Origin of the sequence: Nocardia sputorum, from assembly GCF_027924405.1 — a bacterium.
Taxonomy (GTDB): Bacteria; Actinomycetota; Actinomycetes; order Mycobacteriales; family Mycobacteriaceae; genus Nocardia; species Nocardia sputorum.
Genome location: NZ_AP026978.1, coordinates 2393992 through 2624677 on the forward strand (window position 1 = coordinate 2393992; position 230686 = coordinate 2624677).

Sequence of the window (230686 nt, forward strand, 5' to 3'; positions counted from 1 at the left end):
GTGGACTTGCGGGCCGCCTCGCCGGCGCGCACCGACGACGTGGCCGCGGCGAGACTGTCGAACAGCGCGGCGACTTCGTCGGGCAGCACCCGCGGTGGCGCCTGCGGCCCTGCCTTCGATATCCGGTACAGCAATTGCTCGGGCGTCGACCACGCGGCGTCGCTGCTGGGCCAGCGTCCGTCGGCGGGCGCGCCGAGCAGCGTGAGCAGATCCGGCCGAGCGTACGGCGCGAGGGCTCGCACGTCCGCCAGCACCTCGGTGAGCGCGGTGGCGAGGGACTCGTGCGCGGTGCGGTAGGCGGCCTCGGCGTCGCCGACCGCCTCGATGGCCTGGTTGGCGGCCTTGCGCGCGGCTTTCTGCTCGGCCTTGGTCGCCTCGATCCGCTGCCGGGCCCGCTCCAATTCGCGATCGACGTCGGCCGCGCCCGCGCCGAGAGCTTCCCGCAAGATCTCCAGTTTCCGCAGCTGTTCCTGGTAGCCGGTGTGCGCGGCCTCGGCTTCTTCCGCGAACGCCTCGGCCAGGTCGGCGGCCTCGGTCAAACGGTCCTCCGCCTCGCGTGCGCGCTCCCGTTCCCGTTCGTGGTCGCCGCGCAGGCGCAGCAATCCCGTTCCGGTGTTCTCGAAGTGCCGGATGGCGGCCGCGAGGGCGTCGATCTCGCGTGCCGTGCGCGGCGTGCGATGGGCTGCGGCGGCCGCGCGCAACTTCTTCTCCGCGGCGGACACTTCCGCGACCGCTCGGTCGAGGTCGCGCTCGGCGTGGGCGGCGGCCTCCGCGCGCGAGCGCAGCATGCCCGCGGCCTCCGACACCGCCCGCAAGGCGGTGGTCACCGCGGTCGGGCGCGGAAGCGTCTTGGCGGCGGCGGAGATTCGCGCGAGTTCGGCGGTGGCGGCGGCTTCCTGCTGTTCGGCGGCGCGCCGGTCCTCGTCCGCGGCGGCCGCGGCGGCGGTCAGCTCGGCCGAGCGGATCTCGCGGCGCCTGGCCCGCGCGGTGGCGCCGATGAACTCGGCGTCGGCCTTGCGGTGCCTGCCGATCTGCACGCCTTGCCGGAACGCGCCGTCGGCTCCGATCGTCACCGCGCCGCCGGGCTCACCGGCGCCCTCGTGCAGGGCGACGGAGGCGAGCACGTCGGCCACGACCTGCCGCGGCACCATCAGGGTGTCCGAATCGTCTTCGACGACGAGCACGTCGGCGAGCGTGCGGCCGGTCGGGCGGTCCGATGCGGGCAGCGGCACCAGGAACTGATCGGAGTCGTAGTCGCGCGGCAGCTCGCCGCTCGGGCAGACCCAGGCGTCCAGCAGATTCGCGGCGTGCAACGCGGCTTCGATGCCCGCCGCGGCCTCGGGCGGCACGTCGTCCGCGAAACGCACCAGCCGCCACAGCGCGGCGCCGGGCTGGTCGCCGGTCCGGCCGGAGCGGCCCGCGAATGCCGGTGGCGCGTCGTCCCGGCGGGCGGTCACCCGTTCCAGTTCGGTGGTCAGCTCATCGTGGCGCGCCGTGGCCGCGGTGACGCGGGCGCGTGCCTCCTGACGCCGGGTACGGACTTCGTCGAGCACAGGTTCGGCACGCTCGGCCAGCACTTCGGCGACCGATGGCGCATCCGAATCCGTCTCGGCCAGCGCCGAACTCAACGCCTCGAACAACCCGGCGCGCACCGGGGCGTAGATCTCGCGGTGCTCGTCCCACCAGGTCCGCAACGCGGCCGCGACCTCGGAGCGGGTCACGGCGACCGCCGCTTCGGCGTGCGCGACTTCCGCCGCGGCCGCGTCGCGCAGTTCCCGCGCGCGCTCGGCGAGCCGCTCGGCCCTGGTGCGTTCGGCGGCAGCGGTGTCCACCGCGGCGACCGCCTTCCGGACTGCGCGCACGTCGGCGTCACGTTCCTCGGCGTGCCCGCGCACGGCGATGGTGAGCTGCTCGGCCCGCGTCGTCTCCGGAAGCGGCGTCCAGGCGATTCCGGCCTCCTCGGCCGCGGCGCGCAGGTCGTCCTCACCGCGGGCGAGCGCGGCGGCGGCGGTGCGCACCGCGGTGCGCGCGCGCTCGGCCTCCTGGGTCCGCTGGTCCAAGGTCTGGCGGGACTTGAGCGCCTTGTCGGCGTGCACGCCCGCCGAGGTCTCCAGGCGCCGCACCGCGTCGGCCAAGTCGTCGAGCTGCTGTTTGCCCTCGTAGGCGCTGGAACGCTGGAGGTTCTCCCGGTCGGCGAGAGCCTGCTCGTAGGCGCGGTCCGCGTCCTCGGCCCTGGCCTCGGCGGCGGTGCGCTCGGTTTCCCTGCGCTCGCGCAGGGCGGTGGCGGCGAACAGGGCGGTGCTCGCGTGGGTCACCGCGTCGAGCCGCGCGCGCACCTGGTCGACGTCCGTCTTCGCCTGCACCGCAAGATATTTGCGATACACCTCGACGAACGCCCGCGTCGCCGTGTCGGCGTGCACCAGACCCTCGAGGGTGCGGCCGACCTCCTCCATGTCGCTGAACGAGCGGGCGGCGTCCAGGATCAGCTGCTCGTCGAGCGGGCGCAGGCCGTCGGTGAGCGCCTGCGACAGGCCGCGCGGGTCCAGGTTCTTGGCCAGCTGCGGACGGCGCAGCGTGAGGATCAGATTGATCAGCTGGTCGTAGCGCTGCGTCCCGAGACCGAACATGCGCGCGTCGATGGCGTTGCGATAGTCCACCGGCCGGTCGACGATCGAATCGGTGCCGATCTGCTCGGCGAGCTGTTTGCGGGTGAACGGACGGTCGTCCGGGCCGATCAAGGAGAAGTCCACACCAACCCGGCCGTCGGCGACGAAATACCAGCGGGTCACCTTGTCCGAGGAACGGGTGGCGCGCATGCCGACGCCGACGGTGACCGCCTCGGGGTCCTCCCAGCGGCCGCGCGCGAACTCCATCCAGACATACGAGTACGCCGAGTCCTGCTTGCGGTAGAGCAGGTTCGACTTCATCGTGCGCTCCTCGCCGGCGAACGGGTTGAGCCTGCGCGGCTCGATCCGTCCGTCCAAGACGAAGGGGAACAGCACTTCCAGCGCCTTCGTCTTGCCCGATCCGTTCGGCCCGCGCAGGACCAATCTGCCGTCGGCGAAACAGAACTCCTGGTCGCGGTAATCCCATAGGTTGACGATCCCGGCGCGGGTCGGAGTGAACCGCACTCCGCCGTGAATGAGCGACATCCGTCAGTTCCCTTCCGTACCGGTGCCGTCGGGCCCGTAGGTGTCGGCCGCCGTGACGAACAGTTCCGCGGCCCGCTTGGTGCGGACCGTGACGACCGCGCCACGGTAGCGGGCCAGGGCGGGCAGCACGAGCAGCCCGTCGTCCACCACCCGGACCAGTCGCAGCCGCTCCAGCAAGGCCACCACCTCGGTGGTGAGGCGCGCGACGTCGGCCTGCCATTGCGCGGCGAACGTCGTACCGTAGCGGTCGGCGAGCGCCTGGACCGTCTCGCGCAACCAGGTCCGGTCGATCAGTGGATAGCCGGGCGAAACCGGTGGGTCCTCCGGTTGCCGCGGGCCGTCCGGCGGATCGAGGTCGTCGGCAAGCGAATCCGATACGCCGGATTCGGCGAGCGGGGTGAACATGGTGGATTCGGGGATGGCTTCGTCGAGTTGGTCGGCCAGTGCCTCGCCGAGGTCCGTCGCGCTGTGGCGCCGCGGCAGCGGGTGGTCGATATCCAGCACCCGGTCGGCGATCTCGCCGGCCAGCAGCAAGGCGACCTGCGCGAGCGTGCCGGTCCCCGGGAAGCGGACGTCCGACAGCCGCCCCGAGCTGTCGATCAGCGCGACGCCCTCCGCCCGGCGTTCGGCGCGCAATCCGGTGAACAGCTCCACCTCCGCGACCACCCGCTCCTGGGCGAGGACAGGGCGCTCCTCGGGCGCGAGGTCCTCGGCGTACACGACCGGTTGTTCGACCAGCGCCCTGCGCACCCGGCGCGCGATCTCTGCGGTGCCGGTCGCGTGCGCCGAAAGGCCGGGAACCGTGGCGTCTTCGGTGAGCAGCAGCCCCCGCACGCTGTGCAGATGCTGCAGTGCCCGCGGCGGCCGGAACAGCGCGAAGACCACCTGTCGGTCGATGTCGTAGAGCGCCTCACCGGCTTCCGGATCGCTGGCCCAGCCGCCCGCGTCGCCGTCGGCCAAGGTGAGCGCGCCGCGCACGGTCAGCCAGCCCACCGCGTCGACGAACGCGTCGCGGTCGGCGGCCCGGTCGGTGGCGAGCTCGAGCCCGTCCACCCGGCTCGCGTAGGCGGCCACCTGTTCGGCCAGCTCGGACAGGGTGATCTGGTCTCCCGCGCGTCCCAACGCGGCGAGCGCGAGGGCGAGATAGGCATAGCGGCGGCGGTCGAAAACGCGCTCGGCGGGGGTGCGCGCGGGCCTGCCCGCGTCGAGGCGGTCCAGCACCGGGAAGACCCGTGCGGTGGTCTCCGTGACTTCGAGCCGGTAGCCGAACAATTCGGCGAGGTCCTCGCGCAACTCGGTGGCCCAGCGCCGGATCAGCGGCAGTGCGATCCGGTCCGGGTAGGTGCGGGTCACCAGGTGGTTGGCCAGGACGACCCGCGCGGCGCGCTGATAGTTGTCGAGCGCGAGCGCATCGATGGTGCGTCCGTGCATCAGCGGCGCTCCCCGCGCGGGTGCGACCGCGTTCCGGTCGTCTGCTCGATCTTCAGCGTCCGGTTGTTCAACCGCAGCAGCCCGCGGGTGGTGCGCACCACCGTCGGACCGTCGTGCTCGGACACCGTGAGGGTGACGCCGCTGTCGGAACCGGTGGTGCCCGCCACCCGGCCGCGCACCGGGACCCACGCGGTGGACGCGGCGTCCAGTAGCCGCAGCAGCACTTCGGTTTCCCGGTCGTCCAGGACCCGTTCGTGCACGTCCCCGGCGGCCAGCGACCTGGCGGCCGCGGCACGGGCCCGCTGCGCGTCCAACTGGGCCTCGCGCAGGCGCCGGATGCCCGCGTCGTTGCGGTGGATGCGGGCGGGCGCACCGGCCGAGGGCGGGCGCCCGGTCTCGGCCAGCGTGCGTGAGATCTCCAACGGCGGTGCGTCCCACCAGGATCGGATCGCCGGGATCACATCGGCGTCCGGGTGCTCCATCGCGAGGTGCCGTGGTTTGCCCAGCCCGAACACGGCGTCGAACAGGGCGTGGGCACTGTCCACGGTCGGCGCCGCGGTGAACCAGCCGGCCAGATGCCGCAGTGCCGATTCCCGGCTGACCCCGCCGCGGCGCGTCTCGGTGACCCGCCGCAGCAGCGAGAGCACCGCGGCGATGGCGCTCATGGTGGCCTCGCGCAGTCGCTCGGCCTCCGTCGGCCCGTCCGCCTCGCCGGCGGACGCCACGAACCAGGTCCGCAGTCCGTCCCATCTGGCCTGCCAATCGGCGCGGCGTTCATCGATGCTCAGGAGCACCCGTTCGTCGCAGCGCGCCGCCCGGACGATCAGGTCGTCGGCTCCGGTTTCCTCGATCTCCGCGATCGCCGCCGCCAGGCGCGGGGTGAATCGGGCCAGGTCCAGGCTGAATTCCCGCATGTGCGCGAGCAGCGCGTCCTTGTGCGCGAGAAACGATTCCGGGGTGATCTCGGTGGTGCGCACCAGGTCGCCGAGCCCCAGATAGAAGTGCGCGGCGCGGGCGGCCAGGTCGGACAGGGCGGTGTCGAGACGACGCAGCGTGCGGTAGGCGCGTTCGGCGTCGCCCGCCCGATTGGCCTCGGCCAGGGTGTGCAGATCGGCCAGCAACTCGGGCAGCACGAGGCGCGACAGCGAGGCGTCGTCGAGGCGCGCGCTGAGCACACCGGCGACCGCCCGGTATGCCTGGAAGCCCGCCTGGGAGAACTGGTACACGTAGTGCCGGTTGCGGTATTCGGCCAGCGTCGCGGCGCGGGCTCCGTCGTAACTGCGTTCCAGCACGCCCCAGTGGTGCAGCTGGTCCAGCAGCGGACCGATCTCGGCCGCGGTCAGGCGCGCGGCCGCGGCCCGGCCGGTCGTCTCCGGGGGCTGCTCCGGCACATCGGTTTCCCGCTCCCGTCGCTCGCCCTCGCGCGAACCTGGCGGACGCGTGCGGAATTCCGTGGTGCCCGCCGCATCCCCTGCCATTGCGACCGGTCGGTTCGAAGTAGTCGGGTCCGGCGCGCGCAGGACGCTTCCGTGGCGTTCGATCCACTCCGCGACGTCGTCGGCGTGCAGCAGCACCACGTACGCCGCTCGCGCACTGTCGAACGCGCGCAGCACCCGGAGGTAGTCCGCGCGCCGCTCGGCGGTGGCGAAAGAGAACAGCCGCAGCCGATCGTCCCAGGGGGTGTCGGCACAGCCGTCATCGGAGTCGGTCACCGGGAACAGGGTAGTAGCGGGCCGATCGCCACCCGCAGGACGTTCCGCTGTTCGGGGTGGCCGGGTCCGGTTCGTCACCATTCGCCGCGGCTGCGGAGCGGTGCGGCTCACTCGACGGACAACGAACGCATCTGGTCCAGATACGCGCGGGTGCGCGGGTCGCCGGGGAATCGCTCGATGATCTCTCGCGCGACTTCGCCCGCGATCCACATCAGCGACGGCAGCGACCGCCTGCTGCCCGCGAACGCGCGCTTACCCTCGGCCACCGCCAGTTCCAGATCACGGTCGCGCACCGCGACCACGGCCAGCGTCAGGTGCGCCTCGGAGACGCGCATCGGGTTGCGTACCGTGCCGTCGGGGCGGGTGGCGTTGCGGATCACCTCGCGCGCGTAGGTTTCGGCGAGCCGATCCTCGCCCGCCACCCGGCAGCAGTCCATCGCGTAGAAGTCGAACTTGTTCGCGTCGATGACGAAATGGTTGTCCAGATTCGCCGGATGCTCGAGTCGCTCCAAGATAGCTCGACCCTCGTTGAGGGCGGCCTCGACCTCCCGTGGATTACCCAACCTGGCCCAGGCTTTGGCGCGCTGGGCGGCGAGTTGAACGCCGACGCGCAGGTGCTGGCTTACTTCCAGCGTCGGCTGCACGGTCTCGATGACGCCGCGGTAGTTGCCCTGGGTCAGCGCGAACCACGCGGTCATTTCCGCTGCCCACGCGGCGATCTCGAGGTGCTCCGCCTCCCGCGCCAGCGATTGGGCGGCGCGGCGGGTCGCCTCGGCGGCGGTTCGTCGGCCGAGATCGTAATCCACGCAACCAACCAGCAACGCGACCCATCCAGCGAGAACGAGGATTTCACGGTGCTGCGCGAGGGTCAGGCGACCATCCAGCAACGAGGTGATCCTGCGCAGCCAGGCCGTGCCCTCGGTGTGCAGGTCGTGCGGGTCTGCGTAGGAGTATTCGCAGCACAGGCGCTCGGCGGTGATGCGGATGGCCTCCAGCGTCACCGAGGACACGTCGGACATGCGCAGTCGCCCGAGGAACTCGAGCGTGTCCATGCCCGTCGCCGAGAGCAATTCGTCGTCCCGGTTGGGTCTCGCCTTCGGGAAGAACGCCGCGGCCACCGTGTCGAAGGTGGCGGCGATGATGGGCGCGTAGAAGTCGTCGGGGCGTGATTCGCCCGATTCCCAACGGCGCCAGTTGCGTAGGAGCGTACTGTCGGTCGGCAGGTTGTGCGAAGACTTTCCACGCATCACGCGAACAGCGTCGGCTTGCGACCACCCCCTCGCGTCACGCTCGGAACGCATTCGGACAGCCCAGACGGGTCGATCGTCGGTAGCGGCCACGACTGTAGTATCGCACCAGTTAACGTTTGGTGGCCCTAAGAGGGCAGACAGATGTCCGTGTGTTGCCAGCTACATTCGGCCGACCGCGTTGTGCATCCTTGAGTTGGCGCCAGAAGTTTGCCAGCCCCTCCTGTAAGAGCAGTTGCAAGTACATCTGCTCTTGCACGAAGCGCAAATACCCCGTAAAACGGGTGGATCCACATAAGAGAACAGCGATCCCAATCCAACGGAGGTTCGGGTGGAAGCGTTGATCTATGGATACTTGCGTGACGATCTGGCCGATGGCCATAGCAAAGAGCTCGAGGCCGCGATGAGCAGCCTCGCCCGCGAGGAAGGGCTGTGCTTCGCCGCAACGTTCCATGAATCGACCGGCGGTGACGGGACGGCTTTCGCCGAGCTCACGGCGGAACTCAAGCGCGCCGACGCGCATCATGTGGTGGTTCCCTCACTCGATCACTTTGCCGGTCAGACGATTCCCCGCGACATCCTGATCGCCAAACTGGCGCAGGACGCGGCGGCGCGGGTGTGGACCGTGGAGAGCTGACCGCCGCGACCGAAATGCCCGGTACCGCACCGATCCCCAGCGTCGCAGCCAGGTCGCCGCACCGGTCGCGATCACACCCGCTGCCAGGGAAGCGAGCAGCCCCGCGAGCCGGTGCTGTTCGAACAGCGGGTACACCTGCCAGTGCAGCAGATAGACGAACAGCGAGCCGTCGGCCAGCACCGCCGCGCAGACGGCGACGACGGCGGGAACCCGGACCGCGGACAACCACACCAGTGCGAGCAAACCCGCCATGATCAGTCGTTCCCGCTCGGGAACGCCGAAATATCCAGGCACCGCGATCAGTACGACGGCACTCACCGTCATCCGCTGCCACACCGACGTCGCCTTCGCCGCCGCCCAGCCGAGCGCGAAGAGCCAGACCGCCAGCGGAGAGAACGGGATGTCCTTCGCCGAATACAGACCGAACGCCTGGTATCGGAAGACGAGGCTCAGCGCGACCAGCGCCATCGCGAACCAGAACGGCTCGGCGCGTTGCCACCGGTCCACCGCGGGGATCCGGATCAGCAGCGCGGCGACCAGCATGAAGTACACGAGCACCTCGAGAAACCACAGGTGACCGGCGGTGGCACTGTCGTGCGGGCCGAGGATCTTGTTCAGCAACAGGACATTCTGCCAACCGTAGTAGTCGCTGAACGGCAGCGTCAGCGCGACCCATAGCGCCGTCGGCACCGCGATGTATCCCACGGCGCGCAGTGTGTGCCGCAATCGCTCGGCGGGTGGCGCCGCGGTCGCGGCGAAGCGCGCGAAGTTGAACCCGGCCACCCCGAGCAGTACGTGTGCCGCGCCCCACCGGACGAACACTCCGGCGTGCGCGCTCACGATGAGCACGATGCCGACGGCGCGCAGCAGTGTCGCGGTGTCGAGCGTCCGTCCGAAGCGCCTGTGGCTCTCGGGTGTCCGCTCCAAGTCCGCGACGGGTGTGTTCGGCCAGTCGGCGGGGAGGCCGCCGAGTGCCCGCTCCAGTCGCGCCGCGGTGGTCACGTAGGTGAGCGAGTTGCCGCCGAGATCGACGAAGGTGCTGTCCGGGTGGATCCGTGCGGGGTCGATGCCGAGGGTGGCGGCGTAGAGGGCACGGATGTCACGTCCTCGAGGCGTCGGCCCGGCCAGTCGGCGGATAGCGGGGTAGTCGGGTTTGCCATTGGGTAGCCGTGGCATCCGCTCGACCGGGTGGACCTCGACCGCGGCGGCGGGCAGGCCGGACAGGCGCACGGCGAGCTCGGTCGGATCCGACCGCGGGTTCTCGACCGCGATGACCAAGTGCGCGTCGTCGTCGGCGCAGCAAGCCGTGAATCCGGCTTCCGCCAGCGCGGATTCGAGCCGTTCCAGATCGATGCGCAACCCGAAGATCTTGGCGAACCGGCTGCGCCTGCCGACCACCCGATACAAACCCTCCGGTGTGCGCCGGGCCAGGTCGCCGGTGCGCAGGGCCGTCAGCGTGCGGCCGAGGGACAGATCCCCGGCCGACTTCGCGTAGCCCATCATCACATTGGGCCCGTGATAGACCAGTTCGCGCGGTTCGTCCCCTTCGTCACCGGCATCCTCGACCGGCTCGAGGGTGAATTCGCCGCCCGGAATGGGGATCCCGATGCAGTCGGGATGCGCGCTCGCCAGATGCGCGGGCAGGTACGCCATCCGGGCGGTGGCCTCGGTCTGGCCGTACATCACCACGAAGTCCCAGCCGCGTTCCCGGCCGAGTTCGGCGAATTCGCGCACGCGCTCCGGCGCGAGCCTGCCGCCCGCTTGCGTGACGTAGCGCAGGTGGGGCAGGGACTTGCGGGCGAAACCGATCCGGTCCAGGAGATCGATGGTGTAGGGAACCGCGGCGAAAGACGTTGCCCGGCAGTCCCGGAACGCCTGCCAGAATTCCGCGTCGAGTACCGACCGGTCGGTGAGCAGAAGGCTCGCCCCGCGCACCAGGTGGCTGTGCACCACCGACAGCCCGTAGCAGTAGAACATCGGCAAGGTGGTGGCCGCGCAGTCGTCCGGGCCGATGGCCAGGTAATCGGCGATGGCGGCGGCGTTCGAGCGCAGGTTCTCCGCGGAGAGCCGGACCAGCTTCGGCGACCCGGTGGACCCCGACGTACTCAGCAGCAGCGCGAGATCCGGATGCAGACGATGCGCCGAGCGTTCCCGGACCACGCGGGCGCGGCCGTCCTCGATGACTATGTCCGGGTCGTAGGTGTCCCGCAACTCCGCAGTGATCCGCTCGGCGAGCAACACGACGCACCCGGCGCTGAGCGCTCCGAGATACGCGACGAGCGAGGCCAGGTCGTTGCGCGCGGCGAGCGCGACGAGGCGGCGGGCCGGGCCCAGCTCGGTCGCGTAGGCCTCGACGAGCGTCGCAAGCCGAGCGTTGGTCACCTGCCGGCCGGGTTCGCACCCGGCATCGCCGTCCGCGCCCGGGTCGGGGCAATGGACGGCGATCCGCTCGTCGAAGGTGCGCAGACGCTCGACGATCGGATGGACGGTCACCGGCGAAAGTGTAGGAGGCGGCCGTTGCCCGGCCCGGAGGTGGCCCCCTGGCGAACTTCCGGTGAACCCCGCGGCGGACGAACGTCCGCACCGAACGCGCCGCCGCGCAACCGATCAGAGACCGAAGCTACCCGGACCCCGCCTGCGCAGGTACTTCTCGAATTCGGCTGCGATGGCGTCGCCATCGATCTTGGCCATCGCCTCGTTGACGTCGACCGCCGCGTCCCCGCGCTCCTCCAGCGAGCGCACGTACTCGCTGATCTCCTCGTCGCCCACGGTCATCTCGTTGACCGCGGTCTCCCAGTCCTCGGCCTGCTTGGGCAGCTCACCCAGCGGCACCTCGATGTCGAGCACGTCCTCGACCCGGTGCAGCAGCGCGATGGTCGCCTTCGGATTCGGCGGCTGGGAGACGTAGTGCGGGACCGCGGCCCAGAACGACACCGCCGGGACGCCCGCCTTGACGCACTGGTCCTGCAGTACGCCGGTGATGCCGGTCGGTCCCTCGTAGCGGGTCTGCTCCAGGTTGAACCGCTCGGCCGCCTCCTTGCTGTAGGCCGAGCCGGTCACCGGCACCGGCCTGGTGTGCGGGGTGTCCGCGAGCAGGGCGCCGAGGATCACCACCGTCTGCACCCCGAGCTGCTCGATGAACTCCAGCAGGTCGCCGCAGAAGCTGCGCCAGCGCATGTTCGGTTCGATGCCGCGCAGCAGCACCACGTCGCGGTCGCTACCGGGCGGCGAGCAGACCGACAACATCGTCGACGGCCACTGGATTTCCCTGGTCACCCCGTCCACCTGACGCACGGTCGGCCGGTTGACCTGATAGTCGTAGTAGTCCTCGGAGTCGAGTTCGGCCAACGGCTCGGCGTCCCAGATCAGTTCCAGATGCTCGACGGCGCCGCTGGCCGCGTCACCGGCGTCGTTCCACCCCTCGAAGGCGGCGACCAGTACCGGATCCCGCAACGTCGGCAGTTCCGGATCGGGAGTTTCACTGGCGTTCACTCGGTCAGCCTACGGTGTGCGGCGGTATGGCGTGTCCTCTGACGGCCGGACCGGGTGGCGTGTTTTCGCGCGCGGCGGCCGCGTCGTCGGGCCGGGTGTGTGGCCCAGGACACCGAGCCTCGACGTGGTGGCCTGGAACGTCCACCCCGCCCACTACGCTGGAACGCATGTCTGCGTCCGTCCCCGCCGAGTTCGACACCACGCTACTCGACACGCTGCGCCGCCGTGTCGTCATCGGCGACGGTGCGATGGCCACCATGCTGCAAGCCACCGACCTGACCCTGGACGATTTCCGCGGGCTGGAGGGCTGTAACGAGATCCTCAACGAGACCCGCCCCGATGTCCTGCGCGGCATCCACCGGGCCTATTTCGAGGCGGGCGCCGACGCGGTCGAGACCAACACCTTCGGCTGCAATCTGTCCAACCTCGCCGACTACGACCTCGGCGACCGGATCCGTGATCTCTCCGAGCGGGGCACCCGCCTGGCACGCGAGGTCGCCGACGAGATGGGTCCCTCGTCGGACGGTACGCCACGCTACGTGCTCGGTTCGATGGGGCCCGGCACCAAATTGCCCACGCTGGGGCACGCCCCGTTCGCCGCGCTGCGCGACGCCTACACCGAGGCCGCTCTCGGCATGCTCGACGGCGGCGCCGACGCGATCCTCATCGAGACCTGCCAGGATCTGCTGCAGGTGAAAGCGGCCGTGACCGGCAGCAGGCGCGCGATGGCGAAACTGGGGCGTCGAATCCCCGTCATCACGCACGTCACGGTGGAGACCACCGGCACGATGCTGGTCGGCAGCGAGATCGGCGCGGCGCTCACCGCGCTGGAGCCGCTTGGCATCGACATGATCGGGCTGAACTGCGCGACCGGCCCGGCCGAGATGAGCGAGCACCTGCGCCACCTGTCCAGGCACGCGCAGGTGCCGGTCTCGGTGATGCCGAACGCCGGGCTGCCGGTGCTGGGCGCGGACGGGGCGGTGTACCCGCTGTCGCCCGAGGAGTTGGCGGTAGCGCTGCGCGGGTTCGTCACCGAGTTCGGGCTGGCCTTGGTAGGCGGTTGCTGCGGGACCACGCCCGAGCACATCCGCCAGGTCACCGCCGCGGTGCGTGAAGTGGAGCGCACCCTCCCGCCGATCGCCGAGCGTCGCGCGCCGGTACACGAGCCGAGTGTGTCCAGCATGTACACCGCGGTGCCGTTCGAGCAGGACGCCTCGGTCCTGATGATCGGCGAGCGGACGAACGCGAACGGTTCCAAAGCGTTCCGCGAGGCCATGCTCGCCGGGGACTGGCAGAAGTGCCTGGACATCGCCAAGGACCAGACTCGCGACGGGGCGCACATGCTCGATCTGTGTGTCGACTACGTCGGCCGGGACGGCGCGCGCGATATGGCCGAGCTGGCCGGTCGACTGGCCACCGCCTCGACGCTGCCGATCATGCTCGATTCCACCGAGGCCCCGGTACTGCAGGCCGGGTTGGAACACCTCGGCGGTCGCTGTGCGGTCAATTCGGTGAACTACGAGGACGGCGACGGTCCCGATTCGCGTTTCCAGCAGACCATGCGGCTGGTCGCCGAGCACGGCGCCGCGGTGGTCGCGCTGACCATCGACGAGGAGGGCCAGGCCCGCACCGCGGCGAAGAAGGTCGAGATCGCCGAGCGGCTGATCGCCGACATCACCGGCAACTGGGGGCTGTCGGAAAGCGACATCATCATCGACACGCTCACCTTCACCCTCGGCACCGGCCAGGAGGAGTCGCGCCGCGACGGGCTGGAGACCATCGAGGCCATCCGTGAACTCAAGCGCCGCCATCCCCGCGTGCAGACGACGCTGGGCCTGTCCAATATCTCCTTCGGCCTCAATCCGGCGGCCCGACAGGTGCTCAACTCGGTCTTCATGCACGAGTGCGTCGAGGCCGGGCTGGATTCCGCGATCGTGCACGCCTCCAAGATCCTCCCGATCAGCCGGATTCCCGACGAGCAGCGCGAGGCCGCGCTGGATCTGGTGTACGACCGCCGAGCAGAGGGGTACGACCCGCTGCAGAAGCTGATGGCCCTGTTCGAAGGCGTGTCCACGTCCTCGTCGAAGGCGTCGCGTGCGGAGGAACTGGCCGCGCTGCCGCTGTTCGAGCGGTTGGAGCGGCGCATTGTCGACGGTGAACGGGCGGGGATGGAGGCCGATCTGGACGCGGCCATGACCGAGGTGCCGCCGCTGCGGATCATCAACGAGACCCTGTTGTCGGGGATGAAGACGGTCGGCGAGCTGTTCGGCTCCGGCCAGATGCAGCTGCCGTTCGTGTTGCAGTCGGCCGAGGTGATGAAGGCCGCCGTCGCGTACCTCGAGCCGCATATGGAGGCCACCGACGACAGCGGCAAGGGGCGCATCGTGCTGGCCACCGTCAAGGGCGACGTGCACGACATCGGCAAGAACCTGGTCGACATCATCCTGTCCAACAACGGTTACGAGGTGGTCAACCTCGGAATCAAGCAGCCGATCTCGGCCATCCTCGACGCGGCGGTGGACAAGAAGGCCGACGTCATCGGCATGTCCGGTCTGCTGGTGAAGTCGACCGTGGTGATGAAGGAGAACCTCGAGGAACTCAACGCCAAGGGCGTGGCCGAGCAGTTCCCCGTGCTGCTCGGCGGCGCGGCGCTCACCCGCTCGTACGTGGAGAACGATCTCACCGCGGTGTACGCGGGCGACGTGCACTACGCGCGCGACGCGTTCGAGGGCCTGCGGCTGATGGGCGACATCATGACCCGCAAGCGCGGCGGCGAACTCGACCCGGACAGCCCGGAGGCCGTCGCCGAGCGGGAAAGGGCCGCCGAGCGCCGAGCGCGTCACGAGCGCTCCAAGCGGATCGCCGCGGAGCGCCGCGCGGCCGAGGTCCCCGTCGTGGTGCCCGAACGCTCCGACGTCGCGGCCGAGCTGCCGGTGCCGGTGCCGCCGTTCTGGGGCACGCGCGTGGTGAAAGGTCTGGCCCTGCACGAATACTCGGGTCTGCTCGATGAGCGGGCCCTGTTCCTGGGGCAGTGGGGCCTGCGTGGGCAGCGCGGTGGTGACGGCCCCAGCTACGAGGAACTGGTGGAGACCGAGGGCAGGCCGCGCCTGCGCGCCTGGCTGGACCGGCTGAGCACGGAAGGCGTCCTGCAACACGCCGCGGTCGTGTACGGCTACTTTCCCGCAGTGTCCGAAGGCGACGATGTCATCGTGCTCACCGAGCCGGAACCCGATGCGCCGGAACGGTACCGGTTCACCTTCCCGCGTCAGCAGCGCGACCGGTTCCTGTGCATCGCCGACTTCATCCGCTCGCGGGCGTACGCCCGAACGACCGGCCAGGTCGACGTTTTGCCGTTCCAGCTGGTCACCATGGGGCAGCCGATCGCCGATTTCGCCAACGAGCTGTTCGCGGGCGACAGTTACCGCGACTACCTCGAGGTGCACGGCATCGGCGTCCAGCTCACCGAGGCGCTGGCCGAGTACTGGCACCGCCGCATCCGCGAGGAACTCGTCCTCGACGGCCACGCGGTCGCCGACTCCGACCCGGCGGACGTGGTGGACTACTTCAAGCTCGGCTATCGCGGCGCACGCTACTCCTTCGGTTACGGCGCCTGCCCGGAGCTGGAGGACCGCGCCAAGCTGGTCGATCTGCTCGAGGCCGACCGCATCGGCGTCGCGCTGTCCGAAGAGTTGCAGCTGCATCCGGAACAGTCGACGGATGCCTTCGTCCTGGTGCATCCGGAGGCGAAGTACTTCAACGCGTAGCCGTGCGCGGATGTGGCGCGGCGTCGGGGCCGGTCGGCGATCGCTGTGTGGCCTGCGAGCCATAGCGAAATGCTGTCGTGCCAAGGGCCTTTGCTACCTGCCCTGATGTCGTGTCGCGCGGGCACCGGAGCGTTCGTCGGCGCGTCACAGGGGCGGGCGCGCGCGGTTTACCTGGGCGATCGTCCATCCCCGTGCCGGGAGGTGGATGTCTGTCGGGTAGATGTGCCATTGTCGAAGGCGTTGTAACTGCATCCGGGGCAGTCGGCGGATGCGTTCGCGTCCCTGCTCAGTGGTGCGAAGCACCTCGGCGCGTACGCCTTCGGAGTCTTTCCGGGCTTGCGCGTGGAGTGCGAAACGGCTAGGCGCGCAAGTAGGAGAGGCACACCACCATGACGGCGGATCGACTGATCGCGGGACGGTATCGGCTCACGGATCCGATCGGCACCGGCGCCATGGGTGTGGTCTGGCGGGCGACCGACGAGCGGTTGCAGCGCACCGTCGCGGTCAAACAGGTGCTCCTGGGTCCCGGACTGACCGGGTCAGCGGCGCTGGAGGCGAAACGGCGTGCCATGCGGGAGGGGCGGATCGCCGCGCGCCTGCACCATCCGAACGCCATCACCGTGTTCGACGTGGCGGAGGAGGACGGCCAGCCCTGGCTGGTCATGGAGTACCTGGACGCGCCGAGCCTGGCGGCCAAACTGTCGGGCGATCGCACGTTGCCGCCGCTCGAGGTCGCCCGGATCGGCGCGCAGGCGGCGAGCGCCCTGGCGGCCGCACACGACGCGGGGATCATGCACCGGGACGTGAAGCCGGCGAACCTGCTGGTCGCCGACGACGGCACGGTCAAGATCACCGACTTCGGCATCTCCCGCGCGGTCGGCGACGTGACGGTCACGGCCACCGGATTCCTCGCCGGGACGCCGGCCTATCTGTCGCCGGAGGTGGCTCGTGGCGAGGATCCGGAACCGGCTTCCGACGTCTTCGCCCTCGGTTCGACGCTGTACGCGGCGGTGCAGGGCACCCCGCCGTTCGGCGAGGGCGACAACCCGCTCGCCCTGCTGCACGCGGTCGCGCGGGCCGAGATCCCGCCGCCCGAGTCCGCGGGCTCGCTGGGGCCGGTGCTGATGTACCTGCTCGCTCCCGCCGTCGCCGACCGCCCGACCATGCGGGAGGCGAAAACGCTCCTCGAAGCCGTTGCGGCGGGCCTGGATCCACAGTTGCCCGCGGCGGTGACCAAGGTGATTCCCGCGCCCGCCACGGCTGCCGCCGCGACCACCGTGCTGCCGAACCACCCCGCCGCAGTGTCGCCGGAGCAGTCCGGCGATACCGGAGTCACCACGGTCGTACCCGCCGCGGAGCCGGGTCCACTCGCGCCGCGACCGGTTACGCCACCCTCGGCGCCGAGGCGGGCCGGGATGGCTGCGACGTTGCCGGGCGTTCTGCGTGGCCCGCAGCGAGGCCGGTTGATCGCCGTGGAAGTCGCCGCGGTGGTCGGGGTGCTGATCCTGATCGGTGTCATCGCGATGCTGGCCGGAGCGGACGGCGAGGGCGGAGCCGCGCCGACCTCGTCGGCGGTGCCTCCGGCCGCTGTGGCGCCCGAGAACGCACCGGCCGACCCGGCCGGAACCGAGTCGCGGCAGGCCCCGGCGCAAGCTCCAGGCCGAGCCCCGGCGCAAACCTCCGCCGCCGCATCGCCCGCACCCACGTCCGGGCCCGTGCCGGGGCCCGCGCCCACGTCGGCGGGTGCCCCGACGCCCCCGCCCGTCCCGGGAACCACTCCTCCGGCGCAAACGACGAACCCCGCACCGAGCACCACCCCGCCGCCGCCAAGCACCACACCGCAGCCCACCACGTCGAGCCCGGTCCCGACCACCACCGGGCCGGCCACCACCGCGACGACCACTCCGTCCGGGCCACCCACGTCCGATCGGATCGCCTCGTTCATCCAGGGCTACTACGGAATGCTGCCCACCAACGTGTCCGGCGCATGGACGCAGTTGGCGCCCGGTTACCAGGCGCAGACCGGCTACGACTCCTACGTGAAGTTCTGGGGCACCATCCGTGCGGTGAGCGTGGGCTCGGTCACGCAGAACGGCGGGAATCGGGCGGTGGTCGCGCTCACCTATACCTTGAAGAACGGAACGACGACGTCCGAGAACCGCTGGATCGAGGTCGTCGGCGACAGCGCCAAGCTGCAGATAGCGGCGTCGGGCACTTAGGCGCTGTTCGCTTCTGCCGTGATCCCCTGCGATGCGGTTCGGATGCAGCCTCGGCCGCACGACACTGTGGTCGACCGCCCGGCCCCGCGCCGGGGTGCGCTGTTCGATCCGGCTGCCTCGGCTGGGCGGGGGCCACGGACCTGCTTCGTCCGGCGATACGGTTCGTGCGACCGTCTCGGCCGGTGATCGCGGTCGCCGCGCAGTGCCCAGGACATGGACGAGATCTAGGAGAAGGACCGAAACGTGACAGCGCGACTGGCTGGAGTGCTCTGGGACATGGACGGCACGCTGCTCGACTCGGAGAAACTCTGGGACGTGGCGGTGCGGGAGCTGGCGCGCGAACACGGTCACGAGATGACCGACGCGGTCCGGCACGCGCTGATCGGGGCATCGGGCCCGAACGCCCTGCGCATCATGTTCACCGGCCTGGGCATCGAGCCGACGCCCGGCTCGCTGCGGGCGGCGGGGGAGTTCCTGGAACGGCGGGTGACCGAATTGATGACCGGCCCCATCCCGTGGCGGCCGGGCGCGAAGGACGCGCTGGCCATGGTCCGCGCCGCGGGTCTGTCCAGCGCGCTCGTCACCAATACCAAGCGGTCGCTCACGGAGTTCGGTCTCGACACGCTGGGGCGCGACTTCTTCGACGTCTCGGTCTGCGGCGACGAGGTGGCGCACGGCAAGCCGGAGCCGGATGTCTATCTGCGCGCCGCCGAGTTGTTCGGGCTCGCTCCGGAACAGTGTGTCGCGGTGGAGGACTCGCCCACCGGCGCCCGCGCGGCGCAGGCGGCGGGTTGCGCGCTGGTGGTCGTCCCGTGCGAGATTCCCGTGCCGGACGCGCCGGGACGGTTGTTCCGCGATTCACTCCTCGGGCTGACCGTCGCGGATCTGGAACAGGCTCTGCGCCTACGCGATTGAGCGGTTCGGGCGAGTGCGGCACGTGCGGCCGCCGCGCTCTGCGGGACGAGAGTTACTGTGCCGCAACGGGAGTGCGCGCAGATGGTAGGTGTGACCGTGATCACCGGCAATCTCGCCGAATCCCGGGCGTGTCGGCGAGCGCTCCACCAAAATGACGCCATGGCAGCGTTGGGCGTCCTCGACGAGATCATAGATACCGCACGGTATCCCCTGGCGGATCCGGGAAGCTCCGCGCTGCGCGAAGCGGTGCGGCGCGCCCGCGCGGAACTGGCCGACACCGGCTGCACGGTGCTGCGTGGTTTCATCCGACCCGAGCTGACCGACACCCTGCGGGCGCAGGGGGAGCGGATGGCCCCGCACGCGCATTACGAGGTCGAGCAGGTCAACGCCTACAACATCCCCCTGGACGCCGACCTGCCGGAAGACCATCCGGGCCGGATCGTGCTGGAGCGCGGCAACGCCTTCGTGCCCCGCGACCGCATCCCCGCCGACGCGCTGATCCACCGCCTCTACACCGACGAGTTGTTCCAGCGGTTCGTCGCCGACTGCTTCGGTTTGGCCGAATTGCACGAGTTCGCCGATCCCCTCGCCGGACTGTGCCTCAACGTCGTCGCGCCGGGTATGTCGCATCCCTGGCATTTCGACACCAACGAATTCACCGTCTCGATGCTGACCCAGCCCGCCGAGGACGGTGGCGTCTTCGAGTACTGCCCCAACATCCGCACACCCGAGGCGGAACACCTCGACGACGTCCGCGCCGTGCTCACCGGTACCGGCGAGCGTTTCGTCCAGCGGCTCGAACTGCGTCCGGGCGACCTGCAGCTGTTCCAGGGTCGCTTCTCGTTGCACCGCGTCTCACCCGTCAGCGGTGCACGCCAGCGCCATTCGGCCATTTTCGCCTACACCGATCGTCCCGGAATGGTCGGCACGGTGGAGCGCACCCGGCAATTGTTCGGCCGCGTGCTCCCCGACCATCTAGCCGCCGCGGCCGACGCCGTCCGGGGCGATCGACTGCTCGACTGAGCCGAACGGCTCGACTGACCGAGCTCGACCCGAGAGGACCGACAGTGCCAGTGCCGTTACACACGACCGGGAAAGCGTCTTTCGACGACATCTACGACCGCCCCGATCCGCGCGCGTACTACACGCGCATGTCCGAACTGGACTACCGCATTCCGGAACTGGCGAAACCGTTCTTCCAGCAGCAGATTCGGGAATTCCGCGCCTCCGCGCGGGTCACCGCGCCGACAGTGCTCGACATCGGCTGCTCCTACGGCGTGAACGCCGCGCTGTTGCGTTTCGACACCACGATCGGCGAGCTGGCCGAGCATTACACCGTCGCCGACATCGATCGGGCCGGCCTGATCCGGCGCGACCGAGCCCGGGTCGCGGCGGAGACCGCGGCCGACGACGTCCGCTTCCTCGGTATGGACGCCTCCCGCCCCGCCCTCGACTACGCGCGGGAAGCCGGGCTCCTGCACGATGTGGTGCACGCCGATCTGGAGTCCGGCGAACCGACCGATGAGCAGCGCGCCCTGCTGGCGACCGCCGATCTCGTCGTCTCCACCGGCTGCGTCGGCTACGTCACCGAGAAGACCTTGACGCGCGTGGCCACGGCGCACCCGCGCAGGCGGCCGTGGATGGCACACTTCGTACTGCGCATGTTCGACTTCGCGCCGATCGAGGCGGAACTCGCCGCGCTCGGCTACCGGACCGAGCAGGCGCCGGGGTTGTACGAGCAACGCAGGTTCGCCTCCGCGGCCGAACAGGCGCAGGTACTGAACACCCTGTCCGCCAAGGGAATCGACACGACCGGCCGGGAAGACCAGGGATGGCTGTATGCGACCCTGTATGTGTCCAGGCCGCTGCCGAAACATCACGCCGACACCGAGGACTCGCATTGACCGAACGCACCTTCGCCGCCGACGACCACCTTCCCCGGGTGCCCCTGCCGACGCTGGAGGACAGCTGTGGCCGATTCCTGCAGTGGTGCGAGCCGCTGCTGACCGCCGACGAACTCACCGCCACCCGGGCGGCGGTCGAGGACCTGTTGCGGCCCGGCGGGCCGGGGCGCACGCTGCACGCGGCGCTCGCGGAGTACGACGCGACGCCCGGCGTCGGCAGCTGGCTGGACCTGTTCTGGCCGTCGCGCTACCTGGGCAGGCGGGATCGGATCGCGCTGAACGCGAACTTCTTCTTCCTGTTCCGGGACGACACGCCGCTGGCCGCCTCCACCGCCGCCACCCAGGTGGACCGCGCCGCGGGCATCATCTCCGCGGCCGTCGACTACAAGCTGGCGCTGGACCAGGAGGCCATCCCGCCGGTGACCCAGCGGGGACAGCAGCTGTCCATGTGGCAGAACAAGTACCTGTTCTCCGAGACCAGGATCCCCGGCGTGGAGCAGGACACGGTGCGGGTCCCCTACAGCGCGGAGTGGCCGGGCCCCTCCCAGGCCCGGCACATCGTGGTGTTCTTCCACGGCAGCCCGTTCCGGATGGACGTCATCGGCCCGGACGGAGCGCCGTATTCGCCGGAGGATCTCGCCGACGGTTTGCGCGCGGTGCTCAAGGCGGGCGCACGCCCGGCCCGCACCGACACCGCGGTGGGGCACCTCACCACCAAGGCCCGTGCGGAATGGGCGGAGAGCAGGCAGCGCCTGCTGGCCGAGCCGGCGAACGCCGCGGCGCTGGACGCCATCGAGACCGCGCTGTTCGCCGTCTGTCTCGAGGACTTCGCTCCGCGCGACGAGCAGCACGCCTGCGACGAGCTGCTGCACGGCGACAGCGCCAACCGGTGGTTCGACAAGTCCGTCTCGTTCATCGTGTTCGGTGACGGGCAGGCGGGCATCAACGTCGAACACTGCGGACTCGACGGCACCACCATCCTCTCGTTCGTGGACACCCTGCTGGAGACGACGGTGCCGGCCCACGCCGCCCGCTCCGGCGCGCAGGCGCAGGGGCTGCCCTCGGTCGAGCCGATCGAGTTCGTGCTGGACGAGGCGCAGCGCGGCGATATCGCCGCGGCAGCCGCCGACTTCGCCCGCTACGCCGCCGCGAACGCCACCCAGACGGTCTCGTTCCCGGACTTCGGCACCGCCAGGGCCAAGCAGCTGGGCATCTCGCCGGACGCCTTCGCGCAGCTGAGCTACCAGCTTGCCCACCGGCGCAGCAAGGGGCTCACCGGCGCCACCTACGAGTCCATCGCGACCAGGCAGTACCGCAACGGCCGCACCGAGGCCATGCGGGTGGTCACCCCGGAGATGATCGCCTTCGTGGACACGATGCAGGACCCGGCCGCCGACGTCGAGGCGAAGCTCGCCGCGGCGCGGACGGCCGCGGCGGCGCACGTGGAACGGGCCAAGCAGTGCCAGGCCGGGGACGCGCCCGAGCAGCACCTGTGGGAGCTGCAGTGGATCCAGCGCAGGCGCGGCGCGGAACTGGGCGTCACCGACCCGATCCCGCTCTACGACAGCCCGGGCTGGACGATCATGCGCGACGACTACCTGAGCACCAGCTCGGCGCCGTCGGTCAACATCCGCTACTTCGGTTTCGGCTCCACCAGCTCCCGCTGTATCGGCATCGCCTACGTGCTGCTTCCGGACCGCTGGAATCTCTACCTGGCCACCCCGAAGCCGGTCGCCGATCAGATGTACGCGTTCGCCGATCACCTCCGCACGGCGGTCGCCGATCTGCAGGCGTTGCTCGCCGGGAACTAGGCGCCCTCCGCCCGGTTCTCCCGCGCTCGGCCGGGTGTGGGAGAACCGGGCGGACGCTGTACCAGGCCATCGTGGGCCGGAGCAACGGGCTCGCATCCGGGTCTGAAACAATGGCTCATCGTGAAGAACTTCGAATCCCTGTTCGCCGAGCTGCAGGATCGTGCGGTCAACCGCCCCGAGGGGTCCGGAACCGTTGCCGCGCTGGACGCAGGCGTGCATACCCAGGGTAAGAAGGTGCTCGAGGAGGCCGGTGAGGTGTGGCTGGCCGCCGAACACGAGAGCGACGAGTCGCTCGCCGAGGAGATCTCCCAGCTGCTGTACTGGGTGCAAGTGCTGATGGTGGGCCGCGGGCTGAAGCTCGAGGACGTGTACCGACATCTGTGACGGCCGTCCGACACCCCCGTATCTCCTCCCGAAAGGACTCCTCCCATGCTGCGCGTCGCAGTCCCCAACAAAGGCGCCCTGTCCGAATCCGCCGTCTCGATCCTCACCGAGGCGGGCTATCGCAAGCGCACCGATTCCCGTGACCTGACCGTTCTCGACCCGGCCAACCAGGTCGAGTTCTTCTTCCTGCGACCCAAGGACATCGCGATCTACGTCGGCTCCGGGGAACTCGATCTCGGCATCACCGGGCGTGATCTGGCGTGGGATTCCGGCGCCCCGGTGCAGGAACGCCTCGCCCTCGGGTTCGGCCGCTCCACCTTCCGCTACGCCGCCCCGGCCGGGCGGGAGTGGAAGGTCGAGGACCTCTACGACAAGCGGATCGCCACCTCCTACCCGAACCTGGTGCTGAACGACCTGCGCCGCCGGGGGATCGAGGCCGAGGTGATCCGTCTCGACGGCGCGGTGGAGATCTCCATCCAGCTCGGCGTCGCCGACGCCATCGCCGACGTCGTCGGCTCTGGGCGCACACTGCGTCAGCACAATCTGGTGGCCTTCGGTGCATCGCTGTGTGATTCCGAGGGGGTGCTGGTCGAGCGCAAGGACGCCGACCAGGGCGACCGGGCGCGTAACCAGCTCGTCGCCCGGGTCCAGGGCGTGGTCTTCGCCCAGCAGTACGTCATGCTGGACTACGACTGCCCGAAGGACCTGCTCGACGAGGCGTTCGTCATCACCCCCGGCCTGGAGTCGCCCACCGTCGCGCCGCTGGCCGACACCGGCTGGGTGGCCGTGCGGGCACTGGTGCCGCGCAAGCAGAGCAACGAGCTGATGGACAAGCTGGCCGACCTGGGCGCGAAAGCCATCCTCGCCACCGACATTCGCTCCTGCCGCGCATTCTGAACGCCGGATTCGTCCGATCCGCCTGATCCGCTCACGCTGAGCGCAATCGGTGTGTGCTGTGACCGGGTGTTGCTACCGTGCGGCCTCTCGATGAGGAAACGCAAGGAGCCCCCGTGTCACAGTCATCACCCGAGGAGCAGTCGGGCAGCACATTCGCATGGAACGAGGATTGGCTGGCGGCGATCGCCGGGCTGATCCTGATCGCGCTGGTCCTGCTCGGCGTGATTCCGGATTGGCTGGTGCCGTGATGGCCGGGACCGGCGCCGAAGCGGCGAACGAACCGGACGCCCGGACCGAGAGCAGGCCCGCGGCGGGGCGTGCCGATGTTCCGTCCTCGGAAACCGAGGCGGTGCAAGCGGTATCCCGTCCGACGGCCGGTGCCATCGCGGCCGGAATCGCCGTCGTGCTCGTGCTCGGCGCCCTCACCCGGTACTTCGAGACGCACGTCCCGCGGTGGTCGGTGGACACTCCGTTCCAGCGGGTCGCCAAGTCGATCGAGTTCCCGGTGTACGCCATCGCGCTCGGCTTGATCGGCAACGTGGTGCTGACCAAACTTGCGCTGCGCGATCGGCTTTCGGCGGGCTTCCGCACCGAGTTCTTCATCAAGACCGGTGTGGTGCTGCTCGGAGCGTCGATCAATCTGAAGATCCTGGTCACCGCGGCGGGCCCGTCGATTCTGCAAGCGCTGCTGCTGATCACGGCCGTGTTCGGCTTCACCTGGTGGCTGGGCGGGCGCCTGGGGCTGGACGACAAACTGCGCGCGCTGCTGTCCTCGGCGGTGTCGATCTGCGGCGTCAGCGCGGCGATCGCCGCGGCGGGCGCGGTGCAGGCCCGGCGCGAGCAGATCGCCTACGCGGCCTCGCTGGTGATCGTCTTCGCGCTGCCCTCGATCTTCCTGCTGCCCTGGCTGGCGGGGGTGCTCGGGTTGCCGGACGCGGTCGCGGGCGCCTGGATCGGCGGCAACATCGACACCACGGCGGCGGTCGCGGCCTCCGGCGCGATCGCGGGGGAGAAGGCGCTGCAGATCGCCACCATCGTCAAGACCACGCAGAACGCCCTGATCGGCGTCGTCGCGATCGCGCTGACCGCGTACTTCACGCTGCGCGTCGAGCGGACGCCGGGAGCGGCGCGGCCGTCGGCTCGGCAGTTCTGGGAGCGATTCCCGAAGTTCGTGCTCGGCTTCGTCGCCGCCTCGATCATCGGCACGCTGTACCTGCAGACGGCGGACAAGAAGTCCGGCGCCGCGCACATCGCGATCGTCAACGATCTGCGCACCTGGTTCCTGATCTTCGCGTTCGTCTCCATCGGCTTGGAGTTCTCGCTGCGCGGCCTACGGGAAGCGGGCTGGCGACCGGTCGTGGTGTTCGGGTCCGCGGCGTTGGTGAATCTCGCTGTCGGCCTGGGACTTTCGGTGCTGTTGTTCCACAACTTCACCGTCTGAGTTGCGCTGATGGGCGCGGCCGAATACCGGCTGCGGCGGCGAGCAGTTGCATCGACCGGATGCGCGGTTCGGCTCGAAGACTCCGAAGCCGATCGGGAAGACTGTCAGGCGTGCCGGAGAGCATCGACGACGAGAAGACCGAGACGAGACCGGGCAGCCGAGCGACCGCCCCGGCGGCGGCGCGCGGAGTCCCCGAGCGGGGCCCCACGTGGACGCGATTGCGGAACCTGCTGATCATCGCGGGCGACGCGGTGCTGGTGGCCGTTCTGATCGGAACGATCGTCCTGCTGGGCGAGCGCGGCACGTCCTTGGACTTCCTGGTGGCCGCCCGAGGCCACTAGCCGTCAGTCCGATACGGCTTCGGCCAGGGTTTCGTCCGGGGCTTCGGCCGCGTCGCCGCTGGGCCAGCCGGGGTAGGGCGGCGGCGTGCCGCCGAACGCCGGGCACAACGGCTTGTAGTCGCAGTAGGAGCACATCCGGCTGGTGTTCGGCGGGAAGTCCCCGGTGCGGCCTGCCTCGCGGATCGCCGCCCACAGGGCCGAGAGCGTGCGCTCGAAGCGCAGCAATTCCTGCTCGTCGGGGGCGTAGGTGAGGATCTGCTCGTCGGCCAAGTAGAGCAACCGCAACTGGGCGGGCACGAGCCCTCGGGTGCGCAGGACCACCAGGGCGTAGAACTTCAGCTGGAACAGCGCTGTGGTCTCTTGCGTGAGCCCCGGCACGCGGCCGGTCTTGTAGTCCACGACGCGCAGGGCGCCGCTCGGTGCGACGTCGATCCGGTCGACGAACCCGCGCAGCAGCGCGCCGTCGTCCAGTTCGACCTCCACCCGCGCTTCGCGTGATTCCGGGTCGAACCGGGTGGGATCCTCCAGCCGGTAGTAGCGGCGCACCAGCGCGCGCACCTCGCCGAGGAACGCGTCGAGCCGCTCGCCGGCGATCAGCTCCGCGACCTCCGGCTGCTCGGCGCGCACCCGCGCCCACGCCGACGGCACCAGGGCGTCGGCGCGCTCGGGCACCCGTTCGGCGGCGGGCAGCCCGTAGAGGTCCTCGAGCACCGCGTGCACCACCGTGCCGCGCACCGCGTGCACGGACGGCTGTTCCGGTATCCGATCGATCGCACGGAACCGGTATTTCAGCGGGCACTGCTTGAAATCCATTGCCCGGGAAGGCGACAGCGCGGGCCGGGCGCGGCTCGCGGCGGCAGCGAACTGCGGGGTCCGCGCGTCGTCGGCAGGGGGCGTGGACACGGGCGAGCACATACCTGGCAGGCTATCCCGCGGCACCGACACGCCGGTGCGCGACAGCACGGATTCCAACCAGCGGAACGGAGATTCATGACGGCCAGACGGACCGGGCCATTCACCATCGGTGACCGGGTGCAGCTGACCGATGCCAAAGGGCGCCTGTACACGGTGGTCTTGGAGCCGGGTAAGGAGTTCCACACTCATCGTGGCGGGATCAAGCACGACAGCCTGATCGGCGCCGACGAGGGCAGCGTGGTGCACTCCACCAACGGCACGCCGTACCTCGCGCTGCGTCCGCTGCTGATCGACTACGTGCTGTCCATGCCGCGCGGCGCCGCGGTGATCTACCCCAAGGACGCCGCGCAGATCGTGCACGAGGGTGACATGTTCCCCGGCGCGCGCGTGCTCGAAGCGGGCGCGGGATCCGGCGCGCTGACCTGCTCGCTGCTGCGGGCGGTCGGGCCGCAGGGGCAGGTGGTGTCCTACGAGATCCGCGCCGACCACGCCGAGCATGCGGTCCGCAATGTGGAGACGTTCTTCGGGGAACGACCGGCGAACTGGTCGCTGACCGTCGGCGATGTGGCCGACTACACCGGGGAGCCGGTGGATCGCGCCGTGCTGGACATGCTCGCGCCGTGGGACGCGCTCCCCGCCGTGTCCAAGGCGCTGGTGCCGGGCGGCGTGCTGATCGTCTACGTCGCCACCGTCACGCAGCTGTCGAAGGTGGTCGAAGCGCTGCGCGAGCAGGAGTGCTGGACCGAGCCGCGATCGTGGGAGTCGCTGGTGCGGCCCTGGCATGTCGTCGGCCTCGCCGTGCGGCCCGAACATCGCATGCAGGGTCACACCGCTTTCCTGGTCAGCGCCCGCAGGCTGGCCGAGGGCACCGTCACGCCCAAGCCGCAGCGCAGGCCCTCGAAGGGCTGAGCGCGGCCCGGGCGGGTGCGCGCGGCGCTCGGCCCGCTCAGGCCGGGACGCAGGGCGCCTGCGCGAAGCCGAGCAGCAGGCAGCCGCTGGCGTCCGACAGCTTCCAGGTGCCGTCGACGTTCTCCCAGCTCAGCGGCACGGCGGGCGCGGCGCCGTGCGGGGAGGTGATGGTCACCTGCGCGTTCGCGGTGGTGCCCTGGACGGTGAGGTCGGCGACGGTGAAGGTGAGCGTGTAGCCCTGCAGGCCCTTGTTCATCTGGTCGATGTTCGCGGTGCGCTGCTCACCGTTGACGATCAGCTTGGACTTCTCCGCGGTGGGTACATTCGAATCGGCGAACTTGCCGAGCATCGCCTGCAAGCTCTCGGCGGTCGGCGCGGCGGTCGCATGGTCGCCGTGATCGTGGGTACCCGAGGCGGCGGCGCTGGTGGTGGCCGAGGTCGCCGTAGCGGAGTCGTTGTCGGATCCGCAGGCCGCCAGTGCGCCGGAGATGGCCAGCGCCGCGGCGGCGGTGGCAAGGGATACACGCAGGGTTCTCGCGGGAAGGAGCATGGTCGGCAACCTTTCGGCTCGGGTGGCGGGCGGGCTCGCCAGGGTCGGGTTAGGGCAGGCTAACATGGTGGTCCGGCCGCCGATCGCGGCCCAGATGTGATCACCACGAAACCATGTCGGAAAGCGAGAACGGGTCGCGCCCGGTAGCGTTGATAGACCGGGACTGGGAGGAGCAGCACATGAGCCCCATCGAGAATTCGGATTCGGCGGCCTGGAGAGAGCTCGAGGCGGTACGCGCCGAGGCGGCTGCACTCCGAAGGCAACTCGCCGACTCGCCAGATCGCACACGGGAATTGGAAGCCCGCATCGATTCGCTGACCATTCGCAACACGAAGCTGATGGACACCCTCAAGGAAGCGCGCCAGCAGCTGGTGGCGCTCCGTGAGGAGGTCGATCGGCTGGGTCAGCCGCCGAGCGGATACGGCATCCTGATCGGTGTGTACGACGATCAGACGGTCGACGTGTTCACTTCGGGTCGCAAGATGCGGTTGACGTGTTCACCGAACATCGAGACCTCGACGCTCGAGTACGGTCAGACCGTCCGCCTCAACGAGGCGCTCACAGTCGTCGAGGCCGGGCACTACGACGCGGTCGGCGAGATCGGCACCCTCCGGGAGATCCTCGACGACGGACGTCGCGCCCTGGTCGTCGGTCATGCCGACGAGGAGCGCGTGGTGTGGCTGGCAGGCCCGCTGGCGAAGGTCGCCGAGATGGACGACCTGGACGACCCCGATTCCCCCATTCGCAAGCTGCGGCCGGGCGACTCGCTGCTGGTGGACTCGAAGGCCGGTTTCGCCTTCGAGCGCATCCCCAAGGCCGAGGTCGAGGACCTCGTGCTGGAAGAGGTGCCCGACGTCGACTACGGCGACATCGGCGGTCTCGGCAGGCAGATCGAGCAGATCCGCGACGCGGTGGAGCTGCCCTTCCTGCACAAGGACCTGTTCCGCGAGTACGCGCTGCGCCCGCCGAAGGGCGTGCTGCTCTACGGTCCGCCCGGCTGCGGTAAGACGCTGATCGCCAAGGCGGTGGCCAACTCGCTGGCCAAGAAGATCGCCGAGGCGCGCGGTGAGGATGCCAAGGAAGCCAAGTCGTACTTCCTGAACATCAAGGGCCCGGAGCTGCTCAACAAGTTCGTGGGCGAGACCGAGCGCCACATCCGGATCATCTTCCAGCGGGCGCGTGAGAAGGCGTCCGAGGGCACGCCGGTGATCGTGTTCTTCGACGAGATGGATTCGATCTTCCGCACCCGCGGCTCAGGCGTCTCCTCCGACGTGGAGACCACGGTGGTGCCCCAGCTGCTGTCGGAGATCGATGGCGTCGAGGGCTTGGAGAACGTCATCGTGATCGGCGCCTCCAACCGTGAGGACATGATCGATCCGGCGATCCTGCGGCCGGGCCGCTTGGACGTGAAGATCAAGATCGAGCGGCCGGACGCGGAGTCCGCGCAGGACATCTTCTCGAAGTACCTCACCGAGGAGCTGCCGCTGCACGACGACGATCTGGCCGAGTTCGGCGGCGACAAGGGCCTGTGCATCCGCGCGATGATCGAACGGGTCGTCGACCGGATGTACGCCGAGAGCGAGGACAACCGCTTCCTGGAGGTCACCTACGCCAACGGTGACAAAGAGGTCCTGTACTTCAAGGACTTCAACTCCGGCGCCATGATCCAGAACATCGTGGACCGCTCCAAGAAGTACGCCATCAAGGCGGTGCTCGACACCGGCAATCCGGGCCTGCGGATCCAGCATCTCTACGATTCGATCGTGGACGAGTTCTCCGAGAACGAGGACTTGCCCAACACCACGAATCCGGATGACTGGGCGCGCATCTCGGGCAAGAAGGGCGAGCGGATCGTCTACATCCGCACGCTGGTCACCGGCAAGAACGCCAGCGCCAGCCGCGCCATCGACACCGAGTCGAACACCGGTCAGTACCTGTAAGGTTCCGCCGGACCACGAAGGGCCGCGTCTCTCCGGAGGCGCGGCCCTTCGCCGTTCGTGCAGGAGCCAGGTCGCCGTCGGCTCGTGCCGGTCAGGCAGGCGGCGGGCCGTCCGGCAACCGGTCGGGCAGGCCGAACCTCGGGTAGAGAGCGTCGAGGTGGAAACGGGTGATCCTGCCGATGCGGTCGCCCGCTGGTGTGAGCACGATCAGGCCGGCTGGAGTCGCGACCGGGCGCACCGCGTCGTCGAGATAGGCGCCGAACGCGGGCAGGCCGTTGGCTCCGGTCGGCACCAGGTGGACGCGGCGCTCGCCACTGTAGGCGAAGGAAGCGGACAGGAATTCCGCGATCGCGGCCGGACCGTGGTACTCGTGTGGCGCGGGCGGCATCGAAAGCCACGCGTCGTCGGTGAGCAGGGCGATCACGCCTTCGACGTCGCCCGAGAGGTACGCTGCGGCGAAACGACTTGCGAGAGCGCGTTCTTCGGGAGCGGCCCGGCGCGGAAACGTTCGGCCCCGATGCCGGTCGAGCGACGCCCGTGCGCGTTGCAGATGTCCCTTGACCACGGTGGGCGTGACGCCGAGGAGGTCGGCCACCTCGGCGACGGGGAAGCCGAGGACGTCGCGCAGCACCAGGGTCGCGGCTTGGCGCGGCGGCAGCCGCTGCAACCCCATGACGAAGGCCAGCTCGACCGCTTCGGTGGCCGCGTAGCGGGCCTCCGGGCCGGGCGCGGGATCGGCGATGTCGAGCTTGCTGTCGGGATATGGCTGCAACCAGCGCAGTTCGTCCCGGCGGGTGGGTTCGGGCGGCGAGAACGGGGGCACCGGCTCGGGCGGCACCCGGCGGCGGGCGTCCCGCAGCGCGTTGAGGCACCGGTTGGTGGCGATGCGGTACAGCCACGAGCGCAGCGACGACCGTTGCTCGAAGCCCGGCAGGCCGCGCCAAGCCGCCAGCAAGGTCTCCTGCACCATGTCCTCGGCATCGGTCATCGAGCCGAGCAGGCGGTAGCAGTGCAGTTCCAACTCGCGCCGGTACGGGTCGGTGAGGACCCGAAACGCCGACTCGTCGCCCGCACATGCCCGTTCCAGGGTCGTCTGCTGCACGCCGTCGATGGTGCCAGTTCGTCGTCGGGCGTTCCATCGGGCCCGTTCTCGGTGTCACTACCTACAGCACGGCGAAGCGCCGATGCTCACCGGAAGGAGACACCATGTCCGAACCCATCGCTCTGCGGACTTCGCTCGCGTTCTATCGCGCCTGGACCGGTCACGATTTCGCCGACGCCATGACCTACGTCGCCGACGACATCATCTGCGACGCCCCCGCCGGGCGAATCACCGGAGCCGCGGCGTTCCGCGATTTCCTCGAACCGTTCAGCCGGATCCTCACCGACTCGACCTTGCTCGCCTCATTCGGTGACGACCGCACTGCGCTGCTGATGTACGACACCGTGACCGTTCCGGTTCCGAACGCACCCGGCGCGGAATGGCACAAGGTGATCGACGGACGGATCACGTATGTCCGGATCATCTTCGACCGTGCGCCGTTCGACGCGGCTCGGGCCGCCGCGCGCTGAATCGGCGTAGACCGCTCGTGCTAATATTTGGCCATGCGGCCAGAAAATAGTACGGGCGGTCAACGGAGGTCGTTCATCGAAGAGGCGCGGCGGCGGCAGATCATCGCCGCGGCGGTGGAGGTGATCTCCGAAGTCGGGTACGCGAATGCTTCGCTGGCGCGGATCGCCGAGCACGCGGGCATCTCCAAGGGCGTCATCTCCTACCACTTCGAGGGCAAGGACGACCTGATGACGCAGCTGGTGATCCAGCTGTACGTCTCGGCGGCGGAGTACATCGCGCCACGGGTGGGCGCGGCCGTCGGCGCGCGCGAGAGCCTGCTGGCCTATCTCACATCGAACCTCGGCTTCATCGAAGCGAATACGACCTACGTGGCGGCGCTGGTGGAGGTCGTGACGAATCTGCGCGACGCGGAGGGCAAACCGAAATTCGCCTCCGCCGACGGGGAACGTGACATCATCGCGCCGCTGGTCGGCATCATGACCGACGGGCAGCGCACCGGTGAGTTCGGCGAGTTCGATCCACTGTTGATGGCCAAGTCGATCCGCGACGCCATCGACGGCGCGGCGGGACGCGCCGTGCGGGAGCCGGATTTCGCGATGGAGGCCTACGCGGCGCATTTGTGCAGGCTGTTCGACACGGCGACACGCAAGGTGAGCGAGCATGACTGAAGTGCTGAATCCCGCACGGCGGCAGACGGATCCCGGCGAACCGCGACCACCGTTCGCCCTCGGCGGAGTGGGCGCGGTGGCGGCGCTCGGTGCGCTGGCGCTGCTGGTCTCGATCGGGAGGTATGGATTCTTCGGCGACGAGCTGTATTTCGTCGCCGCGGGGCGCAGGCTCGCCGTCAGCTATGCCGATCAGGGGCCGTTGTTGCCGGCCATCGCCAGGGTGATGGATCTGCTCGCCCCGGGCTCCCTGGTGGCGTTGCGCCTTCCGGCTGTGCTCGTCACCGTGGCCGCGGTGGTGATCACCGCCCAGATCGCCCGGGAGTTCGGGGGCGGCTGCGCGGCGCAGATGCTGGCCGCGGCCGCCTACGCCACCTCGCCGTTCCTGCTGGTACAAGGTGATCAACTCGCCACCAACACGATCGACACGGCCCTGTGGGTAGTGGTGAGCTGGCTGGTGGTCCGCTGGGTCCGCACCCGCCGCGACGGCCTGCTGGTGGCGGCTGCGCTGGTCACCGCGGTGGACATGCAGGTCAAGTGGCTGATCCCATTCTTCTGGATCGCCCTCGTGATCGGGGTGGCGAGCTACGGACCGCGTGAGCTGCTGCGCCGCCCCGCGCTGTGGTGCGGCGGCGCGGTAGTCGTGCTGACCATGGTGCCCAGTCTGGTGTGGCAGGCGACGCACGGGTGGCCGCAGTTACGACTGGGTGGGACGGTCGCCGCCGAGCAGGCCACGATCGGCGGTCGCTACGTCTGGCTGCCGCTGGCGCTCGCCGCCGCCGGCCTGATCGGCGGCCTGCTGCTGGTCTACGGAGTGTGGACGCTGTTGCGGGCGGAGTCCTGGCGGCCCTACCGGTTCCTCGCACTGCTGCCGATAGTGCTGGTCGTGGTCTTCATCGCGACGAACGGACGTCCGTACTACGCGGCGGGCTGCTACGGAGTGCTGATCGCGGCCGGGGCTGTGCGGTGGACCGGGAACCGGCGTCGCTCGCGCGCGATCGCCACCGTCCCGTTGCTCGCGCTGTCCGTCGCGCTGGTGATGTTCTCCCTGCCACTGCGTCCGGAGTCCGCTGTCGAGCCGGTCGACACGCAGGCTCAGGCGGGCCTGGAGATCGCGATCTACGGGCGATTCGGCTGGTCGGAACTCGCGGCGGGGGCAGCGGCGGCCTACCGTGCCCTGCCGGAGCCGGAGCGTTCGTCGGCCGTGGTGATCGCCGACTCCTATTGGCAGGCAAGCGCTTTGGACGTCGATCGGGCCGAGTACGGCCTGCCCGCCGTCTACAGTCCGAATCGTGGTTTCGGCTACTTCGGCACCCCGCCGGACACGGCCACGACAGTGCTCTGGGTGGGCGGCACCGAGGCCGACGTGCGCGCGCACTGCGCCGAGGTCACCGCGGCGGGGCAGGTCGACGCGCGGCTGGGGTATCCCGGTGTCACCCGCGGCGTCACCATCTGGCGCTGTGCGCAACCGCGTGCGCCGTGGTCGCGATCCTGGCCGGACATGTTGCGGCTGAACTGATCGCCGCGGTTCACCACCAGCCGAGGATCGGCGACAAGTGCCTGCCGAGTTCCGGCGCGAGCGAGCGTGCATAACTGGCGGTGAGGTGGTGCTCGTCGTGGTAGATCAGGACGTTGCCCTCGGCGGCCGCGCATACGTCGCGTTCGCACAGCGCATCGGATAGGTCCAACGGGAACACGTTGGGGAACGCCGCGGTGAACTCCAGCGCCGGGTTGACCTCGTCCAGTGCCTCCGCGCGCGGCATTCCGCAGCTGATCCGGTCGCCCTGCTGGGCAAGGCAGTCGATGGCCCGGTACCGCACGCCGTCGCGGCGCAGCCATGGCGTGTCGCGGATGGCGAGCACGTTGAGGCCGCGGTCGGCCAGCCGCGTCCAGACGTCCAGATAGTCGGCTGGGGTCTCGTCGCCCGCGCCGTCGCGCGGGCGGGTCGCCGTGGTGAAGACCCACTCCGGGCGTTCGACGCCCAAGCGGTCGATCACCTCCACCGACCAGTCGCGGCAATCGGGGTTGGCCTCGCCCTTGTACATCGGTTCCGCCGCCACGGTCAGCGGGCAGCCCATTTTCAGATAGACCTCGACCCGGAAGGCGTGCTCGCGGGCGAGCAGGTCGAGCGCGGGCACCCAGTGCTCGGCATGCGAACTGCCCACCACCGCGACGGTGCGCTGCGCGCCCGCGTCCCCGTAGGTGCAGGTGATGACCTCGCGGGTGTCCCAGTCCGCGATGCAGCCGTCGCGCGAAGGGTAGGCGGCATCCGCGGGCGCCTCGTATACGGACGGACGCATCGCGGCCTCGGGCGTGCTCGCGCCGCTGACCAGCGCCTCCGCGCCGGGATAACGCAACGAGTCCAGCGACGCCACCGCCCGAGGCGGATTCGCTCGGGTGGCCACCTGCTCGCCCACCGAGGCGGCGAGCACCGCGATGCCCAGCACGGCGACCAGCCGGCTGGTGCGGACGGCGCGGGCAGGTGTCTCCGCGGCCGGACGGCCGGAGCGCATCCGCAGCGGCTCCTCGACGAAACGGTTCGTCAGGTGGGCGAGCGCCAGCGCCGCCGCGATGACGCCCAGGCCGACGCCCAGCCCCGCGGTCGCGGCTCCGGTCCGCGCCAGCACGAAGATCAAGATCGGCCAATGCCACAGGTACAGCGCGTAGGACAGTTCGCCGAGCCGCACCGCGGCCGGTGCGCCGAGCAGCCGATTGGGCAGCGGTTGCCGGTCGGCGGGCAGCCCGGCGCCCGAGACGATCAGCGCCAGCGCGGCGCCGACCGGCACCAGCGCCGCCGGACCGGGAAACCGGTCGGCGCCGTCGATCCACCACCCGCAGGTGAGCACCGCGACCGAGCCGAGGACGGCCGCCGCGACCCGCACCACGCGCGGCGGCGACAGCCAGGGCGCGACGACCGCCAGCAGCGCTCCGGCCAGCAGTTCCCAAGCGCGGGCGAAACTGTCGTAGTAATTCCAGCCCTGATGCGCCGCGGCGCCGTGCGCGGCGTAGAGGAAGGAGGCCGTCGCGCCCACGGCGAGCGCGACGGCCATGACGGGACGCAGCGCCCCGGGGCGCGCGAAACACCGGCACAGGGCCGCCGCCGACGCCACGCCGAGCAGCGCCAGGAGGTAGAACTGCGCCTGCACCGCCATCGACCACAGGTGCTGGAGCGGGCTCACCGACGGATCGGCGGCCAGGTAGTCCGACCAGGACAGCGCCAGGTACCAATTCTGGTAGTGCAGCAGCGACGCCAGGGTCTGCGCGGCCATCTCGCCCCACTGGGTGAACGGGCGCAGCAGCACGGTCGCCGCGACCACGGCGGCCAGGAGCGTCACCAGCGCGGGGAGCAGCCTGCGGGCGAGTCTGCGCGCGGTGTGCGCGACGCGGACCGTGCCGGCGGACTCCGCGCCGCGCAGCAGCGAGCCGGTGAAGAAGAAGCCGGACAGCACCAGGAACACGTCTACCCCGCCCGACACCCGGCCGAACCAGATGTGGAACGCCACGACCAGCGCTATCGCCACGCCACGCAGGCCGTCCAAGTCGTGCCGGTGCGCTCCGGCCGTCCGCGGAGGGGCCGCGGCGGTGGCGACCGCACCTGGTGCGCGGAAGCGATGCACCGCTCGGGCGACCGTCACCGGGCCCGCATGGCGCGGTCGCTGCGGGAACGGAAGGCAACGGCTGGGCGACGGGGTGATGTACGGGACACGTCATCTCTCTTATCACGCACGGTGAATCCCGGTCCAACTCACAAGGCGGCGGTGTGGTGCGGAAACGACCGATTAATACGGACAATTCGGTCACCTGCCGACCGGGCGTCGTCCGCCGGTCGTTAGGGTGGAGTCGTGAACGTTGAGGTGACACCCTTGCCGGGTATCGGTGTGCGTAAAGATTTTCCGCTGACCAATAGCCGACGCCGGATCGGTGTGATCGACCACCGCGACGGCACGATGGACCTCATCGTGAGCAAAGCGGACGACCCCGACGAGACCGAACAGGTGCCCCTGACGGGCAAGGAGGCGGCCGTGCTGGCCAGCCTGCTCGGTGCGCCGCAGCTGGTCGAACAACTCCGTGAGGAGCACCGGGCGTTCACCGGTTTGACCACCCGTCAATTGTCCATCCCGGACCGGTCCCGCTTCGACGGGCGCAGGCTGGGCGAGACCCAGATGCGCACCCGGACGAAGGCGTCCATCGTCGCGGTGGTGCGCAGCGGGCAGCCGATTCCCTCGCCGGGGCCGGACTTCACCTTCACCGCCGGGGACGTACTCGTCGTCGTCGGCACCGTGGAGGGCCTCGAGGCCGCCGCCAAGATCCTGTTAGACGGCTGAGCGGCATGGTGGCACACGAGACCGCGCTCGCGCTGATCCAGCTGGGCGCGGTATTTTTCGGCCTCGGCCTGCTCGGGCGGATCGCCGCACGCATCGGCATGTCGCCCATCCCGCTGTACCTGATCGGCGGGCTGGTCTTCGGCACCGGCGGCCTGGTCGAGTTGCGGCAGGTGGACGACTTCATCCACCTCGCCAGCGAAATCGGCGTCGTGCTGCTGCTGTTGCTGCTCGGCCTGGAATACAGCGCGCCGGAATTGGTCACGGGCATGCGCCGATCGTGGGCCGCGGGTGTCATGGACATCGTGCTCAACGCGACGCCGGGCGTGCTCGTCGCGCTGGGGCTGGGTTGGGGGTTCACCGGCGCCATCGCCATGGCCGGGGTCACCTATATCTCGTCCTCGGGCATCGTCGCGAAGGTCCTCAACGATCTGGGCAGGCTCGGCAACCGCGAGACGCCGGTGATCCTGTCCATCCTGGTGTTCGAGGACCTGGTGATGGCCGGATACCTGCCGGTCCTGACCGCGGTGCTGGCCGGTGTCGGCTTCCTGGCCGGGCTGAAGACGCTGGCCATCGCCTTGGTGGCGGTCACCGTCGTGCTGATCGTCGCGCTGCGTTACGGCCGCTACGTCTCGGCGATCGTCGACAGCGCCGACCGCGAGATCTTCCTGTTGAAGCTGCTCGGCTCCGCCTTGCTGGTGGCGGGCGCGGCCTCCGCGGTCCAGGTGTCCGCCGCGGTCGGCGCGTTCCTGCTCGGCATCGCGATCTCGGACTCGACCGCGCACAACGCGACCAAGCTCCTGGAGCCGCTGCGAGACCTGTTCGCCGCGCTGTTCTTCGTGCTGTTCGGCTTGAGCACCGATCCGGCGAGCATCCCGCCGGTGCTGGGGTGGGCGTGCCTGCTGGCGCTGGTCACCACGGCCACCAAGATCGCCACCGGATGGTGGGCGGCCAAGCGAGCCGGTGCGGGCCGCTTGGGCCGGGCACGCGCGGGCACCGCCTTGGTCGCGCACGGCGAGTTCTCGATCGTCATCGCGGGACTCGCCGTCGCGGCGGGCGCGGTCCCCGCGGAATTCGCCGCGCTGGCCACCACATACGTGCTGCTGATGGCGGTGCTCGGCCCGATCGCCAGCCGGTTCGTCGAACCGGTCATGGCGCTCGTGCTGCGGCGGCGCGCCGGCGTGTCCTGACCGACACCGACCTTCTCTGGGAGGTCGTCTACTTCGAGGACCGAGCGGCTGAACCCGCGGTGGCGACGCCGGATCGCACCGCCACCGCGGCGGGATTCAGTTCCGCCCGACGGCGACGGAATTCAGCACGACCTCGACGGCGGGCTCGCCGTCGGACGAGCCGTCCTTGACACCCGCGGTGGCGATGGACGACAGAACATCCATGCCCGCGGTGACTCGCCCGAACGGCGTGTAGTCAGGCGGCAGCGGCGCGTCGCGGTAGACCAGGAAGAACTGGCTGCCGTTGGTGCCGGGCCCCGCATTCGCCATGGCGACCGTTCCGGCCGGGTAAGTGGCCCCCGCCAGGTTCTCGTCGGGGAAGAAGTAACCGGGGCCGCCCATGCCGGTGGCGGTCGGGTCGCCGCACTGCAGGACATAGATGCCTTCGGTGGTGATCCGGTGGCACTTCGTGTGGTCGAAGAACTGCTCACCGGCCAAGAACGCGAACGAGTTGACCGTGCGCGGGGCGCGTGCCGCGTCCAGGGCGATGGTCACGGTGCCACAGCTGGTGGTCAGCGTTGCCGTGTATCCGGCGTTGGCGTCGATGGTCATACCGGGTTCGGCGGGCCATTGCTTGCCGTTCGGCTGGCCGGCGGCCGGTGCGCCGCAGCGGGCCGGTCCCTGCTCGCGAGCCGGCGCGGGGGTCGCCGAGACGACACCCGCCGCGGACGCCACCAGCGTCACGCCGACGGCGAGTACCCCGAGGATCCGCAGCGATCGCCACGGTAGGCCCCGGCGCCCCGCGCGCCGGCCGTTGACGAGTTCTCGCGCTTGCACTTCGCTGCTCACCGCTGAAAATCTCCTTCACTCGGGGTTGCGCACCGGACGATGCAGCGCGAATCATTCCATCTCCCCCGGCGTGGTGGGTGCGTACGGCGCGATTACCCGTGTGCGCGGTCCGATGAAGGGGGACCGCGATGGCCGCAGATCGGCCACAAAATGTTTCCGGCAACCTGTTGGACAACAGAATTGGTTCCCGGTGACGTATAACAAAGCATGGGAATCGTTCGAGCGGCGCTGGTCCAAACGAACTGGACCGGCGACAAGGAGTCGATGCTCGAGGCGCACGAGGCCTACGCGCGCCGGGCCGCCGCGGAGGGGGCCGCGGTGATCTGTTTCCAAGAGCTGTTCTACGGGCCCTACTTCTGCCAGCGGCAGGACACGGAGTTCTACGGCTACGCCGAATCGGTCCCGGGGCCGACGACGGAGCGGTTCGCCGCACTGGCGAAGGAATTGCGCCTGGTGATGGTCCTGCCGGTGTACGAGCAGGAACAGCCGGGCCTGTTGTACAACACGGCCGCGGTGATCGACGCCGACGGCAGTTATCTCGGCAAGTACCGCAAACACCATCTGCCGCACGTGCACGGATTCTGGGAGAAGTTCTACTTCCGGCCGGGCAACCTCGGCTGGCCGGTGTTCGATACGGCGGCCGGCAAGGTCGGCGTGTACATCTGCTACGACCGGCACTTCCCGGAGGGCTGGCGGGCCCTGGCGCTCGCCGGGGCCGAGATCGTGTTCAACCCGTCGGCCACGTCGCGAGGCCTGTCCGGCTACCTCTGGAAACTGGAGCAACCGGCGGCCGCGGTGGCCAACGAGTATTTCATCGGCGCGATCAACCGGGTCGGCGTCGAAGAATACGGCGACGACGACTTCTACGGCACCAGCTATTTCGTCGATCCCGAAGGCCGGTTCGTCGGTGATGTCGCCTCCGACACCGGCCCCGAACTTGTCGTCCGGGACCTGGACATGGATTTGATCAAGGTGGTGCGCGAGCGCTGGGCCTTCTACCGCGATCGCAGGCCCGACGCCTATGGGCCGCTGGTGGCCCCCTGAGACGGGGAGAACGACGATGGCGCGTACTTTCATCCACGGCGGCACGGTCGTCTCCGCCACCGGATCGCAACTGCTCGACGTGCTCATCGAGGGCGAGACCATTGTCGCCGTCCTCCAGCCGGGCTCCGCAGCGCTGGGTGCGGACCTCGCCGCCTCCGCGGACCGGGTGCTCGACGCGACCGGCAGATACGTGATCCCCGGCGGCGTGGACGGCCACACGCACATGCAGATGCCCTTCGGCGGGACCGAAGCCTCCGACACCTTCGAGACCGGCACCCGCGCGGCGGCGTGGGGTGGCACCACCACCATCGTCGACTTCGTCGTCCAGCGGCCAGGGGAGCGGGTCCAGGACACCCTGGCCGCTTGGCATGCGAAGGCCGCCGGGCAGTGCGCGATCGACTACGGCTTCCATCAGATCATCGGTGCGGTCGATGACGAATCCTTGAAGGCCATGAGCGAATTGGTGGCCGAGGGCGTCACCAGCTTCAAACTCTTCATGGCCTATCCCGGTGTCTTCTACTCCACCGACGCGCAGATCCTGCGCGCTATGCAGTCCGCGGCGGATCTGGGCGCGCTGCTGATGATGCACGCCGAGAATGGGATCGCCATCGACGTGCTGGTCGAGCAGGCGCTCGCGCGCGGGGAGACCGCGCCGTATTTCCACGGCACGACCAGACCGTGGCAGCTGGAGGAGGAGGCCACCCACCGCGCGATCATGCTGGCCGAGTTGACCGGTGTGCCGCTGTACATCGTGCACGTGTCGGCGAAGCAGGCGCTGGCCCGGATCGCCGTCGCCCGCGACGCCGGGCGCAACGTCTTCGGCGAGACCTGCCCCCAATACCTGTACCTCTCGCTCGAAGACCAGCTGGGCGCACCGGGTTTCGAGGGCGCGAAATGGGTGTGCTCGACACCGCTGCGGGCGAAGGCCGAGGGACATCAGGACGAGCTGTGGCGCTACCTGCGCACCGGTGACGTCACGACGGTCGGCACCGACCACTGCCCGTTCTGCCTGAAGGACCAGAAAGAGCTGGGGCTCGGCGACTTCAGCAAGATCCCCAACGGCATCGGCGGCGTCGAACATCGGATGGACCTGATCTTCCAGGGCGTCCGGTCCGGCCGGATCCCGCTGGAACGCTGGGTCGACGCGTGCTGCACCGCTCCGGCCCGGATGTTCGGCATGTACCCGCGCAAAGGGGTGATCAGCCCGGGCGCGGACGCCGACATCGTCGTCTACGACCCGGACGGCCACACCAGCATCGGGCTCGGCAAGACCCATCACATGAATATGGACTACTCGGCCTACGAAGGATTCGAGATCGACGGGCACGTCGACACGGTGCTGTCCCGGGGCCGGGTGGTCGTCGACGACGGCGTCTATCTGGGGCACGCCGGACACGGCCGGTTCGTCAAGCGTGAACTCTCGCAGAACCTGATCTGACGACGCATCTCGATCCTCGAACGGAGAGTGCCGCATGGACATCGGTCTGGTGCTGCAATGCACGCCCCCGGCCGCGCGGGTGATCGAACTGGCCAGGCTCGCGGAGACCTACGGGTTCTCCCACGTCTGGACCTTCGACTCGCATGTGCTCTGGCAGGAGCCCTACGTCATCTACAGCCAGATCCTGGCCGCTACCCGCAAGGTGATGGTCGGTCCGATGGTGACCAACCCGGCCACCCGGGACTGGACGGTGACCGCCTCGGCCTTCGCCACGCTCAACGAGATGTTCGGCAACCGCACGCTGTGCGGGATCGGCCGCGGTGACTCGGCTGTCCGCACGCAGGGCGGCAAACCCGCGACCTTGGCTACGCTGCGGCAAGCGGTGGAGGTGATCCGGGAGCTGGGCAACGGGCGCAGCGCGCGAATAGACGACACCGTGGTCCGGCTGCCGTGGGCGGCCGATTCGCGGCTGGAGGTATGGGTAGCGGGCTACGGGCCGCGTGCTCTCGACCTGACCGGTGCGGTCGCGGACGGATTCATCCTCCAACTGGCCGACCCGGACATCACCGCCTGGACCATCGCGCGGGTGCGCGCGGCGGCCGAGCGCGCGGGCCGGGACCCGGCAGCGGTGCGGATCTGCGTCGCCGCGCCCGCTTACGTCACCGACGGGACGGACGCGGCGCTGGCGCACGCACGGCAGCAGTGCCGATGGTTCGGCGGGATGGTCGGCAACCACGTGGCGGAGATCGTCGCCAAATACGGCGCGCACAGCGACATTCCGGCGGCGCTCACCGACTACATCGAAGGCAGGCGCGGCTACGACTACAGCCAGCACGGCCGCGCGGGCAACGTCCACGCCGAATTCGTGCCCGATGCCATCGTGGACCGCTTCTGCCTGCTGGGCACGCCCGACGACCAGTTGATCCGCTTACGCGAACTGGCGGGGCTCGGCGTCGACCAATTCGCCGTCTATCTCCAGCACGACGCGAAGATCGCGACTCTGGAGGCGTACGGTGAATCGGTGCTGCCTCGTCTCGATCCCCTCCTGACCGCGACCCAGCCGACCGAAGGGGGCGTCTAGCGTGGTCGATCACGTCTTCCGACTCGCTGATCGGGGTGAACTCGCCTCAGGTGCGTGTTCATGGGGTCAGAGGGGCCCTTAGGTAAAAGGCTGTGGTGGCGTGCAGTCCGTGCTGAGAGTGGTTCGGCGCCGACTTCGCTGGCCGCCGAATCTGCTGTCGCTACTGGCGGATTCCTGAGGAGAGACGATGAACGTCTACAGCGGAGTGCAGCGCCTGGCGTTCGCGTGAGCTGCCGGTCGCTCGAGAAGGTAGTTCGCGCCTGATGTGCACGCACCAGTGGCGCAGTGTCGAGATCACCTCCATCGCAACTGTCGACACCGTGGTTGCGGTGGAATGAGTTTGCTCCAGAAGTCGTGGCGTACTGCGTCCCACAACGTGGCCATTTCCGGAAGGAGTTCTCGTGCTTGTGCGAGATCCGGAAAGTCCTCGGGGCCGAAGGATACGATCGGCGTGGCACTGGATGTCTCGTGGACTGCGACGATCGAGATCAGGTGGTTCTGAAACGGCTGCCACGTCGCGCGCAGTCCGCCGGCTTCGGTTCGCCGCATATCATCCATTTCTGTTTCCAACTCGTAGACTTTGTTCGAGATCTATTTCGACCGCTGCCGGGTCGACTTTCCGCTGGTTCTGTTGCGCGTTTTTCCACCGACCGGCTCCGGTGCGGAAACCGGTAGAAAATGTAGAATTCCCTCGTTTGCGAAGCGTAGGCGTACCGGGCCGTAAAATACTTCGATCGGCGGCGCTCTCCAGCGCGTGTAATGCTGTTCTGCGGCGGGAACGGTGGACGCTGATCGACCGGAGTAATTCCGCGCCCTGTTTACCTTCGGTAAGTGCGGGCAACCAATGCCGAACGGAGATGCCACAGCCCGCTGGCCATGGTGGGATCGAATCCGGTCAGCTGACCGATCCGCTTGAGCCGGTGGTCCACGGTGTTGGTGTGTACGTGCAGTAGCCGCGCAGTGCGCTGGCGGTTCAGGTTGTGCGCGATATGGACCTGCAAGGTATCGAGCAGTTCGGGGTGCTCGTCCAGTGGATCGAGCAGCGATCCGAGATGCTCACGGGCGGCACCGGGGCGGGTGAGCTGGTATTCCAGGGCCAGATCGTCGAAGTGGTACAGGTCCGGCACCGACCGCAGCCGGGTGACCATGTCGAGTAGTTCGTGGGCTTGATCGGCAGCGGTGGGCACAGCGTCGGTGGTGGCGGTGACCGCTGCGGCGGTGATGTGCACGCGGGCCGCCCGCGACAGATGCCCGATCAGGTCCTTCGAGGCGCCCTTGGTGATGTGATCGGCGGGGATGAGCAGGGTGCCGCCGTCGACCGACAGCAGCGACAGCACTGTGTCGTCGCAGCGGGTAGCCAGCTCCGCCTGTACGCGCCGGAGTTTGCGGCGGGCAACGACTTTCGCGTCCAGCATCGGGTTGGACTCGTCCGGGTGGGGTGGAATGGCAAGGGCTATGACGCGATAGCGGTCGGAGATGTCGATGCCACACTCGCGGGCCATGGTGGAGGTGGGGTGCCCTCCGAGTAGCGCCGAGGTGAGCGTGTGCACCGCGGTGTGGTGCTCGGACACGACCGCGCGCAGTTCGCGCACATAGGCCACCGAGACCGCCGTGGTCATGGTGTCGAGCATTTCGACGACGAGTTTGGCGCCATCGAGGATGTTTTGATAGTCGGCCAGGCTGGGAGTGGGCATCGGATCGATGTGGGCTGAGTCGGCGGTACGCCGACGGGCCGAGGTGGCGGACACCACCAGGTCGAAGCCGATCTTGAAGCCCTCGTGGATGGCGTGGTGAATGGTACCAATAGGTACGCCCTCGCGAGCCCACTGGGCTGCGGCGTCCTCGAGTTGTTCGGTCTTCTCCGGAATGTTGCTGCCGTCCAGAATGCTGACTGCCAGTTCTAAGCACACACGGGTGATGACGGTGATGTCGCCGTGGATCGCATCGCCGGGCAGGGTGCCGCAGGGGGCGACGGTTTCGACGAAATGCCCCACCATCTGCCGCGATAGGGCGCGTACATCCTTCAGTGGCAACGACATGGGCTGGCCGGAGACCGTGAGCCCTTGTCGGCGCGGGGCAGTGACAGGCATAGCCGAACTTCCTTTCACCCCCGTTAACTGCACTATTGCTCCAGGGTAACCAGAACGAGATTCATAGGGACGGTTTACTCCGAGTAACGTGAATTTCCGGGGGAGTGATCAGCAAGCGGTAGTGATAGTTCACAACGACGGTCGGTTCGAGCCTCCCCGGATCTGCCGACGGGCCGGTGGGCTGCGCAGCGCACCTATCGGCAGTGCGCTCGCCTGCTACCGGCGGGTGCGCGGCGTGGATGGATCACCCGTAGGCCATTCTCTCCAGCAGGTCCAGCGCTTCGTGTACCTTGCTCAACTCGTCGGTCGGCAAGTTCTCCGACAGAACTCGCGCGAGAGCGTTGTTGAGTGACTCCTGTTGCCCGCAGACCCAGGCCAGGCCGTCGTCGGTGAGCATCAGGTTCACGCGGCGTCCGTCGATGGGGTCGCGGACGCCGGCGATCAGCCCTTGATCTCGTAACCCGTCGACGACATTGCGCATCGTCTGCGGGCGCAACATCTCCAGGCGAGCCAGATCGACAGCGGCCATGGCTCCGCATCGGTGCAAGCGTCCCAGCACCGCCCATTGCGTCGCGGACAATCGGCACTCGTTCGGATCCCTCCGGATGCGGCGCAAAATCACGGTCAATGCAATGCGCAGGCGCGTCGCCGTGGCGGCCAGCGCTGCGGCGTCCGCGGCATCAACTGCCGACATGCAACTCCTGATTCACTTGACGGGAAGCTATTTGTGGGTGGGTTCGGTATCGACACTGCCTGTCGGGTGCTTGGCCACCGGAGGTCGATGCGCCGGCCCAGGCGGCCCTCATTGCGCTGCTTGGTGACCGTGCCGGTGGGCGGGCTGTTCGGCCTGTGGCGCCGACGTGGCCCTTCGGCGCCCGACAGGCGAGGGGTGGTGTCCGACGCGCAGTCGCTGGTGCGCCATGCCCGCAGCCGCTCAGCCGGCCGGCCGCTGTTCGATCTTGTTGCGCGGGCTGTGCGGCGGTGACGGCTTCGAACTGGAAAGCGCGCCGTTGTGCTCACCCTGGACCATGCCGCCACCGCCGCGTGCCGCTCGAGTCAGCCGATAGGCAGACAGAAGGTGTTCTCGGCCGAGCCAAGGGGGATGGGAATGCACAATTCCACCGAGCCCGCGACGGGGGCGGCCGCGGACGCATCCGCTGCGGCCGTGCCGACACCGAGGGCGGTGGCCGATAGTGCGAATGCGGCCACGGCGAGCGGGCGGATAATCCTCGAGTTCATACAGACATCCTCAGTCGTGTTCATGGGGAATTCCCGGGTTCGGGACGGAACGATCAGATCACGAACTCGAAGGTCCTTGCACGGCTTTTTCCAGAGTTTGGATTTCTAGATCAACTCGATACGGAGTCGTCGTAGATCATCACAGTAACCAGTGGCATCAACACTAACTGTGACCCGAATGCACACGATAGTTCTGCTCATTGCCTGTGGCATTTCGTCGCCCGGCATCGGATACGCCGACGTCGACCATGAGTGCCTGCCGTGCTGCACCCGTGCCCTGCGCTGTCGGTAACCTCTGAGCAGTGGCGTGTCCGCCGTTTCAGGAAAACTCATTTCTGAAGCAAATTTCCCGGTGGGCGCTGTGAAGCCGAGTAAGACGCTGCCCCCCGGAATAGTGCCGGTCACAAACATTCGTTCGTCCTGTTTTTCGCTTCGCCATTGCCAGTACGTTGAGATCGGAAACCCCCCATGCCGGAGAGGCTGCCGGACGCTGATATCTCGGAACCGTCGTCGTTCCGCGGCTGCTTTCGATGCCTGGAGAATATGTTCGACCGACCGGACCGGCCTGTTGGCCTGGTGAAGGAGAAATATGTCCACCGACACCGATGCGACCCGTGTTTCGGCCGCTCCACCGGGGAGCCTCTGGTCCGATCGGCTTTCGTCGATCTCCCGCCATGATCTGCCCGCCTCGATCGTGGTGTTCCTTGTCGCCCTGCCGCTGTCGCTGGGCATTGCCATCGCCTCGGACGCCCCGATTGCCGCCGGCCTGATCGCGGCCGCTGTGGGCGGCATCGTGGTCGGCTTCCTCGGTGGGAGCCCGCTACAGGTCAGCGGGCCTGCGGCCGGCCTCACCGTGGTGGTCGCCGAGATCATCCACCAGTTCGGCTGGAAGACAACCTGTTTCATTACGGCAGCGGCTGGCCTCTTGCAGATCGTGTTCGGTTTGAGCCGGATCGCGCGCGCCGCGCTGGCGATAGCGCCGGTCGTCGTGCATGCCATGCTCGCCGGTATCGGTGTCACCATCGCGCTGCAGCAGGTGCACGTGCTGCTGGGCGGGGCGTCGCGCAGCTCGGCCTCCGAGAACATCACCGAACTCCCCGGCCAGCTGCTGAACGCGCACGGTGACGATTTCGTCATCGGCGTGATCGTCATCGGCATCATCGTCGCCTGGCGCCGGGTACCCGAGAAGGTTCGCCTGATCCCGGGCCCGTTGGTCGCGGTGCTGGTGGGTACGGCGCTGTCGCTGGCGCTACCTGGTGATCCGGACCGTATCAAGATCGACAGCTCCCTGTTCGACGCCATCGGCCTGCCCGCACTGCCCAGCGGCAACTGGGGCGGAGTAGCGCTGGCGGTGCTTACGATCGCCTTGATCGCCAGTGTGGAGAGTCTGCTGTCGGCGGTGGCCGTGGACAAGCTGCACACCGGCAAGCGCACCGACTTCGACCGCGAGCTGATGGCTCAGGGCACGGCCAACATGGCCTCCGGCATGCTCGGTGGACTTCCGGTCACGGGCGTGATCGTCCGCAGCTCCACCAACGTGGCCGCCGGTGCGCGCACCCAGTCCTCGGCGATTCTGCACGGCGTATGGATTTTGGTGTTCTCCCTCGCGCTCGTCGGCGTCGTGCAGCAGGTCCCGAAGTCCGCACTGGCCGGGTTGCTCATCGTGGTGGGCGTCCAGCTGGTGAAGCTGGCCCACATCCAGCTCGCCCATCGCACCGGCGACCTGGCGGTATACGCGGTGACCATGGTCAGCGTGGTGTTCCTGAACCTGCTCGAGGGCGTGCTGATCGGCTTGGCTATGGCGTTCGCGATGCTGCTGTGGCGAGTGGTGAAGGTATCGATGCAGGTCACACCGGTGCCAGGCACCGACCGCTGGATCGTCCGCGTCGAGGGCACGTGCACGTTCCTGGCATTGCCGAAGCTGACCAAGAAACTGGCCATGGTGCCGACCGGCGCCGACGTACTGGTCGAGCTGACCGTCGACTTCCTCGACCACGCCGGCTACGAGGCCATCCACGACTGGACTCGCCAGCACGAAAGTACAGGTGGCGCTGTGGAATTCGTCGAGATCGGCACCGCGCGCATGGAACATGCCATGACCGGACCACCCCGGCGCGGCCGGGCACGCGGCATGCTCGACGAGGTACTCGGCCCGTGGCGCGAGCGCAGTGGCGACGCGGTCGCAGCGGGCGTGGTCGCCTACCATCGCAGCCACGCCCACGTGATCCGGCCGCACCTGGATCAGCTGCGTGACCGGCAAGATCCGCACTCGCTGTTTCTCACCTGCGCCGACTCGCGCATCGTGCCCAATGTGATCACCAATAGCGGTCCTGGTGACCTCTTCACCGTCCGCAATGTCGGCAACCTCCACCCCGCCGACGGATCGGACGCCTCGATCGAGGCGGCCCTGTCCTTCGCGGTGGACCACCTGAAGGTGCGCGACGTGGTGGTGTGCGGCCATTCCTCCTGCGGCGCCATGCAGGCCCTGCTGACCGGCGCCTCCACCGGACCGGGACTGGACAACTGGCTCGCCCATGCCCGCCCGAGCCTGGATGCCTACCGTGCGGGGCACCCGGTGCGGGCGTCCGCGGCGGCCGCGGGTTATGACGAGACCGCCCAGTTGAGCATGGTCAATGTCGCCGTTCAGCTCGAGATTCTGCAACGCCACCCGGTGGTCCGTCAGGCCGCCGCTGCCCGCGGCCTGACGGTATCGGGCCTGTTCTTCGACATCTCCACCGCCTGCATGCTCGAGATCACCACCGACGGCGTCAACGAATTCACTGACCGGGTCGCCGAACCGGTCATGGTGACCGGTCGGGGGCGAGTTCGCCGGTCCGCCCGATGAACTCGTGCCCCATAGCGATGGCAACACCATCGCGACTACACGTCGACCGCCGAATCGCGGTGCACGCCGCTGCAAAGAGTGAATCCAACCGCTACGGCGGTGCTCCGGCCAACGCGCCCGGTCGGATCTGCTTCGGTAATCGCATCGCTTTCGCGGTTTCCTGGCGGTGCCCTTCGGAGTCCGGGCTGAACTGCTATGCGTGACCATCTCCCCACTGCCCCCGCCGGTGTGACACACCACGAGCGCGTGGCACCGCCCGTCGCCGTCTGTCGGCCGAAAACATCGGCGAAGGTGGGTCGAGAAGCGGATCAACGTCTCCGGAGTTGGATGATGGCCTGGTCAGCGGTGGGAAGGAGGTCGCGACAGTCGCCTGGCTCGCCACCGTGCTGTTGCCCGTCCGATCTCGGTTGCTGGGGGCTCGCCGTAGAGCCATTCACGGGCCAGTCGATGCCAATTGTTGGTCGCGACGAGCTGACCGAGGGCGGCGAAGGTGAACAACTCCGCACGCTTGGAGAACACGTGCTCAGCCGGAAGCAGCTGATGCCGCATACCACGGAATTCGTCCGCTCTCGGATCGACGGCGAGCACCACTGCCGCGGTGGCGAGTTCGGGGGTGATCGTGATCTCCTCGTCGAGCAACTGCCAACCCGAGGCTGCCCACACGTACTCCAGGCATTCCTGCGGTGTGACGTCCGCGTCCGGGTCGATGATGCCGCGGCCGACCCACGCCTGGTACAGATCCTCGGCCCGGTGTTCCCCGGCTGCGAGCAGGGACGCGCGCTCGAACTCGACGTCCGCGGGGTTCATCCGGGAATAGAGCCCGAAATCCACGAAGGCGAGGCGACCGCCCCCGTCCAGAAGGATATTGCCGGGATGTGGGTCGCCGCAGAACTCGTAGTCGGAGAACAGCGAACCGATGTAGAAGCGGTAGATCAGCTCACCGATCCGGGCTCGGTCGGCGCCAGGCAGCGCCCGAATCTCTTGGAAGGGCCTTCCTTCGACGAACTCTGTCACAAGAACGTGGTGCGTGCAGTGTTCTCCGACGCTGTCGGGCACGGTGATGAACGGATGTTCGTGGAAGCGCGAGGCGACTTCGTGCTGCGTCCGCGCTTCGCGCAGGTAGTCGAGCTCACCCCCGACGTTGCGTGCGATCTCGTCCAGCACGGCGGCGTCGGCCGCGCTCGGCAGCACGGATCTGCACAGCTTGGCGAACAACTGCAAGTTACGCATGTCGGCCCGGACGGCCTCGTCCACACCGGGGTATTTCACCTTCACCGCGACCATGCGCCCGTCACGCAATCTCGCCCGATACACCTGGCCGATCGAGGCTGCGGCCACCGGCGTCTCCTCGAAATCGGCGAACACTCGCGCCACCGGTCCGAGATCGGCCTCGATGACCCTCCGCATCGCACTGAACGGAACCTCCGGTGCGCGATCTCGAAGTTCGGCCAGCTTCACCCGAAACAGTTCACGGTGGGACTCGGGAACGAGGTCGACATCGAGAACCGACAGCATCTGGCCCAGCTTCATCGCCGCGCCCTTCATGCCGCCGAGTACTGTGACCATTTGCTGCGCGGCTTGCAGAGCGGACCGCTCGGCGAGTATCTGCCGAGCTTGGTCCGGCCGGCCGATCATAGCCAACCGCGTCCCGACTCCACGCGCAGCTTGCCCGGCGACGAGTCGGCCCAGCCGAGTGCCCCGCACCAGTCGACCTCTGGGCAGCTGACCGCCCGCCATCAGCACCTCCGTGGGCTGGCCCATGACCTGCATCGCGTACCGCTGGTGTCGGCTGTTCCCCAACGTCGGCCGTCGATTCAACGGTCTAACAACTTACAACAAGCGGCAGTGATAAACGACAGCCGAAGTTAAAGTGAGCAAAGCTCATTTTCAGCGCGAAGACAGGGAAGTGTGATGCCGCGCAAGGCCGCCCGACAGCGACGTCGTCCGACTCAGCGGCGCGCGAAGGAAACGAGGGAGCGGATACTCGATACCGCAGCGCAGTTGTTCGGCGAGTGTGGAATCGCTGCAACCTCGACGAACCGGATCGCGGCGGAGGCCGGGTTGAGCATCGGCACGGTCTATCGGTACTTCCCCGATCGGACCGCGATCGTCGATGAGCTGCTCGAGCGCCTTCTCGAAATCGCGGAGCGGCGCTTCACGCACTGGGTGTCCGACTTGTCGCAGCGCCCGATTACCCAACTGGACCCCTCGGTTCCGAAGGTATCCACCGAGATGTTGGATCAGTTAGCCCAGGAGTTGGTCGCCAATGCGCATCTCGTACGCGCGCTGGGCGGCGAAGTCCAATCCCATGGCAGCCGCATTCCCGAGTTCGAACTACGTCTGCGTCCGCTGGTCAAGGTGCTGTTGATCCAGCTCCTCGGTCCGGGAGACGATGACAAGTATGACGTGATGGCATACGTGCTGATCAATATCGGCTTCGCGGCGGTGCTGCGCACAACGGCCCGGGAGGTCGACGACCACAAACGCCGCGAGGCCATCGCGATGACCGCTCAGATGATCGGCGCATGGCTCGAAACCGAAGTACGGGCAGTTCGACTGACGTCGCGACCCTGAGCCCTGCTGCCAGGACTGTGTGCGTGTCCTGCGAGCAGCCCCAGGAGGGCGTGACGATCGGCCAGGAATCGTAGGTGGCCGGGTCGGCCAACTCGTCCGGCCGCACTCGCGGGTTCGGTGTGCAACCAGTTCGAGCGCCCCGTCTGCGCTGGTGGGGTGGCAACAGATCCGTCCAACGGCGTCCATTGCCAACCGCTCGATCTTCGATCTGATGGACGGTCTGGTCGGCACCGAATCGGTCGTTCCGCCCGGCCCGGACTGCGGCGACCGGCGTCCACGGCTGGATCCAGTGGCAGCAGGATTGCCCACTCCTGGCCGACGTTCGGTGCGCGCTCGACTTGTGAGCGTTTATGGCAAAAAGTGAGCAAACGTCTGACGTAATCGCCGCAGAATTTCTACGACTGCCGGGGCGAACGGTGCTGTGCCGCAGGTTACTGCCGTGATTCACCGGCGTCGAGAGGTGGGGCAAAGAAGAGTGGAAGGTGAGTTCGACATCCTCTTATCGTTGGACCGACCGATCATGGACCGCAGGTCGAATGCGTGCGGCGTGGGAGTTCTGCCGCGCGGCGGCCGAACGCACCATCGGCCAGTAGAGCCGCAGCAACTGGGCGGAAGGGAGTCGACGATGACAACCAACGGGGCACTTCGGAATGGATCGACCGTCTCGGGCGAACCCGTGGCGTTACCCGCACGGGGCGTGCAGGGGGTGTCTCGGCAGCTGGCCAGGTACTCCATCGACAATGTGTCGACCGCCGTGCTGCCCGGTGACGATATCGCCCGGGTCTGCCTCGAGCTTTCGGTCAGCATGCTGGACGGGCAGGATATTCCGGCGAAGACCGGTCGGCTGGCCGATGCGGCAACCGAGTGGGCCCGGGAGGGCGTGCCGATCGACACGATCCTGCATGCCATCCATGAAGGATTGAAGCTGGGCATGGATCTCGTCTTCTCGAACGGGGCGGTGAAGGACTACGCCAATCTGGTGGACGGCATGAAACTGGTTGTGGAGACGCTCGACATCATGAGCGCCACTGTCGCCCGCGCTTACGTCCGTGAATCCAAGGCGGCGGTGAGCGACCACCACACCGCCGTCCACACGCTGACCTCCGCGCTGCTGGGGGGATACACCACCGCCGCAATGGTCCGCGCAGACGGAGTGGGCATCGCCGAGGAGTATTCGGTACTGGCGGTAGAAGTTCCGAAACACCCGGACGAGCAGCATCCGATGCTCGACGGCAAGGTCGTCGCCCGCCGCAAACTGCGCCGCCTGCAGGCCGAACTCGCTACCCGCTGCGGCGAGCACGCGCTCGCGCTGCTCAGTGTGGACGGCGGTACGATCCTGATCCCGACTGCGACGCTGAGCGACGAGCGCCTCGACGAACTGCTCGCCCAGCTGTCGGCGGCCGCGCGCGTACCGGTGACGGCGGTCGTTGTCACAGCGTCGGCTGCGTTGGTGCCCGGCGCAGCCGACCGCGCTCACGAACTGCTCGACACGGTGCGTCGGCTGCAATACGCCCCCGGTCTGTACCGTTTCGCCGATATGGCGCTGGAATACCAGCTGAGCCGGCCGGGTCCGGGTCGTGAAGCTCTCGGGTCGCTGCTGGACTCCCTCGACGATCATCCCGAGCTGTTCCAAACCTTGCGGAGCTATATCAGCAACAACCTCAATCGCCAACGCACCGCCCGCTCGTTGCAGATCCACACCAACACCGTCGACTATCGGCTCAGGCGCATCAGCCAAGTCACCGGACTCGATCCCACCACCACGTCGGGTGTGTGGCAGCTACGTTCGGCGCTCATCGCCCGCACGTTCACCAAGCGCAGCCATCCCGATTCCCATATCGACGCCGTGTGAACCCCAGACGGACATACTCGCCCTCTTCATCGGCCTGCCTCTTGTCGTGAGCAGGTTCGCGCGCGGCGTCAGTCGCTGAATGTGACCGCGACGCAGCCGAGCGGACAGTTTGCCAGCTGGGGTGCCTCATGGCGGCGGTGATACGGAGCTCGACGATGCCGCGATTTCGGCTTCGGCCCCTGCCGCGATCAGACGGGCGGTCATGACGATGACTTCTTGGCGCTCGCCGGTGTCGGCGTCGAGTAGCGCGGCGCGGACCGCGGCCGCGAAACCGACGTTTATCAGAACGAACGCTATCGCGTCCTGGCCGTTTTCATTCCCGGAGCCGAGTACCCGGATCAGCAGGACTTTCAGTAGCGCGCGCAGGCGTGGTTCGAATTCCGGGAGAGCACTGTTGTAGTAGGCCAGCCCTCCCGCCAGCGCCCGCACCAGTGGGGCGTTGGCCACCAATTCGTCGGTGATGGACTCGAGGATGGTGATGGCCAGTTCGAGAACGGTACTGCCGGCGGAATCGGACACGCTGTGGATGAGGTGCTGTTCGATATTTTCCAGCAGCCTTTCCAGCAGTTCGTCGACCATGACCGCACGGTCGGCGAAGTGCCGGTAGACGGTATTGACGCTCACCCCGGCCTCGGCGGCGATCCGGTTGGTCGAGGTATTGGCGATCCCGTGTTCCCCGAATAGGTGTGCGGCAGTGTCGAGAATGTGCTCTCTGGTGGCCTTCGCACGGTCCTGTATCGGACGACGAGTCGTTTTCTTCGCCGGGGTCACGTACCCGCTCCTGTCTGCCGACGCAGGAGGCCCGGCGTTGTGCGATCTGACGGTGCGTCGATTGCCAAGCGTTCGACCTGCGTCATGCCGAGCCTTGCGGGCGTTCGGATTCGATCCACGCGGCGACCGCACGCGCGGTGACGCTGAGAGCCTGCTGACGTTGCGAGTTGTCGATTTCGAGCACCGACGCGCGGAGCGCCGCCGCGATCCCGGTGTTGATCAACACGATGCTCATGATGTCGTATTTGTGGTCGTCGCCCGGTCCGAGCAGCTGGATGACCAGCACCTTGGCGAAAAGGCGTAGACGGAGTTCGAGTTCGGGGATACCGGTGTCATAGAACGAGACGCCGCCCGAGAGCGCACGTATCAGCTGGGCGTTGGCCATCAGCTCGTCGGTGATGACCTCCAAGATGGACGCCATCAGCTCTGCGGTGGTTTGCCCGGTGAGGCCGAAGACATGCTGAGTGAAGCGTTCTTCGGCATTTTCTACGAGCCGCTCGATCAGCTTGTCCACCATGACCGTGCGGTCGGTGAAGTACCGGTAGACGGTGCCGACGCTCACTCCGGCCTCGGTGGCGATCCGGCTGGTCGAAGTCTCGGCGATCCCGTGTTCTCCGAACAGGCGTGCGGCACTGTCGAGGATGTGCTCGCGGGTTGCCTTCGCCCGTTCCTGTGCCGGACGACGGGGCCCACTGTTCGGCGGCATGAGATACTCCTGCCTGCTGTCGCCGGGAAGGTCACCGTCGTCAACCCTACGGTCTTGTACCAGCGGCCCGGAACTGCCGCAACGAAGCGACGACTGGGGCGGGTGCTCCGACTCCGCGACGGACAAGTCCAACCGGAGGGGCACCTGCATAGGGCCAATAATTGCGTGAGGCGGGTGTGGGCCCACAAGCCTCGGTCTGCCCCACCACCCGAGCAGGCTGGATTCCGGCAACAGCTTCCCGATTGCCCATCCGTGTCCGGACGCGACTTCACCCACGCGAATCGGCACTCGTTTCCAGATCAGGGCAGGAACGCAAGAGGCCCACTTCCGGGTGCCCTCAGGTGAGGGTAGTGACCTCCAGAGTGCCGTCGTGGAAGGCGGCTCGCAGCTGCTTCTTATCGAACACCCACGACGATCAAATCGCGGCTGTACGGGGCGGGGATGGCGCGGATGAGACCGGTCATGCGATGTCCGGGTGGACTCCGGGGCACAGTAGGGGGTTCGGCCGTCAGGAGCGCAGCACTCGCAACGGGTCGATCCGCATCAATTCGCCGGCGCGGATCATGCGGTCGATCATGCCGTCGGATGGTATTCCGGCCTGGAAGCACGCGCGGGCTCCGGCCAGGTCACCGTGGGCGGCGGCGACCTGCAGCAACTCTCTCGAATGATTGGCGAACAGCCGGGCTGCTGTGCCGCCGTGTTCGGCGGCGTATTCCGCTCGTGCCAGCCACGCGTCGAACGTGGGGTACGGGTAGTGCAGGATCATCGGGGCGGTCACCACGCCGCGGCGTCCGGCGTATCCGGTGAACCCGTACCTGTCCACGGGGGTCACTGCTGGGCCGAGCCGGACGACGCTGCGGTTGGCCGGCGTGTCGAGGAAAGGCGACCGACCGCTGACCCGGAATACGGTGCAATCCCGGATCGGGTCGGCCACCGGAGTCGGCGATGGCACCGCTTCGTGTCCGAGGAAGGTCACCTGCCCCGCGCCGGGAATCTGCCAGCGCCGTCGGCCGTCGTCGTAGAAGACTTCGTCCGGGCCGAGTGGAAGCAACCAGGTCATGCCCGCCGCGCTAGCGGTCGAGACCGCGGCGGCGATGTTGGCGACCTCCTGATCGGTCGGGCCGCCGGGGGAGGATTCGTGGTCGCATACGACCACGGGATGCCCCTCGGCCAACCTGCTCAGCGCGGCTCGCGCAGCGGTGTCGTCGGTGTAAGCGATGGTCAGATCCATTTGGGCGGAATGGAACTGGATCCAGGCGTCCAGGTCGGGACGCCATCGGTCGATGGTGACGCACAGCGCGGTCGGTTCGCCGTTGCCGCTGCCCCGGCCCGACGTGTCGACGCCGCGGAGGACCCGTGTCGTCAGATCGGTGATGTCGTGGTTGGCCAGATAGTGGCAATACTCGGTGTAGGGATCGACCCCGGTCGCGCGCGCCGCCGTCAGGTTCGGGCCGCCGACCGGGCGCGTGTGCCGGACCGTCACCGCGTCGATGATGGCGAGCGCGGACGGATGCGGGGCCAGGCGCGGCCAGTGGAAGTCCAGACCCCACCCGGTCTGGGTGGTGTCGAAGGTCGGTAGGCAGCGCCGGAGGAACTCGCGGCTGAAACACGGCGCCATGATCTCGACGAAGTTCGTGTATCGCAGGTCGAACCGGCGATCGACCAGCGTTATCTCGTGGGTGAAGTAGCTGTCCTCGGTCAGCGCCGGTTGCGCCAGCGACAGTCGATAGCATGCCGTGTACTCGAACAGGGCGTTGATGGCATCGGTGTCGCACGCGAGATCGTCGTCGGGCAGCCAGACATAGTCGTAGCGATCGAGCACGTCGGCCAGGTCGACGGTTAGCGCACGGTGCAGCGCGGGCCATTTCGGACCCTTGTGGTCGATCCGGGTGACATCCTCGGCCCGGTAGCGATCGGGGTCGTCGCCGAAGTAGCTGATCACCAGATCCCAGGTGCGCGGCAGCCATCCGCTCAGCCACTGCTCGTGCAGCGACGCGTCACCGGCCCGGAGTACGACCAGGTTCCGCCGTGGTGTCGCGGCCGAGGCGGCGTACTCGGTGCGCGGTCGCAGCAGTGTTCTCGTCACGGTGACCTCCTATGTCATGTACCAGCCCTCGCCCCACAACGTCAGCAGGCGTTCGAAGTACGCCTCGTATTGCGGGGCAACGACATCGGTGGAGAATTTCGAGATCGCGTAGTCGCGAATCGCCCCGTAGTCCAGCTTGTCGACCGAGTCGGCGGCCACGCAGAACTCCCGGAGCGTCCGGCAACGGAAACCCTGCGCACCCTGCTGCACGGTCTCGGTGAACACCCCCCAGTCGGTGGTGATCACGGGAGTGCCACACAGCATCGCCTCGGCGTGCACCCCGCCGAAGGGCTCGAGGTAGAGCGTCGGCACGAAAACCGCACGGGCCCGGCGCATCAGCTCGCCCCGGCGGACATGGTCTACGATGCCGACATACTCGACGCACTCGGCGTCGGGGACGTCGCCCGCGCCCGCCACTACCAGCTTCGCCCCGAGCCGCGTGCAGGTGTCGATCGCGACCTGGATACCTTTGGCCTCCACGACCCGGCCGACGTACAGGAAGTAATCGTCCTTCTCCGCGGAGAACGGGAAGTCGGTGACTTCGTAGTAATTCGGGATCACGGCGTCGTAGAACTGGCCGCGTGTGCTCATGACACCGGGGACGGTGGTCCGCGAGCCGTAGACGGCGTGCATCCAGGCGTAGCTTTCGAAGACCCGGTAGTTCGCGAACACGCCGCTGTAGCCGATCCCGTACTCGACGGTCATCAGCTCCGGGAACAGGTCCGCGATGGGCTTCTGGCAGCTGCCGCCGAGGACCCCGATGAAGTCCCGTTCTCGTTTGCGTGCCGCGATCTCGGTGATGGCTCGCTCGTTCGAGGTGAGCCAGTGCGGGTCGTAGGGGTTCCACGTGAGATTGATCGGGTCTTTGTACACATCGTTGCCGCCGAACCATTCGGCTTGCTCGGCTTTCGTCACGATGGGAACGAACTCGGTGCACGCGGCGTCGTTTTCCTCACCGCCGTACAGGAACACTTCGTGCCCACGATTCGTCATCATCTCGGCGAAGCGACGGTTCTTCTGGGTGTACGCGCACGGCTGATAGTGTTTGGTGGTCTGGGTATTCGGAAAATTGACGATATGAAAACGCATCGAGCTCACGTTCGTCTCGGGGGCAGAGTGCTGCTCAGCGGTCGATGATGGGCCGGACCGACAGCGGATCGTCGCCCACGGCCTCCTCCAGGTGTTCGGGTCCGTCGAGGTAGGCCGCGCGTTTGCGCTCCTGCTGCTGTTGCCCCTGGCCGCCCATACCGCCGCCCATGCCACCCATCGGATACCCGCCCATTCCCATCGGATAGGCACTGCTCAGGGCGGCCGAGTCGCTGATCTCGGCCCGGGTAGTGGTTCCCTCGGATCGTGGGTTCGGGGATGTGGTGCCCGCCCGGGGGAACAACTTGTCGTCGATGGGGCTGCCCAATCCGGCACCGCCCCCGACCGATCCGCCGGCTCCGCCGACGCCCGCGGGGTCGACGAACCCGAGTGGTCCTGATGTTCCCCACGGTCCGGACGCACCCCACGGTCCCGAAGCGCCGAGCGCGCCGGACGCACCGAACAGTGACCCGGAACTCATGTTCGCCAGCATGTCGGCGAGAGCCGACAGCGGCCCGGTGGCGCCGCTCGTCGAGTTCATGGCGCCGGTGGGTGTCGTGTTGACCGAGGAGGGATCGACTGACCCGCTGGGTGTCGACGAACGCCAGTTGCCGCTGGGAGACGAGCCGCCACTGCCGAGGCCGGAATGTGAACCCTCGCCGTTTCCGTTTCCGCCGTTGTTGTTGCCGTTGTTGCTGTTGTTGTTGTTGTTGTTTCCGCCGGTGCCGCCGCCGTTGTTGTTGTTTCCGCCGGTTCCGCCGGTGCGGGTGATGGGGTCGGTGAAGAGGGGGATCATCGCGGCGAGTTGTGTGAAGCCGTCGACGTAGCCTTTGGCGCCGCCGCTTTCTTTGCCCTCCCACCAGGTCTGGACACCGGCGAGTGCTTCGGCGGCTTTCCAGTTGTTGACGTCTTTGACTTCTTTTCCGGTGTAGTGGAACTGGCTGTATCGGGGCAGGTGTCCCCACGAGTAGAGGTTGAAGTCGCCGGTGGCGGCGAGGACTTCGGCCATGGCATCCATGGCATCCTGCAGGTCGGCGGCCGATTTCAGATAGGACTCGATGTAGGCGGTTGCTTTGTCCGCTCCGGCGCCTTGCCAGTGGTTCTCCTTGAAGGTCGGCTGCAGGTTCATGCCGAAGGTCTGAACCGTGGAGTTCCATATCTTGGCCAGGGTGTCCCACCGGCCGGCCATCTCCCAGATCTTGCCGTCGTTGCGGTCGAACAGCTCGGCCACGTTCGCGAAGTCGAAATGAATCATCTTGTAAGCGTTTTCGATGGAGCCCTCGAGGGCCGCCTTGGCCCGGCCGTCGAAACTCACCCCGGACGCCCCCTTGGTCGGAGCAGGCGGACCGTGGGTCCACTCACCACCCGAGATCGGGTTGGCATTGCTCACCCGATCGGTCAGCCCGGTGATCCGGCCGGCCAGATCGCCGTCACCGGGCAGCTTGAAACTGTTCTCGTTCTCGCCCTCGGTGACGGCATACCGCTTGTTCGCGGCAGTGAACGTATTGCCCATGTCGGTCACGGTCGCCTGGTGCTTGCGCAGCACCGACGCCAGTTCAACCGCCTTGTTCCGGAATTCGGTGAACATCATCTGCATGCTGCCGAGCGTCGTCGTGTGCGGCCGCGCCGCGGGCCACGCCGGCTGGTTGTAGTAGGTCCAATCCATCAGGGGATTCCACGGCAAAGCCTCGATCGCCTTGATCAGACCCATCGTGTCCACCACCAGATCCTCGCAACCGGTGGTGAGCTTCTTCAGGGTCGCACCGTCCACATTGACCAGCTGCAGATCACCCTGTTGGGCATTCTTCAGCAAACCAGACCAATCCGTTTGGCCGCTTCCCGTCGCGCCCACCATGTGCTCCTACCGTCGATTTCCGTGCATCGCTTGCGTTTCTAGCATCGCCGTGCCGCGTCGGCCCGCGGCCGCGCAGCCGCGGCTTTGCCCGTACACCCTGCGTTCACCGTCGACCGCCATCGCGCATGCCGCGCCGGCCCCACGGACGCACCGGACCGCCGCCCGGGATCCCCGCAGTCAAGCAGCGGTCGTCGTGGCGAAATACGTTCCCGGCCAGTACTTCTCCCAATACTGCCGGGGTGCGCCCACGACCGGTGGATCGCCGGCGTCACGCGCCGCGCCGGGTGAACCTCCGGTGACCGATCGACGATCGGGACCGTCCGGGAGCGAACGATGAGTTCCGGCCGTGCTTAGGTGTCGGGCAGCGAGTGGAAATCGACGGTAGGAGCACATGGTGGGCGCGACGGGAAGCGGCCAAACGGATTGGTCTGGTTTGCTGAAGAATGCCCAACAGGGTGATCTGCAGCTGGTCAATGTGGACGGTGCGACCCTGAAGAAGCTCACCACCGGTTGCGAGGATCTGGTGGTGGACACGATGGGTCTGATCAAGGCGATCGAGGCTTTGCCGTGGAATCCCCTGATGGATTGGACCTACTACAACCAGCCGGCGTGGCCCGCGGCGCGGCCGCACACGACGACGCTCGGCAGCATGCAGATGATGTTCACCGAATTCCGGAACAAGGCGGTTGAACTGGCGTCGGTGCTGCGCAAGCACCAGGCGACCGTGACCGACATGGGCAATACGTTCACTGCCGCGAACAAGCGGTATGCCGTCACCGAGGGCGAGAACGAGAACAGTTTCAAGCTGCCCGGTGACGGCGATCTGGCCGGCCGGATCACCGGGCTGACCGATCGGGTGAGCAATGCCAACCCGATCTCGGGTGGTGAGTGGACCCACGGTCCGCCTGCTCCGACCAAGGGGGCGTCCGGGGTGAGTTTCGACGGCCGGGCCAAGGCGGCCCTCGAGGGCTCCATCGAAAACGCTTACAAGATGATTCATTTCGACTTCGCGAACGTGGCCGAGCTGTTCGACCGCAACGACGGCAAGATCTGGGAGATGGCCGGCCGGTGGGACACCCTGGCCAAGATATGGAACTCCACGGTTCAGACCTTCGGCATGAACCTGCAGCCGACCTTCAAGGAGAACCACTGGCAAGGCGCCGGAGCGGACAAAGCAACCGCCTACATCGAGTCCTATCTGAAATCGGCCGCCGACCTGCAGGATGCCATGGATGCCATGGCCGAAGTCCTCGCCGCCACCGGCGACTTCAACCTCTACTCGTGGGGACACCTGCCCCGATACAGCCAGTTCCACTACACCGGAAAAGAAGTCAAAGACGTCAACAACTGGAAAGCCGCCGAAGCACTCGCCGGTGTCCAGACCTGGTGGGAGGGCAAAGAAAGCGGCGGCGCCAAAGGCTACGTCGACGGCTTCACACAACTCGCCGCGATGATCCCCCTCTTCACCGACCCCATCACCCGCACCGGCGGAACCGGCGGAACCGGCGGAACCGGTGGCAACAACAACGGCGGCGGCACCGGCGGAAACCACAACAGCAACAACAGCAACAACAACAGCAACGGCAACAACACCGGCGGAAAAGGAAACGGCGAAAGCGGAAACAACAACAGCGGAAACAGAAACGGAAACGGCGGAAACGGAAACGGAGGCGGCACCGGAGACGGCAGCGGTAGCGGCGGCGCCAGTGGTAGCGGGGGTGGCACCGGCGGTAGCGAGTCGCACCCCTCGGGGCCGACCGGGAGCTCGGGCAACGGCACCGGCCCGGCGTTCGGACCGAGCGGCATGACCGGCGCGGGCACCAGTGGCGCACTGAGCGGTACCGACCTGCTCAGCCTCTTCTCCGAGGTGCTGCAACTCATCTCTTCCGCCATACCGACGCTCGTGCAACTGGGCAATCAACTCGCCGCTCAGCTCGGTCCCGGACTGCAGGCGCTGGCCAAATCCGTCGAGGACGGGGCGACGACGGTGAAACAGGCGCTGGCGGATGCGGCCGAGCTCATCGAGGACGAATTCGAGGAGTTCGAGGACCTGGTGGGCCCGCCTGGTGCGAGCGGGCCGGTCACCTTCGCCATCGTGCCGGAGATCGGCCGGGCCGGCGGCAATCAGCCGGAGTTCTTCGTGGACTTCACCTCGACGAGGTCGACCGACGCGGTCGCCGGCACCGAGGTCACGACGACCGGAGCACCTGGCATCAGTGCGGAGGGAGACCGATGATCGAGCGAACCTGGCGCCTGACCGGGCTGGAGTACCTGGTGATGCGCGAGCGGCTGGTCGGGCGCAGGATGAACTGGCCCTTCGCCTACCGCTCCGACATCCATGGGCATTACGACTTCCAGTTCGCCAAAGCCAGGGTCTGGGGCGAGCTGCAGGCGAGCTGGGATGCCGCCTTGGCCGATGTGCTGGTGAAATCGCTGCGCGCCGATATCCGCATCGCGCTCCAGGCGGTGGACCACAGCGCGCTCGAGGCTCTGGCTGGCCGAAAAGTACTGGCTGCGAAGCTATTCAATGACCGAGCGGTCCTTATCGAAGGATTCCACACCACGACCTTCGACAGCCACGACGAGCTCGAGATCACCGAGTGCACCGCCACCGCGCTGCCACGGCTGATCGTGGAAAAACTGCCGCCGGAACCGGCGGGTACCCAGTCCCGCGTGGAATTGCTGAACTCGGACACCGAAGCCGGGTTCGACCACTGGCACGGCCGCAACTCCCTCTACGACGAGGGCGATCGGGATATCGACCTGCGCGGTCGCCGATGGCAGGCCGCGCAGAAGGGGTTCGTGGGCGCCATGCAGATCACGCACGGCCACTCGACTTTCGGTCCGCGCGGACAGGTCACCAGGTGGATCATCTGGGAGGATCATCCCGGTGACGGACGTTATCTGATCGACCCGGGGCCGCCGGTCGCCGCGGTCGCCGTCGACGCGGACGGGCTGGGCAAGCTGATCGAGCGGGAGTGCGCGGAACTGATGCTCGTGCGCGACGACGAGTCGCGGCAGGGCGTCGCGCGGGCGAGTGTCTACGACGATGAGCTCTGATATGGCAGCTCCCAACGATCGCCTGCGCAGCGAGGCCGGTTCGTCGACGTGTTCTGGTCGCGGTCGATGCCGACGGTGTGCTGATCGATGTCGAGTTCGCGGCGACCATCGGCGCACTGGATCACGCCGCGATCACCGCTGCCTCGCGTGTGGGCGGTCGCCGGGATCGGCCCGCGAGGTCGTCGAGCTGTACGCGACCGAGCGTCCGGTGACCGGACGCCCTATCCCGGCCCGGCGGCGACGCCGGCTTGCGTCGACTGGTTCCGCGACCAACTGCGCTGACCACAACGAAGTTCATCGACCAGTACGGAGGGCACACATGGCACTCGACCCGAACGTCGCGGACCCCACGGCATGGTCTGTGCTACCGAATCTGGCCGGCGACGGGCATCTGCGGCTCGAGGCCGGCGCGGCGCACCGCTGCGCCCGATATGTCGACAACATGCTCGATCTCGTTGTCGGAGTGCACACCTGGATCGATCAGAACGTTTCGCTGGCGAGCCCGACCATCGCCGCCTCGGTGTCGGGTCAGTTGCTGTGGACGGTCTTCAACGTGAAGTTCGGCACCGAGTTGCAGGAGCGGATGGACCGGCATCGCAACATCCTGACCAATATGGGCAACACGTTCGTCTCGGCGGGAAAACAGTACGAGCGAACCGAACACGAGTCGACGGTGAGTTTCGACGACCTCTCCTTCCACAGTCCCTCCGGAACCCCACCGCCCGGTACGCCGAAACCGGTGGCGGTTCCGGTCCATCCGACCAAGCCGGACTCGACAACCCAGTACGACTCGTACGGGTTCGGTCCCGAACTGGGGAGCCAGCTCGGGTGGGAGACCCTATGGGTGATCGGCAATTCGATCGATGCCCAGGCGGTCGCGACCGCGGCGGGAGTGTGGCAGTGGCTGTCGGAGACCTTGGATACGGGGTTCACCACGCTGCGCACGAATATCTCGGGGGTATCGGATCAGTGGGAGGGGGCGGGTGCCGAGGCTGCGATCGCCGCGACGACACACTATGTCGGAGTGTCCCAGCAGCTCACCAAGGACATGTCCCTGCTCAGTGATTCGTTGCTCTACACCTCGGGCTGGCTCCAGCAGACCAAGCAGTACGCCACACCGCCGACACCGTCCCCACCGCCCGGCGACAGCATCTCGCAGCAGATGCAGAACGAGCTGAACCTGATCCGGCTGCAGGAGAATTTCCAGACGTACTACTCCGTGAACTACACCAACACCCTGACCCGCATCGTCGCGCTGCCCCAGCCCGATGACGTGGCGACCCCGGCGCTCGACATCGGCGACGACAACGTCCCGATCGGAACGCCGACCGACGCCCACAACGATGACGACACCGGTGGCAACCATGGTGACCCGTCGACCGGCGACGGCGGCGGTCAGCACGGCAGCGACCCCGGCGAGGACGATCCGCTCGGCAACCGTTCGCCCGGCGGCGACGGCGACGACACCCCGATCGGATCGTCCGACACGGAGACGAATACGCCGAATCTTTCCGAGGCGCTGAAGGATTCCCCCTTCTCCTCGCCCGCCGACCTCCTCGAGGAGCTGACCTGGCAGGACCCCGGAAACAACCCGCTGCTCGTGAACACCGCGCTGCTGCCCCCGACGAACAACGCCTTCGGCGGTGTGGGCACGGGCGGGATCAGCGGGCGTGGCGGACTCGGGCGCGCGCTCGCGCTCAGCCCGCTCGCGAACCAGGATCCCAAGCTGTTCCCCCGTGTCACGAAGGTACCGGGGGAGAAGCTGATCGGCCGCGCGGGTCCGGGGCTCGGCCGGGATCCGATGATGCCCTTCGGCGGTTATCCCGCACGTCCGGGCACCGAAGAGCGGGAGAAGAAGCGCTCGGAGCTGCTGAACTCGACCGAACACCTCGACGACGTACTCGGCGGGCCGGGGCGCAGCGTGCGGCCGGTGCTCGATCGGTGAGCCGCTCCTGGCTGCTCACCGACATCGAGCTGATCGCGTTGTGGGACAACCTGTTCAAGGATCGGCTGCCCGCGCCGCTGTTCTGCCTGTATCGCGGCGAGAGTGCTGCGGAGTGGTCGCGCCTGGCCGACGCGGCGCTGGACGGACTCGCCGAGGACGAGGACGGTGCTCTGCACGACGCGCTCGGACGTATCGCGCATGCTGACATCCGGGTCACCGTGGCGGCCTTCGATCCACGCAGTCCGAATGATCCGGCCGGCAGGGTGCGCGCGGTGGGCGCACGTCAGGGCGCGGTGGCCTCGCTGATCCGGCAGCTGCCCGGTGAAACCTGCTGGCACAGTGCCGGATTTCAGGTCAGCACCGGCGCCGCCGAGCGGCTGCCGGGTGCGCTGGTCGGGGTGCTGCCCGAAGGCGCCGCCGGCCGGCTACCCGACATTCCGCTGGTGACGGTGCCGACGGTTGCCGATGTCGACCATCACTTCGGGCGGTCCCCGGTATACGACAGCTTCGGTGAGGCGGACCGGGCCAGCGCATCGTGGCTGCGCCACCCCGTCGAGCGTCGAGGCCTGATCGAAACCAGTTTGGGGAGATCGATATTCGGGCCGCGCGGGATAGCCCGGCGCCGCATCGATTGGCGCGATCTGGTCGGCGACGGCCGCTACGCCGTGACGGCCGCCGCCGCACCGATCGCGACGGCCGTCGACCGTGCGGCACTGGCGGCGCTGGTGGCAGCCGATATCGAGACCGTACGACATACCATGGAGGACGAACGACGTGCGTGAACGACAGGGCGGTACCGACTCCGCGAACAGGTGGTCCGCGGACTCGATGTTCGGTGCAACCATCCACGACGATCCGGTCTATCAGGGCGGCGACCTGGTCGAAGACCCGGTGGATCAGCGCGTCGACTCCGGCGTTGGCTCCCCGGATTTCGCCGCCTGGTCGGTCGGCGAAGCAGCTCTGCGCGGTGGGGACATCGTGGTGAGCGCGACCGATTCCGGACTGCCGCTCGCGCTCCGGGTCCGACCCGACCAGCTCCGGCGCGATCCCGCCGAGCTCGGCGACGACATTCTGCGGCTGTGCCGACAGGCCGCCGGCCGGGCCGGCCTGCTGCGACGTGAGTACCTGAGCGGTCTCGGCGTACCGGACTCGGCCCTGGACCTACTCGCACTTCCATCCCGGCTCCAGGTCGAGGCGGACGAACTCACCGGAGAATCCGAGCACGGCTACGAACCACGCAGCTGGCTGGACCGGGAAGGAGACCGCTGGTGACCGACTTCGCCGCCCTCGAGTCGGGTGCGCTGACGCAATTGGATCGAATGCGCGGACTCGCGGCCGACCTGGAAGCGATCCGGGTCGAGCACACCGATCCACGCGGGAACGTCACCGTCGGTGTCGACGGTATGGGTCGTCTGGTGAAAGTAGTTCTTGCCCAAGGTGTTTCACAGCTCTCGCCGCGAGAGTTCGAACACGCGGTCGTCGATACCGCGGCGGCCGCGGCGCGGCAGGCGCTGGCGACGCGGGCACGGCTGATCGAGGAGTTCAACGGCGGGTGAACAGATGACGTGCGGGGTGGGCGCCCCGCTCCGATGGTATCGCGCGAGGGCGCGAATCCCTGTCCGCCCGCCGCTTCGGTGCAGGTCAGCGCGCTGTACACACCACGTCGACCCGCACGATCAACGCCCAGGTGAACAGTAGGTTCTGCCACTCGCACACCGCTTGCAGACCGTCCGGCGCTCATTACATTTCTGACCTGAGCCGGCCAGGCATCCGATTCCAGAGTTCACAGATCAGCCCAGGAGGGCACCGTGATGAACGTACTCAATGTGCAGCCGCAGACTTTCCGACGGTACGGCGAGATTTCCGACGGGATGGCAGCGACGGTCGCCGCGGCGGGGGTGGTCGATCAGGCCGCGGTCATCGCGGCTGCGGTCCCGGTGTTCGGTCTGATCGGACAGGAGTTCCTGACCAGCTTCGCCTACGCCCAGGCGAACCACTTCACCGCACTGGCCCAGCTGGTCGACATCCTCACCGCAACCGCCGACACCGCACGGGGCGCGGCGGCCTCCTACGAACTCACCGAGCAGCACAGCGCCGCTGAGTTCGTTCCGCCGGCCGGGAACAACGCATGACGGCCGAACATCTCGCGGCGCCGCTGTCCCCGTCCGTGCTCGACGCTCTGCACAACACTCCCGTCGCGCCGCTGCTCGATCAGTCCGCCCAGCAAGTGCTGGCCGGTATCGGCCTGCCCGCACTGCCGCAGCTGTCCGCCCTGCCGCCCTTGCCGGGCCTGCCCGCACTGCCGCCACTGGATCCGACGGCACTGATCAGGCCGGTGACCGACCTCTTCAGCGGCTTCGGCAGCGGTGATCTGGCCACCGACGCCGGGCTCAATCCGCAGACTGTGCTGCAGCGGGTCACCGACGCGGTCGGCACTGTGATCCAGTTGGCATCCTCGGGGATTCAGCTGCTGCAGTCGATGGAGAGCAGTGGGGTGACCGCGGCGACCTCGGCCGCGCTCGACACGGTCGCGACGTCGGCGTCGATCTCCGAGCAGGCGACCCGGATCAATCTGGTGACCGGTGGCGCGGCCGCAACCGTGGCCACCGGCTATGCCGAAATGGCGGCGCTGGCAACCAGGTTCGCGCTCACCACGGCGGCGCTCGGCCCCACTCTGGTCACCCCGCCGGGGCAGGCGGCTCTGCTGGCGACCGCGATCGAAGCCGGTACCGAGGCCACCGCGATCACCGCCCGGACCAAGGCCCAGTTGTTGGGGCAGTCGGCGGAGATGGCCGAGGCGGGCGAGCCGGTGCCGACCCGGGTACCCAAGCGCGCCGACCCGGGCAAGGTACAGCGATCACTGGCCCGGAGCGCGTCGACGGTGAGCGGATCGGTGCCCGAAACATCGATGATCACCAGGGGCTCGGCTACGGCGACCACCGGTGGCGCCGGGTCGGCGGGTTCGGCGGGAACCTCGAGGCAGTCCTCGCTCACCCAATTGCTGTCGCAGGTGCAACAACTGGTGACGCCGCTGATCTCGTTGGGACAGACAGTGGGCAAGGAGGCCGCCGCGCAGCTCTCGGCCAAGCCGGTTGCCGAGACCTCGACACCGGCGGCCAACCGGCCGACGTCCGTGTCGGGGCTGTCCGCGGCTTCGGTCCCGGGCACGGTCGCGGCCGTGACACCCGCGGCCACGGTGCTGGGCGGATGGCAGGCCGAAGGGATCGTCACGGCGGCGCCGACGAGTCAGGTCGCCGCCGTCGGCATTCCGATCACGACGTCCACCTACTCGCACGAGATGCTGCCGCCGCTGGTCCCCGGCGCGGCCCTCACCGATGGTGACGGTCGCGCGCGGCCGTCGGGCAGTGCCCCCGCACAGCTGGCGGACACGCGCTACGTCGACGAGTTGATCGGCAGCGGACAGCAGGACATCGCAGCACCCGTCATCGGTCTCGATTCGACCGATGACCCGGATACCCCGTTCAGTCTGTAGAAGGAGAATTCGCATGAGTCGCATCGCGATCGACAACGAACTGGCCGTGCTCGCCGCCGGACGGCTGGAATCAGTCGCCGACGGTCTCGAGTCCGGGTTGCGGCAGCGGGGTGCGGCCCTGCGACCAACCGCGGCGGCCGCGGACGCGGTCTCGCGGCACACCTCACAGACGCTGGGGCAGGTCGGCTGTTCGTTCGAGGAGTCGTACCTGGGTGGTGTCGGCGAGCTGCGCAAGATCGCCGCGAACCTGCGGTCCCATGCCGACCTCGTCGTGAACTCCGACGACGACGCCGTGCAATCGTTCCGGTCCCTGATATAGCACCGCCCGGCGGAGACGAGGAGTGACGCGATGGCACAACCGGCACAGGTCGGTTTCACGGGCACGATCTGGGAGGCTGTGCCGCCCGAACAGCTGGCGGGCGAGCTGACCACGGGGCCCGGCGTGACGCCGATGGCCGAGGCGGGCCTGGCCTACGCCGCCCTCGCGGTCGGTCTCGGTGAGGCGGGGGCGGAGTTCCGCGCCATCCTGTCCGTTGTCGGCGAAGCGTGGGGCTCGGAATCGAGTGAAGAGGGGATCGCGCAGCTGGCGCAGCTGGCCGACTGGTTCGACGACATCACCACCGCCGCACGACACAACGCCGCCGCCGCGGCGCAGCAGGCGGCATCGTACGAGCTCGCACAGCTCACGATGCCGCATGTCGGTGAGGTGATCGACGCGATACGAACGGCCGAGCAGATGGTGGCGGGCTCGCTCCTCGGCGCACCGCTGACAGGTCTGTTCGACGCCGCCGAGAATCAGGTCGACGCGCTCCGTACCCACGCGGCTCAGGTGATGCGGTCGTATGAGGCGGGCAGTGAACCGCTGGCGGTCGCGTGGGAGCAGGAGCCGGCGCCCGCGGTCTCCGCCGGTGCCGCCCTGCTCGCCGAACAAGCGTCCGCACCCTCGGTGGGGGATGCCCTTGGGCCCGCCCTGGACGCACATGTCGTCGCACCGCCGGTACTGACCTCGCTGCCCGCGCCGGATCTCTCGGCGCTGACCGTCGCGCCGACCCCGACGGTGATGGTCGGGAGTGAGTCGCTGGTTCTTTCGCCCGTCCTGTCACCCGCCGTGCCGGTGGTGGCGGGGTCGCCCGGTCCGCCCGTGGTCGCCGCGGCAGCGTCGCCGGTGGCGGCACCGCCACCGCCCTTGGTGGCGCCGACCGCGGCCCCGGTGACGCTGTCGGCGCAGTCCGGCCCGCGCGCGGTTGCCGCCGCGGCCGCCGATCTCGATGGCCGGATCGGCGTGGACGCCGGATTCCCCACCGCACCAGCGGTTCTCGGCGGTGGTGTGGTGGCGCAGTCCCGATCGGCTCCGTCGGTCGAGAGCACCGGGAGCGATCCGCGATGACGATCCTGACCACCGACGGCACTCTGACCGTCGCAGGCGCCCTCGGCGTGCAGACCCTGCCACCTGTGCTCGCGCTGCGTCCCCAGCACATCGACCACGCCGGCTTCCTCGCCGCGCGGACCGCCACCCTGGCCGAGCTGCGCGCCGACGGTGTACTCGACCACGACGGTAACGTGCTCGACGACGAGCTCGCCGCGGCGCTGTTCGTGCTGGCGAGGCCGGAACGGCAACTGGTGCTGCGGATCCGGCGCGACGGCGCGGTGCGCCGCGTCTGCCTGGCCCGGCGAGGTTTCGACCACGCGGTGGCGGTACGAACCGACGACGAGGTCGACGTACGCACCGTGTGGGGCGACGAGGACCCGGTGGCACTCGCCCGGCCGCTGCTGGTGGCGCTGGGCAAGTGCCCACCGGCTGATGTTCCCGTGCTCACCGCACCCACCGCGGAACTGCGCCGCAGGCTCGACGACTCGCGCATCACGCCGGCCAGCGCCGTCTACCGGACCGGGATGTCCGAGTCGGACGCGATCACGCTGGGAATGGCCCTGCGCCAGTGCAGTTCGATCGCCGAGCTGGTCTGCTACGGCTACCGGGACGGCAGCGCCCGCCGGGCGCATGCCGCGGCGGCCGTGTACGACACCGCCGAGGGCCGGATCATCGCCGGTGGCCGTGCCGCCACCGACGGACAGGACTGGACCACTCTCGCTCCCGGCAGCGATCGCCGGTTCGCCCACGTCGTCGGGGCCTTGATCGAATCGCTGCCCGAAGGCCGCTGGATGCCGTAACCGGCGCGATTTTTCCAGATGTCCGGGGTATCTCCCCGGAATTCCCAACACATCACCACTTCGAGAGAGGATATCTCCATGTCCGGCACAGGTCCGCTTCATCTCGACTTTGCCATATTCCAGAAGTACGCGAATGCATACGCCGACGTGATTCCGCCCATCGACAAGAGTGTCGATAATCTGGAGACCACGGTGATCGCCGCGAAGAAGGACTGGGAAGGTGACGCCAATGCCGCATTCACCCGATTCGCGGACGAGCTGCAGCTCAAGATTCGTAAAGTGAATGTCGACCTCGGTCTGGTTTCGGACGCACTGCGTACCGGCGAGACCAAGGTGGCGCAGACGGAAGACGAAAGCATGAGCGGTTTCACCACCCTGAACTCCAACTACCTCTGAACAGACCGGACAACACTCCAGAACGGAAACACCCACTATGTTGTACAACCCGCCCGGCGTCCTGCGCCTGATCGGTGATATGGACAAATACCACGCCGATATCACGGCCGAACGCGAGAATGCCGAGAACGCGGCCACGCTACTGGTCCGGGACGGCTGGCAGAGCGGTGAAGGCGGCGCCGCCGGCGCCTTCCTTGCCAAGCACAAGACCCTGATCACCGACCTGGACGACCTGCTCGGTCTGCTGAAGAAGGGGCGCGACAACGTTCAGGCCGCGCTCGATAAGGCGCGGGCGACTGATCAGCACGTCGCCGACGACTTCATCTGGTAGCAACGACACGAACCGGCCAGGGGCCCGCTGCCGATCGGCAGCGGGCCCCTGGTCTCATGCCGACTGTAGTTCCGGTTCGGGTTCCGGTTCCACCTCGGGGGATGGCGTGGCTTCGCCGAGGAAACCGGCTTCCTCTGGGATCGATACGACCCGCACGGCCAGCTCTTCGCCGGAACAGCGGATGAGCACACGGCCCGGTTGTGCGGCGAATTCGATCAACGCGACATCGGCGCCCATCAGGGAGGTGGTGCACTCCCCGGTGGAACGGACGTGCACGGCAGTCGCCTCCAGTACCTGACCGGCGGACGCCACCCCGTCGTAGACGATCATCGTGGCCGCGGCCGCGTGCTGGGAAGCGTTCTCCGGCGTGGGAACGGACAGGGCGGCGGGTGCGGCGACCGCCTCCACGAGACCTGCCCATTCCTGTGGGCGGCTGCTGTGCACGATCACCTGTGCGCCCACCGCGATCGCCCGCAGCACCATCAGCTGGGTCAGGCGCAGCGAACCGACGATCTCCACCCGCCGGACCGTGGGTCCGAACAGCGGCACCGCGACGCCGAGACCGTCGTCCGTCGCCCCGATCACCTGGCCGCAGCCGGACACCGGCACGCTGAACTGCGTCAATGCCGCGGGGATCGCGTGCCGCGCAACACTGGGGCCCAGGTCGCCGTCGTCCAGCAGTACCTGCCGCTGCCGACCGGACAGGAGCAGATGGCCGAGGTCGGCAGGCGTGTTCTGCGCCTCGTGACGGCCGACGCCGGCCAGATCCTGGCGCACCAGCGCAGTGAGCGCCACCGCGTTCCCGCGCCGCGCCAGCCCCTCCGAATCCCCGGCCGGGGTCAACCGCAACCGGGTCAGCATCGATCGGCCCGAAACCGCCCACACGCCGGCGAGTGCCGCCGGATCGAGACGATGCGGCCGGATCGCGTAGCCGGCCAGTTCGATGCCGCCGCTGCGGAGGGTGCTCCAGTCCTCGCTCCACAGCGCCGGATCGGTCTCGTGCAGCGCCGCCGACTCCGCCGCGGCGAGTTCGGCGGCGGTCATCAGCGACACACGGACACCCCGGGTGGCCAGGCGGCCCGCCACGCGACGGGTGGCGACCAGCGCGGTGCGGACAACGCCGTCCTGCCCGCTGCCCCTGTTGTCGATCGCTCCGACATTGTCGAGCGGGTCGAATCGCAGGACCAGCCGGACGCTCTGATCCGCGGCCGCGGGCAGCGGCCCCAGCAGCTTCTCGTAGTGCGGCACCACGGTGTGTGGGCCCCGCGTGCGTACTCCGAGAGTGACGACGTCGACGGCGGCCAACCGGATGTCGAACTGGGCCAGGCACCGCGCCACATCGGCCAGGCAGATGGCCGAGCCGGCCCGGATCCGTGTCGCGCCGAGCATGGTCGGGCGCACCGAGGTCGGGCCGAGGCGCAGCATCGTGATCAAGTGCTCACCGTCCCACCGCATTCCGCACCGCTCGCCACCGGATCCGGGGATATCGACATCGAACGGCTCGGTGCGGGACGAACTAGCACCGATCCGCCGATTACGCCACTTCAGGGCGATTCGCATTCCCAGAATTCTCCATATGTTTGTACGGCGCACGCGGGCGCTGCCGATCAGTGCAATTCCGATTCCTACCGCGACGGCTATCCGAACCGACCCGCCCAGGGCGATAACAGCGGTGGCGGAGGCGGCACCCGCACCGGCCGACGGCAGCACCACCGCCATCGGCATGCGGGTGAAAATGTCGCGGCGCACCACGCCGGGCGCGGGTGTGCGGGATGTTTCCTCCGTTTTCTCCGGAGGCGTTGTCTCGTTATTCATCCGATTCATCTCCATTCGGCACTCACCCCCGTGGTGCGGTAGCCTCCCACACGCCGTTGGAATATGCATATTCATGCGCGCACTGTTCACGCGTTGGAGGAGTTGTAATGCCGGCACAGTTGACGACCCGGGCGCAGGTCAATGGTTACCGATTTCTGCTGCAACGGTTCGAGCACGCGCTGGTCCGCCGGGACGTGCGCATGTTGCACGACCCCATGCGCATTCAATTCCGGTCACTGATGACCGGCCTGGTACTGGCCGTGCTGGTGACCGTCGGCTGCGCGGTGCTGGCGTTCCTGCGGCCACAGGGGCAGGTGGGTGATGCCAAGATCCTCATGGGCGCCGACAGCGGAGCGCTCTACGTCATGGTGGACAAGACCCTGCACCCGGCGCTGAACCTCGCCTCGGCTCGGTTGATCACCGGGAGCAGCGAATCCCCTACGTCGGTGAAGGATTCGAAGCTGGCGTCGCTGCCTCGTGGACCTCTCCTCGGCATCCCTGGCGCCCCGGCGTCGCTGCCGGCCCCTGCCGTCCGTGACCGCTCGGAGTGGACGCTGTGCGAGGACGCGACCGACGGGTCGCGCAGCACCGTGCTCGACGGCGCGCCGCACCTCGGCTCGCAGATACGCGCGAGCGCGCCCGGCGAAGCCCTGCTGGCGTCCCGCGACGGCGCGACCTATCTCGTCTTCGACGGCAAGCACGCTCGCATCGATATGAACAGCGATGCGGTGGTGGCCACCTTGCAGATCCGTGGCCTGCGGCCGCGGCCGATCGGTGCCGGACTGCTGAACGCGACCGTCGCGGTGCCCGAACTCGTCGTGCCGGAGATCCCCGACGCGGGTGCGCCCAGCACGGTGCACGGCGGGAATCTTGTTGTCGGGTCGGTGATCCGGGTGCAGGGCGTGAACGGCACCCAGCCGTATGTGGTGCTCGCCGGCGGTGTGCAGAAGATCTCCGAGTTCACCGCGGAGGTCCTTCGCGCATCGAATTCTCAGGGGCTCACGGTGATTCCGCTGCTGTCCCCGGATGCCATCGCCGGGCTACCGGTGCTGGACGCACTGCCGGTCGGCCAATTCCCCGCAGCCGCCCCCACCATCATGTCCACCGACACCGACCCGGTGGCGTGCGTGGCGTGGGCTCGCGGAACCGGTGATCAGGTGGCGACCCTGCGGTTGCTCGCCGGCAGACAGCTGCCGCTGGTCGCCGGCCGGACACCGGTGTCGCTCGTCGCGGGCGACGCGGCACATGCGGTGTACGTTCCCGCGTCCACCGGGGAGTTCGTCCAGGCCACCGGCATCGAACTCGACAGCACCCGCCGCGACAGCCTGTTCTACGTCACCGACACCGGTGTGCGGTTCGGCATCCCCGACCTCGCCTCGGCGACGGTCCTAGGCCACACCGAGCCGAAACTCGTCCCGTGGCAGATCATCAGTCAACTGCCCGCCGGGCCGATGCTCGATCGCCAGTCGGCATTGATCGCGCGCGACATCGTCAGGCCCGCCGGTCCGGTCCGGTAACCGGTCACCGGAAGTGACGAGCAGGTGAACGGATTGCGCTCGGGTCGCTGGTGCCGAGGCGGCTCGCTATGGTCCGAGCATGCCGAGGCCGGCCGCAAGGCTCGCGAACTGATGGCGCCGGTCACCAGCGCACGGCGCCACCCCACCCGACAGACAATGGTGGATTGCGGAGCTGCCGCGGCCCGTCGATTGGCGGGATCGCCTCCGATGGTCGACACTGCCGAGCGGGGGTGGATCGGCTAAGCGAGTTGAGGGCACGGCATGGCAGTCGAGGTCGTGGGTTCCACAGCGCCGGTACGGTCACGGACCGACCGGCCCGACGCGGCGGTGCCGCTACCACGCGGACGGCGAATACTCGTCCTGGCGTTGATCTACGCCACCGCGTTTCTGGTGAGCCAGGATGTCTCGCTGCACAGCATCGCCGTGTCGACCCTGCTGCAACAGTTGGGTGACCGCGATGTGCTCGCCTTCTCGCTGTGGATCCCCAAGGCGTATGTGCTGTCGCTCATCGTGTTCCTGCTCCTGGGCGGTGTGCTGACCGACCGCTGCGGCGCCAAACGCGTACTGATCGGCGGCTATCTGACCTTCCTCGCCGGGTTCGCGGTGCACATCGCGTTCGCCTCGACCTCATGGCCGCTGCTCGTGTCCAGAGTGTTCATGGGCGCCGGGATCGCCGCCATCGTGCCGTCCGCGCTGTCGATCCTCGTGCTCGTGAACGCGGCGGGCAGACAACGATCCAAGGCACTGGTGATCTGGGCGGGCTGCCTCGCGGCCGGAGTCACCGTCGTTCCGTTGCTGAGCGGGCTGCTGCTGCACAATATGTGGTGGCCCAGACTGGCGCTGGCCGACGCGATTGTCGCGACAGCCTTGCTGATCGGCGTCGTGAAGGTCGTTCCGCCCTGTCCTGCCGACCCGGAAGCACCGGTCGAATGGCCGAGCGCGGTAGCGGCGATGACCGGCTCGGGCCTGGTGGCGCTGGGGTTGTTCAAGGCGCCGGACTGGGGCTGGACGGCGCCGGCGGTCATCGCCACGCTGGTGGCGGGCACGTGCCTGCTGGTCCTGGCGGCCACAATCCGCCGGGGCGGCGAACTGCCCCATGACATCCTGATGCGACCCGAGCCGCGCCTGCGGCTCGCGATGCTCGCGCTGTCGACCGCTGTCGTGGCCGAGTTCGGCATCATCTTCCTGACGATCCAGTACCTGCAGGCGGTGCGCGGCTCAGGGCCGATCGCCGGCGGCGCCGCGATCTTCGTGCCCGCCTGTGTGGCTTCCGCCGCCGGCGCCAAGGCGGGTGTGATGCTGCGGCGTCGGACCAGCGCCACTATTTCGTTGGTCATCGGTTTGACGACGATCCTGGACGGTCTGGCCATCGGGCTCACCGCCGACGCCGCGGGCAGCCTGGAGCGGATCGTGGCCATGGTGGCGGTGATGAGCGTCGGATTGGGCATCGTGGCCGCGGTTGGGCTGGACGCGATCAGCACCGCGATGCCGGTCCGGCGCAACGGCATTCCCTTCGCCGCGCAGTCGGCGGCCGTGCAGATCGGCAGCCTGCTCGGATTGGCGGTGACCGGCGGTCTGGTGGATCAGGGCTACCGCGCCGGCCTCGTCATTCCGGCCCGGGTGGCGGCGCACGGCGGCATCGTCGCCGACGGTCAGCCGCTGGGCATGAACGTGGCCACGGCCACCTCGGCGGGCGACGCGGTCGGTGGGCCGCTCGCGGAGGCCGTGCAGAACGCGTTCCTGGCCGGCTATCGGCACGCCTTGCTCGCCACCATCGCCGTTGTCGTGGTCGCGATGGTCGTGCTGCTGGTCCTGGCCGCCCGAGGCCTCGGGGCGTCGGACAGGCCGAATTCCGAAGTACTCGCCAGTTCCTCAAGGAATTCTCAAGAATCTGAGTGATTCGCATTTTCTTACAAATTGTTTGCAAAAATCTCGGCCGGATATTGGTCGGCCCCGGAAAGGCGCGCATAATTCTTGCCGGACAATCCGATCATCGAAAGGCTGGGGTCGCCATGGAAAAGGTCGACGACGGCACTCCCGCGCGCCGCCGCACTCCGAAACGTTGTGCCGCCGCGCGAACCTCCCCGTCGCGGACATCGGCCGAGGAGATCTTGGCCCGGTCGCGAGCCGAGCGTGCGCAGCTCGAACAGGGCAAGCTGTTCCAGGCCCAGCTCGTCGATGAAGCCGAACAGCTGCACGAGGAGATTCGGGCCTTGCACGAGGAATTGCGCGAGGTCTATCGGCAGATCGGCAATCTGCGCAAACGGTTCTCCAGTCTGCCGCCCGTGCCCCGGCTCGCCGGCTACGCGCCCGTGGTCGTCGCGGCGCCCGCGCAGCACGCGGTGCGCGCCGCTGGTAACCGGGCCACCGCGTGAGGGCTGGTTCCGGCGTGGAACGGACTGCTGCGCAGGGTATCTCACATACCGTCACCTGACGGCATAGACCATTACCTGTTGTAGTCTCACCTATTGTCCAGACGGTTCGAATCTGGACGGTAGGAAGGACCGGGTCGTGCGGGTAGTGGTGGTGGAAGACGACGCAGGCGTGGCCGACGCGGTCGTCGACGGCCTCCGGGCTCATGGTTTCGCGACGGTCGACCACCTTTCGCACGGTCTGGACCTGCTGACCGGCCACACCGCCTACGACGCGGTCATCCTCGATCTCGGTCTACCCGACGTCAACGGGTATCTGGTGCTGCGTCAGCTCCGCAAGGTGAGCGCGGTGCCGGTGATCATGCTTACCGCCGAGGGCGACGAGCTGGCCGTAGTGTCCTGCCTGCGCGCCGGGGCCGACGACTACATGGTCAAACCGCCCAGAGTCGGGGAACTCGCCGCGCGCTTGGAAGCGGTGGGCCGGCGCCGCGGGGAAGCCGAGTCCTGTCCCGATGTGGTGGTCACCGGCGACGTCACCGTGAATTTGGCGGCCCGGCACGTCGAGGTGGCCGGGCTGCCGGTGCAGCTGACCCAGAAGGAATTCGCGGTCGCGCGGGTGCTGGTGGAGCAGGCCGGAGTCGCGGTGCGGCGCGACAAGATCATGGACGAGATCTGGGGGGAGAAGACCGCGTCCACCTCCCGTTCACTCGACGTCCACATCGGTGCGCTGCGGGCGAAATTGCAGCGCCCCGGCCTGATCACGACCATTCACGGCTTCGGATACCGCTGGGCCCGGTGACATCGCCCGATGCGAGTTCGGCTGGTGAGCACGTTCACGCTCCTCGCGACGATCTGCATGACCTGCTTTGCCATCGGCATCGGCTACCAGGTCGCGGCGACCCGCACCCAGGGCCTGCTCATCGATCGGATCCAGGACGCCAACCGCTTCGCGGCGATGGCCTCGTCGAATCCGGCCGGTCTCGACGACGCCGCGCAGACCTACTACGAGCAGACCGGTAACGGAATCCTGGTGATCGCCAACAGCGGTCGGCTCATGGTCGATCTGGGCGTCGATCGTGGCAATGCCCGGGTCGCCGCGGTCTCGAGAAACGCGCACCAGTTCGTTCCGCCGGACATGCTGTATCCGTGGAGCACCCATCCGATGATCGTGGCGCAACCCATCGGGACCTGGCCGCAAGCCGGCGGTGTGGTGGTCATCGTCATCTCCACCGCGGCGACCCGCGGCGGAATCGCCGACAGCTGGATCCAGCTCGGCTGTGCGACCGCGACCGCGCTGCTGGTGTTCTGCGGGGCGGCCCTCGCGGTGTCGGGATGGATTCTGCGCCCGGTGTCGGAGCTGCTGCGCGATGTCGACGCGCTGACCTCCACGCTGCCGGTGGCCGCGGTCGAGCCGCGGCGGTCCGGCTCGCTCAGGCACGGCCCACCGGAGATCGTCGAACTCGCCACCGGTGTCCAGGCGGTGACCAGAGCGGTCGCGGACCTGGCCGCCGCGGAGCGTCAGCATGTGGTCGACACCGCCCATTCACTGCGTAATCCGCTGGCCGCGCTGGCCCTCCGCCTGCAGGCGCTGCAGCCGATGATCGCCCACGACCACGCGGCGGCGACGTTCGTCGGCGTCGTGAGCGAGGTCGACCGGCTCACCGAACTGCTCGACGGATTGCTGAGCGCGGCGGTCGTGGAATCCGAGGTCGCGCGGCCGGTCGCGGCGTGTGATGCGGTGACGGTGGCCCGGGAGCGGGTCGAGTCGTGGCACGCCGCCTTCGCGCAAGCGGATATGACGCTGACCCTGGAGGCGCTCACCGATGTCGCGGCCGCGGCCGTTCCGGCCGGTGTGCTGACGCAGATCCTCGATGTGGCACTGAGCAATTCCGCCCGGTATGCCGGGCGGGACGCGCAGACCACGATCACCGTCGGCCACGAATGCGAGTCGGTCGTCGTGTCCGTCCGGGACGACGGCGTCGGGGTACCGCCGGACGAACTCGATCAGCTGACCACGCGATTCTTCCGCGGAACACAGTCCGGCACCGGCGGTTCCGGTCTCGGGCTGCCGATCGCGGCGACCATGGTGGCCCAGTACGCGGGGCTGTTCTTCATCGAGGCGGCTGATCCCCGCGGTCTCGTTGTCACGGCGGGATTCCCGTCCGCCGATCGGGCGATGTTGCCGGTAGGTGAACAACTGAAGTCGCGGTGAACTCCGTTGTCGTGACGCGCGCCGGGTGCGTCGGCACACGTCATCCTGTGTGCCGACACACCCGCTCAGGTGAGTCTGTTCGGACCCGGTCACAGCGGTGGTAGACGGCAGATCTGGACGAGTTCGCGGCCCCGGGTGCGCGAGACCAGCATGCCGCGGCCGGGCGGATACTGTGCCGCCCGCACATCACCGAGCAGGACGCCCTCGTCCTTGGGTGTGCTCATCAGCAGCCCGTCCACCGACATGTCCTTCAGCGGCCCGAGCACCGAATCGTATAGCGCGCGCGAGGCACCACCGGAGCGCCGGGCGATGATCACATGCAGGCCGATATCTCGAGCCTGCGGGAGCAGATCCATCAGCGGGAGTAGCGGATTGTTGGACGCCACCATGTCGTAGTCGTCGACGACCACATACACCTCGGGGCCGGTCCACCAGCTGCGGTCGCGCAGCTGTGCCGGGGTGATGTCGGCTCCCGGCATCCGCTGCGACACGAAACCCGCGACCTCTTTCAGCGTCGGGACCGAGGTCTGCGCCGAGGTCGAGTACCCGGCCAGGTGCGGGCCCTCGATCGCGCCGAGCATGGTGCGCCGATAGTCGACGAGAATGATGCGGGCCTCGTTCGGGGTGGAGTTCTCGACGATGCCCTGCGCGATATTGCGGAGGAGGGTGGTCTTGCCGCAGCCCACGTCGGCGAAGACCAGCAGGTGCGGCTGCTCCTCGAAGTCGAGCACCATCGGCGCCAGCTCGGACTCGCTCAACCCGATGAGGACCCGTTTGTTGTCGAGCCGTAGCCGCTGTGCCCGCGCGGTCTCGAGCACGGGGGCGCGGTCCAGTTCCAGGGGGAGCTGACGTACCGCCGGTGCGCGCCGCTCGCCGTAGAGCTCGGCCAGGACCTCCTTCGCGGCGGTGACACCTTCGGCGAGGGTGGCCGGGTCGACATCGGTGTCCAGGCGCGGCAGCGCGATCAGCATGTGCAGCCGGTCGGCCGTCATGCCGCGGCCCGGCCTGTTGATCGGAACACCCACGGCGGCCCGGCGATCCATCTCCGAGTCCGACGGGTCACCGAGACGGAGCTCGATCCTGGTACCGATCTGGTCCTTGACCACCGGACGGATCTCGGCCCACCGGTTGGCGCCGAGGACGAGGTGGATGCCGTAGGACAGGCCCCGCGCGGCCAGGGCGAGCACCTGGCCCTCGACGATGTCGAACTCCTCGCGGAACGCCGCCCACCCGTCGATGACGAGGAATACGTCGCCGAACAGGTCGCTCGCGAGTGGGTGCGCCTCTTGCTCCGCGGCGGGCAGCTCGGCGAGATGCGCCTTCACCTTGCGGAAATCGCGCATGTTCTCGATGCCGAGGTCGAGGAAGCGGCGTTCGCGCTGACGCAGCAGCATGCTCAGCTCGGCTACCGTGCGCCGAACCCGATCGCCTTGCAGGCGGCCTGCCGCCGAACCGACATGCGGGAGTCCCGCCAGGGCGGCCAGGGCGCCACCACCGAAATCCAGGCAGTAGAACTGCACCTGCTCGGGGGTGTGGGTGGCGGCGGCGGACATGATGATGGTGCGCAGGGCGGTCGATTTCCCCGACTGTGGCCCGCCGACTACCGCGATATTGCCCTGGGCGCCGGCCAGATCGATGGTGAGGACATCGCGCCGCTGCTCGTAGGGTTTGTCGACGATGCCGATCGGCAGCCACAGCCGGCCGTTGCGGTTGTTCGCCGAACGCCAATCCTGATCGGGCAGCAGCATGTCCACGGTCGGGGTGATGTCCAGGGGCGGTAGCCACACTTGGTGCGCCGGTCGGCCGTGGCCGGTCAGCCGGTCGACGACCACCTGCAGCAGCGATTGTTCGTGGGCGGTCTCGGATTCGGTGCCGCCGAGCAGTTGGCTCAAGTCCGGCAGCTCGACCTCGATCGGAGGTGTCTCGCGGACGGCCACGGCCGCGGCGGTGAACAAGTCGACCGTGCCCGCGGCGCCGGTTGCCGGTCCGCTGGCGGGCCCGCCGTCGACCGGGGCCACGTAGGGACCGGAGACGTAGGTAGCGTTGAACCGCAGCGGGTCGGAGGAATCGCTCTTGAGGTATCCGGCACCGGGCTGGCCGGGCAGATGGTAGGCATCGGTGATGCCGAGGACCTGGCGCGATTCTCCGGCGGAGAAGGTGCGCAGGCCGATCCGGTAGGACAGGTGCGAGTCGAGACCGCGCAGGCGATTCTCCTCGAGGCGCTGCGAGGCCAGCAGAAGGTGCACCCGCAGGGAGCGGCCCAGCCGGCCGATCATCACGAACAGCTCGGCGAAATCCGGTTTCTGCGAGAGTAATTCGGAGAACTCGTCGACGATGATGAACAGCGCGGGCAGCGGATCGAGCTGTGCGCCGTTGGCCCTGGCCTTCTCGTACTCGGTCACGTTGGCGAAATTGCCTGCGGCTCGCAACAGTTCCTGCCGTCGGGTCAGCTCGCCCGCCAGCGCGTCACGCATCCGGTCGACCATCGAGAGTTCTTCCTCGAGGTTGGTGATGACCGCGGACACATGCGGCAGCGGGTCGAGCCCCAGGAAGGTCGCGCCCCCTTTGAAGTCGACCAGGACCAGGTTGAGCAGGTCGGGCGAGTGCGTGGTGACCATCGACAGCACCAGGGTGCGCAGGAATTCCGATTTGCCCGAGCCCGTCGCGCCGATGCACAGACCGTGCGGGCCCATGCCGTTCTCGGCCGATTCCTTGATGTCGATGTCGACCGGAGTGCCGTCGGGGGTGACGCCGATCGGCACCCTGAGCCGTTCGCGGGAGGACCGGGGCCGCCACACGGTATCGGGATCGATGCGCGCCGCGTCCGGAATCGCGAGCAGCGACATCAGACCCGGGTCTCCGCTGACATCCTCGCCGAGGTTGACGATCTGCGCGGTGGTGGCGATGCGATAGCGCGCCGTCGCGCGGGCGAAAGTCGCCGCGACCTCCGGGCTCACCCGGTCCGGGCCCGCGAAGTTCTCCACCGATCCGCCGGTGCGCGCACCGATCACCTCGTCCTCGGCCACCAGTTGCAGGCCGCGCCGCACCGCGAGCCCGGTCTGCGGGGCGGTCAGGTCGAGCACGGTGACCGAGTCCAGTCCCGCGTCGCTGATGGTGCGTTCGGATCCGCTGACGTAACCGTCATCGATCACGACTACGACATGTGGGCGGCCGGGCGTCGGTGGAGCGTTGCGCAAGAAGCGCCCGCGTTCGAGCAGGTCCTCGTTCAGCGCGGTCTCGAGTTCCGAGAGTGATTCGTACAGCATGCGGGCGGAGCCGACTCCGTCGCGGTCGCGCGGATGCTGCAGGTGTGGAAGCCATTTCGTCCAGCGCCAGGCGTCGCCGTCGGGATCGCCGGTGACGACGGCGAAGACGAGGAAATCGGGACCGTGAAAGGTGGCCAGCTCCATCAGCATCGACCGCACCAGCGCGCGTCCGTGCTCACGCGGACCCTCGATGTTGACCGCCGGGAACGCCCGCAGCGAGATGGCGGTAGGCAGGCCGTGGACCACCGAGTGGGTGCGTACGAACCGGCGCAGCGCTACAGTCGCCACCGGTTCCAGGTCCTCGAGCGGGCCGGTTTCGGGCCGCGACAGCTTGGTGGCGATACGGTGGCTGCCGATACCGATGCGCACGTGACCGAAATCCGGGTCGCCGGGCCTGCGTTCCCACATGCGGCGGGTGCCGATCAGCGCGTGCAGGTCGGCCGGGTGTGGGTGACTCCATATCAGCGCCGCACGCTGCGCTGCGCCGGTACCGCGCACATCGCGGCGCAGCTGGTCGAGGTAGCGGAAATAGTCCTTGCGTTCCTCGTTGAGCTCGGCGGCCTTCTTGCCACCGCCGCCGGCGCGGCCTGCGAACATGCCGACCATCGACATCAGCATCATCATCGGGAACATGATCGCCATGGGGTTGGTCAGCGCGGCCTTGCCGCTCATGGTGAACATCAGCGCCATCATGCCGACCATGGCGACCACCATGACCAGCGGCAGTAGCCGCTGCCACAGCGGCGCGGGCACCGGCGCGGTGATCTCCGGCGGGGCGTTGAGGACGACTTCGCCGCCGGGCGGGCGCGGCGGCGCGATCCGGGCCAGCCGGATGAAACCCTGTGTCGTCATGGCTGTTCCATTTCTCGGTCGTCGCCGGGCAGGGCCAGCGGTGTGTGCCGGTCGCGCCGGAAGGGAATCGAGAGGGTCGACAGGATGGCCAGCACGGTCAGGCAGGCGGCCGCGCCCGTCAGCCCGATGCGGCGGGGCCACGGGTTGACCGGCGTCGGCGGTGTCGGGCCCGCGATCTGTGTGCCCGCGGCCGGATCGCGGCCCGATTCGGCAGGCAGGACGGCGGTGAGCGCCGCGACCGGGTCGATCATGCCCGCGCCGAGCCGCGAGTCGTGACCGTCGCCCGGCGCGTGGGCGGTAGCGATGATCCTGGTCATCACCTCACCTGCCGACAGCGCGGGATGGCGGGCGCGGACCAGCGCGGCCAGGCCCGCGACATAGGCACTGGAGAAACTGGTTCCCGCGACGGGGGACACCCCGCCGTCGGCCTGCGGGGTGCCGTTGACGAGTCCGGTGCCACCGGGCTTGCTGTCCAGCGACATCAGGTTGTCCCCGGGTGCGGCCACCCCGACCCACGGTCCGTACAGCGTGAACGACGACGGTGCCCCGTCGGGCTCGACCGAGGCCACCGACAGCACATACTGCGAGAACCAGGCGGGCGTCGCGATGGTGCGGACCGCATCCCACCCCGAGGTGCCGTTCTGCTCCTTGCACGCCCCCTGGGACTGCAGATTGCCCGCGGCGGCGACCACGACGACATCGTGGTCGTAGGCGTATTTCAAAGCGGCGCCCAGCATTCCGTCCACCGGGGGAGACCCGGCGGGCTGGCAGGACACTTCGGAGATATCGATGACCGACGCGCGCAGGTCCACCGCGCGGACCACGGCGTGCGCGAGCGTGGCCACCGTGCCGTAGCCACCGGCCGACATGCCACCGGGCCGGTCGCTGCCGTAACTGTTCTTCGCCTGGTAGGCCAGACTGGTCTGGCGAATCGTCAGCACCGTGGCGGCGGGCGCGACCCCCGCGAAACCGTCGCTGCCGTCGGAGGACGGGTGGGCAGCGATGATGCCCGCGACCATGGTGCCGTGCCCGTCGCAGTCGGCGGTGCCGTCGGAATCGGAGACGTAGTCCCCGCCGGCCTCGACGGTCAGGCGCGGATGCCGGTTGACTCCGGTGTCGATCACGGCGACGAGTTGTCCTTCGCCCCGGCTGAACTCCCAGGCGTCGGCGAGCGCGAGCGCCTTCTGCACCGCGGGCACGCCCACCGGCGCGGGACCCGACCAGCGAGGTTCCGAGCACAGCAGCCGCTGCTGCGAGGGCTCCGGAGGCGCCACCGGGGCGTCGGTGACCAGCGCGCCGGGATCGACTCCGGGTGGTGCGACGGCCGCCGCCGGACCGGCGGGGGCCAATGCCGTCGTCGCCACCAGGGTCGCGGCCGCCGTCCCCACCGCGGCTGATCTGGCCACCCGCAGGTACTCACGCATTGCGCGCCATGGCGTACACGTCGACGATCCAGAAGATCAGTGGCCCGATCAGGCAGATCATCAGATACTCCAGCAGTTCGCCCGCGCGCTGCACGACCGGCGAGATCTCGAGCTCGGGCCCGGCCACACCGATCAGCAACGCCAGCGCCGCCACCCCGAGCAACGCACCCGCCGCGGGCAGGGCCGCACCCGTGATGTGCACGCCCAGCAGCACGATCGGCGGGATCAGTGCCGCGCATCCGCCTGCCACCATCATCGCCGCCTGGGTGAGGTCGGAGAAGGCGCGTCCGCGCCGGGCGAGCACGATCCCCACCGCCACCGCGAGCAACGCGGTTTGCCAGAGATGGTCGATGGCCGCCGCGACGACCACGATCGTCGCCGTCACCGTCACCGTCACAATGCCGGCGATCATGCCCGACTGATAGTCGTTGGCGAGCCGGGATCGCTCGGCCAGACCGGCGGCCGACGGGATCGTGGTCGCGCCGATCGCGCCGATGCCCTCGATGGTCGGTCGCGGCTCGTGGTCGCGCGGGTCGATCACCCCGCCCGCGGTCGGCACCGGCGGGACGGGCAGGCGCGCGGCGGCCACGGCGATTCGCGGGGCCAGGGTGATGCCGAGCAGGGCGACGAAGACGACGCACGCCGCGATCTTCGACGGGGACGCCTGCCACAGGGTCGCCGTGCCCGCGGCGCCGGTGCCGAAGGCCGCGACCGTGATCACCGCGGTGAACATGGTGGGGCGCACGGCGATCCCCCGCATCGCGATCACCGCCAGCAGCACGATGGCGGCACAGCTCAGCAACAGATGCGGAGCGCCCAGCGGTCCGGGAACCAGCGCGCCGGCGCCGGCGCCGCACAGCAGCAGCCCACACAGTGCCACGGCGGTGGCGGCCAGCGGCGCCGCGTACATCCGTGCGATCACCGCAGCCCCGACCAGGGACAGCAGCCCGGTGGCGAGGCCGGCCGCGCCCGGAAGGCCGCCGCCGACATCCGCGGCGGCGAACAGTAACAGCACGCACGCGCCCACGACCGCGGCGACCGCGCCACCGAGCCCTGCCCAGCCGGCCGACTCCGCGGTCCATCCGCGGAACGAACTGTCCGTGAGCCGGGCCACCGCATCGATGACGTCGTCGAAGAGCGCGGGCGACTCGACCGAATCCACCGCGCCCAGCACCAGCAGATCGCCGTCGAAGACGTCGGCCTCGGTCAGGGTGCGCACCGGATCGATCGCAGTCTGCCCCAGCCGCGACAGTGTCCAGTGCTGCGCGGTCACCGGCCCTTCCTCCTCCTGCTCGGACAGGTCTGGATTGTGAGAAGCGATGAGTGCCACCACATCCGGAATGAAATTCGCGATCGGCACCGTTGCGGGCAGGACTACATCGACCTGGGTGTTCCCGCCGATCACCGAGACCCGGCACAGTTGCGGCTCGACCGCCGTTGACTCCATAACGCTGAGAACTCCGACTCTGTGGGTTGCGACGTTCGCCGAACGTAGCCACCTCGCATCAGTGGTGACAGGGTGCGCCGGCGGAGTTCGCCTCGCCGTAACCGTCGAACGACTCCGACATGCGGTTTTCGGTGAAGGCGGGCGAGTGCAGGTGAACCGCCGATGAATGCCCGGTGGGAACCGAGAGAGTCCACCGCGCCGCGCGCGGAAGCCCGGGTTACGTTGCGGACATGTCAGCCATTCGGCAAGCGCAACAGATCTTCGACGCGGGCGTGCTCTCGCTTGGTCTGATGGTCGACGGCCAGCAGGCCGCCAAGAATCTCGAGTACGCCAAGGTCGCGTTCCGTCGAGCCACCGAACTCGATCCCGACATGTGTGATGCCTGGCTCGGGCGGGCGGCAGCGGGCGACGTCACCCAGGACGTGCTGCGCAATCTGCATCGCACCTCCACCACGTCGCTCCTGCGCGAGCAACGTCGCCTCGGGCTTCCGTCGCGACAGCTCGCCGGCCGGTTCCAGATCGGGCAGTACATCGACTATCCGATCGCGAGCCTCACCGAGATCTGGCTCGCCCAGGCTATGCACCTGCTCGAGGACGGAGATTACGACGAGGCTGAACGGGTGCTCGATGAACTCGATCAGCGGCGCGGCCGGCTCGTCGACGATCCCGATCGCGCCATCGACGACAAGATCTGCGCCTATGCGCGCGGCGTCCTGTATTTCACCGGGCAACTGTGGCCCGATGTGATGGCAGTACTGGCCGGCTCCGCCGAATGGCAGGACCAGTACATGGCTGCGGGCGCCCATGTCATGGTCGGCACCGCCTGCGCCCACCTCGGCCTGTTCGGCGAGGCGACCCGGCGGCTGGAACTGGCTGAGCGAGGGCCGATTCCGGCGGCGCGCACCGCCGCGATGTACTGCCGCGGCCTGGCACTGCGCGAGCAGGGCCACGAGGACGAGGCGCGGGCGTTGTTCGAGACCGTCTACACCCAGGTGCCCGGGTTCGCGTCCAATGCGACCGCGATGCGTGACCCCAAGTTCCGCATCATGGTCACCACCAAGGATCAGATCGACGCGCGCACGGATCGGTGGGATCCGGCGTCGGCGCCGTCGCGGGCCGAGGCGGCCGAGGCGGAGCAGCATCACCGGGCCGAGATGATTCTCGCCGCGGCCCGCCGGGAACTGGAATCCCAGATCGGCCTCGGGGCGGTGAAGGTTCAGGTCGCCAAGCTCCAGTCCTCGGCGACGATGGCCAAGATCAGGGCCGAGAAGGGGCTCAACAGCATGCCGCGGGGCCAGCATCTGGCCTTCACCGGCCCACCCGGCACCGGCAAGACGACGATCGCGCGGGTGGTGGCGAAAATCTACTGCGGGCTCGGCCTGCTCGAGACCGACAAGGTCGTGGAAGCCAAACGTGCCGACTTCGTCGGCCAGCATCTGGGCTCCACAGCGATCAAATCCAACGCGCTGATCGACTCGGCGATGGACGGCGTGCTCTTCGTCGACGAGGCATACACCCTGATACAGGCGGGCCTGTCCGGCGGTGACGCGTTCGGGCGTGAGGCCGTGGACACCCTGCTCGCGCGGATGGAGAACGACCGCGATCGGCTGGTCGTCATCATCGCTGGCTACGACGGCGAGATCGACCGCTTCCTGGCCAGTAACGACGGCCTGTCCTCCCGCTTCGCCAAGCGGGTCAAATTCGACTCGTACTCGCCCGAGGAGCTGTGCGAGATCGGACGATTCATCGCGGCCCGACGCGATTCGGCGGTGTCGGACGAGGCGGTCGAGTTGTTGCGCCAGGCGTGTGCGGAGCTGTACGCCAGCGAAGGCACCGATCAGAGCGGCCTGCCCCGCCGCGGTGTCGACCTCGCGGGTAACGGCCGGTTCATTCGCAATGTTATCGAAAGTGCCGAGGAAGAACGGGAATACCGCCTCGCGATGGACGACAGTCTCGACCTCCGCGCGCTGGACGAGAATACGCTCATGCGCATCGAGTCCGACGACATGCGCAAAGCGCTCGATGCGGTACTGGCGACGCTCGTGTGCTGAAGGGCTTCGCTTGCGTTCGCAGCACATCGAGGCAGGAATCGGCCTGCGGCGACATCGACAGCACCGATTCTCGGTCTGGCTGCCTTGGCATCCCTGTCGTCGAGGGCACCCCGACGCGAGTTGCTCAACGCGAGCTGAGATCAGGTACGGCGTTGCGCGCAGGCGATTCGCTGCCGGGCCGCGTAGTGCCGAGTCGGCCTCGCGCAGAGCCCGCTTCTCAGCCGGTCATCGGAGCGTGTCGCCTGGCACCACGTCGATGGCGGATCGGTAGACCATCGGCCGCGCGATGACATCCAAGTCGGGGTCGTCGATCATCCGCCGGATCGATTGCTGCCACTGCGGGTCGGTGCGCGCCGCGTCCAGGGCGGTGCCGCTTTCCCATTCTGCGACGTTCACGAAGGTGAGCTCCGCCTGGTCGCTGACAGCTTGGAGCATGCGGGCCTGGATGAACCCCGGCGCCGATGCCATGCACCGCGCGTTGTCCTTCCAGCGGTCGAGGAATCGGTCCTTCTGCGACATCGGCACCGAGAAGGCGTTGATGAGAGTCACGGGCTGTTCGGTACGGGCTGTGACATGTCCGGTAGGCAAGCTCATAATGTCATATTAGAAGACAATCTCATTAAATGGCTATACTGATCGTGTGCTGAATCCGTCATTGGACGATCGTGGGGCCTTCCTGCTGTCTCAGCTGGGGCATCACGTTTCGCACAGGTTCACCGAGCGGCTCGTCCCGCTCGGGATCGAGCCTGCCCACTTCGGGATCTTGACCCATCTGGCGAGGAGCGACGGATGCAGTCAACAGGAACTCGCCAACCTGTTGCGAGTGCACCGCAATGCGATGGTCGGTCTCATCGATGAGCTCGAAGAGAAGGGTCTGATACAGCGGCGCGTGCATCCGGCAGATCGACGCGCTCACGCGGTCCACCTGACCGAGCCTGCTCACACGCTGCTGGCCGCGGCGACGGCGGAGGCCGAGGCGCTCGAGGAGGAAATCTTCGCCCCTCTCGACGATGCCGAGCGCGCTCGGTTGATCCAGCTCCTCCGTCGCGCGTCCGCGCACGCGGGGCTGCCTCGGGGCGCTCATCCCGGTCTGCAGCGGCGGCGCCGCGCCACCCGTAGCGCACCACTTCCGAACTCTCAGTGAAAATATGAGACTGATATTATATGTATCAGATATTATTTGCGCTAGTGAGTGCGTCGGACGTGGAGAGCGCCGTCCCGCGACCGGCCCGATCCTCGCTGCGTCGGCCAGCGATCATGCGCGGATTTCCGCTGTCAGTTCAACGGAGGGAAATGTCATGGCACACACCGAGCGGGTCGCCGTCGTTACCGGTAGCGGGCGAAGCATCGGCCGGGCGATCGCGCTGCGCCTGGCCGCTGACGGGGTGAAGGTCGTCGTCAATTTCAAGAGCGATGCCGTGGCCGCCGAGGAGGTGGCCGCCACGATCTCAGCGGCCGGTGGGCAGGCCCTCGTCGTGCCCGCGGACGTCACCGATCCCGCCCAGCTCGAGTCGTTGTTCGACACCGCCGAACGGTGGCACGGCGGGCTGGATATCTTCGTGCACAACGCTTATGGGTATGCTGCCGGGCCGATCGCCGCGGCGGCCGACGAGGACTACGCACGGACATTCGCCGCCAACTCGCAGGCGGCGTTCTCCGGTTTCCGGCACGCGGCGCGGCGGATTCGCGACGGCGGCCGCATCGTGTACATCTCCTCCTCGGTCACCCGGGCCAGCGATCCGTTCATGCCTCTGTATGCGGCGAGCAAGGCGGCGGGCGAACAGCTGGTTCGCGCGTTCGCCCGCGAGGTCGGACCACGCCACATCACCGTCAACAGCGTTCTTCCGGGACCGACCAACACCGATGCCACGCAAGGCATCCGGGAACTGCTGACGGAACGCATCGCTCGCACACCCCTGGGCCGGCTGGGCGAACCGGAAGATATCGCCGACGTCGTCGGCTTCCTGACCTCTCCCGCCGCGCGCTGGGTCACCGGCCAGAGTATCGCCGCCGACGGGGGACTGACCGCCTGAGTCCACGGCGTCCGGATCGAGGTACCAACGACCCGCGCGGCGGTCGGGGAGACCCGGCGCCGGTGGCGGAGTAACAGTGCCGCGCTGGCGGGACGCCAACTTGTCCCTGGTCACCGTGGGCAACGGGTTCCTCGAGGTCAGTTGTCCAGCGCCAGTTCTTCGGCCGATTGCTGCCCGGCGTTGCCGGTGCGTCGCAGGAAATCGGCGATCACCTCGAGTTCGGCGTCGGAGTAGGTGCGGCACAGCTCGTCCATGCGCTTGTTCATGCCCGAGAATATGTCGAACAGGGCGGAATTGCGCTCGCGGACGGCCCGCAAGGTGACCGCGCGGCGATCCGCGGCGTCCGGGTGGCGCTCCCGCACAATCCAGCCGCCTTTCTGCAGGCGGTCCAGGATGCCGGTCAAGGTGGCCGGGTGCAGTCCGGCCCGGCGCGACAGCTCTGTGGGTGACATCGGCCCGTGCCGGTTGACCAGGTCGAGGCAGGTCATGTCCACCTCACGCAGCTCCGCCCGCCCGCTGAACCGCCGGTTGAGCAACGACAACTGGATGTTCAAGTCCCGCAAGGCATCCTTGACCTCTACGGTCAACTTCCGGTTATGCTGCGACCCGGCCCGGCCCGTTCCCATCCTCGTCCTTTCCGCCAGCACCCGGAATGTGATACGAGGTCCATATTATACGAACAGCTGGCATCAGCCCGTCGACTCCGTACCGGAGCGCCGCCGCGCGACACACAGGCGGGGGTCCGAGTTCCCGTATCAACACCTCGACACATACGCGGGCGCACCCTGCCGGCGTGGCGGTCTCCGGCATGCCACGGTCTCAGCGGTGTGTCCGGGCGCCCCGGTCGGATTCGGTCGTCCGCACGGACGGGTCGTAGCCGGTGTCCGCGGGTGACGAGAAGGTGAACGGCTGTGGCGACCAGATCGTGCCCGGTCGCCGCCCGTGGGTCGGCGGGGTACTTTCCGGGCAGTCGAACGCGAAGGGGACTTGCTGATGCCGCGGATTGTGGGCAGGCGAAACGATGGCGGCGTCGTCGTCGCTGTCGGCGGGGTGTGTGTCATCGTCGGATCCGACGCCCTCGACGCCGCCGGACACTGCACGACCCCGCCGGAACAACTGCGGGTGATGTTGGTCAGCGCTACGGCCACTGACGCCGATTGCACCGTTACCGACGAGCCGATGCCCGCCGGTCTGCTGTCGGCGGCGCAGCTCGCAGCGATCCTGGCCTGGGAGGTCGGGTTCGTCGAGGGCGAACCAGGCAATAGTGAGCGGCCCGGACTGAGCGGTGCTGAAACCGAACTCTACCTGCGCTATCGACCCGATACCGGGGACGACTATCCGAACACTCTGGCCCTGGCGGAGGTCGACCGCCCGTTCTTCTCACTCGAACCCGTGCCCGCACCGGTCGCGCCGTCCGATGCGCTCGAGTTCACCGACCACGAGTCCGCGCCGCTGGTTCAGCTCTGCGCATCGATGGCCCACGTCGAGAATCTGTCCGCCGCCGAGGTCGTCGCCGCGGCAGCCGAAGACCTGATCGACCGCGTCAGCTATGCCGAGACGGTGGAGGAGTTCTATCCCGCACTGGCGCACGCTGTTTCGGCGCAGACGGTGCCCGCTTCCGCCGTCGCGGCGGCCGGCGGCGTCGACCGGGAGGAAATCCTGGGCTTCTTCGGCCGCCTGCTGGCGGAGCTGGATCGGCGGCGGCCCTGGCCGGACCCGGTCACGGTCGCCGTCGACCCAGCCACCTGGCCGACGCCGGGGTCGAGCAGACTGATCGGCTGGGTGGATATCGGCATCTCGGCCCTGGAGTGGGCCGTGAAGGCGGGCTTTGCCGAGGTTCCCGACGACGATCAGGCGTTGCTGGTCCTACGTTTACGGACTGGGCAGCTGATCGCGCTGGTAGGGGAGCAGGGCCCGGACCCGGCCCGGTTCATGGTGCTGCTGCCCGATCTCGCCGGCCGGCAAGATCCCGTGGCGGTGATCGCGTATCTGGCGCGATACGCCGGACTATGGGTCGAATTCGATGAACGGGCGGCGATGGCAGAGGTGGCGGCACAATGATACGACCGGAGAACGCGAGCGCGGCGGCCGATGCCGCTGATCTGATCGACGCCGTGGGCCGGGCGCTGAGCCAGATGCGCGATCTGCGCGGCGCCCGCGACGCGCTGACCGCGTCCGCCACCGTGGAACACGGCCGAATCACCGTCGTGGTCAATGTTTCCGGCTCGATCATCGAGACGTACTACGCCGAGGACATCAACACACTCAGCTATGGCCAAATCGCCCGCGCGACGGTTCAGGCGGCGCAGGCTGCGGCCGCGAAGGTGGCCGCCGCGCAGGAAACGCTGCTGGCCCCGGCGGCCGAGCTGCGTTCGCGGATGCCCAAGCCCGAGGATCTGTTCGCGGGCCTGGCCGAGCTGCGGGCGCAACTGCCGACGCACACGCCGGCACCGCTGACTCCGCCGTCGGGGAACACGCTGAACGATCGGCGAAATGATGGTCATCGAATTCTGGACCGATGAGCCGCCCCACCGAATTCTCCAGCGCGACGAGAGGGCCCGCCACCATGGATGACGATTTCAATGCTGCCGTCGAGGGATTTCAGGCCAAGGTGGCCGAGATCGCCGATCTGCAAGCCGCACGTGCGCTACTGCTCGGTGTAGGCACCACTGCGCGACGGCGGGTGCGCGTCACCGTGAATGCCGACGGAATCGCCACCGACATCAAGTTTTCCGGCGCGATCGGCGAATTGACCCCGGCGGAACTCGCCGACGCGGTCACCGCGGCGTCGCGGGCGGCCGTGCTCGACGTCGCGCGCAAGGCCAAGGAACTGATGGCGCCGCTCGACGTCGACCAGGCCGAGGCGCCCAAACTGGACGACCTGTTCGCCACCATCACCTCATTGCGCGATCACTTGGGCTGATGCCGACCGCGGTGGCCGGCGCCGTGCCGACTGGCGAGATCGCCACCGATAGTCGAGGCTTCCGATCGGGGGTGGCCGAGCTATCGGGTTGAGAGCGCACCATGGCAGTCGAGATCACCCGTCCAGGCCGAGTGATCCGGGCGCAACCGGCGCTGCCGTCGAACCGCGGGCGGCGCGCACTGATCCTGTCGCTCATCGGCGCCCGACTGGGGTTGGACCGCCGCTCCCGTCATCGTGCTGCTGGGGGCAGGCGCCGTCCTCTTGTACTGGCGGCGGCCACCCGCCGTGGCGGCGAGTTGCCGCACGACATTCTGCTGCGGGCCGATCCGCGGGCGCAGCCCGCGATGTTCGCGCGTTCCGCGGCGGTCGCGGCGGAATTCGGCATCGTCTTCCTGGACGATCCAGTATCTGCAGGCGGTGCGTGGTACCGACCCGGGGCGGTCAAGGTCGCCGCGCACGAAGGCATCGTCGCGGTCGCGCAACCACTCGGCATGAAGATGGCAACGGCGGCCTCGGTCGGCGACACGCTCGGTGGGCCGCTCGCCAGGTGCGAAACTCGGGTTGTTGGTCGGCAACCGGCAGGCGTTGCTCGCCACCATCATGGTGGTGCCGACCCGTGCGGTCTGGTCACGGCCGGTTTTCCGGCTTCGGTCGCGACGAACCTTACATCCAGGTGAACGCCTGAAGGTTCGGTGAACTCCGTCGGCGTGCCGCGCGAGCGGCACGAGGGCGACGGCACGATCGCCCTGTGGCACCTAACCCTGACGCCGGTAGCAACCCGTTCCTTTCGCTGATCGGTGAGTCGGGGCAATTCGGGTTGCCGGCGGGGTTGTCGTTCGTGGATCTGAAGGGGGACTGGCAATCGTTCAGGCTTCCCTGGGATCTCGACGGCGATGGCAAGCCCGAAGACGAAAAAGACGAAAAAGACGGCAAGGACACGGACAAGGACGACAAAGACAAAGACGGCAAAAAGGATGATCCCACCGCACCGTCCGGAGGCGGTTCGGACAAGGGTGGCTCCGGCAACTCCGCGCCGAAAGGCGGCGGTGCGGGGCCGAGTGGCGGTCCACCCGGCAACAACCGCCCGAGCAGTGGGAACCCGAACACTGGCGGCAAGCCCAACAGCGGTTCGAACTCCAACGGCGGCGGCAACCCCTACAGTGGCGGCCCTGCCGATTACAACACCGGTGGCGGCCCGATCAAGGTCGATCCACAGGATCTGATCAACAAGGGTAAGCGGCTCGCAGACCTGCCGAGCTCGCCGAAGGGTCTGTTCGACATTCTCAGCACCCTGAGCGACTCCTTGCAGCGGCTGGGAAATCCGTGGGGCGCAGACGAGTTCGGTAAACAGTTCGCCGAAGGCGCGACGGGCTATTCGGCGTCGGCCGAAGCGCTGGTGGGCAACGCGAGCCGGGGGCCGGACGCCACCGGAGCGATTCCGATCTTCGGACAGTTGCTGGTCAACTATGGCACCACAATCGAGCAGGCGGGCAGAGCATTCGCCGCGGGCGAGGACCTGTACGCCCAGTGGATCCTGAAGAACTACGTGGACGAGAACGCCAGTGGCGACCCCGGTCCGTACAAGGGCCCGCTCAGCTCCGATCCGAACTTCGGGAAGAACACCGGAAACAACAACCCGTCCGGCCCGCCGCCGGGTGATCAGGACCAGCAGTCCGGCAATGGAGGCGGACAGAATTCGGGTGGGTCCACCGGCGGTGGCTCGAATTCCGGTGGTTCTGATCCCGCTGGTTCCTCGACCGGTGACCCGGATGCCAACCGGCCGAACATGCCTTCCACGCCGCATCTCGCGGCCACCAGTACTCCCGATCCTGCCGCGCCACTGAGCGTAAAGGCTTCCTCCTCGAACCCGATCGACGCACTCGCGACGCCGGGACCGACCCTCGGCGGCATCCCGGCACACCCCGGCGTGCCCGCGTTCCCCGGTGCTCTCGGTCCGAACGCGTACCGCGCGACCGATCCGGGAACGGGTGTGTCAGTCGACAAGACCGGTAGTCCGGCGACCGGCGGCAAGGGTGGCGGCATTCCGTCGGCGCCGCTGCCGCGGATGCTCGGGGCGGCCTATGACGGGGAGAAGCTGGTGCCGAAAGCCGGTGGCATCGGCGCCGCCCAGTCGCGTGCGGGCGTACTGCCCCAGGCCGCGATGCCGGGGATGCCGGGGACGCCCGCGATGGGGAGTAGTAGTGGTCAGTCGGTCTCCGGCAAGGAGAAGCGGCAAGAGCGTCGTGAGCCGCCGGTCGAGGAACAGTTCGAGCCCGAGCCCGACGCTGCCGACCCGTGGCATGGGCCCGGTCTGCGAGACGGCGGCCGGTGATGTCGATTCCCGATGCGGTCCGGCAATCCGATATCAACCTGCCCGAGGACCTGCGGTGGTTGAGCTGGGTCGCCGGCAGCGCTTGGCCGGAGGGCAGCGAGAACGGCATGTTCGCCCTCGCCGACGCCTGGTCGGAAGCCTCGGCGGGATTGACCGGTCTGGTCTCGACTATCGAAGACGCGGTGGACGATATCCTCTCGGCGTATCCGTCGGCCGGTGCGGGTTCGGCCATGGCGCGCACCCTGCGGAACCTCACCGATGAGTCGGATCAGGCCTCGTTGCAGGCTATCGCCAAATCGCTCGGTCAGCTCGCTGATTCGTGCGATCAGGTCGGTTGCGCGATTCAGCAGAACAAGATCATGATCATCGTCGGCCTCGTCCAGTTGGTCTACGAGATCGCGCTCGCGTGGCTGTTCCCGCCGACCGCCGGCCCGGCTCAGGCGGCGTTGATCGGGTGGTACCACATTGTCTTCCAATACTTGAAGCAGCTGTTGCGGCAGATGCTCGTCGCCGCGCTGAAAGCCCTGGGGCAGCAGGTGATTCTGACGCTCCTTATCCAGCTGGGACAAATGGCGGCCGGGCATCGCGACGGTGTCAACGGTAAGGATTTGTGGTTCGCGGCGCTGGGCGGCGCGCTGGGTGGTGCGTTCGGCGCGATGTTCGGCAAGCTCGGTGGTGATCTGTTCCAATTCCTGGGCGGAAAGATCACCCGTTCGCAATTCGACAGCAGGTTTCAGCAGCTCATGCGCGGCGCCGTCGAGGGCGGCGCCGGTGGTCTCGGCGGAATGATCGGCGGTGGCTTCGCCAACCAGGTCATCAACGGTGGCGAATTCGAACTGGACCCGAGGATGCTCGGCGCCGGTGCCGCGGGCGCGTTCAGCTCCGGCGCGGGACGTTGGCGTGGCGCAGGCGGCAGCGGCAAAGTGCACGTCGATCCCGTCGGCGGCCCGCGCAGTCCGGCCGGATCGACACCACCGACCAAAGTGCCGCCGTCGGCGTCGGATACAGGGCCCGAGGCTGGGCCCGAGAGCGCTTCGGCCTCGCCGAATGTCAACGCGGGGAGAGGGAGTGGCGCGCAGTCGAACGAATCGCTGTCCGTACACCGCAATGGGTCCTCGGCATCCGACCAGGGCGGTGATCAGACCACCTCGACCGTGAGCTCACCGCACCAGAACACCGCCGAAGACAACCTGTCGCAGCAGTCGTCCGCGAAATCGGGTGGTGACGGCTCTTCCGCCCCGAACACCGGTCGCGCGCCCGCGAACCATGAACAATCGGAAACGACTGCGCAGCAGCACACTTCCGAAACAGCCGAGCCCGCGCCGCGGCAGCACGACGGCAGTCTGCTCGTACCGCAGCCCCCCAACGCGGCAAACGCATCCCAGCAGCCGGCGTCGAACGCGCCCGGCGGGGACAAGTCCACGAGTTCGTCGCCATCCGCCCAACGTGTCGCGGACACCAAAGTTGTGAGCCGAGACAACGTGACGACGGCACCGAAGAGCGACGTATCCGTTGACCACTCGGTGCGCGCGCAACCGCGGGCGGGTGGCGCACTCGGTGCTCCGGAGTCCATTCAAGCGAAACACACCGACTCGACCGTCGCGCTCGAGCCGGACGAGGTGCCGTCGTCCCCGGTGCAACCGCGTGCGGAATCCGAGCAATCCGAGACCGATTCGGTGTCCCCGAACCGCTCGGACGCTCCGCAGGGAACCCGGCCGAACCCCGAGAATTCGGCTGCGGCAACCGACAAGACAACACCGGTCAAGGAACCAGCTGGTGCTCCGAAACCCCAAAGCGACAAAGGGGACAGGGCTCCGGCGCGCGACACCTCGGCCGCGCCCGTGGCCGAACCGCGGGCCCGCGCGGGCGCCAAAGGCATAAAGGGCATCAGCGACGACCTGGCTCTCGTGGGAAGAATCGACGAGGCCACCGGCCTGCGCTGGCGGCTGGTCGATACATCGCTGCTCGATCCGGCCTGGCCGGGTGGCAAGGCTTTCATCCGGGAAGTCCTGGGCTTCGAGCAGACAACGCAGATGCTCCGTGGCAACAAGTCCCCGCACGAAGGCCGGGAGCTGTTCCGGCCGTTCCAGGACGGTGACTTGCCGATGCGGCCTGGCTTCGGCCAGAAGAAGACGGCCGACTCCGACGATTTCGGCGGGGGCGCGGGCGGCGGCGTCCGCGGTTACGACGAACGGAACTCCCGGGGTGTGTTCCGGTTCAACACCGACGAGCTGCCCGATCACCGGTACACGATCGACAAGGACGGCCTCTGGTCCAAAGCCTCCGATTCGGAATCCAACGGTAAGCCGGATCCCGAATCGGACGCGATCCCGCGCAAGGGCGCCACGACGATCGAGGTGCCGCGCCAGGGCCCGATTCTGCAGCGCTGGGCCGAAATGTCGGCGCCCGCAATGCGTACCGTGGTGGGCGACCATGACGGCAACTGGTACGTCGGCAAGAACCTGCACCACGAGCAATTCCACAACGCGGGCGTTTACGTGGCTTTCCAAGCCCATTTCGTCAACGGGAAAATGGTCGCGGTGCACGACTGGGCAGGTGCGTACCAGCCCTCGCCGACCCGGGTGAAAGCCGCGCTGGAAAAGCTCGGGATCTACGGCGACCTGGACCATTACGACCAGCAGGGACGCAAGTACACCGATTCCGATCGCGAGGGTTGGACGCAGGCCGCCGAACCGACGCCGACATCGGGCAAAGCGACTGCGACAGAGAGTGATTCAACTGCGCGTACCGAGCCGCTCACCCGTGTCGTCTCCGATGAGCCGCAGCGGGACTTTCTCCGAGAAGCCGAAGACATCACCCGGATGTACAAGCGCGAAGACTGGGAGAACGCCGCACCCGAGGACCTGCGGGAGGCGCTGCGGGGGAGCGTCCACCACGATGCGCGAGACGCGGAAAGCGTTGCGAAATATCACCGCGCGGTGACCGCCGCTGTCGAAACCATCCGGCGGGGGACAACGAAGTTCGACGACGACGGTGCGGAGGTGGCGCCGGGCAAGATCCTGCGCTGGACCCAGGTCATGGGCACGATGGGAATGCGCGAGGGCCCCATCAATATGGACGCGGGCGAGGGTAAGACGTTCGTCTTCCTCGCCGATTCGATTCTGAAGGCCGCCGCCGGTGACTCGGTGCACGTCTTCACCACTCGCGACACTCTGGCCAACGATGCGGTCAACCTGTACAAACAGGTTCTCGGGGTGCTCGGCCCGGACGTGTTCAACGTGGTCAGGATGAACCCGAACGGCGCCGACGAGACCGGACTCGATCCGGCGAAGCCGACCATCTACATCGGCACCCTCGACGATGCGGCATTCGGGCAACTCCGCGGCAAGTTCATGCGCGGCGATATCGCCGTCATCGACGAACTCGACGAGGCGCTGTACTACGCCGACACCACCTGGATCATCTCCGACGGCCCCAGCCTGGCCGCGGATCCGCATATCGCCTCCCGCATCATGGCGGCTCGGCACTTCCTCGACAATCGGCTCGCTTCCGGGGATCTGACCCCTGCGGACTTCGATCGGACGGACGGGCAGATCGGCGGCCCGGCGAAGCTCAACGCCGAGGGCGCCGAGAAGGTCAGAAGACTGCTCGCCGAGGAGGATCCCGGCGCGAGCCCCGACGACCTCGCCGTCCAGATCGACCGGGTGAATTCCGCCGCCTCGGCGCACTGGGAGTTCGTCGAGAACGACCACTACATCGTGCACCGAGGTGGTGACGGCGTCGACAAGGTCTACATCATCGACCAAACCACCCACAAGGTGATGTTCGATCCGGCGACCTCGACCGAGAGCCGGTGGAACGGCGGTTTGGCGCAGGCCATCGAGGCCAAGCACGGGATCACGATCCGGGGCGACTCGGTGTCTTCACAAAGCCTCACCGCCAAGACCATGCTCGCGGAGCGGTACGAATGGCTCTCGGGCGCTTCGGGCACGGCCGAGGGGGTGTCCGGCCACCTGGTCGACAACTACGGGATGAAGCCGGTAGTCACGGTTCCGCGCTTCACGGAATCGAAACTGGACACTCTCGAGGCGAATCTGGCTCCGAACCAATCGGCCAAGCATGATGCGATCGCCGACAAAGTCATCGGTCGGCACAGTGCCCAGGCGCGGCCCGAACTGGTGATCACCAACCGCAACAGTGAGGTCGCCGAGATCTCGGCCCGGTTGAAGCTCGCGGATATTCCGCACGAGGTCGTCGATGCCCGGTGGTTCGCCGACCGGGGCCCCACCGCGGAAGCCGACCTGAAAGCGATCTTCGACAAGGCGGGTCAGCTCGGCAAGATCCTGATCATCAACCGTCAAGGCGGCCGTGGCGTCGATATCGAGATCAGCGATGCCGTCAACGCGGCCGGTGGCCTGCATGTCAGCATTTCGGGCAAGTCGGATGTGCGTGACATCGATATCCAGGCCGAGAACCGCGCCGCGCGCAACGGCCAACACGGCAGTGTCGAATACTTCCTCGCCGCCGATGACGCCCTGTTCGCCACCGCTCCGCACCACGCCCAGACCATAATCCGCTACACCGACGCGGTCACCAGCCATGAGAACGCGACCGTCCGGCTCGACGAGGCGTTGGCCACGAAGGACCGCGCGGAGCATGCCGATGACCTGCGTCGCACCGTGCAAACCCGCACGGTCCGGGACGCGGCGCTCGGCGACTACACCATCGCGAAGGACGCGCACCAGGCGGCGACGGCCGAACGCGAAGCCGCCGAGGCCGCGGTGCGGGCCGCGGCGTCGCACCTGCAAGCGGAAAACGCCGCACGGCGGATGGGCCGCACGGTGCTGCCGCCGACCGCCGTCCCCGCGAGCGTGGCAGCACCCACATCCGCACGGGACCTGGATATCCCGTCGCCGATACACGAGCAGGGGGCGGACCTCGGTCAGCAGGATGCCGATGTCTCTGAGTCGGCTACCGGTTCGCTCCCCGACGACCTGACCGGTACCGAACTGCCGCAGCTGTTCGGCGACGATCAGTTCGGTCCGCCGGCGCCGCTGGCCGTCGTCGACTTCCCGGGCCTGTTCGTAGCCGATACCACTGGGCATCTGGTCGCGTTCGGGAACGAGGAGATGCCGGTGGTGCGGACCTATTCGCACCAGCAGAACCTCGTGCACGAGATCGAACATCCGGTCTCCGGCCCGGTGGTGCTCGACAGCGCACTGGTGGCTGACCTCTTCACCACCCGGACGCGCGATGACGGCACGGTGGTGGTGAGCTCGACGGCGACGGGGGCGCATGTCGTCACCGCCGGGACAACGTCGGTGTTGCCCGCCGGGTCCGTCTACGGGCGTCCTGATCCGCTCGACTCGACCAAGTTCACGCTGTACGGCGGGTCGAATGTCGGCTGGTTGTCCGTGGACGCGAATCGGATCGGCGTGACGCCACGCCGGGCGACCGGCCCGCTCCAGCGTGACCATGTCCCCGAAGCGGCGATTGTCAACACCCACGTACCCGCGCCGGCGGTAGTGTTCGCGGACCCGAAGAGTCGTGTGCTGGGCATGCGGCTGGCGGAGCTGGCCGACGAGATCAAAGCCACTCGCGACGCTGCCGTACTGCGTGACAAGTCGACGGCGCAGCGGACGGCCGCGGACGAGTTGGAGAATCACTTCGCGACGCTGCCGGTGGAGCAGCGCCTTATCGCTGTGGCGCGCGCGATGCAGCTGGGGAGGATCGATCTGCACACGGCGAAACTTGCCGAGAGGCACGGTATTTCGCTCGAGACGGCGCGCGCACAGATGAAGGCCGAGCTGGTCACGGCGCTCGCGGGCAAGGATATCGCCGTGCGGATCTCCGAGGAATCGCTGCTGGATGTACTGCGGGATGGCCGGTTCAAAACGGTATTCGATCTGGGCGACATCGGCACCGGAACGAATGACCGAGCGCTGCTCGAAGCCCGCTGGTTCGGCCATGACGTGAATGACCATCCGATCGATAAGCGGGCCGTCTACGGGTACGTTCGCGTCGGCGGTGAACAGCCGGTCGGCGACCTGCACGACGAACGATTGAATGTCTACGGCGACGCCGTGGTCGTCCTGAAGTCCGCGGTGCGGGCCCGCACGACGGTGTGCGTGGGAGATTCCATCGAGCATAAGTCCAATGTCTATCCTTCGAGCCTCGAGGACCCCGCACCGGAGTCCTTCGGCGTCTACCCGCCCCGCAGGCCCGGCCTGCCGGCCGCCCATATCGGTCTGCGGCGAGACCTGACGCATCCGGATTTCCGGAAGTGGGGGTATGTGGAGGCGCAGGTGCACGGTGGCGTCACCAGTGCCGACATCGACCATGTGGTCTTCAAGTGGGAGCCGGAAACAGCCCTGCGGGATCAGCTCCGTGCAGCCGGAATTCCCTGGAAGGTACTCGAGCACACGGTCCCGCCGATAGTGAACAAGCCGGGGCAGGCGGACCACGCGATCAGCAGCGGATGGAAAACCTATCTCAACTCCGCGCGCGTATCCGATGATCCGAATGCGCTGCACGGCAAGAACTTCCTCGGTGTCACGGTCGGTTTCACCTACGCCGACGTGGTGACCCAGGACCTGATCGGACCGGCGGGGACGCCGATCGGGGTCGGTTACAAGCACGTGGAGTCGGAGATCGAGGGGGCAGAGCGCTGGGCGGGTGCGCAACAGTGGCACGACAAGGTGGTGCGTACCCGGCCCGGTCAAACCGGCAAGGCTGTCTTCGCTGGTCAGACCAGGGTCGGGCACGAGGTCGTCGCGGCGCCGTGGGCGGCCGAATACGGCGGGGTCGGCCGGGAACCGATTTTCGTCAACGCCCACGCTGGTCCGAACACCTTCGAGATCCGGCTGCGAACCGGAACGACGCTCGAGGTGAGCGGCGCGACATTCGCCAAGCTCGTCGAGCAGTCCCCGGCGCTGGAAGCCGCGCGCGCCGCCGGCGGTCCGAGCTCGGTCGTGCTGGTCGCGTGTGAGCCTGCGAAAGGTTCGGCGGCCACCGATTTCGCGGCGACGCTGCACCAGAGGTTTCCGGCCGCGCCGGTGCACGCCGCCGCCAGCGCGGTATGGATCTCCAACTGGCGGAACCCGGCCGTGCCCACTGTCCGTTACCGCTACCTCGCCGCCGACAACAATGCCGGATGGGTGAGTTTGCACAGCGACGGCACCCGGGTCGAGCACGCCGGCACCCGCTATCCCACCGGCGCGACCGGATCGTCCACCACCGCCGCCACCGAGCTCACCGGGTCGAATTCACTGGCTTCCAGCCGCAATCCGATCGCGCGGCAATGGAGGGAAGTCCTCGATCGACCGGTGAGCTCGCCCCTGACGACGACCACCGCGGAAGGCGTGCGCGGCGCGAGCAAGCAGCGCACCGAGTTCGAAGTCTCGGACGTACTCACCCGAGCGCTGCTCGACAAGAACGGCACCACGATCGGAGTGTCGTTCGTCCTCGAGTCGGAGGGGCAGCGCGAGGCGAACAAGTGGGCGCGCACGGCATCCGGACAGGACAGCGTGGTGCTGACCGATACCGGTCAGGCCGTGGACCAGGTCACCAAGCGGCGCTCGGAATTCGGCGAGGATGTCGTCGACGCGCCATGGAAGACCGACTATGCCCAGAACGGTCCGGGTCCGGTATTCATCGACGCGCACGCGGACTCGGAGGGGTTCATGGTCGAGATCATCTGGAAGAAGGGGACGAAGCAGGAGTCGACTCGATCGGTGCGGGTCGACGGTGCCGACTACGCCAAAATCGTGAAGGCCGCCGAGTACTTCCGGGAGTCGCCGCGGACGGGTGGTCAGGCGACGGACCGGTCGCTGGTGCTGATCTCGTGCAAGGCGGGCAAGCGGACGGCGGCGACCGATTTCGCGCTGGCGATGCGCGATCTGCTGCCCACCGCCCCGGTGCACGTGGGTGCGGGCGTGGTGGTGGTCGGCGTCAAGAAGGCGCAGAAGGCCTTCGCCACCCTCGGCGTCAACCACAACCGGGGCTGGGTCACCATCGGTCCCGATGGCGCGAAGGTGTCGCAGGAGAACACGATCAAGCATGCGTCTGCCGCGGTGAGCGGGACACCCGGGCGGTCTACGGGGACGCCGACCGGCGCGGTGCCCGAGGAGACGGTGGCCGACGCCACCGCGGAGTCCGGGGCACTCGTCGCCCCCGCGGTGAGCAGTGGCTGGCGCACGTATCTGAACTCGTGGCGGGTATCCAACGATCCGGACGTCCTGCACGGCAAGAACGCCTTCGAGTTGCCGATCAATTTCACCTACGCCGATGTCGTCGCGCACGAGATGTTCGGCTCGACCGGAGCATTGACCGGCGTCTGCTTCCAGAACCGCGATCTGGAACTCGACGTGAATCGACGCTGGGCGGCCGCGACGGAGTGGCGCGACAAGGTGGTGCGCACCCAGCCGGGGCAGACCGGGGAGCAGGCCTTCCACGGTCCCCTCAGGGTCGGACAGGAGGTGGTCGACGCGCCGTGGGCTGCCGAGTTCATCCAGACCGGGCACCGACCGGTCTTCGTCACCGCCCACGCGGGTTCGAAAACGTTCGAGATCCGGCTTCGGACCGGAACCACGCTCGAGGTGAACGGTACGACGTTCGCGAAGATCGTCGAGAGGTCACCGGGACTGCGAGGCCCGCTGAGCACCGGTGCGGCGACCTCGATCGTTTTGCTGGCCTGCAAACCAGCAAAGGGATCGGCGGCAACGAAGTTCGCGAGCACGCTGCACCAGAACTTCCCGCATGTGCCGGTTCATGCCGCCGCTACCTCGGTGTGGCAGTCGACTATGCGTTATCCGGCACGGCCGAATGTCGACTATCGCCTGCTCGCGGCGGACCGCAATGCCGGTTGGGTGACATTGCACAGCGACGGCACTCGAACAGTGCACGCGTCCACTCGCTACCCAGGCCCGGCCGCCGCTTCGAGTGGCGTGGTCGGCTCCGGATCGACCATCGGTAGGGCGCTCAGCGCTCCGCTGCGTTTCTCCTCGGACCAGGATGCCACCGAGGTGTTCCCGACGGTAACCTCAGCAGAAGCGGCCGCGAACGAGGCGCGACTGTGGAAGTGGCTGACCCGCAACATGTTCGACGACGCGTTCGACCACGCGGTGCGTGGACGCACGCTGCGCGACGGGTCCGGTCTCGAGGAACTGTCCGATCTCGAGGATATGTCCGAGGATGCCCGGCACCCGGCGCCGGGCGCGGGCTTGCTCGCCGATACCGCCGAGATCCAGTGGAGTGATGACGAATTCGCCACGCTGTTCGCCGACCCGGACGCCGGCTCGACGGCAACGGCGCCGAGCCCACCCGCTGCGACGGCGGAGCATCACCCACCGACCACGGAAACCCTGGCGGCGTTGCCGTTGCATGTCGCCCCGGCCGCCGAGGCGTTCGTTCGCGGCGATCGATGCGTGCTGATCGACGGACTCGGTACCGAGCACCGGCTCGACGTCGGCAGCGGCTGGCGCGCCGTGAAGGGAACGTTCAGCCATCCCGGCACCGGCGCCGAATACGTCGGGCTGGTTCCGCTGGATCAAAAGCACGACGCCAGTCCGATCCGGATCCGTAAGACGTTGCTCGCCGAGGCGTTCGAGGAGAATGCCGCCGCATTCTTCTGGGAGACCACCTACTTCCTGGCCCGTGCCGGTATCGGAATCGAAGGGTCCGGCGACACCCCGGTCTGGCTACCTCCGCGTGCCGTTGTGGCGGTGAAACACGCGCACAATTCCGATGGGACACCGGATCCGAGCCGGACGATGCTCGGGCGCCCTAAGGCCGCTACCTGGCACACCCTGGACAGCGACATCCTCGGTCCACTCGTCCCCGAGCTGCGCCGGTCGAACAATCCGCTCTGGGAGGAGATCAGTGGTCCCCGGGTGTCGGACGTGCGGCAGGGCGCGCTGGGCAACTGCTTCCTGGCCGCCAACATGATGGCGCTGGCCCGCAGCCCGCTGCCCTTGCTCCGCGAGATGATGATAGATCTCGGTGACTCCGTCGCCGTCCGGTTCTTCGACAAGAGCGGTGACGCGTCTTGGGTGCGGGTCTCCAAGGATCTCTATGTCGACGGCGACAACAGCACTCGCTACGCCGCCGACCAGGGGGTGTTGTGGCCCGCGGTCCTGGAGAAAGCATACGCGGTCTTCGCCGGTGAATTCGGCTATGCCGGACTCGACGGTGGCAGTCCCGGCGCCACCGCCGCGACGATGCTGCCCGCCACGCTGCCCGGCGGATTGCGGTTCCAGCCGTCCCGGGCGGTCACCGATGCCTATTTCCATCATCCGATGCGCATGGACATCGACGAGCTCCGCAGCCTGGCCGGCAGCGATGACGAGTTCGCTCGCGCGGTCTCCGCATTGCGTGGCGAGTGGGAAGACCGGGTGCGCGATCATCGCGCACGCGAGGCGAATCCGATGGGCGCCGACGTGGATCGCGCACAGGTGCTGGCACTGGTGGCCGGCAACGGGAACAACGTGTGGGCGGCCGTGCGTGAGTTCTACCGGCTGATCCGGCCGGACAACCCCGGCTCGACCGAGGGGTTCCGGCGTTTCCTGAACCATGAGTTGAGCCCGCGGCAGCGCACGCGGTGGGCTTCGAACATCGATCGCCTCGTCGATTCCGTGGACCGAGCGGCGTCCTGGCGCACCCGTGAGCTGGACCAGCAGATCGGCAGGCACATCGCCGAACGCGTCGACTTCGCCTTGCGTCGAGGCGATCTGGTGATGCTGGGTACGCGCAACTGGGGTCGCGACGACACCGTGCAATTCCCGGGCCTGGCGGGCAATCACGGCTACACAGCACTCGGCGTGCAGCGAGATGAGGACGGCGATCCAGTGGCGTTGCGGCTGCGCAATCCATGGGGCACGAACGGATCGGCACAACCTCCGCTGCCTGGGATCACCTTCCAGGCCGACGGGGTGGTGGACGTGGAACTGCGGCATCTCAACAAATTCGCCACCCTCGCGATCTGTGGTCCGGGTGCGCGCGGCCTGTTCGGACTCGACCGGCTCGCCCCGCCGGGCGCCGACGACCTGGTCGGAACTCACTCGGAGTCACCGGAAACGGCGCAGACCGCCGACGAGACCGAGCTTCTCGGCGTCGAGTTGCCTGCGACCGACGAGGCCGACGGATCAGCGGTCGCGCACGTCTCGCATCCGATCGATTGGAAGAAGCACCTCGGTGTAATCGGACAGCTGGTCGGTGGAAAGAAGTTGTCCGGCATCGTGGATCACAACGTTGTACGGTTCCGCGCCAAGAATCTGGTCCAGGAGCCGATCCTCGATCACCAGGGCCGCACGGTGGGCATCACCTTCCTCTACGGCCCCGACGAGTTGGAGGTGCTGCGTACCTGGGGGAGGGCGCCGAACGGCCACGGGATGGTCTTTCGCACTCGGCCGGGCGAAGCCGGCGCCGCCGCGCTCGCGGGTGACCGGAGTCGAATCGGGTTGGACCGGTTCGTCCCGGCTCCGTGGGAGGCCGAGTACCAGCAGGACAAGCCGGGTCCGTTCTACATTTCGGTGCACGCCGACAGCCGCGGTTTCGAAGTCCGGTCGCGCGGCGGGCGGTCGATCGTCGTCGACGGCACGACCTTCGCTGCCATCGTGCAGGCGTCGCCGGCCTTTCAGGCGGCAATGACATCGGGTCCGTCGCGGTCGGTCGTCATGATCGCTTGTGCGGTAGCGAACGGCTCGGCGTGCGAGGAGTTCTCGGCCGCACTGCACCAGACTTTCCCCGACCGCCGGATCTACGGGTCTCGCGGCGATGTCGATGTCCATGCGGAGAGTGGTCGCGGGGTGGGCCTGCTGGCCGCCGGCGACAACGCGGGGTGGATGTCCTACCTGAATGCCGTCGCGACCGACCACGCCGCGACGAGGTACGACGCTCCGGCCACCGAGGGCAGGGCGGCATTCGTCGAACAGACGGCGAATGGCACCGATATCGGCGACTGGGTCGAGCAGTTGCGCTCGACGGAGGGATTTTTCGGTGAGGAGCCGTACTTCGCGGTGACCAGTGACGGCCGGGTAGTCGGGTTCTTCGTCGCGGATGTACTCGTCAACCCGATGCTCGATCACCACGGCGACACGATCGGCGTCAGTTTTCATCAGCCAGACCATCTCGAGGACGAGCTGTTGTGGGCGCGGACGGAGAATTTCCACAACGTGGTCACCAGAATGCGCGACGGCGAAGACGATTTGAGTGTGGTGGTGCAACGAATCATGCAGGAAGGGTCGTCGCGCACCGACAACGTCCGTGCGCCGTGGGCCCTCGACTATGCGAACGGGAAGAATGGACCGGTATACATCAGTGCACACGCCGATGCGAACGTCTTTGAAATCAACCTGCGATCCGGGGTGACCATCGACGTCGACGGGAGGACCTTCGCCTCGATCGTCCAGTCCGCGCACCCCTTCGGCGCCGCGCTTGCCTCCGGGCTCGCCGCCGCCCTGGGGACGCCGAAATCATTCGTCTTGATGGCATGCAAGGCGGCAGCGGGCGATGCGGTATCCGGCTTCGCCGAGGTCTTCGACAGGGTGTTCCCAGGGCGCCTGGTCCATGCGAGCACTGGCACCATCAACGCTCATGTCCTGCGGGTCGACAACGAGGAGGAGTCGCCGATACGGATCAGCTGGCTGGGTGCGAGCCACAATGCCGGCTGGATGTCCTATCGCAACGGCCAGCAGATCCGGCACGACCATACTCGGCACCCACCGCCACACCCCGATTCGACCGAACCCAGCTGAGAAGACTGATCGAGAAGGGCTCATCAATGACCGAGCAGAGCAACGGCAACGACGCGGAATGGCTGTTCCTGATAGATCCGGGCTGGCAGCCCGCCGACGAGGACGATCGCCCGCCCGCGCACGCGGTGCTGGGCGGCTGGTTCGTCGATACCCACGGCACAGCAGGCGAATTCCAGCCCAACCCCGACTACCACCCCGCCGACGAGGGGCCCTTCATCGATCCGATCGACGCGACATTGCGGCTGGTCCTGGAGAAGCGAGCCGAACCGGGCCAGCTGCTGGCGACCCTGCGCGGCGCGGTGGTCGGTGTCGCGGTCGACGAGAACGGCAATCCGGTCGTCGCGGCGTCCCCGGATCAGATCCCCTGCGTGCTGGTGACCTCGGCGCCCGAACACCGCCGGCACGCGCAGGTCGAAGGCTGGACCGAGGTCTCGATGGCCGAACTCGCCGCGGCGCTGCCGGAGGAGGGCATCGATGTCCTGATCAATCCCGGCGCTCCCGCATCGATGCGGCTGCTCGCCGGTGCGGTCAAGGCGGCGGTCGCCGTCGCGACCTGAGCGTGTGGTCGCTGAGCGGGCGTGCGCCGGCTCAGCGACCGTCGTTCAGAACCGGATTTCCTCGAAAGCGTCGGACTGGCATCGCATTTCGGTGATGTGCTCGGGTGTCAGCAGCCGGTCGGGTACCGGTTCGTCGCGGCGCGTGAAGCCCGGCCGGGCGAGCAGTGCGGCCAGGGCGAGTATCTGGAGATCAGCCGGCGCCACCGTGTAGCGACCCGCGGCATCGACCGAGCGCGGGTCGACGACGATGCACACGCTGCCGACCGCGACGACAGGGGCTCGATCGCCGCGCTCGGCCACGATCCTCGGCAGGTGCGCGGGGACGTTCGGCTCTTTCATCACAAGCCTTTCCGATCGGATCGGATCACAGGGCGGGCAGCTGACAGATCTGGACGAGCTCGCGCCCACGCGTGCGTGACACCAGCATGCCCCGGCCCGGCGGACACCGCGCGGGCGCACGTCAGCGAGCAGCACACCCTCGTCCTTGGGGTGCGCATCAGAATGCCGTCGATCGACATGTCCTCGAGCAGGCCCAGGGCATTGACGTAGAGCGCACGCGACGCGCCGTCGGCTCGCCGCGCTCACCACGTGCAGGCAGATATCGCGGGCCTGCGGGAGCAGATCGATCAGCGGCAGCAGCGGATTGTTCGACGCCATCATATCGTAGTCGTCGACGATCACATAGACCTCCGGGCCGGTCAGAGAAATGCGGTCAGCCCTCCCCGGAGGTATGCGAATCGGGAGCGAAGGGGCAGTGGGCCGGTTCAGCGGTTTCGGGTGGGTCCGGTAGGAGCGCTTGCTTCAGCGGAGATGGCTTCTCGTTCTCAACGGGCCGGTACCACGGCACGTCTTCGGCGTTTCTGCGCTGCCGCACGATGACTCGGGTGTTGCCTCTGGGGCGGGCGACGACGCCGAAGATGAACCGTGCGGGGTCCACGCTCGGGTCGCAGGGTTCGAGGTCGAGGCGGCCGAAGAGGCGGTGCAGCAGGATGGCTGCTTCGGTGAAGTAGAAGGTGCTGCCCGGGCAACGGTGGACACCCACGCCGAAGGGGATGTACCCGTATCGGTCGGGTGTGGTCTGGAACCATCGTTCGGGCCGGAACGCTTCGGGCTCGGGATACAGGTCCTCGTCGTGGTGCAGCGCGCTCGCTGCAGCGAAAACCATGGTGCTCCTGGGGATTCGGTAGCCGCCGAGCGCGATGTCTTCTGTCAGCGGGAACGGAAGTGTCCCGATGACGGGGGATTGCATGCGCAGTGCTTCGGTGTTGCAGGCGTGGGCGTAGCGGTCGGTGCGGGCTTCGCGGGCTTCGGCGACGAGTTCGGCGCGAGGGTGCGGGTTGTGCAGCAGATATTGGGTGGCCCAGGCATAGGCGACGACCGAGGTTTCGTGGCCGGCGATGAGCAGGGTGACGATGATGTCGCGCAGTCGCTTGTCGGTCCAGGCCGGGGTTTCGTGGGCGGCGTAGTCGATGAGCCTGGCGGTGATGCTGTCGTTGGGTCGTTCACGCAGTTCCAAGATCTTGCGGTAGACCAGCTCATCGGCGCGTGTCTGCAGCCGGAATCCCCTGCGCGCGAGAAGGGGTGACAGGCGGTCATTGCGCTGCGAGAGATCGAATGGGGTGGTCCATGCCGATCGCGCCGCCGGCCCGACCGGCGACCTCGGCGGGAACGGCGCGTTCGGCCAGCGTGAGTATCAGTGCGTCGGGGACCACGGCGGCGAGCTTGCTGACCCGGGTGAAGGTGGGGGCCAGGGAGTCGAACAGGAGGTCGGAGATGCGGGTCCGCAGTGCGCGAACGTTGTCCGCGCCCAGCCGTTCCAGACTCGACAGGGCGGCCTTGTCGGTGTCGAGGGTCTGGGCGAGGATGGTGATTTCAGCGTGGGTCAGCAGGTCGGCCATGGTGTCACTTTCCGAAGAGGATTGTCTTCGCCGAGATGCGCACCACGCGCGGGAGGACGCCGAGTCCGGCGTCGATCGCGGCGTCGAGGCTGCGGCGCTGTTGCTGCTTGGCTCGTTGGATCATCATCAGCAGTTGTGCCGATTCCTGTGTGGTGAGCATCGCGATGACGTCGGCTGGCTCGCGCAACGCGGCGTGTAGTCGGCTCCTGGGATCGGTCATTGATGTGTCCCCCTGTCTACTCGGGTCGGCTTGTCGGGTGGGGTGTCGATGGGGGCGCTCGTCGGTGCGCTGCGGCACCGGTCGGGCGCGTTTGCTCGATGCCTCGCTGTCCGGTGCCGAGCGAGATGTTCATCGTGACGGTCGGGTCGATCGAGGAACTGGTGCCGGCGCCATCAACGGGGTTCCCGGTCGAACTCGCGGTGGTGGAGCACCGTGCGGCGTAGGCGCTGCCCCGGTGTTTTCGTGGTTCCGGCCTGAGTTCATCGCGTGGGCAGCGCGCCGTCGAGGCCGCCGACGTCGGTGATCTGCCATCCACTGTTGCTGTCGACGGTGACGTTGTAGGTGACGGTCATCTGCCCGCCTTTGAGGTTTTGGGCGTTGGTGGAGGTGACGTCGACGAAGACGTTGACTTTGTACACGCCACCAGAGACCGTGGCGACCTTCGCCGCGATCGGCACGGCCGTGGAGGTCCATTGCAGCGGCAGCAGGATCTGCTCGAGTTTCGGTGCGGTGGCGTCGATTTTGTGCGCCAGCGGCGGGCTGGTGTTGGCCTTGAGCTTGTCCACCCAGGCCGGGATGTTCTGGTGGTCGATGGTCGACGCGCCGACCGCATAATCGGTGGCGACCTGTTCGGCGTGCCGCTCACCGTACGCGTCCGACCGGATCTGCGCTATCTCTTCCCGCGCCGACCACCAGCCGTAACCGCAGACGGCCACGGCTGCCGTCAGCACGACGGCCCCGGCCGCGACTCCGATCGCGGTCAGCGATACCGACACCGTCCGCGCCGCGGCGCGATCCTTACCCCTCCGCCGGGCGTACTGCCCTTCCCGGCGGTCGCCACCGCTCTTCCCCGCCTTTATCGGCTCGGTAACACCCTCCTCACGGTCACCGGCGGAGTTCTCAGCCCTGTCACTGTCGCGTCGTGCGGATTTGTCATCTGTCCCGGCGGCGGGTTCCGGGTCCGACTCGGATTGCGGCGCGTCCGGGTCGGGCTCTGATTCTGCGGTCGGTGCGCTATCGGTGGTGGACGCAGCGGTGGCGGCGGCGGATTCTGCGGTGGAGGGTGATTCGGTGCCCACGGCGGTGTCCTGTGCTGGCGTGGCGGTGCGGGGTTCGGTGGCCGTTTCGTCGGGGGAGGGCTGCGTGGTCGGTTCGGGAGGCATGGACGGTCCTGTCCTTAGCGTGGCGGGGGTTCGGTGTCATTTGACGGCGATGCGGAGGTGGATCGCGCCGTCGCCGGGGTCGGTGGAGGCCAGGGCCGCGAAGATGAGGTCGCCGATGTCGACGCGCGGGATCGTCCCCACGATGGCGTCCACGAGCGGCTGCAGGATCGGCGCCAGCGGTGCCAGTTGCGGGCCGATCTCGTCGACCCACTGGCCGAGCCGGTGCACGAAGGGCACGAGTCCCGTGCCTTCCTGGTACATCCGGGGCGCGTCGCCTGTGCGGAACAGGCGGCCGATGGCCTCGGCGATATCGTCTACGCGCTGGCCGAACTCGATCAGCGGTGGACGGGCCACCGTCAGCGCGGGCCCGGCGTCGGCCATGTCCGGTGCGATGCTCTGCAGATCACCCAGCAGTTCACCCACCGCCGGGGACCGGGCGGCGAGAGCGGCGGCGAGCAGCCCGGTGGAGCGCGAGAGTTCGGGCACGACCGCCTCGGTTCCGGTCAGCGCCTCGGTGAATGTGTCGACGAGGGCGTTGGCGGCGGCCGGGTCGATGCGGCTCAGCACCCGGGTGACCAGCCGGGCCAGTTCCGGGATCGACAGCGGCGGGCGCACGAGCGCCGTATCGATCGCCTCACCGTCGCGCAGGTTCCGTCCGCCCGGCGACTGCGGCGCAAACTCCACATAGGGCTCGCCCAGCCACGACAGATTCTCGATGGTGACGAGGCTGTCGGCCGGAACCTGGTACATCGCGTGGATGTCCATCGTCACCCGCACTCCGGAGGCGGTCGAGTCGACGGCGGTGATCTCGCCCACCTCGATCCCGGACAACAGCACGGGCGATCCGGTTGCCAGACCTCCGGAGTCGGCCACGCGCATGGTGACGGTGGTGTACTCGGCGAACGGGTCCGCGCCGACGACACCGAAGGCCAGATAGGCCGAGCCCACCACCGATACGGCGGCGATCGCCCCGAGAGACAGCACCGAGCGCGGTTTCATCGCACGACTCCGATCATTCGCAGGGTCCGCACGATCTGCTCGACCTGGTCATCGGCCGGCATCGGCGGGCCCTGTGGCGGCGTGATGGTCACCGCGCGCAGATTCACCTTCGGCCCGTGCTCGACGAACGGAATGATCTTGTCGCGGATCACCGCGACGAACGCGTTGAGGTTCGACGGCCGCTGAAGGTCCAGCGGTGCGCTGGTGAACAGCAGCGGATAGATCGCCCCGAGTGCGTTGTCCGCGGACTGCGCCACCGGGGCGAGCCAGGTCAGCGCGTGCGCGACCGGAGCCATGCCGCCGAGGACGCCGATGACGTTGACGATGGTGGCCACCGCGGCCGACAGTTGCTCGACGGCGGATTCGGTGAGTAGTTCGGCGAGGGTGTCGCGCCGGTCGTACATCACCTGGGAATCCTTGGTGAAGCCGTTGAGCAGTTCGTCGACCTGATTCAGATTGGCCGACAGGTCCACGGCGTCGGCGCCGAGCACCTGGAAGATGCGCGCCGTCTGCGCCGGGTCCTGCGGCAGCACACCGTTGAGGTCGGTGACCAGGTCCTGCAGATGCTGGATGGCGCCGCCCTGCACGAAGGTCGCGACGCCGGCGAGGGTGTCCTCGACACGGACGGCGGGCCGGGTCTGGCCGAGGGGGATGGTGTCGCCGTCGCGCAGGAGGTCACCGAAACCGTCTGGGGGAGTGGTCAAGGCGATGTGGATATCGCCGAGCAGGGTGTTCTGCCGCAGGACCGCCGTGGTCGTCGTGGGTAGCTGCACCGTGTCGTCGATCTCGGCCTCCACGACGGCGTGACCGCCATCTGCGGGCTCGCGATCGCTCTGCGCCAGTCCGATATGCGTCGCGACGCCGACCTGTGCGCCGTTGGCGACCACCTTGGCCCGCGCGGGCAGGTTCAGCACATCGGAGAACTCGATACGGATGTGATACGACGGGCCGGACACGCTCGCCCCGGGCAGCGGCAGCGTCGACGGGTCGAACGAGCATGCGCCGCACACCAGGACCGCCGCCATGCCGAGGGGCAGCGCGGCCCGGCGCAGCCGGGCGGCGGGCCTCATCGTGCACCTGCCGAGGCCAGGACCAGCCGCACCAGATCCACGGTCGCCACGCCGTCGGCGGCCGAGCACCGCCCCGGCGCGACCATGGCGATCGCGGCACAGATCTTCTCGGCCTCCGGTGTGGGTACGGTGACCCGCGGTGGCGCGTAGGTGAGCCCGGGTGCGCCGGTGCGCGGATCGATGATCGCGGTGAAGGCGCCGGTGATCACGGGGATCATCTCGACGATCTGGCGCAGCGTCGCGATGTGCGCGCCGAGGAACCGGATCAGCGGTACCGACGCGTCCAGTAGCAGGAAGATCGGATCGCCGAACATCGTGGTGATGTCGTTGAGCATGGGCAGCACCCGGCGGAAACGGTCGATGATGACGGTGGTCTCGCTGAACAGTTCGTTGTTGACCTGACGCAGGATCGATTCCAGCCCCAGCACCATCGAATTGATGGTGCCCCAGTGCGTTGAGACGCTGTCGGCCAGCGCGGCGAGGCTGTCGATGATCCCGGACAACCGGCCGATGGCCGCGTCGGGGTGGTCCAGCGCGGCACCGAGTTTGGCGATGAGGGCGTTGAGCTGCGGGCCCGTCCCGGCGGTGGCGGTATTCAATTGCGTGACCAGCCGCCCGATCTCGTCGTTCTGCTCGGTTTCCGGGCCGAGTAACTGCTCCGACAGCTCCGCCACCGCGTGCAGGGTCTCGGTGAGACTCTTCGGTGTCAGGGTGCGGGTCAGACACTGCCCCGGGTCCCAGCGGTCCAGGACGGTGCCGCTGTGCAGCACGGCCAGGTCGCGGTCGGTGGTGACGTTGCGCGACAACGTGGTCGCGGAGGCGTCCGCCAGCACCGGGTGCTCGGCGTCGACGGCGAAGTCGACCCGCACCTTGTCCCCGGCGGGCCGCACGCCGGTGACGGTGCCGACGGGAATACCACGCATGGTGACGTGGTTGCCCGGGTAGAGCCCGACGCTGTCGGGCATCAGCGCGCAGTAGGACACCGTTCTGCGCAGCGGGTCCGCGACGACGAGATAGCCCAGCACGGCGACCGCGACCAGCACCAGCGCCCCGGCCACGGACATGGTCGCGCGGGACCCGAGCACGGTGTGCACAACCGTCGGGCGTGAACGAATCCGACCGGACATCAGCAGGCCTTTCCGGGAACCGGGACGCAGATCTGCGCGAGCAGTGTCCCGGCGTCGATCGGTTGCGGGGCCGCCACGGTGGCGGTGGGATCGCCCACCTGTACCTGCCCGTCGGGCAGCACCAGCCGTGTCAACTGTTCCCCGATGCCGTGGACGGAGTCGAGGAGGGTGGTGAGCTTGCCACCGATGTCCTCCAATTCGTCGACGGCGTCGGCCAGTTGCCGGGCCATCGGCTTCAGCGTCGTTTCCCAGGACGGCTGTAACGCCGCGACCCGGCCGAACACCGACCGCAGCAGCTGGACCGCCTCGCGCACCTCGGCCCGCTTGTCACCGAGCATGGTCTCGAGCAGCGTGATCTTCTCGATCATCCGGCGCAGCTGACCTTTGCCCAGGTCGACGACGCCGAGATACTCCTGCGCGACCGTGAGGGCCTTGGAGACGTCGGTGCGCTGGCGGTCGAGCACGTCCACGAGATGCTCGGCGCCGGTGAGCATCTGGCGGATGCTGCCGGGAGCCTCGGTGATCGAGTCGGCGAGGGCGGACAGGTTGGCGCGCAGGGTGCTGCCGTCGATGCCGCGGATCGGGTCGGCCGCGTCCTGGAAGGTCTCCATGAGGCTGTAAGGCAGGCGGACGTGGTCGGAGGGAATCGGCTTGGATTTCCCCAGCGGTTTCTCCCCGGCCGGGAACAGCGCCACGTAGTGCCCGCCGACCAAGGTGAGCATCCGCACGTCCAGTGTGGTCGCGTCGCCGACGAACACGTCGTTGTCCACGGTGAAGCGCATGATCACCTTGTCCGGGCGCAGCTCGAGCTTCTCGACCTTGCCGACCGAGATGCCCGCCAGGCGGACGTCGTCACCGACCTTCACGGTCTCCGCTTCGGTGAGTTCGGCGGTGTAGGTGCTGTGGCCGAACGGGATCACGTACACCGCCGCGGCGACCAGCAGGGCCAGCACCACCAGCACGACCCCCAGCGCGCCGAGCCCGAACTCTCGCCGCATCGTGCTGATCTCGTCGCGGCCGTACAGTATTCGGCGCGCCCGTGCGGGCAGTGCATCGATCACGCGTGGCATAGCGACACCCGTTGTCCGGCGAGAAGGATCTGCAGTGGCTGCGGCGCGCTCGCCTCTCCCTTGCTGCACACCGGCGATGACCCAGGAATGCGCTGCGGTATCGACGCGTTCAGCGCGGCGAGCGCGGCCGGTAATCGGCCGAGAACCTCGACCACCAGCTGCGGATCGGGAATCAACAGGCGCACGATCGCCTCGAGATCGGGGTTGTCGTTCTCGGTGAATCCCAGCATGGCCAGCAGGCTGTCCACCGGTTTGAGCACCGGCGGCGCGGTGAGCGAGAAGTCGATCAGGCCGACGACGTTGCGCTGCAGCGAGTCGAAGATGTCGGCGGCATTGCCGAGCAGGGTGATCAACGGCGCCGAGGAGCCGCCGATCGTATCGTTGATCTGGGACAAGTTGCGGATCAGGGTGGTGATGACCTGCTGGCGATCGGTGACGTAGGCGGCCAGGTCGCCGATGGCGTCCAGGGCCGGGCCGATGCCGCTGCCGTTGCCTTCGATCACGGCGAGCATGCTTTCGGTGAACTTGTTGAGCTTCTCCGGTGACAGTGTGGCCAGTACCGGTTTCAGCCCGTTGAACAGGCTGGTCACATCGAACGAGGGAACGGTGTGCTCGACGCCGATCGTGGACCCGGGCCGCAGCGGTCCCCCGCGCTCGGGGACGTGCTGCACGTCGATGTAGCGCTGGCCCAACAGATTCTGGTATCGGATGGCGAGCTTGCTGGTGTCGAACAGCGGCGTCGAGGTGGCCAGGTCGAACCGCACCTTCGCTCGATCACCCTGGAGCGCAATGGTTCGCACCTGGCCCACGGCGATGCCGTGCAGCCGCACCTCGTCCCCGGCGCGCAGGCCGTTGACGTCGGTGAACACCGCGGTATAGGTGTGGGTGTCGCCGTCCACCGGATGCCTGATGACCGTGACGATCGCGCCCAGCAGCAGCGCGATCGCCACGGCGAACAGGGCCAGTCGCCAGGCGGCCCCGCGCGTTGTCCTCATCGTCCGCCTCCGTCGAGAATCGGGTTGCCGCTCAGCGGGATCGCCAGCGACGGGATATTGCGCAGGTCCACGTCGGCCTGCAGGACCGGGCCGTCGGGAGTGTCGGGCATGACATCGCGCATCCGCTGGATCAGCTCTCCGACCTCCGCACCGGATCGCCGTGGATCGGGCACCGTCTGCGCCACCATTCGCAGCACCGGTATCAGCAGACCGGTGTAGCCCGAGAAACCGGTCTCGGCGTAGCGCAACGCCTGCGCCACCTCGGGCAGCAGTTGGTCGACGACCATGGTGATCCCGCCGTCGATCCGTGCGCGATCCTCGCGCAGCGTCTCGATCCGGTAGATGCGGTCGAGCAGGTCGATCAGGGAGTCGATGAAGTCGCCGCCACCGTTGAGCGTGACACCGAAGCGGCCCAGGGTCAGCGACAACGGCATCGCCTGCACCTCGGTGACGGTGCGGGCCAGCGTGACCACCGACTCCAGGAACGGGGTGAAGGCGCGGGTGTCGGCGGCAAGAGTCGCCAGCAGGGTCGCCATCCGCGGGGTCAGCACCGCGTCGCCGACCTGCGACAGGCTGCGCAGCAGGTTGCCCATGGTCGCGTCGTACACCGCGTCGGGTCCGGACAGGTCCAGCACCGCCCCCGAGCGCAGCGGCGCCCCGCCCGGACCGCGGCGCAGCTCGATCTCGCTGATGCCGAACAAATTCCCGGTCGCGTAGTCCATCCGCAGGCTGGAGTCCAGTCCCGGCAGCCGGGCGGAGTCCAGGCGCACCGCGATGTTCTGGGTGCCGCGCTCGCCGGGGGAGATGCCGGTGACCCGGCCGACCCGAACACCGTCCAGCCGCACCTGCGTGCCCGCGAGCACGCCGTCGCCGACACGGCTGGTGCGCAATACGATTCGGACGCCCGGTTCCTCACGGACCGCCCGATAACCGAGCGTCCCGAGCGCGGCCAGCACGACCAGCACGACCGCGAGCGTGCCCACCGCGAGCGCACGGCGGCGATCAACGGTGACTCCGGGAATTCCGTAGTTCGGCATCGGCACTCACCCCGTGAAGCTGACCGCGGAGTCGATGCCCCACAGCATGATCGACAGGACCATGTCGACGGCGATGATCGCCACCGAGCTGGCACGCACGGCACGACCCGACGCGATCCCGACCCCTTCGGGACCGCCGGCGGCGAAGAACCCGTAGTAGGAGTGCACCAGGATGACCACGGTCGCGAAGACCGCCACCTTGGCCACCGCGGCGACCACGTCGAATCCGGACACGAACTGGTAGAAGTAGTGGTCGTAGACCCCGGCCGACTGCCCGTGCACCAGCGTGATGAGCCCCCGGCACGCCAGATACGACAGGATCAGCGCGATCAGGAAGGTCGGCACCATGGCCACCGCTCCGCCGATGACGCGGGTGGTCACCACGAACGGCACCGAGCGCAGCCCCAGAGCCTCGATCGCGTCGATCTCCTCGCTGATCCGCATGGCCCCGATCTCGGCGGTCATGCGGCAGCCCGCCTGGCCGGCGAACCCGACCGCCGCCGCGATCGGCGCCAGTTCGCGGGTGATGGCGTATGCGGAGACGATCCCGGTGACCGGACCCATGCCGACGATGTCGAGAGTGGCGAAGGATTCGATCGCCACCGACGCGCCCATCACCAGTCCCAGCACGATCATCATCGGCACCGTGCCGCCGCCGACGATCACCGAGCCGCCGCCCCAGGTCATCGCGGAGATCGCGCGCATCGTCTCGGCGCCGTAGCGGCGCAGCGTCAGCGGGATCGCCGACAGCACCTGCCAGGTGAAGGCCAGCACGAAGCCGATCGATTCCACCCGCGACAGCCCGAACCTGCTGCGCAAGAGCCGCTTCAATCCCTTCGGGGCATAGGTCGAGGCGCTCATCACGCCAGCCTCGTAGGCAGGAACATGGCGGTGATCTGCGTGATCACCAGGTTCACCAGCACGATCGACACCACCGACAGCACCACCGCGGCGTTCACCGCGTCGGCCACCCCACGCGGCCCGCCCTTGGCCTCCAGTCCCCGCTGGCAGGCGATCACCACCACCAGGAAGCCGAAGATCATCGCCTTCACCAGCGAGATCCACACGTCCGCGAGCGTGGTGAACGACCCGAAGGTGCTCCAGTAGCTGCCCGGCGTGACATTTTGCCCGCCGACCGCCACCGTGTAGCCGGCCAGCACGCCGACGAAGATGATCAGCACATTCAACATCGGAGCCACCACCAGCATGGCGATGATCCGCGGAATCACCAGCCGGTGTACCGGACTGATGCCCATGGTGGTCAGGGCGTCGATCTCGTCGCGGATGGTCCGCGCACCGAGATCCGCCGCGATCGCCGCCGCCCCCGCCCCGCCGAGCAGGAATCCCGTAGCCAGCGGCGCACCCTGTTTGATGACTCCCAGCCCGCCGGTCGCCCCCAGCAGCGAATCCGCGCCGAGACTGCGAATCAGGTTGCCCACCTGCACCGACACGATCACCCCGAACGGGATGGCCATCAGGATCGCCGGAATAGCGGTCACCGTCACCAGCCACCACCCCTGCACGATCGCCTCGCGCCAGTGCAGCCGCCCCCGCGCGAGGTCGGTCACCGCGCCGAGCACGGCTTCCTCGGCGATGCGCACTGCCCGGCCGAAGGTGCGCACCGACGCCACGGCGGTGTCGGAAAAATTCCGCCGCAGCACCCGGGCGGCGGACGGACGCGCACGGTCCGACGGCAGCGGCGGGGTGTGAGGCGGGTTCGGATAAGTGGCTGTCACGGCGGCTTCGATCGACGGCGGGGGCGGTACGGCGTTCATTGCTACGAAAGATTTCCTTTGCCGAGAGCGGATCCGGTCAACGCTGGAGGTGTCCCAACGCCGCGCCGCCGTGGTACCGCGATGTCACAACACACCGCCTCGGTCGATCGGCGCGCTTCGCTGCCGGACGGCAGCATCGGCCAGGCGTGAAGACCGGCGGCTTCCCGCCGCAAGCACGGAAAAGGCAGACGATCCGCGAGCACGCGTTCCCATCGTCCGGTATTAGCGATTATCTCGACTGACCTATCAGTCACCACGAGACACGACTCCATTCCATTTTCGATGGGCGTCCACTTTTCCGGTGTGCTCAGCTCCTCGGCTGGGCATCCCGCCATCGCGCGTCCTGCGCTCCCAGCTCGGTGGCAGGTGCGTCACCGCACAGCCATTCACGGGCGATCCGATGCCAATTCGCTGTTGCCCGAAGCTGACCGAGGATGCCTGCGGTGTAGAAGTCCGCACGTCGGGAGAAGAAGTGCTCGGCCGGCAAAGTCTCGCGCCTGAGGCGCTGGAAATCCTCGGCTCGGGGGTCGGCGAGGACCATGAAGGCCCCGCTGGCGAGTTCCGGCGTCATGGTCAGTGCTTCGTCGGCAAAAGTCCACGGTGAGGCGTCGTAGGTGTACTCCAGGACTTCATCTGCCGAGAGGGTGGTCTCCGGCCGAAGGCCGCCGGTTCGTACCAGTGCATCGCGCAGGTCCTCGGCGCGTTGGTCGATAGCGGCTCGGAGCGCTTGTCGTTCGATCTCGACTGCGGCCGGGGTCATTCGCTTGAACAGGCCGAAGTCCAGGAACGCCACCCGGCCGTCCTCGGCGAGCAGCACGTTGCCCGGATGCGGGTCTCCATTGAAGTGGTAGTCGAGATACATCGAGCCGATGTAGAACCGGTAGACCAACTCGCCCACGCGATCGCGCACCTGGGCCGGCAGCGTGCGCACATCGCCCATTCGTCTGCCGGTGACATACTGCGACACCAGGACTCTGGGGCCGCACAGTTCGGTGAGCGCGTCCGGGACGAGGATCGCGGGATGATCGGCGTAACGCCGGGCGAGTTCGCGCTGGACTCGAGCCTCGTGGAGGTAGTCGAGCTCTTCCTCGATATGCAGGCGGATCTCCTCGGCCATGGCCGTGTGATCCAGCGACGGAAACACCGGTTTGGAGAACTTCAGCAACAGCGCCAGATTTTTCAGATCTGCTCGCACCGCGGTGGCGATCCCGGCGTACTGCACTTTCACCGCCACGGCACGGTCGTCGTGGGTGCGTGCGCGATAGACCTGTCCGATGGACGCGGCGGCGATCGGCGTGGTGTCGAACTCGGCGAACGTCTCTTCGACGGTACGGCCCAAATCCTGTTCGAGGACCGGCCGCATGCGTTCGAAGGGCACTGTCGGTGCTCGGTCTTGCAGTACTGCGAGCTTGCTACGGAATTCCTCGCGCCGTCCGTCGGGGAGAACGTCGAGATCAATGATCGACAGCAGCTGTCCGAGTTTCATGGCCGCGCCCTTCATACCACCGAGCAGGTCGACCAGTTCGTCGGCGGCGGCGAGTACGGCATCGTGGGTGGCCTGGGCCTCGGCATCACGCGGATCCGTCAAGCGCTCGAAGCGGATTCGAGCGTTGCGGACCGCTTGGCGAGCGGCGAAGCGGCCGAGGCGTGTACCGCGTGCGAAGCGAGAGGTGGACACGTCGGCCATTCCCGGATCGTCGCTTCGCGGACTCAAGCCGACACCGCCGAACGCGACCGCAAGGGTGCCGGGGCGGGCAATGCGCGAGAAAGCGGGCCGCGGCGCGAATCGCTCTGCCGCCCTCGGGAATGAAATCGGCGAAAGCTGGGAATACGTGTACCTGGCCTTCCCATAGTTGCAGGGTGGTCGGCACACCGCACTCGGCGAGGTGCTCGGCCAGAGCGATCGAATCGACGACGAACAACTCCTGGGAACCGGACTGGATCAACACCGGCGGCAGCCCCGACAAGTCCAGTGCCAGGGGTGCGCGCACCCTGGTCGGCGCGCCTTCGACCAGGACACGAGCCTCGGCTCTCGCCGCGTGCAGGGACATGCCGTTGATGGCAGAAGCCGGAAACAGCGGATCGCCCGACCACCAAGTCCCCCCTTCGGCCTTGGGTTTGTCCAAATCGGTGACCGGCGACCACAGCAGGACCCCGGCCGGTGTGCCGAGGCCGCGTTCGATCAGAGTCAACGCGGTCATGAGCGCGAGATAACCTCCGGCCGAGTCACCGGCCAGCACGATGTCGCCGGTCCGGTAGCCCATGCTGCGCAGCCGGTCTGCGCCGTCGAGGCAATCCTCGATCGCGGTGCTGGGCGCGTAGGCCGGGGACTTGCGATAGTTCACGCTCAGCACCGGAAGCCCGGCGGCTTCCGACAAGCGGCTCACAAGCCGACGATGAGTGTTGAGGCCGCAAATGAGAAACCCGCCGCCGTGTGAGTACAAGATGACGCGATCATGTGCTGTCACGGTGGCGGCCGTGATTAGCTCGGCGCGGCAATAACGCAATGCGACCGTCTCCCGGCGCACTCCGGCATAGCGGGGCAAGACCACGGCGGCGGCGTCGATCAGCCGGAACGGCCACTGGAGCAGGGGCCATCGTCCGAACACGGCCAACGCAGGCTTGGCTGTCACCCGCATCAGGCTGGCCAAGATGCTCGTCCGCAGCGAACGTCCCGGGATGAGCGTGCTGGCGAGGTAGCCGTGCAGAGGTCGATCTCCAGCGATCATGGCGGCAGCGTAGATGACTGACAAATCAGTCGTCAATATACCGACGCCTTCGCCTTCTGTCGGAGCAGCGTAAGCAAACAGCAGGTGAACCGGCTCGATCCGGAGGCGCAGCTTTGCGGGGACCGTCGGATCGACCATTTAGCTGATTGACATGACAGTCACTTAAATGCTGGACTGGTCACGCCGCAGTTCGAATCTCGGAAAACCGGTGGAACCGAAGACGCCTTCTCGACGAGCTCGTCGCCATTGTGTTCTCGGGGTGCTCTGGACCGCAGCTTTGATCTGCGCGCCGGCTCCCGGCGGCTATGACGCCGCCTCGCGATGGTCGAAGCGGTGTCCCGGAGCTATGGAGGTTGTTCGATGACGAGTACATCTGGCTGTGGCGTGCGAGCAGTGTCGGGTGGACGCAACGGGCCAGGTCCCGCGCATCCAGAGTTCCTGGTCGCCGTGATCGGTGCCGGGCCCGGCGGAATCTGCGCGGGCGCGCGGCTGCGGCAAGAGGGGATCGAGGAGTTCGTGATCGTCGAACGCGGACACGGGTTCGGTGGCAGTTGGCGCGACAACAACTATCCCGGCCTCGGAGTGGACGTGCCAGGATTCACCTACCAGTACTCGTTCGCCAAGAACCCGAACTGGACGCGCATGTTTCCCAAGCGCCGGGAGATTCTCGAGTACCACCAGGACGTGGCGGCCCGGTTCGGATTGGCGAAGCACGCCCGGTTCGGTGTGACCGTGCAGCGGCAGGTGTGGGACGAGACCGGCCGATATTGGCGGTTGATCACTGCCGAGGGGTCGGTGATCACCGCGCGGTTCGTCATCTCGGCGGTAGGCGCCTATCTGAATCCCAAGGACGACCCGGGTATTCCCGGTTATCGCGATTTCGCGGGTAAGGTGCTGCGCCCGGTCGGATGGGACGAGAGCTACGACCTGGCCGGAAAGCGGGTGGCGGTCATCGGAACCGGAGCCAGTTCGGTACAGATCACTCCCGCCATCGCCTCGGAGGTGGCGCATCTGATGGTGTTCCAGCGGACACCGGTGTGGTGTCTGCCCAAACCGGATTTCGCGATGGGGCCGCGGATGCGGCGCTTCATGGCACTGCCCGGGGTGGGCTCGATGTTCAGCATGGCCGCGTTCCTGGTCGTCGATCTCGCGCTGCGGCTGATGGTGCACACACCGGGTCCGGTATTCCGGCCGGCTGCACGGGCGTTCGATGGCGTCGCGCGGGCCCTGTATCGCATATACCTGCGTTGGCAGGTCCGTGATGCTCGTGCGCGCGAGGGATTGTTGCCGTCTTATGGTGCCCTGGGTAAACGTCCGACGCTGTCGAACGAGTACGTGCAGGCGTTCGGTCGCGACAACGTCGAACTGGTCACGACACCGATCGAGCGCATCACGAAGACCGGTATCCGTACCACTGATGGTGTCCAGCACGAGTTCGATGCCATCGTGCTGGCCACCGGATACGAGTTGTTCTCCGATCCGGAAAGTTATCGCGACGGCACCGTCGTCGGGCGCGACGGCTTCGATCTCGCGAAATTCTTCAACGAGAACCGTCTGCAGGCATACGAAAGCGTGAGTGTGCCGGGATTGCCCAACCGATGGATGCTGGTGGGGCCGTACTCATGGATCGGCACCGGCTGGCACGAACTGGTCGAGATCGGCACCAGCCACGCGCTCACCGTGATCGGCGAAGCGATACGGCGGGGTTGCGACGTGGTGGAGATCTCGAGGCCCGCGCACGAGCGGTATTACGCGATGATCCGCAAGCAGGGCGCGAACATGGCGTACTACTTCAACGTCCTCAACCAGGGGCTGCGCACCTACTATGTCAACTCCCACGGTGACATGGTGTATATCCGGCCCACCACACTGTTCAGCGCGCAACGCGCCAGCAAGAAGGTTCGATTCGACGACTACGAATTCGAGCCCACCCGAACCATCACCGGCCCGGATACGACTGTGGCGGTGGCGCGATGAGAAAATTCCCGCCCATTCCGCTGTCGGGCGCGATCGTGGTCATCACCGGAGGTGCTCGCGGCATCGGCTTGGCCACCGCCGGATTGTTCGCGAGCAAAGGCGCCCGCGTCGTGATCGGCGATCTCACCGCCGATGCCGCCGCGAGCGCGGCGCAGACATTGGGTTCCAAGGCGTTTGGTTATCCAGTCGACGTCGGCGACAAAGCGTCCTACCAGCGGCTGATCGATGCCGTGGAACGGGAGGTCGGCCCGATCGACGTCTTGGTCAACAACGCGGGCATCATGCCGGTCGGTGGGCTGCTGGACGAAGACGACGCGGTCGCCGTCGCCACGTTCAACGTCAACTACTGGGCGCATTACCACGCCCTCAAGATCATCGCCCCGCGGATGATGGCACGCGGCCGTGGCCACATCGTCAATGTGACCTCGGCAGCGGGGAAGCTGCACTCGCCCGGCCTGGGTAGCTATGTCGCGGCCAAACACGCCGCGACCGGCCTGTCCCGATGCGCGCGTGAGGAACTCATGGCCAGCGGGATTTCGGTGACCGCCGTACTGCCATGGGCTGTGCGCACCCAGTTGGTCGACGGCATCCCGTTCAATGCCTGGGAGCGGATGGGCATCGTATCGCCGACCCGGATCGCCCGGACCATCGTCGGCACGCTCGGACGCCGACCAGCCCTCGTCGGCGGACCGCCCGGCCTGCTCACCGCTCTGAATCTCGCCGCCCACGTCCCGGAACCACTGTGGCTGCTGGGCCGGCGATGGACCAACGCCGATCGGGTCATGGGGCCCATCGACCGCGACAGCCGCAAGGAATACGACGACCGCATCACCATGCAGACCGCTACCGCGCTCACTTCGGCGACCGCGCCGGTGATCGCACCGGGTACCAGTGAGGACAGCCATGACCGGCACAGGCCTGATCAACGATGACAGGACAGCACCACGGGCGCCCATCCAGCCGCAGCACCTGGTCGCCATCATCGGCGGCGGCTTCGGCGGACTCGGCGCCGCCATCGCGTTGAAACGCGCGAAGCTCGACGACTTCGTCGTCATCGAACGTTCCGACGACATCGGCGGCACCTGGTACAACAATCACTATCCCGACGTGGCCGTGGATATTCCGGGCATCATCTACCAGTTCTCCTTCGAGAAGAATCCGAACTGGTCACGCACATTCCCGAAGGGCCCGGAGGTCAAGGCGTACATCGACCGCTGCGCCGACAAGTATCGGCTGCGCGACCACCTGCGACTGAAAACCGAGGTGATGCGACGAGAATGGGACGAACTCAATCATCTCTGGCGGCTCACTCTCGACAACGGCAACGAACTCACCGCTCGCTACGTCATCACTGCGCTCGGTGCCTTCGTCGAACCCAAGGTGCCCGACATCAAAGGATTGGATACTTTCGCGGGCAAAGTGATTCAGACCCAGAGCTGGGATCATGAGTACGACCTGACCGGCAAACGGGTAGCGGTCATCGGCACCGGCGCGACGTCGGTGCAGATGGTCCCGCAGGTGGCCAAGGCTGCCGGGCATCTCGACGTGTACCAGCGCCGTGCCATCTGGGTCTTCGCCAAACCAGATTTCGCGATCCCGCGCGCCGCGCAAGTGGCGTTGAAGTACACACCCGGTCTGCAGTCGGTGATACGTGGCGTGGTCGCAGGCGTGGTCGAACTGATCCTGGCCGGAATCACGGTGTACGGCAAGCAGATCGCGCCCTTGACCCTGCTTCCGGCCTGGGCGACGCGGGCGTTTCTGTTCACCCAGGTACGCGACCGTGAACTGCGCAAAAAGCTGACACCGGACTACGGGTTCGGGTGCAAACGTCCCAGCGTCTCGAACATTTACTACAGGACCTTCACCCGCGACAACGTAGAACTGGTGACCGACCGCATCGCCGAAATCACCCCGACGGGTATCACCACCGTCGACGGCACCCATCGCGAAGCCGACGTCCTGGTGCTGGCAACGGGTTTCGAGATGTCGCAGAGCCCGCGGGTGTTCCGGATGCGACCGGTCACCGGCCGTGACGGCTTCGACCTGGCCGACTTCTACGAGAAGCACCGCGCCAAAGCCTATGAAGGGGTCAGTATTCCGCAGCTGCCGAACACCTTCATGATCTTCGGACCTTACGCCTGGAGCGGCAGCTCCTGGCACGTCATGGTGGAGAACTCCTCCCGTCATGCGGTGCGGGTGATCAGCGAAGCACAGCGCCGCGGCGCCACCGCGGTGTCGGTGAGCGAGCAGGCCAACGAACAGTTCTACGACTTCATACGCTCGCGCTCGACCGACACACTCATGCACGGACGAGCCTGCGCGAATGCCAACTCCTACTACATCGACCACCACGGCGACTTCTCGTTCCTACGCCCCACCACCGCATACCAGGCGACGCGGGCCAGCAAGACCTTCGACCTCGACGACTACCGCTACGAAAGACTTCCCGACCCGGCGCAGCGGAAGCCGCGGGGGCTAGACGGCGCCGAAACCGAAGCGAACAAGGTCCGCTAGGGCCTGCACCATCTCGTCGCCGGGGGCGATATCGGCCCCCGGCAGCGAACCCAGCGCCGCTCCCGCGATCACCCAGGTGAGCGTCCGGCCCATGATCTCGCTGTCCAGATCCGACCGCAGGAATCCCTTGGCCATTCCGTCCCGGAGACGGTCGGTCCACAGCATGCAGATCTGATCGTTGATGCCGAGCATCTGGTTGAAAACGTCCTGGTCGACGGCAGGAGCCTCGAACATCGCGAAGCGCAACATCCCGGTCTCGATGCTCAAGAACTCCTGCAGCCGGCGGCCGATACCGATCACGGAGTCCACGAACTCCTCGAGGGTGTCCGCCGCGCCTGGGGCTTCACCGAGCACCTCCCGCGCCGCGACAGCGAAGCGCTCCTCGATGACCGCGGCCAGGACGGCTCGGCGGTTGTCGAAATAGTTGTAGACCGTTCCCGCGCTCACCCCCGCCGCCGCAGCGAGATCCGGAATCGTGACATCTCGATAACCACGCTCGAGATACAACCGATAAGCCGTATCGATCAACTGCGCGCGCCGGTGCTCGGTGCGCCCGGCAACTGTCTTGCCCTCGGGCCGCGGGGAATTCATGCCTGCACCGGCCGCGTCCTCAGCGCGTTCTCCAGCAGCCCGACGATCGCGGCCGTGTGCCGGTAACGCAGCGCCGGAGCCAGCCTGCCCTGGAAAGCATCCAGGAACGTCGGCATGGTCAGGCTCAGCAGCAAGTGGCCGTAGGCGTCCGGATTCACCTCCGGGCGCACCTGCCCGGCGGCGATAGCTCGCGACAGCGTCGAGGCAAGTCGTCCGGCCAGCATCCGCTCGAAGCTCATCACACGCGCCTGCATTTCCGGATCGGCCGAACTGATCTCGACGGTCACGATCTTGAGCAGGCGCGGCTCTCGATTCACCAGATCGCTCAACCGAGCCGTTGTCGTCGCGATCCGATCGGCAAGCGCATCCATCGACTCGATCGGCTTCGACAGCGAGCCCAAGTCCAGCACCTGGAACAGCCGCTCCGCCGTGTAGTCGAACACCTCACGCAAAATCTCGATTTTGCTGTCGAAGTACCGGTAGACGGTCCCATGCCCTATCCCGGCACGCTTCGCGATCGCACCCACCGTGGTCGCTTCGAACCCCTGATCGGCGAATACCTCGTAGGCCGCCTCGATGATCTGCGACCGCCGCTGCTCCGCCAACCCGTCGATCCGGGGGCGGCCCCGTCCGCGGCCGGATGGGCTGGCCATTTCCGCCTTTCGTTCGAGTCCGCTGTTTTCGGGGCCTCTGCCAGTAGTAATCGACGACCGCCTACCAGCCCCTCATGCTAGCAGCGTGCATATTGCGGGGACGTCCATGCGCCGGTCGATGCCGGCCAGGGGCTCGACATCGCGACCGAAGGGCGCCCGGACGATGTCGGGTTTTCGGAGGCGGGACGTGGTGAGACCGACGCAGTGTCGTCTGAGTTCGGCGCATGGTCGCCAAGTACTCGGCAAGCGCCTGGCACGTCGTTTTCGGCTCGGGCGTTCCAGCCGGTTGGCCGATGTCGTCGTCGGTCGTGGTGCCGGTCAGGTGTCGAGGTCTGCGGCGACGAGTGCGGCGATCTTGTCGAGGGCGGCTTGGTCGTCGCTGGTGATGAGGATCGGGGTGCCTTGGGTGGCGCCGAGGGTCATGATCATCAGTGCGGAGCCTGCGTCGACCGGTTCGCCGTCGACGAGCGAGAGGGTGACGGGTACGCCCGCGGCATGGACGGCTTCGGCGATGATGTTGGCGGGACGGGCGTGCAGGCCGATGGACGAGCCGACTTCGACGGTTGTCTGGGGCATGGCGTGACTCCTTCTGTGGTGGACGTTTATCCGGCGGTGACGGTGGTGGGGGAGGGCACGGCGGTTCGCGTGCGGGCTAGTTCTTTGGCGACGGTGACGCAGACCGCGCCGACGAGTGTGCCCGCGGCGAGGGCGGCGAGGAACCAGAGGATGTGGCCGACGGCGAAGAAGACGAAGATGCCGCCGTGTGGTGCGCTGAGCGTGGTTCCGGTGGCCATGATCAGCGCGCCGGTGACGGCGCCTCCCGCCATCATGGACGGGATGACGCGTAGCGGGTCGGCGGCCGCGAAGGGAATGGCGCCCTCCGAGATGAACGACGCGCCCAAGAGCCAAGCCGCTTTGCCGTTTTCGCGTTCGGCGGTGGTGAACAGCCGTGGTCTGATCGTGGTGGCCAGTGCCATGGCCAGGGGTGGCACCATGCCGGCGGCCATCACCGCGGCCATGATGCGCAGTGACGCGGTATCGGTGACGGCCAGTCCGGCGACGGCGAAGGAGTAGGCGGCTTTGTTGACCGGGCCGCCGAGGTCGAAGCACATCATCAGGCCGAGGATGGTCCCGAGGGTGATCGCGGAGGTGCCGGACAGTCCGTTGAGCCAGTGGGTGAGTCCGCTGGTCACCGCGGCGAGCGGCTTGCCGAGCACGATGAACATGGCCGCGCCGACGATCAGTGACGCGAACAGGGGTATCACCACCACCGGCATCAAGCCCCGAGCCCATTGTGGGACGGTGACTCGCGCGATCCACAGCGCCGCGAACCCGGCGATCAGTCCGCCGACCAGACCACCGAGGAATCCGGCCCCGACGAACACCGCGACGGCTCCGGCGGTGAATCCCGGTGCGAGGCCGGGGCGGTCGGCGATGGCGAAGGCGATGTAGCCCGCCAGCGCGGGCACGAGGAAGCCGAAGGCGAGAGTGCCGAGTTGGAACAGCACCGCGCCGAGATAGGTGGCCAGTCCGCCCTGGGGCAACGCCGTCAGCGAGTTGTCCAGCACGATGGTCTTGGCGTTGTCGGCGATCTCGTAGCCTCCGAGCAGGAAGCCGAGCGCGATGAGCAGCCCGCCCGCCGCGACGAACGGGATCATGTAGCTGACGCCGGTCAGCAGGATCTGGCGCAGACGGGTGCCCCAGCCGAGAGTTTCGGATTTCTCTGTGGCCGAGGGCTTTTCGTCGGGTGCGCGGCCGGGGACGGTCGCGGCGTGCGGATCGTCCGCGGCGCGGAGCGCGTCGGCGATCATCGCGTCCGGCTCGTTGATCGCTCGTTTGACCCCGGAAGCCACGACGGGCTTGCCCGCGAACCGGTCGCGCCCGCGCACGCCGACGTCGGTGGCGAAGACCACCGCGGCGGCGGCCGCGATGACCTCGTCACCGAGGGGAGTGGCGCCGCTGGACCCCTGTGTTTCCACGCGCACGCTGACACCGGCGCGTTTGCCTGCGGCGACGAGGGCGTCGGCGGCCATGTAGGTGTGTGCGATTCCGGTCGGGCAGGCGGTGACCGCGACGATGGTGCGCTCGGCAGCCGGTTCCTGGTGCTCGGGTCTTGTGCCCGCGGTCGCGCTCTCCGCGGCGGTCGTGCTGCGCGCGGTGGCAGTGGTAGTGGGCGCGTCGAGCACGCCCTCGACCAGGGACACGATGTCCGCGGGTGTCGCCGCCGCGCGCAGGTCGGCGACGAACTCGGGCTTCACCAGCGCACGCGCCAGGCTGGAGAGCAGTTTCATGTGCTCGGCTCCCGCGCCTTCGGGCGCGGCGATGAGGAAGACGAGGTCGGCGGGACCGTCCGGGGCCCCGAAATCGACCCGCGGGGCGAGCCGGGCGAACGCGAGCGAGGCTTCGGTGACGGCCGCGGCGCGGCAGTGCGGAATCGCGATCCCGCCGGGAAGTCCGGTCGCGGACTGGGCTTCCCGGGCCAGCGTCGCCTCCCGCAGCGCCGCCGCGTCGCGTGCGCGGCCGGTTGCGGCCAGGCGCTGCGCGAGTGCGGCGATCACCGCCTCTTTGGCGGCGCCGAGGTCGGTGTCGAGGGTGATCAGATCCTCGGAGATGATCGAGTCGGCCACCATGGCCTCCTTCAGCTGTTGTGCAGGGCGTTCAGCGCCGTGACGCGGACGGCGTCGAGGTCGATGTCATGCGGGCCGGGTACGCCGGTGCCGGGAAGAGCGGCCGCGGCGCTGCCGTAGGCAACCGCGCGGCGCAACCGTTCGGTGGGCTCGGCGCCCTCGGAGTCGGCGAGCAGGTACCCGGCCAAGGCCGAATCCCCCGCGCCGACCGTGCTGCGCGGTGTCACCCTCGGCGCGGGCGCGTACCAGGCGCCCTCCGGGGTGACCAAGACGGCGCCCGCCTTACCGAGGGTCGCCAGAACCGTATCGACGCCCCGCTCGACCAGCGTCGCGGCGGCGCGGGCGGCGACCACCGGATTCTCCAGTTCGGCGGGGTCGGCGCCGGTGAGCTGACCGAGTTCCTCGGCGTTCGGTTTCAGCAAGCTCGGCGGGTGGGAGCCGACGGTGGCGGCGACCGCCCGCAGCGGCGAGTCCGAGGCGTCGATCGCCACCGGTATGCCGCGCAGCCGCCGCAGTAGCGCGACATACCAGTCGGCAGGTACTCCCGGCGGCAGCGAGCCCGACAGCACCACCCAGGACGCGGCAGCGGCGAGGCCGTCGAGCGTCTCGGCCAGCGCAGCGGTGCAGGCAGTGGTCAGCGGGGGACCGGGTTCGTTGATCTTCGTCGTGGTCCCATCGGTTTCCGTGATCGTGAGATTGGTTCGCGCCGTCCCCGGCATCGGGACGGCCCGGTAGGCGATACCGGCGTCGCCGAGCTGCCGTAGCAGCGGATCTCCGGTGTTGCCGGGCAGCACGGCCACGGTTTCACGGCCCGCGGCGGCGATCACCCTCGAGACGTTGACGCCCTTACCGCCGGGATGAGAGTTCACGGTGGCGGCGCGGTGCAACGCGCCGCGGTGCAACGCGCCGGTGAGGGTGACGGTGCGGTCGATGCTGGGGTTGGCGGTGAGCGTGACGATCATGCCGTGACCACCTCGAGGCCGGACGCGCTGAGCTCGCTACGCACCGAATCCGGTACGCCGGTGTCGGTGACCAGGGCGTCGACGTCCTCGACCTCGGCGAAGCGCACCAAGTCCTCGCGGCCGACCTTCGTGGAATCGGCGACCACGACGACGCGGTGCGCGCTGGCCACCATGGCTCGCTTGACCGCGGCCTCATCGATGTCCGGGGTGGACAGGCCGTGGGCGGTGGTGAGCGCGTTGGTCCCGAGAAAACAGACATCGACCCGCAGCTCGGCGATCATGCGCTGGGTCTCCGGGCCGACGGCGGCCTGGGTGACGCCGCGGACGCGTCCGCCGAGCAGGTGCAACCGCACCGCGGCGTGCCCGCTGAGGCGGGCCGCGATCGGCACCGAGTTGGTGACCGCTACCAGCTCGCGGTCGGTCGGCAGCAGGGCGGCGATCCGCGCGGTGGTGGTGCCCGCGTCGAACAGGACGCTGCCGCCGGTCGGCGGCAGGAAATCCAAGGCCGCCTTGGCGATGCGGTCCTTCTCCGCCGCACGGCTGTGCTCACGTTCGCCGGTGCCGAGCTCGATCGCGGTCAGCGCCGCGGCAGGCACCGCGCCGCCGTGCACACGCCTGACCAAGCCCATCCGGTCCAGGACCGCGAGATCACGCCGGACCGTCTCGGTGGTGACGCCGTACTGGTCGGACAGCTCGGTGACCGACACGCGGCCTCGTTGCCCGACCAGCGTCGCGATCGCCTGCTGCCGTTCCTCGGCGTACATCCGACCTCCCGATTAGGTGTTGGTTTATGTTGTTTTATCTCTGTCTGTGTTGCTTTGTCAATGATGTGGCGTAGTGTGGATCACATCGAAGGCCGGGCGGGCATGGAATCGGGCTCGCTGGTTCAGCTGTGGAGGTAGGCGACAGGTGACAGGATCTTTGCAGGTAGAAACGGGATCTGTAGTGCTGGTCGGCACACCGGCGGTCTCCGGGGTGACGTACGCGCCCGCTGTCCGGCCGGGCGCCCGGCCGCGTGTCGCGGAGGCGGCTGATGTGGTTCCCGAGTCCGATCGGGCATCCGAGCAGGCGGCGTTGCTGGCCGCGGCGACGGCGGTCGCTGACCGGTTGCGGGGGCGTGCGGCGCGGGCCGGTGGCGCTGCCGCGGAAGTTCTCGCCGCGAACGCCGCGATGGCCACCGACCGCGGCTGGCTCGGTGTGGCGCAGAAGCTGATCGCGGCGGGCACACCGGCGCGTGCGGCGGCGGTCGCGGCCACCGACCAGTTCGCCGAGATGTTCACCAAGCTCGGCGGGCTCATGGCCGAACGCGTGACAGACCTCCGCGACGTCTGCGATCGGGTCGTCGCCGAACTGGCCGGCGCGCCCGAACCCGGCATCCCGGTACCGCAACAGCCCGCGATTCTGCTCGCCGAGGACCTCGCGCCCGCGGATGCGGCGGGGCTGGATCCCTCGGTCATCATCGGCTTGGCCACGTCCCTCGGCGGACCTACCAGCCACACGGCGATCATCGCGCGGCAACTCGGCATCCCCTGTGTCGTCGCGGTGACCGGTCTCGACGCGATCGCGGCGGGTACACCCGTCCTGCTCGACGGCTCGTCCGGGCGCATCGTCAGCGATCCCGATCCCGACCTCGCGGCACGCGCGGTCGAGCAGTTCCGTGCCCGGACCGCACGCGACGCCGCCTGGGCCGGGCCGGGCGCCACCGCGGACGGGCACCGGGTGGAAGTCCTGGTCAACGTCCAAGACGGCCCGAGCGCCCAAGCCGCGCGCCGGACACCGGCCGAAGGTGTCGGCCTGTTCCGCACCGAATTGTGCTTCCTGGACCGGGATACCGAGCCCACGGTAGCCGAGCAGGAACGCATCTACCACGAAGTGCTCGACGCCTACACCGGCGCGAAGGTGGTGATCCGGACCCTGGACGCCGGATCGGACAAGCCCCTGCGGTTCGCCGACCATCCCGACGAAGCCAATCCCGCGCTCGGAATACGGGGTATCCGCATCGCCGCCCGCGACGCCGGAATCCTCGACCGGCAACTCGACGCGATCGCCCGAGCCGCCGTCGGCCGCGCACCGGCGCCGTGGGTGATGGCACCGATGATCTCGACCGCGGCCGAAGCGGAATCCTTCGCCGAGAAGGCGCGGGAGCGGGGGCTGATCCCCGGCGCGATGATCGAGGTGCCCGCCGCCGCGCTCACCGCGGAAGCCATTCTGCGCCACGTCGATTTCCTCTCCGTCGGCACCAACGACCTCGCGCAGTACACGATGGCGGCCGACCGGATGTCGCCCGCACTGGCCGCCCTCACCGACCCGTGGCAGCCGGCGGTGCTGGCTCTCGTCGCGCGCACCGCGGCCGCGGGTCGACGACTGGGCAAGCCCGTAGGCGTGTGCGGCGAAGCCGCAGCCGATCCAGCTCTGGCTTGCGTGTTGGTCGGCCTGGGCGTCGGATCACTGTCCATGGCAGCAGGCGCCGTCGCCGCGGTAGGCGCCCGCCTCGCCGAGACCACTCGCGAGCAGTGCCGCCGCGCCGCGGACGCGGCGTTGACGGCCGCCGACCCGGCCGCAGCTCGGAGGGCCGCGCGAGAGGTCCTCGGCTCGACTCCCGGCGACTGACCGATGCTCACCTATTCGGCATCCGCTCGGCGTCCGGGGGTGAGCACGCCTGGTTTCAGCGTGCGGTTCCGAAGCGGTGCCGATCTGTCGGCGCTGGTCCCGCGGCGCGTGTGTGGACTGGACGGCCGAGTGGTTTGGTGTCGGCCGCCAAGCCGGTGAGGCCCGCGAGTCGACGGGCCGCGAGGATCTCCTCGATGGCTTCGGGTGTGAGCAAGCCGCGTTCGATCGCGATCTCCGCGACGGATTGCCCGGTTTGCAGCGCCTGCTTGGCGATGTGGGCGCTGGCGGCGTAGCCGATGTAGGGGGTCAGCGCTGTCACGATGCCGACGGAACGTCGAACGCCTTGCTCGAGGTGGTCGCGGTTGGGGGTGATGCCCGCGACGCATTTGGTTGCCAGGGTGTCGACCGCGGCGGTCAGGTGCGTGGTCGTGCGCAGCATGCCGTAGGCGATGATCGGTTCGAAGGCGTTGAGTTGCAGCTGCCCGGCCTCCGCGGCCATGGTGACGGTCAGGTCGTTGCCGATGGTCTCGAACGCGACCTGGTTGACGATCTCCGGAATGACCGGGTTGACCTTTCCCGGCATGATCGATGACCCGGCTTGGACCGGCGGCAGGTTGATCTCGCCGAAACCGGTTGTCGGGCCTGAGGACATCAACCGCAGGTCGTTGCACATCTTGGACAGTTTCACCGCGACCCGCTTGAGGATGCCGGAGACCTGAACGAAGGCGCCGCAGTCCTGGGTGGCCTCGATCAGGTTGGCCGCGGGGGTGACGGGTTCGCCGGTGAGTTCGGCGAGGTGGGCGCAGGCCAGTGCCGGGTAGCTCGGGTGGCCGTTGATGGCGGTGCCGATCGCGGTGCCGCCGAGGTTGCTCTCGCAGAGCAGGGTGATGCCTTCTTCGAGCCGGTCGCAGTCCTCGCCCACCATGATCGCGAAGGTGCCGAATTCCTGTCCGAGGGTCATCGGCACGGCGTCTTGTAGTTGGGTGCGGCCCATTTTGATGACGTCGGCGAATTCGTCGGCTTTGGCGCCGAAGGTATCCGCGAGGCGTCGTAGGGCGGCGACGAGGTCGCGGATGTGCCGCACGACGGCGAGCCGGATGGTGGTGGGGTACACGTCGTTGGTGGATTGGCCGAGGTTGACGTGGTCGAGCGGGTGCACTTCGTTGTAGGTCCCGCGGTCGTAGCCGAGCAACTCCAGCGCTCGGTTGGCGATGACCTCGTTGGCGTTCATGTTCGTCGAGGTTCCCGCGCCGCCTTGGATCGGGTCGATCGGGAACTGGTCGTGCAGCGCGCCGCCCCTGATTTCGGCGCAGGCCGATTCGATCGCCTCGGCGCGGCGAGCGTCGAGGATGCCGAGCTCTCGGTTGGCGCGGCAGGCGGCCTGCTTGACCGCGGCGAGCGTGGCGACGAGCGCCGGGTATCGGCCGATGTTGTCGCCGGTGATGGCGAAATTGTCCAGTGCGCGTGCGGTGTGGATGCCCCAATAGGCGTCGGCGGGCACAGCGCGGCTGCCGAGGGAGTCTTGTTCGGTTCGGGTGCTGCCGGTCATCATCGGCTCCGTGTGGTGAGGGCGTCTTCGTGGGTGGACACCGGGGGCAAGGTGGCCGTGTCCGACAGCTCGCCGAGCATGTTGGTCGTCATCCAGTCCCGCAGCCGACCACCGGAGACGCCGAGGTCGACGAGGTAGGCCAGTTTGGCCAGTGCCGCCTCTCTGGTCATGTCCCCTCCGCTGATCGCTCCTGCGTCCAGGAGCGATCGTCCTGGCAGGTACCGCTCGAGATCGACCGAACCGCTGTCACACTGGGTGATCACGACGATCGGGGTTCCGCGCCGCGTCGCCGTCCGGATCGTCTCGATGACCTCGGCTGTGTGCGGCATCGTGCCCGAGCCGTAGCATTCCAGGACGACTCCACCGGGATACTGCCGGATCGCCGCGTTGAGCAGATCGCTGTGCAGTCCCGGAAAGACGGTGAGCAGTCCCACTGGAAGGCGTGCCGCAGTGCTGCCCCGATGCGGTAGTGATGCCACAGGGGACGGTGGCGGCGTGAATTCTCGGACGGTGGTGAAGCCGTCGTAGTCGTCGCACGCACGTTTGCTGGCCCGCACGGCGGGATGCAACCCCGAGCCGAACGCGATATATGTTCCCGGAACTGGTCGAGTGGCAATCGAATCCAGTGCCAGATGCATGTTGTGTTGCGCGTCGCTGCCGGGCTGACCGAGCGGGATCTGGGCACCGGTCAGCACCACTGGGGCTGCGAGACCGCGCAGTTCGAAGGCGACGCGGGCGCCGATATAGGCCATGGTGTCGGTTCCGTGAATGACTACTACGCCGTGCGGGCGCTCCGATTCGACGCGGTACCGCACCCACTGCGCGATCCGGAAGGCGGTGTTCGAGTCGGCGGCGCCGCTGTCGATGACACGGTCGGATTCGGCGTACCAGAATTCGACCGGCCGCCCCCTCGTGTCCTCGTATCGGGCGATGACCTCGGAGACTTCGGCAGCGATTCCCGACCGCGGTGCCATACCCGCTCCCTGGTCGGCCATTCCGAACGTGCCGCCGGTGTAGAGAACGTGAACCCGCAACGCCGTGGGATGTGCTGTTCGGTGAGTGATCATGCGCCCCGCGCTCCCTCAGCGGCGTCCGGCCGATCCAGCGGGGCGAGGACATCCGGGTCGAGGCGGCCTCTGATCCGGAACCATCCGGCGACCATGGCCGCGACGACGGCGGTGAACACCGCCAGCGTGATACGCCCGATCTCGTCGTCGAAGAACATCAGCGCGACGACACCGGCCAGGAACACCAGGGTGAGAATGTTGAGCACCGGAGCGAACGGAAGCCGGAACGCCGGTCGGCGGTACTCGCCGCGCTGGGATTTCCGCACGAATATCCAGTGGCAGATCATGATCGAAGCCCAGGTCCCGACGATGCCGAGACCGGCCAGGTTCAGCACGATCTCGAAGGCTTTCTGGGGGACGAGGAGATTCAGCACGACACCGGCGATGCCCACCGAACTGGTGATCAGGATTCCGCCGTAGGGAACGCCGTGGCGATTCATCCGGGCGGCGAAGCGTGGCGCCGCCCCGGCCACGGCCATCGACCGCAAGGTGCGACCGGTCGCGTACAGACCCGCGTTCAAGCTCGACATCGCGGCGGTGAGCACGACGAGGTTCATGACATCACCCGCATGCGGGATCCCGATGGAGCTCATGACGGTCACGAAGGGGCTCTCGCTGGGGGAGTAGGCCGTCCACGGCAGCAACAGCGTGAACAGCACCACCGAGCCCGCGTAGAACAGGATGATCCGCCACATGATCGAGTTGACGGCCCTCGGGATCACGGCGGCCGGGTCGTCGGATTCACCGGCGGCCACGCCGATCATCTCCGTCCCGCCGAAGGCGAACACCACCCCGAGCGCGATCGTCAGCATCGGAGCGAGACCATGCGGGAAGAAACCGCCGTTATCGGTGATCGTCGACAAGCCGGGGACATTGCCGTCGACCGGTGTGCCGGTGACGAGGAAGACCACCGCCAGCAGCATGAACGCGACGATGGTGCCGACCTTGATCAGCGCGAACCAGAACTCGAATTCGCCGAACAGGCGCACCGACACCACGTTGAGCCCGACCACCACCGCCAGCGCGATCAGCGCGAGGACCCACTGGGGGATCGGCACGAACGGCGACCAGAAGTGCACGTACAGCGCCACGGCGGTGATGTCGGCGACCAAGGTGGTCGACCAATTCAGGAAGTACAACCAGCCGACCGAATAGGCCCCGCGCTCGCCGAGGAATTCGCGGGCGTAGGAGACGAACGCACCGGATGACGGCCGGTACATCACCAGCTCGCCGAGCGCGCGCACCACCATGAAGGTGAAGACGCCGCACACGATGTAGACGATGGCCAGCGACGGCCCGGCCAGCGCCATGCGGCCGCTGGCTCCGAGGAAAAGCCCGGTGCCGATGGAGCCGCCGATCGCGATCATCTGCATATGGCGCTTACGGAGCTGTTTCTGATAACCGACGTCGCCGATATCGTGCTTCGCCGCTGGTGGTGGGGTGGCTGGCCGGGCCGACAGTTCGTCGTAGTGCGTCATGGAAACCTTCCTTGGGCCGTATCCAGCCTGCGCGGCGCGACCGGCTACTAGAAGTATGGCTGCCATGCGGTCAGGCTGTAAGACAGGTTGTATTGTAATTCGGGTCACATCGCCCTGTCAATCTCGATCTCGGCGCGAAACGTGCTGGAGCTAGCGTTTTGACGCTCTATCGGCGGGTCTCCATACTTGGTCACGTGACAGTCGAAGAAGGCCGGGTGCACCGCATCGGCGCCACGGAAGCGGTCTTTCGTCGGCTTAAGGAGCTGATCCAGAGTGGCGAGTACGCGGTGGGCGACCGCCTGCCCGCCGAACTCGCCTTGGCTCAACAGTTCGGCGTCAGCCGTCCGGTGGTGCGGGAGGCGCTGCACGCCTGTGCGACCCTCGGCCTCACCGAAACGCACACGGGCCGAGGAACGTTCGTCGTCTCCAAGAAGGAGAGCCCGCAACTGACGTTCGCCGGTGTCGACGCCGCAGATCTGATCGAGGCCCGCCAACTCATCGAGATCCCCACCGCGGGGTTCGCCGCGCAACGCCGCACGCCGGACCAACTGCGGCGGCTCTTCGAGCTGCTCGGCAAGCTGGCGGGGGCCACCGACGCCCGTGAGTGGGTCCGTTACGACGGCGAGTTGCATACCGCGATCGCGGCCGCCAGCGGAAACAGAATGCTGACCGCGGTGGTCGCCGACACCCGCCGCGCGCTGGACCCGCAATCGGAATTCCTCAATCTGACCCAAGACCGCCGCGCCGACTCCGATCGCGAACACGAGGCCATCGTCCGGGCCATCGAGGCGGGCTCACCCGAGGCCGCGCGCCAAGCGATGGCCGATCACCTGCAACGGGTAGCGGACACGATCGCCCGCATCGGCGAGTAGTAGCAAGCGGATCGTGGAGCGACCCATCGACTGGTTGCTCTGTCGGCACGCAGCGATCGAACCCGACCGCTGCTGAGCGAACCCGATCGGCGCCTATTCGTCGCGCCGACATCGGCTACCGGCACGACGCGTGAGGCCGGCCGCTAGCGCGCTCGGTCGGTTCGACGACGCCGGAGCACGGGTGGTTTCGCGGGTGTGCACACGCTGTCGACCGCCGTGCCGAGGCGGTGCGCGCGCAGCCGAACCTCCGGGCGAGGTTGGTTGCTGTGTATTCACTGGACGATGAGGAGATGGGCTGCCTCCAGATGCACGATGCACTCGTCCGGGTGGTGGAAGCGGTGGATGTGCCGAAGCTCGCGAGCGCGTCGCGCGGTGAGTCCCAGCAGGTGGACTTGGCACATGAATTCGGCGAGCATGCCATCTGCTTGGACGAAAGTTTTTTGATTCGAGGCTTGGGGGTTCACGACGTCGTCTCTTTCAATGCATCAGGGATGCCCCCGGTGTTGAGGAGGCGTGCGCCGTTGCTGTGCGGGTCTCCCGGAGCAAGCCGGTATTTCCGGCGGGCGGCATCGGCCTGACGCCGGGTGGTACTTGGTGGGGTGGTTATTTCGAGTGCTCATACCGGAGCCGGTGTCCGGCCTGGTGACATCGGGGGGTCAGTCTCGCGCGGATCCGACGGGCAGGTTGTCCGATGGTTGACCGTAGGGGCATGAGACCAGCGAGCGCAGTCGGGGCAGGCTGTAGTGGTGCCAGGTGTGCTGCAGTGCGGCGGTCAGCAGTCGGCCGGGGATCCAGGCGGGAGTGTCGAAGTCGATGCGGTAGTCCAGGTGGGTGCCCTGGCCGCGGCGGGTGAGCTGGATGCGGCCTTGGTGGCGGCGTACGGGTCCGCGGATGGTGCGGTATTCGATGAGCCAGGGGTCATGGTGGACGGTGATCTGCTCTTGGATCGGCCAGAGCCCGAGCGCGCGTCCGGCGCGTACCGACCCGAGTCCGTTGGGCACGCCGGCCACCACGCCGTCGCGCACGCGTCTCAGGCGCACTGGCCACAGCGCCGGCCACTGGTTGGTGAGCACATCGAAGACTGTGTCGCTGTCGGCGTCGAGATCGGCGGTGAAGCGCAGACGGTGGCGGCGGCGCACCTGATCGACAGGTTCGAACACCCGCACCCAGGTTCGGGCCGGGCTGCGGGCGATCAGCCAGTCCCGGACGAAGGGAAAGACGTCGTCCACGGCGTCGGGATGCGTCAGCGGCGATTCGTGAGTGTGGTTGCGGGCGAAGCCGTATCGGCGCGAGGCGGACTGCACCCGGACATCTTGTGCACCGCAGCCGTCGAGGAGTCGACGGCAGAGCCTGGGCGCGGCGATGACGTCACGGGGGCTGGTCAGCGCCAGCACCGGCACATCGACACCGGCCAGCGCTCCGCTGATGGCCGTGCGGCCCCGCTCGTGAGCTGCCCACATGGTGGCGTCCGACAGCGCTTCGACCGGTTCGTCCTCCGGTCCCAACCTCAGCGCGCGAGCTGGAAACGACTTGCCCCACCGCGGCGAGGTGAGCAGCCTGGTGGCGAGCCGATGGGTGAGCAGCGGAACTTCCACGGCGGCGTTGATGAGCACCATCCCGGCCACACGGTGCCTGTCCAGCGTCTCGGCGACCGCTCGCGCCACCAGCACCCCGCCGAGAGAATGCCCGACCCAGAATGCTGGGCCGGTCCCGGTCTCGGCGATGAGCTGCTGGACTACGGGCAGATCACAGCGCAACGCCTCGTCCCACCCGGCCCGGACCCGGGGATCGGGCAGCACCCCGCCGGTACCGCGCCGCTCCGCGACCCAGACATCGAAGCCGGCCTCGGCCAGCACGACGGCCAGGCCACCTCCTCCCGGCCACAGGTACACTCCTCTGTTGTCGAAGGTGCCCGGAACCAGCACGACCGGCGGACCGCCGTACAAACCCAGACGGGTAAGGCGGAACCGGCCTCCATCGGTGGTGCTCACCACCGCCTGCTGGCTTCCAGCACTACTGTCGTGGGTCCATTCGGCAGAGATCGGGTGGCCGGTACCGGCCATCGGCACTCCTTCGAAAAAGTTGGCCAGTTGTCCAGTTTCTGTGAGTGTCGATACTGCCAGTGGGCCTTGCGCGAAGCCATCGCATCGAGCCAACTCCATGGATGGTCATAACTGCGAGCCCGGTAGATTCCTGGCAAGTCATAGAAAATGACCTCGCCGCGGCTGGTTGTGCTATACGGCGGCAGGGAGTATGTCCAGATCCACCGCCTGCCACCCGTTGTGAGGTCCGCGCACGTCGTGGATGATCCGGCCGAAGGTGAGCCAAGAGTCCAGGTCACCGGTGTCAGCGCCAGGCTGCCGTCGTGCAGCCGCGTGCCGCCCGGCAATTGCCGGTGCGGGTTGGTCGCCGTGTCCTGTGTAGACGTTTAGAGCTCGGGGACTGTGCTTGCTGCATCGCGCTGAGTTCGCGCACAGCTTCTCGGGTTCAGCGTCGTAGGCGGGCCATACTCGTGCCGCCTCCACGATGGACATGCGAACGTCCATCGTCACTCGGCTGTGCGGTGTAGGGAACCGATCATGTCGAGCGCGATCCGTCCCGCTTCCTGCCGCGCAGCCTCATTGGTCGCGTCGGCGATACTCCAAGCCAATTCGGTGAACAGCCCGTAGATGGCGCGGGTCGTGAGCTCGGCCGAATGGGGTTTGAAAACGTCGGCTCGGATCAACTGATCCACCCAGTCGTGGATCAGGCCGACCATGTACCGCTCGTCGAGTTCACGCCATCGGTCCCAGCCCAGCGGTCGCCGACTACAGAAGTCCTATTTTTACTAATTTTCGGTGCATTCGATTCACGTCGATGTGTCGATTTACGGTCACGCCACCCGCTGCGGCGGACTGCTCCGGAGAATCGACGTAACGGCCCTCACCGCGGGTTCCCAGCAGTGGGGTTGTTCCCGTGCGATCGATAGCCGAGCGGTGAGCTATCACGGTGTTTCTGCTCGACCTGGCCGGCAGGAATCGACGCCGCTGTCGACTGAATGCCCGGCTGCAGCGGTGGTGGCACTTCCGCGGCAACCACCACCGCCGCTCACTTCCTGCTACAAGCAGAGACTCAGCTCGATCGGGCCAGCCGGGATCGGCAGGCACACCTCCACAGAACCGGCGACAGGGGTCGCAGCCGGGGTGGTAGGCGCGGCGGAGGCGGTGCCGGCGCCGAGGGCGCCCGCGGTCAGGGCCAGGGCGGCGATGGCGAGCGAGCGATTTTTCTTGGAGGTCATACAGTCATCCTCGGTAGTGCAATGTGACTCGCCCCAGGATCGGGACGGGGCTTATCAGATCACGCCTCGACGACACCGCACGGCCGTTCGCAACAATTGGGATAATTCGCTGGTCGCGCAGCACGGAATCCGGTTGTTACCGGCGAGTACGCAACAATTTGTGACAATCACGATTCGATATAAAACCGCCTTCATGCGTTCGAAACATCCAGGTCGGATCGACGGTCCCGGAAATGTTTTCGTGTGTTCTCACAAATGTCCAGCCGTCGAAATTGTCGCCGACGGGATCGTTTTCCGAGGACGCACCGCGATTCGGCGCGGCGCCGGGGAAGGCTGGTGCACGCCGCCGGCGGGACCGGCCACCTCGCTGGGGCGTGCACGAGCCGCCGCGACGACTCGGTTCTCATACGACCGGTCGAACCAGCACGCCGCCGAAGGAATGCCCGATCCAGAACGCGGGACCGGCGCCGGTGTCGGCAACGAGTTGTTGGACCACGGGCAGATCGTGGCGCAGCGACTCCTCCCCCCGGCTCGAACCCCGCCGCCTGGATCACGCCTGCGGTGCCACGGCGTTCCACGACCCAGACATCGAACCCCGCCGCGGCCAATGCGCCGACCTTGGTCCGGCATGATCGGGCATGCCGATTTCGTCGAGATGCTGCGGTCGCAGGCATTGCTGAGTCGTGGCGATAATCAATGTCATTCGATGTCCGTCCGCTGCGGTGAACCGGTGTGATCGCCGACGATGTCGCGCTCGACGTGACGGACGAGCGGATGCGGTTCCGCGGTGAAGCCGACGAGGGCTTGTGCGACTTCGACGATCGTTGCGCGGATCTCCCGCCGTGGCTCCGGAATGCGTGACGGCGTGGCCGTGGCTTCCTGACCTGGGGTGAATCACAGGCGGGACAGTTCTCGTCATATGCCGCGCCTCCAGCCGCGCAGGCGCCCCGATAGGGCTAGGGTGCCAATGTGCTGTTCTATTCAGGATCGAAGGGGGAATTCGCCCCATGAGCGGGTCAGATCACGTCTTCTATCCCTGGAGCGCGCAAGCCGAGTTGAACCCGGCTCCGATCACCGGTGCGTTCGGCTCCTACTTCTGGGACGACACGGGCAAGCGCTACCTCGACTTCTCCTCCCAGTTGGTCAACGTCAACATCGGCCATCAGCATCCGGATATCGTCGCCGCGATCGTCGCGCAGGCGCAGCGGTTGGCGACGATCTCACCGACGGTCGGCAACGACGTGCGCAGCGAACTGGCGCGGCTGATCGTCGAGCGGGCTCCCGGCGAGCTGAACCGCATCCTGTTCACCACGGGCGGCGCGGAGGCCGTGGAGCACGCGGTGCGGTTGGCGCGCAGCTACACCGGGCGCACGAAGATGCTCGCGGCCTACCGCTCCTACCACGGCGGCACCGGTGTCGCGATCGGCCTGACCGGGGAACCACGGCGGTGGGGCGCGGAGCCCACCAACGTCGACGTGGTGCGGTTCTTCGGGCCCTACCCGTATCGATCGCCGTGGGGCACGGCCGGTCCGGAGGAAGAGACGGCCGCCGCGCTGGCGCACCTGCGGCAGGTGATCGAACTGGAGGGGCCGCAGCACATCGCGGGGCTGATCCTCGAAACCGTGGTCGGCACCAATGGTGTGCTGGTCCCGCCGCCCGGCTACCTCGCAGGCGTGCGAGCGCTGTGCGACGAGTTCGGCATCGTCTACATCGCCGACGAGGTGATGGTCGGGTTCGGGCGGGTGGGCGAATGGTTCGCGGTGCAGGCCTACGGCGTCGAGCCGGACATCATCACCTTCGCCAAAGGGGTGAACTCCGGCTACGTCCCGCTCGGCGGCGTACTGATGGCCGAACGCATCGCGCAGCGCTACGACCACGTGACGTATCCGGGCGGTCTCACCTATGCGGGGCACCCCCTGGCGTGCGCCGCGGGCGTGGCGTCGATCGCGGTGTTCGAGCGGGAGGGCATCCTCGATCACGTGCGGTCGGTCGGCGCCGATGTGCTCGGAAAAGGGTTGCGCGAGCTGGCCGCCCGGCATCCGAGCGTCGGGGAGGTCCGGGGCATGGGCTTCTTCTGGGCGCTGGAACTGGTCCGGGATCAACGCAGCAGGGAACCGCTGATCCCGTTCGCGGCGGCGGGCGCGGACGCCGAACCGATGCTCGCGGTCACCGCGGCCGCCAAGGCGCGCGGGCTGTGGCCGTTCAACGCGGGCAACCGCTTCCAGATCGCACCGCCGCTGACCACGACCGCCGACGAACTGCGGACCGGCCTGGAGATCGTCGACGAAGTGCTCGACGTCGCCGACGGCTACCTCCGGACGAGCTGACACCGCTCAGTGCGGCGTCAGCTCCACCACGACGCCGCCTTGCTGCCAGGTCTGGTAGATGTCGGCTTTCGAGGGTGAACCGTCGGCGGTGAAGCCGATGCCGTTGTACTTCGCGTTCTGCTTGTTGTCCCGTGCGATGATCTCGTAGAGCCGCAGCACGTCGGCCTCGGTGGTGTGGACGACCGGGTCGAAGGTGCGCGGCTTGCCGCCGAAGGACGCCTGCACGGGAGTGCCCGCCCGCAGGTTCTTCACCCACGGCCGCAGGGCGGTGCCGATCAGCAGATTGTCGCCGTGCGTGGTGTAGGCAAGCGGTACGTCGTAGACCTTCCCCGACTTGCGTCCGACGACGTGCAGGATCATCAGCCGCTTGCCGACGATGCCGGACAGGCCGGGCACCCGCAGCAGGGCGCGCACGACCCCGTTCATCACGGCCTGATGCGACGGGATGGGTTCGGGACCGGACGTGGTCGGTGTGCCGTAAGGGTTTTCGGACGACGCGTGCTCACTCATGCTCCCAGTATCGGAGCTCGCGTCGCGCGGTGCGGTACGACGTCCGGGATCCGCCAACGGGCACCGGACGGGCGCGGCGCGCTGCCTCGGTACCCTGCGTGCATGACTTCCGGGCAGACAGAGATCTGGCACAACCCGCGGTGTAGCAAGAGCCGCAACGCCACGGCGTTCCTGAACGAGGCCGGTGTCGGCTACACCGTGCGGAAGTATCTGGATCAGCCGCCGACGGCCGACGAGTTGCGGGAGGTGCTGCGGCGGCTGGACGCCGAACCATGGGACATAACCCGCACCGGGGAACAGGTCGCCAAAGAACTCGGGATGGCGAGCTGGCCACGGACCGACGCGGACCGGGACCGCTGGATCGACGCGCTGGTCCGGCATCCGGGACTGATCCAGCGGCCGATCGTGCTCACCGCTGACGGCGGAGCAGTGGTGGCCCGCGACGACGCCGCGCTGCGCGACCTGCTCTGACCGCTGCCGACCGGCCCGTCCCGGAGGGCGGGCCTCGGCGGTAGGGTCGCGAACATGAAGGTACAATTGCGCCACAGCCCGGCCGCCGCCATCGCGCGCTGCTTTCTCGCGGGCGGCGAGCCGATGCGGGTGGAGAGCGGCGCCATGGTGGCGCACTCGGCGGGAGTCACGTTGCAGGCCAAGGCCGAAGGCGGCATCCTGGCCGGGTTGAAGCGGTCGGTGCTGGCGGGGGAGTCGTTCTTCGTCTCGACCTTCACCGCGCCGCCGCAGGGCGGCTGGGTCGACGTGGCGCCCGCGCTCCCCGGTGATGTGCTCAACCTGCAGATCACCCCGGACCGGCCGTTCTTCATCAGCCGCGGCGGCTGGATCGCCAATTCGCACGGCGTGCAGGTGGAGAGCAAATGGGGCGGCTTCGCCAATCTGTTCGGCGGCGAGGGCGGGTTCGGTCTGCGCGCGCACGGCGAGGGCGAGATCGTGGTGGGTGTGTTCGGCGCGATCGATGTGATCGACCTGCAGCCGGGGGAGCCGATCACGATCGACACCGGGCACGTCGTCGCCTACGACCTGGCCATGAATTTCGCCATCCGGCGGGCGGTCTCGGGTCGATCGATCCAGTCGTTGAAGTCGGGCGAGGGCTTCGTCTTCGACTTCACCGGCCCCGGCCGGGTGCTGCTGCAGACGCGCAATCCCGGCGCGTTCGCCGCCTGGGCCGGGTCGGCTGCTTCGTCCAGTTGATTCGCGGTCATCCGTCCGCCGGGGAATCGGCACCGGACAGCAGGTCGGTGACGAGCAGGCGGGTGTCCGGTACGAAAGGCCAGTCCGGGTCGGCCAGGTGCGCCAGCAACTCGGCGTCGGTCCACCACCAGCCCTCGGCTATCTCGTCGGGTTGGTGGCGCACCGGGCCGTCGTAGCGCAATTCGTACGCGAACAGGTGGCAGCGCATCGGCAGGCCGTTCCATTCGCCGTCCCAGGAGACCCGGGCCAGCGGTTGCGGGGAGACATCGGCAGGGTCCGGAGTGACACCCAGTTCTTCGGCGACCTCGCGCAGGGCTGTCTCGCGCGGCGCTTCACCCGGCGCGACCACACCACCGGCCAGGCAGTCGTGCATGCTCGCGAAAACGAGTTTGGTATCGGTGCGGCGATGCACGTAAACGCGCAGACCGTCCCGGGACCGCAGGAGGACACCGGCGCTGGCGTGCCACAATCCGTCGCGATAGACCGTAGCCCGCTCGGCCGCGCCCACCGGGTTGCCCGTCGGATCGTAGACCGCGATCAGTTCCGCCCCCGGATCTCCGGCGTGGGGCGACCCGTGCTGCGGTGGTGCGGACATGGGTCGAGAGTAACGTGAACACCGCACGCCACAGGGAGAGAGGATCGCCGCCCATGGTGCTTCCGCACGCACTGGCGAAGTTCAACCGGCATGTCACCAATCCGACCGCGGGCCTGGTCGCGGGACGCGCGCCCGGCTTCGGCATCGTGCTGCACAAAGGCAGGAAGTCGGGACGGTCCTACCGCACCCCGGTGATGGTCTTCGAACAGGACGGCGCCTACCGGATCGCGCTGACGTACGGCCGTGATGTCGACTGGGTCAAGAACATTCGCGCGGCGGGCGGGTTCGCGCTGGAGACCAACGGTCGCGTCGTCGAGTTGACCGACCCGGTCGTGCGGCAGGATTCGTCCGCGGCGTGGGCGCCGGTGGGGGTGCGGCAGGTACTGAAGACGATCTCGGCGGAGTATTACGTGGAGTCCCGTCCGGCCCGGTGAACCGCGCGTCGGACTGGCTACGCGCCTTGAACCGACTCGACCGTGCGGCTCAGTACCGAGGGTGGTAGTCCGAACGTCCGGCGGCAGGTGCGGGTCAGGTCGGCGCCATCGGAGAAACCCGCCGCGTGTGCGGCGGCCGTGAGATCGTCTCCGGCCAGCGCGCGGGTGCGCGCGATGTGCAGCCGCAGCCAGAGGATGTAGCGGCGCAACGGGATTCCCATCTGTTCGGTGAACAGGTGGGACAGCCGCGGCGCCGGAATCCCGAGTTGCCGAGCGACATCCGAGCCGCGCACCGAGCCCGCGCGCACCAGAGCGGGCAGTAGTTGCAGAGCCGCGGTGATCACCGCGTGCCGCTCGTCCGCGCCGGACGATTCGTCCTGCGGCAGCAGGTCCTCGACAACCGCGGTGACCTGTGCGGTCAGGTCGCCGCCCGCGGCGACGATGCCCAGCGTGTCGGCGCTGTCGGCCCAGCCGTTGAGGTGGGCCCTCCGGTCGGCCGCCGCGCCTGCGGCGGTCTCGGGGTCGAGGTAGACGGCCGTGCCGTGCGCGGACCCCACGTCGATCCGGTGCGGCGCGTCGGTCGGCACGATGACATGCGTGCCGTGCTTGCGCACGCCGCTGCCGTCCACCACCACGATCGGTGTGCTCGCGGCCACGATTTGCACCGCGTGGTGCGCGTGCAACTCCGTCGGGCCGATCGATCCGGCGAAGGCCAGGACGCCCGGCCGGAGCAGCGCGACACCCGCCTGCGCTGGTTCGTCCGCTGCGCCCACAGGCGACATCGAGAAGCCGTCGGTGACCAGAGCCTTCATCATGGGATGCTCCCGGCTGAGACACGCACGCTGAATCCTGGGATGAGCGTATCGGTTTCGCTCGGGCGGTATTCCCGATTCCTCCGATTACGGCCGACCCCGGCGATCACCCCACGGCCGGATTCCGGCATCGATCATGAGTTCGCCGCTCGATTGCTCGCAGTGCAAGAATGCCGGTCAGCTCTCGGCGACCTCGACGCCGCGCCAGAACGCTACGTAGTCCTTGATCTGCGCTGCCTTGGTCTTCGGCTCCGGGTAGTACCAGGCGGCGTCGGTATTGGATTCTCCGTCGACCACCACGGTGTAGTAGCTGGCGGTGCCCTTCCACGGGCAGTAGGTGTGCGTGTCGGAGGGTTGGAAGAACTCCGGGCTGATCGAATCCGGCGGGAAGTAGTGGTTGCCCTCGACGATGATGGTGTCGTTGCTGGTCGCGAGGACGCGGCCGTGCCAAGTTGCCGTTGCCATACGTCGATTCTGCCCTCATCTCACCCGGTGGCGGCGGCCGAAGGCGTCGCGCGGAGGGGTGCGGTCATACGGGACGGTCCGGCCGCGCCGCGCGCCGGTGGAGTTCGACGGCCAACGCCACCAGTTCGCCCAGGTGCTCGCCGTCGGATTCGGCCCGCCGCATCGCTTCGGCGACAGGGAAGGCGCGGACCTCGAGAATCTGCTCGGCGTCGCCGGGATTGGTCGGCGCGGAGTCGAGCACCACGTCCGCGGTGCACCAGAGCCACGCCTTGTGCGGGTGGGGCTGCCATTCGCGATACGGCGCGGGGCGATTGCTGGTCGCGTGGTGGGCGCCGAACCATCGGAGCGGTCCGATCGGGCGTGCTCCCGCCTCCTCGCGCAGTTCCCGGCGGACGCATTCGTCGATCGACTCGTCGCGCTCCCTGGTGCCGCCGGGGATCAGCCAGACGCCGCGATCGTCGCGGCACAGCACGATCTCCTCGCCGACGAAACAGACGACGTGGATGTTGGTGACCAATTCGTCCGGCGGCAGCGCGGTGGAGAATCGCACATCAAGATCGCCCCACGCCCAGTGGGCCGGTGTGTGCAGCACGGGATAGCGGTCGGCGAGCGTCACAGGATGACGGTAACGGTCACCGAGGGATCGTGTCCGCCGGATTTCCGCGGGCAGCGGGGTGACATGCTCGAGGTGTAGCCGGGTTAGGCGCTGCTCTGGTCCGGGTGGTCACGTCCGCGTCCCGCGGCGCGTGGATGCGGACGTACGGATTCAGCTCTCCCGGGCCAGTGTCCGGTAGCTCACGTTCCAGAACCACTCCACCGGCCCCCGCTCGAAGCGACGTAACCACAGGTGCGCTCCGCTCGCGATGAGCAGCGCGACCAGCAGGTAGACGCCGATGGTGAACGGGACGCGGTCGTCGGCCGGGACGCGGGCCGCGAGTCCGAAACCCCAGCCGTAGCACAGCGTCGAAGCCACCAGATTCTGCAGGATGTAGCAACTGAGGGCGGTGCGGCCGATCTCGGTGAGGCGGCGCCCGGCGAACCCGGCCGCGGGCCGCCGCACGTACCACTCGGCGACCGCCGCCAGCATGCCCAGGGCGACGAACGGCGCGCTGCCGTAGCGGGTGAACAGGATGAGGTCGCCGCCGCCCGCGAGACCGACGGCCAGGTCGATCGGTGCGGCGACGCCGAAGCCCACGATCATGAGCCGCTTACGGATTCGCGCGCCACCCGGACCGAACACGCCGGCGCGGAACAGCCGCGCGCCGGTCAGGAACAGCGCGACCGACATCGCGAACACGAAGATCGCCTCCATCCGGAACAGCCCGGCGTTGCTGATCCGGAACATCGCGAGATCCCAGAAGGAGCCGTCCGCATACGGGTTCGGATCCAGCGCACCGCGTGCCGCCGAGTCCTGTCGCGGCGCCAGCGCCAGGGCGAGCGCGATCAGGGTCAACAGCGTCACGTGCACGGCCGCCGCGCCGATCAGCCATTGTCGCTGCGCCCGCTCGCCGGTGGCGAGCACGAACGCGACGACCAGTCCGGTCACCGCGTACCCCATCAGCACGTCGAACTCGGCGACGAACACGAAATTCAGCAGACCGTCCACGAACAACAGACCCGCGCGCCAGGGGTAGTTGCCGGGCCAGCGACGCCCGGCCTTGGTCGCCGAGCGCTGCTGGATGGCCAGGCCGATGCCGAACATGATGGTCAGCAGGCCGAGGAACTTGCCCTGGGCGAGCTGCTGGAGCACCCGCTCGGTCCACAACCGGCCGTCGGCCTGCCCGCCCAGGCCGTGGAGGTAGCCGACCAGCCCCTCCGGGTCGGTCATGATCCAGACATTGGTGGCGAGGGTGCCCAGGATCGCGATCCCGCGCAGCACGTCCAACGCGACGAGCCGGGCGGGTGCGGGCGGCGGCGGGGGAGCGGCCGCGCGGTGCGGTTCGGTGGTCTGCGTGCGGCGGGCCGCGGGCGATTCGGACATGTCCCGACTATCACGCCGACCTGCGCCGCGAGGAGTCCTCCGGAAGTACCACCTGCGGTATGACATTGGACTCCGCCGGTCGCGACCGGTTCGGCCGGGTGCGTGACCTAGGCTCGATGCCATGCAGCGCATCATCGGAATAGAGGTCGAATACGGCATCTCGACCCCGACCGAGCCGTCGGCCAACCCGATCCTCACCTCGACCCAGGCGGTCCTGGCCTACGCCGCGGCCGAGGGCGTGCCGCGCGCGAAGCGCACCCGCTGGGACTACGAGGTCGAGTCGCCGCTGCGCGACGCGCGCGGATTCGACCTGAGCCGGATGAACGGGCCCGCACCGGTGATCGACGCCGACGAGGTCGGGGCGGCCAACATGATCCTCACCAACGGCGCCCGGCTCTACGTCGACCACGCCCACCCGGAATATTCCGCGCCGGAGGTCACCGACCCGCTGGACGCGGTGATCTGGGACAAGGCGGGCGAGCGGGTGATGGAGGCCGCCGCCCGGCACGCCTCCAGCGTGCCGGGGGCCCCGCGGCTGCAGCTGTACAAGAACAACGTCGACGGCAAGGGCGCTTCGTACGGCACCCACGAGAACTACCTGATGAGCCGGGACACACCGTTCAACCAGATCATCGTCGGGCTCACGCCGTTCTTCGTATCCCGGCAGGTGGTCTGCGGCTCCGGCCGGGTCGGCATCGGTCAGTCCGGCGACCACGCGGGCTTCCAGCTGTCCCAGCGTTCGGACTACATCGAGGTCGAGGTCGGCCTGGAGACCACACTCAAGCGGGGCATCATCAACACCCGCGACGAACCGCACGCCGACGCCGACAAGTACCGCAGACTGCACGTCATCATCGGTGACGCCAATCTGGCCGAGATGTCGACCTACCTCAAGGTCGGCACCACCGCCCTGGTCCTCGATCTCATCGAGGCGGGCGAGGACCTGTCGGACCTGCAACTGGCGCGCCCGGTCACCGCGGTGCACACGATCAGCCACGACCCCACGCTGCGGGCGACCGTCGCGCTCGCCGACGGCCGCGAGCTGACCGGCCTCGCCTTGCAGCGGGTCTACCTGGACCGGGTGGTCAAATTCGTCGACCGCACCGGAAACGACGACAAGCGAGTCCAGGACATCATCGAGAACTGGGCGATGGTGCTGGACCTGCTCGAACGCGATCCGATGGAGTGCGCGAACCTGCTCGACTGGCCGGCCAAGCTGCGCCTGCTCGAGGGCATGCGCAGCCGGGAGGGACTCGGCTGGGCGGCTCCCAAGCTGCACCTGATGGACCTGCAGTACTCCGACGTACGGCTGGACAAGGGCCTCTACAACCGCCTGGTCGCCCGTGGCTCGATGAAGCGCCTGATCAGCGAGCAGCAGGTCCTCGACGCCATGACCAACCCGCCTACCGACACCCGCGCCTACTTCCGCGGCGAATGCCTGCGCCGCTTCGGCGCCGACATCGCGGCGGCCAGCTGGGACTCGGTGATCTTCGACCTGGGCGGCGACTCCCTCGTCCGCATCCCCACCCTGGAACCCCGCCGCGGCACCAAAGCCCACGTCGGCAAACTCCTCGACGGCGTGACCACCGCCGCCGACCTGGTGGAGCAGCTGACGACGTAGCCTCCGGCACGCGCCGGGTCGGCTGACGGCTCGGCCGCTCGGACGCGAGCCATAAGAGGGCCGCGAACACGCCGCGCCCGCGCGGCCGAGGACCCAGCAAAATAAGCACACTGTCGGTGCTGGTAGGTAGTGTTGAGGAACGAGCACGGACAATGCTCATGATCGGGATCGTGCTCACGATGGATCCCGGTCATGGTGAGGACAGAGGAGGTCGGCTGCCATGGCACAAGAGCAGACCAAGCGCGCCGGGGGTGGCGACGAGGACGAGGGCCCGGACGGTGTGGATGCCGCCGGTCAGGAGCGCCGCGAGAAGCTGGCGGAGGAAACCGACGACCTGCTCGACGAGATCGATGATGTGCTCGAGGAGAACGCCGAGGACTTCGTCCGCGCGTACGTGCAGAAAGGTGGCCAGTGACAGTCGGTGACCCCTCGCGTCTCCACCTGGGGTACGCCCTCTCTTCCTTCTCCGACTATCTCCGTATGCATGCTCCGGATTTGTTGCCTGTCAACAGGTTCGGACAGAGTGCCGCCGGAATCTCCGGCGGCACTTCCGCGAAGGAGATCGCTCCGCACGGCACCACCATCGTCGCGGTGAGTTACCGCGGTGGTGTGCTGATCGCGGGCGACCGGCGTGCCACGCAGGGGAACCTGCTGGCCAGCCGGGATATCGAGAAGGTCTACATCACGGACAGCTATTCCGCGGCCGGCATCGCTGGCACCGCGGGCATGGCGGTGGAGATGGTGCGGATCTTCGCGGTGGAGCTGGAGCACTACGAGAAGCTCGAGGGCGTGCCGCTGACCTTCGACGGCAAGGCCAACAAGCTGTCGAAGATGGTGCGGGAGAATCTGCCCGCGGCCCTGCAGGGTCTGGCGGTGGTGCCGATGCTGGTCGGTTACGACCTGAACGCCACCGATCCGGACAAGGCGGGCCGCATCGTGTCGTTCGATGTGGTGGGTGGACGCAGCGAGGAGCGATTCGGGTACGCCGCGGTCGGTTCCGGCTCGGTGTTCGCCAAGTCCGCGCTGAAGAAGTTGTACGCCAAGGGAATCGATCAGGAGCGCGCGCTGCGCATCGCTGTCGAGTCGCTGTTCGACGCGGCCGACGACGACACCGCGACGGGCGGCCCGGATCTGGTGCGTGGCATCTTCCCGACGGCGATCGTGATCGATGAGGAGGGTGCGGTCGAGGTGACCGAGTCGCGGCTCGAGGAGATCGCGCGCGGCATCGTCGCCGACCGTGCGGCCGCCGAAGAAGGGAGCGCCTGATCATGACGTTGCCGTACTACGCGTCGGCCGAGCAGATCATGCGCGACAAGACCGAGCTCGCGCGCAAGGGCATCGGTCGGGGGCGCAGCGTCGTGGTGCTGACGTACGAGAAGGGTGTGCTGTTCGTCGCGGAGAACCCGTCCACGACGCTGCACAAGGTGAGTGAGCTGTACGACCGGATCGGGTTCGCCGCGGTCGGCAAGTACAACGAGTTCGAGAATCTGCGCAGGGGCGGCATCCTGCAGGCCGACATTCGCGGGTATCAGTACGACCGCCGCGACGTCACCGGCCGTGCATTGGCCAATGCCTACGCGCAGGCCCTCGGCACGATCTTCACCGATCAGCTGAAGCCGTACGAGGTGGAGATCTGTGTGGCGGAGGTGGGCTATCCGGAACAGGCGCCGCAGTCGGTGCTGTACCGGATCACCTTCGACGGGTCGATCGTGGACGAGCGGGAGTTCGTGGTGATGGGCGGCACGACCGAGCCGATCGTCACCGCGTTGAAGTCGTCCTATCAGCCGGGTCTGGATCTGGCCTCCGCGGTGGGTGTGGCGGTGCGCGCGCTGCAGGCGGGCGTGCCGGAAGGGACGGAGAAAGAGAAGCGGGTGCTGGGCGTGAGCTCGCTCGAGGTCGCGACCTTGGAGCAGGCGCGTCCGCGCCGGGCGTTCCGGCGGGTGACCAATGCCGTGCTGGAGCGCCTGCTCAACCCGGCGCAGCCGGACGGCGCGTCCGCTGCGCAGGAGAGTGGCGCCGAGGCCGAGGAGCCCTCGGCGAAGGACACCCCGCCTTCGGAGTGATCCGCCCGGGCCACGAGCTCGGCGGCCCGCGAACGACGCCTCGTTCGCGGGCCGCGTCGGCATGCCCGCGACCGGTCTCGCTGTGTGCATCCTCCGGCGAAAGCGGGGCATCAGCCGGGCAAATTCCGACAAAGCGGGCCAAATTGTTGTGAAGACGTATGCATGCGGGTTGTTCGGTGCACCACGCAAGTCCCTGACATGGCTGTAATGTCGATGGTGTGCAGCGACGAATTATGGGGATCGAGACCGAGTTCGGTGTGACATGCACCTTCCACGGTCACCGTCGACTGTCCCCCGACGAGGTGGCCCGGTATCTGTTCCGCCGGGTGGTGTCCTGGGGCCGTAGCTCGAACGTGTTCCTCCGCAACGGTGCTCGGCTCTACCTCGATGTCGGGTCCCATCCGGAGTACGCGACCGCGGAGTGCGACAACCTGGCGCAATTGGTGACCCACGACCGTGCGGGCGAGCGGGTCCTTGAAGAGTTGCTGATCGACGCCGAGCAGCGTCTGGCCGAAGAAGGCATCGGCGGCGACATCTATCTGTTCAAGAACAACACCGACTCGGCGGGCAACTCCTACGGCTGCCACGAGAACTTCCTGGTGGTTCGCGCAGGCGAGTTCTCCCGGATCTCGGACGTGCTGCTGCCGTTCCTGGTCACCCGCCAGCTGATCTGCGGCGCGGGCAAGGTGCTGCAGACGCCGAAGGCCGCCACGTTCTGCTTGTCGCAGCGTGCCGAGCACATCTGGGAGGGCGTCTCCTCGGCGACCACCCGATCGCGGCCGATCATCAACACCCGCGACGAGCCGCACGCCGACGCGGAGAAGTACCGCCGCCTGCACGTCATCGTCGGCGACTCGAACATGTCCGAGACCACCACCATGCTGAAGGTCGGCACGGCCGCCTTGGTGCTGGAGATGATCGAGGCGGGCGTCTCGTTCCGCGACTTCGCGCTGGACAACCCGATCCGCGCGATCCGCGAAGTGAGCCACGACCTGACCGGCCGCCGTCCGGTGCGCCTGGCGGGCGGACGGCAGGCCAGCGCCCTGGACATCCAGCGCGAGTACTACGCCCGCGCTGTGGAGCATCTGCGCAACCGGGACCGCGATCCCCAGATCGACCAGGTGGTCGACCTGTGGGGCCGCACCCTGGACGCGGTCGAGGCACAGGACTTCGCGAAGGTCGACACCGAGATCGATTGGGTGATCAAGCGCAAGCTGTTCCAGCGCTACCAGGACCGGTACGGCATGGAGCTGTCCGATCCCAAGATCGCACAGCTGGATCTGGCCTACCACGACATCAAGCGCGGACGCGGCGTCTTCGACCTGCTGCAGCGCAAGGGCCTGGCCAAGCGCGTCACCGAGGACGAGGCCGTGGACGCCGCGGTCGACACCCCGCCGCAGACCACCAGGGCCAAGTTGCGTGGTGACTTCATCACCGCCGCCCAGGAGGCCGGTCGCGACTTCACCGTCGACTGGGTGCATCTGAAGCTGAACGACCAGGCGCAGCGCACCGTGCTGTGCAAGGACCCGTTCCGCTCGGTCGACGAGCGCGTCGATCGCCTGATCGCGTCGATGTGATCGTCGCGTTCTCCGTCACACCGCTCGGGACCGGCGCCGATGTCGGGCGCGCGGTCGCCGAAGCGGTCCGGGTGGTGCGCGCCAGCGGATTGCCCAACCGCACCGACGCCATGTTCACCACTGTCGAGGGCGAGTGGGACGAGGTGATGGCCGTGGTGAAACAGGCGACCGACGCCATCCTCGCGGTAGCGCCGCGGTGCAGCCTGGTGCTGAAGGCCGACATTCGCCCCGGCGTGACGGACGCGATGACCGCCAAGGTGGAGAAGGTCGAGCGCTACCTGGCCGAAGGCTGACCGGCGAAGCGGTCCGAACACGCCGCGACGAAGTCGCGGCCGGGACAACACAGCCTGGCCGCGCAGATTACCCTCTATCGGGTGGCGATATCCAAGGTCGAGCGGCTGATGAATCTGGTCATCGCGCTGCTGTCGACCCGGCAGTTCCTGACCGCGGAGCGGATCCGGGAGAGTGTGGCCGGATACGAGGACTCCGCCAGCGACGAAGCGTTCAGCCGGATGTTCGAGCGGGACAAGAACGAGCTGCGCGATCTGGGCATTCCGCTGGAAGTGGGTCCGGTGAGCCGGTACTCGACGCTCGAGGGTTACCGGATCAACCGCGACGCCTACGAGCTACCCGAGATCGACCTGACCGATGAGGAGGCCGCCGCCGTCGCGGTCGCCGTGCAGATGTGGGAATCGCCCGAGTTGGCCGCCGCCGCGGAGGGCGCGCTGCTCAAACTGCGCGCGGCCGGTATCCACGTGGAGACCGACGCCGCGGTGGCGTCGGTGCCCGCCGTTCCGGCTCGCGCTCGCGGCTCCGAACCGGTGCTCGGCAAACTCCTCGCCGCGATCGATGCCGGCCGGGCGGTTCGGTTCGAGCACCGCGGCGCGATCAACGCGCCGTATCTGATGCGCGACGTCGAGCCGTGGGGCGTCGTCACCCATCACGGCCGCTGGTACCTGGTCGGGCACGACCGGGACCGGGACGCCGTGCGCAGTTTCCGGCTCTCCCGCATCGGCGACGATGTGACCGCGTACGGCCCGCGCAACGCCGTGCGCAAGCCGGAGGGCGTCGATCTGCGCGCCATCGTCGACCAGGTCACCAGCAGCGGGCCGGTCAGCGGCTCGGCGACGGTGTGGGTGGCCGAGGGGCGGGGGCGGGAGATCCGCAGGCTCGGCCAGGTGACCGGAGAGCGCGTCGTGGGCGGCCGGGCGGGCGCCGTGGTCGAGCTTCCGGTGCGCTCCCGCGATTGGCTGGCCCGGCTGATCACCGGTTTGGGGCCGGACGCCGTCGTGCTCGCCCCGGAGTCCCTGCGTGCCGACGTGATCACGCGGCTGCGTTCGGTGTTCGACCGCACGGAGGTGCGGGCATGAGCTCGCGGCTCTCGGTCCGGCTCTCCCGGCTGTTGAACATGATCCCGTACTTCATCGCCCACCCCGGGATCAGCGCCGCGGAGGCCGCCGCCGACCTCGGCGTGACCACCAAGCAACTGATGAGCGACCTCAATCAGCTGTGGATGTGCGGGCTGCCCGGGTACGGCCCGGGTGACCTGATCGACCTGTCGTTCTCCGAAGAGAGCATCGAGGTCACCTTCTCCGCGGGCATCGATCGGCCGTTGCGGTTGACCTCCACCGAGGCGACCGCGCTGCTGGTCGCGCTGCGCTCGATCGTCGACATGCCCGGCATGGTGGACCCGACCGCGGCCCACGCGGCCATCGCGAAGATCGAATCGGCCATCGCGGGTGGCGTGGAGCCGGCCGCGGACGGGCGATCCCGCACAGCGCCGCCGGAGGCGCCGGCGGTGGCCGCCGTGCGCTCGGCGCTGGCGCTCGGCCGGGTGCTTCGGCTGGTGTATTACTCCGCCAGCCGCGACGTGGTGTCCGAACGCATCGTGGACCCGATCCGCATCGTCCTGGTGGACGACAACAGCTATCTGCAAGCCTGGTGCAGGCAGGCCGAGGGGGTGCGGCTGTTCCGCTTCGACCGGATCGAGGCCGCGACCGAACTGGACGAGGCCGCTCGGCCGCCCAAGCACGCCACCGAGGCGACGGCCGGCCTGGACCTGTTCCAGGACGATCCGGCGGTCCCGTTGGCTCGCCTGCGGATTCACGGTGATTACGCTTGGGTGCTCGATCAGTACCCCATGCACCGGCTGGCGGTGCACTCCGACGGCAGCTTGGAGGCGACCATGCGGTTCGCCACGCTGGACTGGATGGCCCGGCTGCTGCTCGGTTTCGGGGCGGGCGTCACCGTCCTCGGTCCGCCGGAACTGGTGGCGGCAGTGCGTGAGCGGTCGAACGCCGCGCTGGCCGCCTATGAGGAAGCCGGATACCTGGAGGGCAGATGAGGAACGAAGAGGCCCTACCGGCATGAACGTTCGGGTGCTCGTGGTCGGCGCGGGCAGCATCGGCAACTTCGTCGGCGGCAAGCTCGGCGTGGCGGGCGCGGAGGTCACCCTGGTGGGCCGCAGGCGAGTGCTCGACGAACTCGGCGCGTCCGGGCTCCGGCTCACCGATCTCGACGGCGGTGACGACGCGCTGGCGCCGGACCGATTCCACCGCGCCACCGAACCGGATGACGTCGGCTCGGCGGACTTGGTGCTGGTCACGGTGAAATCGGCGGCGACCGCGGCGGCGGTGCGCGAACTGACCGGCAAGATCAGGCCGGGCACCGTGGTGCTCAGCCTGCAGAACGGCATCGGCAACGATTCGGTGATCCGGGAGATCCTGCCGCACTGCGTGGTGCTGGCCGGCATGGTGATGTTCAACGTCGTGCACCATCCCGGTGGCCGGTTCCACCGCGGCACCGAGGGCGGTCTCGCGGTGCAGGACGATCCGGCGCTGGCGCCGTTGCTGGACGTGTTCGAGCGGGCGGGGCTGGGCCTGCGCCGTTATCCCGACCTGCGTCCCGTGCAGTGGGCGAAGCTGCTGCTCAACCTCAACAACCCGATCAACGCGCTGTCGGGCCGCCCGCTGCGGGAGGAACTCGCGGATCGGGACTACCGCCGCTGTCTCGCGCTGACCCAGCGCGAAGCCCTCGCTGTGATGAACAAGGCGCGAATTCGCCCCGCCCGGTTGACACCGCTGCCGCCCCGGGTGATGGCCACGCTGCTGACCGTCCCCGACGCCGTGTTCCGGCGGGTGGCCGGGCAGGTGCTGGCCATCGACCCGATGGCGCGCTCGTCCATGGCGGACGACCTCGAGCTCGGCCGCACCACCGAAATCCCCTGGCTGTGCGGGGAAATCGTGGGGTTGGGCGCGATGGTCGGGGCACCGACGCCGGTGAATCAGCGGCTGATCGAGTTGGTCGTCGCCGCCGAACAGGGCGGTCGCCGCGGGTGGACCGGCCCAGAGCTGCTCGGCCAGTTGCGGGGCGCCGCGGTGAGCGCCACGCCCCAACGCCGGGCGAACGAGCAGTGACGGCGGCGTTCGCGCACGTCACGGTCCGGTAGCATCGAGACATCACAGTCTTGGGAGGTAGATCATGGGCAGTCTGAGCATCTGGCACTGGCTGATCATTGCGGTGGTCTTCGTGATGTTCTTCGGCGCGAAGCGGATGCCCGACGCGGCCCGCAGCTTGGGCCGGTCGTTGCGCATCTTCAAGAGCGAGGTCAGTCAGATGCAGAACGAGAGCAACGCGCCCGGCAACGGCGCGTCGGCTCAGCAGCCCGCACCGCAGTTGCCCGCCGCGCAGCAGTCGACGCCGTCGCAGGCCACGGAGTCCCGTACCGAGCAGAAGTCGGTCTGAGCGGATCCGCTCGCGCCGGAGTGAGCAGGGGCTCACTCCGGACTCAGTGCTGTTGCCGAGCTGAGCCAGGCACGTGAACCCAGGGGCGATCACCAACCATGCGAATCCCGTTCGATCCGCGCCGCAGTAAGCGCAGGACCAATCCCGACGGCACGATGTCGTTGGTCGAGCATCTGCAGGAACTGCGTTACCGGTTGCTGGTGTCGATCGCGGCGGTGATCGCGACGACGATTCTGGGCTTTCTGTGGTACGCGCACGGGTTCCTCGGGATCGATAGCCTCGGTGAGATCCTGCGCGGACCGTACTGCTCGCTGCCGGCGTCGGCGCGTGCGTCGTTGAGCCCGGACGGGGAGTGCCGTCTGCTGGCCACCGCGCCGTTCGAGCAGTTCACCTTGCGGTTGAAGGTCGGCATGACCGCGGGCGTGGTGCTCGCGGCGCCGATCTGGCTGTACCAGATGTGGGCGTTCATCACGCCGGGCTTGTACGCGAAGGAACGCAAGTACGCGATCGGGTTCGTGTCCTCGGGCACGGTGCTGTTCGCCGCGGGGGCGGTGCTGGCCTATGTGGTGATCGCGCACGCGTTGAGTTTCTTGCTCACCATCGGCGACAACGTGCAGATCACGGCGTTGAGCGGGTCGCAGTATTTCGGGTTCATCATCCAGTTGCTGATCATCTTCGGCGTCAGTTTCGAGACGCCGTTGCTGATCATCGGGTTGAACCTGGTCGGCGTGCTGACCTATCAGCGCCTCAAGGCGTGGCGGCGCGGGATCACCTTCGGACTGTTCGTGTTCGCCGCGATCGTGACGCCGCAGGATCCCTTCTCGATGCTGGCGCTGGCCTTGGCGTTGACGGTGTTGTTCGAGGTGGCGATCCAATTCTCCCGGGTCAACGACCTGCGCCGGGCGCGTAAGGAGCGCGAGGGCTGGGGTGCGCTGTCCGACGAGGAAGCTTCCGAACTGGGCGAGCCGGAGCCGATCGATCCGGCCGAGTCGATCACCACGCCCGCGGAGAAATCCGCACGACCGGTGTCGGACTACTCCGATACGCTCTGACGAGTGACAGATGACCGGTCGCAGACGGGCGAGTTGGACGCGTTTTCCGCCGAACTGAAGTTCCGGCTGGATCCGTTTCAGCGCGATGCCTGTGCGGCGCTCGAAGAAGGCCACAGCGTCCTGGTCTGCGCACCCACGGGCGCGGGCAAGACGGTCGTTGGCGAGTTCGCCGTCCACCTGGCGCTGGTTGCCGGTGGCAAGTGTTTCTACACCACGCCCATCAAGGCGCTGTCGAACCAGAAGTTCGCCGACCTCACCGAACGCCACGGCCGCGACAACGTCGGCCTGCTGACCGGCGATCAATCGATCAATCCGGACGCGCCGGTGGTCGTGATGACCACCGAGGTGCTGCGCAACATGCTCTACGCCTCCTCGGACGCGCTGCGCGGGCTGTCCTACGTCGTGATGGACGAGGTGCACTACCTCGCCGACCGGTTCCGCGGCGCCGTCTGGGAGGAGGTCATCCTGCATCTGCCTCCGGACGTGCGCCTGGTCAGCCTGTCGGCCACGGTGAGCAACGCCGAGGAGTTCGGCGCGTGGATGGAGACCGTACGCGGCGACACCGCCGTCGTGGTCGACGAGACCAGGCCCGTGCCGCTGTGGCAGCACGTCATGGTGGGTCGGCGGATGTTCGACCTGTTCGACACGAAATCCACCGAGCAGAAGGTGCTCGTCGACGAGGACCTGGTGCGGTTCATCCGCCACCGCGAGGCCGCCGACCGGATGAACAGCTGGGGCGCCCCGCGCAACGGCCGCGGCGGCCCGCGCCGGGATTTCCGTCCGCTGCCGCGGCCGGAGGTGCTGGCCAAACTGGATGAAGAGGGCCTGCTGCCCGCGATCACGTTCATCTTCAGCCGGGCCGGATGCGACGGCGCGCTCGCGCAGTGCCTGCGGTCGCGGCTGGACCTGAGCCGTCCGGAGGAGCGCGACGAGATCGACGCGATCATCCGGAAACACACCGGCGACCTGCCCAAGGCCGATCTGGAGGTGCTCGGCTACTGGGAGTGGTGCGAGGCGCTGCACCGCGGCCTCGCCGCGCACCACGCCGGGATGCTGCCCGCGTTCCGGCACACCGTCGAGGAGTTGTTCGTCAACGGGCTGGTGCGTGCCGTCTTCGCCACCGAGACGCTGGCCCTCGGGATCAACATGCCGGCCCGTACCGTCGTGCTGGAGCGGCTGGTGAAGTTCAACGGCGAGTCGCACGCGGAACTCACACCCGGGGAATACACCCAGCTGACCGGGCGTGCCGGGCGGCGCGGCATCGACGTCGAAGGCCACGCGGTGGTGCTGTGGCAGCCCGAAGTGGACACCAGCGCGGTCGCCGGTCTGGCCTCTACGCGCACCTATCCGCTGCGCAGCTCGTTCCGGCCGGGCTACAACATGTCGATCAATCTCATCGATCGGATGGGCGCCGACGAATCGCGGGCCCTGCTGGAGCGATCCTTCGCCCAGTTCCAGGCGGACCGGTCGGTGGTCGGGCTGGTGCGCGGCATCGAGCGCAACGAGGGGGCGCTGCGCAAGCTGCGCGATCAGCTCGGCGGCGCGGAAGGCGGTTTCCTGGAATACCTCGCGCTGCGCGACCGGATCAAGCAGCGGGAGCGGCAGCTGGCCCAGCAGAATCGCGCCGATCGGCGCGGCGCCGCGGTGGACGCGCTCGGCGCCCTGCGCCGCGGCGACGTGGTGGCCATTCCCTCCGGCCGCCGCGCCGGGCTCGCGGTGATCCTGGAGCCGGACGCGACGCCGGGCGATCCCAGGCCGCTGGTGCTCACCGAGGACAAGTGGGCTGGACGGGTGTCGGTCGCCGATTTCCCGGTGCCCGCCGAAGCGCTCGGGCACATGCGGCTGCCGCGCCGGGTCGATCATCGGACCGCACGCACCCGCCGGGATCTGGCTTCCGCGCTGCGCAGCACGGGGATCTCGGTGCCGGGCAGGCCACGGCGCGGCAGGCAGTCCGCAGCGGCCGACGACCGGGAGCTGGCGACGTTGCGGCGCAGTATGCGCGCGCATCCGGCGCACGCCCGGCCCGATCGCGAGCAGCTGGCGCGGGTGGGTGAACGCTACAACCGGCTGCTGCGCGAGACGGAGTCGATGCGCCAGAAGGTTGCCGCTACCACCAATTCGCTCGCGCGCACCTTCGATCGGATCCTCGGCCTGCTGGAGGAACGCGGTTTCGTGCACGAGAGCGAGGTGACCGCGGACGGACGCCGGCTGGCTCGCATCTACGCCGAGAGCGATTTGCTGGTCGCCGAATGCCTCCGGAAGGGGCTGTGGCGCGGCCTCGGTCCGGCCGAGCTGGCGGGCGTGGTGTCGATCCTGGTCTACGAATCCCGCCAGGAGGGCGGGTATCTCGGCGCGAGCGGGCCGACGGCGCCGATCCGCCGTGCGGTGGGCGCGACCATCGGCGTCTGGTCGGAGCTGCGCACCGACGAGGCGCGGCACAAGCTGCCGCCGACCAGGGAACCCGATCTGGGTTTCGTCGACGGCGTCTACAAGTGGGCGCGCGGCGACGGGTTGGCCGAGTCGTTGCTCGCCAGCGGTGACGCGGGCGCACCGCTGTCGGCGGGCGACTTCGTGCGCTGGTGCAGGCAGGTGATCGATCTGCTCGACCAGATCCACGGCACCGCCGACGATCCCGAGGTCGCCGCCACCGCGGCCAAAGCGGTGCGGGCGATCCGGCGGGGTGTCGTGGCGGTGGACGCCGCCTGAGCGGTGTGCGCGCGGGGCGCGCGGCGGCGGCAATATCAACACGGCGGATTCGATTGTGATTTGATTTCTTTCGCGTACCGACCGTGGCGGAGTAGTCGTGTCATGCGACGAGGCCCACGCGGGGGGCTACCGTGTGTACAACGATGCGAGTGGAGGCAAGCAGATGAGCGGCCCGTACGGACCGAACGACCCCGGGGAGGGACGCAACGATCCCACCCAGCAGTGGGGTGGACAGCAGGCGCCGGGCGGAGCCGGTCCCACGCAGCAGTGGAGCGGTCAGCCGCAGACCCCGGCCTCGGCCCAGCCGACCCAGCACTGGGGTGAGCAGCAACCGCAGCAGCAGTGGGGGCAACCCCAGCAGCAGCAGTGGGGCCAGCAACCGCAGCAGCCTCAGCAGCCGCAGCAGCCGCAATGGGGCCAGCAGGCCGCGCAGGGGCAGCCGCAGTGGGGTCAGCCACAGCCGCAGGATTGGGGCCAGCAGGGTCAGCAGCCGCAGTGGGGTCAGCCCCAGCAGCCGCAGCCGCAGTGGGGCGCTCCCGGCCAGCCGCCGCAGCAGGGTGGCAAGGGCAAAGGCCTGATCATCGGTCTCTCGCTGCTCGGCGTCGCGGTGGTCGGCGCGATCGTCGCGCTCGTGCTCGTGCTGACCGCCAAGGACCAACTGGACCAGGCCGCGGTGCAGGACGGCGTGAAGAAAGTGCTGTCCGATTCCTACGGCATCCAGGACATCAGCGACGTCTCCTGCCCGTCCGGCCAGGAAGTCAAGGTCGACGCCACCTTCGAATGCAGTGTGAAGGTGAGCGGCGAGGCCAAGAAGGTGACCATCAAGATCACCAAGGACGACGGCACCTACGAGGTCGGTCGCCCGAGCTAGCGTGTCGTGCGGCGATGTCGTCGCCACTGTCCGGGTGACGGCCCCATCGAGGTACGCGATGGGGCCGTCGGCTTCCGAGGTCAGGCGGTGCGGGCGCCGAGTGCCGTGATCAGGCGCGTGACCGGGCTCTCCGCGTTGTAAGCCGAGGCGAGGGCGCGCAGGCGATCCGGATCGGCCGGTTCGGTGGGGAGGACATCGCTGCGGGACAGGGCCACCTCGGCGTCGCGGACCACTCGCACGACCGGTGCGGCGGCCTTCAGGTAGTCCCCGGCGGCGCGCAGCCGGGCGCGCACGCCTTGGGCCAAGTCGGCGTCGGGATCCTCGACGGCCGCGACCAGGGCCTCCAAGGAGCCGAAACGGGAGATCAGGGTGGCGGCGGACTTCTCACCGATGCCCGCCACGCCGGGCAGGCCGTCGGAGGCGTCGCCGCGCAGCGTCGCCATATCGGCATAGGCCGGGCCCGCGTTCTCCAGCGGCACCCCGTACTTCGCCGACACCTCCGCCGGACCGAATAATTCCGCTTTGGCCAGGCCCCGCCCGGCGTAGAACACTCGCACGGGGGGTGCGGGCTCGTCGCGCACCAGCTGCAACAGATCGCGATCGCCGCTGACCACGACGACCTCGTCGGCGCGTTCCCGGGTGGCCAAGGTGCCCAGCACGTCGTCGGCCTCGAGGCCCTCCGCGCCGCCGGTCGCGATCCCCGCTGCCTCGAGCACCTCCAAGATCATCTCCACCTGTGGAGTGAGCGTGTCGGGCACGCTTTCCGCGCCGGGGGCGGCTTCCGGCGAGCTGTCCAACCGGTGTGCCTTGTACGACGGCACCAGATCGACCCGATAGGCGGGCCGCCAGTCCAAGTCCAGGCACACCACCAGCCTGCCCGGCGCGAACTTGGTGATCAGCGACGCCACCATGTCGGTGAACCCACGCAGCGCGTTCACCGACCGGCCGTCGGGCGCGGTGATCTTGTCGGGGATGGCATGGAAGGCGCGGAACCACAGACTGGCTCCGTCCAACAGCAGCAGGGGCCCACCGGAAGCAGAGGTCACGGGCTGAGGCTACTCGTTCGCACCGACACCGCCTCGGCGAAGTTCGCCGTTCATCCCGCACCCGGGACGGGTAACGTCGGACGAATGAGCTCGCATACGGATTCGAGGTTCGCGGCGGACGTCTACGGTGCACGGCTGGAGCGGGCGGTGGAGCTGATGCGGGCTGCCCACCTCGACGCTCTGCTCATCACGCCCGGGCCGGATCTGCGCTATCTGATCGGATCGGCGGCCGAGTCGTTCGAGCGGCTGACCTGCCTGGTGATTCCCGCGGACGGCGCGACGCCGTCGGTCGTGATCCCGAAACTGGAGCTGGCGTCGCTGGAGGCCTCCGCGGCGGGTGAATTGGGCCTGCAGGTGCTGGACTGGGTCGACGGCACCAGCCCCTACGCCTTGGTGAAGTCCGCGCTGCACGTCGGCTCCCGGGTCGCGGTGGCCGACGTGATGCCCGCGCTGCATCTGCTGCCGCTGGCCGAGTCCTTCACCGGCCTGCCGGTGTCGGCCACCCCCGTCCTGCGCGAACTGCGCATGATCAAGGACCCGGCCGAAGTGGACGCGCTGCGCCGGGCAGGCGCGGCGATCGACCGGGTGCACGCGCGGATGGGCGAGTTCTTGCAGGTGGGACGCACCGAGGCGGAGGTGGGCCGCGATATCGAGGCCGCCATCGTGGCCGAGGGCCACACCGAGGCGGCGTTCGTCATCGTGGGCAGCGGCCCGCACGGGGCGGACCCGCATCACGGCGTGTCCGAGCGCCGGATCGAGGCCGGGGACGTGGTGGTCGTCGACATCGGCGGCCCGGTGGAGCCGGGCTATTACTCCGACTCCACCCGGACCTATGTCCTGGGCGAGCCCGATCCGGAGGTGGCCGCCCGGTACGCCGAACTGGAGAGCGCCCAGGCGGCGGCGGTCGCGGCCGTGCGCCCGGGCGTCACCGCGGCCGCGGTCGACGCCGCGGCGCGAAACCCTTTGACCGAAGCGGGGTTCGGGCCCGCTTTCGTGCACCGCACCGGCCACGGCATCGGCCTGTCGGTGCACGAGGAGCCCTACATCGTCGCGGGCAACGACCTCGTCCTGCAGCCCGGCATGGCCTTCAGCGTGGAGCCCGGGATCTACTTCCGCGGTGAGTGGGGCGCGCGGATCGAGGACATCGTGGTCGTCACCGACGACGGCGGCGAATCCCTGAACAAGCGGCCGCACGGTCTCACGGTGCTGTGATCGACGGCTGACCCGCGCCGGGGGCGCTTACGCGCCGGCGCCGTTCCCGCCGGCTTCCGGCGCGACCAAAGTGCTGCTGGACAAGACGCGCCGGACCTGGATGGCGATCACCACGCGCGTCGGGTTCTCCCGCGGCACGCGATAGCGACCGGCGTACCGCTCGACGGCCTCCGCGACGTCGTCCGGGGCGTCGAGCACGGTCGCCGGACCCTCCAAGGTGATCCAGCGGATCCCGTCGACCTGGCTGACCGCCGCGTATCCGGAGCGGCGCACGTTGCGCACCTTCACCGACCCGTCGTTGGTGATCACGCGCGCGATCCCGGCCTCTTGGTCCCAGGTGAACCCCACCGCCACGACATGCGGCGTACCGTCCGCCCGCAACGTCGTCAGCGTGGCGAGGTGCCGCTCGGCGACGAACTCCAGGGCGGCGGGCGACAACTCAGCAGTACTCGTCGGCATTCCCCGACCGTAGCCCCCGGCGTCCGTCGGCGCCGCACCAGCCCGACCCCGTTACCGAGCATGCGCCGGGTGCGCGATGACAGGCCGTGCCGAGGGCAATGAAAGACTTGGGCGCATGGGAACGCGTGGATTGGCCGAGGGCACCGTCCTGCTGCTGGGCGGCCGCAGCGAGATCGGGCTCGAAGTGGCGCGACGGCTGGCGCCCGGGCGAGCTGTGGTCCTGGCGGCCAGGCGCAGCGGCGAGCTGGACGCGCAGTGCGCGGAGATCGCGGCGGCGGGTGCGAGCGAGGTGCACACCGTCGAATTCGACGCCGACGACACAGCGAGTCATCCCGCCTTGCTGGAGAAGGTCGACGCGGAGCACGGGCCGATCGGCATCGCGGTGCTGGCGTTCGGTGTGCTGGGCGACCAGGGGCGTGCCGAGCGGGATCCCGCCCACGCGGCGGCGATCCTGCACACCGACTTCGTCGCCCAAGCGACCGTCCTCACGACGTTGTCGAGCCTGCTGCGCGCGCGAGGCGCGGGACAGATCGTCGTGTTCAGCTCGGTCGCGGGCGTGCGGGTGCGGCGCGCCAACTATGTCTACGGATCGGCCAAAGCGGGACTGGACGGGTTCGCCTCCGGTCTCGGGGATGCCTTGCACGGCACCGGGGTCCGGTTGCTGCTGGTCCGTCCCGGCTTCGTCATCGGCCGGATGACCGAGGGGATGTCTCCGGCGCCGTTCTCCAGCACTCCGGAGCAGGTCGCCGACGCCGTGGTCAAGGGTTTGCGCCGCGGCGCGAGCCGGGTTTGGGTGCCCCGCGTGCTGCGGCCGGTGTTCTTCGCGATGCGCCTGCTGCCGCAACCGATCTGGCGCCGGATGCCCCGGTGAACGTCACCCCCGTGTCGTGGACCGGCGCGCCGATCGCGGTCGTCGGCATCGGCGCCGACGGCTGGGACGGCCTCGGTCGCGTCGCGCGGGAGGCGATCGGCGACGCCGAGATCCTGTTCGGTTCCCCGCGTCAGCTCGCGCTCGTGCCGCCCACCGTGGCCGCGCGGCGGGTGACGTGGCCGTCGCCGTTGCTGCCCGCTCTGCCCGGGCTGTTCGAACAGCACGGCGGGGCCCGGTTGTGTGTGCTGGCCAGCGGCGATCCGATGTTCTACGGAATCGGCGTCACCCTGGCGCGGTTGCTGGGCCCGCAGGCGCTGCGGGTGCTGCCGCAGCCGTCTTCCGCATCCCTGGCCTGTGCTCGGCTCGGGTGGTCGCTGGCCGAGACGCCGGTGGTCAGCGTGGTGGGGCGGCCGCTGACGACGGTGCTGCCCGAGTTGGCCGAACGCAGACGGCTGCTGGTGCTCAGCGCCGACGAGCACACGCCAGGAGATCTCGCGGACCTGCTGGGCCGCCACGGTTTCGGCGATTCCGAGCTGACGGTCCTCGAGCAGCTGGGCGGTCGCGCCGAACGGCACCGCGCCGGAATCGCCGAGCAATGGGCGCATCCGCCGGGCGACCCGCTGAACATCGTGGCGATCACCTGCTCGGCCGACCCGGGCGGGCCGCGCGCCACGCGCGTGCCCGGCTTGCCCGACGAGCTGTTCGGCGGCGACGGCCAGCTCACCAAACACGAGGTCCGCGCGCTGACGCTGGCGGCGCTGGCGCCGGCACCCGGAGAACTACTGTGGGACGTGGGCGGCGGTTCGGGAAGCATCGCCATCGAATGGTGCCGGGTGCATCCGGGCAACCGGGCCGTCACGTTCGAGCGGCTCGAGCGCAGGCGGCGGCAGATCGCCGACAACGCGGCGGCGCTGGGCGTGCCGCACATCTCGGTGCGCGGCGAGGTGCGCGCCGAACTTGCCACCGGCTCCGAAATCGCCGCGCCCGACGCGATTTTCGTCGGTGGGGGCCTGACCCAGGATGGCGTACTCGAGACATGCTGGGCGCAGTTGCGCCCACGCGGCAGGCTCGTCGCGAACGCGGTGACCGCCGAGTCGGAATCACTGCTGCTCAGCTGGTCGAGCGCCCAGGGCGGAGTGTTGCGGAAGTTCCAGATCTATCGCGGGGAGCCCCTGGGATCCTTCACCGCGTGGCGTCCGCAGCTTCCGGTGACGCAGTGGTCGGTGGTGAAAACGGCGCCGGCGTTCCCCGCGGAGGGGTGAACATGTTATCGGTCACGCGGTAGGGTCGGGGCCGAGTTCCGGTCATGATCGGAAACCCGATTCCTGTTGGGGAGATAGATGAGATACAAGAAGTTCGCCGCTACCGCATTGCTGGCTGTCGCCGCCACCGGAGTCACCGCCGGTACCTCCTACGCCGCTCCGACGCCGCCCGCGGCCCAGGACCAGCCCGCGGCGGCGCCCACCGTCACCGGCGCCGATCAGGGCGTCGGCTACGCGCTGCAACTCGCCGACGCGGGTAAGTCGGTCGTCACCAGCGTGACCGGGGGCGCGTTCAGCGTCGACACCGACAACCAGGCGGTCACCCTGAAGAACTCCGCGGGCGAGACCGTCACCACCATTCCGCTCACCGCGACCGCCAAGGGCCAAGAGGTCCGGATCGCCGCGGCCGTCGCCGACGAGGGCAGGCAGCTGACGCTGACCCCGCAGGTCGCTCCGACCGCGAACGCGCCGGTCGCGGCCGAGTTCATCGGCGCGCAGGAATGGTTCTTCGCCGAGTTGCAGCGCGCCTCGCTCGGCGCTCTGGTCGGCGGCCTGATCGGCGCTGCCATCGGCATCGTCTTCTTCGGCGTCGGCATCCTGCCGGGCGCGGTGCTCGGCGCGCTGATCGGTCTCGCCGTCGCGGGCGGGCCGTCGCTGCTGAACGCGGGCATCGCCTACTTCAGCGGCCAGCCCTGAGAGTTCTGCTTCTGGGCGGCACCCGGGAAGCGCGGGAGCTGGCCCACATCGCTTCCGGCGAGCGAGGATTCGAGATCGTGTCCTCGCTCGCCGGTCGCGTGCGTGCGCCCTTGCTGCCCGAAGGCGCGGTCCGCGTCGGCGGCTTCGGCGGCCCGGAGGGGCTGCGGGCTTGGCTGGCGGCCAACGACGTGGCCGCGATTGTCGATGCCACGCATCCGTTCGCGGCGGTTATCACCGCCAACGCGGCTGCGGTCGCGCGCGATTCGGATGTGCCGCTGGTGCACCTGCGGCGGCCCAGGTGGGTGGAGCGAACGGGGGACCGCTGGGTCCGGGTCCCTGATCTCCCCACCGGCGCAGCGGAAACGGCCGCCCTCGGTGAGCGAGTTTTCCTGACCATCGGCAGGCAAGGCGTCGACGCGTTCGCCGGACTCGACCGGCAATGGTTTTTGATCCGGTCCATCGACCCGCCGGAAGGCCCCCTGCCGCCGCGACACGAATTATTGCTCGCGCGTGGCCCTTTCGCGCTCGAGGACGAAGCGCGACTGCTCGCCGGGCATCGGATCGATGTGCTCGTCACGAAGGACAGCGGCGGCGATCAGACCGAAGCCAAACTCGCCGCCGCCCGGGCGGCGGGAATCCCGGTCGTCGTCGTGGACCGTCCGCCGTTGCCCGAGGGCGCACCGGTCGTGGAAACGCCTGAGCAGGCGCTGAAGTGGTTGCGCGACATGCGGACTCGGCGCGGCTGAGGCAGGGCGCGGTCAGTTGCCGAGGAGTTCCGGCAGCTGGTCGAACCACTCCAGCACCGCCCGCTCGTAGCGGATTCCGAAATCCAGGGTGGCGCGGGCGAAGGTGGGCATTTCCTCCGGATCTTCGGCGAGATACCGGGTGAGCCGCGCCTGATGGATCTCCCGGTTGGCCGCGATGATGCCGTCGAGCCGATCGCGATCGAGATGCTTGCCGAAGGAGAGCGTGAGCAGCAACGGCACCCGGATGGTCTCCCCGCCGGGATCGCGGGCGACCCATTCCAGGAACGCTTCCCGTCCCGCCTCGGTGATGTGATACGGCGTGCGCTCCCTGGCTCCGGTCTCGCCCTTCTCGACGAGTCCCGCCGCGTCCATCGTGGCGAGTTCCCGGTAGACCTGGCTCTGCGTGATCGTCCAGAAGTCGCCGATGCGGTCCTGGGCCTCGGTCACCAGATCCCACCCCGACATCGGGCCTTCGTGCAGAAATCCGAGCAACGACGCCGCCGTCGAGTTCAGTGGCTTGCGCTTGGTCGCGGTGTTGGTCAACGACTGCTCCCTTCGCTCTCAACATTCCATAGTGGAATGTTACCGGAACGGGGCCGGGTCAGGCGTCGCCGGTCAGCTTGTCGAGCCGGGCGAGTACCTGCGCCATTCCCTGCTCCAGCCGCGTCTGTCCCTGTTCGAGCTGTGCCTGACCGCGGGCCAGCGCGGCCTGGCCTTCTTCGAGACGGACCTGTCCTTGTTCGAGCACGGTGACCCTGTGGTTGAGTTCGCCCACATTCTCGCGCAGGTCTCCGACCTCGCGGCGGAGCTCGCCGACGGCGTCGCCGGCGTTTTCCGTGCGCCGGTCGATCCGGCCGATGCCGTCGAGCGCCTTCCTGGTCAGCGCCGCCAGTTCGTTGAGGACCTCGCCCTGCTCGTCGAGTGCCTGTTCGCTCGCGGTGGCCCTGGCCTCCAGGGCTCGGGCGCGCAGCGTCAGCTCCGACAGTGTCGCGGCCAAGGTCCCTCCGATCTTCGGTGCGTCAGGCGATCTTACGCGCCGCCGGCGGCCGCGTCGTCCGCGCGACCGTAACGGCGGGAGGTGAAGACGCGGGTACCCGCGCCGGTCTCGAGCGCGGTGGTGGTGGACGCGCCGATGATCAGCAAGGTGCGCATGTCCACCTCGCCGGGGTCGAGGTCGCCGAGCGGCACCACCCGCACCGATTCGTTCGGCCCGCCGACGTCGCGCCCGACGACGACGGGCGTGTCCGGCTTGCGATGCTCCAGCAGCAGGTCGCGCATCGCGCCGACCTGCCAGGTGCGTTGCGAGGAGGCCGGGTTGTAGACCGCGATCGCCATGTCGGCCGCCGCGACGGCGGAAAGGCGCTGCGCCACCACCTCCCACGGCTTGAGCCGGTCGGAGAGCGAGATCATCGCGTAGTCGTGCCCGAGCGGTGCGCCCACCCGGCTGGCCACCGCGTTGGCCGCGGTGAGACCGGGCAGCACCCGCACCGGCACCCCGCGCCACTGCGGGTCGGCGGATTCCTCCAGCACCGCCGCCGCCATCGCGAAGACACCGGGATCTCCCGACGAGACGACCGCGACGCGCGCGCCCCGTTTGGCCAGATCCAGGGCCATGGCCGCGCGCTCGGACTCGACGCGGTTGTCGCTGGCATGGCGACGCTGGCCCGGGCGTTCGGGCACCCGGTTCAGATAGGTGGTGTAGCCGACCAGATCGGTGGCCTCCGCCAGTGCCGCGCGGACCTCGTCGGTGGTCCATTCCGGTGCGCCGGGGCCCAGTCCCACCACGACGACCTCGCCGACGCGCTCGGTCGCCTCCGCGTCGCCCGCGCGCGGTCCCGGCTCCGCGTCGAGGCGGGGCAGCGGCGTGGTGGGCTCGGGGCCGGGCACGAGGGTGATCGCGAAATACGGCACCTCCGCGTCGTCCACCGCGCCGGCGTGCAGTACGCGCTGCTCAGTGGTACTCGCGCGCTCGACATAGTAGGCGCCCGGGAGTCGACCGGAATCCGAAAGAGCCTGGCGCACAGCGGGATAGGTGCGTCCCAGCTTCATGATCGCGGCCGCGTCGGTGGTGCGCAGCCGCCGGGTGAGCTCGTCGACCGGCATGGTGCCCGGCAGCACGGTGAGCACCTGCTCCCCTTCGACCAGCGGCGTGCCCAGGGCCGCCGACGCCGCGCTCACGGAGGTGATGCCCGGGATGATCTCGGCGTCGAACCGGTCGGCCAGCCGCCGGTGCATGTGCATGTACGAGCTGTAGAACAGCGGGTCGCCCGCGGCGAGCAGCGCCACCGAGCGGCCCGCGGCGAGGTGCCCGGCCAGCCGTTCGGCGGCCTGTTCGTAGAACTCGTCGATCGCGCCTTGGTAGCCGCCGGGATGGTCGGTGGTCTCGGTGGTCACCGGGTAGACGAGATGCTCCTCCACCTGACCGGGGCGCATATACGGCGCGGCGATGCGACGGGAGATGCTGCGGCCGTGACGCGCGCTGTGGAACGCGACGACATCCGCCGCGCCGATCACCTTGGCCGCTTTGACCGTCACCAATTCGGGATCGCCCGGTCCGAGTCCGACGCCCCACAACTTGCCCGGAATACTCATTCCCGTTCACTCGCGATCGCGTTCAACGCCGACGCGGTGATGGCGCTGCCGCCGCGCCTGCCGCGCACCGTGAGGTATTCGACGCCGCCGAAATCGATCAGCGCGTCCTTCGATTCGGCCGCGCCCACGAATCCGACCGGGATGCCGAGCACGGCGGCGGGCCGGGGCGCTCCCGCGTCGAGGAGGTCGAGCAGATGGAACAGCGCCGTCGGCGCGTTGCCGATCGCGACGACCGCGCCGTCGAGCTGGTCGCGCCACAGGTCGAGCGCGGCGGCGGAGCGGGTCGTGCCGTTGGCCGCGGCCAATTCCGGCACCCGGGGATCGGCGAGGGTGCACACGACCGCGTTGTCGGCGGGCAGCCGTTTCCGGGTGACGCCCGAGGCGACCATGGTCGCGTCACAGAGGATCGGGGCGCCCGCGCGCAGCGCCGCCCGCGCCGCGGCGACGACGCCGGGGGAGAAGGCGATGTCCGCGGCGAGATCCACCTGACCGCAGCCGTGGATCATCCGCACCACCACCTGCGCCACGTCCGGCGGGAATCCGCTCAGATCGGCCTCGGCGCGGATGGTCGCGAACGAGCGACGGTAGATCTCGGCCCCGTCGGTCAGGTAGCTGGCACGTACGTCGGACATGCGGTCAACCATATGGGTGCGGGTCCGGACAGAGCGGTCCGGGTCGGGCGCCGAGCATCCCGGGCCGGGCCGCCGGATCAGGTGCGCGGACGTTCGAGAATCCGGGACATGACGATGGCGCTGCGGGTGCGCCCGACCCGCGCGTTCTCCCGGATCCGTTCCACGGTCACCTCGATCTCGGCCATGTCGGTGGCCATCACGTGCACCAGCGCGTCGGCCTCGCCCGCGATCGTCCAGACGCCGACCACTTGCGGGATGGGTTCGAGGCTGCGCTTGAGCTCGGCGGGGGAGATGTTGTCGCGGTAGTACACCTCGACGTACGCCTCCGTCCTCCACCCCAGCGCCGCGGGATTGACCAGCGCGGTGAACCCGGTGATCTGCTTGCCCGCGACCAGCCGGTCGACCCGCCGTTTCACCGCGGGCGCGGACAATCCCACCGCGCCGCCGATCTCCTGGAAGGAAGCGCGCGCGTTCTTCAGCAGTTGCTCGAGAATGCGCCTGTCGAGGTCGTCCACGTCACACCTTTCGCGCTCGCAAGCAACGATTCGCCGTTCTCAGCGTGTGATTCGCAATGAATCGCCGTTTCTCACGCAATGCTAGGCGACTTACTGTCGTGGCAGCCAAGTCCTCGCTCACGCCAGGGAGTTCCGTTGACGTCTGTAGCCACCCTCCCCGTCGAATCCGCCACCCGCCGCTGGTCGCCGCGCCGGTTCGTGATGTGCCGTCCCGATCACTTCGACGTCACCTACGCCATCAATCCCTGGATGAATCCCGCCGAGCCGGTCGACCGCTCGCTTGCCCTCGCGCAGTGGGAGACGCTGCGCGCCACCTACGCCGAGCACGGGCACACCGTGGAGGTGGTGCCCGGAGTCGCGGGCCTGCCCGACATGGTGTTCGCCGCCAACGGCGGGCTGATCGTCGGCGACCGCGCCATGTCGGCCCGCTTCACGCACCCCGAGCGTGCCGCGGAAGGCCCGGCCTACCACGCTTGGTTCGCCCGTTACGGACTGGCGAACCTGGTGGCGGCCGGGGAATGCAACGAGGGCGAAGGCGACTTCCTTCTGGTCGGCGACCGGCTCCTGGCCGGAACCGGGTTCCGCAGTTCGCGCGCCGCGCATGACGAGGTGTCGCGCCACTTCGGTCTGCCCGTGGTGTCGCTGGAGCTGGTCGATCCGCGCTTCTATCACCTCGACACCGTGCTGCTCCCGCTGGACGCCGACACGATCGCCTACTACCCGCCCGCGTTCGGTCCGGCGGCGCGTGCGGTGCTCGCCGAGCTCTATCCCGACGCGATCGTGGCCACCGACGCCGATGCGGCGGTGCTCGGGTTGAACGGCGTCTGCGACGGCTACCACGTCTTCCTCAGCAGCGCGGCCACCGACTTGAGCGACGCGCTGCGCGCCCGTGGCTATCACCCGGTCGGAATCGAGATGTCCGAGCTGCTCAAGGCCGGTGGCTCGGTCAAGTGCTGCACCCTCGAGATCCATGGCGGGCCGGCGCGCGACGGTCAGTCGACGCGATAGCCCTCGTCCGTCGCGACGACGTCGGTGACCTCGCCCTGGGGGCGGCCGCAGCGGCGAGCGCACCCGGACCAGTGCTGGCGCCCGGCCACCGCGACGTCCGTCGCGGGCAGCGTCTGCGGGACGTCTGCCGGATGGGCCGGCCCTGGCAGCACCCGTCCGGTGTCGACCGCGTCCGCGGCATCGGCCCGGACGTCGGTGTGCGACTTCGCGCAGCCGGGCTGCCCGGCGCACGCGCTGACCAGCAGCCACGGCGAGTCGGCGTCGAAGATCAAGCCCATCGGCGCGAGCACGCGCACCACTTGTTCGGCGACCCACTCCGCCAGATCGGTGAGCACCAGGCTGCGCCATGGCGTGACGAAGACCGGTCGCTCGACCGCGGCGAGGAACTCGGCGGTGCGGGCGGGCAGGGAGCCGAGGCGCACACCGGCGCCCAGGCCGACCAACCCGTTGTCCTGCTCGAGCCAGCCGATCGGAATGCTCGGCGCGGCAGGGAAGTCGAGCCTTTCCGCGCCGGGGGACAAGCCGAGGCGATCGACGACGCGTTCGGCGCCGTCGGCGATCTCGTGCAACCGCCAGCGGCCGGCGTCGTCGCCGCGCAGGTCCAGGAATTCGTGCGCGGCCGCGAGCACGACGTCGACCGCGTCGGCGGCGGCGAGCCGCAGACCGCTGTCGCGGCCCGCCAGCAGCAACGCGAACTCGTCCGCCCCGACCGCGTGCACCCCGATGTCGGGACCCAGCCCGCTGACATCGCCGCGTCCGTCGTCGAGGGTGAACAGCACACGGCCGGGCAGGCCGGCCAGCCGCGGCGCCGCCAGCAGGCCGCTGTCCAGCGCGGATACCAGCGGGTGCACGTCCGCCAGGCCGCCGATCCGGCCCGACAGCGGCGAGGCGATGATGTTGCGTACCCGTTCGTGCGTGCTGCTCGGCAGCAGACCCGCGTCCGCGAGCCGGTCGGTCAGCGCCCCGGCGTCGCTCACCCGGCGCAACTGGACGTTGCCCCGCGAAGTGAGTTCGATGGTGCCGTCCGCCAGGTCTCGGGCGGCCTCGGCCAGGGCCTGCACCTGGGCGGGCTCCAGACGACCGCCGGGCACGCGGATGCGTGCCAGCGGCCCGTCGGCCGCCTCGTGCAACCGCAGCACACCCGGGCAGGAATCAGGAGCACGTCGCGTCATAACGACTCCAGCGTACGGACGCGTGGGCCGGGCGCGGCGAACGGCCGGTCACTGCCCGATCGAACGCACCCAGTCGATGACGGCGGCTCGATACTCGGCGGTGTTGCGGGCGAGATTGACCGAATGCCCGCTGCCGGGCAGCACGTAGGTGCGCAGTCGCGCCGCTGGGCCGAAGAACGGCGCCTCGGTGGCGCGCAGTATCTCGGCGTCCGCGCAGACCGCGTATTCGGGGCCGCAGGAGAGCCGGTCCCGGCTGCCGTTGACGACCATGACCGGGACGTTGATGAAGTTGGTCATCGGCGGAAGGGTCGACGTCAGGCCGTCCGGATACTCCGCCGGCGAGAAGACTTCCTTGGTCGCTTCGTCCACCGCGAGCACTTCGGGATCGGCCGTCTCGGGTGCGAAGAAACTCGCGGCACGGGTACCGGGCCGCGTCGTCAGATACCCGGGATCGTAGTCCCGATCGGCGAAACGGGCGTCCTCGGCCGCTTGGTGGTAGGTCGAGATGACGCCGAGGACCTCGGACACGTTGAGGGCGTGCGAGAAGCCGGTGAGCAGGATGCCGTCGACATCCTGGTACGTGGTCGCCTCCAGGACATCGATGCCCGAGCTGAGCGAATGGCCGCCCGTGACGACCTTGCCGAACGGGGGCGCGCCCGCGAGTCCCCGGCGCAGGGCCTGGACGATGTCGTGCAGGGCGCGGGCGGAGACCGTCGCGGTGACCTGCGTACTCGGCGGTCTGGTGCTCGCACCGTTGCCGAGCCGATCGATCACCAGCGTCGCCACGCCCGCGGCGTTCATCGCGCGCCGGAAGCTGTAGGTCTCCGGGGCGTAAGGGAAATCCCAATAGGTGTGGTTGTAGTTGGAACCCGCGATCAGCACCATGACGGTGTCGGTGGCGCGCGCCGCGGGAGTGCACAAGGAACCGGCCATCTCCCCGAGCGGGACGGGGATGGAAACCGGTGTACAGCGGCCCGGCGCGGTGTCGTCGGCGTGTGCCGTGTTCGGTGTCAGGCAGAGAAGTATCGCCGCCGCGGACGCGACGATCGACCGGAGCGAGGTTCGCACGCGACGCAGGCTATGCGCGAACATCATGGTGCGCAATACGTGTCGCCGATGAACGCACAGGATTGCCGAACCGGCGTGACAGCAGACGATTTCGATTCGGTGACCGCCGACCCCGCACGGGCGGAACAAGTGTGGCGAAGCCGACCTCGGGAGCCTCGTCATCGACCGCTCCGGCGACGACCGTTCTCATGCCGAATGCCTTCCGAGCGGGGCCGATCGCGCGTCCGATTGTCCGGCGAAGGACGATACCGCGCACAATGTCGCTTGGCTATCGCATAGTTGATTCCGCACGCGTGCACCCGGCCGCACCCGATGTCGCTTCGGGAGAGCGGATGTCCGGGACGACGCGGTCAACGAGGAGCGCGGGAACGTGGGTGCGACAAGACCAGGGGCGGATACGCGAGCGGTGCACTTCGTCGGGAGTTTTCCGGCCGGGAGCACGGATGTCGCGATGCGCGCCATGCTGGACAGCGCCGGGGCGCGACTGCGCACCTTGCCGACGGGGGAGACCCGGCGCTACGAGTTCTATATCCAGCCGATCATCGAAGATCTGGTCGCCCAAGGTGTCTTGGCGGTGAAGAAGCCGGGGACGTGGCGCTCGAGCCGGGAGCGGACGATCCATCGGGTCGCGCGCGGCGCGGAATTGCCCGCCGATGTGATGGATCTCGGCTATCTCGGTGAGGCCGAGGAGGCGTTGCCGATCTTCCGCGAACTACGCGCGAAACGCGAACTGCCTGATCTCGCACTCCAGATCGGCATGCCGACCGACTTCACGCTGACCTTCATCGCCATGGGAGCCGCCGGTCTGCGGCGGCATCGCCCGGCCTTCCGCGAGGCCACCGTGCGTGCCATCGCCGGGATTCGCGAGCTGGCCGGCGACGACGTCGTGGTGCAACTCGAGGCCACTGCGGAACTTGTGCTCATGGCCAGGGCGCAGCCGTTGCACCGCCTGGTCGATCGGGCGCTGGGACTGGGTGAGGGGATCGCCGCGCTGGCCGCGGCGACGCCCGAGGGAACACGTTTCGGAGTGCACCTGTGCCTGGGCAGTCTGCGCAACAAAGCCCGGGGCAGGCTGCGTGATGCCCGGCCGCTGGTAGATCTGGCCAATTCCGTCGTCCGGCGGTGGCCGCGGGGGCGCGTTCTGCAATTCGTGCACGGCCCCTTCGCGGCGGGCGATATACCGCCGTCGGCGGAGCCCGGATTCTATGCTCCCCTGTCGGATTTGGCTCTGGGTGAGGGCACCGATTTCTATGCCGGGTTCGTGCACGACGTGCCCACCGAGGCGCAGCAGGCGCGGACGTTGCGGGTCATCGAGGACGCGCTGGGCCGCCCGGTCGACGGAGTCGCCTGCGCCTGCGGCCTCGGGCGTCGCACTCGTCCGGTGGCGGATGAACTCATGGCGCGAGCCCGGGTGCTCGCGGCCGGCGACTGAGTTCGTGCGTGCGGGAATCCGGTTCTTTCCCATCCTGATCGAGAGAGCGCGGAGAGGTACGGTGTCCGGCATGGAGCGAGCACCGCGCGGCGTCGATCCGAATCGGCCGAATTCCGCTCGGGTATACGACTACCTGCTCGGCGGCAAGGACAATTACGAGGTGGATCGGGCGGTCGCGCATCGTATGCTGTCCATCGCCCCGGATACCCGCACGTTGGCGTGGTTCAGCCGCCAGTTCCTGGTGCGTGCGGTCCAGTCGGCCGCGGAGGCGGGGGTCCGGCAGTTCATCGACCTCGGCGCGGGTATCCCGACTTCACCGAACGTGCACGAAGTCGCGCGCAAGACCGATCCCTCGGCGCGAGTGGTCTACGTCGATTTCGACCCGGTCGTCTACGCGCACTGCAATGCGCTGCTGGCGAATTCGGAGGGTGTGACGGCGCTGCAAGGGGACGTTCGCCGTCCGGAGGAGATCATCGATCGGCTGCGGAGCGAGGGCCTGATCGACTTCGGTGAACCGGTGGCGATCACGCTCGTCGGGGTGCTGCACTTCGTGATGGACGACGAACGCCCGGCCGAGATCGTCGCTCGGCTGCGCGAAGCCATGGCGCCGGGAAGCTATCTGGCGTTCACGCACGGCGGCGACAACAGCAATTCCGAATTCATCACCCAGTCGTCGTCGGATACCGCCAATTCCTCGGCTCAGGTGGTCTATCGCTCGCCGGCCGTGGTCGAGTCGTTCTTCGAGGGTTTCGAGATGCTCGATCCCGGTGTGGTTCCCCTGCAGCAGTGGCTCGGCGACGACCTGCCGGACACCGGGTTGGTGCTGCTGGGCGGGGTGGTCCGCAAACCTTTGGACACGCGCGCCGACTAAGGTCGGCGTATGTCCGAAATCTCCGCGCTCGCAGACCGGCTCGCCATCGTCGAGGCGATCACCAAAATGTTCGTGTACACCGATCAGAAGCGGTGGGAAGACTTGTCGGCCGAGGTCTTCACACCGACCGTGGATTTCGACGGCGGATTCGGCGGCCCGGTCGGGGAGCGCGCCGCGACCGACATCATCGCCGATTGGCGTACCGGGCTCGCCGACCTCGACGGAGTGCACCACCAGTCGGGCAACCATCTCATCGATCTGGACGGCGATGCGGCGCGCGTGCACGCGGACGCCATCGCGGTGCACGTCAAGAACACCGCGACCGAAGGCAAGACCCGGACCTTCGTCGGCAGCTATTCCCTCGGCGTCGAACGCACGGTGAACGGGTGGCGGGTCAACCGGTTCCACTACCACCTCAAGGTGATCGACGGGAACGCGGATCTCGTCTAGGTCCGGCGCGGGATCGCCCGCGGCCCCGACCGCTCGCGAACCTCGACGGGCTGCCGCGGGGGTGGCGCGCTTCGTCCCGAGGTGTCACCTGCGAGCGATCGTCAGGGCGTGGTCGTCGGCTGTGTTTCCGGTCGAGGCGCTGCGGGTTTCGCCGTCGCGCGGGACCGGCCCGGCGCCCAGACGCCGATGAGGATCGCGGCGACGAACGTGATGACGGCCAGCGCGAGCGCGGACTGCCCGGCGCCGTGCACGAAAGCCGACTCGGCGAATTCGGCCAGCGGCGCGGCTTGCGGGCCCATCCGCTCGGTGGTCTCCAGCGCCGCGGCCAGCGAGTCGCCGACCGGTTCGCGGATCTGGTCGGGGAGCCGGGGCAGGGCGGGCGCGATGCGGTGGCTGTATCCGGCGGCCAGGATGCTGCCCGCGATGGCGATGCCGATGGCAGCGCCTACTTCGCGCGCCGCGTCGTTCACGGCCGCGGCGATGCTGTGCTTCTCCACCGGGGTGCCCGCGATGATCGCGGCCGTCGCCGGCGCGGTGCACAGGCCGGTCCCCGCGCTCATGATCAGGAACGGCCAGAGCAGGTCGAGGTAGGTGGTGTCGACGTCGACGCGGGAGAGCGCGACGAGCGCGACGCCGATGATCACCAGCCCGCCCGCGATCGGGAGCCGCAGTCCGACCCGCTCGGCGAGTCGTGGCGCGACCGCCGAGACGGCCACCATCGGCACCATCATCGGCGCCATCGCCAGCGCCGACACGATCGGCCGGAACCCGAGGATCAGCTGCAGGAACTGCACCATCAGCAGAAAGGTCCCGAAGCATACGAGGAACTGCAGTGTCACCGACGCGGTGCCGGAGCCGAACCCGCGATCGGCGAACAGACGCAGATCCAGCAGAGGGTGCGCCACCCGCGTCTCGATCGCCACGAACGCCGCGGCTGCCACGACCGCCGTGACGGCGGCGCCGATCACCACCGGATCCACCCATCCGCGCTCGGGCGCGGCGATCGCCGCCGACACCAATGATCCGACGGCAACGGCCGAGGTGACGCCGCCCCACGCGTCCAGCCGGGGACGATCCCGGTCGACCGATTCCGGCAGGGTGCATCCCGCGATCATCAGGACCAGTCCCGCCACGGCCATGGCGAGGAAGATCGACACCCACGACCACCACTCCAGCAGCAGGCCCGAGCCGAGGATGCCGAGCACCGCGCCCGCACCGGCGACGCCCGCCCACAGCCCGACGGCATTGCCCCGGCGCGCTTCGGGAAATCCGGCGGTGATCAGGGACAGCGTCGAAGGCATGACGAGCGCGGCGCCCACTCCGGCCGCCGTTCGGCCCGCGATCAGCCAGCCGGGCGTGTCCAGCAGTGCCGGAGTCGCCGAGGCCGCCGCGAAGACGAACAGCCCGATGATCAGCACTACGCGCCGCCCGTAACGGTCGCCGAGCGCGCCCGCGGGCAGGACCAGGCAGGCCAGCGCCAGGGTGTACCCGTCGACGACCCAGGTGAGCTGCTGCTGACTGGCGCCCGTCGCGGCGGCGATCTCCGGCAGCGCGGTGTACAAGGCGGCCATCGAGGCGATCACCAGCGCGACCGTGAGACACGAGATCGTCAGCACCCAGCGTTGAGCGGCGGACAAATGTGTCGTGGTGGACTCCACGGCGCCTCCCGGGGCAGTACGAAACTGTCGGTATCGCTACGCTACTATCAGTAGCATAAGTTGGCCCGGTGGCGATAGGCGCAGCGGAGGAGGATCGTTCGACCCATGACCGGTGCTGCCGACCCGACGCCGCGCGAGTCCGCGCACGACGACGTCGACCCGCGCAAACTGCGCTCCCGTGCCAGGCTGCTGGACGCCGCGACCGCGCTGTTGAAAACCGGTGGGCTGGAAGCGGTTACCGTCGAGGCGGTCACGACCATGTCGAAGGTCGCCCGCACCACGCTGTACCGGCATTTCGACAACGCCATGCAACTGCGCGCCGCCACGCTCGAGCGCCTGCTTCCTCCGGTCATCGAGGCGGCTCCCGGTGGCCCGCTGCGGCAGCGGCTGATCGACCTGCTCAGCAGGCAGGCCGCGGTCGTCAACGAGGCCCCGCTGCAGGTGTCCACGCTGGCCTGGCTGGCCACCGGCGAGCGCGGCGAACCGGGCGCGGGACCGGCGTTCACGTCGCTGCGCCGTCGGCTCGTCGAGCAGTACCGCCAGCCGTTCGACCAGCTGTTCGGGGATCCCGACGTGCGCGCGCAGCTCGGCGATCCGGACGTGACGTTCGCGCTGACTCAGCTCGTCGGCCCGATCGTCTTCGCCAGGCTGGTCGGACTCCCGCCGGTCACACCTGCCGAGTGCGCGCGACTGGTCGACGATTTCCTGGCCGCGCGGGCGAGCGACCGCGACCGCCGCGCGACCGAGCTCGGCGGACGCGTGGACGAGGCCGATCCGAACGGCAGGTAGCATCGGCGTGCTCGGCGGACGACGAGGAAACCGGTGGAAGTCCGGTGCGGTCGCGCCACTGTAGAAAGCCAGACCCTCCCCGGCGAGCAGCGAACCCCCCGATGGGCGCGTCACCCGAGGAAGGCTGCCACCCGTGATTGTGCTGTTGTCCACGTCCGACACCGATCTGCTCAGTGCCCGCGCCAGCGGCGCAGACTACCGTTGGGGGAACCCGGCTCGCCTGCTGGTCGACGACCTGCCCGGCCTGCTCGACGGCGCCGAGCTGGTGATCGTGCGCATCCTCGGCGGTAAACGGGCGTGGGAGGATGGGCTGGAGGCACTGCGCGGCAGCGGGATTCCGCTCGTCGCGCTCGGCGGTGAGATCGCGCCCGATGCCGAGCTGATGGAATGCTCCACCGTCCCGGGCGGCGTCGCGGCCGACGCGCACAACTACCTCGCCGCCGGTGGCCCCGAGAACCTGCGGCAGCTGCACAATTTCCTGTCCGACACGGTGCTGCTGACCGGCCACGGCTTCGAGCCGCCGGTCCAGTTGCCCAGTTGGGGCGAACTGGACCGGGTCGCGGCCGAGCCGGCCGACGGGCCCACCGTCGCGGTGATCTACTACCGCGCGCAGCATCTGGCGGGCAACACCGCCTACGTCGGCGCGCTGTGCACCGCGATCGAACAGGCGGGCGCACGGGCGCTGCCGCTGTACTGCGCGTCGCTGCGCACCGCCGAACCCGAATTGCTCGCGACCCTGCGCCGGGCCGACGCGCTGGTGGTGACGGTGCTGGCCGCGGGCGGCACCAAGCCCGCCGCCGCGTCGGCGGGCGGCGAGGACGAGGCTTGGGATGTCGGCGCGCTCGCCGACCTGGACGTGCCCATCTTGCAAGGGCTGTGCCTGACCACCGGCCGGGCCCAATGGGAGGCCAACGACGACGGGCTGTCGCCCCTGGACGTCGCCACCCAGGTGGCGGTGCCGGAGTTCGACGGCCGAATCATCACCGTCCCGTTCTCGTTCAAGGAATTCGACGCCGACGGCCTGTCCACGTACGTCCCGGATCCCGAGCGCGCCGCCCGCGTCGCGGGCATCGCGACGCGCTACGCGCGGCTGCGCCACATCCCCGCCGCGCGCAAGCGCGTCGCGGTCATGCTGTCGGCCTACCCGACCAAGCACGCCCGCATCGGCAACGCCGTCGGTCTGGACACCCCGGCCAGCGCCATCCGACTGCTTACCGAAATGCGTTCCGCTGGTTACGATCTCGGCGCTCCCGGCGAGATCCCCGGTCTGGACGAGCAGGACGGTGACGCCCTCGTGCACGCGTTGATCGCGGCCGGTGGTCAGGACCACGACTGGCTCACCGCCGAGCAGCTCGAGGGCAACCCGATCCGCATCGGCGCGGCCACCTACACGGCCTGGTTCGACACCCTGCCCGAGGACCTGCGGGACGCTGTCGTGGCAGCGTGGGGACCGCCGCCGGGGGAACTGTACGTCGACCGCTCGTCCGACCCGGAGGGCGAGATCGTCATCGCGGCCCTGCGTTTCGGCAATGTCGTGCTCATGGTGCAGCCGCCGCGCGGTTTCGGCGAGAACCCCGTCGCGATCTACCACGATCCCGATCTGCCCCCCAGTCACCACTACCTGGCGGCCTACCGGTGGCTCAGCGCGCCCGAAGGCTTCGGGGCCGACGCGATGGTGCACCTGGGCAAGCACGGAAACCTGGAGTGGCTGCCGGGCAAGACGCTGGGCATGTCGGCCTCCTGCGGCACCGACGCGGCCCTCGGCGACCTACCGCTGATCTATCCGTTCCTGGTGAACGACCCCGGTGAGGGCACCCAGGCCAAGCGGCGCGCGCACGCCACCTTGGTGGATCACCTGATCCCGCCGATGGCCCGCGCCGAAAGCTACGGCGACATCGCACGTCTCGAGCAACTGCTCGACGAGCACGCCAACATCTCCGCGCTGGACCCCGCCAAGCTGCCCGCCATCCGGCAGCAGATCTGGACGCTGATGCGTGCGGCGAAGATGGACCACGACCTCGGCCTCTCCGAGCGTCCGGACGAGGAGTCCTTCGACGACATGCTGCTGCACGTCGACGGCTGGCTGTGCGAGATCAAGGACGTGCAGATCCGCGACGGCCTGCACGTGCTCGGACGAGCCCCGGCGGGGGAGAGCGAACTGGACCTGGTGCTGGCCATGCTCCGCGCGCGCCAGTTGTGGGGCGGCGAGCGCACCGTGCCCGGCCTGCGGGAAGCCCTCGGCCTCGACGAATCGGGCGGGGAGGCGCGCGAGCGCGTGGACGCCGCGGAGGAGCGGGCCCGGGCTCTGGTCGCGGCGTTGCAGGCGGCGGACTGGTCGCCGGACGCGGTCGACGGCCTCACCGACGACCCGGATGTCCGCCGGGTGCTGCGGTTCGCGGCGACCGAGGTCGTGCCGCGGCTGCGGCAGACCGGTGTGGAGATCGAGCGGGTGCTGCACGCGCTCGACGGCGGGTTCATCCCCGCCGGTCCGAGCGGTTCGCCGTTGCGCGGCCTGATCAACGTCCTGCCCACCGGACGCAATTTCTACTCGGTCGACCCGAAGGCGGTCCCGTCCCGGTTGGCCTGGGAGACCGGGCAGGCCATGGCGGAATCCCTGCTCGAGCGCTATCGCACCGACCACGGCGAATACCCGCGGTCGGTGGGACTGTCGATCTGGGGCACCTCCGCCATGCGCACCTCGGGCGACGACATCGCCGAAGTCCTGGCGCTGCTGGGCGTCCGGCCGGTCTGGGACGAGGCGAGCCGCCGGGTCAGCGCGCTCGAGGTGATCTCGCTCGCCGAGCTCGGCCGTCCCCGCATCGATGTCACCGTGCGCATCAGCGGCTTCTTCCGGGACGCCTTCCCGCATGTCCTGGCCTTGCTCGACGACGCGGTCCGCCTGGTCGCCGACCTGGACGAGCCCGCCGAGACGAACTACGTGCGGGCACACGCCCAGGCCGATCTCGCCGAGCACGGCGACTCGCGGCGCGCCACCACCCGCATCTTCGGCTCCAAGCCCGGCACCTACGGGGCGGGTCTGCTGCAGCTGATCGATGCGAAGAGCTGGCGCACCGACGACGACCTCGCCGAGGTGTACACGACCTGGGGCGGCTACGCCTACGGGCGCGACCTCGACGGCGCGCCCGCCGCCGAGGACATGCGCGGCGCGTATCGCCGGATCGCGGTGGCGGCCAAGAACACCGACACCCGCGAACACGACATCGCCGATTCCGACGACTATTTCCAGTTCCACGGCGGTATGGTCGCCACCGTGCGCGCGCTGACGGGCAAGAACCCCGAGGCCTACATCGGTGACAGCACCCGCCCGGACGCGGTGCGCACCCGGACGCTGTCCGAGGAGACGGCGCGGGTGTTCCGGGCCCGTGTGGTCAACCCGCGGTGGCTCGAGGCCATGCGCAGGCACGGCTACAAGGGCGCGTTCGAAATGGCGGCGACCGTCGACTATTTGTTCGGCTACGACGCCACCACCAACGTGGTGGCCGACTGGATGTACGAAAAGCTTACGGAGAGCTACGTTTTCGACGAGGTGAACCGGAAGTTCATGGAGCAGTCCAATCCGTGGGCGCTGCACGGCATCGCCGAGCGGCTGCTGGAGGCGGCCGAGCGGAAACTGTGGGAGCACCCCGAACGAGACACGCTCGATCGGCTGCGGCAGGTCTATCTGGAGACCGAAGGGGAGTTGGAGTAACGGACCGGCACCCTCCCATCTTAGCTGGAAGATTGCCGAAAACCCTGGCTTGCAAGACATTTCGGGCATTGCCAAGTGCCGGAAATGGTGATGCGTAACGTCTATAATCGCTAGTGTTTCACGGCTGTACCCAGGTAACGACAGATCGAATCTGCTGAGGATGGGAAGGCTCATGAAGTTCAGAGAATTGGTTGCGACCACGCTGCTGACTATCGCCGCCACCGGCGTGACCGCGGCGACCGCGTACGGGCAACCCGAGATCTACGACCCCGTGGTGAGCGGGAACGACAGCGGCGTCGCCTACACCGCGTCCGTCGCGCCGGACCGCACGAGCGCGGCGGTGACGCTCGCCGACGGGACGTTCGCCCGCACGCCGGAGGGGATCGCGGTGCTGGGTGCCGACGGGTCGGTCGTGACCACGGTGCCGACGACCATGGTGTCCATGTTCGGTCAGCAGGTCGAAGTGGCAACCGACATCGATGCGGCCGGGACGACATTGACACTGACTCCGGTCGGAGCCGCCATCCCGGAGCCGGGTGCGCCGCAGTTCATCGGTGACGCGGGCTCCACACTGGGCGGGGTGGCGATCGGCTGTGCCATCGGGGCGCTGGTCGGTCTCGTGTTCTTCATCGTCGGCGTCTTCCCCGGCTGTGTGGTCGGCGGTCTCATCGGCGCCGCCGCGGGCGCCAGCCGGTAGTGGCGGACTGACTCGGAGTGCGACCTCGGCCGCGCTCGGCGCTTGCGGCACCGAGCGCGGCCGTTTCCGTTCACGCGAAAGGTCCCACGTCATTTCCGCCCGGCCGCTCGCTGGAAACGCTCGGCTGCGGCGACCAGGTGTTCGGCGAGCGCGGGGGAGTCGAGCACCTCGAATTCCACGTCGGCGAGGCCGAGATACAGCGTCAGCAGCTGGGGTGAGTCCGAGCCCACCTGCGCGACACAGTGCTGCGGCCCGTCCGGCTCGACCTCCACTGCCGCGGGCAGCCGGGCCCGGATCACCTCGGCGGGGGCGGCCATGCGCACCCGGGCGCGGTAGCGCCAGGTGGCAGCGCCCACGCCGCGCTGTACTCGCTCGGCGATCTGCTCCTCGGACAGGATGCGAGGCGTGAACCGCGGCCCGTTCGGAATCTTCGGCGTGATCCGGTCGAGGCGGAAGGTGCGCCAGTCGCGGCGCCCCACATCCCAGGCGACCAGATACCAGCGGCCCGACCAGTGCACCATCCGGTGCGGCTCGGCATCCCGGCTGGAGCGGGTACCGTCGTGGCTCTCGTAGTCGAAGCGCAATCGTTCGCTCGCCCGGATCGCGCCCGCTACCGCGGTGAGTACCGCCGCGTCCACGGTCGACTGTCCGCTGCCGGGCACGTGCACGGTGGCCGCCGTCAGCGAGTCGACCCGGTGCCGCAATCGCGAGGGCAGCACCTGCTGCAGTTTCGCCAGTGCCCGCACCGATGTCTCCTCGATGCCGGTGACCGCGCCGTTGGCGGCGGTGACCAGTCCGACCGCCACCGCGACGGCCTCGTCGTCGTCCAGCAGTAACGGCGGCATCGCCGACCCGGCCCCGAGCCGGTAGCCGCCCGCGGCGCCGGGCGTGGCATGCACGGGGTATCCGAGCGTTCGCAACCGCTCGACATCGGTGCGGATGGTCCGAGTGGACACGCCGAGTCTTTCGGCAAGCGCGGGCCCGGTCCAGTCGCTCCGAAGCTGCAAAAGCGACAGCAACCGCAACAGGCGTGCGGAGGTTTCCAGCATCGGTCGATCATGACAGCTTTCGCGGAAGTGTTTCTTCCGCGTCAGCCCGTCAACCCGCTTGGGTCATGCACGGCTCCACGGTGAAATCGAGCCCGAAATTGTTCAAGGTGACCGGCAGCGGAGCGTCGGGGTTCGGCCGCGGGGTGGACCGCAGCCGGAAGTCGGCGGAGGTCAACAGGTGTGCGAGCAGCGTGCTGGTGACGAACAGCACCAGGTTGCGGCCGGGGCAGTCGGCGGGACCCGCGCTGAACGGCACGAGCTGGGGGTACTGCTCCGCGCGGCCGTCGAGCCAGATCTCCGGGACGAACTGGTCGGCGAACGGCAGCAGCTCGGCGTCCCGGTGGAACGCGGGCACCGTGATCATGAGGGCGGCGCCCGCCGCGATGGTGAAGCGTTCCTCGCCCTCCCGCCACTGGGTGTCGGCGGTGATGTCGCGCAGCAACATGGGCGTGGTCGGCCACAGCCGCACCGATTCGAGCACGCAGGCGCGCAGATAGCCGCGCAGATCGACGCGGTCCGGATCGACGGCGTCGGCGAGCGCGCGGGCATGGTGCTCGGGATGGGTGCTCAGCACCGCCAGTGCCCGGCTCAGCGCGATGCCCGCCGCGTCGAAGGCGAACAACCAGTGCGGTATCTGCCCGACCGGATCGGTGGCCCCGCCCGCGGGCACCGCGGCCAGCGCCCCGGCCAGGCTGTCCGGCGAAGCGGACTCCACGTGCCGGTACAGCCGATTGGTGAACTGATCGCGCTGCCTGCGGTGCGCGGGCGCCAGGAACGACCAATTGCCCGCCGAGCGCAGCCGGGACAGCTCGTCGGTGAGCACTGTGTCGTCGCGTCCTCGCTCGCCCAGCACGATCCGCCGTACCAGCCGCCACCATCGGATCGTGAACTGCCGCGCGTCCAGGTGACCGCGGTGCAGGGCCGACACGATCAGCTCGCGCGCCTCCTCCGCGATGGCCTCGGCGAACGGCCCGGCCAGGCGATGCAGCGGCTCGGCCGAGTCCAATGCGGCCTCGTTCACGGCCCGGCGCTGGTCACGGATCGGGCCCTCGGACAGGAGGACGCCGTGTGGCTGGAACTGGCGCAGCGCGGCGCGCTTCTCGCGATTGGCCGGGTGGAACGGCGTGGGCGCGTCGGCCAGCACCCGCCCGACGTCGTGCGGATCGAGGACGACCACGATCCGGCGCCCCGGCACCACGAGCTCGACCGGGCCCGCGCCGAACTCACGCCGCAACTGCCGCACACGCTCGATCGCCCGGGAATCGGCTCCGGTGCGCTCCAGCAAGCCGAGCACCGGCCGACGCCGGGCGATGACCCCCGAGGCGACCGAGGCGAATCCGAGATCCGCCAACGCCGCCACCGCGGGCACTCCCACCAGTCGGTGTTCGCGGTTTTCTGCCATACGGCCTCCTCCCGGTGCGCTCAGGTCGACACGATGCCGACGACCGGGCACATACCCGGCGACGCCGGGGTCGAAACCGCGGCGGGGTCCGGGCGGCACCGAGCTGATGCCGGGGAAGCTCAGCTGGGGGTCTGGGTCTCGTCCACCGCGAGCGCGTCCTCGACCGAGTCGAACACCGTGAGCAACCGGTCCAGGGCGGTCACCTCGATCGGCCTGCGCGCCGCGTCGCTGGGGACGACGCGCAGGCCGCCCGAGCCGGTGGCCTCCGAAGCCGCCAGCAGCACGCTGAGACCGGCGGAGCCGAGGAACCCGACGTTCGACATGTCCACCACGACCGCGGCCGGCCCGTCGCGCAGGGCCTCGTCGAGCGCCGATTGCAAGCGTGGCGCGGACGCCATGTCGATCTCGCCGTGCACGGTGACCACCACCGTGTCCTCCGCCGACCGCACCTCGACCTCCAGCGCCCGGGGCGCGCTTTCGGAACTCACAATCCACCTCCCGTGCCGGCGACGCGTCCTCGGCAGTACGTCACGTCGACCTCTCCGGTTCGCTCCTCTTACGCACGCAGGGCACGGCGCAGAGCGCGAGCATTCCGCGGTCAACTTACCCCATCGCGGCTCGGGGCAATCACACTGCCGCGTCGTCCCCCTAGGACCGGGCGGCACCGCGGGATCGGAGGTCGCCGTCGCACCGGTCCGGAAGTCCTCGTCTCAGCAGCCGGTGTGCGCGGGGTGTGACTTGCCGGACCGCGATATGTACCAAGTCATTACGCCGGCGCGGCCGAGCGACCTCGGCGCCTCGTCACCACCCGCACGCCGATCCCTGGACAGCGAGCGCCGCCGCCGTGGTTCGGAGTTCCTCGCGGAGTGTCCGAACTCACGGCGGCGGAGGAGAATTCGAGCGGCGGCGCCGCGCTCGCCTGGTGGCGCTATTCCGGCCAAGTGCCGGTGAGCGATTCGTAGCCCGTCGCGCCCGCGCGATCGATCGCGGCCTTGACCAAGCCGAAGACCGCGCCCTGCAATGCCGCGGCGAACAGCACCTCGCGCCAGGAATGATCTCGCGCGGTCGAGGTCGGGGCCTGCTCCTCACCCGTGATCTGCCGCCACACCTTGGTGAACACGGCGTTCGCCGCGAGGCCGCCGAGCACGCTGATCAGCAGGCCGAGCGGTTTGTACAGTGTCTTCATCGCCGCCTCCGCACGATCTGCCACACCAGCGCGGCGAGCGCCCCCGCGCCGATGGCGGCCGGGATCGGATACGCGCGCAGTGCGCCACCCGCCTGCCTGCCGCGTTCGGCGACCGGTTCCGGTGTCGCCGCCGCCACGCGGTGGGCGAGGTCCGCGGCGCCCGTGCGGGCCTGTTGGGCCTTGTCCGCTACCGCCAGCGCCGCCTCGGACGCCGCGTGCTGCGTCGCCTCGACGGCGTCGTGCGCCTTCTCCTTGCTCCGCGCGGGCACGTCCAGCTTGTGGCCGAGCTCTTCGACCGTCCTGCCGAGCTCCGCCCGGGCCTGGTCGCGGTCGCGCCGCAGGGCCTCGACGTCGTCGGTGGGCTGCCCGGCCCCGGGTCGGCTGTCAGTCATCCCCGCCTCCTGTCCTTGATCACCTCGATGTCCTCGCGCACGCCCTCGACCGCCTCCTGCGGTATCGGCGGACTCGCGTGCTCCACGCTCTTCTTCCCGGACAGTCCGAGGATCGCCGCGACCACCAGCAGGGCGCCCGCGACGATGAGCGCGGCCGCCCAGCCCGGCAGCACCTCGGTGAGACCGAGTACCGCCGCGGCGACCAACGCGGCCCCACCGTAGAACGCCAGGAGCGCCGCGACGCCGGCCAGGCCCGCGCCGAGGCCGAATCGTTTTCCCTTCTCGCGCATCTCGACCCGGGCGAGCTGGAGCTCGTCGCGGATGAGCCGGGACACCTGGGCCGTGGCGTCCTCGACGAGTTCGGTGACCGATCGCGCGTTCGCGGGCGGGCGAATCTGTGTCGTCTCGGTCATGAGACCTCCTTCGGCATGTCACACCTCCTGCACGGCGACTACCCGCGCGCCCGGATTCCAATCGGGGCGCCGGGGTGGACCGGGCACGGCGCGATGTCCGGTGCGTGCGGACGGCCGACGCTGGGCGAGGATCCCGGTAATCCTTGGAAAGTCTTGCCGTGCAGACGAACTGGCCGCGAGGTCAGGACAGGTAGGGGCCGATGTGCGGAATGGCCTCGACCGGATGCCGTGCCTGCAAGCCCTTGCCGACGGCCTCGAAGTGCCAGCCCCCGTCGCCGCGCCGCACTCGGCCGAGCACCAAGCCGGGGTATGCGCCGCCGGTCAGCTCGTGGCGGGCGAGCTGGGTGCCCGCCACGGTGTCGACCACGCGGCAGTAGGCGTTCGCGATCCGCTCGAAAGTCTGGCCGGTGTAGCAGGTGACGAGAAATAGCACCGTCGTGACGTGCGCGGCGAGGCGGGACAGATCGACGCCGACGATTTCGTCGTCGCCCGCGCCTTCCCCGGTGAGGCTGTCGCCGTGCAGGCGGACCGAACCGTCCGCGGAGCTGAGCTGTTCGTGGTAGACGACGTCGACGAGCCGGTCCGCGGCGAAGAGCAGGGCCGCGACGTTCAGGTCGATCTCCGCGCGCCGGCCGAACAAGCGCGAGCGAGTGGCCGGGTCCCAGCCGAGGGCCACGGTGATGTGCTGGAGCGGCGCGCCGCGCTCGTCGCGTAGCTCGGTCGGCATCGGTGTTCTCCTCTGCGTCGGGACGCGGACACGGCTCGGCGGTCCCGCCGTGGTGCGTGGCCGGCCTCCGGGCGAACACCGGAATGATTCCGGCGGACGAGAAGAGTACCGGTGTTCGCGCCCGATAGGGCGAGAATCCAATCCGTGCGGCCGTTCGCCGCGAAGTCAAGGCATGCGGGTTGGCACAGGGCAGGTGCGCCGAGACCGCGGCGCGGGTCGCTCCTCGCGCGGTCGGTCGCCTGCGGAGTCCCCGGTCCGTTCGCGCGGCGCGCCGGCGGCGAACGCGCGACCGGTGGACGAAGCGCCCCCGGCGCTCCGGGCCGGGGCCGATGGTGATCGGCCATGACCGGCACCGAGCCGTCCCGCGGGGATCTGCTCGACCTGGCCTACCCCTACGCGATGGACGCGGTGGCCGAGATCGAGCGCAGGCACATCGACGACCGGGTCGCGACGGCCGATTCCCGCACCGCCGCGGCGTTCGCGGCCGCGGTGCACGGGATCCGGGAGACGCTGGCGGCGCTGAGCGTGACCGCCGCGGTGAACCCGCCGCCCACTCTGGAATCGACGATTCTCCGGGCGATCGACGACTCCGGCCCGGATTCGCGCCGCCGCGGCGGTGACCTGCGCCCGCTGTCCGGTCGACGCCGCGCGATCCGGCTGGTGGTAGCCGCCGCGGTGGCCATCGGAGCTGGTGCGGGCGCCGTGGTGGTAGCCGATCGGATCGCGGGGTCGCACGTCGAGCCGGTCGCGGGCGACCAGATCCTGCGGCAACCGGACGCGCGATCCAGGCTGATCGAATTGCCGGTCGGCGGCACCCTGACGGTGCGCACGTCGGACCGGCTCGCAGCCGTCGCGGTCGGCTTCGACGCGGTACCCCCGCCACCGCCCGGACAGTCCTATCAGCTCTGGGTGGTGTCCGCCACGGGCGCCGCGCGTTCGGCGGGCGTGCTGACCACGATGCCGACGCTGGACGTGACGACCGAGTTCGCCCCGGCGGACGTCTTGGCCCTCACGATCGAACCCGCGCAGGGATCGCCGCGACCCACCTCGGCGCGGCTGGCTGTCGTCCCGCTCGATTGAACGGGCCGAGCCGTTTCGCGGCTAGTCGCACCCTTCGAGGGTCGCGCGCGCCACCGCCTCGACGACGTCATCGATCTCACCGCGCGCCCGCAGCGCCGCGATCTGGCGGTGCGCGCCGTTACCGCGCGTGAGCAGGCGTGCGAACGCCTCCTCGACGAACCGGCGGTCGCCTGCCTCGTCCAACGCGGGCCCGACGTGCTCGATCAGCCGGAACAGCAGGTCGCGCATGGGCGTCACGTTGCCGTCGTGGGGATCGACGCCGTCTCCGGCCAGTCCCGAACGGGCGGCCTTCCAGTACGCGGCCCGCAGCACCTCGGCGGGTACCGGCTGGGCGAACTGCCCCGCGGCCAGCGATTTGCGCGCCATGACGACGATCGCGCGCACCAGTGCCGCCAGGAGCGCGGTCTCCTCCACCGTCGCCGGGATATCGCTGACCCGCACTTCGACGGTCGGGAACGAGACCGACGGACGGACATCCCAGTAGACCATCTGCTTGTCCAGGATGCTGCCGCTGTTGAGCATCATCGCGACCATCGCCTCGTAGTCGCGCGCGGAGTCGAAATACGGCGGTGGTCCGGCGCTGGGCCAGCGCCGCCACAGGATGCTGCGCCAGCTGGCGAAGCCGGTCTCGGAACCGCGGTAGATCGCCGAATTCGCGGTCATGGCCAGCAGTTGTGGCAACCACGGCCGCAGGTGGTTGCTGATCTGGATCGCCGTTTCCTGGTCCGGAACGCCCACGTGGACGTGACAGCCCGACAGCCCCTGCTCGTGGGCGAGCATGCCGAAGTTCTCGGCGATGCGCTGGTAACGCGGGGTATCGGTGACCGGGAAGTCGTGCGGGACGGTCGGCGGGATACCGACGGCGAGCAGACGCGCGTCGTTGCGCTCCGCGCAGGCGGCGATGCCGCGGCGCAAGTCGCGCAATTGCCGGTGCAGTGCGCCGATCTCGGTGTGCACCGCGGTGCTGGTCTCCACTTGGCAGCGGGTCAACTCGAGTTGCAGATCGATGCCGATCTCCTCGGCGGTGCGCGCGACTTCGACATTGCGTGCCAGCGGTTCGCCGGTACGGGGATCGACGAGGAGGAATTCCTCTTCCACGCCGACGGTCAGGAGCCCATCGTCCATGTGATCGCAATACCCAGGGCCCGGCCGCGTAGTCCAGCCGATCACCAGGTCGCCGAGCGACTGCCATCCGTCGCGAAGCGGGTTTGAACGATCGGGAGGCGGCAACGCGAACGGCAGGGGGCGTTTCGAAGAGGAGTTGTCGCATGTTTCGGATCGCTTTACGGCTCGCCGTGACCGGGAGCTCCGCCGCGATCGTGGCCGCCGCCGGCGCCGGGGCGGCCGGTGCGGGCCCGACGTTGTCGGCGGACACGCAGGAGGAGGGCACCATCGCGGTGAGCAGCCAGCCGCAGGCGGAGGAGTGGAACTGTCTGCTCGTCGGCTCGGCCGAGCAGGCCGGTCCGCGGGTCGACATGGCCCGGACCGGCGAGAGCCGCGGCGGTTTCGCGGCGGGCAGCACCGTCGCCGCCACCTGCGTGGGGCCGCAGTGGCCGGGAGTGGCCATGACCACCGGCGTCACGTCGCTCGACGACGCCGACTGAGTCGCCCGGCCGAACGGCGCCTCCCACGGGCGGTGCTGCGGGAACGGCGCGGGGCAGGCCGGTCTCGATAGTCTCGCTGCCATGCGGATCGTCGTCCTCGGCTCGGGCATCTCGGGTCTGTCCACCGCGGCCGAACTGCTCCGCGCGCGGCACGAGGTGATCGTGGTCAGCGCCGAGCCCCTCACGGCGACGACGTCCTTCCTCGCCGCCGCGGTGTGGTTTCCGACCGCCGCGGGGCCGGCCGATCGCGTCCGGGCGTGGAGTGAGACCACCTTCGGCCATCTGGCCGCGCTGGCCGCGGCCGGTGCGCCGGGCGTGCGGATGTGCGAGTCCATGGCGCTGTACCGCGACGCGCCCGCGATACCGGATTGGTCGCGATCGGTGCGCTCGTTCCGCGTCGCCGAGCGCCGCGAGCTGCCTCCCGGCTACGAATTCGGGTTCCGGTTCGAAGTGCCCCTGGTCGAGATGCCGGCCTACTTGCCGTTCCTCAGCGCGCAAGTGGACGCCGCGGGCGCGCGCCGTGTGCTGCGGGCGGTGCGGAGTCTCGAGGATCTCGCCGACCTGTCTCCGGACGTCGTGGTCAACTGCGCCGGTCTGCGGGCCGCCGACCTGGTCGACGACCCGGAGGTGTACCCGATCCGCGGGCAGATCGTGCGGGTCGCCAATCCCGGGCTGTCGGTGTCGGTCCGCGACGAAGCCCATCCGCTCGGCCGCGCCTACGTCCATCCGCGCGCGCACGACTGCGTCCTGGGCGGTTCCCTGGACACCGGCGAATGGGACACCGCGCCGGATCCCGAACTCACCCGGTCGATTCTGCGGCGGTGCCGCGATCTGGCCCCCGGTCTCGCCGACAGCGAAGTGCTGGAGACCGTGGTGGGGCTGCGCCCCGGCCGCCGTGCGGTCCGCGTGGAACTCGACACCGCCGTGCTGCCCGGTACGCCCGTCGTCCACAACTACGGCCACGGTGGCTCCGGCATCACCATCGGTCACGGCTGCGCGCTGGAGAGCGCCGCGCTCGTCGCCGCACTGTGAGGCCGCGCCGGTGACCATTCGGCCGGATCAGTTGGCGTAGCTGCGCGCCACCACCGAGTTCAGCGCCTCCAGGAATTCGCTGAGCACCCCGGGCTCGACTCGGTCACGCGGTGCGCGTTCGCCGGGCGAGTCGGTCACGGGCACGGCGAAGCCCGCGTCGACGCTGTCGCGCAGGACGGCGTGCACCGCTTCGATCGGGATGCCCGCCTGGGCGCACCGGTTCGCCGCGTGCTCGAACCGGCCCAGCGCCAGGCTCCCGGCCGCCTCGGCCGCGTCGACCAAGACGAGAGCCAGCTCCAAACCCATTCTGATCAGCGCGTCCGGACCGCCGCGATGGGCGCAACGATCGAATCTCGCGGACACCTCGACGCCGTCCCGATCTTCTTCGTGCGGGCCGATGTTCATGGCCCTCCCTCCGCCCGGCGACCCTGCTGCCACCGACGTTACGACGGGGATCGAGAGAATTCGACCGCGCGAATACGAGTTGTGAGCCTTCACAGGCGGGCACGGCGCGGTTCGGGTGCTGTCCCCAACCGCGGGCTCGGCCCTCGGCACGCCGAGCCGGTCAAGTTACCGTTGAGTACTTTCCGCGATCGGGGAGGGAAGGAGTCACATGTCCATCACCGATTCGGCAGGCCCGGATCTGACCCTGTCGGGCCGCCCGGCCAGTTCTTCGCTACGGGACGTGCGGAATCTGTCTCGCAAAATGGTCGGCCACTTCATCGAGACCGTCGCGCACTGCCGGACGCTGCCCGGCGAGGCGCTCAACGGCGACATTACCAACATCACCCGGCTGTGCCTGGAACTGGCCGTGAGCATGCTCGACGGCACCGACATTCCGGAGAAGACCCTCCTGCTGCGCAACGCCGCGGCGGGCTGGGCGCGGGAGGGCATCCCGATCGACACCATCCACCACGCCGTGCACGAGGGATTCAAGCTCGGCTTCGATCTGATCGTCGCGAACGCGACCGCCGCCGATTTCGACAGTCTCAAGGACATCAGCCGCCGCCTGCTGGAAATCCTGGACACCATCACCTCCACCGTGTCGCGCGCCTATGTGACCGAGTTGCGCGCCGTGGTCGGCGAGCATCACACGGCCGCCCACACGCTCGCCTCGGCCCTGCTCGGCGGGCACCCGACCTTCACCATGGCCCGCGAATGCGGCATCCAGATCGCCGACTCGTATTCCGTTCTCGCGCTCGCCATCCCGCCGCATCCCGAGGAGCGCAATCCGCAACTCGACGGTGCGGTGGTGGCGCGGCGGAAGCTGCGGCGGGTGCAGTCCGAACTCGCGACCCGCTGCGGCGAAACGGTGCTGTCGCTGCTCAGCGTCGACGGCGGCACCATCCTGCTGCCGTCCGCCTCGCCCGACGACAAGGCGCTCGACGAACTGGTGGACCGGCTCGGCCGCGCGGCGCAGGTCCCCATCGTCGCGACGGTGATCGCCGCGACGCCCGTCGAGGTGCCGACGGCCGCCGACCGCGCGCACGAGCTGCTCGACATGGTGCAGCGGCTGCGCTGGACGCGCGGGCTGTTCCGCTTCGACGACCTGGCGCTGGAATACCAGCTCACCAGGCCCGGACCGGGACTGGAAACCCTTCGGACACTGCTCGATCCGCTCGACGAGCACCCCGAGCTGCTCGAAACCCTCAAACGGCACATCGGCACGAATCTGAATCGCCAGCGCACCGCGCGATCGCTGCACATCCACACGAACACCGTGGACTACCGGCTCAAGCGCATCGGCCAGCTCACCGGTTTCGACCCCGCCCAGGCATCTGGGGTGTGGTATCTGCGGGCCGCGTTGGTCGCACGGAGCTACCGGGACTCCGAGGACGGATCGCCGGTCGTGGCGTGGCCCGGGGCGGCCGCGGTCTCCTCGTAGATCCGGCCGCGCACGTCGTCCGCGCCGAGCAGGTCGTGCACTGCCTCGGGCGTCCACCGCAGGTCGGCGCCGGGGCGAGTGGCGAGATAGCCCGCGGTCGCCCGGGCGGACCAGCGGTGTGCCGCGCGCAGGCCCGCCGCCATGTGGCGCAGGTAGGCGGCGGCGGGTGGATTGCCCCGTACGTCGCGACAGCGCCAGGGCGCGGTGAACGTGAGCACCGGGTGTCCCGCGTGCGTGCCCGCGTGCACCAAGGTCTCGTACCGTCCGGGACCGAGCGTCACCTTGCCCTCTTCGATCACCCGGCGCGCGTCCACCTCCGCTCCCGGCGGGCGATACATCTCCTGCGCCACGATGTCGGAGAACTGTTCGCCGGTGAGCAGGTGGGCGTGCACGGCGATCTCGCCCGGGCAGCTCGGGTCGTAGAAGGCGCGGCCGCCGGTCCAGGTCAGCGATTCGGTGGCGAAGTACAGCACGCCCCGCAGCAGGAGGGGCGTCGAGCGGATCGGGTCGGCGTGGTCACGGCAGCCGGGCAGCGTGATCGTCCCCCCTTGCGGCCTGCCGCCCCGAAGATAGGTGCGCAGTCTGGTGAGGCTCATATTCGAGCCGTACGCGGCATACCAGATCAGGTCCGTGCCTCGGGGCGCTTCCGCTCGATCCCCGGCCGGAGCCGCTCGAGCCGCCGAGCCGGCCGCGCCGTCGATGTGCCAGGCCGTCATGACACCCATTCTCGGCTCTCCGTGAGTCGGTGCCACGAGGACTTGCGAACGCACAGGGAATCGAGGACCCGATTTCTACCATTGCGGAAGCGATTCTTCCGCAATGGGCGGAACAGTGGTGCGCATGACGAACACGAAGCAGATCCGGCCCTTCCGCATCGACATCCCGCAGACTGACCTCGACGACTTGCGGGACCGGCTCGGACGGGCACGGTTGCCGCACGCGGTGCCGGGCACCGACACGGATTGGGCACGCGGAATCGCGCCGCGTTATCTGCGGGAACTGACGGCGTACTGGCGCGACGAGTTCGATTGGCGAGCGCAGGAGGCGCGGATGAACGCGCACGCCCAGTTCACCACCGAGATCGACGGGCAGACCATTCACTTCTTCCATGTCCGCTCACCGGAGCCGGAAGCGATTCCGCTGCTGCTCACCCACGGCTACCCGGGCTCGGTGGTCGAGTTCCTCGATCTGATCGGCCCGCTCACCGATCCACTGTCGCACGGCGGTGATCCTGCGGATGCGTTCCACGTGGTGATCCCGTCGCTGCCCGGATTCGGATTCTCCACGCCGCTGGCCTCGACAGGGTGGGAACTGGCGCGCACGACCGAGGCGTTCGCGGAGCTGATGAGCAGGCTCGGGTACGAGAAATTCGTGGCGCAGGGCGGCGATATCGGCGCCGGTGTCACCGGGCGGCTGGCCGCGACGCATCCGGAACGGGTGATCGCGACGCACGTGAACAGCGACCAGGGCACGCTCGGGCTGGTGGGCGAGCAACTGCCGATGCCGGACGGGCTCGCCGATGCCGAACTCGCCGCCCTCGCCGCCGCGCGGGAGAAGTGGGACCAGCAGAAGGGATACCTCACGCTGCAGACCACCCAGCCGAACGCGGTAGCGGCCGCGCTGACCGATTCACCCGTCGCGCAACTCGGCTGGATCGCGGAGAAGTTCCAGGCATGGACCGATCCGGCGCGGGTGGAAGGTACGGCGGTGGACCGTGACCTGCTGCTGACCAACGTCAGCATCTACTGGTTCACCCGCAGCGGCGCGTCGGCGGCGCAATTCCTCTGGGAGACAGCCCATTCCGGGATGGCCTGGGTCGCGCCGTCCGGGGTCCCGCAGGGATGGGCCGTGTTCAACACGCATCCGCTGATGCGCCGGGTGATGGACCCCGACGGTCGAATCGAGCATTTCACCGAGTACACCGAGGGCGGGCACTTCGCCGCGGCCGAGCAACCGGAACTGTTCGTGGCGGACGTTCGCACGTTCTTCCGCCGCTATCGCGGATAGCGGAAGCGGGGCGGCGCCGCTCCGGCTCGCGGCTACGTCCGCATGCGTAACCGCGGACCGTTCTCCGGCCGGATGTCGCCGCCGTCGCGCGGGCCTACCGTTTCCCTATGACGTGGAACGAGATGAGCAAGAGCAAGTTCGTCCTGCTGACCACCTTCAAGAAGGACGGGACGCCGGTCGGCACACCCGTGTGGGTCGCACCGGATGGTGACCGGATCGTCGTCTGGACCAATCCGACGACCTGGAAGGTGCGCCGGATCCGCCGCAATCCGGACGTCACGCTGCAAGCCTGCGACGGACGGGGCCGCCCCACCGGGGAGGAGGTCTTGCCCGGCAGTGCGCGCATCCTCGACGCGGACGGCACACAGCGGGTGCGGGAGGTGGTCGCGGACAAGTACGGCATCATCGGCAAGCTCGCCATTCGCGGGCACAAGCTGTTGCGCGGCGCGGACGCGTCCGTCGGCATCGCCATCGATCCGAAGGCGGCCGGCGGCCCGGCCTAGGCGGATTCGGCGAGTCCGGCCGAGCGCCAGATGTCCGCGAGATCGTCGAGCGGGACCGCCAGCGCTTGGCCCAAGGCCACCACGGTGCCGAAGGCGGGGGAGGGCAACCGGCCGGTCTCGATCTTGCGCAGCGTTTCCGGGGAGATCCCGGCCGCCCGCGCGACGTCGGTGAGTTCGCGATCCGCGCGCGCCGCGCGCAAGGCGGCGCCGAGGCGGCGGCCCGCCTCGATCTGCGCGGGAGTCAACGGGAGGCGGACCATGCGCACAGGCTACGGACGGTGTTCCGGCATCGCAAGCTACCCGGCTGGTATTAAAATACCGATCAGGCTAGGCTGGTATTAAAATACCAGCACAGTGGAGGATCGATGGTCGAGTTGAAGAGCCCCGCGGAGATCGCGCGGATGCGAGTGGCGGGTCGGTTCGTCGCCGACGTGCTCGCCGGGTTGCGTGCGCGGGCCCGGGTGGGAGTGAACCTGCTCGACCTGGAAGCCCATGTCCGGGAACGAATCCGCGAGCGCGGCGCGCAGTCCTGCTACTGGGACTACGCGCCCTCGTTCGGGCGCGGGCCGTTCCGGAACACCGTGTGCCTGTCGGTGAACGATGCTGTGCTGCACGGTCTTCCGTTCGACTACGCGCTGCGCGACGGCGATGTGCTGACCATGGACCTCGCGGTCGGCATCGATGGCTGGGTCGCGGACGCGGCGACCACGGTCGTCGTAGGCACCGCCACGGACGCGGACCTGCGGCTGGTGCGGGCGACCGAGGAGGCGCTGGCCGCGGCGATCGCCGTCGCGGTGCCGGGCAACCACATCGGCGACATCTCCGCCGCCATCGCCGCGGTGGCGCGGGACTACGGCTATCCGGTGAACACCGAATTCGGCGGACACGGCCTCGGCCGCACCATGCACGAGGACCCGCACGTGCCGAACAATGGCCGCCCCGGGCGCGGCTATCGGTTGCGGCCCGGACTGACCATCGCGATCGAGCCCTGGTTCGCGCGCACGACCGACCGCATCGTGACCGATCCCGACGGCTGGACCATCCGCTCGGCGGACGGCTCGCGGACCGCCCACTCCGAGCACACCGTCGCCATCACGCCGGACGGGCCGGAGGTGCTCACCGCGGCGTGAGTGCGCCGGCTAGATCTCCGACAGCCAGGAGGCCAGGTCGTCGGAGGCGCGCAGTTCGCCGGCCAGGGACGCGCGCTCCGAGGCGGACAGCTCCATCGCGCGCAGTTCGGTCCGGAAAGACTCGGCGCGGCCGGGGTCCTCGAGGGCGACGGCCAGTTCGGCCAGCGCCGCCAGTGCCCGCGCCACGTCCAGCCGCGGCGCCTCGGCCCGATACCGGCCGAGACCGACCTCGAGCACACGGAACGCGGCTGGGTAGTCGATCTTGAAATCGCGCAGGATCCGGGCGTTGTCCAGCACCTTGGCCAGCCCGGTCAGCTTCTTGGAGCCGCCGTACTCCACCTTCGGTGGTTCGTCGCGTTGAATGTAGATCAGCTGGTTGCCTGCTGGATCGACCACGGTGAACCGGGTCTGCCCCGGCCGGAAGCGGGTGATCCGGGGCAGACCCTTCGCCGGGACCTTGCCGTAGCGGTTGCGCAGCGCCGCGGTGAAATCCTGGTGCCGGTGCGCGACATCGTCGACCATGACGAGGCAGCCGGTGCGTTCGGCGGGAACCTCCGTGTCTTTGGGGGCCGGCACGAAGTGCAGGGCGCAGCCGTGATCCTCCACCGCGCCGTAGACGTAGGGGCGGGTCTGCTCGTGCGTCACCGTGTAGCCCAGCGTCTTGTAGAACTCGAGCGTGCCGGCCAGATCGCTGGTCCAGAGCTGCGGCACCGCCGTATCGCCCATGAATCCTCCCGATTCCTGCGGTAGTCAATTTTGACTAGCAAAGCGTAGGGCGGCTCGATCGTGGAAGTCAAACTTGACTACCATGCGTTCCGAGCGAAAGGAGCGCGCGATGTCGGTGGTGCGCCTGCTGGTGCTGGGAGTGCTGCGTCTACGCCAGCCCGTCCACGGCTACGCCGTGCGCCAGGAACTGCTGTCCTGGCGTGCCGAGACCTGGACCAACGTCAAGCCGGGCTCGATCTACCACGCCCTCAAGCAGCTGACTCACGAGGGAAAGCTGAGCGCGTTCGGCACCCAGGCCAGCGACCAGGGCCCGGGGCGCACGCTGTTCGAGCTGACCGAGGCGGGTGTGGCGGAGTTCCACCGGCTGATGGACGAAGCGCTGGTCAGCGTCGATATGGAGGAATTGGGGGCGGGCATCGCCTTCATGGACGCGTTGCCCAGGGCGCACGTCATCGCGAAGCTGCGCGAACAGCGCCGCCGCAGCGAGGAAGTGCGTGCCGACCTGCTCGCCATGATCCCGGACTACCCTGGGCGTTACGAAGCGCCGCACGCGACCGATCTGCTGGAGCTGTGGAGCGGTGTGTTCGGGAACCTGTCGACGTGGACCGAGGGCGTGCTGGCGCGCCTGGAAGCGGGGGAGTACCGGATGCCGGAGTAGGTCACGGCTGTGGACGTCCGCGCGTCGAGCGGAGCCGCCTTCCCGCGCCGCTCGTCGCGACGGCACGCGGGATACGCTGCCCGCATGACGAATTCGCTGGACGCCGTCGCCGAGGCCGACTACGTGCTGCTGACCACCTTCCGCAAGGACGGAACTCCCGTCGGCACCGCGATGTGGGCGGTGTCCGAGAACGGCAAACTGTACGTCTGGACCGTGACCGACAGCTGGAAGGTCAAGCGCCTGCGCCGCAATCCGGCGGTCACCCTGCAACCGTGCAGTGCGAGCGGCAAACCGCGCGGTGCGGTGATCGAAGGGACCGGACGGCTCCTCGATGCCGAGGGCACCGAACACGTGCGCAAGCTGCTGCGGCGCAAGTACTGGCTCACCGGCCCGCTGGTCATCCTCGGCAGCAATCTGCGGCGCGGCAAGTCGGGCACCATCGGCATCGAGATCAGCCCCGCGGCCTGACCCGCGGCGTCAGGTCGCCTGGCTCACCGACGACATGTGGAAGTCGGGAACCCGCAAGGGCGGCATGGCGGTGCGGGTGAACCAGTCCTTCCATTCGCGCGGCAGTGTGAGCTCGGTGGCGCCCGCCTCGCTCACCCGCCGGAGCAGGTCCAGCGGGCTCTCGTTGAACCGGAAGTTGTTCACCGCGGCGGTCACCTCGCCGTTCTCCACCAGATAGACCCCGTCCCGGGTGAGACCGGTGAGCAGCAGCGTGGCCGGGTCCACCTCGCGGATGTACCACAGCGTGGTCAACAGCAAGCCGCGTTCGGTGCGCGCGATCATGTCGTCGATGGTGGCCTCGGAACCGCCGGTGAGCAGCAAGTTCTCGCCCGGGACAGTGGCGGGTGCGCCGAACTCGGCAGCGGTGGCGCGCGGATAGATCAGCGCGGAGATCACGCCGTCGCGCAGCCAGTCGACGCGTTCGGCGGCCAAGCCGTTGTCGAACACCGACATCGATTCCGACGACGCGGTCGCCGCCACGAACGGGCGGTATTCCAGCCCGGGAGCGCGCGGATCCGAGTAGAGCGTGAGCGGGATATCGCTCAGGCGCTCGCCGACCCGGGTGCCGCCGGCCCGCGCGAACGCGGTGTGGCCCTCCTGCGCGCCCCGCCCCTCCATCGACCAGGCCAGGTAGATCATCAGGTCGGCGACGGTGGAGGGCGGCAGCAACGTCTCGTAGCGGCCCGCGGGGAGCTCGACCTTGCGCTTGGCCCAGTCCAGCCGTCGGGACAGGTCCGCGAGCAGGCCGGACACGTCGACGTCGGTGAAGTCCGCGGTGCCCACGCCGACCCACGCGCTGGCCAGCTCCGCGCCCTCGCCGCGTTTGCCGTTGATCTCCACCGAACCGGTGGGCTGCACGAAGCGGCGGCGGATGCCGGTCGACGTGCCCAGCCAGGTGGTGTGCATCTGATGGTGCGCGAAACCGTAGAGGCGATCGGCGCTGTCGAAGCCGTCGGCCAAGCCGTCGGCCAAGCCGGTGAACACCTCGATGCCGGTGCTACCGGCCGGAGCGGTCCAGTCGTCGTCGACGGTGTCCGGCTCCAGCAGCGGCATCGCGTCCCGCGCCGGTTCGGCGTCGCGCGCCGCCGCCTCGCTGGCGCGCACGACGGCTTCGATGTCCTCGGGGTCGACGCTGGTCGAGGCGATCGTGCCGACGCGGGCGAGGGTGGGTCCCTCGCGGAACACCGAGATCACCGCCCAGTCCCGCGACACCGAGGACCCGTTGGTGGTCATGGAGTTCCCGGCCCAGCGCAACGACGCCTCGTGCTCGTCGCGGACGATCACCATCGCCTCGTCGGCGCGGGACAGCGCCAGCGCCCGCTCCACGGTCACGCTCGCGGGGAACAGATCGTCGCTCACTGGCCTGCCTCCGTCCGGGTGTTGAGAATGTTGACGCCGCGCACCAGCACCGACGGGCAGCCGTGGCTGACCGCGGCGACTTGGCCGGGCTGCGCTTTTCCGCAGTTGAACGCACCGCCGAGCTGCCAGGTCGACGGCCCGCCCACGGCTTCCATCGCACCCCAGAAATCGGTGGTGGTGGCCTGGTAGGCGACGTCACGCACCTGGCCGTCCAGCTTGCCGCCGCGAATGCGGAAGAACCGCTGCCCGGTGAACTGGAAGTTGTAGCGCTGCATGTCGATCGACCACGACTTGTCGCCGACGATGTACAGGCCGTCTTCCACGCGGGAGATCAGCTCCTCGGTGCTGGTGTCGCGGTCCGGGTCGGGTTGCAGCGAGACGTTGGCCATCCGCTGGATCGGCACGTGATGCGCGGAGTCCGCGTACGAGCAGCCGTTGGACCGCTGCAAACCCAGACGCGGCGCGAACACCCGGTCCAGTTGATAGCCGACCAGGACCCCGTCGCGGACCAGATCCCAGCGCTGCCCGGCGACGCCCTCGTCGTCGTAGCCGACACTGGCCAGCCCGTGCGATTCGGTGCGGTCGCCGGTCACGTGCATGATCGGGGTGCCGTAGCGCAGCGTGCCGAGCTTGTCCGGCGTGGCGAACGAGGTTCCCGCGTAAGCGGATTCGTAGCCGATGGCCCGGTCGTACTCGGTGGCGTGGCCGATGGACTCGTGGATGGTCAGCCACAGGTTGGTCGGGTCGATGACGAGGTCGGTAGGCCCGGCCTGCACGCTGGGCGCTTTCACCTTCTCCGCCAGCCACTCCGGGATCCGGGCGAGTTCGCCGTCCCAGTCCCACACGCCGTCGGCGCCGGTGACGTACTCCCAGCCGCGGCCCGCGGGCGCCGCCAGTGTGCGCATCGTCTCGAACACTCCCGCCGAAGTGTCCACCGTGATCGCTTCGAGGCTCGGGTGCAGCCGCACCCGCTGCTGGGTGATCGAGGACCCAGCGGTGTCGGCGTAGTAGGTCTGCTCCTTGACCTGCAGCACGCTCGCGGTGACGTGGTCGACCCCGTCGGCGTGCGACAGGCGCTCCGAATAGTCCTGCAGCAGTGCGAGCTTCTCGCCGGTCGGCACGGTGAACGGGTCGATGTCGTACTCCGAGACCCACCGCGCGCCCGCGTAGCGCGGCTCGTCGGCGAGTTCGACGCGTTCGCGGTTGAGGGCGCGCAGCGTGGTGGCGACGGTGACCGCGGTGCGCGCCACCTCCGCGGCGGTGGCGGGTGTCAGCGCGGCGTGCGACGCGAAACCCCACGTGCCGTCGACGATCACCCGCACGGCGAAGCCGAGCCGCGTGCTGTCGGTGACGGCCTCGACCCGGCCGTCGCGCAACCGGATCGACTGGGTGACCAGGCGATGCACCCGCAGGTCGGCGTGCTGGGCGCCGGCTGCCGTGGCCGCGCTCAGGGCGGCGTCGGCGAGCGCGGCCAAGGGCAGGTCGAGGAACTCGGCGTCCACGTCTCTGGAAGTCGCGATGCTCACCCGCACCAACCTAGCCGGTGCCCGCGCGGTGATCACACGCTGTGCGAAAACGCATCGCGTGCCGGTGCGCGCCGGATGTGGCGCGGCGCAGGGTGAACGGCGCGCGGGACACTCGCGCCTACGGCGTGTTGCTCGCCGGATGCCGTACTGTGCCCGCGTGCCGCCATCCGCCCTTCGTGACCGCAAACGCGAACGTACCCGCCGAGCCATCCTGGAAGCCGCAGCCGAGCTGTTCGAGACCAGAGGCTACGAGGAGACCACGGTGGCCGACATCGCCGCCGCGGCGGACGTCGGCACCCGCACGTTCTTCAACTATTTCGCCAGCAAGGAAGAGTTGCTCTTCCCGGAATCCGACGAGCGGGTGCGCGCGGCGGTGGTGGCCATCGCGGGCAGACGTCCCGGAGAACGCCCGGTCGAGGTCTTGCTGCGCGCGCTGCGTGCCGCGGGCGACAATCCCGGTGAGCACCTCGTCGACGATCTCTACGCCCGGATCGGAGCGCTGCGCGCCGAGGTGTCGCGGACCGTCCCGGCGGTGAGCGGCCGCGCCGCGCACGCCCAGCTGGTCACCCAGCGTGAGATCGCCAGACAGTTGCACAAGGCGTTCCCCGCCGAACTCGACGAGGTCGGCGCCGCCGCGTTGGTGGGCGCGGTCGTCGGCGCGGTGTCGGGTGCGCTGACGGTGCTGTTCCAGCAACCGGTGGCCGGCGTCGAGGACGCCGAGCGCCTGCAGCGCAGGATCCACGAGACGACCTCGCAGGTGCTGCGACCCTGGCTCGCCCAACGCGCCGAACCGGTGGGCTGATCAGCCGAACTGCTGCCAGCCCAGCCGGATCACCATCCCGATCACCACAACCAGCAGCACGATGCGCACGAACTCGGCGCCCTTGCGCAGCGCCATGCGCGCGCCGACCACGGCGCCGAGGACGTTCGCGACGGCCATTCCCGCGCCCAGCGCCCAGAGGATGTGCCCGGTCGCCCCGAAGAACAACAGAGCGCCGAGGTTGGACCCGCAGTTGATCACCTTGGCCATGGCGGCGGCCCGGACGAACTCGGTGCCGAGCAGCGTCGCGAAGGTGATGATGAGGAACGTGCCGGTGCCGGGCCCGAGCAGCCCGTCGTAGAAGCCGATCAACCCGGCCGCCAGCGCCACCGTGAGAACCACCTTGCGCCGGGTGGGCGGATGCGTGGCCAGGGTGACGCCGATCGACGGGCGCAGCGTGACGAACACGGCGACGCCCACCAGCACCACCATCACGATCGGGATGAACAGTTCGCGGTCGATCAGCGAGACCGCGGCCGCGCCCACCGCGGCCGCCGCCGCGGCGATCACCGCCGCGGGCAGCAGCACCCGCCAGCGCATCGGCACCTTGCGCGCGAAGGTCAGCACCGACGCGCTCGTCCCGGCCACCGCGGCGAGCTTGTTGGTGCCCAGCGCGGTCTGCGGCGCGATACCGGGCGCCACCACGAACAGCGTCGGCAGCACGATCAGCCCGCCCCCGCCCACCACCGCGTCCACCCAGCCCGCGGCCGTCGCCGCCGTCAACAAAACCGCCCAGTCTCCGATCTCCACGACGTCAGACAACCAGACCCGGATCCGGGCCACGCCGGGTGTACGCGCGAGGGAGATCTGCCCGCCGGGCCGTCCTGCCCGCGTGCCGGTCGCACCTAGGCTGATCCCGTGCGTCGTTTCAGTCTGTGGCTCCGGGGAAAGCCCGTCGTGGCCGATTCGGTGCTGGCGGCGATTTTCGTGCTGCTCGAGGTCATCGGCGTGGGTAACGCCCACAACAAGCTCGCCTATCTGGCTGTCGGGGTGCTGCTGCCGCTACCGCTCACGCTGCGGCGGGTGTACCCCCGGGCCATGGCGGCCCTCACCTTGGCGCTGTCGCTGACCGAGACGCTGGTGGGCTTCCTCGCCGAGGACGACGCCGACCACATCGCGCAGTTGTCCCACGGCATCATGCTGTACACGCTGGTCGCTTACGTCGGCAGGCGGGCCGGACTGTGGTACGGGCTCGGCCTGGCGGTGGACCTCGCGCTGTCGATCGTGGCCATCGGGAAACCCGCCGGGTCCGACGGCGTGTTCACCGTCATGTTCTACGCCTTGTGCTGGACGCTCGCGGAGTTCATCGGCGCGCGGCACGCCTACGACGCCGAGGTGGCGGCCCGGCTCGCGGTCGCCGACTACGACAAGGAGCGTCGCGCGCACGACGCCGTCGCGGCCGAACGCACCCGCATCGCGCGGGAGTTGCACGACGTGGTGGCGCACGCGGTGAGCGTCATCATCGTGCAGGCCGATGGCGCGAAATACGCGTTGCGCCGCGACCCGGACGCGGCCGAACAGGCGCTCGGCACCATCGCGGGGACCGGCCGCGAAGCGCTGCGGGAACTGCGCCGGACGGTGGCGCTGCTGCGCACCGAGCACGCTCCCGACCAACTGCCCCAGCACGGCACCGCGGGCATCGCCAAGGTCGTGGAGATGATGCGCGGCACCGGTCTGGCCGTGGAGCTCGAGCTGAGCGGCGAACTCGACGACATCGCGCCCGAGGTGAGTCTGGGCGTGCATCGCATCGTGCAGGAATCGCTGACCAACACGCTGCGGCACGCGGGGCCGCACCCGAAGGCGTGGGTGCGAGTGCGCCGCACCGACGCCGATGTGCTGATCGACGTCACCGACACCGGCGGGATAGCGCCGCACGACTCGGCGCGCATCCAGGGCAGCGGGCTCGGCCTGGTCGGGATGCGCGAACGCGTCGCCGTGCTGGGGGGCAGCCTGGACGCGGGCCGCGACGCCGACGGAGCCTGGCGCGTGCACGCGAGCATCCCGCTGCGGTCCGGCCTCGGTGAGTGAGCCTGGTCACCAACCCCCGGCGCACGTCGCGTAAACCGCTGCGGCGCAGGAGGATCGGCGACGGTGCGAACCGTCCCACGCAGGTCGTCCGGTGCGCCGAGGCGTTCACGTTACATTGGGGACGTGCCGATCACCGTTCTCGTCGTCGATGACCAGGAACTCATGCGGATGGGATTGAAGATGGTGCTCGGCGCGCACCCGGACATCGACGTGATCGGTGAGGCGGCCAACGGCGCCGCCGCGGTCGCCGCCGCGGCCGAACTGCGACCCGACGTGGTGCTGATGGACGTGCGGATGCCCGTGGTGGACGGTGTCGTCGCCACCACCCGCATCGTGGAGGCCGGGCACGGCAGCCGGGTGCTGGTCATGACGACCTTCGACCTCGACGAGCACGCGCTGGGCGCGCTGCGCGCGGGGGCGAGCGGGTTCCTGTTGAAGGACACGCCGCCGGAGGACCTGGTCTCGGCCATCCGCAGCGTCGCCGCCGGTGACGCCGTGGTCTCGCCGAAGGTCACCAAGCGCCTGCTGGACCGGCTCATCGCGGAGAACCCGGCGCGTACCCGCGACCCGGGCGTGCTCGACGTGCTCACCGCCCGCGAGCGCGAAGTGCTCGAGCAGATCGCCGCCGGACGCTCCAACGCCGAGATCGCCGAACAGTTGTACCTGTCGGAGGCCACGGTCAAGACGCACGTGGGCCGGGTGCTCACCAAACTCGGTCTGCGCGACCGGGTTCAAGCGGTCGTGCTGGCCTACGAGACCGGATTGGTGCGTCCGGGCGGCTGAGACGAGACGGATCTCAGCGACCTATCAGGCGAATCGGGGAGCAAAACGCCGATGTGGGACGTTGACCGGGTAGATCGTCCGAAAGGATCGCCATGCCCGCCTTGTTGTTCGTGCTGTACGTCGTCGTCGAAGTCACCGCGCTGGTCGCGGTCGGTCAGCTGATCGGCGTGCTGCCGACCATCCTGCTGCTCATCGCCGGATCGGCCGCGGGCATGCTGCTGGTCGGCTCGCAGGGGCGGCGGGTGTTCGAGCAGTTCCGCCGCGCCGCGCGTGGGGAAGTGGCTCCCGGGACCGCCGTGGCCGACGGCGCCCTGGTCGCGGCGGGCGGGGTGCTGATGTTCGTGCCGGGCCTGGTCACCTCGGTGTTCGGCCTGCTCCTGCTGCTGCCGCCGACGCGGTTGCTGGTACGGCCCCTGGTCACGGCGTTCGCCGCACGGCGCTTCCGCAGGCTGGTCGCGGCGGCTCCCTACCGTGGCGTGGTGGTCGAGGGCGGCGAAGTGGTCGACGGCGTCGTGGTGGGGCAGTGGTACGACGACGGCCGGGGCACCGCGCGCCGCGCGATCAGCGCTCCCTGACGGCGAACTCGGCGCACCCGGTTCCGTGCGGCGTCGCGACGGGCTATCGTGGCGCGATGGCCACCGAGCAACTCACCGTGACGGTGAGCGAGGAGCTGGCCGCCGCGGTGAAACGAGCGGCGGCGGCTGCGGGACAGTCGATTTCCGGATTCGCGGCGGCGGCGCTGCGGCTGGAACTGATCGCCGTGGAGGCGGGTTGCCTGCCCACGGCGGCCGGGGGTGCCGGAGGTGCGCCGCCGGAGTACGCGGAGGTGATGGCGGTGCTGGCGCAGCCGGAGGATCTGGCGCGTCACCCCGTGCTGAACGGCTGACCGAAACCGCCGGAGCGGCCATACGGCAGACTGGTGCCTCGTGAGTACCCAGTTGCTGATCGGCGGTCGTTTCTACAGTGCCAGTTCGCCCGACGCCACGGCGATGGCGGTGAGCGACGGGACCGTCGTCTGGCTGGGCGCCGAGCAACCAGGTCGCGCGCTGCATCCGGACGCCGAGGTCGTGGACCTCGACGGCGCCTTCGTCGCGCCCGCGTTCGTCGATCCGCACGTGCACGTCACCGCGTTGGGTCTGAAGCTGACCGGGCTCGATCTCTCGGCCGCCCGGTCGCTCGAGCACTGCCTGCGATTGCTGGGGGAGTTCGCCCGGGCGCACCCCGAGGGGGCGGTACTGGGCGACGGCTGGGACGACACCACCTGGCCGGAGGGCAGGCCGCCCACGGTCGAGGAGATCGACGCGGCGGCCGGCGCGGGCAGGCACGTCTACCTCTCGCGGGTGGACGCGCATTCCGCGGTGGCGTCCTCGGCGCTGCTGGACGCACTGCCCGAGCTGACTGCGGCCGACGGATTCACCCGTGGCGAGCCGGTGCGGGCCGCCGCCCACCACGTGGTGCGCACCGCCGCGCTCACGAGTCTGTCTCGGGCGCAACGGGATCGAGCGCGCGCCGCGGCACTGGACCACGCCGCCGCACACGGCGTTGTCGCGGTCCACGAATGCGCGGGCCCGGAGATCGCGGGCCGCGCCGACGTCCGCGAATTGCTCGAGTTCGAGCACGGGGTCCAGGTGCGGGCCTACTGGGGCGAGGCGGTGCGCAGCGCCGAGCAGGCCCGCGCCCTGGTCGGCGAACTCGGTGTGCACGCCCTCGGCGGGGATCTGTTCGTGGACGGGTCGTTCGGATCGCACACCGCTTGGCTACGCGCGCCCTACGTCGACGAAACGGGCTGTGGCCGAAGCTATCTCGATGCCGACGCGATCAGCGACCACGTCCGGGCCTGCACCGTCGCCGGTATCCAGGCCGGATTCCACGTGATCGGTGACGCCGCCATGGACGCCGTCGTCGCCGGTGTCGAACGGGTGGCCGCCGAACTGGGCGGCCCCGCGATCGCGGCGCTCGGGCATCGCGTCGAGCACGCCGAACTCCTGGACGGCGAGCACATCGCACGTCTCGCGCGCTGGGGTGTGATCGCCAGCGTGCAACCGGGATTCGACGCCGCGTGGGGTGGACCGGACGGCATGTACGCCGCGCGGCTGGGGGCCGAGCGCGCCGCGACGCTGAACCCGTTCGCCGCCATGGCTTCCGCGGGCGTCGCCCTAGCGATCGGCTCCGACGCCCCCGTCACGGCGCTCGATCCGTGGGCGGCGGTGCGTGCCGCGGCCAACCACCGCACACCCGGCCACGGCCTGTCCCCGCGCGCCGCCTTCGCCGCGGCCACGCGCGGCGCCTGGCGCGCCGGGGGCGTTCGCGACGGAGTCGCGGGCACCCTGGTGCCCGGAGCGCCCGCGTCGTACGCGATCTGGGATGCCGGCGAACTCGTCGTCACCGCGGCCGCGGATTCGGTGCAGCGCTGGTCCACCGACCCGCGCTCGCGCGTGCCGGGGCTGCCCGCATTGGATGCCGGCGCGCCGCTGCCCACATGCCTGCGTACCGTCCACCGCGGGGTGACGATCTATGCGCAATGAGCGGACGATCGCGGAGCTCATGGTTGCTCCCGACCGGCCCGTGTCCGGGACTTCCATGCGCCGCCACGGGCGGCCCGGCTGGACAGGGGAACATCGCTCTGGCGCCGACGACCACAGTGCGGTCGGCCAAGGGAGGGCTGCTCGGCCGACGCTCGGCAGCTCATCGGCATCCAGGACGGAGCGTGTGCCGGAGGAGGGAGTACACGGTGTCGGCGGCTGCCGCTCAGAGTCGGTAACCGAGTTTCTTCCGCTCGGTCGCCTGGCAGGGGATTTCGGACGCGGCAGCGTCGCGGCGGATGCCGAGTGCCGACAACGCGGCCGGTCCGTCGATCGCCTCGGCACTGCGCTGTGGCCCGGCCGCGTGCGGTGGCGACCAGGCGGCGGGTCGGCGGCGGTTTCGTGGCGTCTGACCCACTTGGGCCCCTTCGCGGATGTCACCGCCTCTTCCATCGAGATGATTACGGTTCGGGTGGGTCGGCGGGGCCCCTTGCGCTCGGCGCGCTCAACGGGCCTGAAGCGGTGGCACCGCACCGGACCGGGTGTCGATATGGCACTGAGTGTCAGTCAGGGGTCTCGAAGCGGAGGGCGTCACGTTTGCCGATCGGATGGGTTCTCCGGGCGAACACGCACGGGAAACCGGACGAGGTGGTCGCGGCGGGAGGCAGCCGCGCGGGTCGAGCCGGTAGCCTCCCCGGTTGCCGAGTGGATTCCGCTGCGCCGCGAGCTCGTCCCCTGCCGGAAGGTGAGTCCGCGACGTACGGCGGCCGAATCGCTTGTCGACCTGCCGCGACCGCGGTCTGCCGGTTCGCCGGTTCCCGCTGATATTCGGCGATCGGTCCGAGGCGGGACGGCCGAAACGCCGACTTCGAAGAAACGGCGGCTAACGATCCGATGGCCTGCGGCGATTACGTGGTGGACGCCTCTTGACTCCGGTTCGGTGGTGGCCTGCGGTTTTCTGCACCGCTGCTCCGCCGAATCCGTTGCGCGGAGTGCGATCGTTACCGGGCAGCCGACGCGCCAACACCGGCGCGTCGAGATTTGCGCGCGCCCGCAGGACATGGCGGCGGCCACATCGTGTGTGACGAACGCCACGTCCGAGTGCCGACCGCGTTCCGTCGACGGACGGGTTCCGGCTCGGTCGCGCCGGTCCGCCTCGTGCCGACCGGCGTGGAGGCGGTCAGCGGCGGATTGGCCATCGCCGGTCCGATGGCGGACAGTGGCCGAGTGATGGTGCGCGAGCGAGTGCTCGGATCGGTGCGGCAGGTGTCCGAAGTGCTACGCCGACACCGGGTGGCGACGCGTTCGGTGGCGGCGATCTTCGCGGGGCTGCTGCTTTTCGGGAGCTTCCCGCCCCGGCCGTGGTGGTTTCTCGCCCCGGTCGGCATCGCGATACTGACCCTCACCGTACGTGGCGGCGGTCGGCTGCGGGCGGGTTTCGGCTATGGGTTCCTGGCCGGATTGGGGTTTTTCGTTCCGCTGCTGCCATGGACGGGCATCTATGTCGGTCCGCTGCCCTGGCTGGCGCTGTCCACCGTCTGTGCGCTGTACCTGGGCGTCTTCGGCCTGCTCGCCCGGCTCGTCGGCACGTTGCCCGGCTGGCCCCTATGGGTGGCCCTGGCCTGGGCCACGGCCGAGTGGGGCAGATCGAGCTTCCCGTTCGGCGGTTTTCCCTGGGGCCGTTTGGCCTTCGGCCAGGCCGACGGCTGGTTCCTTTCGCTGGCCGCGGTCGGCGGCGCCCCGCTGGTCGGGTTCGCGGTGGCGCTGACCGGAACCGGTGCGGCGGCATTCGCGTCCTTGCTGTGGTCGGCAGCCGCCGATGACAGGCGCCGGACCGCCGATGCCGAGACCGGCGGCACTGCCGCGACAACGGTTCACCGTCACATCCCCGTGACCCGACTCGGGTACGCCGCTGCGGCTTTCACCGTGCTCGTCATGCCGCTCACCGGCCTGCTGCTCCGGTCCGCGCTGCCGGATCCGGACCAGGGCGACAGGATGGTCACGGTCGCGGCGATCCAGGGCAGCGTGCCGCGTCTCGGGCTGGATTTCAACGAACAGCGGCGCGCGGTGCTGGACAACCACGTCCGGCGCACCGAAGAGCTGGCGGACGAAGTGGCGGCGGGCCGCGCTCCGCGTCCCGATGTGGTGATCTGGCCGGAGAACTCCTCGGATATCGACCCGTTGCGCAACGCCGACGCGGCCGCCCTGATCACCGCGGCCTCCGAGCGGATCGGCGCACCCATCCTGGTCGGCGCCGTGCTGATCAACTCGGATCGGACCACGACCAACTCGGTGATGGTGTGGAACGGCGCGGACGGCCCAGGTGAGCGGCACGACAAGAAGATCATCCAGCCGTTCGGAGAGTACCTGCCGATGCGCGGCTTCTTCCGGCTTTTCTCCGAATACGCCGATCGCGCGGGTTATTTCGTGCCGGGACATGGCGACGGCGTGGTGCGCGCGGCGGGTATCGACATCGGCGTCGCGACGTGCTATGAGGTCGCCTTCGACCGGTCGTTCGAAGACGCGATGCGGGCCGGTGCCCAGCTGCTCACCGTGCCGACGAACAACGCCACCTTCGGCGACAGCGAGATGACCTATCAGCAGCTGGCCATGTCCCGCATCCGTGCCGTCGAGCACGGCAGAGCCCTGGTCGTCGCGGCCACGTCGGGTGTCAGCGCCATTATCGCCGCCGACGGCAGCGTGCGGCAGGAAACCGCGTTATTCGTGCCCGCCGCCCTGGTCGCCGAGCTGCCGCTGCGCGCGGACAGCACGCTCGCGACGCGAATAGGCCCCGCACCGGAGCGGGTTTTCGTCGTCCTGACGGCTTCGGCGGCGCTGGCGGCGGCCCTCCGGCGGCCGCTCCGCGCGGGAGGATCCGCGAATGGCTCGGCGAGCCGCAAATAGTCGGTAACACCTCCCGTCGGGCCACCGATAACCGAGCGTCAGGTTTGTTCCGTCCCCCGTCGGCCCGAAAGCAATGGTACGGAATTGAGTTGCGCATTGTTCGCCTGGCAATGAAATCGATCGTCGGAGTACCATCGAACAGTCTGGTCAGGACCCGTTTTGGTTCAGCTCGACCTAGTTGAGTCGCAATGTTTGCGGAAATGTAACCAACCAAAGTGGCCTTCTGCCAAGGACGTTGGATGTGAAACAAATCCAATACGTCGGCAATCCGGCTGAAGCGATGCTCCGAATCATAGGGCGTGGATCACGTCCTCCGGTAGGCGCGTGCGCTTGCTGGGACGGTGCTCGGGGAGTTGCGTCAACAGCGGCAGAACGGAGTGATTGATGAGTTCATTGGCCACGGATCGCGTCGACCAATGTTCATCCGGCGAATTCTCGGCTCAACCGTTTGCGCTGTCACCCGCACAGACCGCTCTCTGGTACGCGCAGCGCATCCGGCCCGACGTACCGTTGACGATCTCCCAGTACGTCGAGATACACGGGGACCTGGACGAGGGACGGCTGCTGTACGCGATCGAGCGGTTCGGGGCCGAGACCCAGGTGGGCCAAGTTCGCTTGATAGAGGTGGATGGCACTCCGTATCAGATCGTGGATCCGGTGCACCGTCCGGGATGGGTCCGTATCGACCTGCGCGGCGAGGCCGACCCGTACGCCGCGGCGCTGCGCTGGATGCACGAGCACACGAGTTCGCCGATCGATCTGGAACGCGATCCGCTGACCTCCAACGCGGTGCTGCGGATCGGCGACTCCGACTACATCTGGTATTCGTTCGCCCACCACATCGTCATCGACGGCTACGGCGCGATGAACGCGCTCACCCGCACCGCGGAGATCTACACCGCGCTGGAGAACCAGACCGAGCCGGTCGCCTCGCGGGCCACCGCCCTGGCCGAGATCTACGCCGACGAGGCGCGCTACCACGAATCCGGCCGTTTCCAGAACGATCGCGAGTACTGGCTCGAGCAGCTGTCCGGTGTCGGCGAGCCGGTGAGTCTCGGCGGCACCCGGCTCGGCGCCGCCAACCACGACGCGGGCCGCAGGCTCGCCACCGCGGTGCTGGACGACGAGCGCCATGCCGCGATCGGCGCGGCGACCAGCGCGTGGAACACCACCGACTCTGCGGTGTTCGTCGCCGCGCTGGCCACCTACGTGCGATCGGTGACGGGCAACGCGGACGTGGTGCTGAGCCTGCCGGTCTCGGCGCGCACCACGGTGTCGCTGCGCCGCTCGGCGGGCGTGATCTCCAACGTCGTGCCGATTCGGCTGCGATTCGACGAGGCGACCACGATCGGCGACCTGGTGAAGGCGGCCGAACTCCAGATCACCGGCGCGCTGCGGCACCAGCGCTACCGGCACGACGACATCCGGCGCGACAGCGGCTACTCGCGCGACGCTCGCGGATTCTTCGGCCCGATGGTCAACCTGATGTTGTTCCACAACGAGCTGCGTTTCGGCAGCCTGGTCGGCTCCATGCACGTGCTGGCCACCGGCCCGGTGGAAGATCTCTCGGTCAACGTCTACAACGGCGCGGGCGGCCGCCTGCACGTCGACTTCGAAGCCAACCCCCGCCTCTACGGTGAGGCCGAGGTGAACGTGCACCACGCGCGCTATCTCGACTTCCTCGGCCGGTTCCTGGCCGCGGATGCGGGCGTGCCTGCCGAGTCGCTCGGTGCGATCACCCACGCCGAACGGGAACAGGTGCTGCGCGGGTGGAACGCCACCGAGGCGCCCCGGCAGGAAGGCACGCTCGCGAGCCTGTTCGCCGAGCGTGTGGCGGCCGGCCCGGAGGCGATCGCACTCGAGTTCGGTGACGAGGCGCTGACCTACGCCGAACTCGACGCCCGCGCCAACCGGCTGGCCCGGCTGCTCATCGCGCGCGGCGCCGGACCCGACACGACGATCGGACTGTGCCTGCGCCGCAGTCTCGACCTCGTGGTCGGCATGTACGCGATCGTCAAAGCGGGAGCCGCGTACCTGCCGCTGGACACCGAGCATCCGGCCGAACGGATCGGGCAGATCGTGCGTCAGGCCGAACCGCTGTGCGTGCTCACGGCGAGCCGCGACGACGTGGAGCTGCCCGCGGCGGTCGCCCGGCTGGACATCGACACCGCGCGGGTCTCCGGGTTCGACGACGCGCCGGTCACCGACGCCGACCGCCGGTGCGCGCTGCGCCCCGACCACCTCGCTTACGTCATCTTCACCTCGGGATCCACCGGGAAGCCCAAGGGCGTCGGCGTGACGCACGCGGCCATCGTCAACCGCCTGCGCTGGATGCAGCACGAGTATCCGCTCGGCGGCGACGACGCAGTGCTGCAGAAGACCCCGGCCACTTTCGACGTCTCGGTGTGGGAGTTCTTCTGGCCCTTGCAGATCGGCGCGCGCTTGGTGATCGCCGCCCCCGACGGACACCGCGACCCGGCGTACCTGGCCCGGATCATCGCCGAAAAGGGCATCACTACAGCGCATTTCGTGCCGTCCATGCTATCGGTGTTCGTCACCGAGGCCGATCTGGACGGCTGCGCCTGCCTGCATCGGGTGTTCTGCAGCGGTGAGGCGCTGCCCGCGGCCGCCGTGCGGGAGTTCTACGCGGCATTGCCCGCCGCCGAACTGCACAACTTGTACGGCCCGACCGAGGCCGCCGTCGACGTCACCTACTGGGCCTGCCCGCCCGACGCGAGCGCCGTGCCCATCGGCTCGCCGGTGTGGAACACCCAGACCTACGTGCTGGACGATCGGCTGCAGCCCGTCCCGCCCGGCGTGGTCGGGGAACTGTACCTGGCCGGGGTCCAGCTGGCCCGCGGCTATCTAAGACAGCCGCGGCTGACTGCCGACCGGTTCGTCGCCGATCCCTTCACCCCGGGTGCGCGGATGTACCGCACCGGCGACCTGGCGCGCTGGCAGATCGGCCGTTCCGGCGCCGAGCCGGGTGTACTGGAGTATCTGGGCCGCAGCGACTTCCAGGTCAAGATTCGAGGTCTGCGCATCGAACTGGGCGAAGTCGAGGCCGCTCTGCTCGACGACCCGAGGGTGGCTCGCGCGGTGTGCGTGGCGCACACCGGCCGCACCGGTGACGAACTGGTCGCCTACGTGGTCGCGGCGAAGCAGGAGGACGACGAGGCCCGTCTGGACACGGCCGCGCTGCTGACCGCGCTGCGGCACACGCTGCCCGGATACATGGTGCCCTCCACGTTGATGGAACTCGACGAGCTGCCGCTGAGCGCCAACGGCAAGATCGACCGCAAGGCGCTGCCCGCGCCCGCGCCGGGCACGCGTTCGATCGGGCCGATCGCCGAACCGCGCACCGAGGTGGAGCGGGTGCTCGCAGGCATTTTCGCCGAGGTGCTCGACACCGAGGTCGGCATCGAGGACAGCTTCTTCGACCTGGGCGGCAACTCGCTCATCGCCGCACGGGCGGTGTCCCGGATCAACGCCGCGCTCGGTACCGCGCTGACCATCCGGGATCTGTTCGAGGCCTCGACGATCGAGGCGCTCACCCGGCGTTTCGCCATGCAGACCACCGACGCGTCCTCGCCGCGCCTGGCGCCGGCCGAGCGCCCGGAGCGGATTCCGTTGTCGCAGGCGCAGCAGCGGTTGTGGATCCTGAACCGGTTCTCCGAGCATGCCGCCGCGTACAACATGCCGCTGGCGGTGGCGGTGGAAGGACCGCTGGACGTGGCCGCGTTGCGCGCGGGGCTGGTGGACGTCATCGAACGGCACGAGAGCCTGCGCACCACCTTCCCCGAGGCGCCGGAGGGGCCCTACCAGCTGATCCACCCGGCCGCGGCGATCCCGCTGACGCTCGACCCGATCGATGTCACCGACGCCGACGTGGCCGAGCTGGCGACCGAATACGCCGGCTACGGCTTCGATCTGCGCAGCCAGGCCCCGATCCGGGTGGCGCTCTACCGCACCGGCCCGCAGCGGCACGTCTTCCTCATCGTGTTGCACCACATCTGCGGTGACGGCTGGTCCATCGCACCGCTGGCCAAGGACCTCATGACGGCGGTGGCCGCGCGCGCGAACGGTGTCGCGCCGCAGTGGACGCAGCTGCCGGTGCAGTATGCCGACTTCGCGCTCTGGCAGCGCGAACTGCTCGGCGACGAGTCCGATCCGGCCAGCGCGCTCAGCCGTCAGCTCACCCACTGGCACAAGGCCCTGGCCGGACTGCCCGAACAGCTCGATCTGCCGCTGGACCGTCCGCGCCCACTGCGCAGATCGACCGTCGGCGGCCGGGTCGAATTCGCCATCCCGGCCGAGATCCGCCGTGCTGCCATCGAACTCGCGGCCAGCCGCGGCGTGAGCATGTTCATGGTGCTGCACGCGGCGCTGGCGACGCTGCTGTCGCGGCTGTGCGCGAGCGGTGACATCGCGATCGGCACCCCGATCGCGGGCCGTTCCGATCCGGCGCTCGACGATCTGGTCGGCATGTTCGTCAACACCCTCGTCCTGCGCACCGCGGTCGACCCGGCGGCCGGGTTCGACCGGATGCTGGACGTGGTGCGCGAGACCGATCTCAACGCCTTCGCCAACGCCGACGTTCCGTTCGAGCGGCTGGTCGAGGTGGTCAACCCGGAGCGATCCCCCGCGCGGCACCCGTTGTTCCAGGTGATGCTGTCCTACGACCACGCTCCCGACCTGCGGATCGATCTGCCCGGTGTCCGCGCGGAGGTGCTGCCCATCGCCTCGGACGTCGCGAAGTTCGATCTGCAGCTGGTCGTCCACGACGACTCGGGCGACGGACCGCTCTCCGCCGAATTCGGCTACACCACAGACGTTTTCGATCGGGACACCGTGCAGTCGTTCGCCCGCAGGTTCATCGCGGTGCTGGCAGGCGGCGTGGCCGCCCCCGAACTGCCGGTGGGCGACCTGCCGATCCTGGACCGCAGGGAAACCGAGAACCTGGTGCCCATCGGGGGCGCGCCCGCCGAGCCCTCGATCACCTTGGCCACCCTGCTGACCGCCACCGCGCGCCGGCTGCCGGACGCGGTGGCGGTCCGCTACTTGGGCACGGACACCACGTACCGCGAACTCGACGAGCGCTCGAACAGGCTGGCGCGCGCGCTGATCGAGCACGGCGCCGGGCCCGAGACGGTCGTCGCGATCGCGCTGCCACGCGGTCTCGACGCGATCACCGCGGTGTGGGCCGTCGCCAAAACCGGCGCGGCCTATGTGCCGATCGACCCCAACTACCCAGGTGAGCGCATCGCCCACATGATCGGTGACTCCGGGGCGATGCTCGGCCTGACCGATCCGGAATCGTCGGCGGCCATGCCCGCCTGGCCCGCGGCGCGGGGCAGGCACCGCAGGGCCGAGGTCGACTGGCTGGTGCTCGGTTCCGCCGAACTGAGCGCCGAACTCGCCGATCACTCGGCGGATCCGATCACCGACGACGACCGGCACCATCCGATGCGGGTGAGTCATCCGGCCTACCTCATCTACACCTCCGGGTCCACCGGCACGCCGAAGGCGGTCGTCGTGACCCACGCGGGTATCGCGTCCCTGGCCGGCGAGCAGAACTACCTGTTCGGCATCTCGGACGCGGCGCGGACGCTGCACTTCTCCTCGCCCAGCTTCGACGCGTCGGTGCTGGAGATGCTGCTCGGCTTCGCCGCGGGCGCCACGATGGTCATCGCCCCGGCGGGCATGTACGGCGGCGCCGAACTGGCCGCACTGCTGCGCGCGGAGCGGGTCACCCACGCCTTCGTCACGCCCGCCGCGCTGGCCACCGTGCCGAACGAGGACCTCGACGAGCTGACGACGGTGATCGTCGGCGGTGACGCCTGCTCGGAGGAACTCGTCGAGACCTGGACGACCGGGCATCGCATGCACAACATGTACGGCCCCTCCGAGGCCACCGTCGCGGCGACCGCGAGCGGGCCGATGGAGCCGGGCCGTCCGGTGCCGCTCGGTTCTCCCGTGCGTGGCATGCGACTGTTCGTGCTGGACAATCGTTTACATCCGGTTCCGCCTGGTACGCCGGGCGAGCTGTACGTGTCGGGTCCGGGCGTCGCTCGCGGCTACCACGGACGTTTCGGCCTGACCGCGCAGCGGTTCGTGGCCAACCCGCACGGCAGGCGCGGGGAGCGGATGTACCGCACCGGCGATCTGGTCGTCGTGGAGCGGTCCGGACAGCTGCGGTTCCTCGGCCGCGCGGACGACCAGATCAAGATCCGCGGTTTCCGCATCGAACTGCGCGAGATCGACAACGTGCTGCGGCTGCATCCCGGCGTCCGGTTCGCGCACACCGTCGTGCACACCGACGAGCACGGTCAGGTACGACTGGCGTCGTACGTCACGGCCGACCGGCCGATCGAGGCGCGGGCCGTGCTGGAGACCGCCCGTGGGCGACTGCCCGGCTACATGGTCCCGGCGTCGGTGGCGGTGCTCGACGAGATTCCGGTCACGCCCGCGGGCAAGCTGGACCGGAAGGCGCTGCCGGAGCCGGAGTTCGGGGCCGCGGGTACTTCTCGCCCGCCGCGCACCGCGCTGGAGCTCGGTGTGGCGGGCATCTTCGGCGGAGTGCTCGGACGTCCCGTCGTCGGCGCCGAGGACAGCTTCTTCGATCTCGGCGGCAACTCGCTGCTGGCCACCCGGCTCGCCGCCGCGCTGCACGCTGAGTTCGGTGTGGAGCTGCCGGTGCGATCGATCTTCGAGGCGCCCACCGTCGCCGGAGTCGCCGGGCAACTGGACCGAGCGCCCCGGACGCAGCGTCCGGCGCTGGCAGTGCAGACGCCGCGTCCAGGGCGTATTCCATTGTCGCTGCCGCAGCAGCGTTTGTGGTTCCTCAACCGATTCGCGCCCGAATCGAGCGCCTACAACATCGCTTTCGTGATCCACGTCGCCGGTGATCTGGACGTCCCCGCGCTGCGCGAAGCGCTCGGCGACGTGGTGCGGCGGCACGAGGTCCTGCGCACCGTCTTCCCGGAGGACGCCGAAGGCGCACAGCAGGTGGTGCTGCCGGTCGAGCGTGCGGTGCCGGAAGTGGTGGTCACCGACATCGACGACTCCGGCGCGAAGGCCGCGCTGGAAGCTCTGGCGCACAGCGGTTTCGATCTCACCACCCAGGTGCCCCTGCGTCTGTCGCTGCTGCGCACCGCGCCCGAGCGCTACCTGCTCGGCGTGGTGGTGCACCACATCGCCGCCGACGGCTGGTCGCTCGGTCCACTGACCAGGGATTTGGCCGCGGCCTACGCGGCACGGCACGAGGGCGTCGCGCCGGCGTGGACGCCGCTGCCGGTGCAGTACGCCGACTTCGGGCTCTGGCAGCGGGCCTGCCTCGGCGAGGAGGACGATCCGGGCAGCGCGGCGGCGACCCAGCTGGAGTACTGGCGCACCGCGCTGGCCGACATCCCCGATCAGCTTCCGCTGCCCTATGACCGGCCGCGTCCCGCGGAGCCCACGCAGGAGGCGGGGACGGTGCGCTTCACGGTGCCGGAGCGAGTGCAGCGCGGGCTCTCCGCGCTGGCCCGCGAGCAGGGCGTCAGCAAGTTCATGGTGCTGCGTTCGGCGTTCGCGGTGCTGTTGCGCTGCGTCACGGGTGGGCGCGACATCGTGATCGGCACGCCGGTGGCGGGACGTACCGACACCAAGCTCGACGGACTGGTGGGCATGTTCGTGAACACGCTCGTGCTGCGCTCCGACGTGGACCCGGACCGCGACTTCACCGACCTGTTGCGCGCCGACCGGGACACCGAGTTGTCCGCGATGGCGCACGCCGACATCCCGTTCGAGCGCATCGTGGACGAACTCGGCGCCGACGCGCGCACTTCGGGCAGGCACCCGCTGTTCCAGGTGGCGCTGAGCGTCCAGGACACCCCGGTGCCCGCACTGGAGTTGCCCGGCCTCGCCCTGCGCGCGGAGGAACTGGACATCGCGCTGGCGAAGTTCGACCTGGAGTTGCGCGTCGCGAACGACACGGGCGCGCCCGGATCCGTCGCGGACGCGGCGGAGGGCGTGTTCGAATTCGTCTACGCCGCAGAGCTTTTCGACGCGATGACGATCGAGACGCTGGCGGACCGATTCTTGCGCGTGCTCACCGCCGTCACCGGCGACCCGCACGTGCTGATCCGGAACGTCGACGCGCGCACCGATCACGAGCGCCGCACACTCGCCCCGGCGCGGGGCGGGCAGGCGGCACCGCCGTGCACGCTGGCCGCGTACTTCACCGCCACCGCACAGCGGTATCCGCAGAACACGGCGCTGTGCGCGGGCACGACGTCACTGACCTACGCCGAGCTGGACCGGCGCTCCAATCGCTTGGCGCGCGCGCTGATCGCGCGTGGACTCGGTCCGGGAACCCGGGTGGCGCTCGGGCTCACCCGCTCGATCGACTCGGTGGTGGCGATGCTGGCGGCCGCCAAGGCCGGAGCGGCGTTCGTACCCGTCGACCCGAAGTACCCCGCCGACCGCATCCGGCACATGCTCGCCGACTCCGGCTGCACCACCGGTCTGACGGTCAGCGCGCACGTGGAGAAGCTGCGCGCGGGCGCCCCGGAAGGCCGCGCCACCGAGTGGCTGCTGCTGGATGGTCGCGAGTTCGCCGCCGAACTCGACGGCCACGACGACGCGCCGATCCACGACCACGAGCGCTCGCGCACCGTCCAGGTGGCGAATCTGGCCTATCTGGTCTACACCTCGGGATCGACCGGCACGCCCAAGGGCGTCGCGGTGACCCACAGCGGCCTGTCCAACCTCGCCGACGAACTCCGCGACCGCATCGGTGTCCAGGAGCATTCCCGTACCCTGCACTTCGCGACGCCGAGCTTCGACGCGGCGATCCTGGATCTGTTGATCGCGCTGGGAGCGGGCGCGGCCATGGTGATCTGCCCGACCGACATCTACGGCGGCGACGAACTGGCCGCCTTGATGGAACGCGAGCGGGTCTCGCACGGCTTCATGACGCCGGCCGCGCTGGCCACGATCGACCACGAACGCTGGCCGCTGCCGCACATGCGCGCCCTCATGGTCGGCGGTGAGGCCGTGGCGCCGGACCTGGTCGCACGCTGGGCGCCGGGACGGGTGATGTGCGATGTGTACGGGCCCACCGAGACCACGGTGGTGATCACGATCTCCGGCCCGCTGGGCGTCGGCGATCCGATCACCATCGGCAGCCTCGTGCGGGGCGCCCAGGGATTGGTGCTCGACGAGCGGTTGCGTCCCGTTCCGGTCGGCGTCCCCGGCGAGTTGTACCTCGCGGGGCCCGGCGTCGCGCGCGGATATTTCAACCGGTTCGGGCTCACCGCAACACGTTTCGTGGCCGACCCGTACGGCCCGGCGGGCGCGAGGATGTACCGGACCGGTGACGTGGTGCGCTGGAACGCTTCGGGGGAGTTGGTCTACCTCGGCCGCAGCGATCACCAGGTGAAGCTGCGCGGTTTCCGCGTCGAGCTCGGCGAGATCACCGCCGCCCTCGGCGAACACCCGTCGGTGCGATTCGCGCACACCGAGGTGCGCCGCATCGCGGGGGCGGACCGCATCGTCGCCTTCGTCCAGCCCGCCGACCGCGCGGCCGGAGTGGACATCGAAACGCTGCGCGCTTTCGTCGGGCGCCGGTTGCCCACGCACATGGTGCCCTCCGGCATCACCGTGCTGGACACCATCCCGCTGACTCCGGTCGGCAAGCTGGACGTCGACGCGCTGCCCGAACCGCGGTTCACCGGGGATTCGACCGGACGCGAGCCGGGAACCGACGCCGAGCGCTTGGTCGCCGCGGTGATGGGTGAACTGATCGGGGCCGACGGCGTGCGCGCCGACGACAGCTTCTTCGATATCGGCGGGAATTCGCTGCTGGCGACCCAGCTCGTCGCGCGGCTGGCCGCCGCGACGAACGTGCGGCTCGCCGTGCGCACCGTGTTCGCCACGCCGACGGTCGCCGGACTGGCCGAGCTGCTGGACGCGGGCGCCGGGTCCGACGCGGACCGCCCGGCCCTGGTGCGCCGGGAGCGTCCCGAACGCATCCCGTTGTCGGCCGCCCAGCGGCGGCTGTGGTTCCTCAACCGCTTCAACGCCGGCGGCGGGCCGAGCGGCGGACACTCGGCGGGCGCCTACAACGTCCCGCTCGTGCTGCGCATGACCGGTGACCTGAACGTCGGCGCGTTGGTTTCCGCGCTGCACGAGGTGCAGGCCAGGCACGAAACCCTGCGCACGGTGTTCCCCGAGACCGACGGCTCGCCCGCGCAGGTCGTGCTCGACCCGGCCGAGGCCGCGATCCCGCTGACCCGGATGACAGCGCACCCGGACGAGATCGAGGCCACCGTTCGGCGTTTCGCCGCACCGGGATTCGATCTGGCCACCGCCGTGCCGATCCGTGCGGCGCTGATCGCGGTGCCGACCCGCGCCGACGAGCCCGCCGAGCACGTTCTCGTCGTGGTCGCGCACCACATCGCGATGGACGGCTGGTCGCTCGAGCCGATGGCCGCCGACGTCGCCGTCGCCTACCGCGCGGCATGCGACGGCGACGCGCCGGACTGGGCGGAGCCGGAGGTCCAGTACGCCGACTACACGCTGTGGCAGCAGGAGGTGCTCGGTAGCGAGGACGACCCGGACTCGGCGGTGAACGGGCAACTGGACTACTGGCGGCAGGCTCTGGACGGCATCCCCGAGTTGCTCACCGTCCCTGCCGACCGGCCGCGTCCGCCCACCCCGTCCTACCGGGGCGGCACCGTGGAGTGCACGGTGGACCCGGTCACGCATCGCGAGCTGCAAGCGATCGCGGGCAGCAACAACGTCAGCCTGTTCATGGTCCTGCACGCCGCGCTCGCGGTGCTGCTGCACCGGATGACCGCCACCGACGACATCACCGTCGGCACCCCGATCGCGGGCCGTGGCCATCCCGCCCTGGACCGGCTGATCGGCATGTTCGTCAACACGCTCGTGCTGCGCACGCGGATCGATCCGGGCGCCCGGTTCACCGACCTGCTGCACGCGGTGCGCGAGACGGACCTGGACGCCTTCGCGCACGCGGACCTGCCGTTCGAGCGGCTGGTGGAGGTGCTCAACCCGGCCAGGTCCCAGGCGCACCATCCGATGTTCCAGGTGATGCTCTCGGTCCGCAACGAGCCGGTCGGCGGGCTGGAACTGCCGGGGCTGCGCGTCGAGGCCGCCGACATCGACACCGGGATCGCCAAGTTCGATCTCCAGTTCACCCTGACCGAAACGCAGACCGCGCAGCGGGATCCGGCCGGCATCACCGTGGCGGTGAACTACGCGACGGATCTGTTCGACGAGCCGACCGCGCAGCGGCTCGGCAAGCGCCTGGCGCGCTTGCTCGCCGCCATCGCCGCGAGCCCGACCACCGCGGTTGGCGATCTGGAGCTGCTCGACCCGGCGGAGTGGTCGGGGCTGGCCCCGGTGCGCGGGGGCAAACCGGACCGCCCGATCACCTTCCCCGAGGTGTTCGAGCGGGCAGCGAGCGTCGATCGCGCGGCGATCGCCCTGGTCTTCGACGGTACGGAGGTGACCTACGACGCGCTGGATCGCTGGACGAACCGCTTGGCGCGTGTGCTGATCGACCGCGGCGTCGGCCCGGAAACCCTGGTGGCACTGGGCATCCCGCGATCGATCGAGTCCGTGGCGACGGTGCTCGCGGTGGCCAAGGCCGGAGCGGCGTTCGTGCCGGTGGACCCGTTGTACCCGCAGCAGCGCATCGCGCACATGTTGTCGGATTCCGGTGCGGCGCTGGGTATCACGCTGGCGGATTACCGCCGGGAACTGCCCGAGGACACCGAATGGATCGTGCTCGACGATCCGGTGTTCCGCGGTGCGGTGCTCGACGCCTCGGACGCGCCGGTCGCCGATACCGAGCGTCTCGCTCCGCTGCGCATCGACAACCCGGCGTACGTGATCTACACCTCCGGCTCGACCGGCACGCCGAAGGGCGTGATGGTCACGCACGGCGGACTGTCGAACTTCGCCGCCGAGACCGCGCACCGGTTCGATGTCCAGCCGGGGTGCCGGGTGCTGCACTTCGCCACGCCGAGCTTCGACGCGGCGATGCTGGATCTGCTGCTGTCCCTCGGCGGCGCGGCGACCCTGGTGATCACGCCCGGCGGTGTGGTCGGCGGCGACGAACTGCGGCAGGTCTTCGCCGCGGAGCGGATCACCCACGCGTTCATCACCACCTCCGCCCTCGGCACGGTCGACCCCCGGGGTCTGCACGAGTTGCAGCACGTGCTGGTCGGCGGCGAGGCGCTGCCGCCGGACCTGGTGACCCGGTGGGCGCCCGGCCGCAACCTGTACAACGTCTACGGCCCGACCGAGACCACCATCGTCACCGTCATCTCGCAGCCGATGGCGCCCGGCGAGCCGATCACCATCGGCGGACCCATCCGCGGCGTCAACGCGGCGATCCTCGACGCACGCCTGCATCCGGCTCCGCTCGGGGTGACCGGCGAACTGCACTTGGCCGGTGACGCGCTGGCCCGCGGCTACTTGAACCGTCCGGGACTGACCGCCCAGCGGTTCGTCGCCAACCCGTTCGGCAAACCAGGGGAGCGGATGTACCGCACCGGCGATCTGGTGCGCTGGTGGGCCGGGCAGCGGGAGAACGGGACGTCGGCCGATGCCGCGCCGGAGATCGAATATGTCGGCCGCACCGACCATCAGGTCAAGATCCGCGGCTTCCGCATCGAACTCGGCGAGGTCGACGCCGCGCTCGCCCGCCACGGCGCGGTGGCGTTCTCGACCACCATCGGGCATCGCACTCCGGCCGGGGCGACCGCGCTGGTGTCGTATGTGAAAGCGCGCGACGGAGTGACGCTCACCGCGGCCGAGTTGACCGCGCACCTGACCCGGTTGGTGCCGAACTACATGGTGCCGCAGTCGATCATGCTGCTCGACGAGGTGCCGCTGAGCCCGGTGGGCAAGCTGGATCGCGCGAAACTGCCGGAGCCGGTGTTCACCGCGGGCGAGGGCTATCGCGCCCCCTCCACCCCGACCGAGGAAGCGCTGTGCGCCGCTTTCGCCGAGGTGCTCGGTGTGGAGTCGGTGGGTGTGGACGACGGCTTCTTCGAACTCGGCGGCAACTCGCTGCTGGCCACGAAGGTCGTCGCGCACGTCAGGGAGTCGGGCCTGGACCTGCCGGTGCAATTGATGTTCGGCGACGCGACGCCCGCGGCGATCGCGGCGCGGCTGGACGGTGCGGACGCCACTTCGGGCGCCGCGGTGGCGGCGATGCTGGCGCCGGTGCTGCCGATCCGGCCGAGCACCGAGGTCAGCCGCGCGCCGCTGTTCTGCGTGCATCCCGCGATCGGATTGGCCTGGTGCTACTCGGGGTTGCTCGCGCACCTCCCGGCGGACCGGCCGGTCTACGGCTTGCAGGCTCCGCACGTCGCGGGGCAGGACGGTCACGCGACGATCGGCGAGGCCGCGCGCCACTACGTGGCCGCGATCAAGCGGATCCAGCCGGAGGGCCCCTACCACCTGCTCGGCTGGTCGCTCGGCGGACTGATCGCCCAGGAGATGGCGGTGCAGTTGCAGGAGGCCGGCGACGAGGTCGCGCTGCTGTCCATGATGGACAGCTACCGGTTGTCCGACGACCTGCTCGACCAGGCGACCCCGAGCGTCGCCGAGATCGTCGGCGAGTTCGGCAGCGACGAACTCGGCGCGGAAATCGATCCGGACCTGAGCCTGCGAGAGGCAGCCGAGCTGCTGCGCGCCCGGTCCGGGCGTTCGCGGCGCTGACCGTCGAGCATCTGGAACGGCTCTACGCGGGCTACCACAACGGCACCGTGCTCGCGCACAGCTTCCGGCCGCGCCCGTTCGACGGCGACCTGTTGTTCTTCACGGCGGGCGACGACCCGGTCAACCGGGCCGATCCCGATCGGTGCGCCGAGGCCTGGCAGCCGTACGTCACCGGTGCCGTCCACGACCACGAGCTGCGCTGCGCGCACTCCGCGATGACCACGCCGGACGCACTGGCGGTGATCGGGCCGGTGCTGCGGAGGTGGCTGGAGACGAAGGAGACGCACAGGTGAGCTTCGCGGTCGAGGTGACCGGCCTGGTGAAGAACTACGGCCGGGCCCGCGTCCTGGACGAGATCGACCTACGAATCCCCACGGGCACCGTGATGGGACTGCTCGGACCGAACGGTGCGGGCAAGACGACGACCGTGCGGATCGTCACCACGTTGCTGAAGCCCTCCGCCGGGTCGGTGCGGGTGGCGGGCGTCGACGTGCTGCACGATCCTTCGGCGGCGCGCAAGCGGATCGGGCTGTCCGGCCAGTACGCCGCCGTCGACGCCAACCTGTCCGGCTACGAGAACCTGCGCATGGTGGCCCGGCTGTACGGGATGTCCCCGCGCCGGGCGACCGCTCGGGCCACCGAACTGCTCGGCGCCCTCGGACTCGACTACGCCGCGCACCGCAGGGCGGGGACGTACTCCGGTGGCATGGCCAGGCGGCTCGACCTCGCGGGCGCGCTGGTCGCCCGGCCGCCCGTGGTGGTGCTGGACGAGCCGACCACGGGCTTGGACCCGCGCGGCAGGCTGGACATGTGGCGGGTGATCGGCGACCTCGTGGACGACGGGACCACGGTGCTGCTCACCACGCAATACCTGGAAGAGGCGGACCTGCTGGCCGACCGCATCACCGTCATCGACCACGGGCGGGTCATCGCGCGCGGGTCGGCCGACGAGCTGAAGACCTCGATCGGCGGTGACCGGCTCACCGTCACCCTGGCCGCCGGGCAGGCCGCCGAACCCGCGCTGGCCGTGCTTGCGCAGGTCGGCGTCGGCAACCCCGCGCACGAGGCGGGCACCGATGAGGTATCGGTGGTGGTCGGCGACGGCTCGCGCACCATGGTGGAGGCGCTGCGCAGGCTCGACGACGCGGGCGTCTGCGTGGTCGACGCGAACGTGCACCGGCCGAGCCTCGACGACGTATTCCTTTCCCTCACCGGCAAGCCGGGCGACACGCCCGTCGCGGAACCGGAGACCGATGACGTACCAGAGGAGATCATGTCGTGAGTACGGCAATGGTGCGGGAGGCGGCCCCGAAGGCGGATCCGCGGTCGAGAAAGGCCGCGGCGCAGCCGGATTCCGCTCCCCGGCTGCGGTTGTTCCGGGACAGCGCGATCGTGGCCCATCGCAATCTGCTGACCATCCTGCGCGTGCCCACGCTGCTGGTGACCGCGACGATTCAGCCGCTGATGTTCGTGTTCCTGTTCGCTTACATCTTCGGCGCGTCGCTCGGCGGTGGCCAGTACCGGGAGTTCCTGCTCGCGGGCATTTTCACCCAGACGGTGGCGTTCAACGCCGCGTTCACCACGGTAGGGCTGGCCGGGGACCTGCAGAAGGGCATCATCGACCGGATGCGGGCGCTGCCGATGTCGCGGCTGGCCGTGCTGATGGGCCGCACGCTGTCCGACCTCGTGGTCAACATCCTCAGCCTGGCGGTGATGGTCGGGTGCGGATACGTGGTCGGGTGGCGCATCCACGGCAGCGTCACCGACGCCGTGCTGGCGT

192 protein-coding genes (2 of these 192 running past the window's edge) are annotated in these 230686 nt (G+C 68.8%); 107 read left to right on the forward strand and 85 right to left on the reverse strand.

Going from position 1 to position 230686, the window contains the following annotated elements:
- From QMG86_RS11120 to QMG86_RS11135, 4 genes are all read right to left on the reverse strand, one after another.
- Positions 1–3152 carry the 5' portion of a TIGR02680 family protein gene (locus QMG86_RS11120; protein ID WP_281879337.1) on the reverse strand. It extends 1039 nt beyond the left edge of the window, so only the first 3152 of its 4191 coding nucleotides appear in the window; its start codon is at positions 3150–3152; the stop codon falls past the left edge of the window.
- A gap of 3 nt (positions 3153–3155) precedes the next feature.
- Positions 3156–4583, reverse strand: a complete 1428-nt coding sequence (locus QMG86_RS11125; protein ID WP_281879339.1) for a TIGR02678 family protein — start codon at positions 4581–4583, stop codon at positions 3156–3158.
- Positions 4583–6247 (reverse strand): TIGR02677 family protein, encoded by a 1665-nt coding sequence (locus tag QMG86_RS11130; protein ID WP_434086201.1) that lies wholly within the window; start codon positions 6245–6247, stop codon positions 4583–4585. The genes QMG86_RS11125 and QMG86_RS11130 overlap by 1 nt, the downstream gene beginning before the upstream one ends.
- Before the next feature lie 155 nt (positions 6248–6402).
- Positions 6403–7542 (reverse strand): XRE family transcriptional regulator, encoded by a 1140-nt coding sequence (locus QMG86_RS11135; RefSeq protein WP_281879341.1) that lies wholly within the window; start codon positions 7540–7542, stop codon positions 6403–6405.
- 331 nt (positions 7543–7873) lie between these two features.
- Between QMG86_RS11135 and QMG86_RS11140 the strand changes: the two genes are divergently transcribed.
- Positions 7874–8179, forward strand: coding sequence for a hypothetical protein (locus QMG86_RS11140; protein ID WP_159844034.1), 306 nt, complete (start codon positions 7874–7876; stop codon positions 8177–8179).
- Here the strand turns inward: QMG86_RS11140 and QMG86_RS11145 are convergent.
- Positions 8081–10672: an AMP-binding protein gene (locus QMG86_RS11145; RefSeq protein ID WP_281879342.1), complete on the reverse strand. Its 2592-nt coding sequence runs from the start codon at positions 10670–10672 to the stop codon at positions 8081–8083. The genes QMG86_RS11140 and QMG86_RS11145 overlap by 99 nt on opposite strands.
- Before the next feature lie 114 nt (positions 10673–10786).
- Positions 10787–11671, reverse strand: coding sequence for a PAC2 family protein (locus QMG86_RS11150; protein WP_039798445.1), 885 nt, complete (start codon positions 11669–11671; stop codon positions 10787–10789).
- Positions 11672–11838: 167 nt separating this feature from the next.
- Between QMG86_RS11150 and metH the strand changes: the two genes are divergently transcribed.
- The 11 genes from metH to QMG86_RS11205 all read left to right on the forward strand — a co-directional run bounded on the left by metH (position 11839) and on the right by QMG86_RS11205 (position 25347).
- Positions 11839–15435, forward strand: coding sequence for a methionine synthase (gene metH / locus QMG86_RS11155; protein ID WP_281879343.1), 3597 nt, complete (start codon positions 11839–11841; stop codon positions 15433–15435).
- Positions 15436–15824: 389 nt separating this feature from the next.
- Positions 15825–17654: a serine/threonine-protein kinase gene (locus tag QMG86_RS11160; RefSeq protein WP_281879344.1), complete on the forward strand. Its 1830-nt coding sequence runs from the start codon at positions 15825–15827 to the stop codon at positions 17652–17654.
- A gap of 276 nt (positions 17655–17930) precedes the next feature.
- The gene (locus QMG86_RS11165; protein WP_281880909.1) at positions 17931–18569 is read left to right on the forward strand and encodes an HAD family hydrolase; all 639 of its coding nucleotides are present in this window, start codon (positions 17931–17933) and stop codon (positions 18567–18569) included.
- A 159-nt stretch (positions 18570–18728) separates the two neighbouring features.
- The gene (locus QMG86_RS11170) at positions 18729–19592 is read left to right on the forward strand and encodes a HalD/BesD family halogenase (RefSeq protein ID WP_281879346.1); all 864 of its coding nucleotides are present in this window, start codon (positions 18729–18731) and stop codon (positions 19590–19592) included.
- A gap of 44 nt (positions 19593–19636) precedes the next feature.
- Positions 19637–20473 (forward strand): class I SAM-dependent methyltransferase, encoded by an 837-nt coding sequence (locus QMG86_RS11175; RefSeq protein WP_281879347.1) that lies wholly within the window; start codon positions 19637–19639, stop codon positions 20471–20473.
- The gene (locus QMG86_RS11180) at positions 20470–22284 is read left to right on the forward strand and encodes a choline/carnitine O-acyltransferase (RefSeq protein ID WP_281879348.1); all 1815 of its coding nucleotides are present in this window, start codon (positions 20470–20472) and stop codon (positions 22282–22284) included. Before QMG86_RS11175 ends, QMG86_RS11180 begins: the two co-directional genes overlap by 4 nt.
- A 102-nt stretch (positions 22285–22386) precedes the next feature.
- Entirely contained in the window at positions 22387–22668 is a 282-nt protein-coding gene (locus QMG86_RS11185) for a phosphoribosyl-ATP diphosphatase (protein WP_174315390.1), read from the forward strand.
- A 45-nt stretch (positions 22669–22713) separates the two neighbouring features.
- Positions 22714–23565, forward strand: a complete 852-nt coding sequence (gene hisG, locus QMG86_RS11190) for an ATP phosphoribosyltransferase (RefSeq protein ID WP_281879349.1) — start codon at positions 22714–22716, stop codon at positions 23563–23565.
- Positions 23566–23678: 113 nt separating this feature from the next.
- Positions 23679–23813, forward strand: coding sequence for a hypothetical protein (locus tag QMG86_RS11195; RefSeq protein ID WP_281879350.1), 135 nt, complete (start codon positions 23679–23681; stop codon positions 23811–23813).
- A complete protein-coding gene (locus QMG86_RS11200) occupies positions 23813–25006 on the forward strand; it encodes a YeiH family protein (protein WP_281879351.1) in 1194 nt (397 codons plus the stop codon). The genes QMG86_RS11195 and QMG86_RS11200 overlap by 1 nt, the downstream gene beginning before the upstream one ends.
- 110 nt (positions 25007–25116) lie before the next feature.
- Positions 25117–25347 carry a hypothetical protein gene (locus tag QMG86_RS11205; protein WP_281879352.1) on the forward strand — a complete coding sequence of 77 codons (231 nt, stop codon included), beginning with the start codon at positions 25117–25119 and terminating at the stop codon, positions 25345–25347.
- 3 nt (positions 25348–25350) lie between these two features.
- Here QMG86_RS11205 and QMG86_RS11210 read toward each other — a convergent pair whose 3' ends face one another.
- Positions 25351–26262: a RecB family exonuclease gene (locus tag QMG86_RS11210; protein ID WP_281879353.1), complete on the reverse strand. Its 912-nt coding sequence runs from the start codon at positions 26260–26262 to the stop codon at positions 25351–25353.
- 75 nt (positions 26263–26337) lie between these two features.
- Here QMG86_RS11210 and QMG86_RS11215 point away from each other — a divergent pair, with 75 nt between their 5' ends.
- The gene (locus QMG86_RS11215; protein ID WP_281879354.1) at positions 26338–27171 is read left to right on the forward strand and encodes a tRNA (adenine-N1)-methyltransferase; all 834 of its coding nucleotides are present in this window, start codon (positions 26338–26340) and stop codon (positions 27169–27171) included.
- A 37-nt stretch (positions 27172–27208) separates the two neighbouring features.
- Here QMG86_RS11215 and QMG86_RS11220 read toward each other — a convergent pair whose 3' ends face one another.
- Complete coding sequence (locus QMG86_RS11220) at positions 27209–27721, reverse strand: WKL family lipoprotein (protein WP_281879355.1); 513 nt, start codon at positions 27719–27721, stop codon at positions 27209–27211.
- A 179-nt stretch (positions 27722–27900) separates the two neighbouring features.
- On the opposite strand from QMG86_RS11220, the gene arc reads away from it, so the two are divergent.
- On the forward strand, positions 27901–29661 hold the full coding sequence (arc, locus tag QMG86_RS11225; protein ID WP_281879356.1) for a proteasome ATPase: 1761 nt from the start codon (positions 27901–27903) through the stop codon (positions 29659–29661).
- Between the two features lie 91 nt (positions 29662–29752).
- Here the strand turns inward: arc and QMG86_RS11230 are convergent, their stop codons facing one another.
- Positions 29753–30763, reverse strand: a complete 1011-nt coding sequence (locus QMG86_RS11230) for an RNA polymerase subunit sigma-70 (RefSeq protein WP_281879358.1) — start codon at positions 30761–30763, stop codon at positions 29753–29755.
- Between the two features lie 104 nt (positions 30764–30867).
- Between QMG86_RS11230 and QMG86_RS11235 the strand changes: the two genes are divergently transcribed.
- From QMG86_RS11235 to QMG86_RS11245, 3 genes are read left to right on the forward strand one after another with little or no spacing between them, the layout of a single operon-like run.
- The gene (locus tag QMG86_RS11235; RefSeq protein WP_281879359.1) at positions 30868–31233 is read left to right on the forward strand and encodes a nuclear transport factor 2 family protein; all 366 of its coding nucleotides are present in this window, start codon (positions 30868–30870) and stop codon (positions 31231–31233) included.
- Between the two features lie 33 nt (positions 31234–31266).
- Complete coding sequence (locus tag QMG86_RS11240; protein ID WP_281879360.1) at positions 31267–31902, forward strand: TetR/AcrR family transcriptional regulator; 636 nt, start codon at positions 31267–31269, stop codon at positions 31900–31902.
- The gene (locus QMG86_RS11245; RefSeq protein ID WP_281879361.1) at positions 31895–33418 is read left to right on the forward strand and encodes a glycosyltransferase family 39 protein; all 1524 of its coding nucleotides are present in this window, start codon (positions 31895–31897) and stop codon (positions 33416–33418) included. The genes QMG86_RS11240 and QMG86_RS11245 overlap by 8 nt, the downstream gene beginning before the upstream one ends.
- A gap of 10 nt (positions 33419–33428) precedes the next feature.
- Here QMG86_RS11245 and QMG86_RS11250 read toward each other — a convergent pair whose 3' ends face one another.
- The gene (locus QMG86_RS11250) at positions 33429–35534 is read right to left on the reverse strand and encodes an acyltransferase family protein (protein WP_281879362.1); all 2106 of its coding nucleotides are present in this window, start codon (positions 35532–35534) and stop codon (positions 33429–33431) included.
- 207 nt (positions 35535–35741) lie between these two features.
- Between QMG86_RS11250 and QMG86_RS11255 the strand changes: the two genes are divergently transcribed.
- Together QMG86_RS11255 and QMG86_RS11260 are read left to right on the forward strand one after the other, a co-directional pair.
- Positions 35742–36224, forward strand: a complete 483-nt coding sequence (locus QMG86_RS11255) for a cation:proton antiporter regulatory subunit (RefSeq protein WP_281879363.1) — start codon at positions 35742–35744, stop codon at positions 36222–36224.
- Between the two features lie 5 nt (positions 36225–36229).
- Positions 36230–37411, forward strand: a complete 1182-nt coding sequence (locus tag QMG86_RS11260; RefSeq protein ID WP_281879364.1) for a cation:proton antiporter — start codon at positions 36230–36232, stop codon at positions 37409–37411.
- 96 nt (positions 37412–37507) lie between these two features.
- Here the strand turns inward: QMG86_RS11260 and QMG86_RS11265 are convergent, their stop codons facing one another.
- Positions 37508–38239, reverse strand: a complete 732-nt coding sequence (locus QMG86_RS11265; protein WP_281879365.1) for a peptidylprolyl isomerase — start codon at positions 38237–38239, stop codon at positions 37508–37510.
- Positions 38240–38446: 207 nt separating this feature from the next.
- On the opposite strand from QMG86_RS11265, the gene QMG86_RS11270 reads away from it, so the two are divergent.
- Genes QMG86_RS11270 through QMG86_RS11280 form a run of 3 tightly spaced genes read left to right on the forward strand, consistent with a single transcriptional unit; the run spans position 38447 to position 41802 of the window.
- Positions 38447–39283: a nitrilase-related carbon-nitrogen hydrolase gene (locus tag QMG86_RS11270; protein WP_281879366.1), complete on the forward strand. Its 837-nt coding sequence runs from the start codon at positions 38447–38449 to the stop codon at positions 39281–39283.
- Positions 39284–39299: 16 nt separating this feature from the next.
- The gene (hydA, locus tag QMG86_RS11275) at positions 39300–40721 is read left to right on the forward strand and encodes a dihydropyrimidinase (RefSeq protein WP_281879367.1); all 1422 of its coding nucleotides are present in this window, start codon (positions 39300–39302) and stop codon (positions 40719–40721) included.
- 34 nt (positions 40722–40755) lie between these two features.
- Positions 40756–41802 (forward strand): TIGR03842 family LLM class F420-dependent oxidoreductase, encoded by a 1047-nt coding sequence (locus QMG86_RS11280; protein ID WP_281879369.1) that lies wholly within the window; start codon positions 40756–40758, stop codon positions 41800–41802.
- Positions 41803–42620: 818 nt separating this feature from the next.
- Here the strand turns inward: QMG86_RS11280 and QMG86_RS11285 are convergent.
- The 3 genes from QMG86_RS11285 to QMG86_RS11295 all read right to left on the reverse strand — a co-directional run bounded on the left by QMG86_RS11285 (position 42621) and on the right by QMG86_RS11295 (position 45155).
- The gene (locus QMG86_RS11285; RefSeq protein WP_281879370.1) at positions 42621–43892 is read right to left on the reverse strand and encodes a PucR family transcriptional regulator; all 1272 of its coding nucleotides are present in this window, start codon (positions 43890–43892) and stop codon (positions 42621–42623) included.
- A 244-nt stretch (positions 43893–44136) separates the two neighbouring features.
- Positions 44137–44586 carry a MarR family winged helix-turn-helix transcriptional regulator gene (locus tag QMG86_RS11290; RefSeq protein WP_281879372.1) on the reverse strand — a complete coding sequence of 150 codons (450 nt, stop codon included), beginning with the start codon at positions 44584–44586 and terminating at the stop codon, positions 44137–44139.
- Positions 44587–44948: 362 nt separating this feature from the next.
- Positions 44949–45155 (reverse strand): hypothetical protein, encoded by a 207-nt coding sequence (locus QMG86_RS11295; protein ID WP_281879373.1) that lies wholly within the window; start codon positions 45153–45155, stop codon positions 44949–44951.
- Positions 45156–45720: 565 nt separating this feature from the next.
- Between QMG86_RS11295 and QMG86_RS11300 the strand changes: the two genes are divergently transcribed.
- The gene (locus QMG86_RS11300) at positions 45721–47976 is read left to right on the forward strand and encodes a SulP family inorganic anion transporter (protein ID WP_281879375.1); all 2256 of its coding nucleotides are present in this window, start codon (positions 45721–45723) and stop codon (positions 47974–47976) included.
- 339 nt (positions 47977–48315) lie between these two features.
- Here the strand turns inward: QMG86_RS11300 and QMG86_RS11305 are convergent, their stop codons facing one another.
- Entirely contained in the window at positions 48316–49713 is a 1398-nt protein-coding gene (locus tag QMG86_RS11305) for an ABC1 kinase family protein (protein ID WP_281880911.1), read from the reverse strand.
- A 174-nt stretch (positions 49714–49887) separates the two neighbouring features.
- On the opposite strand from QMG86_RS11305, the gene QMG86_RS11310 reads away from it, so the two are divergent.
- Positions 49888–50550 carry a TetR/AcrR family transcriptional regulator gene (locus QMG86_RS11310; protein WP_281879376.1) on the forward strand — a complete coding sequence of 221 codons (663 nt, stop codon included), beginning with the start codon at positions 49888–49890 and terminating at the stop codon, positions 50548–50550.
- A gap of 742 nt (positions 50551–51292) precedes the next feature.
- Positions 51293–52402 carry a PucR family transcriptional regulator gene (locus QMG86_RS11315; RefSeq protein ID WP_434086171.1) on the forward strand — a complete coding sequence of 370 codons (1110 nt, stop codon included), beginning with the start codon at positions 51293–51295 and terminating at the stop codon, positions 52400–52402.
- A gap of 126 nt (positions 52403–52528) precedes the next feature.
- Here QMG86_RS11315 and QMG86_RS11320 read toward each other — a convergent pair whose 3' ends face one another.
- The 5 genes from QMG86_RS11320 to QMG86_RS11340 form a co-directional block, all read right to left on the reverse strand.
- Entirely contained in the window at positions 52529–53173 is a 645-nt protein-coding gene (locus tag QMG86_RS11320; RefSeq protein WP_281879378.1) for a TetR/AcrR family transcriptional regulator, read from the reverse strand.
- 82 nt (positions 53174–53255) lie between these two features.
- A complete protein-coding gene (locus QMG86_RS11325; RefSeq protein WP_281879379.1) occupies positions 53256–53879 on the reverse strand; it encodes a TetR/AcrR family transcriptional regulator in 624 nt (207 codons plus the stop codon).
- Positions 53880–54387: 508 nt separating this feature from the next.
- Positions 54388–55965, reverse strand: a complete 1578-nt coding sequence (locus tag QMG86_RS11330) for a DUF707 domain-containing protein (RefSeq protein WP_281879380.1) — start codon at positions 55963–55965, stop codon at positions 54388–54390.
- Positions 55966–55974: 9 nt separating this feature from the next.
- A complete protein-coding gene (locus QMG86_RS11335; protein WP_281879382.1) occupies positions 55975–57054 on the reverse strand; it encodes a glycosyltransferase in 1080 nt (359 codons plus the stop codon).
- A 34-nt stretch (positions 57055–57088) separates the two neighbouring features.
- Positions 57089–58864: a WXG100 family type VII secretion target gene (locus QMG86_RS11340; protein ID WP_281879384.1), complete on the reverse strand. Its 1776-nt coding sequence runs from the start codon at positions 58862–58864 to the stop codon at positions 57089–57091.
- A 475-nt stretch (positions 58865–59339) separates the two neighbouring features.
- Between QMG86_RS11340 and QMG86_RS11345 the strand changes: the two genes are divergently transcribed.
- The 13 genes from QMG86_RS11345 (at position 59340) to QMG86_RS11405 (ending at position 70300) form a co-directional block, all read left to right on the forward strand.
- Positions 59340–61142, forward strand: coding sequence for a hypothetical protein (locus QMG86_RS11345; RefSeq protein WP_281879385.1), 1803 nt, complete (start codon positions 59340–59342; stop codon positions 61140–61142).
- Positions 61139–61966, forward strand: coding sequence for an ESX secretion-associated protein EspG (locus QMG86_RS11350; RefSeq protein ID WP_281879386.1), 828 nt, complete (start codon positions 61139–61141; stop codon positions 61964–61966). Before QMG86_RS11345 ends, QMG86_RS11350 begins: the two co-directional genes overlap by 4 nt.
- A 319-nt stretch (positions 61967–62285) precedes the next feature.
- Positions 62286–63911: a hypothetical protein gene (locus tag QMG86_RS11355; RefSeq protein ID WP_281879387.1), complete on the forward strand. Its 1626-nt coding sequence runs from the start codon at positions 62286–62288 to the stop codon at positions 63909–63911.
- Positions 63908–64693, forward strand: a complete 786-nt coding sequence (locus QMG86_RS11360; protein WP_281879388.1) for an ESX secretion-associated protein EspG — start codon at positions 63908–63910, stop codon at positions 64691–64693. The genes QMG86_RS11355 and QMG86_RS11360 overlap by 4 nt, the downstream gene beginning before the upstream one ends.
- Before the next feature lie 46 nt (positions 64694–64739).
- The gene (locus QMG86_RS11365; protein WP_281879389.1) at positions 64740–65183 is read left to right on the forward strand and encodes a hypothetical protein; all 444 of its coding nucleotides are present in this window, start codon (positions 64740–64742) and stop codon (positions 65181–65183) included.
- Positions 65180–65467: a YbaB/EbfC family nucleoid-associated protein gene (locus tag QMG86_RS11370; protein ID WP_281879390.1), complete on the forward strand. Its 288-nt coding sequence runs from the start codon at positions 65180–65182 to the stop codon at positions 65465–65467. Before QMG86_RS11365 ends, QMG86_RS11370 begins: the two co-directional genes overlap by 4 nt.
- A 255-nt stretch (positions 65468–65722) precedes the next feature.
- Positions 65723–66043, forward strand: coding sequence for a type VII secretion target (locus QMG86_RS11375; RefSeq protein ID WP_281879391.1), 321 nt, complete (start codon positions 65723–65725; stop codon positions 66041–66043).
- A complete protein-coding gene (locus tag QMG86_RS11380; RefSeq protein ID WP_281879392.1) occupies positions 66040–67404 on the forward strand; it encodes a hypothetical protein in 1365 nt (454 codons plus the stop codon). Before QMG86_RS11375 ends, QMG86_RS11380 begins: the two co-directional genes overlap by 4 nt.
- A gap of 13 nt (positions 67405–67417) precedes the next feature.
- Positions 67418–67723: a PE domain-containing protein gene (locus QMG86_RS11385; RefSeq protein WP_281879393.1), complete on the forward strand. Its 306-nt coding sequence runs from the start codon at positions 67418–67420 to the stop codon at positions 67721–67723.
- Between the two features lie 30 nt (positions 67724–67753).
- Positions 67754–68791 carry a PPE domain-containing protein gene (locus tag QMG86_RS11390; protein ID WP_281879394.1) on the forward strand — a complete coding sequence of 346 codons (1038 nt, stop codon included), beginning with the start codon at positions 67754–67756 and terminating at the stop codon, positions 68789–68791.
- Positions 68788–69573, forward strand: a complete 786-nt coding sequence (locus QMG86_RS11395) for an ESX secretion-associated protein EspG (RefSeq protein ID WP_281879395.1) — start codon at positions 68788–68790, stop codon at positions 69571–69573. The genes QMG86_RS11390 and QMG86_RS11395 overlap by 4 nt, the downstream gene beginning before the upstream one ends.
- Before the next feature lie 78 nt (positions 69574–69651).
- On the forward strand, positions 69652–69969 hold the full coding sequence (locus tag QMG86_RS11400) for a WXG100 family type VII secretion target (RefSeq protein WP_281879396.1): 318 nt from the start codon (positions 69652–69654) through the stop codon (positions 69967–69969).
- Positions 69970–70006: 37 nt separating this feature from the next.
- Positions 70007–70300, forward strand: coding sequence for a hypothetical protein (locus tag QMG86_RS11405; protein WP_281879397.1), 294 nt, complete (start codon positions 70007–70009; stop codon positions 70298–70300).
- Between the two features lie 54 nt (positions 70301–70354).
- Here QMG86_RS11405 and eccE read toward each other — a convergent pair whose 3' ends face one another.
- A complete protein-coding gene (eccE, locus tag QMG86_RS11410; RefSeq protein ID WP_350356379.1) occupies positions 70355–72190 on the reverse strand; it encodes a type VII secretion protein EccE in 1836 nt (611 codons plus the stop codon).
- A gap of 32 nt (positions 72191–72222) precedes the next feature.
- On the opposite strand from eccE, the gene eccB reads away from it, so the two are divergent.
- From eccB to QMG86_RS11435, 5 genes are all read left to right on the forward strand, one after another.
- On the forward strand, positions 72223–73632 hold the full coding sequence (gene eccB, locus QMG86_RS11415; protein WP_281879398.1) for a type VII secretion protein EccB: 1410 nt from the start codon (positions 72223–72225) through the stop codon (positions 73630–73632).
- Between the two features lie 261 nt (positions 73633–73893).
- Positions 73894–75531 (forward strand): MFS transporter, encoded by a 1638-nt coding sequence (locus tag QMG86_RS11420; RefSeq protein WP_281879399.1) that lies wholly within the window; start codon positions 73894–73896, stop codon positions 75529–75531.
- Positions 75528–76007, forward strand: coding sequence for a hypothetical protein (locus QMG86_RS11425; RefSeq protein ID WP_281879400.1), 480 nt, complete (start codon positions 75528–75530; stop codon positions 76005–76007). The genes QMG86_RS11420 and QMG86_RS11425 overlap by 4 nt, the downstream gene beginning before the upstream one ends.
- A 136-nt stretch (positions 76008–76143) precedes the next feature.
- Complete coding sequence (locus tag QMG86_RS11430; RefSeq protein ID WP_281879401.1) at positions 76144–76803, forward strand: response regulator transcription factor; 660 nt, start codon at positions 76144–76146, stop codon at positions 76801–76803.
- Positions 76804–76827: 24 nt separating this feature from the next.
- Complete coding sequence (locus tag QMG86_RS11435) at positions 76828–78216, forward strand: sensor histidine kinase (RefSeq protein WP_281879402.1); 1389 nt, start codon at positions 76828–76830, stop codon at positions 78214–78216.
- Positions 78217–78305: 89 nt separating this feature from the next.
- Here QMG86_RS11435 and eccCa read toward each other — a convergent pair whose 3' ends face one another.
- The 3 genes from eccCa to eccD are packed head-to-tail and all read right to left on the reverse strand — an operon-like array spanning position 78306 to position 85205.
- A complete protein-coding gene (gene eccCa / locus QMG86_RS11440) occupies positions 78306–82334 on the reverse strand; it encodes a type VII secretion protein EccCa (protein ID WP_281879403.1) in 4029 nt (1342 codons plus the stop codon).
- Positions 82331–83758 (reverse strand): type VII secretion-associated serine protease mycosin, encoded by a 1428-nt coding sequence (mycP, locus tag QMG86_RS11445; protein WP_281879404.1) that lies wholly within the window; start codon positions 83756–83758, stop codon positions 82331–82333. The genes eccCa and mycP overlap by 4 nt, the downstream gene beginning before the upstream one ends.
- The gene (gene eccD / locus QMG86_RS11450) at positions 83751–85205 is read right to left on the reverse strand and encodes a type VII secretion integral membrane protein EccD (protein WP_281879405.1); all 1455 of its coding nucleotides are present in this window, start codon (positions 85203–85205) and stop codon (positions 83751–83753) included. The genes mycP and eccD overlap by 8 nt, the downstream gene beginning before the upstream one ends.
- Before the next feature lie 230 nt (positions 85206–85435).
- On the opposite strand from eccD, the gene eccA reads away from it, so the two are divergent.
- A complete protein-coding gene (eccA, locus tag QMG86_RS11455) occupies positions 85436–87256 on the forward strand; it encodes a type VII secretion AAA-ATPase EccA (RefSeq protein ID WP_281879406.1) in 1821 nt (606 codons plus the stop codon).
- Positions 87257–87481: 225 nt separating this feature from the next.
- Here eccA and QMG86_RS11460 read toward each other — a convergent pair whose 3' ends face one another.
- A complete protein-coding gene (locus QMG86_RS11460; protein WP_281879407.1) occupies positions 87482–87805 on the reverse strand; it encodes an antibiotic biosynthesis monooxygenase family protein in 324 nt (107 codons plus the stop codon).
- A gap of 91 nt (positions 87806–87896) precedes the next feature.
- On the opposite strand from QMG86_RS11460, the gene QMG86_RS11465 reads away from it, so the two are divergent.
- Positions 87897–88400: a MarR family winged helix-turn-helix transcriptional regulator gene (locus tag QMG86_RS11465; protein WP_281879408.1), complete on the forward strand. Its 504-nt coding sequence runs from the start codon at positions 87897–87899 to the stop codon at positions 88398–88400.
- A 154-nt stretch (positions 88401–88554) separates the two neighbouring features.
- A complete protein-coding gene (locus tag QMG86_RS11470; protein ID WP_281879409.1) occupies positions 88555–89289 on the forward strand; it encodes an SDR family oxidoreductase in 735 nt (244 codons plus the stop codon).
- Between the two features lie 137 nt (positions 89290–89426).
- On the opposite strand, the gene QMG86_RS11475 is transcribed toward QMG86_RS11470, so the two are convergent.
- Positions 89427–89876 carry a MarR family winged helix-turn-helix transcriptional regulator gene (locus QMG86_RS11475; RefSeq protein ID WP_281879410.1) on the reverse strand — a complete coding sequence of 150 codons (450 nt, stop codon included), beginning with the start codon at positions 89874–89876 and terminating at the stop codon, positions 89427–89429.
- Between the two features lie 406 nt (positions 89877–90282).
- Between QMG86_RS11475 and QMG86_RS11480 the strand changes: the two genes are divergently transcribed.
- The 7 genes from QMG86_RS11480 (at position 90283) to QMG86_RS11510 (ending at position 107814) form a co-directional block, all read left to right on the forward strand.
- Complete coding sequence (locus QMG86_RS11480) at positions 90283–91350, forward strand: hypothetical protein (RefSeq protein ID WP_281879411.1); 1068 nt, start codon at positions 90283–90285, stop codon at positions 91348–91350.
- A gap of 53 nt (positions 91351–91403) precedes the next feature.
- Complete coding sequence (locus tag QMG86_RS11485; RefSeq protein WP_281879412.1) at positions 91404–91811, forward strand: YbaB/EbfC family DNA-binding protein; 408 nt, start codon at positions 91404–91406, stop codon at positions 91809–91811.
- A complete protein-coding gene (locus QMG86_RS11490; protein ID WP_281879413.1) occupies positions 91808–92212 on the forward strand; it encodes a YbaB/EbfC family nucleoid-associated protein in 405 nt (134 codons plus the stop codon). The genes QMG86_RS11485 and QMG86_RS11490 overlap by 4 nt, the downstream gene beginning before the upstream one ends.
- Positions 92213–92313: 101 nt before the next feature.
- On the forward strand, positions 92314–92889 hold the full coding sequence (locus QMG86_RS11495; RefSeq protein ID WP_281879414.1) for a hypothetical protein: 576 nt from the start codon (positions 92314–92316) through the stop codon (positions 92887–92889).
- Between the two features lie 71 nt (positions 92890–92960).
- The gene (locus QMG86_RS11500) at positions 92961–94544 is read left to right on the forward strand and encodes a hypothetical protein (RefSeq protein ID WP_281879415.1); all 1584 of its coding nucleotides are present in this window, start codon (positions 92961–92963) and stop codon (positions 94542–94544) included.
- Positions 94544–107257 (forward strand): WXG100-like domain-containing protein, encoded by a 12714-nt coding sequence (locus QMG86_RS11505; protein ID WP_281879416.1) that lies wholly within the window; start codon positions 94544–94546, stop codon positions 107255–107257. The genes QMG86_RS11500 and QMG86_RS11505 overlap by 1 nt, the downstream gene beginning before the upstream one ends.
- A 26-nt stretch (positions 107258–107283) precedes the next feature.
- Complete coding sequence (locus tag QMG86_RS11510) at positions 107284–107814, forward strand: type VII secretion system-associated protein (RefSeq protein WP_281879417.1); 531 nt, start codon at positions 107284–107286, stop codon at positions 107812–107814.
- 45 nt (positions 107815–107859) lie between these two features.
- On the opposite strand, the gene QMG86_RS11515 is transcribed toward QMG86_RS11510, so the two are convergent.
- From QMG86_RS11515 to QMG86_RS11585, 15 genes are all read right to left on the reverse strand, one after another.
- Positions 107860–108495, reverse strand: coding sequence for a hypothetical protein (locus tag QMG86_RS11515; RefSeq protein WP_281879418.1), 636 nt, complete (start codon positions 108493–108495; stop codon positions 107860–107862).
- 31 nt (positions 108496–108526) lie between these two features.
- Positions 108527–109330 carry a cytochrome P450 gene (locus QMG86_RS11520; RefSeq protein ID WP_281879419.1) on the reverse strand — a complete coding sequence of 268 codons (804 nt, stop codon included), beginning with the start codon at positions 109328–109330 and terminating at the stop codon, positions 108527–108529.
- Between the two features lie 76 nt (positions 109331–109406).
- Positions 109407–109712 carry a hypothetical protein gene (locus tag QMG86_RS11525; RefSeq protein ID WP_281879420.1) on the reverse strand — a complete coding sequence of 102 codons (306 nt, stop codon included), beginning with the start codon at positions 109710–109712 and terminating at the stop codon, positions 109407–109409.
- A gap of 4 nt (positions 109713–109716) precedes the next feature.
- Positions 109717–109932: a hypothetical protein gene (locus QMG86_RS11530; protein ID WP_281879421.1), complete on the reverse strand. Its 216-nt coding sequence runs from the start codon at positions 109930–109932 to the stop codon at positions 109717–109719.
- 260 nt (positions 109933–110192) lie between these two features.
- Positions 110193–111095 carry a hypothetical protein gene (locus QMG86_RS11535; RefSeq protein ID WP_281879422.1) on the reverse strand — a complete coding sequence of 301 codons (903 nt, stop codon included), beginning with the start codon at positions 111093–111095 and terminating at the stop codon, positions 110193–110195.
- A gap of 36 nt (positions 111096–111131) precedes the next feature.
- The gene (locus QMG86_RS11540; protein WP_281879423.1) at positions 111132–112094 is read right to left on the reverse strand and encodes an MlaD family protein; all 963 of its coding nucleotides are present in this window, start codon (positions 112092–112094) and stop codon (positions 111132–111134) included.
- Entirely contained in the window at positions 112091–113164 is a 1074-nt protein-coding gene (locus QMG86_RS11545; RefSeq protein ID WP_281879424.1) for an MlaD family protein, read from the reverse strand. Before QMG86_RS11545 ends, QMG86_RS11540 begins: the two co-directional genes overlap by 4 nt.
- Positions 113161–114291 carry an MlaD family protein gene (locus tag QMG86_RS11550; protein ID WP_281879425.1) on the reverse strand — a complete coding sequence of 377 codons (1131 nt, stop codon included), beginning with the start codon at positions 114289–114291 and terminating at the stop codon, positions 113161–113163. The genes QMG86_RS11545 and QMG86_RS11550 overlap by 4 nt, the downstream gene beginning before the upstream one ends.
- Positions 114291–115361 carry an MCE family protein gene (locus tag QMG86_RS11555; protein ID WP_281879426.1) on the reverse strand — a complete coding sequence of 357 codons (1071 nt, stop codon included), beginning with the start codon at positions 115359–115361 and terminating at the stop codon, positions 114291–114293. Before QMG86_RS11555 ends, QMG86_RS11550 begins: the two co-directional genes overlap by 1 nt.
- Positions 115349–116356: an MlaD family protein gene (locus QMG86_RS11560; protein ID WP_281879427.1), complete on the reverse strand. Its 1008-nt coding sequence runs from the start codon at positions 116354–116356 to the stop codon at positions 115349–115351. The genes QMG86_RS11555 and QMG86_RS11560 overlap by 13 nt, the downstream gene beginning before the upstream one ends.
- On the reverse strand, positions 116353–117393 hold the full coding sequence (locus QMG86_RS11565) for an MlaD family protein (protein WP_281879429.1): 1041 nt from the start codon (positions 117391–117393) through the stop codon (positions 116353–116355). The genes QMG86_RS11560 and QMG86_RS11565 overlap by 4 nt, the downstream gene beginning before the upstream one ends.
- A 6-nt stretch (positions 117394–117399) precedes the next feature.
- On the reverse strand, positions 117400–118254 hold the full coding sequence (locus QMG86_RS11570; protein ID WP_281879430.1) for an ABC transporter permease: 855 nt from the start codon (positions 118252–118254) through the stop codon (positions 117400–117402).
- Positions 118254–119168, reverse strand: a complete 915-nt coding sequence (locus QMG86_RS11575; protein WP_281879431.1) for an ABC transporter permease — start codon at positions 119166–119168, stop codon at positions 118254–118256. Before QMG86_RS11575 ends, QMG86_RS11570 begins: the two co-directional genes overlap by 1 nt.
- A gap of 307 nt (positions 119169–119475) precedes the next feature.
- Positions 119476–120855, reverse strand: coding sequence for an ABC1 kinase family protein (locus tag QMG86_RS11580; RefSeq protein WP_281879432.1), 1380 nt, complete (start codon positions 120853–120855; stop codon positions 119476–119478).
- The gene (locus QMG86_RS11585; RefSeq protein ID WP_281879433.1) at positions 120740–122035 is read right to left on the reverse strand and encodes an alpha/beta hydrolase; all 1296 of its coding nucleotides are present in this window, start codon (positions 122033–122035) and stop codon (positions 120740–120742) included. The genes QMG86_RS11580 and QMG86_RS11585 overlap by 116 nt, the downstream gene beginning before the upstream one ends.
- A gap of 222 nt (positions 122036–122257) precedes the next feature.
- On the opposite strand from QMG86_RS11585, the gene QMG86_RS11590 reads away from it, so the two are divergent.
- The 3 genes from QMG86_RS11590 to QMG86_RS11600 are packed head-to-tail and all read left to right on the forward strand — an operon-like array spanning position 122258 to position 126388.
- Positions 122258–123874, forward strand: coding sequence for a flavin-containing monooxygenase (locus QMG86_RS11590; protein ID WP_281879435.1), 1617 nt, complete (start codon positions 122258–122260; stop codon positions 123872–123874).
- Complete coding sequence (locus QMG86_RS11595) at positions 123871–124806, forward strand: SDR family NAD(P)-dependent oxidoreductase (protein WP_281879436.1); 936 nt, start codon at positions 123871–123873, stop codon at positions 124804–124806. Before QMG86_RS11590 ends, QMG86_RS11595 begins: the two co-directional genes overlap by 4 nt.
- Entirely contained in the window at positions 124778–126388 is a 1611-nt protein-coding gene (locus QMG86_RS11600) for a flavin-containing monooxygenase (protein WP_434086172.1), read from the forward strand. The genes QMG86_RS11595 and QMG86_RS11600 overlap by 29 nt, the downstream gene beginning before the upstream one ends.
- On the opposite strand, the gene QMG86_RS11605 is transcribed toward QMG86_RS11600, so the two are convergent.
- From QMG86_RS11605 to QMG86_RS11630, 6 genes are all read right to left on the reverse strand, one after another.
- On the reverse strand, positions 126350–126979 hold the full coding sequence (locus QMG86_RS11605; protein WP_281879437.1) for a TetR/AcrR family transcriptional regulator: 630 nt from the start codon (positions 126977–126979) through the stop codon (positions 126350–126352). The genes QMG86_RS11600 and QMG86_RS11605 overlap by 39 nt on opposite strands.
- Complete coding sequence (locus QMG86_RS11610; RefSeq protein ID WP_281879438.1) at positions 126976–127632, reverse strand: TetR/AcrR family transcriptional regulator; 657 nt, start codon at positions 127630–127632, stop codon at positions 126976–126978. Before QMG86_RS11610 ends, QMG86_RS11605 begins: the two co-directional genes overlap by 4 nt.
- A 318-nt stretch (positions 127633–127950) precedes the next feature.
- Positions 127951–128208: an HPr family phosphocarrier protein gene (locus tag QMG86_RS11615; RefSeq protein ID WP_281879439.1), complete on the reverse strand. Its 258-nt coding sequence runs from the start codon at positions 128206–128208 to the stop codon at positions 127951–127953.
- A gap of 26 nt (positions 128209–128234) precedes the next feature.
- Entirely contained in the window at positions 128235–130259 is a 2025-nt protein-coding gene (locus QMG86_RS11620) for a PTS fructose transporter subunit IIABC (RefSeq protein ID WP_281879440.1), read from the reverse strand.
- Positions 130260–130270: 11 nt separating this feature from the next.
- Complete coding sequence (gene pfkB / locus QMG86_RS11625) at positions 130271–131221, reverse strand: 1-phosphofructokinase (RefSeq protein WP_281879441.1); 951 nt, start codon at positions 131219–131221, stop codon at positions 130271–130273.
- Complete coding sequence (locus tag QMG86_RS11630; protein ID WP_281879442.1) at positions 131218–131985, reverse strand: DeoR/GlpR family DNA-binding transcription regulator; 768 nt, start codon at positions 131983–131985, stop codon at positions 131218–131220. Before QMG86_RS11630 ends, pfkB begins: the two co-directional genes overlap by 4 nt.
- A 145-nt stretch (positions 131986–132130) precedes the next feature.
- On the opposite strand from QMG86_RS11630, the gene QMG86_RS11635 reads away from it, so the two are divergent.
- The gene (locus tag QMG86_RS11635) at positions 132131–133831 is read left to right on the forward strand and encodes a phosphoenolpyruvate--protein phosphotransferase (protein WP_281879443.1); all 1701 of its coding nucleotides are present in this window, start codon (positions 132131–132133) and stop codon (positions 133829–133831) included.
- 55 nt (positions 133832–133886) lie between these two features.
- Here the strand turns inward: QMG86_RS11635 and QMG86_RS11640 are convergent, their stop codons facing one another.
- The 3 genes from QMG86_RS11640 to QMG86_RS11650 all read right to left on the reverse strand — a co-directional run bounded on the left by QMG86_RS11640 (position 133887) and on the right by QMG86_RS11650 (position 137925).
- Positions 133887–135380, reverse strand: a complete 1494-nt coding sequence (locus QMG86_RS11640) for an aspartate ammonia-lyase (protein ID WP_281879445.1) — start codon at positions 135378–135380, stop codon at positions 133887–133889.
- The gene (locus QMG86_RS11645; RefSeq protein ID WP_281879446.1) at positions 135380–136354 is read right to left on the reverse strand and encodes an asparaginase domain-containing protein; all 975 of its coding nucleotides are present in this window, start codon (positions 136352–136354) and stop codon (positions 135380–135382) included. The genes QMG86_RS11640 and QMG86_RS11645 overlap by 1 nt, the downstream gene beginning before the upstream one ends.
- 89 nt (positions 136355–136443) lie before the next feature.
- On the reverse strand, positions 136444–137925 hold the full coding sequence (locus QMG86_RS11650; RefSeq protein ID WP_281879447.1) for an amino acid permease: 1482 nt from the start codon (positions 137923–137925) through the stop codon (positions 136444–136446).
- A gap of 194 nt (positions 137926–138119) precedes the next feature.
- Between QMG86_RS11650 and QMG86_RS11655 the strand changes: the two genes are divergently transcribed.
- On the forward strand, positions 138120–138797 hold the full coding sequence (locus QMG86_RS11655; protein ID WP_281879448.1) for a FadR/GntR family transcriptional regulator: 678 nt from the start codon (positions 138120–138122) through the stop codon (positions 138795–138797).
- Positions 138798–139069: 272 nt separating this feature from the next.
- On the opposite strand, the gene QMG86_RS11660 is transcribed toward QMG86_RS11655, so the two are convergent.
- The 4 genes from QMG86_RS11660 to QMG86_RS11675 all read right to left on the reverse strand — a co-directional run bounded on the left by QMG86_RS11660 (position 139070) and on the right by QMG86_RS11675 (position 142074).
- Positions 139070–139213: a hypothetical protein gene (locus tag QMG86_RS11660; protein WP_281879449.1), complete on the reverse strand. Its 144-nt coding sequence runs from the start codon at positions 139211–139213 to the stop codon at positions 139070–139072.
- Positions 139214–139453: 240 nt separating this feature from the next.
- On the reverse strand, positions 139454–140860 hold the full coding sequence (locus QMG86_RS11665; protein ID WP_281879451.1) for an alpha/beta fold hydrolase: 1407 nt from the start codon (positions 140858–140860) through the stop codon (positions 139454–139456).
- Positions 140861–141345: 485 nt separating this feature from the next.
- On the reverse strand, positions 141346–141594 hold the full coding sequence (locus QMG86_RS11670; protein ID WP_350356403.1) for a hypothetical protein: 249 nt from the start codon (positions 141592–141594) through the stop codon (positions 141346–141348).
- Positions 141595–141894: 300 nt separating this feature from the next.
- On the reverse strand, positions 141895–142074 hold the full coding sequence (locus QMG86_RS11675; protein WP_281879453.1) for a hypothetical protein: 180 nt from the start codon (positions 142072–142074) through the stop codon (positions 141895–141897).
- Between the two features lie 1007 nt (positions 142075–143081).
- On the opposite strand from QMG86_RS11675, the gene QMG86_RS11680 reads away from it, so the two are divergent.
- Entirely contained in the window at positions 143082–144401 is a 1320-nt protein-coding gene (locus tag QMG86_RS11680; RefSeq protein WP_281879455.1) for an aspartate aminotransferase family protein, read from the forward strand.
- 6 nt (positions 144402–144407) lie between these two features.
- Here the strand turns inward: QMG86_RS11680 and QMG86_RS11685 are convergent, their stop codons facing one another.
- A complete protein-coding gene (locus QMG86_RS11685; RefSeq protein WP_281879456.1) occupies positions 144408–144911 on the reverse strand; it encodes a nitroreductase/quinone reductase family protein in 504 nt (167 codons plus the stop codon).
- A gap of 102 nt (positions 144912–145013) precedes the next feature.
- Between QMG86_RS11685 and QMG86_RS11690 the strand changes: the two genes are divergently transcribed.
- Positions 145014–145382, forward strand: a complete 369-nt coding sequence (locus tag QMG86_RS11690) for an arsenate reductase family protein (protein ID WP_281879458.1) — start codon at positions 145014–145016, stop codon at positions 145380–145382.
- A 54-nt stretch (positions 145383–145436) separates the two neighbouring features.
- Positions 145437–146117 carry a TIGR00266 family protein gene (locus QMG86_RS11695; RefSeq protein ID WP_281879460.1) on the forward strand — a complete coding sequence of 227 codons (681 nt, stop codon included), beginning with the start codon at positions 145437–145439 and terminating at the stop codon, positions 146115–146117.
- A 7-nt stretch (positions 146118–146124) separates the two neighbouring features.
- On the opposite strand, the gene QMG86_RS11700 is transcribed toward QMG86_RS11695, so the two are convergent.
- Positions 146125–146712 carry an NUDIX hydrolase gene (locus QMG86_RS11700; RefSeq protein WP_281879461.1) on the reverse strand — a complete coding sequence of 196 codons (588 nt, stop codon included), beginning with the start codon at positions 146710–146712 and terminating at the stop codon, positions 146125–146127.
- A gap of 53 nt (positions 146713–146765) precedes the next feature.
- On the opposite strand from QMG86_RS11700, the gene QMG86_RS11705 reads away from it, so the two are divergent.
- On the forward strand, positions 146766–147146 hold the full coding sequence (locus QMG86_RS11705; RefSeq protein ID WP_281879462.1) for a nitroreductase family deazaflavin-dependent oxidoreductase: 381 nt from the start codon (positions 146766–146768) through the stop codon (positions 147144–147146).
- 17 nt (positions 147147–147163) lie between these two features.
- Here QMG86_RS11705 and QMG86_RS11710 read toward each other — a convergent pair whose 3' ends face one another.
- From QMG86_RS11710 to QMG86_RS11725, 4 genes are all read right to left on the reverse strand, one after another.
- Entirely contained in the window at positions 147164–147961 is a 798-nt protein-coding gene (locus tag QMG86_RS11710; RefSeq protein WP_350356380.1) for an AraC family transcriptional regulator, read from the reverse strand.
- A 174-nt stretch (positions 147962–148135) separates the two neighbouring features.
- Positions 148136–148423: a DUF427 domain-containing protein gene (locus tag QMG86_RS11715; RefSeq protein WP_281879464.1), complete on the reverse strand. Its 288-nt coding sequence runs from the start codon at positions 148421–148423 to the stop codon at positions 148136–148138.
- 64 nt (positions 148424–148487) lie between these two features.
- Positions 148488–149039 (reverse strand): NUDIX hydrolase, encoded by a 552-nt coding sequence (locus QMG86_RS11720; protein ID WP_281879466.1) that lies wholly within the window; start codon positions 149037–149039, stop codon positions 148488–148490.
- A 150-nt stretch (positions 149040–149189) separates the two neighbouring features.
- Positions 149190–150404 (reverse strand): DUF418 domain-containing protein, encoded by a 1215-nt coding sequence (locus tag QMG86_RS11725; RefSeq protein WP_281879467.1) that lies wholly within the window; start codon positions 150402–150404, stop codon positions 149190–149192.
- Between the two features lie 121 nt (positions 150405–150525).
- Between QMG86_RS11725 and dop the strand changes: the two genes are divergently transcribed.
- From dop to QMG86_RS11790, 13 genes are all read left to right on the forward strand, one after another.
- The gene (gene dop, locus QMG86_RS11730) at positions 150526–152025 is read left to right on the forward strand and encodes a depupylase/deamidase Dop (protein WP_281879468.1); all 1500 of its coding nucleotides are present in this window, start codon (positions 150526–150528) and stop codon (positions 152023–152025) included.
- A gap of 220 nt (positions 152026–152245) precedes the next feature.
- Entirely contained in the window at positions 152246–152440 is a 195-nt protein-coding gene (locus QMG86_RS11735) for a ubiquitin-like protein Pup (protein WP_014986166.1), read from the forward strand.
- The gene (gene prcB, locus QMG86_RS11740; RefSeq protein ID WP_281879470.1) at positions 152437–153291 is read left to right on the forward strand and encodes a proteasome subunit beta; all 855 of its coding nucleotides are present in this window, start codon (positions 152437–152439) and stop codon (positions 153289–153291) included. Before QMG86_RS11735 ends, prcB begins: the two co-directional genes overlap by 4 nt.
- 2 nt (positions 153292–153293) lie before the next feature.
- Entirely contained in the window at positions 153294–154088 is a 795-nt protein-coding gene (prcA, locus tag QMG86_RS11745) for a proteasome subunit alpha (RefSeq protein ID WP_281879471.1), read from the forward strand.
- A gap of 218 nt (positions 154089–154306) precedes the next feature.
- Positions 154307–155665: a Pup--protein ligase gene (pafA, locus tag QMG86_RS11750; RefSeq protein WP_174186519.1), complete on the forward strand. Its 1359-nt coding sequence runs from the start codon at positions 154307–154309 to the stop codon at positions 155663–155665.
- Positions 155662–155958 carry an MTH1187 family thiamine-binding protein gene (locus QMG86_RS11755; protein ID WP_281879473.1) on the forward strand — a complete coding sequence of 99 codons (297 nt, stop codon included), beginning with the start codon at positions 155662–155664 and terminating at the stop codon, positions 155956–155958. Before pafA ends, QMG86_RS11755 begins: the two co-directional genes overlap by 4 nt.
- An 81-nt stretch (positions 155959–156039) precedes the next feature.
- Positions 156040–157035, forward strand: coding sequence for a helix-turn-helix transcriptional regulator (locus tag QMG86_RS11760; RefSeq protein WP_281879475.1), 996 nt, complete (start codon positions 156040–156042; stop codon positions 157033–157035).
- Positions 157032–158009, forward strand: coding sequence for a helix-turn-helix transcriptional regulator (locus QMG86_RS11765; RefSeq protein WP_281879476.1), 978 nt, complete (start codon positions 157032–157034; stop codon positions 158007–158009). Before QMG86_RS11760 ends, QMG86_RS11765 begins: the two co-directional genes overlap by 4 nt.
- A gap of 22 nt (positions 158010–158031) precedes the next feature.
- The gene (locus tag QMG86_RS11770) at positions 158032–159081 is read left to right on the forward strand and encodes a 2-dehydropantoate 2-reductase (protein WP_281879477.1); all 1050 of its coding nucleotides are present in this window, start codon (positions 158032–158034) and stop codon (positions 159079–159081) included.
- A 64-nt stretch (positions 159082–159145) separates the two neighbouring features.
- Positions 159146–159409 (forward strand): Sec-independent protein translocase subunit TatA, encoded by a 264-nt coding sequence (gene tatA, locus QMG86_RS11775; RefSeq protein ID WP_159844162.1) that lies wholly within the window; start codon positions 159146–159148, stop codon positions 159407–159409.
- A gap of 98 nt (positions 159410–159507) precedes the next feature.
- Positions 159508–160461 carry a twin-arginine translocase subunit TatC gene (tatC, locus tag QMG86_RS11780; RefSeq protein ID WP_281879479.1) on the forward strand — a complete coding sequence of 318 codons (954 nt, stop codon included), beginning with the start codon at positions 159508–159510 and terminating at the stop codon, positions 160459–160461.
- A gap of 3 nt (positions 160462–160464) precedes the next feature.
- Positions 160465–163167, forward strand: coding sequence for a DEAD/DEAH box helicase (locus QMG86_RS11785; protein ID WP_281879480.1), 2703 nt, complete (start codon positions 160465–160467; stop codon positions 163165–163167).
- A 163-nt stretch (positions 163168–163330) separates the two neighbouring features.
- Positions 163331–164038 carry a DUF4333 domain-containing protein gene (locus QMG86_RS11790; protein WP_281879482.1) on the forward strand — a complete coding sequence of 236 codons (708 nt, stop codon included), beginning with the start codon at positions 163331–163333 and terminating at the stop codon, positions 164036–164038.
- An 80-nt stretch (positions 164039–164118) separates the two neighbouring features.
- On the opposite strand, the gene QMG86_RS11795 is transcribed toward QMG86_RS11790, so the two are convergent.
- On the reverse strand, positions 164119–165084 hold the full coding sequence (locus tag QMG86_RS11795) for a 5'-3' exonuclease (protein ID WP_281879483.1): 966 nt from the start codon (positions 165082–165084) through the stop codon (positions 164119–164121).
- Positions 165085–165168: 84 nt separating this feature from the next.
- On the opposite strand from QMG86_RS11795, the gene QMG86_RS11800 reads away from it, so the two are divergent.
- On the forward strand, positions 165169–166296 hold the full coding sequence (locus tag QMG86_RS11800; RefSeq protein WP_281879484.1) for a M24 family metallopeptidase: 1128 nt from the start codon (positions 165169–165171) through the stop codon (positions 166294–166296).
- Positions 166297–166323: 27 nt separating this feature from the next.
- Here QMG86_RS11800 and QMG86_RS11805 read toward each other — a convergent pair whose 3' ends face one another.
- Positions 166324–166755, reverse strand: coding sequence for a PPOX class F420-dependent oxidoreductase (locus QMG86_RS11805; protein WP_281879486.1), 432 nt, complete (start codon positions 166753–166755; stop codon positions 166324–166326).
- 115 nt (positions 166756–166870) lie between these two features.
- Between QMG86_RS11805 and dprE2 the strand changes: the two genes are divergently transcribed.
- The 4 genes from dprE2 (at position 166871) to QMG86_RS11825 (ending at position 170330) form a co-directional block, all read left to right on the forward strand.
- The gene (gene dprE2, locus QMG86_RS11810) at positions 166871–167626 is read left to right on the forward strand and encodes a decaprenylphospho-beta-D-erythro-pentofuranosid-2-ulose 2-reductase (RefSeq protein WP_281879488.1); all 756 of its coding nucleotides are present in this window, start codon (positions 166871–166873) and stop codon (positions 167624–167626) included.
- On the forward strand, positions 167605–168888 hold the full coding sequence (cbiE, locus tag QMG86_RS11815; RefSeq protein WP_434086202.1) for a precorrin-6y C5,15-methyltransferase (decarboxylating) subunit CbiE: 1284 nt from the start codon (positions 167605–167607) through the stop codon (positions 168886–168888). Before dprE2 ends, cbiE begins: the two co-directional genes overlap by 22 nt.
- Before the next feature lie 78 nt (positions 168889–168966).
- Positions 168967–169584 carry a DUF8020 domain-containing protein gene (locus tag QMG86_RS11820; RefSeq protein ID WP_281879491.1) on the forward strand — a complete coding sequence of 206 codons (618 nt, stop codon included), beginning with the start codon at positions 168967–168969 and terminating at the stop codon, positions 169582–169584.
- The gene (locus QMG86_RS11825; protein ID WP_281880916.1) at positions 169581–170330 is read left to right on the forward strand and encodes a cobalt-precorrin-6A reductase; all 750 of its coding nucleotides are present in this window, start codon (positions 169581–169583) and stop codon (positions 170328–170330) included. The genes QMG86_RS11820 and QMG86_RS11825 overlap by 4 nt, the downstream gene beginning before the upstream one ends.
- A gap of 12 nt (positions 170331–170342) precedes the next feature.
- Here QMG86_RS11825 and QMG86_RS11830 read toward each other — a convergent pair whose 3' ends face one another.
- The 5 genes from QMG86_RS11830 to QMG86_RS11850 form a co-directional block, all read right to left on the reverse strand.
- Entirely contained in the window at positions 170343–170873 is a 531-nt protein-coding gene (locus QMG86_RS11830) for a PadR family transcriptional regulator (RefSeq protein ID WP_281879492.1), read from the reverse strand.
- A 58-nt stretch (positions 170874–170931) separates the two neighbouring features.
- Positions 170932–171327 (reverse strand): hypothetical protein, encoded by a 396-nt coding sequence (locus QMG86_RS11835; protein WP_281879494.1) that lies wholly within the window; start codon positions 171325–171327, stop codon positions 170932–170934.
- Positions 171328–171359: 32 nt separating this feature from the next.
- Entirely contained in the window at positions 171360–172922 is a 1563-nt protein-coding gene (gene cobJ, locus QMG86_RS11840; protein ID WP_281879496.1) for a precorrin-3B C(17)-methyltransferase, read from the reverse strand.
- On the reverse strand, positions 172919–173554 hold the full coding sequence (locus tag QMG86_RS11845) for a precorrin-8X methylmutase (protein WP_281879498.1): 636 nt from the start codon (positions 173552–173554) through the stop codon (positions 172919–172921). The genes cobJ and QMG86_RS11845 overlap by 4 nt, the downstream gene beginning before the upstream one ends.
- Before the next feature lie 77 nt (positions 173555–173631).
- Positions 173632–174069 carry an Lrp/AsnC family transcriptional regulator gene (locus QMG86_RS11850; protein ID WP_281879500.1) on the reverse strand — a complete coding sequence of 146 codons (438 nt, stop codon included), beginning with the start codon at positions 174067–174069 and terminating at the stop codon, positions 173632–173634.
- 135 nt (positions 174070–174204) lie between these two features.
- Here QMG86_RS11850 and ddaH point away from each other — a divergent pair, with 135 nt between their 5' ends.
- Complete coding sequence (ddaH, locus tag QMG86_RS11855; protein ID WP_281879502.1) at positions 174205–175077, forward strand: dimethylargininase; 873 nt, start codon at positions 174205–174207, stop codon at positions 175075–175077.
- On the opposite strand, the gene cobG is transcribed toward ddaH, so the two are convergent.
- Together cobG and QMG86_RS11865 are read right to left on the reverse strand one after the other, a co-directional pair.
- Positions 175062–176249, reverse strand: a complete 1188-nt coding sequence (cobG, locus tag QMG86_RS11860) for a precorrin-3B synthase (RefSeq protein ID WP_281879504.1) — start codon at positions 176247–176249, stop codon at positions 175062–175064. The two genes, ddaH and cobG, sit on opposite strands and share 16 nt — an antisense overlap.
- A gap of 48 nt (positions 176250–176297) precedes the next feature.
- The gene (locus QMG86_RS11865) at positions 176298–177317 is read right to left on the reverse strand and encodes an alpha/beta hydrolase (protein WP_281879505.1); all 1020 of its coding nucleotides are present in this window, start codon (positions 177315–177317) and stop codon (positions 176298–176300) included.
- Between the two features lie 451 nt (positions 177318–177768).
- Here QMG86_RS11865 and QMG86_RS11870 point away from each other — a divergent pair, with 451 nt between their 5' ends.
- The 3 genes from QMG86_RS11870 (at position 177769) to QMG86_RS11880 (ending at position 180070) form a co-directional block, all read left to right on the forward strand.
- Positions 177769–178749 carry a hypothetical protein gene (locus QMG86_RS11870; RefSeq protein WP_281879506.1) on the forward strand — a complete coding sequence of 327 codons (981 nt, stop codon included), beginning with the start codon at positions 177769–177771 and terminating at the stop codon, positions 178747–178749.
- Positions 178750–178819: 70 nt separating this feature from the next.
- Complete coding sequence (locus QMG86_RS11875) at positions 178820–179620, forward strand: SAM-dependent methyltransferase (RefSeq protein ID WP_281879507.1); 801 nt, start codon at positions 178820–178822, stop codon at positions 179618–179620.
- Positions 179621–179629: 9 nt separating this feature from the next.
- On the forward strand, positions 179630–180070 hold the full coding sequence (locus tag QMG86_RS11880; RefSeq protein ID WP_281879508.1) for a nuclear transport factor 2 family protein: 441 nt from the start codon (positions 179630–179632) through the stop codon (positions 180068–180070).
- A 101-nt stretch (positions 180071–180171) separates the two neighbouring features.
- On the opposite strand, the gene QMG86_RS11885 is transcribed toward QMG86_RS11880, so the two are convergent.
- Entirely contained in the window at positions 180172–181728 is a 1557-nt protein-coding gene (locus QMG86_RS11885) for an MFS transporter (protein WP_281879509.1), read from the reverse strand.
- A gap of 105 nt (positions 181729–181833) precedes the next feature.
- Between QMG86_RS11885 and QMG86_RS11890 the strand changes: the two genes are divergently transcribed.
- The 3 genes from QMG86_RS11890 (at position 181834) to QMG86_RS11900 (ending at position 186923) form a co-directional block, all read left to right on the forward strand.
- A complete protein-coding gene (locus tag QMG86_RS11890; RefSeq protein ID WP_281879510.1) occupies positions 181834–182517 on the forward strand; it encodes a TetR/AcrR family transcriptional regulator in 684 nt (227 codons plus the stop codon).
- Positions 182518–182650: 133 nt separating this feature from the next.
- Positions 182651–186226, forward strand: a complete 3576-nt coding sequence (cobN, locus tag QMG86_RS11895) for a cobaltochelatase subunit CobN (RefSeq protein ID WP_281879511.1) — start codon at positions 182651–182653, stop codon at positions 186224–186226.
- Between the two features lie 172 nt (positions 186227–186398).
- Positions 186399–186923, forward strand: a complete 525-nt coding sequence (locus tag QMG86_RS11900) for a DUF8020 domain-containing protein (RefSeq protein ID WP_281879512.1) — start codon at positions 186399–186401, stop codon at positions 186921–186923.
- Between the two features lie 89 nt (positions 186924–187012).
- Here the strand turns inward: QMG86_RS11900 and QMG86_RS11905 are convergent, their stop codons facing one another.
- From QMG86_RS11905 to QMG86_RS11935, 7 genes are all read right to left on the reverse strand, one after another.
- Complete coding sequence (locus QMG86_RS11905; protein WP_281879513.1) at positions 187013–187972, reverse strand: helix-turn-helix transcriptional regulator; 960 nt, start codon at positions 187970–187972, stop codon at positions 187013–187015.
- Positions 187973–188021: 49 nt separating this feature from the next.
- Positions 188022–189374 carry a cytochrome P450 gene (locus tag QMG86_RS11910; RefSeq protein WP_281879515.1) on the reverse strand — a complete coding sequence of 451 codons (1353 nt, stop codon included), beginning with the start codon at positions 189372–189374 and terminating at the stop codon, positions 188022–188024.
- Positions 189375–189493: 119 nt separating this feature from the next.
- A complete protein-coding gene (locus QMG86_RS11915; RefSeq protein WP_159844212.1) occupies positions 189494–189862 on the reverse strand; it encodes an STAS domain-containing protein in 369 nt (122 codons plus the stop codon).
- 440 nt (positions 189863–190302) lie between these two features.
- On the reverse strand, positions 190303–190560 hold the full coding sequence (locus QMG86_RS11920) for a DUF4235 domain-containing protein (RefSeq protein ID WP_281879517.1): 258 nt from the start codon (positions 190558–190560) through the stop codon (positions 190303–190305).
- Positions 190557–190952 (reverse strand): DUF3618 domain-containing protein, encoded by a 396-nt coding sequence (locus QMG86_RS11925; protein ID WP_281879519.1) that lies wholly within the window; start codon positions 190950–190952, stop codon positions 190557–190559. Before QMG86_RS11925 ends, QMG86_RS11920 begins: the two co-directional genes overlap by 4 nt.
- A complete protein-coding gene (locus tag QMG86_RS11930; protein ID WP_281879520.1) occupies positions 190949–191365 on the reverse strand; it encodes a phage holin family protein in 417 nt (138 codons plus the stop codon). The genes QMG86_RS11925 and QMG86_RS11930 overlap by 4 nt, the downstream gene beginning before the upstream one ends.
- Before the next feature lie 181 nt (positions 191366–191546).
- Positions 191547–192092: a TerD family protein gene (locus tag QMG86_RS11935; RefSeq protein WP_281879521.1), complete on the reverse strand. Its 546-nt coding sequence runs from the start codon at positions 192090–192092 to the stop codon at positions 191547–191549.
- Positions 192093–192434: 342 nt separating this feature from the next.
- On the opposite strand from QMG86_RS11935, the gene QMG86_RS11940 reads away from it, so the two are divergent.
- Positions 192435–193172 (forward strand): anti-sigma factor, encoded by a 738-nt coding sequence (locus QMG86_RS11940; RefSeq protein WP_281879523.1) that lies wholly within the window; start codon positions 192435–192437, stop codon positions 193170–193172.
- 21 nt (positions 193173–193193) lie between these two features.
- Here the strand turns inward: QMG86_RS11940 and QMG86_RS11945 are convergent, their stop codons facing one another.
- Positions 193194–194297 (reverse strand): glutamate--cysteine ligase 2, encoded by a 1104-nt coding sequence (locus tag QMG86_RS11945; protein ID WP_281879524.1) that lies wholly within the window; start codon positions 194295–194297, stop codon positions 193194–193196.
- A gap of 143 nt (positions 194298–194440) precedes the next feature.
- Between QMG86_RS11945 and QMG86_RS11950 the strand changes: the two genes are divergently transcribed.
- Complete coding sequence (locus QMG86_RS11950) at positions 194441–194776, forward strand: hypothetical protein (RefSeq protein ID WP_281879525.1); 336 nt, start codon at positions 194441–194443, stop codon at positions 194774–194776.
- A gap of 81 nt (positions 194777–194857) precedes the next feature.
- Positions 194858–195808 (forward strand): FAD-dependent oxidoreductase, encoded by a 951-nt coding sequence (locus QMG86_RS11955; protein ID WP_281879527.1) that lies wholly within the window; start codon positions 194858–194860, stop codon positions 195806–195808.
- Positions 195809–195835: 27 nt separating this feature from the next.
- Here the strand turns inward: QMG86_RS11955 and QMG86_RS11960 are convergent, their stop codons facing one another.
- Positions 195836–196213: a hypothetical protein gene (locus QMG86_RS11960; protein ID WP_281879528.1), complete on the reverse strand. Its 378-nt coding sequence runs from the start codon at positions 196211–196213 to the stop codon at positions 195836–195838.
- Positions 196214–196421: 208 nt separating this feature from the next.
- Between QMG86_RS11960 and QMG86_RS11965 the strand changes: the two genes are divergently transcribed.
- Positions 196422–197693, forward strand: a complete 1272-nt coding sequence (locus QMG86_RS11965) for a PucR family transcriptional regulator (RefSeq protein WP_281879529.1) — start codon at positions 196422–196424, stop codon at positions 197691–197693.
- Here the strand turns inward: QMG86_RS11965 and QMG86_RS11970 are convergent.
- Positions 197627–198409, reverse strand: a complete 783-nt coding sequence (locus QMG86_RS11970; protein WP_281879531.1) for a histone deacetylase — start codon at positions 198407–198409, stop codon at positions 197627–197629. The genes QMG86_RS11965 and QMG86_RS11970 overlap by 67 nt on opposite strands.
- Positions 198410–198533: 124 nt before the next feature.
- On the opposite strand from QMG86_RS11970, the gene QMG86_RS11975 reads away from it, so the two are divergent.
- Together QMG86_RS11975 and QMG86_RS11980 are read left to right on the forward strand one after the other, a co-directional pair.
- On the forward strand, positions 198534–199700 hold the full coding sequence (locus QMG86_RS11975) for an epoxide hydrolase family protein (protein ID WP_281879532.1): 1167 nt from the start codon (positions 198534–198536) through the stop codon (positions 199698–199700).
- Positions 199701–199807: 107 nt separating this feature from the next.
- Positions 199808–200203 carry a PPOX class F420-dependent oxidoreductase gene (locus tag QMG86_RS11980; protein WP_281879533.1) on the forward strand — a complete coding sequence of 132 codons (396 nt, stop codon included), beginning with the start codon at positions 199808–199810 and terminating at the stop codon, positions 200201–200203.
- Here the strand turns inward: QMG86_RS11980 and QMG86_RS11985 are convergent.
- Complete coding sequence (locus QMG86_RS11985; protein WP_084488594.1) at positions 200200–200463, reverse strand: helix-turn-helix domain-containing protein; 264 nt, start codon at positions 200461–200463, stop codon at positions 200200–200202. The genes QMG86_RS11980 and QMG86_RS11985 overlap by 4 nt on opposite strands.
- 105 nt (positions 200464–200568) lie before the next feature.
- On the opposite strand from QMG86_RS11985, the gene map reads away from it, so the two are divergent.
- Positions 200569–201333: a type I methionyl aminopeptidase gene (gene map / locus QMG86_RS11990; protein WP_281879534.1), complete on the forward strand. Its 765-nt coding sequence runs from the start codon at positions 200569–200571 to the stop codon at positions 201331–201333.
- A 9-nt stretch (positions 201334–201342) separates the two neighbouring features.
- Here the strand turns inward: map and QMG86_RS11995 are convergent, their stop codons facing one another.
- Complete coding sequence (locus tag QMG86_RS11995) at positions 201343–202059, reverse strand: DUF8817 family protein (protein WP_281879535.1); 717 nt, start codon at positions 202057–202059, stop codon at positions 201343–201345.
- 82 nt (positions 202060–202141) lie between these two features.
- Between QMG86_RS11995 and QMG86_RS12000 the strand changes: the two genes are divergently transcribed.
- Together QMG86_RS12000 and QMG86_RS12005 are read left to right on the forward strand one after the other, a co-directional pair.
- Positions 202142–202717 carry a PadR family transcriptional regulator gene (locus tag QMG86_RS12000; RefSeq protein WP_281879537.1) on the forward strand — a complete coding sequence of 192 codons (576 nt, stop codon included), beginning with the start codon at positions 202142–202144 and terminating at the stop codon, positions 202715–202717.
- Positions 202718–202801: 84 nt separating this feature from the next.
- Complete coding sequence (locus QMG86_RS12005) at positions 202802–203185, forward strand: PPOX class F420-dependent oxidoreductase (protein ID WP_281879538.1); 384 nt, start codon at positions 202802–202804, stop codon at positions 203183–203185.
- Between the two features lie 9 nt (positions 203186–203194).
- Here the strand turns inward: QMG86_RS12005 and QMG86_RS12010 are convergent, their stop codons facing one another.
- Together QMG86_RS12010 and QMG86_RS12015 are read right to left on the reverse strand one after the other, a co-directional pair.
- On the reverse strand, positions 203195–204511 hold the full coding sequence (locus QMG86_RS12010) for a metallopeptidase TldD-related protein (protein WP_281880917.1): 1317 nt from the start codon (positions 204509–204511) through the stop codon (positions 203195–203197).
- Positions 204512–204579: 68 nt separating this feature from the next.
- Positions 204580–206109 (reverse strand): TldD/PmbA family protein, encoded by a 1530-nt coding sequence (locus tag QMG86_RS12015; protein ID WP_434086173.1) that lies wholly within the window; start codon positions 206107–206109, stop codon positions 204580–204582.
- Positions 206110–206266: 157 nt separating this feature from the next.
- Here QMG86_RS12015 and QMG86_RS12020 point away from each other — a divergent pair, with 157 nt between their 5' ends.
- The gene (locus QMG86_RS12020; RefSeq protein ID WP_281879539.1) at positions 206267–206911 is read left to right on the forward strand and encodes a TetR/AcrR family transcriptional regulator; all 645 of its coding nucleotides are present in this window, start codon (positions 206267–206269) and stop codon (positions 206909–206911) included.
- Here QMG86_RS12020 and QMG86_RS12025 read toward each other — a convergent pair whose 3' ends face one another.
- Entirely contained in the window at positions 206912–207679 is a 768-nt protein-coding gene (locus tag QMG86_RS12025) for a TSUP family transporter (protein ID WP_039798343.1), read from the reverse strand.
- Positions 207680–207787: 108 nt separating this feature from the next.
- On the opposite strand from QMG86_RS12025, the gene QMG86_RS12030 reads away from it, so the two are divergent.
- From QMG86_RS12030 to QMG86_RS12075, 10 genes are all read left to right on the forward strand, one after another.
- Entirely contained in the window at positions 207788–208957 is a 1170-nt protein-coding gene (locus tag QMG86_RS12030; RefSeq protein WP_281879540.1) for a sensor histidine kinase, read from the forward strand.
- Positions 208958–209080: 123 nt separating this feature from the next.
- Positions 209081–209740: a response regulator gene (locus QMG86_RS12035; protein WP_159844273.1), complete on the forward strand. Its 660-nt coding sequence runs from the start codon at positions 209081–209083 to the stop codon at positions 209738–209740.
- Between the two features lie 92 nt (positions 209741–209832).
- Positions 209833–210315 carry an FxsA family protein gene (locus QMG86_RS12040; protein ID WP_281879541.1) on the forward strand — a complete coding sequence of 161 codons (483 nt, stop codon included), beginning with the start codon at positions 209833–209835 and terminating at the stop codon, positions 210313–210315.
- A 56-nt stretch (positions 210316–210371) separates the two neighbouring features.
- Positions 210372–210626, forward strand: a complete 255-nt coding sequence (locus tag QMG86_RS12045; protein ID WP_281879542.1) for a hypothetical protein — start codon at positions 210372–210374, stop codon at positions 210624–210626.
- A gap of 40 nt (positions 210627–210666) precedes the next feature.
- Positions 210667–212265, forward strand: a complete 1599-nt coding sequence (locus QMG86_RS12050) for an amidohydrolase (protein ID WP_281879543.1) — start codon at positions 210667–210669, stop codon at positions 212263–212265.
- Between the two features lie 1227 nt (positions 212266–213492).
- Positions 213493–215166 (forward strand): apolipoprotein N-acyltransferase, encoded by a 1674-nt coding sequence (gene lnt, locus QMG86_RS12055; RefSeq protein ID WP_281880920.1) that lies wholly within the window; start codon positions 213493–213495, stop codon positions 215164–215166.
- Positions 215167–215550: 384 nt separating this feature from the next.
- Positions 215551–228906, forward strand: a complete 13356-nt coding sequence (locus QMG86_RS12060) for an amino acid adenylation domain-containing protein (RefSeq protein WP_281879544.1) — start codon at positions 215551–215553, stop codon at positions 228904–228906.
- A gap of 47 nt (positions 228907–228953) precedes the next feature.
- Positions 228954–229199 carry a hypothetical protein gene (locus tag QMG86_RS12065; protein ID WP_281879545.1) on the forward strand — a complete coding sequence of 82 codons (246 nt, stop codon included), beginning with the start codon at positions 228954–228956 and terminating at the stop codon, positions 229197–229199.
- Positions 229196–230188: an ATP-binding cassette domain-containing protein gene (locus tag QMG86_RS12070; protein ID WP_281879547.1), complete on the forward strand. Its 993-nt coding sequence runs from the start codon at positions 229196–229198 to the stop codon at positions 230186–230188. Before QMG86_RS12065 ends, QMG86_RS12070 begins: the two co-directional genes overlap by 4 nt.
- 89 nt (positions 230189–230277) lie before the next feature.
- Positions 230278–230686, forward strand: the 5' portion of a protein-coding gene (locus tag QMG86_RS12075) for an ABC transporter permease (protein WP_281880922.1). Its footprint extends 374 nt past the window's final position; only the first 409 of its 783 coding nucleotides appear in the window; its start codon is at positions 230278–230280; its stop codon lies off the right edge, out of view.

Coding starts and splice junctions, on each gene's coding strand:
- QMG86_RS11680 (WP_281879455.1), top strand. CDS start 143,082: ATGAGCGGGTCAGATCACGTCTTCTATCCCTGGAGCGCGCAAGCCGAG.
- QMG86_RS11220 (WP_281879355.1), bottom strand. CDS start 27,721: ATGCTCCTTCCCGCGAGAACCCTGCGTGTATCCCTTGCCACCGCCGCC.
- QMG86_RS11805 (WP_281879486.1), bottom strand. CDS start 166,755: ATGCCGACGAGTACTGCTGAGTTGTCGCCCGCCGCCCTGGAGTTCGTC.
- QMG86_RS11600 (WP_434086172.1), top strand. CDS start 124,778: ATGACCGGCACAGGCCTGATCAACGATGACAGGACAGCACCACGGGCG.
- QMG86_RS11950 (WP_281879525.1), top strand. CDS start 194,441: ATGTTTCGGATCGCTTTACGGCTCGCCGTGACCGGGAGCTCCGCCGCG.
- QMG86_RS11235 (WP_281879359.1), top strand. CDS start 30,868: ATGTCCGAACCCATCGCTCTGCGGACTTCGCTCGCGTTCTATCGCGCC.
- QMG86_RS11900 (WP_281879512.1), top strand. CDS start 186,399: ATGAAGTTCAGAGAATTGGTTGCGACCACGCTGCTGACTATCGCCGCC.
- QMG86_RS11510 (WP_281879417.1), top strand. CDS start 107,284: ATGACCGAGCAGAGCAACGGCAACGACGCGGAATGGCTGTTCCTGATA.
- QMG86_RS11675 (WP_281879453.1), bottom strand. CDS start 142,074: ATGACCTCCAAGAAAAATCGCTCGCTCGCCATCGCCGCCCTGGCCCTG.
- QMG86_RS11615 (WP_281879439.1), bottom strand. CDS start 128,208: ATGCCCCAGACAACCGTCGAAGTCGGCTCGTCCATCGGCCTGCACGCC.
- QMG86_RS11945 (WP_281879524.1), bottom strand. CDS start 194,297: ATGGACGATGGGCTCCTGACCGTCGGCGTGGAAGAGGAATTCCTCCTC.
- QMG86_RS11765 (WP_281879476.1), top strand. CDS start 157,032: ATGAGCTCGCGGCTCTCGGTCCGGCTCTCCCGGCTGTTGAACATGATC.
- QMG86_RS11975 (WP_281879532.1), top strand. CDS start 198,534: ATGACGAACACGAAGCAGATCCGGCCCTTCCGCATCGACATCCCGCAG.
- QMG86_RS11565 (WP_281879429.1), bottom strand. CDS start 117,393: ATGCCGAACTACGGAATTCCCGGAGTCACCGTTGATCGCCGCCGTGCG.
- QMG86_RS11665 (WP_281879451.1), bottom strand. CDS start 140,860: ATGGCCGGTACCGGCCACCCGATCTCTGCCGAATGGACCCACGACAGT.
- QMG86_RS11695 (WP_281879460.1), top strand. CDS start 145,437: ATGAAGGTACAATTGCGCCACAGCCCGGCCGCCGCCATCGCGCGCTGC.
- QMG86_RS11555 (WP_281879426.1), bottom strand. CDS start 115,361: ATGCCACGCGTGATCGATGCACTGCCCGCACGGGCGCGCCGAATACTG.
- QMG86_RS11970 (WP_281879531.1), bottom strand. CDS start 198,409: ATGACGGCCTGGCACATCGACGGCGCGGCCGGCTCGGCGGCTCGAGCG.
- QMG86_RS11710 (WP_350356380.1), bottom strand. CDS start 147,961: ATGATGAAGGCTCTGGTCACCGACGGCTTCTCGATGTCGCCTGTGGGC.
- QMG86_RS11880 (WP_281879508.1), top strand. CDS start 179,630: ATGTCCGAAATCTCCGCGCTCGCAGACCGGCTCGCCATCGTCGAGGCG.
- QMG86_RS11295 (WP_281879373.1), bottom strand. CDS start 45,155: ATGAACACGACTGAGGATGTCTGTATGAACTCGAGGATTATCCGCCCG.
- QMG86_RS11575 (WP_281879431.1), bottom strand. CDS start 119,168: ATGAACGCCGTACCGCCCCCGCCGTCGATCGAAGCCGCCGTGACAGCC.
- QMG86_RS11540 (WP_281879423.1), bottom strand. CDS start 112,094: ATGAAACCGCGCTCGGTGCTGTCTCTCGGGGCGATCGCCGCCGTATCG.
- eccB (WP_281879398.1), top strand. CDS start 72,223: ATGCCGGCACAGTTGACGACCCGGGCGCAGGTCAATGGTTACCGATTT.
- QMG86_RS12010 (WP_281880917.1), bottom strand. CDS start 204,511: ATGGTGATCGTCCGCGACGAGCACGAGGCGTCGTTGCGCTGGGCCGGG.
- QMG86_RS11290 (WP_281879372.1), bottom strand. CDS start 44,586: ATGTCGGCAGTTGATGCCGCGGACGCCGCAGCGCTGGCCGCCACGGCG.
- dprE2 (WP_281879488.1), top strand. CDS start 166,871: ATGGGAACGCGTGGATTGGCCGAGGGCACCGTCCTGCTGCTGGGCGGC.
- eccE (WP_350356379.1), bottom strand. CDS start 72,190: ATGAATATGCATATTCCAACGGCGTGTGGGAGGCTACCGCACCACGGG.
- QMG86_RS11605 (WP_281879437.1), bottom strand. CDS start 126,979: ATGAATTCCCCGCGGCCCGAGGGCAAGACAGTTGCCGGGCGCACCGAG.
- QMG86_RS11995 (WP_281879535.1), bottom strand. CDS start 202,059: ATGGGCGATACGGCGGTGCCGCAGCTCTGGACCAGCGATCTGGCCGGC.
- QMG86_RS11875 (WP_281879507.1), top strand. CDS start 178,820: ATGGAGCGAGCACCGCGCGGCGTCGATCCGAATCGGCCGAATTCCGCT.
- QMG86_RS11305 (WP_281880911.1), bottom strand. CDS start 49,713: ATGGCGGGCGGTCAGCTGCCCAGAGGTCGACTGGTGCGGGGCACTCGG.
- QMG86_RS11870 (WP_281879506.1), top strand. CDS start 177,769: ATGCGCGCCATGCTGGACAGCGCCGGGGCGCGACTGCGCACCTTGCCG.
- QMG86_RS11395 (WP_281879395.1), top strand. CDS start 68,788: ATGACGATCCTGACCACCGACGGCACTCTGACCGTCGCAGGCGCCCTC.
- eccD (WP_281879405.1), bottom strand. CDS start 85,205: ATGGAGTCAACGGCGGTCGAGCCGCAACTGTGCCGGGTCTCGGTGATC.
- QMG86_RS11535 (WP_281879422.1), bottom strand. CDS start 111,095: ATGCCTCCCGAACCGACCACGCAGCCCTCCCCCGACGAAACGGCCACC.
- QMG86_RS11770 (WP_281879477.1), top strand. CDS start 158,032: ATGAACGTTCGGGTGCTCGTGGTCGGCGCGGGCAGCATCGGCAACTTC.
- QMG86_RS11385 (WP_281879393.1), top strand. CDS start 67,418: ATGAGTCGCATCGCGATCGACAACGAACTGGCCGTGCTCGCCGCCGGA.
- QMG86_RS11935 (WP_281879521.1), bottom strand. CDS start 192,092: ATGCCGACCGAGCTACGCGACGAGCGCGGCGCGCCGCTCCAGCACATC.
- QMG86_RS12040 (WP_281879541.1), top strand. CDS start 209,833: ATGCCCGCCTTGTTGTTCGTGCTGTACGTCGTCGTCGAAGTCACCGCG.
- QMG86_RS11350 (WP_281879386.1), top strand. CDS start 61,139: ATGATCGAGCGAACCTGGCGCCTGACCGGGCTGGAGTACCTGGTGATG.
- QMG86_RS11160 (WP_281879344.1), top strand. CDS start 15,825: ATGACGGCGGATCGACTGATCGCGGGACGGTATCGGCTCACGGATCCG.
- eccCa (WP_281879403.1), bottom strand. CDS start 82,334: ATGACGACACAGGGTTTCATCCGGCTGGCCCGGATCGCGCCGCCGCGC.
- QMG86_RS11270 (WP_281879366.1), top strand. CDS start 38,447: ATGGGAATCGTTCGAGCGGCGCTGGTCCAAACGAACTGGACCGGCGAC.
- metH (WP_281879343.1), top strand. CDS start 11,839: ATGTCTGCGTCCGTCCCCGCCGAGTTCGACACCACGCTACTCGACACG.
- mycP (WP_281879404.1), bottom strand. CDS start 83,758: ATGCGTGAGTACCTGCGGGTGGCCAGATCAGCCGCGGTGGGGACGGCG.
- QMG86_RS11690 (WP_281879458.1), top strand. CDS start 145,014: ATGACTTCCGGGCAGACAGAGATCTGGCACAACCCGCGGTGTAGCAAG.
- QMG86_RS11715 (WP_281879464.1), bottom strand. CDS start 148,423: ATGGCAACGGCAACTTGGCACGGCCGCGTCCTCGCGACCAGCAACGAC.
- QMG86_RS11125 (WP_281879339.1), bottom strand. CDS start 4,583: ATGCACGGACGCACCATCGATGCGCTCGCGCTCGACAACTATCAGCGC.
- QMG86_RS11170 (WP_281879346.1), top strand. CDS start 18,729: ATGGCAGCGTTGGGCGTCCTCGACGAGATCATAGATACCGCACGGTAT.
- QMG86_RS11200 (WP_281879351.1), top strand. CDS start 23,813: ATGGCCGGGACCGGCGCCGAAGCGGCGAACGAACCGGACGCCCGGACC.
- QMG86_RS11300 (WP_281879375.1), top strand. CDS start 45,721: ATGTCCACCGACACCGATGCGACCCGTGTTTCGGCCGCTCCACCGGGG.
- hisG (WP_281879349.1), top strand. CDS start 22,714: ATGCTGCGCGTCGCAGTCCCCAACAAAGGCGCCCTGTCCGAATCCGCC.
- QMG86_RS11240 (WP_281879360.1), top strand. CDS start 31,267: ATGCGGCCAGAAAATAGTACGGGCGGTCAACGGAGGTCGTTCATCGAA.
- QMG86_RS11985 (WP_084488594.1), bottom strand. CDS start 200,463: ATGGTCCGCCTCCCGTTGACTCCCGCGCAGATCGAGGCGGGCCGCCGC.
- QMG86_RS11245 (WP_281879361.1), top strand. CDS start 31,895: ATGACTGAAGTGCTGAATCCCGCACGGCGGCAGACGGATCCCGGCGAA.
- QMG86_RS11660 (WP_281879449.1), bottom strand. CDS start 139,213: ATGCTCGCCGAATTCATGTGCCAAGTCCACCTGCTGGGACTCACCGCG.
- QMG86_RS11420 (WP_281879399.1), top strand. CDS start 73,894: ATGGCAGTCGAGGTCGTGGGTTCCACAGCGCCGGTACGGTCACGGACC.
- QMG86_RS11490 (WP_281879413.1), top strand. CDS start 91,808: ATGAGCCGCCCCACCGAATTCTCCAGCGCGACGAGAGGGCCCGCCACC.
- QMG86_RS11580 (WP_281879432.1), bottom strand. CDS start 120,855: ATGGCCGACGTGTCCACCTCTCGCTTCGCACGCGGTACACGCCTCGGC.
- QMG86_RS11390 (WP_281879394.1), top strand. CDS start 67,754: ATGGCACAACCGGCACAGGTCGGTTTCACGGGCACGATCTGGGAGGCT.
- QMG86_RS11595 (WP_281879436.1), top strand. CDS start 123,871: ATGAGAAAATTCCCGCCCATTCCGCTGTCGGGCGCGATCGTGGTCATC.
- QMG86_RS11495 (WP_281879414.1), top strand. CDS start 92,314: ATGGCAGTCGAGATCACCCGTCCAGGCCGAGTGATCCGGGCGCAACCG.
- QMG86_RS11165 (WP_281880909.1), top strand. CDS start 17,931: ATGGACGGCACGCTGCTCGACTCGGAGAAACTCTGGGACGTGGCGGTG.
- hydA (WP_281879367.1), top strand. CDS start 39,300: ATGGCGCGTACTTTCATCCACGGCGGCACGGTCGTCTCCGCCACCGGA.
- QMG86_RS11700 (WP_281879461.1), bottom strand. CDS start 146,712: ATGTCCGCACCACCGCAGCACGGGTCGCCCCACGCCGGAGATCCGGGG.
- QMG86_RS12005 (WP_281879538.1), top strand. CDS start 202,802: ATGACGAATTCGCTGGACGCCGTCGCCGAGGCCGACTACGTGCTGCTG.
- QMG86_RS11960 (WP_281879528.1), bottom strand. CDS start 196,213: ATGAACATCGGCCCGCACGAAGAAGATCGGGACGGCGTCGAGGTGTCC.
- QMG86_RS11470 (WP_281879409.1), top strand. CDS start 88,555: ATGGCACACACCGAGCGGGTCGCCGTCGTTACCGGTAGCGGGCGAAGC.
- QMG86_RS11800 (WP_281879484.1), top strand. CDS start 165,169: ATGAGCTCGCATACGGATTCGAGGTTCGCGGCGGACGTCTACGGTGCA.
- QMG86_RS11210 (WP_281879353.1), bottom strand. CDS start 26,262: ATGTGCTCGCCCGTGTCCACGCCCCCTGCCGACGACGCGCGGACCCCG.
- QMG86_RS11930 (WP_281879520.1), bottom strand. CDS start 191,365: ATGACCGAGACGACACAGATTCGCCCGCCCGCGAACGCGCGATCGGTC.
- lnt (WP_281880920.1), top strand. CDS start 213,493: ATGGTGCGCGAGCGAGTGCTCGGATCGGTGCGGCAGGTGTCCGAAGTG.
- QMG86_RS11560 (WP_281879427.1), bottom strand. CDS start 116,356: ATGAGGACAACGCGCGGGGCCGCCTGGCGACTGGCCCTGTTCGCCGTG.
- QMG86_RS11790 (WP_281879482.1), top strand. CDS start 163,331: ATGAGCGGCCCGTACGGACCGAACGACCCCGGGGAGGGACGCAACGAT.
- QMG86_RS11925 (WP_281879519.1), bottom strand. CDS start 190,952: ATGACTGACAGCCGACCCGGGGCCGGGCAGCCCACCGACGACGTCGAG.
- QMG86_RS11650 (WP_281879447.1), bottom strand. CDS start 137,925: ATGACGCACTACGACGAACTGTCGGCCCGGCCAGCCACCCCACCACCA.
- QMG86_RS11965 (WP_281879529.1), top strand. CDS start 196,422: ATGTCCATCACCGATTCGGCAGGCCCGGATCTGACCCTGTCGGGCCGC.
- QMG86_RS11505 (WP_281879416.1), top strand. CDS start 94,544: ATGTCGATTCCCGATGCGGTCCGGCAATCCGATATCAACCTGCCCGAG.
- eccA (WP_281879406.1), top strand. CDS start 85,436: ATGTCAGCCATTCGGCAAGCGCAACAGATCTTCGACGCGGGCGTGCTC.
- QMG86_RS11335 (WP_281879382.1), bottom strand. CDS start 57,054: ATGCGTTTTCATATCGTCAATTTTCCGAATACCCAGACCACCAAACAC.
- tatA (WP_159844162.1), top strand. CDS start 159,146: ATGGGCAGTCTGAGCATCTGGCACTGGCTGATCATTGCGGTGGTCTTC.
- QMG86_RS11405 (WP_281879397.1), top strand. CDS start 70,007: ATGTTGTACAACCCGCCCGGCGTCCTGCGCCTGATCGGTGATATGGAC.
- QMG86_RS11325 (WP_281879379.1), bottom strand. CDS start 53,879: ATGCCGCCGAACAGTGGGCCCCGTCGTCCGGCACAGGAACGGGCGAAG.
- map (WP_281879534.1), top strand. CDS start 200,569: ATGGTCGAGTTGAAGAGCCCCGCGGAGATCGCGCGGATGCGAGTGGCG.
- QMG86_RS11310 (WP_281879376.1), top strand. CDS start 49,888: ATGCCGCGCAAGGCCGCCCGACAGCGACGTCGTCCGACTCAGCGGCGC.
- cobG (WP_281879504.1), bottom strand. CDS start 176,249: ATGACGCGACGTGCTCCTGATTCCTGCCCGGGTGTGCTGCGGTTGCAC.
- QMG86_RS11365 (WP_281879389.1), top strand. CDS start 64,740: ATGTTCGGTGCAACCATCCACGACGATCCGGTCTATCAGGGCGGCGAC.
- dop (WP_281879468.1), top strand. CDS start 150,526: ATGCAGCGCATCATCGGAATAGAGGTCGAATACGGCATCTCGACCCCG.
- pfkB (WP_281879441.1), bottom strand. CDS start 131,221: ATGATCGTCACGCTCACCGCCAACCCCAGCATCGACCGCACCGTCACC.
- cobJ (WP_281879496.1), bottom strand. CDS start 172,922: ATGAGTATTCCGGGCAAGTTGTGGGGCGTCGGACTCGGACCGGGCGAT.
- QMG86_RS11375 (WP_281879391.1), top strand. CDS start 65,723: ATGAACGTACTCAATGTGCAGCCGCAGACTTTCCGACGGTACGGCGAG.
- QMG86_RS11845 (WP_281879498.1), bottom strand. CDS start 173,554: ATGTCCGACGTACGTGCCAGCTACCTGACCGACGGGGCCGAGATCTAC.
- QMG86_RS12000 (WP_281879537.1), top strand. CDS start 202,142: ATGCGTTCCGAGCGAAAGGAGCGCGCGATGTCGGTGGTGCGCCTGCTG.
- QMG86_RS11820 (WP_281879491.1), top strand. CDS start 168,967: ATGAGATACAAGAAGTTCGCCGCTACCGCATTGCTGGCTGTCGCCGCC.
- QMG86_RS11610 (WP_281879438.1), bottom strand. CDS start 127,632: ATGGCCAGCCCATCCGGCCGCGGACGGGGCCGCCCCCGGATCGACGGG.
- QMG86_RS11355 (WP_281879387.1), top strand. CDS start 62,286: ATGGCACTCGACCCGAACGTCGCGGACCCCACGGCATGGTCTGTGCTA.
- QMG86_RS11735 (WP_014986166.1), top strand. CDS start 152,246: ATGGCACAAGAGCAGACCAAGCGCGCCGGGGGTGGCGACGAGGACGAG.
- QMG86_RS11285 (WP_281879370.1), bottom strand. CDS start 43,892: ATGCCTGTCACTGCCCCGCGCCGACAAGGGCTCACGGTCTCCGGCCAG.
- arc (WP_281879356.1), top strand. CDS start 27,901: ATGAGCCCCATCGAGAATTCGGATTCGGCGGCCTGGAGAGAGCTCGAG.
- QMG86_RS11940 (WP_281879523.1), top strand. CDS start 192,435: ATGACCGGCACCGAGCCGTCCCGCGGGGATCTGCTCGACCTGGCCTAC.
- QMG86_RS11725 (WP_281879467.1), bottom strand. CDS start 150,404: ATGTCCGAATCGCCCGCGGCCCGCCGCACGCAGACCACCGAACCGCAC.
- QMG86_RS11525 (WP_281879420.1), bottom strand. CDS start 109,712: ATGGCCGACCTGCTGACCCACGCTGAAATCACCATCCTCGCCCAGACC.
- QMG86_RS11570 (WP_281879430.1), bottom strand. CDS start 118,254: ATGAGCGCCTCGACCTATGCCCCGAAGGGATTGAAGCGGCTCTTGCGC.
- QMG86_RS11910 (WP_281879515.1), bottom strand. CDS start 189,374: ATGGCAGAAAACCGCGAACACCGACTGGTGGGAGTGCCCGCGGTGGCG.
- QMG86_RS11480 (WP_281879411.1), top strand. CDS start 90,283: ATGCCGCGGATTGTGGGCAGGCGAAACGATGGCGGCGTCGTCGTCGCT.
- QMG86_RS11955 (WP_281879527.1), top strand. CDS start 194,858: ATGCGGATCGTCGTCCTCGGCTCGGGCATCTCGGGTCTGTCCACCGCG.
- QMG86_RS11630 (WP_281879442.1), bottom strand. CDS start 131,985: ATGTACGCCGAGGAACGGCAGCAGGCGATCGCGACGCTGGTCGGGCAA.
- QMG86_RS11545 (WP_281879424.1), bottom strand. CDS start 113,164: ATGAGGCCCGCCGCCCGGCTGCGCCGGGCCGCGCTGCCCCTCGGCATG.
- QMG86_RS11260 (WP_281879364.1), top strand. CDS start 36,230: ATGGTGGCACACGAGACCGCGCTCGCGCTGATCCAGCTGGGCGCGGTA.
- QMG86_RS11550 (WP_281879425.1), bottom strand. CDS start 114,291: ATGTCCGGTCGGATTCGTTCACGCCCGACGGTTGTGCACACCGTGCTC.
- QMG86_RS11645 (WP_281879446.1), bottom strand. CDS start 136,354: ATGGCACCGCGGTCGGGAATCGCTGCCGAAGTCTCCGAGGTCATCGCC.
- QMG86_RS11215 (WP_281879354.1), top strand. CDS start 26,338: ATGACGGCCAGACGGACCGGGCCATTCACCATCGGTGACCGGGTGCAG.
- QMG86_RS11905 (WP_281879513.1), bottom strand. CDS start 187,972: ATGCTGGAAACCTCCGCACGCCTGTTGCGGTTGCTGTCGCTTTTGCAG.
- QMG86_RS12045 (WP_281879542.1), top strand. CDS start 210,372: ATGGCCACCGAGCAACTCACCGTGACGGTGAGCGAGGAGCTGGCCGCC.
- QMG86_RS11980 (WP_281879533.1), top strand. CDS start 199,808: ATGACGTGGAACGAGATGAGCAAGAGCAAGTTCGTCCTGCTGACCACC.
- QMG86_RS11280 (WP_281879369.1), top strand. CDS start 40,756: ATGGACATCGGTCTGGTGCTGCAATGCACGCCCCCGGCCGCGCGGGTG.
- QMG86_RS11640 (WP_281879445.1), bottom strand. CDS start 135,380: ATGACCGGCAGCACCCGAACCGAACAAGACTCCCTCGGCAGCCGCGCT.
- QMG86_RS11585 (WP_281879433.1), bottom strand. CDS start 122,035: ATGGTCGATCCGACGGTCCCCGCAAAGCTGCGCCTCCGGATCGAGCCG.
- QMG86_RS11380 (WP_281879392.1), top strand. CDS start 66,040: ATGACGGCCGAACATCTCGCGGCGCCGCTGTCCCCGTCCGTGCTCGAC.
- QMG86_RS11400 (WP_281879396.1), top strand. CDS start 69,652: ATGTCCGGCACAGGTCCGCTTCATCTCGACTTTGCCATATTCCAGAAG.
- QMG86_RS11705 (WP_281879462.1), top strand. CDS start 146,766: ATGGTGCTTCCGCACGCACTGGCGAAGTTCAACCGGCATGTCACCAAT.
- tatC (WP_281879479.1), top strand. CDS start 159,508: ATGCGAATCCCGTTCGATCCGCGCCGCAGTAAGCGCAGGACCAATCCC.
- prcA (WP_281879471.1), top strand. CDS start 153,294: ATGACGTTGCCGTACTACGCGTCGGCCGAGCAGATCATGCGCGACAAG.
- QMG86_RS11135 (WP_281879341.1), bottom strand. CDS start 7,542: ATGCGTGGAAAGTCTTCGCACAACCTGCCGACCGACAGTACGCTCCTA.
- QMG86_RS11685 (WP_281879456.1), bottom strand. CDS start 144,911: ATGAGTGAGCACGCGTCGTCCGAAAACCCTTACGGCACACCGACCACG.
- QMG86_RS11590 (WP_281879435.1), top strand. CDS start 122,258: ATGACGAGTACATCTGGCTGTGGCGTGCGAGCAGTGTCGGGTGGACGC.
- QMG86_RS11920 (WP_281879517.1), bottom strand. CDS start 190,560: ATGAAGACACTGTACAAACCGCTCGGCCTGCTGATCAGCGTGCTCGGC.
- QMG86_RS11890 (WP_281879510.1), top strand. CDS start 181,834: ATGACCGGTGCTGCCGACCCGACGCCGCGCGAGTCCGCGCACGACGAC.
- QMG86_RS12060 (WP_281879544.1), top strand. CDS start 215,551: ATGAGTTCATTGGCCACGGATCGCGTCGACCAATGTTCATCCGGCGAA.
- QMG86_RS11530 (WP_281879421.1), bottom strand. CDS start 109,932: ATGACCGATCCCAGGAGCCGACTACACGCCGCGTTGCGCGAGCCAGCC.